This is a genomic window from Paenibacillus sp. JT22N15, from assembly GCF_059383755.1.
Genome location: NZ_JBXENV010000012.1, coordinates 1 through 230,686 on the forward strand (window position 1 = coordinate 1; position 230,686 = coordinate 230,686).

General features: G+C 50.1%; 186 protein-coding genes and 1 other annotated feature (1 of these 187 cut by a window edge). Of the genes, 49 read left to right on the plus strand and 137 right to left on the minus strand.

Annotated elements, in window-relative coordinates:
• The first annotated feature begins 761 nt into the window (after positions 1 to 761).
• From AC50X8_RS22590 to AC50X8_RS22600, 3 genes are read left to right on the plus strand one after another with little or no spacing between them, the layout of a single operon-like run.
• Positions 762 to 1,439, plus strand: coding sequence for a GntR family transcriptional regulator (locus AC50X8_RS22590; protein WP_494881620.1), 678 nt, complete (start codon positions 762 to 764; stop codon positions 1,437 to 1,439).
• A gap of 18 nt (positions 1,440 to 1,457) precedes the next feature.
• A complete protein-coding gene (gene uxuA, locus AC50X8_RS22595) occupies positions 1,458 to 2,543 on the plus strand; it encodes a mannonate dehydratase (protein ID WP_056037284.1) in 1,086 nt (361 codons plus the stop codon).
• A complete protein-coding gene (locus AC50X8_RS22600; protein ID WP_081418884.1) occupies positions 2,492 to 3,403 on the plus strand; it encodes an SDR family oxidoreductase in 912 nt (303 codons plus the stop codon). Before uxuA ends, AC50X8_RS22600 begins: the two co-directional genes overlap by 52 nt.
• 479 nt (positions 3,404 to 3,882) lie before the next feature.
• Here AC50X8_RS22600 and AC50X8_RS22605 read toward each other — a convergent pair whose 3' ends face one another.
• From AC50X8_RS22605 to AC50X8_RS22650, 10 genes are all read right to left on the minus strand, one after another.
• Positions 3,883 to 4,776 carry a dihydrodipicolinate synthase family protein gene (locus AC50X8_RS22605; protein WP_494881622.1) on the minus strand — a complete coding sequence of 298 codons (894 nt, stop codon included), beginning with the start codon at positions 4,774 to 4,776 and terminating at the stop codon, positions 3,883 to 3,885.
• A 45-nt stretch (positions 4,777 to 4,821) separates the two neighbouring features.
• Positions 4,822 to 5,784, minus strand: a complete 963-nt coding sequence (locus AC50X8_RS22610; RefSeq protein WP_494881624.1) for a phosphoglycerate dehydrogenase — start codon at positions 5,782 to 5,784, stop codon at positions 4,822 to 4,824.
• A complete protein-coding gene (locus AC50X8_RS22615; RefSeq protein WP_494881626.1) occupies positions 5,784 to 6,614 on the minus strand; it encodes a carbohydrate ABC transporter permease in 831 nt (276 codons plus the stop codon). The genes AC50X8_RS22610 and AC50X8_RS22615 overlap by 1 nt, the downstream gene beginning before the upstream one ends.
• Positions 6,615 to 6,624: 10 nt before the next feature.
• Positions 6,625 to 7,497 carry a carbohydrate ABC transporter permease gene (locus AC50X8_RS22620; RefSeq protein WP_494881628.1) on the minus strand — a complete coding sequence of 291 codons (873 nt, stop codon included), beginning with the start codon at positions 7,495 to 7,497 and terminating at the stop codon, positions 6,625 to 6,627.
• A gap of 88 nt (positions 7,498 to 7,585) precedes the next feature.
• Positions 7,586 to 8,920 (minus strand): ABC transporter substrate-binding protein, encoded by a 1,335-nt coding sequence (locus tag AC50X8_RS22625; RefSeq protein ID WP_494862354.1) that lies wholly within the window; start codon positions 8,918 to 8,920, stop codon positions 7,586 to 7,588.
• Positions 8,921 to 9,156: 236 nt separating this feature from the next.
• The gene (locus AC50X8_RS22630; protein ID WP_494881630.1) at positions 9,157 to 10,875 is read right to left on the minus strand and encodes a response regulator; all 1,719 of its coding nucleotides are present in this window, start codon (positions 10,873 to 10,875) and stop codon (positions 9,157 to 9,159) included.
• Positions 10,875 to 12,581 (minus strand): sensor histidine kinase, encoded by a 1,707-nt coding sequence (locus AC50X8_RS22635; RefSeq protein ID WP_494881632.1) that lies wholly within the window; start codon positions 12,579 to 12,581, stop codon positions 10,875 to 10,877. The genes AC50X8_RS22630 and AC50X8_RS22635 overlap by 1 nt, the downstream gene beginning before the upstream one ends.
• A 233-nt stretch (positions 12,582 to 12,814) precedes the next feature.
• Positions 12,815 to 14,791: an ABC transporter substrate-binding protein gene (locus tag AC50X8_RS22640; RefSeq protein ID WP_494881634.1), complete on the minus strand. Its 1,977-nt coding sequence runs from the start codon at positions 14,789 to 14,791 to the stop codon at positions 12,815 to 12,817.
• 363 nt (positions 14,792 to 15,154) lie between these two features.
• Positions 15,155 to 16,753: an acyl CoA:acetate/3-ketoacid CoA transferase gene (locus AC50X8_RS22645; RefSeq protein WP_494881636.1), complete on the minus strand. Its 1,599-nt coding sequence runs from the start codon at positions 16,751 to 16,753 to the stop codon at positions 15,155 to 15,157.
• A gap of 74 nt (positions 16,754 to 16,827) precedes the next feature.
• Positions 16,828 to 17,628, minus strand: a complete 801-nt coding sequence (locus tag AC50X8_RS22650; RefSeq protein WP_056037315.1) for an enoyl-CoA hydratase/isomerase family protein — start codon at positions 17,626 to 17,628, stop codon at positions 16,828 to 16,830.
• 207 nt (positions 17,629 to 17,835) lie between these two features.
• On the opposite strand from AC50X8_RS22650, the gene AC50X8_RS22655 reads away from it, so the two are divergent.
• The 5 genes from AC50X8_RS22655 (at position 17,836) to AC50X8_RS22675 (ending at position 22,514) form a co-directional block, all read left to right on the plus strand.
• Entirely contained in the window at positions 17,836 to 18,879 is a 1,044-nt protein-coding gene (locus AC50X8_RS22655) for a LacI family DNA-binding transcriptional regulator (protein WP_056037317.1), read from the plus strand.
• A 208-nt stretch (positions 18,880 to 19,087) separates the two neighbouring features.
• Positions 19,088 to 19,903, plus strand: coding sequence for a transporter substrate-binding domain-containing protein (locus AC50X8_RS22660; protein ID WP_099518622.1), 816 nt, complete (start codon positions 19,088 to 19,090; stop codon positions 19,901 to 19,903).
• A gap of 3 nt (positions 19,904 to 19,906) precedes the next feature.
• On the plus strand, positions 19,907 to 20,575 hold the full coding sequence (locus tag AC50X8_RS22665; RefSeq protein ID WP_056037323.1) for an amino acid ABC transporter permease: 669 nt from the start codon (positions 19,907 to 19,909) through the stop codon (positions 20,573 to 20,575).
• A 10-nt stretch (positions 20,576 to 20,585) separates the two neighbouring features.
• The gene (locus AC50X8_RS22670; RefSeq protein WP_056037326.1) at positions 20,586 to 21,326 is read left to right on the plus strand and encodes an amino acid ABC transporter ATP-binding protein; all 741 of its coding nucleotides are present in this window, start codon (positions 20,586 to 20,588) and stop codon (positions 21,324 to 21,326) included.
• A 21-nt stretch (positions 21,327 to 21,347) separates the two neighbouring features.
• Positions 21,348 to 22,514, plus strand: coding sequence for a MalY/PatB family protein (locus tag AC50X8_RS22675; RefSeq protein WP_056037329.1), 1,167 nt, complete (start codon positions 21,348 to 21,350; stop codon positions 22,512 to 22,514).
• Between the two features lie 215 nt (positions 22,515 to 22,729).
• On the opposite strand, the gene AC50X8_RS22680 is transcribed toward AC50X8_RS22675, so the two are convergent.
• The 4 genes from AC50X8_RS22680 to AC50X8_RS22695 form a co-directional block, all read right to left on the minus strand.
• Positions 22,730 to 24,724 (minus strand): methyl-accepting chemotaxis protein, encoded by a 1,995-nt coding sequence (locus AC50X8_RS22680; protein WP_494881638.1) that lies wholly within the window; start codon positions 24,722 to 24,724, stop codon positions 22,730 to 22,732.
• A 346-nt stretch (positions 24,725 to 25,070) separates the two neighbouring features.
• Entirely contained in the window at positions 25,071 to 27,635 is a 2,565-nt protein-coding gene (locus tag AC50X8_RS22685) for a copper resistance CopC/CopD family protein (protein WP_494881640.1), read from the minus strand.
• A 148-nt stretch (positions 27,636 to 27,783) separates the two neighbouring features.
• Positions 27,784 to 28,848 carry a DUF4198 domain-containing protein gene (locus tag AC50X8_RS22690; protein ID WP_056037337.1) on the minus strand — a complete coding sequence of 355 codons (1,065 nt, stop codon included), beginning with the start codon at positions 28,846 to 28,848 and terminating at the stop codon, positions 27,784 to 27,786.
• A gap of 198 nt (positions 28,849 to 29,046) precedes the next feature.
• On the minus strand, positions 29,047 to 29,700 hold the full coding sequence (locus AC50X8_RS22695) for a response regulator (protein ID WP_494862369.1): 654 nt from the start codon (positions 29,698 to 29,700) through the stop codon (positions 29,047 to 29,049).
• A gap of 267 nt (positions 29,701 to 29,967) precedes the next feature.
• Here AC50X8_RS22695 and AC50X8_RS22700 point away from each other — a divergent pair, with 267 nt between their 5' ends.
• Positions 29,968 to 31,398: an FAD-dependent oxidoreductase gene (locus AC50X8_RS22700; protein ID WP_494881649.1), complete on the plus strand. Its 1,431-nt coding sequence runs from the start codon at positions 29,968 to 29,970 to the stop codon at positions 31,396 to 31,398.
• A gap of 134 nt (positions 31,399 to 31,532) precedes the next feature.
• On the opposite strand, the gene AC50X8_RS22705 is transcribed toward AC50X8_RS22700, so the two are convergent.
• The 5 genes from AC50X8_RS22705 to AC50X8_RS22725 form a co-directional block, all read right to left on the minus strand.
• Positions 31,533 to 31,850, minus strand: a complete 318-nt coding sequence (locus AC50X8_RS22705) for a hypothetical protein (protein WP_056037344.1) — start codon at positions 31,848 to 31,850, stop codon at positions 31,533 to 31,535.
• Between the two features lie 55 nt (positions 31,851 to 31,905).
• Entirely contained in the window at positions 31,906 to 32,226 is a 321-nt protein-coding gene (locus AC50X8_RS22710) for a hypothetical protein (RefSeq protein ID WP_056037347.1), read from the minus strand.
• Positions 32,227 to 32,573: 347 nt separating this feature from the next.
• Positions 32,574 to 33,653, minus strand: coding sequence for a permease prefix domain 1-containing protein (locus AC50X8_RS22715; protein ID WP_494881651.1), 1,080 nt, complete (start codon positions 33,651 to 33,653; stop codon positions 32,574 to 32,576).
• Positions 33,653 to 33,982, minus strand: a complete 330-nt coding sequence (locus tag AC50X8_RS22720; protein WP_056037353.1) for a PadR family transcriptional regulator — start codon at positions 33,980 to 33,982, stop codon at positions 33,653 to 33,655. The genes AC50X8_RS22715 and AC50X8_RS22720 overlap by 1 nt, the downstream gene beginning before the upstream one ends.
• 151 nt (positions 33,983 to 34,133) lie before the next feature.
• Positions 34,134 to 35,609 carry an S-layer homology domain-containing protein gene (locus tag AC50X8_RS22725; RefSeq protein ID WP_494881653.1) on the minus strand — a complete coding sequence of 492 codons (1,476 nt, stop codon included), beginning with the start codon at positions 35,607 to 35,609 and terminating at the stop codon, positions 34,134 to 34,136.
• A 486-nt stretch (positions 35,610 to 36,095) separates the two neighbouring features.
• Between AC50X8_RS22725 and AC50X8_RS22730 the strand changes: the two genes are divergently transcribed.
• The 5 genes from AC50X8_RS22730 to AC50X8_RS22750 all read left to right on the plus strand — a co-directional run bounded on the left by AC50X8_RS22730 (position 36,096) and on the right by AC50X8_RS22750 (position 41,255).
• Positions 36,096 to 36,791 carry a GntR family transcriptional regulator gene (locus AC50X8_RS22730; RefSeq protein ID WP_235533195.1) on the plus strand — a complete coding sequence of 232 codons (696 nt, stop codon included), beginning with the start codon at positions 36,096 to 36,098 and terminating at the stop codon, positions 36,789 to 36,791.
• Positions 36,792 to 36,914: 123 nt separating this feature from the next.
• Positions 36,915 to 37,661, plus strand: a complete 747-nt coding sequence (locus AC50X8_RS22735; RefSeq protein WP_494862382.1) for an ABC transporter ATP-binding protein — start codon at positions 36,915 to 36,917, stop codon at positions 37,659 to 37,661.
• Positions 37,658 to 38,539, plus strand: a complete 882-nt coding sequence (locus AC50X8_RS22740) for an ABC transporter permease (protein WP_494881656.1) — start codon at positions 37,658 to 37,660, stop codon at positions 38,537 to 38,539. The genes AC50X8_RS22735 and AC50X8_RS22740 overlap by 4 nt, the downstream gene beginning before the upstream one ends.
• A gap of 106 nt (positions 38,540 to 38,645) precedes the next feature.
• Positions 38,646 to 39,755: an ABC transporter substrate-binding protein gene (locus AC50X8_RS22745; RefSeq protein WP_494881658.1), complete on the plus strand. Its 1,110-nt coding sequence runs from the start codon at positions 38,646 to 38,648 to the stop codon at positions 39,753 to 39,755.
• A 108-nt stretch (positions 39,756 to 39,863) separates the two neighbouring features.
• Positions 39,864 to 41,255 carry an allantoinase gene (locus AC50X8_RS22750; RefSeq protein ID WP_494881662.1) on the plus strand — a complete coding sequence of 464 codons (1,392 nt, stop codon included), beginning with the start codon at positions 39,864 to 39,866 and terminating at the stop codon, positions 41,253 to 41,255.
• A 148-nt stretch (positions 41,256 to 41,403) separates the two neighbouring features.
• Here AC50X8_RS22750 and AC50X8_RS22755 read toward each other — a convergent pair whose 3' ends face one another.
• From AC50X8_RS22755 to AC50X8_RS22775, 5 genes are all read right to left on the minus strand, one after another.
• On the minus strand, positions 41,404 to 42,396 hold the full coding sequence (locus AC50X8_RS22755) for an AraC family transcriptional regulator (protein WP_056037373.1): 993 nt from the start codon (positions 42,394 to 42,396) through the stop codon (positions 41,404 to 41,406).
• A gap of 29 nt (positions 42,397 to 42,425) precedes the next feature.
• Positions 42,426 to 43,373, minus strand: coding sequence for a DUF8832 domain-containing protein (locus AC50X8_RS22760; protein WP_494881667.1), 948 nt, complete (start codon positions 43,371 to 43,373; stop codon positions 42,426 to 42,428).
• Between the two features lie 122 nt (positions 43,374 to 43,495).
• A complete protein-coding gene (locus tag AC50X8_RS22765) occupies positions 43,496 to 43,696 on the minus strand; it encodes a copper ion binding protein (RefSeq protein WP_056037375.1) in 201 nt (66 codons plus the stop codon).
• 28 nt (positions 43,697 to 43,724) lie between these two features.
• Positions 43,725 to 44,039 carry a metal-sensitive transcriptional regulator gene (locus tag AC50X8_RS22770; protein WP_056037437.1) on the minus strand — a complete coding sequence of 105 codons (315 nt, stop codon included), beginning with the start codon at positions 44,037 to 44,039 and terminating at the stop codon, positions 43,725 to 43,727.
• A 224-nt stretch (positions 44,040 to 44,263) separates the two neighbouring features.
• Positions 44,264 to 45,130, minus strand: a complete 867-nt coding sequence (locus AC50X8_RS22775; RefSeq protein ID WP_056037378.1) for a YitT family protein — start codon at positions 45,128 to 45,130, stop codon at positions 44,264 to 44,266.
• A 137-nt stretch (positions 45,131 to 45,267) separates the two neighbouring features.
• Here AC50X8_RS22775 and AC50X8_RS22780 point away from each other — a divergent pair, with 137 nt between their 5' ends.
• Together AC50X8_RS22780 and AC50X8_RS22785 are read left to right on the plus strand one after the other, a co-directional pair.
• Positions 45,268 to 45,873, plus strand: a complete 606-nt coding sequence (locus tag AC50X8_RS22780) for a TetR/AcrR family transcriptional regulator (protein ID WP_494881672.1) — start codon at positions 45,268 to 45,270, stop codon at positions 45,871 to 45,873.
• Positions 45,874 to 45,947: 74 nt separating this feature from the next.
• Positions 45,948 to 47,153, plus strand: a complete 1,206-nt coding sequence (locus AC50X8_RS22785) for an MFS transporter (RefSeq protein WP_056037386.1) — start codon at positions 45,948 to 45,950, stop codon at positions 47,151 to 47,153.
• Between the two features lie 147 nt (positions 47,154 to 47,300).
• On the opposite strand, the gene AC50X8_RS22790 is transcribed toward AC50X8_RS22785, so the two are convergent.
• Positions 47,301 to 47,867, minus strand: coding sequence for a PadR family transcriptional regulator (locus AC50X8_RS22790; protein ID WP_494881674.1), 567 nt, complete (start codon positions 47,865 to 47,867; stop codon positions 47,301 to 47,303).
• Between the two features lie 119 nt (positions 47,868 to 47,986).
• Between AC50X8_RS22790 and AC50X8_RS22795 the strand changes: the two genes are divergently transcribed.
• Complete coding sequence (locus AC50X8_RS22795; protein WP_494881677.1) at positions 47,987 to 49,435, plus strand: DHA2 family efflux MFS transporter permease subunit; 1,449 nt, start codon at positions 47,987 to 47,989, stop codon at positions 49,433 to 49,435.
• Between the two features lie 146 nt (positions 49,436 to 49,581).
• On the opposite strand, the gene AC50X8_RS22800 is transcribed toward AC50X8_RS22795, so the two are convergent.
• Both AC50X8_RS22800 and AC50X8_RS22805 read right to left on the minus strand, forming a co-directional pair.
• Positions 49,582 to 51,060: a carboxylesterase/lipase family protein gene (locus AC50X8_RS22800; protein ID WP_494881679.1), complete on the minus strand. Its 1,479-nt coding sequence runs from the start codon at positions 51,058 to 51,060 to the stop codon at positions 49,582 to 49,584.
• A 337-nt stretch (positions 51,061 to 51,397) separates the two neighbouring features.
• Positions 51,398 to 52,600 (minus strand): MFS transporter, encoded by a 1,203-nt coding sequence (locus AC50X8_RS22805; protein ID WP_494881681.1) that lies wholly within the window; start codon positions 52,598 to 52,600, stop codon positions 51,398 to 51,400.
• Between the two features lie 177 nt (positions 52,601 to 52,777).
• On the opposite strand from AC50X8_RS22805, the gene AC50X8_RS22810 reads away from it, so the two are divergent.
• Positions 52,778 to 53,140: a winged helix-turn-helix transcriptional regulator gene (locus AC50X8_RS22810; protein ID WP_056037398.1), complete on the plus strand. Its 363-nt coding sequence runs from the start codon at positions 52,778 to 52,780 to the stop codon at positions 53,138 to 53,140.
• Between the two features lie 142 nt (positions 53,141 to 53,282).
• Here the strand turns inward: AC50X8_RS22810 and AC50X8_RS22815 are convergent, their stop codons facing one another.
• The 27 genes from AC50X8_RS22815 to AC50X8_RS22945 form a co-directional block, all read right to left on the minus strand.
• Positions 53,283 to 53,963 carry an endonuclease V gene (locus tag AC50X8_RS22815; protein ID WP_494881683.1) on the minus strand — a complete coding sequence of 227 codons (681 nt, stop codon included), beginning with the start codon at positions 53,961 to 53,963 and terminating at the stop codon, positions 53,283 to 53,285.
• 109 nt (positions 53,964 to 54,072) lie between these two features.
• The gene (locus AC50X8_RS22820; RefSeq protein ID WP_494881685.1) at positions 54,073 to 54,786 is read right to left on the minus strand and encodes a pentapeptide repeat-containing protein; all 714 of its coding nucleotides are present in this window, start codon (positions 54,784 to 54,786) and stop codon (positions 54,073 to 54,075) included.
• A gap of 163 nt (positions 54,787 to 54,949) precedes the next feature.
• Positions 54,950 to 55,468 (minus strand): hypothetical protein, encoded by a 519-nt coding sequence (locus AC50X8_RS22825; RefSeq protein ID WP_494862418.1) that lies wholly within the window; start codon positions 55,466 to 55,468, stop codon positions 54,950 to 54,952.
• Position 55,469: 1 nt separating this feature from the next.
• Positions 55,470 to 58,766, minus strand: a complete 3,297-nt coding sequence (locus tag AC50X8_RS22830) for a CdiA C-terminal domain-containing protein (protein WP_494881687.1) — start codon at positions 58,764 to 58,766, stop codon at positions 55,470 to 55,472.
• 22 nt (positions 58,767 to 58,788) lie between these two features.
• Entirely contained in the window at positions 58,789 to 59,472 is a 684-nt protein-coding gene (locus AC50X8_RS22835) for a DUF4280 domain-containing protein (RefSeq protein ID WP_494862428.1), read from the minus strand.
• Between the two features lies 1 nt (position 59,473).
• Positions 59,474 to 60,052: a hypothetical protein gene (locus AC50X8_RS22840; protein ID WP_494862430.1), complete on the minus strand. Its 579-nt coding sequence runs from the start codon at positions 60,050 to 60,052 to the stop codon at positions 59,474 to 59,476.
• Positions 60,039 to 60,725: a pentapeptide repeat-containing protein gene (locus tag AC50X8_RS22845; protein ID WP_494881689.1), complete on the minus strand. Its 687-nt coding sequence runs from the start codon at positions 60,723 to 60,725 to the stop codon at positions 60,039 to 60,041. The genes AC50X8_RS22840 and AC50X8_RS22845 overlap by 14 nt, the downstream gene beginning before the upstream one ends.
• The gene (locus tag AC50X8_RS22850) at positions 60,656 to 61,099 is read right to left on the minus strand and encodes a hypothetical protein (RefSeq protein ID WP_494881691.1); all 444 of its coding nucleotides are present in this window, start codon (positions 61,097 to 61,099) and stop codon (positions 60,656 to 60,658) included. Before AC50X8_RS22850 ends, AC50X8_RS22845 begins: the two co-directional genes overlap by 70 nt.
• Positions 61,100 to 61,453: 354 nt before the next feature.
• Positions 61,454 to 61,783, minus strand: coding sequence for a hypothetical protein (locus AC50X8_RS22855; RefSeq protein ID WP_494881693.1), 330 nt, complete (start codon positions 61,781 to 61,783; stop codon positions 61,454 to 61,456).
• A complete protein-coding gene (locus tag AC50X8_RS22860; RefSeq protein ID WP_494881695.1) occupies positions 61,783 to 62,259 on the minus strand; it encodes a hypothetical protein in 477 nt (158 codons plus the stop codon). The genes AC50X8_RS22855 and AC50X8_RS22860 overlap by 1 nt, the downstream gene beginning before the upstream one ends.
• Positions 62,231 to 62,914: a hypothetical protein gene (locus tag AC50X8_RS22865; protein WP_494881697.1), complete on the minus strand. Its 684-nt coding sequence runs from the start codon at positions 62,912 to 62,914 to the stop codon at positions 62,231 to 62,233. Before AC50X8_RS22865 ends, AC50X8_RS22860 begins: the two co-directional genes overlap by 29 nt.
• Positions 62,871 to 63,338 (minus strand): helix-turn-helix domain-containing protein, encoded by a 468-nt coding sequence (locus AC50X8_RS22870; protein WP_494881699.1) that lies wholly within the window; start codon positions 63,336 to 63,338, stop codon positions 62,871 to 62,873. Before AC50X8_RS22870 ends, AC50X8_RS22865 begins: the two co-directional genes overlap by 44 nt.
• A gap of 517 nt (positions 63,339 to 63,855) precedes the next feature.
• A complete protein-coding gene (locus AC50X8_RS22875; RefSeq protein ID WP_494881701.1) occupies positions 63,856 to 64,347 on the minus strand; it encodes a hypothetical protein in 492 nt (163 codons plus the stop codon).
• 15 nt (positions 64,348 to 64,362) lie between these two features.
• The gene (locus AC50X8_RS22880) at positions 64,363 to 65,340 is read right to left on the minus strand and encodes a hypothetical protein (protein ID WP_494881703.1); all 978 of its coding nucleotides are present in this window, start codon (positions 65,338 to 65,340) and stop codon (positions 64,363 to 64,365) included.
• Between the two features lie 84 nt (positions 65,341 to 65,424).
• Entirely contained in the window at positions 65,425 to 67,569 is a 2,145-nt protein-coding gene (locus AC50X8_RS22885) for a hypothetical protein (RefSeq protein ID WP_494881705.1), read from the minus strand.
• Positions 67,570 to 67,589: 20 nt separating this feature from the next.
• Positions 67,590 to 68,282 (minus strand): DUF4280 domain-containing protein, encoded by a 693-nt coding sequence (locus AC50X8_RS22890; RefSeq protein ID WP_056039147.1) that lies wholly within the window; start codon positions 68,280 to 68,282, stop codon positions 67,590 to 67,592.
• A complete protein-coding gene (locus AC50X8_RS22895; protein WP_494881707.1) occupies positions 68,272 to 68,862 on the minus strand; it encodes a hypothetical protein in 591 nt (196 codons plus the stop codon). The genes AC50X8_RS22890 and AC50X8_RS22895 overlap by 11 nt, the downstream gene beginning before the upstream one ends.
• The gene (locus AC50X8_RS22900; RefSeq protein WP_494862432.1) at positions 68,849 to 70,006 is read right to left on the minus strand and encodes a pentapeptide repeat-containing protein; all 1,158 of its coding nucleotides are present in this window, start codon (positions 70,004 to 70,006) and stop codon (positions 68,849 to 68,851) included. The genes AC50X8_RS22895 and AC50X8_RS22900 overlap by 14 nt, the downstream gene beginning before the upstream one ends.
• A gap of 224 nt (positions 70,007 to 70,230) precedes the next feature.
• Entirely contained in the window at positions 70,231 to 70,431 is a 201-nt protein-coding gene (locus tag AC50X8_RS22905) for a hypothetical protein (RefSeq protein ID WP_056037809.1), read from the minus strand.
• 18 nt (positions 70,432 to 70,449) lie between these two features.
• The gene (locus AC50X8_RS22910; RefSeq protein ID WP_056037812.1) at positions 70,450 to 70,956 is read right to left on the minus strand and encodes a hypothetical protein; all 507 of its coding nucleotides are present in this window, start codon (positions 70,954 to 70,956) and stop codon (positions 70,450 to 70,452) included.
• A gap of 37 nt (positions 70,957 to 70,993) precedes the next feature.
• Positions 70,994 to 73,900: a hypothetical protein gene (locus AC50X8_RS22915; protein ID WP_494881710.1), complete on the minus strand. Its 2,907-nt coding sequence runs from the start codon at positions 73,898 to 73,900 to the stop codon at positions 70,994 to 70,996.
• Positions 73,900 to 74,517 (minus strand): DUF4280 domain-containing protein, encoded by a 618-nt coding sequence (locus AC50X8_RS22920; protein WP_494881712.1) that lies wholly within the window; start codon positions 74,515 to 74,517, stop codon positions 73,900 to 73,902. The genes AC50X8_RS22915 and AC50X8_RS22920 overlap by 1 nt, the downstream gene beginning before the upstream one ends.
• Positions 74,518 to 75,033, minus strand: coding sequence for a hypothetical protein (locus tag AC50X8_RS22925; protein ID WP_494881714.1), 516 nt, complete (start codon positions 75,031 to 75,033; stop codon positions 74,518 to 74,520).
• Positions 75,034 to 75,088: 55 nt separating this feature from the next.
• Positions 75,089 to 76,222, minus strand: a complete 1,134-nt coding sequence (locus AC50X8_RS22930; RefSeq protein WP_494881716.1) for a pentapeptide repeat-containing protein — start codon at positions 76,220 to 76,222, stop codon at positions 75,089 to 75,091.
• Positions 76,223 to 76,248: 26 nt separating this feature from the next.
• Positions 76,249 to 77,775, minus strand: coding sequence for a contractile injection system protein, VgrG/Pvc8 family (locus tag AC50X8_RS22935; RefSeq protein WP_494881718.1), 1,527 nt, complete (start codon positions 77,773 to 77,775; stop codon positions 76,249 to 76,251).
• Between the two features lie 432 nt (positions 77,776 to 78,207).
• Positions 78,208 to 79,905 (minus strand): glycerol-3-phosphate dehydrogenase/oxidase, encoded by a 1,698-nt coding sequence (locus tag AC50X8_RS22940; RefSeq protein WP_494881720.1) that lies wholly within the window; start codon positions 79,903 to 79,905, stop codon positions 78,208 to 78,210.
• Positions 79,906 to 80,163: 258 nt separating this feature from the next.
• A complete protein-coding gene (locus AC50X8_RS22945) occupies positions 80,164 to 81,171 on the minus strand; it encodes a LacI family DNA-binding transcriptional regulator (RefSeq protein ID WP_494881722.1) in 1,008 nt (335 codons plus the stop codon).
• A gap of 369 nt (positions 81,172 to 81,540) precedes the next feature.
• On the opposite strand from AC50X8_RS22945, the gene AC50X8_RS22950 reads away from it, so the two are divergent.
• Together AC50X8_RS22950 and AC50X8_RS22955 are read left to right on the plus strand one after the other, a co-directional pair.
• Positions 81,541 to 81,951, plus strand: a complete 411-nt coding sequence (locus tag AC50X8_RS22950) for a VOC family protein (protein WP_494881724.1) — start codon at positions 81,541 to 81,543, stop codon at positions 81,949 to 81,951.
• A 464-nt stretch (positions 81,952 to 82,415) separates the two neighbouring features.
• A complete protein-coding gene (locus AC50X8_RS22955) occupies positions 82,416 to 84,002 on the plus strand; it encodes a fibronectin type III domain-containing protein (protein ID WP_494881726.1) in 1,587 nt (528 codons plus the stop codon).
• 148 nt (positions 84,003 to 84,150) lie between these two features.
• Here AC50X8_RS22955 and AC50X8_RS22960 read toward each other — a convergent pair whose 3' ends face one another.
• From AC50X8_RS22960 to AC50X8_RS22985, 6 genes are all read right to left on the minus strand, one after another.
• Positions 84,151 to 84,717: a beta-class carbonic anhydrase gene (locus tag AC50X8_RS22960; RefSeq protein ID WP_056033885.1), complete on the minus strand. Its 567-nt coding sequence runs from the start codon at positions 84,715 to 84,717 to the stop codon at positions 84,151 to 84,153.
• 210 nt (positions 84,718 to 84,927) lie between these two features.
• The gene (locus AC50X8_RS22965) at positions 84,928 to 85,974 is read right to left on the minus strand and encodes a zinc-binding alcohol dehydrogenase family protein (protein ID WP_494881728.1); all 1,047 of its coding nucleotides are present in this window, start codon (positions 85,972 to 85,974) and stop codon (positions 84,928 to 84,930) included.
• Positions 85,971 to 86,936: an aldo/keto reductase gene (locus AC50X8_RS22970; protein ID WP_494881730.1), complete on the minus strand. Its 966-nt coding sequence runs from the start codon at positions 86,934 to 86,936 to the stop codon at positions 85,971 to 85,973. Before AC50X8_RS22970 ends, AC50X8_RS22965 begins: the two co-directional genes overlap by 4 nt.
• Positions 86,937 to 86,950: 14 nt before the next feature.
• Positions 86,951 to 88,465 (minus strand): UxaA family hydrolase, encoded by a 1,515-nt coding sequence (locus AC50X8_RS22975; RefSeq protein WP_056033878.1) that lies wholly within the window; start codon positions 88,463 to 88,465, stop codon positions 86,951 to 86,953.
• The gene (locus AC50X8_RS22980) at positions 88,458 to 89,972 is read right to left on the minus strand and encodes a tagaturonate reductase (RefSeq protein ID WP_494862441.1); all 1,515 of its coding nucleotides are present in this window, start codon (positions 89,970 to 89,972) and stop codon (positions 88,458 to 88,460) included. Before AC50X8_RS22980 ends, AC50X8_RS22975 begins: the two co-directional genes overlap by 8 nt.
• Positions 89,969 to 90,799 carry an amidohydrolase family protein gene (locus AC50X8_RS22985; protein WP_056033872.1) on the minus strand — a complete coding sequence of 277 codons (831 nt, stop codon included), beginning with the start codon at positions 90,797 to 90,799 and terminating at the stop codon, positions 89,969 to 89,971. Before AC50X8_RS22985 ends, AC50X8_RS22980 begins: the two co-directional genes overlap by 4 nt.
• A 355-nt stretch (positions 90,800 to 91,154) precedes the next feature.
• On the opposite strand from AC50X8_RS22985, the gene AC50X8_RS22990 reads away from it, so the two are divergent.
• Together AC50X8_RS22990 and AC50X8_RS22995 are read left to right on the plus strand one after the other, a co-directional pair.
• Positions 91,155 to 92,036 (plus strand): helix-turn-helix domain-containing protein, encoded by an 882-nt coding sequence (locus AC50X8_RS22990; protein ID WP_494862443.1) that lies wholly within the window; start codon positions 91,155 to 91,157, stop codon positions 92,034 to 92,036.
• A 521-nt stretch (positions 92,037 to 92,557) separates the two neighbouring features.
• On the plus strand, positions 92,558 to 93,913 hold the full coding sequence (locus AC50X8_RS22995) for a dicarboxylate/amino acid:cation symporter (protein ID WP_494862445.1): 1,356 nt from the start codon (positions 92,558 to 92,560) through the stop codon (positions 93,911 to 93,913).
• Between the two features lie 111 nt (positions 93,914 to 94,024).
• On the opposite strand, the gene AC50X8_RS23000 is transcribed toward AC50X8_RS22995, so the two are convergent.
• From AC50X8_RS23000 to AC50X8_RS23010, 3 genes are all read right to left on the minus strand, one after another.
• On the minus strand, positions 94,025 to 94,474 hold the full coding sequence (locus tag AC50X8_RS23000) for a MarR family winged helix-turn-helix transcriptional regulator (RefSeq protein ID WP_056033864.1): 450 nt from the start codon (positions 94,472 to 94,474) through the stop codon (positions 94,025 to 94,027).
• A gap of 37 nt (positions 94,475 to 94,511) precedes the next feature.
• A complete protein-coding gene (locus tag AC50X8_RS23005; protein WP_494862448.1) occupies positions 94,512 to 95,282 on the minus strand; it encodes a pirin family protein in 771 nt (256 codons plus the stop codon).
• 71 nt (positions 95,283 to 95,353) lie between these two features.
• On the minus strand, positions 95,354 to 95,710 hold the full coding sequence (locus AC50X8_RS23010) for a DoxX family protein (RefSeq protein ID WP_081418748.1): 357 nt from the start codon (positions 95,708 to 95,710) through the stop codon (positions 95,354 to 95,356).
• Positions 95,711 to 96,784: 1,074 nt separating this feature from the next.
• Between AC50X8_RS23010 and AC50X8_RS23015 the strand changes: the two genes are divergently transcribed.
• Positions 96,785 to 97,336: a hypothetical protein gene (locus tag AC50X8_RS23015; protein WP_327204913.1), complete on the plus strand. Its 552-nt coding sequence runs from the start codon at positions 96,785 to 96,787 to the stop codon at positions 97,334 to 97,336.
• A 123-nt stretch (positions 97,337 to 97,459) separates the two neighbouring features.
• On the opposite strand, the gene AC50X8_RS23020 is transcribed toward AC50X8_RS23015, so the two are convergent.
• The gene (locus tag AC50X8_RS23020) at positions 97,460 to 99,070 is read right to left on the minus strand and encodes an SMI1/KNR4 family protein (RefSeq protein WP_056033856.1); all 1,611 of its coding nucleotides are present in this window, start codon (positions 99,068 to 99,070) and stop codon (positions 97,460 to 97,462) included.
• A gap of 71 nt (positions 99,071 to 99,141) precedes the next feature.
• The gene (locus AC50X8_RS23025) at positions 99,142 to 100,257 is read right to left on the minus strand and encodes a hypothetical protein (RefSeq protein WP_494881733.1); all 1,116 of its coding nucleotides are present in this window, start codon (positions 100,255 to 100,257) and stop codon (positions 99,142 to 99,144) included.
• A gap of 194 nt (positions 100,258 to 100,451) precedes the next feature.
• Between AC50X8_RS23025 and AC50X8_RS23030 the strand changes: the two genes are divergently transcribed.
• Positions 100,452 to 101,351 carry a DUF1963 domain-containing protein gene (locus AC50X8_RS23030; RefSeq protein WP_494881735.1) on the plus strand — a complete coding sequence of 300 codons (900 nt, stop codon included), beginning with the start codon at positions 100,452 to 100,454 and terminating at the stop codon, positions 101,349 to 101,351.
• 164 nt (positions 101,352 to 101,515) lie between these two features.
• Here the strand turns inward: AC50X8_RS23030 and AC50X8_RS23035 are convergent, their stop codons facing one another.
• The 3 genes from AC50X8_RS23035 to AC50X8_RS23045 all read right to left on the minus strand — a co-directional run bounded on the left by AC50X8_RS23035 (position 101,516) and on the right by AC50X8_RS23045 (position 105,335).
• On the minus strand, positions 101,516 to 102,745 hold the full coding sequence (locus tag AC50X8_RS23035) for an aminotransferase-like domain-containing protein (RefSeq protein WP_494881737.1): 1,230 nt from the start codon (positions 102,743 to 102,745) through the stop codon (positions 101,516 to 101,518).
• 233 nt (positions 102,746 to 102,978) lie between these two features.
• Positions 102,979 to 104,142, minus strand: coding sequence for an iron-containing alcohol dehydrogenase (locus tag AC50X8_RS23040; RefSeq protein ID WP_494862459.1), 1,164 nt, complete (start codon positions 104,140 to 104,142; stop codon positions 102,979 to 102,981).
• A gap of 125 nt (positions 104,143 to 104,267) precedes the next feature.
• Positions 104,268 to 105,335, minus strand: coding sequence for an EamA family transporter (locus tag AC50X8_RS23045; RefSeq protein ID WP_494881739.1), 1,068 nt, complete (start codon positions 105,333 to 105,335; stop codon positions 104,268 to 104,270).
• A 400-nt stretch (positions 105,336 to 105,735) separates the two neighbouring features.
• On the opposite strand from AC50X8_RS23045, the gene AC50X8_RS23050 reads away from it, so the two are divergent.
• Positions 105,736 to 106,701, plus strand: a complete 966-nt coding sequence (locus tag AC50X8_RS23050) for an L-lactate dehydrogenase (protein WP_056033838.1) — start codon at positions 105,736 to 105,738, stop codon at positions 106,699 to 106,701.
• A gap of 65 nt (positions 106,702 to 106,766) precedes the next feature.
• Positions 106,767 to 107,004 (plus strand) — a binding site (T-box leader).
• A gap of 70 nt (positions 107,005 to 107,074) precedes the next feature.
• Positions 107,075 to 108,772: an arginine--tRNA ligase gene (gene argS, locus AC50X8_RS23055; RefSeq protein ID WP_494881741.1), complete on the plus strand. Its 1,698-nt coding sequence runs from the start codon at positions 107,075 to 107,077 to the stop codon at positions 108,770 to 108,772.
• 76 nt (positions 108,773 to 108,848) lie between these two features.
• Here argS and AC50X8_RS23060 read toward each other — a convergent pair whose 3' ends face one another.
• The 5 genes from AC50X8_RS23060 to AC50X8_RS23080 form a co-directional block, all read right to left on the minus strand.
• Positions 108,849 to 109,127 carry a hypothetical protein gene (locus AC50X8_RS23060; protein WP_046233598.1) on the minus strand — a complete coding sequence of 93 codons (279 nt, stop codon included), beginning with the start codon at positions 109,125 to 109,127 and terminating at the stop codon, positions 108,849 to 108,851.
• A gap of 176 nt (positions 109,128 to 109,303) precedes the next feature.
• Positions 109,304 to 109,639: a hypothetical protein gene (locus AC50X8_RS23065; protein WP_494881743.1), complete on the minus strand. Its 336-nt coding sequence runs from the start codon at positions 109,637 to 109,639 to the stop codon at positions 109,304 to 109,306.
• A gap of 651 nt (positions 109,640 to 110,290) precedes the next feature.
• Entirely contained in the window at positions 110,291 to 111,385 is a 1,095-nt protein-coding gene (locus AC50X8_RS23070) for a hypothetical protein (protein ID WP_494881745.1), read from the minus strand.
• 100 nt (positions 111,386 to 111,485) lie between these two features.
• Positions 111,486 to 112,955, minus strand: coding sequence for a sensor histidine kinase (locus AC50X8_RS23075; RefSeq protein WP_494862463.1), 1,470 nt, complete (start codon positions 112,953 to 112,955; stop codon positions 111,486 to 111,488).
• Positions 112,952 to 113,761: a response regulator transcription factor gene (locus AC50X8_RS23080; protein WP_494862891.1), complete on the minus strand. Its 810-nt coding sequence runs from the start codon at positions 113,759 to 113,761 to the stop codon at positions 112,952 to 112,954. The genes AC50X8_RS23075 and AC50X8_RS23080 overlap by 4 nt, the downstream gene beginning before the upstream one ends.
• Positions 113,762 to 114,073: 312 nt before the next feature.
• Between AC50X8_RS23080 and AC50X8_RS23085 the strand changes: the two genes are divergently transcribed.
• Both AC50X8_RS23085 and AC50X8_RS23090 read left to right on the plus strand, forming a co-directional pair.
• Positions 114,074 to 114,886, plus strand: coding sequence for an SDR family oxidoreductase (locus AC50X8_RS23085; RefSeq protein ID WP_056033826.1), 813 nt, complete (start codon positions 114,074 to 114,076; stop codon positions 114,884 to 114,886).
• 40 nt (positions 114,887 to 114,926) lie between these two features.
• Positions 114,927 to 116,672, plus strand: coding sequence for an alpha-glycosidase (locus AC50X8_RS23090; protein ID WP_056033823.1), 1,746 nt, complete (start codon positions 114,927 to 114,929; stop codon positions 116,670 to 116,672).
• A 100-nt stretch (positions 116,673 to 116,772) separates the two neighbouring features.
• Here the strand turns inward: AC50X8_RS23090 and AC50X8_RS23095 are convergent, their stop codons facing one another.
• From AC50X8_RS23095 to glgB, 3 genes are read right to left on the minus strand one after another with little or no spacing between them, the layout of a single operon-like run.
• Positions 116,773 to 117,699 carry a hypothetical protein gene (locus tag AC50X8_RS23095; protein WP_494881747.1) on the minus strand — a complete coding sequence of 309 codons (927 nt, stop codon included), beginning with the start codon at positions 117,697 to 117,699 and terminating at the stop codon, positions 116,773 to 116,775.
• Positions 117,699 to 119,129, minus strand: a complete 1,431-nt coding sequence (gene glgA, locus AC50X8_RS23100; protein WP_494881749.1) for a glycogen synthase GlgA — start codon at positions 119,127 to 119,129, stop codon at positions 117,699 to 117,701. Before glgA ends, AC50X8_RS23095 begins: the two co-directional genes overlap by 1 nt.
• A gap of 53 nt (positions 119,130 to 119,182) precedes the next feature.
• On the minus strand, positions 119,183 to 121,099 hold the full coding sequence (glgB, locus tag AC50X8_RS23105; protein WP_494881751.1) for a 1,4-alpha-glucan branching protein GlgB: 1,917 nt from the start codon (positions 121,097 to 121,099) through the stop codon (positions 119,183 to 119,185).
• 163 nt (positions 121,100 to 121,262) lie between these two features.
• On the opposite strand from glgB, the gene AC50X8_RS23110 reads away from it, so the two are divergent.
• Positions 121,263 to 122,525, plus strand: coding sequence for a glucose-1-phosphate adenylyltransferase (locus AC50X8_RS23110; RefSeq protein WP_056033812.1), 1,263 nt, complete (start codon positions 121,263 to 121,265; stop codon positions 122,523 to 122,525).
• A 231-nt stretch (positions 122,526 to 122,756) separates the two neighbouring features.
• On the opposite strand, the gene AC50X8_RS23115 is transcribed toward AC50X8_RS23110, so the two are convergent.
• From AC50X8_RS23115 to AC50X8_RS23150, 8 genes are all read right to left on the minus strand, one after another.
• Positions 122,757 to 124,286 (minus strand): stalk domain-containing protein, encoded by a 1,530-nt coding sequence (locus AC50X8_RS23115; protein WP_494881753.1) that lies wholly within the window; start codon positions 124,284 to 124,286, stop codon positions 122,757 to 122,759.
• A 136-nt stretch (positions 124,287 to 124,422) separates the two neighbouring features.
• Positions 124,423 to 125,166 (minus strand): UMP kinase, encoded by a 744-nt coding sequence (gene pyrH, locus AC50X8_RS23120; RefSeq protein WP_056033930.1) that lies wholly within the window; start codon positions 125,164 to 125,166, stop codon positions 124,423 to 124,425.
• Positions 125,167 to 125,584: 418 nt separating this feature from the next.
• Entirely contained in the window at positions 125,585 to 126,331 is a 747-nt protein-coding gene (locus AC50X8_RS23125; RefSeq protein ID WP_056033808.1) for an SDR family NAD(P)-dependent oxidoreductase, read from the minus strand.
• An 88-nt stretch (positions 126,332 to 126,419) separates the two neighbouring features.
• Positions 126,420 to 127,814 carry a threonine synthase gene (gene thrC / locus AC50X8_RS23130; protein WP_494881755.1) on the minus strand — a complete coding sequence of 465 codons (1,395 nt, stop codon included), beginning with the start codon at positions 127,812 to 127,814 and terminating at the stop codon, positions 126,420 to 126,422.
• Positions 127,815 to 127,941: 127 nt separating this feature from the next.
• On the minus strand, positions 127,942 to 129,255 hold the full coding sequence (locus AC50X8_RS23135; protein WP_494881757.1) for a glycosyltransferase: 1,314 nt from the start codon (positions 129,253 to 129,255) through the stop codon (positions 127,942 to 127,944).
• Between the two features lie 234 nt (positions 129,256 to 129,489).
• Positions 129,490 to 129,897 carry an ArsR/SmtB family transcription factor gene (locus tag AC50X8_RS23140; protein ID WP_494862477.1) on the minus strand — a complete coding sequence of 136 codons (408 nt, stop codon included), beginning with the start codon at positions 129,895 to 129,897 and terminating at the stop codon, positions 129,490 to 129,492.
• On the minus strand, positions 129,881 to 130,309 hold the full coding sequence (locus tag AC50X8_RS23145; protein ID WP_056033799.1) for an SRPBCC family protein: 429 nt from the start codon (positions 130,307 to 130,309) through the stop codon (positions 129,881 to 129,883). The genes AC50X8_RS23140 and AC50X8_RS23145 overlap by 17 nt, the downstream gene beginning before the upstream one ends.
• A 409-nt stretch (positions 130,310 to 130,718) precedes the next feature.
• Positions 130,719 to 131,102, minus strand: coding sequence for a hypothetical protein (locus AC50X8_RS23150; RefSeq protein WP_056033796.1), 384 nt, complete (start codon positions 131,100 to 131,102; stop codon positions 130,719 to 130,721).
• Between the two features lie 216 nt (positions 131,103 to 131,318).
• Between AC50X8_RS23150 and AC50X8_RS23155 the strand changes: the two genes are divergently transcribed.
• On the plus strand, positions 131,319 to 131,573 hold the full coding sequence (locus tag AC50X8_RS23155; protein WP_056033793.1) for a GlsB/YeaQ/YmgE family stress response membrane protein: 255 nt from the start codon (positions 131,319 to 131,321) through the stop codon (positions 131,571 to 131,573).
• Positions 131,574 to 131,979: 406 nt separating this feature from the next.
• Positions 131,980 to 132,348 (plus strand): helix-turn-helix domain-containing protein, encoded by a 369-nt coding sequence (locus AC50X8_RS23160; RefSeq protein WP_056033790.1) that lies wholly within the window; start codon positions 131,980 to 131,982, stop codon positions 132,346 to 132,348.
• Positions 132,349 to 132,358: 10 nt separating this feature from the next.
• Here AC50X8_RS23160 and AC50X8_RS23165 read toward each other — a convergent pair whose 3' ends face one another.
• The 15 genes from AC50X8_RS23165 to galU form a co-directional block, all read right to left on the minus strand.
• Positions 132,359 to 133,441, minus strand: a complete 1,083-nt coding sequence (locus AC50X8_RS23165; RefSeq protein ID WP_494862481.1) for a hypothetical protein — start codon at positions 133,439 to 133,441, stop codon at positions 132,359 to 132,361.
• Positions 133,442 to 133,549: 108 nt separating this feature from the next.
• Positions 133,550 to 135,679: an S-layer homology domain-containing protein gene (locus AC50X8_RS23170; RefSeq protein WP_494881759.1), complete on the minus strand. Its 2,130-nt coding sequence runs from the start codon at positions 135,677 to 135,679 to the stop codon at positions 133,550 to 133,552.
• Positions 135,680 to 136,042: 363 nt separating this feature from the next.
• Positions 136,043 to 137,374: a UDP-glucose dehydrogenase family protein gene (locus AC50X8_RS23175; RefSeq protein ID WP_473759163.1), complete on the minus strand. Its 1,332-nt coding sequence runs from the start codon at positions 137,372 to 137,374 to the stop codon at positions 136,043 to 136,045.
• Positions 137,375 to 137,412: 38 nt separating this feature from the next.
• Positions 137,413 to 139,167, minus strand: coding sequence for a phospho-sugar mutase (locus AC50X8_RS23180; RefSeq protein ID WP_056033778.1), 1,755 nt, complete (start codon positions 139,165 to 139,167; stop codon positions 137,413 to 137,415).
• A gap of 13 nt (positions 139,168 to 139,180) precedes the next feature.
• On the minus strand, positions 139,181 to 140,614 hold the full coding sequence (locus tag AC50X8_RS23185; RefSeq protein ID WP_056033776.1) for a sugar phosphate nucleotidyltransferase: 1,434 nt from the start codon (positions 140,612 to 140,614) through the stop codon (positions 139,181 to 139,183).
• Positions 140,615 to 140,939: 325 nt separating this feature from the next.
• Positions 140,940 to 141,929, minus strand: a complete 990-nt coding sequence (locus AC50X8_RS23190; protein WP_056033773.1) for a glycosyltransferase — start codon at positions 141,927 to 141,929, stop codon at positions 140,940 to 140,942.
• 27 nt (positions 141,930 to 141,956) lie between these two features.
• On the minus strand, positions 141,957 to 143,264 hold the full coding sequence (locus AC50X8_RS23195) for an oligosaccharide flippase family protein (RefSeq protein WP_494862485.1): 1,308 nt from the start codon (positions 143,262 to 143,264) through the stop codon (positions 141,957 to 141,959).
• A 1-nt stretch (position 143,265) separates the two neighbouring features.
• Positions 143,266 to 144,603, minus strand: coding sequence for a UDP-N-acetylglucosamine 1-carboxyvinyltransferase (locus AC50X8_RS23200; protein ID WP_056033766.1), 1,338 nt, complete (start codon positions 144,601 to 144,603; stop codon positions 143,266 to 143,268).
• Between the two features lie 200 nt (positions 144,604 to 144,803).
• A complete protein-coding gene (gene murB, locus AC50X8_RS23205) occupies positions 144,804 to 145,679 on the minus strand; it encodes a UDP-N-acetylmuramate dehydrogenase (RefSeq protein WP_494881761.1) in 876 nt (291 codons plus the stop codon).
• A gap of 35 nt (positions 145,680 to 145,714) precedes the next feature.
• Positions 145,715 to 147,016, minus strand: coding sequence for a glycosyltransferase (locus AC50X8_RS23210; protein ID WP_494881763.1), 1,302 nt, complete (start codon positions 147,014 to 147,016; stop codon positions 145,715 to 145,717).
• Complete coding sequence (locus AC50X8_RS23215; protein ID WP_056033758.1) at positions 147,009 to 148,166, minus strand: glycosyltransferase; 1,158 nt, start codon at positions 148,164 to 148,166, stop codon at positions 147,009 to 147,011. Before AC50X8_RS23215 ends, AC50X8_RS23210 begins: the two co-directional genes overlap by 8 nt.
• Positions 148,166 to 149,665: an O-antigen ligase family protein gene (locus AC50X8_RS23220; RefSeq protein ID WP_056033755.1), complete on the minus strand. Its 1,500-nt coding sequence runs from the start codon at positions 149,663 to 149,665 to the stop codon at positions 148,166 to 148,168. Before AC50X8_RS23220 ends, AC50X8_RS23215 begins: the two co-directional genes overlap by 1 nt.
• A gap of 4 nt (positions 149,666 to 149,669) precedes the next feature.
• A complete protein-coding gene (locus AC50X8_RS23225; RefSeq protein ID WP_046233572.1) occupies positions 149,670 to 150,809 on the minus strand; it encodes a glycosyltransferase family 4 protein in 1,140 nt (379 codons plus the stop codon).
• A 199-nt stretch (positions 150,810 to 151,008) separates the two neighbouring features.
• Positions 151,009 to 151,674, minus strand: a complete 666-nt coding sequence (locus AC50X8_RS23230) for a sugar transferase (protein ID WP_081418743.1) — start codon at positions 151,672 to 151,674, stop codon at positions 151,009 to 151,011.
• Positions 151,671 to 152,588, minus strand: coding sequence for a UTP--glucose-1-phosphate uridylyltransferase GalU (gene galU, locus AC50X8_RS23235; protein ID WP_056033922.1), 918 nt, complete (start codon positions 152,586 to 152,588; stop codon positions 151,671 to 151,673). Before galU ends, AC50X8_RS23230 begins: the two co-directional genes overlap by 4 nt.
• A 378-nt stretch (positions 152,589 to 152,966) precedes the next feature.
• Here galU and AC50X8_RS23240 point away from each other — a divergent pair, with 378 nt between their 5' ends.
• Positions 152,967 to 153,203: a hypothetical protein gene (locus AC50X8_RS23240; protein ID WP_056033751.1), complete on the plus strand. Its 237-nt coding sequence runs from the start codon at positions 152,967 to 152,969 to the stop codon at positions 153,201 to 153,203.
• 34 nt (positions 153,204 to 153,237) lie between these two features.
• Here AC50X8_RS23240 and AC50X8_RS23245 read toward each other — a convergent pair whose 3' ends face one another.
• The 3 genes from AC50X8_RS23245 to AC50X8_RS23255 all read right to left on the minus strand — a co-directional run bounded on the left by AC50X8_RS23245 (position 153,238) and on the right by AC50X8_RS23255 (position 155,359).
• On the minus strand, positions 153,238 to 153,915 hold the full coding sequence (locus tag AC50X8_RS23245) for a CpsD/CapB family tyrosine-protein kinase (RefSeq protein WP_056033748.1): 678 nt from the start codon (positions 153,913 to 153,915) through the stop codon (positions 153,238 to 153,240).
• Entirely contained in the window at positions 153,896 to 154,663 is a 768-nt protein-coding gene (locus AC50X8_RS23250; protein ID WP_494881766.1) for a YveK family protein, read from the minus strand. Before AC50X8_RS23250 ends, AC50X8_RS23245 begins: the two co-directional genes overlap by 20 nt.
• A gap of 255 nt (positions 154,664 to 154,918) precedes the next feature.
• A complete protein-coding gene (locus AC50X8_RS23255; RefSeq protein ID WP_494881771.1) occupies positions 154,919 to 155,359 on the minus strand; it encodes a hypothetical protein in 441 nt (146 codons plus the stop codon).
• Between the two features lie 1,054 nt (positions 155,360 to 156,413).
• Between AC50X8_RS23255 and AC50X8_RS23260 the strand changes: the two genes are divergently transcribed.
• The 3 genes from AC50X8_RS23260 to AC50X8_RS23270 all read left to right on the plus strand — a co-directional run bounded on the left by AC50X8_RS23260 (position 156,414) and on the right by AC50X8_RS23270 (position 160,436).
• Positions 156,414 to 158,228 (plus strand): HSP90 family protein, encoded by a 1,815-nt coding sequence (locus AC50X8_RS23260; RefSeq protein ID WP_494862499.1) that lies wholly within the window; start codon positions 156,414 to 156,416, stop codon positions 158,226 to 158,228.
• Between the two features lie 27 nt (positions 158,229 to 158,255).
• Positions 158,256 to 159,311, plus strand: a complete 1,056-nt coding sequence (locus AC50X8_RS23265; RefSeq protein ID WP_494881775.1) for a hypothetical protein — start codon at positions 158,256 to 158,258, stop codon at positions 159,309 to 159,311.
• A gap of 72 nt (positions 159,312 to 159,383) precedes the next feature.
• Positions 159,384 to 160,436 (plus strand): hypothetical protein, encoded by a 1,053-nt coding sequence (locus AC50X8_RS23270; RefSeq protein ID WP_494881777.1) that lies wholly within the window; start codon positions 159,384 to 159,386, stop codon positions 160,434 to 160,436.
• A 132-nt stretch (positions 160,437 to 160,568) separates the two neighbouring features.
• Here AC50X8_RS23270 and AC50X8_RS23275 read toward each other — a convergent pair whose 3' ends face one another.
• On the minus strand, positions 160,569 to 161,033 hold the full coding sequence (locus AC50X8_RS23275; RefSeq protein ID WP_494881779.1) for a stalk domain-containing protein: 465 nt from the start codon (positions 161,031 to 161,033) through the stop codon (positions 160,569 to 160,571).
• Between the two features lie 507 nt (positions 161,034 to 161,540).
• On the opposite strand from AC50X8_RS23275, the gene AC50X8_RS23280 reads away from it, so the two are divergent.
• Positions 161,541 to 163,271 carry a methyl-accepting chemotaxis protein gene (locus AC50X8_RS23280; RefSeq protein WP_494881781.1) on the plus strand — a complete coding sequence of 577 codons (1,731 nt, stop codon included), beginning with the start codon at positions 161,541 to 161,543 and terminating at the stop codon, positions 163,269 to 163,271.
• An 89-nt stretch (positions 163,272 to 163,360) separates the two neighbouring features.
• Here the strand turns inward: AC50X8_RS23280 and AC50X8_RS23285 are convergent, their stop codons facing one another.
• From AC50X8_RS23285 to AC50X8_RS23385, 21 genes are all read right to left on the minus strand, one after another.
• Complete coding sequence (locus AC50X8_RS23285) at positions 163,361 to 167,107, minus strand: S-layer homology domain-containing protein (protein ID WP_494881783.1); 3,747 nt, start codon at positions 167,105 to 167,107, stop codon at positions 163,361 to 163,363.
• Between the two features lie 266 nt (positions 167,108 to 167,373).
• On the minus strand, positions 167,374 to 169,350 hold the full coding sequence (locus tag AC50X8_RS23290; protein ID WP_494881785.1) for an AraC family transcriptional regulator: 1,977 nt from the start codon (positions 169,348 to 169,350) through the stop codon (positions 167,374 to 167,376).
• 177 nt (positions 169,351 to 169,527) lie between these two features.
• Positions 169,528 to 170,619: a Gfo/Idh/MocA family protein gene (locus tag AC50X8_RS23295; protein WP_494862512.1), complete on the minus strand. Its 1,092-nt coding sequence runs from the start codon at positions 170,617 to 170,619 to the stop codon at positions 169,528 to 169,530.
• A 113-nt stretch (positions 170,620 to 170,732) separates the two neighbouring features.
• The gene (locus AC50X8_RS23300; RefSeq protein WP_494881787.1) at positions 170,733 to 171,602 is read right to left on the minus strand and encodes a sugar phosphate isomerase/epimerase family protein; all 870 of its coding nucleotides are present in this window, start codon (positions 171,600 to 171,602) and stop codon (positions 170,733 to 170,735) included.
• Between the two features lie 24 nt (positions 171,603 to 171,626).
• Positions 171,627 to 173,162 (minus strand): ABC transporter substrate-binding protein, encoded by a 1,536-nt coding sequence (locus AC50X8_RS23305; RefSeq protein WP_494881789.1) that lies wholly within the window; start codon positions 173,160 to 173,162, stop codon positions 171,627 to 171,629.
• Positions 173,163 to 173,238: 76 nt separating this feature from the next.
• Complete coding sequence (locus tag AC50X8_RS23310; RefSeq protein WP_056033703.1) at positions 173,239 to 174,132, minus strand: carbohydrate ABC transporter permease; 894 nt, start codon at positions 174,130 to 174,132, stop codon at positions 173,239 to 173,241.
• A gap of 12 nt (positions 174,133 to 174,144) precedes the next feature.
• A complete protein-coding gene (locus tag AC50X8_RS23315; protein ID WP_056033917.1) occupies positions 174,145 to 175,014 on the minus strand; it encodes an ABC transporter permease in 870 nt (289 codons plus the stop codon).
• A 707-nt stretch (positions 175,015 to 175,721) separates the two neighbouring features.
• Positions 175,722 to 176,249 carry a hypothetical protein gene (locus tag AC50X8_RS23320; RefSeq protein WP_056033700.1) on the minus strand — a complete coding sequence of 176 codons (528 nt, stop codon included), beginning with the start codon at positions 176,247 to 176,249 and terminating at the stop codon, positions 175,722 to 175,724.
• Between the two features lie 143 nt (positions 176,250 to 176,392).
• Entirely contained in the window at positions 176,393 to 176,911 is a 519-nt protein-coding gene (locus AC50X8_RS23325; protein WP_494881791.1) for a hypothetical protein, read from the minus strand.
• A gap of 49 nt (positions 176,912 to 176,960) precedes the next feature.
• Positions 176,961 to 179,111, minus strand: coding sequence for an ABC transporter transmembrane domain-containing protein (locus tag AC50X8_RS23330; RefSeq protein WP_494862522.1), 2,151 nt, complete (start codon positions 179,109 to 179,111; stop codon positions 176,961 to 176,963).
• A gap of 207 nt (positions 179,112 to 179,318) precedes the next feature.
• Complete coding sequence (locus tag AC50X8_RS23335; RefSeq protein ID WP_056033692.1) at positions 179,319 to 180,947, minus strand: response regulator transcription factor; 1,629 nt, start codon at positions 180,945 to 180,947, stop codon at positions 179,319 to 179,321.
• The gene (locus tag AC50X8_RS23340) at positions 180,944 to 182,689 is read right to left on the minus strand and encodes a sensor histidine kinase (RefSeq protein ID WP_056033689.1); all 1,746 of its coding nucleotides are present in this window, start codon (positions 182,687 to 182,689) and stop codon (positions 180,944 to 180,946) included. Before AC50X8_RS23340 ends, AC50X8_RS23335 begins: the two co-directional genes overlap by 4 nt.
• Positions 182,690 to 182,873: 184 nt before the next feature.
• Positions 182,874 to 184,091: an acyl-CoA dehydrogenase family protein gene (locus AC50X8_RS23345; protein ID WP_494881797.1), complete on the minus strand. Its 1,218-nt coding sequence runs from the start codon at positions 184,089 to 184,091 to the stop codon at positions 182,874 to 182,876.
• Positions 184,092 to 184,114: 23 nt separating this feature from the next.
• Positions 184,115 to 185,485 (minus strand): LLM class flavin-dependent oxidoreductase, encoded by a 1,371-nt coding sequence (locus AC50X8_RS23350; protein WP_494881801.1) that lies wholly within the window; start codon positions 185,483 to 185,485, stop codon positions 184,115 to 184,117.
• Between the two features lie 49 nt (positions 185,486 to 185,534).
• On the minus strand, positions 185,535 to 186,524 hold the full coding sequence (locus AC50X8_RS23355) for an ABC transporter ATP-binding protein (protein ID WP_056033682.1): 990 nt from the start codon (positions 186,522 to 186,524) through the stop codon (positions 185,535 to 185,537).
• On the minus strand, positions 186,508 to 187,611 hold the full coding sequence (locus tag AC50X8_RS23360) for an ABC transporter ATP-binding protein (protein ID WP_494862530.1): 1,104 nt from the start codon (positions 187,609 to 187,611) through the stop codon (positions 186,508 to 186,510). Before AC50X8_RS23360 ends, AC50X8_RS23355 begins: the two co-directional genes overlap by 17 nt.
• A 47-nt stretch (positions 187,612 to 187,658) precedes the next feature.
• On the minus strand, positions 187,659 to 188,561 hold the full coding sequence (locus AC50X8_RS23365; protein WP_056033679.1) for an ABC transporter permease: 903 nt from the start codon (positions 188,559 to 188,561) through the stop codon (positions 187,659 to 187,661).
• A gap of 21 nt (positions 188,562 to 188,582) precedes the next feature.
• On the minus strand, positions 188,583 to 189,530 hold the full coding sequence (locus AC50X8_RS23370; RefSeq protein WP_494881805.1) for an ABC transporter permease: 948 nt from the start codon (positions 189,528 to 189,530) through the stop codon (positions 188,583 to 188,585).
• A gap of 99 nt (positions 189,531 to 189,629) precedes the next feature.
• Positions 189,630 to 191,237: an ABC transporter substrate-binding protein gene (locus tag AC50X8_RS23375; RefSeq protein WP_494881809.1), complete on the minus strand. Its 1,608-nt coding sequence runs from the start codon at positions 191,235 to 191,237 to the stop codon at positions 189,630 to 189,632.
• 28 nt (positions 191,238 to 191,265) lie between these two features.
• Entirely contained in the window at positions 191,266 to 192,459 is a 1,194-nt protein-coding gene (locus tag AC50X8_RS23380) for an amidohydrolase (protein WP_494881811.1), read from the minus strand.
• A 69-nt stretch (positions 192,460 to 192,528) separates the two neighbouring features.
• Positions 192,529 to 193,188: a carboxymuconolactone decarboxylase family protein gene (locus tag AC50X8_RS23385; protein ID WP_056033667.1), complete on the minus strand. Its 660-nt coding sequence runs from the start codon at positions 193,186 to 193,188 to the stop codon at positions 192,529 to 192,531.
• 154 nt (positions 193,189 to 193,342) lie between these two features.
• Here AC50X8_RS23385 and AC50X8_RS23390 point away from each other — a divergent pair, with 154 nt between their 5' ends.
• Both AC50X8_RS23390 and AC50X8_RS23395 read left to right on the plus strand, forming a co-directional pair.
• Entirely contained in the window at positions 193,343 to 194,239 is an 897-nt protein-coding gene (locus AC50X8_RS23390; protein ID WP_056033665.1) for a LysR family transcriptional regulator, read from the plus strand.
• Between the two features lie 143 nt (positions 194,240 to 194,382).
• Positions 194,383 to 195,744 carry an LLM class flavin-dependent oxidoreductase gene (locus AC50X8_RS23395; protein WP_494881813.1) on the plus strand — a complete coding sequence of 454 codons (1,362 nt, stop codon included), beginning with the start codon at positions 194,383 to 194,385 and terminating at the stop codon, positions 195,742 to 195,744.
• Positions 195,745 to 195,824: 80 nt separating this feature from the next.
• Here AC50X8_RS23395 and AC50X8_RS23400 read toward each other — a convergent pair whose 3' ends face one another.
• Positions 195,825 to 196,094 (minus strand): hypothetical protein, encoded by a 270-nt coding sequence (locus tag AC50X8_RS23400; RefSeq protein ID WP_494881815.1) that lies wholly within the window; start codon positions 196,092 to 196,094, stop codon positions 195,825 to 195,827.
• A 283-nt stretch (positions 196,095 to 196,377) separates the two neighbouring features.
• Between AC50X8_RS23400 and AC50X8_RS23405 the strand changes: the two genes are divergently transcribed.
• The 3 genes from AC50X8_RS23405 to AC50X8_RS23415 all read left to right on the plus strand — a co-directional run bounded on the left by AC50X8_RS23405 (position 196,378) and on the right by AC50X8_RS23415 (position 200,643).
• Positions 196,378 to 197,262, plus strand: coding sequence for a YihY/virulence factor BrkB family protein (locus AC50X8_RS23405; protein ID WP_494881817.1), 885 nt, complete (start codon positions 196,378 to 196,380; stop codon positions 197,260 to 197,262).
• Between the two features lie 111 nt (positions 197,263 to 197,373).
• Complete coding sequence (locus AC50X8_RS23410; RefSeq protein ID WP_056033648.1) at positions 197,374 to 197,610, plus strand: hypothetical protein; 237 nt, start codon at positions 197,374 to 197,376, stop codon at positions 197,608 to 197,610.
• A 129-nt stretch (positions 197,611 to 197,739) separates the two neighbouring features.
• On the plus strand, positions 197,740 to 200,643 hold the full coding sequence (locus AC50X8_RS23415; protein WP_494881819.1) for an S-layer homology domain-containing protein: 2,904 nt from the start codon (positions 197,740 to 197,742) through the stop codon (positions 200,641 to 200,643).
• A 131-nt stretch (positions 200,644 to 200,774) separates the two neighbouring features.
• Here AC50X8_RS23415 and AC50X8_RS23420 read toward each other — a convergent pair whose 3' ends face one another.
• A complete protein-coding gene (locus AC50X8_RS23420) occupies positions 200,775 to 201,416 on the minus strand; it encodes an NAD(P)-dependent oxidoreductase (RefSeq protein WP_494881821.1) in 642 nt (213 codons plus the stop codon).
• 226 nt (positions 201,417 to 201,642) lie between these two features.
• Between AC50X8_RS23420 and AC50X8_RS23425 the strand changes: the two genes are divergently transcribed.
• A complete protein-coding gene (locus tag AC50X8_RS23425; protein WP_056033639.1) occupies positions 201,643 to 202,056 on the plus strand; it encodes a chemotaxis protein CheW in 414 nt (137 codons plus the stop codon).
• Positions 202,057 to 202,129: 73 nt separating this feature from the next.
• Here the strand turns inward: AC50X8_RS23425 and AC50X8_RS23430 are convergent, their stop codons facing one another.
• From AC50X8_RS23430 to AC50X8_RS23450, 5 genes are all read right to left on the minus strand, one after another.
• Positions 202,130 to 203,215 carry an ABC transporter substrate-binding protein gene (locus AC50X8_RS23430; protein ID WP_494862551.1) on the minus strand — a complete coding sequence of 362 codons (1,086 nt, stop codon included), beginning with the start codon at positions 203,213 to 203,215 and terminating at the stop codon, positions 202,130 to 202,132.
• A 157-nt stretch (positions 203,216 to 203,372) separates the two neighbouring features.
• The gene (gene yjfF, locus AC50X8_RS23435) at positions 203,373 to 204,338 is read right to left on the minus strand and encodes a galactofuranose ABC transporter, permease protein YjfF (protein ID WP_056033636.1); all 966 of its coding nucleotides are present in this window, start codon (positions 204,336 to 204,338) and stop codon (positions 203,373 to 203,375) included.
• On the minus strand, positions 204,331 to 205,359 hold the full coding sequence (locus AC50X8_RS23440) for an ABC transporter permease (protein WP_494881823.1): 1,029 nt from the start codon (positions 205,357 to 205,359) through the stop codon (positions 204,331 to 204,333). The genes yjfF and AC50X8_RS23440 overlap by 8 nt, the downstream gene beginning before the upstream one ends.
• 6 nt (positions 205,360 to 205,365) lie before the next feature.
• Positions 205,366 to 206,886: a sugar ABC transporter ATP-binding protein gene (locus AC50X8_RS23445; protein WP_056033630.1), complete on the minus strand. Its 1,521-nt coding sequence runs from the start codon at positions 206,884 to 206,886 to the stop codon at positions 205,366 to 205,368.
• Between the two features lie 126 nt (positions 206,887 to 207,012).
• Positions 207,013 to 208,062 (minus strand): ABC transporter substrate-binding protein, encoded by a 1,050-nt coding sequence (locus AC50X8_RS23450; RefSeq protein ID WP_056033628.1) that lies wholly within the window; start codon positions 208,060 to 208,062, stop codon positions 207,013 to 207,015.
• Between the two features lie 222 nt (positions 208,063 to 208,284).
• Here AC50X8_RS23450 and AC50X8_RS23455 point away from each other — a divergent pair, with 222 nt between their 5' ends.
• From AC50X8_RS23455 to AC50X8_RS23470, 4 genes are all read left to right on the plus strand, one after another.
• Positions 208,285 to 210,168 (plus strand): cache domain-containing sensor histidine kinase, encoded by a 1,884-nt coding sequence (locus AC50X8_RS23455; RefSeq protein WP_494881825.1) that lies wholly within the window; start codon positions 208,285 to 208,287, stop codon positions 210,166 to 210,168.
• Positions 210,146 to 211,804 carry a response regulator transcription factor gene (locus AC50X8_RS23460; RefSeq protein ID WP_494881827.1) on the plus strand — a complete coding sequence of 553 codons (1,659 nt, stop codon included), beginning with the start codon at positions 210,146 to 210,148 and terminating at the stop codon, positions 211,802 to 211,804. Before AC50X8_RS23455 ends, AC50X8_RS23460 begins: the two co-directional genes overlap by 23 nt.
• The gene (locus AC50X8_RS23465) at positions 211,773 to 212,888 is read left to right on the plus strand and encodes a sugar ABC transporter substrate-binding protein (protein ID WP_494881829.1); all 1,116 of its coding nucleotides are present in this window, start codon (positions 211,773 to 211,775) and stop codon (positions 212,886 to 212,888) included. Before AC50X8_RS23460 ends, AC50X8_RS23465 begins: the two co-directional genes overlap by 32 nt.
• A gap of 286 nt (positions 212,889 to 213,174) precedes the next feature.
• Positions 213,175 to 216,192 (plus strand): hybrid sensor histidine kinase/response regulator, encoded by a 3,018-nt coding sequence (locus tag AC50X8_RS23470; protein ID WP_494881831.1) that lies wholly within the window; start codon positions 213,175 to 213,177, stop codon positions 216,190 to 216,192.
• 9 nt (positions 216,193 to 216,201) lie between these two features.
• Here AC50X8_RS23470 and AC50X8_RS23475 read toward each other — a convergent pair whose 3' ends face one another.
• Positions 216,202 to 217,071 carry an alpha/beta fold hydrolase gene (locus tag AC50X8_RS23475; protein ID WP_494881833.1) on the minus strand — a complete coding sequence of 290 codons (870 nt, stop codon included), beginning with the start codon at positions 217,069 to 217,071 and terminating at the stop codon, positions 216,202 to 216,204.
• 150 nt (positions 217,072 to 217,221) lie between these two features.
• Here AC50X8_RS23475 and AC50X8_RS23480 point away from each other — a divergent pair, with 150 nt between their 5' ends.
• Positions 217,222 to 217,944: a MerR family DNA-binding transcriptional regulator gene (locus AC50X8_RS23480; RefSeq protein WP_494881835.1), complete on the plus strand. Its 723-nt coding sequence runs from the start codon at positions 217,222 to 217,224 to the stop codon at positions 217,942 to 217,944.
• The gene (gene ybaK, locus AC50X8_RS23485; protein ID WP_494862573.1) at positions 217,935 to 218,408 is read left to right on the plus strand and encodes a Cys-tRNA(Pro) deacylase; all 474 of its coding nucleotides are present in this window, start codon (positions 217,935 to 217,937) and stop codon (positions 218,406 to 218,408) included. The genes AC50X8_RS23480 and ybaK overlap by 10 nt, the downstream gene beginning before the upstream one ends.
• Positions 218,409 to 218,482: 74 nt before the next feature.
• Here ybaK and AC50X8_RS23490 read toward each other — a convergent pair whose 3' ends face one another.
• Entirely contained in the window at positions 218,483 to 218,980 is a 498-nt protein-coding gene (locus AC50X8_RS23490) for a DinB family protein (protein ID WP_494881837.1), read from the minus strand.
• Between the two features lie 252 nt (positions 218,981 to 219,232).
• Positions 219,233 to 225,703: an immunoglobulin-like domain-containing protein gene (locus AC50X8_RS23495; protein ID WP_494881839.1), complete on the minus strand. Its 6,471-nt coding sequence runs from the start codon at positions 225,701 to 225,703 to the stop codon at positions 219,233 to 219,235.
• Between the two features lie 340 nt (positions 225,704 to 226,043).
• Between AC50X8_RS23495 and AC50X8_RS23500 the strand changes: the two genes are divergently transcribed.
• Positions 226,044 to 228,437 carry a transglutaminase domain-containing protein gene (locus AC50X8_RS23500; RefSeq protein WP_494881841.1) on the plus strand — a complete coding sequence of 798 codons (2,394 nt, stop codon included), beginning with the start codon at positions 226,044 to 226,046 and terminating at the stop codon, positions 228,435 to 228,437.
• Positions 228,438 to 228,560: 123 nt separating this feature from the next.
• Here the strand turns inward: AC50X8_RS23500 and AC50X8_RS23505 are convergent, their stop codons facing one another.
• The 3 genes from AC50X8_RS23505 to AC50X8_RS23515 all read right to left on the minus strand — a co-directional run.
• Positions 228,561 to 229,397, minus strand: coding sequence for a GNAT family N-acetyltransferase (locus tag AC50X8_RS23505; RefSeq protein ID WP_494862581.1), 837 nt, complete (start codon positions 229,395 to 229,397; stop codon positions 228,561 to 228,563).
• A 58-nt stretch (positions 229,398 to 229,455) separates the two neighbouring features.
• Positions 229,456 to 230,199, minus strand: a complete 744-nt coding sequence (locus AC50X8_RS23510) for an SDR family oxidoreductase (protein ID WP_494862582.1) — start codon at positions 230,197 to 230,199, stop codon at positions 229,456 to 229,458.
• A 240-nt stretch (positions 230,200 to 230,439) separates the two neighbouring features.
• Positions 230,440 to 230,686: the final stretch of a TetR/AcrR family transcriptional regulator gene (locus AC50X8_RS23515; protein WP_494862584.1), read on the minus strand. 341 nt of this gene lie beyond the right edge of the window; the window shows 247 of its 588 coding nt (coding positions 342-588); the start codon falls outside the window, past its right edge — the gene reads right to left on this strand; it ends in the stop codon at positions 230,440 to 230,442.

Below are 230,686 nucleotides of genomic sequence, written 5' to 3' on the forward strand. Positions count from 1 at the left end.
AAGAGCATTTGGTTTGACTTGCTCATTACTTTTTTGTATCGCTTTACATTAACTAAGTTAATGTGGCAGTTTCACTCGTTGTTCAGTTTTCAAAGAACAATTTCTCTTGCTTGCGTTTCGTTCGTGTCTGCCGTATGTCTCAGCGGCGACTCATATAATATATCACGGGTGCCTAGAAGATTGCAAGTGTTTTTTCAAAAAAATATTCCCTTTTTCATTTTTATTTAAAAATAACATTCAAACTACCGTTCACAATACCTCACTATAATGAAGTAATTATTTTAAACCCCTTATAATTTACTGATTCCATGGATTAAAAACTTTCGTGAAAGGGACTGCTGCCATCTTTCTTTCCTATAAGACATCCCTTTTCTGAATATTGCAGTCTATGGCTTTATTGATTCCAATGCGGACAAAATCGTTTCTTAATTGTCAGTTAAAGGCTCATAAGCAAACACTATAGCATAGAAACAAGCCTCGTTCAGCGTTCAACTGCTGGGACAAGGCTTGTTTTGCGTTAGGCAGGCGGATGATGGGGATGCCCGAAGGGAATCTTTTTCACCAAAAATGTTTCCGCTTCCAAACTACCATACAAGTATGGTAGTATAGCAAGGTGAAACGGCTGTCGCCGTCCTTTGGCGGGGCAGTGCGTTTCATTCCGAGAAATATAGAGAAAGGATGGCATAATTATATACTTTCCTATATTTTGAAAACATAAATTTCAACCTAAAAAAAGAGCTTGCCTACTGAGGAGGTGAACGATGGATTTTACGATAAAGCCCACTGCCGTATCGACGCGGGATGCGATTTATTTGACGCTGAAGGAGCAGATTTTGAGCTTGGAGCTGCCGCCCGGTACGAGCATTTCGGAGAAGGAAATTTCCGTAAAGCTTGGCGTCAGCCGCACCCCCGTTCGGGAAAGCTTTGTTCGGCTGGCGCAGGAAGGGCTGCTCGAAATTTTTCCGCAGCGCGGTACCGATGTTTCGCTCATTGATTTGGAGCTGGTCGAGGAAGCCCGCTTTATGCGCGAGCAGCTGGAGACTGCGGTTATCCGCCTCGCCTGCATCAGCTTCCCTGCGCAGCGGCTGACGGCGATGCGTCACAATCTCGCCTTGCAACGGGCTTGCGTAGAAAGCCAAGACTACAAAACGATGTTTGAGCTGGATGAAGCTTTTCACCGCACGCTGTTTGAGGGCTGCCGCAAGAGCAACACTTGGGCCGTCATCCAGCAAATCAACGTCCATCTCAACCGCAGCCGCATGCTGCGTCTCGCTGCCGATCACCATTGGGAGCATTTGTACGAGCAGCATCTGCAAATGGCGCAGGCGATTGAAAGCAGCGATATCCAGCTTGCCGAACGGCTGATGAAGGAGCATTTGAACCTGACGATTGCCGATCAGGCGCTATTGAAAGAGAAGTTCCCTACCTACTTCAAATAATCGGAGGCGAAAGGCACTATGAAAATGGTATTTCGTTGGTTTGGCGAAGGCAATGACACCGTCAGCCTTGACCAAATCAGACAAATTCCCGGCACGGAAGGCATCGTCTGGGCGCTGCATGACGTTCCTGCTGGCGATGAATGGCCGATGGACAAAATTATGAAGATCAAAGAAGCAGCGGACAAAGCCGGCCTGCACATCAAGGTCGTGGAAAGCGTCAATGTTCATGAGGACATTAAGCTCGGCCTGCCAAGCCGTGATTTGTACATCGACAACTACAAGAAGACGATTGCCAAGCTTGCGCAGGTCGGCGTCAAAGTCATTTGCTACAACTTCATGCCAATTTTCGATTGGCTGCGTACCGATCTTCATAAGGAGATGGAGGACGGCTCGACGGCGCTTTTTTATGAAAAAGCGATGATTGATAATGTTGATCCCTTCGATCTCGTTAAGCGCATCAACGAAAATTCGAAGCTGACGATGCCGGGCTGGGAGCCGGAGCGGCTGCAATATTTGACCCAGCTGTTTGAGGCCTATCAAGGGGTTACTCAAGAGCATCTATGGGCAAACGCGAAATATTTCCTCGACGAAATTATTCCGTTTGCTGCTGAGCATGACATTAGAATGGCCATTCACCCGGATGATCCGCCTTGGCCGATTTTTGGCCTGCCGCGCATTATTACAGGGCAAGATAATATTCGCCGTTACCTTCAGCTGCACGACAGCCCTTATAATGGTCTCACTTTATGCAGCGGCTCGCTGGGCGCCAACCCGGAAAATGATATCGTGTCGATGATTCATGAGTTTGCCGATCGTATTCCGTTCACGCATATTCGCAATGTGCGTGTCTACGAGAATGGCGATTTCATTGAATCGTCGCACCGCACACAAGATGGCACGGTCGATATCGCCGGTGTTGTTAAGGCCTACCATGAGGAACAATACGAAGGCTACTGCCGACCGGATCACGGCCGCCACATTTGGGGCGAGGAGTGCCGTCCGGGCTACGGCTTGTATGACCGCGCACTCGGCATTATGTACCTTTGGGGCCTATGGGATGCGTATCAGAAAGCGGCTGCTGCGGAAGGAGCTGCTGCAAAGTGACTGAAACGGTAAATTTACCGAAGCATACCTCCATCGAGGGCAAAGTCGTCGTCATTACAGGCGGCGCAGGCGTATTATGCCGTGCAATGGCGCTGGAGCTTGGACGGCAAGGAGCGAAAATCGCCGTGCTTAACCGCACACTAGAGAAAGGCGAGCAGGTTGCATCGGACATTAATGCGGCGGGCGGCCAAGCAATTGCTGTCGCCTGCGATGTCACCAATCAACAAAGCGTTGCTGCCGCTGCCGAAACAGTGCTTGCCCAGCTTGGTCCTTGCGACCTGCTTATCAATGGTGCGGGAGGCAACCATCCGAGCGCCAATACGACGAATGAGACGTTCCAGCCGGAGGATTTGGACAATCCTGACGTCACCTCGTTCTTCGACTTGAATGTGGACGGCTTCCGTAATGTGCTGGATTTGAACTTCGTCGGCAGCCTTATTCCGACGCAGGCTTTTTCCAAGCACATGCTCGGCAGGGCTGGTGCAGCCGTCATTAATATTTCGTCGATGAGCGCACCGTCGCCAATGACGAAGGTTCCGGCTTACAGTGCAGCCAAAGCGGCGATTAACAATTTCACGCAGTGGCTTGCTGTCCATTTGGCTGATGCCGGCATTCGCGTAAATGCAATTGCTCCGGGCTTCTTCCTGACCCAGCAAAACGAACGGCTGCTGCTGAATGAAGACGGCTCCCATACGGCGCGAGCAGGCAAAATCATCTCCCACACGCCAATGCGCCGCTTCGGCTCGCCGCAGGATTTGCTCGGCACGCTGCTCTGGCTGGCGGATGAGCAAATGTCCGGCTTCGTCACCGGCATTGTCGTGCCGGTCGATGGCGGCTTTATGGCCTATTCCGGCGTCTAGCTTATTTCTTGGAGTCTGCGTACCGAGAGTCAACTTCGTGTATGGGCTTTTGGCGGACTCGGCAGCCGCTATTTCAGCCGAATCATGGGTTATGGCAGAGGAACCGGACTCAGGAGACGCTAATGTGCTTTCCAACGTTATTTTGATGGGAAAATCAAGGCAATAACGGATCTCCTGTCCGCGTACGACCTCAAATCAATTCAAAAGCCAAAATAGCGGAACCTCAGTCCTTCAGAAAAAGAGACAGCGTTTCCCAGGCTGTATGGTCCCTGCCCTGCAGCACTCGCACGCTGAGATTCCTTAAGCTTTTGCCTTGAGCCGTTAGATGAGATCGGCTTCGGATAAGCACTACGTACGTACGTATGTATGAGTATACGGATTCTGGTTTGCATACACACCCTAACAAGCAGCGCCCCTCCTAAATGAAGAAGGGGCGCTGCTTGTTATTAATAGGCTTTCAAAAAATAACTATGACATCACTAGATCACCTGCGGCAGCGCAGCCAGCTGCTCTTTAAGCTCAGCCACATCGCCAGCGCTAAGATCAAGCTGCGGCGCTCGCATAAAGCCGGCATCTATGCCGCGAAGCTTGAGCGCCTCCTTGAAAAAGGACATATTCGCGCCGCTTCTCAGCACCTCGCAATATTGAATCGCGATGCGCTGCCATTCGCGGGCCTTATCCAAATCTTTCGCCTGGTAGGCGTTGTATACCGCCACAAACGGCTCCGGATATACGCACGACACCCCGGAAATCACACCGTCACAGCCCATAGCGAGCGCCGGAAGGAACAAACGGTCAGCTCCCTGCATTACGGAGAAATCGCCGCCTTTTATGGACAGGTATTCATTCGTGCGCAGAAAATCCGGATAGCTGTATTTAACGCCGACTACGTTGCCGCAGCGCTCTGCTACTCTCTGCGCAACATCCGTTTTGAGATCATTGGCTGCGCATTGCGGGATATTGTACAAATAGACGGGGAAATCAGCGGGCAGACTGGACGCTACCGTCACATAATATTGCTCCAGCTCCGCGTCGTTCGCGCCAAGGAAAAACGGCGTGACTACACCAACACCGTCAGCCCCAATTTGATGGGCATGCTGCGCCAGCAAAATCGTATCATTCTGCGTTGCCGCACCTGCATGAATAAATACGGTAACTCTTCCAGCCGCTGTTTTCACGACCGTCTCCGCAACCGCTTGGCGCTCGTCAACCGACAGCCGCACCATCTCTCCTGTCGTCCCCAGCGGGAACAGGCAGTGTATGCCTTTGGAAATCAAAAATTCGGTCAGCGCTTCTACCTTCGCCAAATCAACCTGTCCTTCTTTAGTGAAAGGCGTCACCATCGCTGTCGTTACACCGTACAAACGTTTCATCGTGCCAATCCCTCTTTCTATTTATGGTTTAGTTAAGGCTGTAAGTTAACGAAGCAAATGAACAGGGTCCTTGCCTGCAAAAATATCCAGCAGCGCCTGCGCCGTGTCTAGGCCAACCCGGTAATACGTCTCTGTCGTTTCCGCTGCGGTATGGGGCGTTGCAATCAGCTTGTCCAGCTCAAAAAGCACATTGTCCGCCGCTACCGGCTCCTGCTCGTACACATCGATTGCCGCTCCGGCGATGCTGCCCTTTTTCAAAGCGCTGTACAATGCCCGCTCATCGACGAGCGCGCCCCGAGCCGTATTGACGAAATAGGCTGCTGGCTTCATCCGGCCAAATTGCCCATCGCTCATCATATGATACGTTTCCTTCAGACTGGGCAGATGCATGCTGACGACGTCGCTCTGGGCGAGCACTTCATCGGAGGAGACAAGCTTGACCCCGAGCGCCTTCGCCTTCTCTTCATTCGGATATTTATCGTAAGCGATAATCGCTACATCAAAGCCCTGCAGCTTCTTCGCTACCATCTGGGCAATGTTGCCGAAGCCCAGCAGCCCGACTGTGCGATCCGCCAGCTCCATGCCGACGGTACGGTCCCAATAGCCGCGTCTTGCCGAACGCTCAAGCGTCGGGATGTTGCGCAGCATCGACAAAATCAGGCCAATCGTCAGCTCCGCTACTGCATTGGCGTTGCCGCCCGGCACATTCGCCACCTTGACGCCGTATTCCTTCGCCTTCGCCAGATCAATATTGTCGACGCCAACACCGAAGCGGGCAATGCCCTTCAGCTTTGGCGCCAGCTTGAAAATCGCCTCATCCCATGTATCTACGCCGGCCACGACCCCGTCTATATCCGCGACAAGCGGAGCAAGCTCTTCAAACGTATGGGGACGGCCAAGCTGGTTCTCGATAATTTCGCAGCCTGCCTCCTCCAGCATTCGCTTCGCATCGGCGCATAGCAGCGAATAGTTCGTCGCCGTCACTAGAACTTTATGCTTTGAGTTCATTATTTGACTCCTCCAACGGTCATCCCGCTAACCATATATTTTGATGTAAACAAATACATAATAATGACTGGAATAGAAGCGATAATCGAGCCGCCCATCAGCGGCCCCCAAGCGAATACGTCGCCAACGATCATATCCGACAGGCCCAGCGTAATCGTCTTGTCGCTCGTTTTCGTCACGATGACGAGAGCATATAAATATTCGCTCCAGCACAGCGTGAAGGCAAAGATGAAGGTTGCAGCAAGCCCAGGAGCAGCGAGGGGAAAAATAACGCTCCACATCGTGCGCGCCCGGCTGCAGCCGTCGATCATTGCCGCTTCCTCAATCTCTCCCGGAATCGATTTAAAATAGGAGACGAGCATCCAAGTCGCATATGGAATCGTAATGGTCGGGTATATAAGCATGAGACCATACACCGAATTGCTAAGGCCAATCGCATTCACCAGCATATAAAGCGGAATGAACAGCACCGCGCGCGGCATCAAGTAGGCGTACAAGATTCCTCTGGATATAAAGCCGCGGCCCTTGAACTGCAACTTGGAAATCGCATAGGCAGCCAGCATGCTGAACAAAATCGACAGAAAAGAAACGATCAGCGATACGTAAAGGCTATTTTTAATATTTGATAAAAAGCCCTTCTCCGTCAGCAGCTTCTCATAAGCAGACCAGCTGAAAACTTGCGGCCAAAAGGACGGCGTCATATTGTAGATTTCCCCCTGCGACTTGAAGGACGTGTTCAGCATCCAATACAGCGGGAACAAAGCAAAGATCAATAAAAAGGCTAAAGCTCCATAGACGAGAACCTGTTTGCCGACTGATTTATTTTCCATCGTTTATCACCTAATCTCTGGATGAAAGCGAGCGCTTCGTCACGTAGTTGATCAGCAGAATCAACGGCGGCATCGTCATAATGGCGATGGCGATCGCTTTTCCAAGGCTCATATTCAAAAATCCGATCGTATAGCTCAGCGTTGACAGCACCTGTGTCGCATTGGCAGGCCCTCCGCGCGTCAGCAGCCAAATAATTTCGAAATCGTTCAAGGTCCAAATCGTAGTCATCACTGCAGCGAGTACCGTAACTTCCTTCACGGAAGGCAGCGTCATATGCCAGAAACGCTTGACCGCACCGGCCCCGTCCAGCATAGCCGCTTCATACATTTCCTTCGACACGGTCTGAAGGCCAGCAAGAATGGCAATGCCCATGAAGGGGATGCCCCGCCATACGTTAACCAGAATGACCGAGAACATCGCAAGGTCCGGCCTTGCCAGCCAGCCAAGCGGTTGATCGATCAGATGGACTTTCAATAGCAGAAAGTTCAGCACTCCGCCAACATCGGAGTAAATCCACTGCCAGGTAAACACCGATACGATAGTCGGGATCGTCCAAGGTAAAAATAAGAGGACACGGAACGTATTGCGGAATATGATCTTTTCATTAAGCACAAGCGCCATAATCATGCCAAATACCGTTTTGAACAACACGGCTACGCCGGTAAAAACAACAGTATTCCACGTCGCTTTCCAGAATGCCGAATCCTGCAGCAGCTCTAAATAATTGCCGAGCCCGATAAAAACCGCATCCGCTCCTACGACTTTATTCGTAAAGCTTAGATAAAGCGCCCAGCCAAATGGCAGCACCATAACCGCAAGCAGATAAATCAATACCGGGCTCATGAGGAAATAAGCCAGTTTATTGTTTTGGTTTGTATTCAAGCCTCATCCCGCCTTACTTAAAGGCATTGGAGGGCCAGACGCTCTGGCCATCCTTCGCCGAATTAATAACAGCTTACTTTACAAAAGCTTATTTGCTGTAAACCTCTTGAATTTTAGCCTGCATATCTGTGATTGCCGCTTCCGGCGTGTAGCTCGTTTCAAGCAGCAGCTTCTGGAACGTATCGTTGAGAATGCGAAGATTGAACACTTCCCCCGCCTTCGCATTGTACTCGCCAGGATAGCCGAGGAAATTAAAGCCAGCAACGGATTCAACAAATGCTTTGTTTTTCTCGTCTTGCCACACCGCTTCCTTCGCCAGCTCGTCATATACGGGAGCCGTCAGTGGAGCACCCTTCTCAATCCATGACTTATACCAGTCTTTATCCAGCATGTAGGAGATGAATTTTTTAGCCAAATCCTTGTTTTTCGAATCTTTGAAAATGCCGAGATTGTTGCTGATGCCTGGAATAAAGGTGCCTTTAGGACCGGCCGGGTAAGGCGCTATGCCTGTTTTTTCATATAAGTCCGGGTTGTCCTTCTTAATCGTCGCGAGCACGCTGCCCGTGTTAAAAATCATCGCCGCTTGTCCGCTCAAGTAAGCTTTATTGTTGCCTGCGTCATCCCAGCCGATTGCGCTTGGCGGCGTGCTTTTATCCGTTAAGAAAATATCGCGGATAAACGAAGCGGCCTGTACCGTTTCCGGCGAATCCGCAATGACCGTTTTGCCGTCCTGCGTATCGACAGAACCGCCATAGGACCAAATAATGCCGCGAGTCAGAAACTCGGCGTCGGAGTTGCCTTTGCCATAGCCCATGCCGATTCCATACAGGCCTTTGCTCGTGTCTGTCAGCTTTTTGCCCATTTCCCTAAGCTCGTCCCATGTTTTCGGAGGCTCTGTATAGCCTGCATTGGCAAGCAAATCCTTGCGATAGTAGAGCACCTGCGTCTCGGTCCAGAAGGGCACACCGTATTGCTTGCCGTTGAACGTAATCGCTTTTTTCGTATTTTCATTAATGGCGCTTTTGCCTTGCAGGCTGGCCACCACATCGCTTACATCCTCCAAAACGTCTTTTCCGTAAAATTGCCCAATTTCCTGATAACCGAAAAAGGATACATCCGGTACCGATTTGGATTCAATCGCCGCCGTCCACTTCGGATAAAAATCCTCGTAGGCAATCAGCTCCACATTTACATTCACATTGTTTTCTTCTCCAAATTGCTTCGCACGCTCTGTAATTAACGTGTTTTGATCATCAAACAGCTGCTTCTTCATCCAAAAGGTAAGCGTTGGCTTCTCGCCGCTGCCCGCCTGCGCGTTCGCCCCGCCATTGTTCGCCGTTCCCTCATTGCCTGCATTCCCGCAGCCTGCCACGACAACTGTCAACAAAGAAACTGCTACTGCTTTTTTCACTCCGTTTTTCATAGAAATGCTGACCTCCCGTTTCGCTTTTTTTCACGTACAGCATCATCTGAGTTGAAGCGCTTTCATGCTTCTGTCCCTATCTTAATTCGAATAGTTAAAAGATAATATGACAACAATTTAATCGAATGATACAAAATTAACACAATTCCACTACCGCCTTTTTCCGGTGAAAAATAGTACAAAAAAACAGCACCGCTCCATCGCTCGGATTGCGGCGCCGCTGTTATGGCCCTTCTCTATTTCAGTTCCTTGCCGCCCTCCAGCTTTTGCCGGTACTCCTGGGGGGTCAGGGAATAATATTTTTTGAACACCTTATTGAAATAATTCGGGTTCTGATAGCCTAGCTGGAGCGCGACTTCATAGCTTTTCAGGGCTGGATTGGCCAGCATGGATGCCGCCAGCTCCATCTTGAGCCGCAGCACATAGTCACTCACATTTTCGCCCGTCGCCAGCTTAAAAATCCGCGACACATGAACCGGATGCATAAACAGATAATCGGCGATCGCTTGCAGCGTCACATCGGTGACGAGATTTTTCTCAATGTAGCTGCGGATTTTGCCTACCGTTATTTCACGGTCATTTCTCGTATCGTTCTCCATGCTTTGCCGCAGCAGCCGGAATGCTTCGTCTAGCCAGCTTTTCAACGCCGTAATGGAGCGGCATGGCAGCAGCCCGCTCATATCCGATAAGCCGGGGCCGATCATCTCCGCCAATTCACGCCCGTTTTTGTGCGCGAAGGAGCTGAAAGAGGCATAGATGGAAAAAAACACTTCCATCAGATGCTCCGGCGAATCCGGCCAGCCTTGATTCAGCTCGCTCCAGATGCCGCCAAGCTTCTGCTCGGCCACTTCCCAGCTGCCCGATTCCATCAAATGAATGAGCATCGGCGGCTCGTACAGCCGCTGAAGCGAATGAACCGGCAGCTGGCGGGCGATATCGCTGGCGACATGGATAAACAGCCCGCTTTGGCTGCCAATCTGCCGTCGCAGCGCCAGCAAAACATCCTCATACCGCTGCCTGACATCATGCGGGAACAACCCCCACTGGCTGACGAGCACGGATACCTCTCCACTCAAATAATGATTAACGCTGAGCTGAAGCTGCGAGGCTTTGAGCTGGAGCTCCTCATCCAGAGCTTTGCCCTCCTCTGATGAACCGTACGGCGGCTCTTCACCCTCCCCTTGCTTTTCCGCCATAGGCGGTCCGCCAGCGCTTTCTGGCATTTCCGTAACAATGCCCACCAAGTAGCCGTGAATGGTTTTACATGTCCAGAGACGAAAACGCTCCTCAAACAGCTCCTCCGCCATATTGCTCACGGCATATTCCATCAGGGACAGGCTGTAGAAATCCATCTCCGACAGCTTGCCCTCCAGCCGTACGAGCATCAGTGCGAAGCGTTGCCTTATGGCAACCGGAATTTTGAGCGATTCCAGCTTTTCGGGCAGCCGCTCCGCCGAATATTTGCGTCCCTCCAGCAATTCATTCAAGAGCTCGCCCTGAAGCTTCGGCAAATTCTCTTGAAAGGCTCTTGCAACGCGCTGATGGAAGCTCTTCTCGTCCAGCTCCTTCTTTAAAGCCTGAACCGCCCCGCTCACCTTTTCTAAAATGTGGTCGTCACTAATCGGCTTTAATAAATAGTCATACGTTTCATGGGCAATAGCCTGCTGCGCATAAGCAAACTCGGCATGCCCAGATAATAAAATGCATTTAATCCGCTTCCAGCTCCTGCGCACCTGCTGGAGCAGCTCCAATCCGCTGATGCCCGGCATCCGAATATCCGTAATCAAAATATCGATCGTATTCGTATTTAAAATTTCCAGCGCCTCTATGCCGGAATAAGCTTTGAACACAGCGCCGATCCCGATTTGCTCCCATGGAAGCGTATCGGCAAGGCTGTCCACCACGCTCGCCTCATCGTCCACAAGCAGTAGTCTAAATGCCAGCTGCTCCTCCATCACGCTTCCTCCTTGTCCTCCCAAATGATTTCCGTACGAAAGCCGTCCAACGGTGAAGGCGAAGCGGAAAACTGCAAGCCCGAATGCCCGCCATATAGCTGTGTTAGCCGTTGATGCGTATTCCATAGGCCGCACCCGGTGTGCTCATCCAACGGGACAGCGAGCGACATTCGCAGCTTGACCATCTCCTCCTTCGTCATGCCGCTGCCATTATCATCGACGATGAGCCGGTTCAAGCCGTTCTGGCGCAGCCCTTTAATATGGACAATGCCAAATTGCAGCTGGCTTTCAATTCCGTGGACGACTGAATTTTCCACAATAGGCTGAATGAGCAGCCGTGGAATGGGCAAATCCATCATCTCCTCAGGAATATCTATTTCATAGTGCAGACGCTGGATACGAAGCTGCTGAATAATCAAATAGTTTTCCACCAGCTTAAGCTCCTCGCGCACCGTCGTCATGCTGTTTTCCATCCGCGTCGTGTAGCGATAGTATTCGCCTAAATTCAGCGACATCGCCACGACTGCCTCCTTATCGCCGAGATTCGCCATATTTTTAATATAAAATAGACAGTTGTATAAAAAATGCGGATTGATCTGCGATTGGAGCTGCTTCAGCGTCGCTTCCTTGGAGCGCAGCGTCTCCATGTACACCTTGTCGATCAGCTCCTGAATCTGCTCCGCCATCTCATTAAAGCTGCTGAACAGAAACTCAAACTCATTGTTAGGACGCTGCTTCAGGCGGGTGGAAAACTGCCCGTCCTTGATGCGCTGCACTCCCCGCACCAGCAGCACAATCGGGCGCTGGACATTGCGGTACAGCAGCAGGGTAGACAGAACGCCGAGCGCCATTAGCAGTGCTATCGAGATATAAAACAGATTGCGGCTCGTATTAATCGGTGCGAATACGCTAGCAAGCGGCACAACATCGACCAAATACCAGCCGAGGCTTGATGATTGGATATAATTTACAATATATTGTTGGCGGTTAATTTCTAGATTGAGACTGCCGCTGCCCGCGAGCTGCAAGCTTTCCAGCTGCTCCATCGCCTGCGTAACGAGCCGGTAGTTGCCGTTAAAGCCCATGATCGGCGCTTCGCCGGGATGATAAAGAAAAGGCTCGCGCGCCTCATCCTGCTGGAGCGAATTGAGCATATTTTTTAAATTGGCATCGGTGAACCGTACCTCCACATACAAATTCGGCATGTCCGACTGCTGCATGCGGCTGAACAGCATTTCCTTAATGCCGAACGTTGTCGCATATTCATGAACCCATTTGCCCATGTCTCTGGCTTCAAGCTTCTGCTCGTCATAATGGGCGGAATAATCCGTCGAAATCAGCTCCTTGGTGTCGCGCAAATATAAAATAATTTGGTTCGTCCAAGCACTCGTCGTCGTTTGCATATTCAGCATATCCACAAGTCGCAAGTGGCGCTGGAGCTGGACAAGCTCATCATTTTTTCCCCGGCCCTCCACATACTCCCGTATGCTGTAGTCGCGGCTTGCCGAGGTGGAATGCTTAACTAGCTGATCTACCATCATGTCGAGCTGGCTCATAAAAAAACCGAGACGGTTAAGATTCTGCTCCTTGATCGTCGTCTGCACCACATCTACGCTCACTTGGTTCGAATAGCCGTAAAGCAAAATAATCGGGATAAGCAGCGCAATAATTAAAGCTATCATTTTCCGAAATGTCGTCATCTTCATCGCTTTTCCTCCGCCTTACGTTATAAGTTCAGTCTCCTTGGCTGCTGCGGGTCACGGGAATCAACGCCATTCTACCATCATTTTCGGGCAAAAGAAAACGCTTACCTAATCTTGCATAAGCAGAAAGGAAGGTTCACTAGAAGAAAAACGCAAATGAAACAGGCATCTTCCGCACAAGCCGCTTGTGCAAAAAATGCCCGTTTTCCTTATTCATAATAAATGATTGCTGCTTATTATTTTAGCGCCGCTTGAATTTGGTCGAGCACCAAATTAATCGCTACCGGGCCATAATAGGCAATCCACAAATTCGTATCCTCTTTGTAAACATGGCCGTTTTGGACGGCTTTCAGGTTTTTCCAAATAGCCGAGCTTTCGAATTCCTTCGTCAGCTCCAAATTGCTGCTGTCTTCCATCAGAAAGAGATGGTCGGCCTCCAGCTCAGGAAGCTTCTCGAGCGACAGCGACGCGCTGCTGTTCTCTGCATCTACAGCCATTGCTGGCGGAGTCAGTCCCAGCTGATCGTACAAAAGCGCGGCTGTACGGTGGGCCGTTGTATGCAGCCTGACAATATTGTCACGCGGTCTTAGCACCGCGAACGTCTGTCCTTTGTATTTTTCAGACAGCTCGGCTTTCAGTCCGGAAATTTTGCTATTGTATTGATCCAGCACCTGCTGCGCTTCCTGCTCCTTGTCCATAATAAGGCCAAACGTTTTCAGCGTCGTCTGCCAATCCTCATTGCGTTCAAAAATAAGCGTCGGCGCGATTTTGATCAATTGGTCGTAAATTTTATCCTGAAACTCCGTACCAATAATAATGTCCGGTTCAAGAGCGATAATCGCTTCCACATTAGGCTCATCCTTCGTGCCAAGCGTAACGACATCTACCAGCTTGCCCGCCATGTACTCCGGGATTTGCAATTTTTCCGATTCCGTCACTACACTGCCGGAGGGCTGCTCCCCAATGGCAATGAGCTGATCCATGAACTGGGTGTCAAGCACGGCAATACGCTGCGGCGTTTGTTCCAGCTTCAGCTCGCCCTTCATATGCGTAATTGTACGCGGCGCGCTTTCCTTCGAGCCCGTGTCCGTTACGTTCGGCGACGCGGTTATGCTATTTGATGGAGCTGCTGCTCCGCCCCCTGCGCTTGTGTTCGTGCCCGCCGTGCCTGAGCATGCGGCTAACAGCAAAGTCAGACTTAACAGCAGGCTAACCGTCCAGCCCGCTTTAATGCTTCTGTTTGTGTACATCGTTACAGCACCCCTAAATTGGTATTGATAATGATTTTCACCACTACCTTTACCACTATACGGACGCCGCCTTCTTGCAGCAATTGCATATCGCGACAACCCGGATGGATTATGACGACTGCCTTCCACTTGCTCTCTAGCCCTTTTAAAGCTGCTCGGGGAGGAGCCTACATGCTTTTTAAAAATGCGGCTGAAATAGTAGCTGTCCGGATAACCAACTGCAGCTGCGATATCCTTCAATGAAGCATCTGTACCTAAAAGCAGCTCACGCGCTTTCTGCATCCTCACTTGAATCAAATAATCGATGGGCCCCGCCTGATAGCGGACTTTGAAAAGGCGCTGCAGCTGCCTTGGGCTGCAATGGAGCAGCTCGGACAACAGCGCAAGCGTTACCGCCTCGCCATAATGCTCATCCAAATAACGGCTGGCCTGCGCCGCGATATCCGGTACTGCCGTTGCAATCTCTTGATGATGCAGCTGCCCTAGCAGCTCGCAAATAAGCTGGTAAAATAGCGATTTCGTCCGCAGCTTCTCCAAAGCGCCTGCCTGCTTCCATTCCTGCTCCATCCGGACGATTTTCAAATACATTGCGGCATGATGCAGCGGTGCAAAGCCATACTGCATGTGGAACGGCTTGCTGCGCTCCAGCAGCTGCACGAGCTCCTGACGCGCTGGCGGCGACAATGACGCTTTATAAAAAATAAAATAATATTCAAGTGGACCAGAAGCTGGCTCCATATCAAGAAACGCCCCTTTGCCTGCATGGCAAAGATAACAGGACTCGGCGCGATGCTCCACTCCATCGAGCATGATCCGCCCCTGCCCCCGCGCGGTAAAAAGAAAAGCGCTCGCAGGCAGCTGATACGAGCGCAGCTCCTCACCTAGCTCCAGCACCGCATGCCGGATATCAAGCACCTTGAGGGAGGCTTGGTTCCACAATTGAATATGTTCATTCAAATTCATCGCTCTTGTTCAACTCCTAAGGATCTACTGGGTCAGACCTTAATGCTCCTCTCCCTATTATAGTGATAACAATTCTCAGTGTCGATTGGAAGATGTGAGGAATACAGCACAAAAAGCCGTCGAATCAATGATTGATTTGACGGCTAATATGGATTCAACTGTTTTTAATAGTTAAAGAACAGCCTTATAAACTGTTATAGCTGTTCTGTTCTCTTGTCTTTTCTTTTCTTTTCTTTAACTGTAAGCGGAAGTATGTTTGAGTTGATTGGACTTTTGGTAGTTCAGACGAATGTGACTCAGCCTATGGCTGGATTACATTCGTAGAACGGACAACGGCCAGGCAACCAATCATACTGTAGCGAATCATACTGTAGCAGCATTCCACTCTTGCTTGAGACCCATAGGCTCCTCTTGGAACAGCCTTGCATCCATCAGCTTGAGCTCCGGTGAAATGAGCGGCTCAAACGCCAGCAGATCAAGAATATCCCGCTGCAAATCGATTCCCGGGGCAATTTCGCAAAGCATCAGACCGCGTGCCGTAAGCTGGAACACCGCCCGCTCCGTAATAAAAATAACTTCCTTGCCGTTTTGCGCCGCCTCGACGCCATTGAAGGAAATGTCCGCGAGCGCGGGCACGATTTTGCGGAAGCGTCCTTCTTTTGCAATGTCGACCTTGCCGTCATTTACTTGAACAGAGAGGCCGCCAGCGGTAAAGGTGCCGCTGAACACGACTTTTTTGGAGTTTTGGGCAATATCGATAAAGCCGCCCACGCCCATAATTTTCCCATTGAACTTATGAACGTTCACGTTGCCCGCTTGGTCCATTTCAGCAAAGCTCAGGAAGCTGACATCCAGACCACCGCCATCATAAAAATCGAACTGGTATGGCTGGTCAAGCACCGCCCTAGGGCTGATCGTCGCGCCAAAAATAATACCCTTCGCTGGCGTGCCGCCAATCGGACCCAGCTCCACCGTAAACGTCAGCGCTTCGCCAACGCCCTCCTCGGCTGCCACATAGCCAACACCATCGGAAATGCCGACACCCAGATTGGCTACGGCTCCAGGGAATGCCTCCATGAGCGCCCGCCTTGCGATAATTTTGCGTTCGGTTAGCTGCAATGGCTCAATGCCGCCCTGCACGGCAATCAAATCGCCGCTCATATAGCGGTTGCTTTCCGTCTGGTACGTCTGCATTTGCTCTGGAACGACAACGACGGCGTCGACTAGGAAGCCGGGAATTTTAATCGTTTTCGGATGCTGCGAACGAGCTTGAACCATTCGCTGCACTTGTACGATGACGATGCCCCCGCTATTTTTCGTAGCTTGTGCAATGCTCAGCACATCCAGAAAAGTCGGTTCATCCTCCATCGTAATATAACCGTCTGTATCAGCAGTCGTACCACGAATAATCGCGACATCCGGCTTAATGGACGGATAGAACAGCCATTCCTTGCCGTCGATTTCCATCAGGCGAACAAGCTCCTTCGTCGTACGCTCATTCAGCTTTCCGCCTTGCTGGCGCGGATCGACAAAGGAGCCAAGCCCTACATGGCTCAAAATACCAGGATGCCCCGCTGCCGTGGAGCGGAACAGCTGCGTAATGACACCTTGCGGGAAGCAATATGCTTCAATTTGGTTCGTCTCGGCAAGCTCCGACATCCGCGGCGACTGCCCCCAATGCCCGCCAATCGCTTTGGCGCACAGGCCGGCAATGGCGATCGGGCTCATCCCTCTATCTGCCCGGTCACCGAGACCGGTTGTGTGAAGATAAGTCAGCCCGCTTGGCTGCTGCTCTTTATGATAGCGGTCTGCGAGCGCTTCAATAACAGCGGTTGCCTCGACAATTCCGCCGCCGGCGCCGCTAAAGGCGACCGTGGCTCCGTCAGGAATGAGGCGCACCGCCTCTTCAGCGGTTAAAACGGGAACCGGGCCGGTTCTTTTTTTCAAAGTTGCATTAGACATGATGGATAATTCTCCTTCTTCGGCTGCTTTCGTCTGTGCTGCTGGATAAGTCGAGCAAATCAGCGGTTAGAGTATTACACTTTCTGAACGGCGTCGCCTGCGAAAACAGGAGGACGCTTCTCGAAGAAGGCTTGCATGCCTTCCTTGAAATCTTCGCTTTCCGCAACCTTTTGCGAAATATCGAGCTGCGTCAAATCAAGCCATGACTGCTCCGGCATATAAATGCGGGTAAGCGCCTCCTTTACAGCGCGGACGGCCGAGCCGGATTTTGCGGCAATTTCCTCTGCCCAGCGGTAGGCCAGCTCATAGGCGGTTCCTTCGCTTGCAATCTCGTTGACTACGCCCAAGCTAAGCGCTTCCTGCGCACTCATTGGCTTGGCGAACAGCATAAACTGCATCGCTCTTCCTGCTCCGATGAGACGGGTGATCCGATAGGCGCTGCCGCTTCCTGGGAATGAGCCAATGTTTACCTCCGGCAAGGACAGCACAACATGAGGTGCAGCTACCCGCATATCACAGCTAAGCGCCCAGTCGAAACCTCCGCCATAGGCAGAGCCGTCCAGCGCGGCAATCGTCGGAATCGAAAGGACGGATAGGCGGGTGCGCAGCCGGATCTCGCTTTCCATTTTGTCGCTGACATACGTATCTTTGTCCAAATGCTGCTGTATTTCATTCATGTCTGAGCCCGCCGAGAAAACTTTGCCATTATGGGTAAGCACAACCACGCGCAGCTCCCCATCCGACTCAATATCGGCTAAAATCTTCTCAAGCCGTGCAAGCCCGTTATTCGTCCCCAAGTTCAGCGGGGGATTGTTGAAGCGGATAATTCCGATACGGCCTTCCTTGTGAAATTCAATTCCCGGATTTGCTGACATGACAAAAACCACCTTAATATGAGATTATAAAATATATTTTGCTGTCCTATTGAATAGCTGCCGTTCGTTATTAGATCGATCTAATCTTTCCATTGATTATAAAAAACGGCATCCCCCCTGTCAACAGCTGGATGGGGAATCTATAGTCATTCCATAAGCTGCGATTATGTACTATAATTTTCACTAATGAAAGAGGTGTGACTGATTGTGGGCGATAAAAAAGAAAAACGCGTAACGCTTCAGGATGTCGCGAAGGATGCAGGCGTATCACGCGCCACGGCATCGCTCGTCGTCAGAGGCAGTACGTCCATTACTGAGCAGACGAAACAGAAGGTTCTTGCATCGATGAATAAGCTCGGTTATGTCTATGATCGCGTCGCAGCAAGCTTTCGCTCCAGACGCTCTTCTACTGTGGGCATCATTATTACGGATATCGGCAATCCCTTCTTCTCTGAGCTGCTCACCAATTTGCAGGATCGACTCGATGAACTCGGCTATACAACGCTGCTTGGCATGACTTTTGAATCGGAAAGCAAGCAGGAGCGAATACTGGAAACGATGCTGGAGCATCATGTTTGCGGCATTATTATGGCTCCCGTTGCGGGTACAAACCCTGCTGTATTTGCCCGACTGAAGCAATTAAACGTCCCCTGTGTCCTTATCGGCCGTGAAATTTCCGGAGCACGCGTTGATTATATCGGCACTGACTTCCAATGGGGCACGAAGATGGCTGTCCGGCATTTGGCTGACCAAGGGCATAAGCATATTGCTTTGCTTGGCGGTACGCCTCATACCTCTGCTTATAATGAGCGGCTCGCTGGCTACCTGGAAGGACTTGAGGAATCACGCATCCCCACCGATCAGCGTCATATTATTCCTGGCCCGCCTACGCGCGAGAGTGGCGCTATCATTATTAACCAGCTGATCCGGCAGGACAAGCTGCCTACAGCGGCGCTGTGCCATAACGATATCGTCGCGCTTGGCGTCATCGTCGGCCTTAGGGAAAATCGGCTTGTTGCTGGCAAAGATATGGCTCTCGTAGGTTTTGATGATATTAAAGAAGCCGCTACTGCAAATCCCGGCCTGACTACCGTTGCCGTTGGCTCCGGCCAGTGGGGAATCGAGGCAGCGAACCTGCTGCACCAACGAATCAGCAGCGAGACGCAAGCACCGCAGGAGACGGCTAGAATTATTTTGCCGCCAAAGCTTGTTATCCGCGAATCCTCGACACATTTTATGGGCGTGCATTAATCGATGCACCCCCGTCATTTAGATGGCGAAATGGTCATTGACATTCAATTTTTAACTTGCTATAATTCCAACAAAACTAATAGGAAATAGACGTTACGCGTTTATTTACTAATAGAATCAAGCGCGAACGGTTTCGCTGGCTACAGCAGCACCCGGACACGTTTGGCTTATAATTAGATCGATCTACTAAGAGGAGGCTTTTGTCAACATGTTTGGAAAAAAAAGTGTGGTCTTATTAATGCTTGCCATGACGTTAGTACTGGGAGCATGCGGGTCGAAAACGACTAATGATTCTGAAAGCGCTAGCTCCGGCAACAAAGCAGAAAGCAAAGAATTAAATCTGGCTACGTTCGGCGTCAGCATTGGGTTCTCCAAGAAAGACGGAGACAAGCTGGAAGGTTATGATATTGCCGTAGCAGAAGCTGTTGCCAAATATTTAGGCTACACGAAAGTAAACTGGACGACTGCTGATATGGCAGGCATGTTCGGCATGCTGGACGCTGGCAAAATCGACACGATCGCCAATCAAGTAGAAGCTAACGAAAAGCGTAAAGAAAAATATATCTTCTCCAACACTTATATTTATTCCGGAGCACAGCTAATCGTCCGTGCGGATGATGATTCCATCAAAACGCTGGCCGATTTGAAAGGCAAGAAGATCGGTGTTGACGTTGGTACAAGTAAAGAAGCTTACTTGCGCGCCAATGATCCTAACAATGAGCTGAACATTACAACCTATGAAGATCCAAGCGTCATTCTCAACGATGTTGCGCTGAAACGGATCGATGCTTATATTATGGACCGCGCCGGTGCACAGCTGCTGATCGACAACTCAGGCCTTGCTTTGAAAAAAGCGGGAGACCCCGTTTACACTTACGAGGAAGCATTCCCGTTCCCTAACACCGAAGAAGGCAAGAAGCTGCGTGATTCCTTCAACGAAGCGCTTGAGGCTCTTGCAAAAGACGGCACACTGACGAAGCTGTCCAATGAACATTTGAAACAAGACATCAGCAAGGCTAGCTAATCGATGAATTTCGATACAGCGTTTATATTCGAAGCGATACCCAAGCTGCTGAAGTATTTGCCGATGACGCTGATGCTGGCGGTCGGCTCGATGCTTCTCGCTTGTCTTATGGGTATTGTGCTGGCGCTCATCATTAACAATAAAATTTTTATTTTGTCACCGGTGGCGAAGGTTTACATTTCCTTCTTCCGCTCGGTGCCTACATTGGTTACGCTGTTTATCTTTTATGTGGGAATCCCGCAAATTTTTCCGGAATTTACCTTTATTGATGCGATTACCGCAACGATCATTGCCCTCAGCTTTAAAAATGCCGCCTATTTGGCGGAAGAATTCCGTGGGGCGCTGAATGCGGTCGACAGCGGGCAAATGGAAGCCTGCCTGTCTGTCGGGATGACCAAATGGCAAGGCTTCCGCCGAGTCATTTTGCCGCAAGCGATGCGGGTTGCCGTTCCGAGTCTAGGCAACTATTTGATTATGCTGGTCAAGGAGTCCTCGCTCGCCTTTACAGTTGGTGTGACCGACATTTTTGCGCAAACGAAAATTTTGGCCAGCAACTCCTTCCGTTTTTTGGAGAGCTATATCGCCGTTGCCCTCATTTATTGGGCCGTAACGATTGTGCTGACCATGCTGCAGGGAAAATTGGAAAAGGCAATGAGCAAGCCTTATCGATAGGAGTTCTGTTATGCTAAAAGTGAGCGGGTTAAGCAAGCATTTCGGCGATAACGAGGTGCTGAAGCAAATCAATCTGGAAGTGAAGCGCCGCGAGGTTGTTGCAATTATTGGACCATCTGGTTCGGGCAAGTCCACGCTGCTTCGCTGCCTCAACCTGCTGGAAACGCCGGATGCCGGCCATATTGAAATCGATGGCTTTGAGGTCGATGCGAGAAGGCTGAAGAAATCGGATGCCTACGCCTTGAGACAAAAATCAGCGATGGTTTTCCAGCATTATAATTTATTCAAAAATAAAACGGCGCTGCAAAACGTCATTGAAGCGCTCATTGTCACCAAAAAGATGAACAAGCCCGATGCCGAAGCACTCGGCCACAAGCTGCTGGATCAAGTAGGGCTGGCAAGCAAGGCGAACAGCTATCCTGCCATGTTGTCCGGCGGACAGCAGCAGCGCGTAGCGATTGCTCGTGCACTGGCCGTTAATCCTGCGGTGATTTTACTCGATGAGCCGACCTCGGCGCTTGACCCTGAGCTTGTAGGGGAAGTGCTGCAGGTCATCCGCTCGATCGTTGATACGGACACAACGATGCTGATTGTGACCCATGAAATGTCCTTCGCCCGAGAAATTGCTGACCGCGTCATCTTTATGGCGGATGGCTCAATTATCGAGGAAGGCGATCCGCAAAGCCTGTTTGGACAACCACAGCAGGAACGGACGAAGAAATTTTTAGGAACGGTCTTTTCCAAAAACTGACGACAGGGGAAGAGGCAAACGATGACTCGCACACATAATTTTAGCGTACAGCTCGATCGACGTCATACCGATTCACAAATGCATACCCTATTTCCAGAAGATGTACTGCCTATGCACCTGGCCGAAACAGATTTCACCACGGCACAGCCCATTATTGATGCGCTCGCTGCACGGGTAGACCATGGCATGTTTGGCTACGTGGCCGAAAGCGAAGGACTGGCGCTTGCTGTCCAGCATTGGATGGCAAGCCGCTTTCAATTTCCTATAGAGCCAGCATGGGTCGAGTATTCCCCATCTGTTGGTTCTTCCCTCGTATTTGCCGTCCAAGCTTTCACACAGCCTGGCGACCGGGTGTTGATTCAGACGCCTGTCTATCATGCTTTCCACAGCTTGATCGATAATAGCGGACGCATTAAGGCGGAAAATCCGCTCAAGCTGCACAATGGACGCTACGAGATCGACTTTGAGGATTTGGAGCGCCAGCTAAGCAACCCGCGTACGAAGCTGATGCTGCTTTGCAATCCGCATAATCCGGTCGGGCGCTGTTGGACCAAGCTTGAGCTGACCAGAATCGCCGAGCTTTGCCTGCGCTACCATGTATTCGTTATCGCAGACGAGGTACATGCTGATCTGGCTTACGAGGCGTTTACCCACATTCCGCTGCCAGCCATTTCGGAAGAAATCGCTCAGCAATGCATGGTCACCGTCAATCCGAGTAAAACGTTCAACCTCGCAGGCATGCGCGCATCTGCCGCTATCATTCCTAATGACCGCTGGCGTGAAGCTTTCCGCATTGCCCTTATCAACAACAAAGCGATTGACCGTCCCGTGTTCGGCATAGTGGCATTGGAGGCTGCCTATTGGCATGGCGGCTACTATGTAGATCAGCTCGTTGCGTACCTGGAGGAGAATGTACGGTTTGTAGGGGACTATTTGCGTGAGCACATTCCGCAAATCAAGCTCATTCAGCCGGAAGCCACCTATTTATTATGGCTTGATGCTCGTGAGCTGGGCCTTCCTCCGGAGCAGCTTGCCCCTTATTTTATGCGGGAGGCAAAAATTGCGTTCAGGGATGGCTCCTCCTGCGGCAATGGAGAAGGCTTTCTTCGCATGAGCGTCGGCTTCCCGAAAGCGGTGCTGGAACGAGCGCTTAACCAAATGAAGCAAGCCGTTTCCAAGCTCGGGTAACCTCCCGCTTAAGCGTTAATAGGCTGTTCTGTTCGCGAAGCTACAGCTGCGATGTTTGGCTTTGACAATAGCAGACAGCCGCGCAACATAAGCAAAAAGCCGTCCTGCATGGCAGCCACTAGGCTATGCAGGACGGCTTTTTTTATATTTAATTCCGTCTTTATATCTTTTCTACGCTAATCAGGCGTGCTATCGTGCTATCGTGCGGCCGCAGCTTACAACTTAAAGCTGCCTACTTTGTTTTGCAGCTCGGAAGCAATTTCAGATAAGCCGACTGCCGATGAAGAAATGCCCTCCATCGCATCAAGCTGCTGATTGCCAGCTTGCGTCACTTGGCGGAATGATTGTGACGACTCGTTTGCAATGCCCGAAACCTCATGAATCGACGCCGCTACTTCCTCGGCACTTGCCGACATTTCCTCCGTCACCGCCGATACATCATGAATTTGCTGGACTATCAGCCTCGTGGATTGTTCAATGCTTGCCAGCGCCTGTCCCGCTTCCTCCGTTATGCGCAGTCCTCCCCGCATATCCTCGGAAACTTTATATTTCATCATATCGTAAGTAGCTGCAACCAGCTTCGTCATCTGGCCAATCGTCTCCAATATTTGATCGGCTGTCGTCTTCGTCTGGTCTGCCAGCTTCTGCACTTCCTGTGCAACGACGGCAAAGCCTTTGCCGTGATCGCCCGCCCGTGAGGCTTCAATGGCCGCATTAAGCGACAAAAGATTCGTCTGCTTGGCAATGCCTGCTATCGCTGTACTCATTTGCGTCACCTGTGCGCTAAGATCATGCAGCTGCTCAATCTGCTCGGAGGATTGGTCGATGGATTCGCCGATTTTTCTCATTTGAACCGTTACTTCCTGTACTTTATCGCTGCCTTCTGCGACATTCTGCTCGGTCTCTTTCGACGATTGCACAATTTCGGACGATGCTTCTGCAATTCTTGTAATGCCAATCGCCATTTCCTCCATCGTTCTGCGCGTTTCGTCCGTCATACGCGCTTGATTGTCCGCACCTTGTGCTGCTCCGCCAATGAGTTCCGATACAAGCTCCACCGTCTTCGTATTTTCCGTTGTGCTTGCGCTAAGCTCCTGGCTGGCAGCGGCCAGCTGATTCGACGAATCTGCCACTTCCATTACAATACCGCGCAGCGAATCGACCATCGCGTTGAAATTTCCAGCTAGCTCCCCGATTTCATCCCGGCGCTTCGTCTCGACTTTTTCCTGCAAATAGCCTTCGCTTACCCGTCTAGCTGCACGGTTCAATTGCTCAATAGGCCTTGTAATTGCCCGGATAATAAAGAACAAAATGATGAATGCGGCAACCAGCGAAATGACCATGACGAGGAACGAATTAAGCAAAATAGGCAGTGCAGCCTCAGTAAACTCCTCAGTTGGCAGAGCGCCGACCAATTTTAATCCGGTATCCTTATTCGTGATGTAAAAAGCTTTGCGTTCCACATTGTTAATCGGATCGTTGTAAAAGAGCTCCCCGCTATCTTGCTCCAGAATAGTCTGGATACCTTCGTTACTAATCGGTGTTCCCACTTCAATCGTAGGATGTGCCAAAATAACGCCCTGCTGATCCATCAAATAAACAAAACCCTCTGAACCGATTTTAACATTTTGAATTAATTGCCCGATTGCTTCTACGCTCAAAGCAACCGTAACGCCGCCCTGACCATCGGCAAATGTTTGAGATACGGTAATCGTATACTTATTCGTCGTTGCTGATAGGCCCGGCGGGGAAACGATAGCCTCTCCCGGAGCCGCCATAATTGCCTTGTACCAAGAGCGCTCCCGCGGATCATAATCCTCCTGCCCCGGATTCGGCGATTTCATCCAGCTGCCGTTCGCATTGCCAAGCGTTACAATTTCCACCTCTGGATGGTTTGCCGTAAAATTGTCGATAAGCGCCTGAGTCGTCTCAGCCTTTTCATCTACGGCTGCCGATGAGAGCAAATAAGCTAGCTGCTTCACATTGGCTTTCTCAAGCCCAACGATTTGATCGATCGCCATATTGAGCGAGGATACGGTAGAAGCTGCTGTTTGTCCCATTTTATCTTGAAGCTGAATTTTAGCATTGGTATAAGAAAAGAATGTAGAAACGAGCAGTGAAAAGATCAGCATCAGGGAAATGTAGAGAAGAAGCCTTCCTCTGAGCCTCCTCATATAGAACTTTTGCTTCCATTGCAATTTTTTCTTCATCTCTCTCTTCTCCTTCATGATGTAATTTCCCCAGCTTGTATTTATTGTATATGTAATATAGTCGACAGACCTCATTTAGAAATTGATAGATTTTTCATCGCAAATGTAACAAATTTTCAACAAAAAAAATGAATGTTTCAGTCTTAATGCTACTTAACGATCTAACCGGATGCTAAATCATTCCATTCTAGAGGCGTTATTTCCTTTCTATTCCTTAACACGCAATAATAATAAAGAAAGAGGAGCAGTATTTGCCCCTCTAACCATTCCATATTCATCATTTATGTTTGGTTCGTTTGCCAAAATAGCAGTGCCACGCACTTGCTGTTATCGCTCATTCCGCACATTAAGGTATATGCTTCTCATAGCGATGCTTCTCGCCTGTTGGATCGGTAATGACAATCGTCATATCCCATATATCGCCGACCGCAGGCACCGGGGCCTTCGACAAATATGTATATTTGTCAAAGCCTTCATAGCCGTAAGGATCAGGCCCTCCCTTATTAAACGAAAAAGGAATGTCCTGCACCTCTCCCTGCCCACTATCACCTTTCGCCTGTACTTCTATTTGTGTTGGAGCGCCCATGCCAGTCGGCAGCCACACATCAAGCTGATAAGCCTGCTCTTCAGGCTTAATTCGCATGGACATATGGGCTTTATCGCCCATCACATGCCAGTAGACAGGTTCAGCGTAGACAGGCTGCTCTGGCGGCGCGGTGGAAGACAGCATGCCAGCCACGATAAAAGCGGCAAGCGCCAGCAGCGCTTCTATACGCACCGCCTGAACAAATGGATGAGCGGAGCTGTTGTCTGCTGCTCCTTTTCCCAACCCTGCTGCCAAACGCGGCATTAGGGCAAACCGGTGGTAAGCCCCAATGCCGATAACGGCAACCAGCAGCAGCGTTTTTAGCAGAACCAAGCGGCCGTAACTGCTGCTTGCAAGCTCCGTCCAAACGTTAAGCCGCTGCAAGGACAAGATGATGCCTGTAGCTGCCAGCAAAATAATAATCGGCAGCGCGGCCCGCGAAAATCGCTTGATCATCTCGTGCAGCGTCTGCTGCTGTTCCTCGACACTCGGAAAACTAGCCTTCAAGGTGGCGCTAATAATAGCCATCAGACCACCAAACCAAATCGCCGCCGTCCAAATATGCACAATATGCGACAATACCGCTGCCGAAAACAACGGGGAGGCATTGGCATGGCCCGTTAATGGGTAAAGCACCGTCAGCAGCAAGGCCATGAGCCATTTCAGCGGCGCTACCCAGCGTTCATCGCGCTGCGGCGCATAAGCCAGCAGCAGCATAAGCGCCGCCAATGCCGGCCGCAGCCATGCTGCACGTCCCACCATCGTCGCGGATAAAATCTTCTGGTACAACGTGCTGCCGCTGCCCATATCGAATGCGCTTAGCTGCTCCGCCAACAGCCATATGTGGACAAATCCTGTGGCGCCAAGCGCTATTGCCGCACCTATAAATAAGAGGCGCTCGCTTCGCTTGCTAAGCAGCTTTGGAATTGCTGAGCCATCAGCGCGTGACCAAAGCACATATCTGGCATATAAAAAAGCGACCATGCAAGCTGCTGCAATGACCTCAATTACTCGCAGCAGCGTGTAAATAACCGTCCGCCAATCGGTCTGATGCTCGGCATCATGGTTGCCCGAATGGCCGATCATATTGCCGTCCGCATCCATTTCCATGTCGGAATCGGCTCCATGAACGGCTGATCCATGTTCGCCAGACATGGAATGCCCATGCGATGCATCCGCTGCTTGCGCCGTCTCGCCAGAGGTTGAATCCCCTTCCGTCGCAGCAGGCGAATCGGTTGCAGTGATAGACGGATCAAGACCCGTTGCAGCTTGCTGCTTGCCGTTAGCCGATTCAACAGATTCTCCGCTTGCCGATTCCCCATCGCTATTATTAGAAGAGCCTGCTACCTCTTCACTTCCTGCGGATGCTTCGCCGCTCCCGTCTCCAGCCGGGCCGTTTTGTTCCCCCAGCCCCGTTGCCGAGCTATTGCCGCCAGTGCCTACTTGGCCAGAGACGGCTGAACCCTCAGCTGCTATAGCCCCTGAATTCGCTTTGCTTCCAATTGCTCCGCCGTCTCCTGCGCCAGCACTTGATGATGGACTCGTCGAACTGCTTCCGCCGCCATTCGTCTTGCCTCCTGACGCTCCGGTTCCGGCAGAAGAGCCTCCGCCTTTTACCGTTCCATCCGCGGCGTTGCTGCCCCCTGAGGAACTGCCGCTCCCCGCTGTTCCGCCAGACGCCGTGCCTCCCGCACTGCTGCCGTTAGCGGCACCGCCCCCCTGCGAGCTGCCGCCTTTACCTCCTGTGGCGCTATTGCCACTGCTGGAGCTTCCGCTGCCCGGCTGTCCAGCCGCTCCAGATGAAGCGTCGTTGCCCTTTCCAGAGCTCCCACTTCCGGCACCACTCGGCGAGGCTGATGCGCTTGGCTTCGCCGTGGCAGTTGGTGACGGCGAAGCATTGCTGGCGCCGCCGTCGAGCGAGATCGTATCGCTCGGCTTCGTCGAAGCGAGCGGCACGCCGACCGCAAAGCGGAAGGAACCGTCCGTGACATGTGTGTCCACGGACAGCACCTGCCATTTCACCTTATAAATACCGGGCGACAGCTTCGGAATCGTATACACGAGCCATCTATCCTTCTCCGCAGACAGCTTGCCTTTAATCGCATTGCCTGCCTCATCCTCCAGTACAATCCGGCTTAAATCCGGATCAAACTCTTCCGTATACTGGATGCGAATCGATGAAGGAGATTCGCTGAGCTCGGCATCCTGGAGCGGAGTCGAACGCTCCATATTCGCATGCGCGTCCGCAAGGGCCGGGCTGCAAAGCATAAACAGCAGCAGCGCCGCCAGCGCTAGCAGGTTTATTTTTAACTTATGAGGAATCATTCGCCTCTCCTTCCTTCTCATGCAAACAGAGCCGCCTAATGATGGCGACCCCGCTATGCGTGAGCAGTGCTGCGCGTTTCGGGCAGCTGCTTTCAATTGATGTTCCATGGCGGGCAAAACACTGGGGCTTGCTGCCGCTTAAAGCCTTCTATTTTTTCGTGTAAATTAGTACAGCTGCGCGAGTGTCGCCAACTGCTGGCAAAAACTCGACAACCGCTCCCGCTTTCTCTGCTGTTTGACGCAAGGAAGCGGGATTTTTGCTGCTATAGCTTGGATCAATATACTGTTTAAGGAAATCAGCGCTGGCGTTCGTTGAGCCTTTTACAACGGTCAGGCTGTCGCTGGATACGAGCTTGCCATCGACGTAGACATAAGGAATAGGGCTGACTTTACCTGCAGGCAGCTTAACGCCTGCATTTTGCACCGTGTAGGTCATCGTTGCCGTATAATTGACCTTCGTATATTCGCCCTCTTTGCTCTCATCCGTTGACGTCGAAGCACGCAGCAAATAATAGTCGGCTGCTCCCGTTTTATAAGTCACTATGCCATTCTCATCCGTTGTCAGCGTCTGCCCTTCGGAGTTGCTGCGGCGAATAAGCGACACTTCGGCATCCGCTACCGGCTTGCCCTTCAGCAGCATTTGCACCTTTACTTCCTGCCCTGGCAGGGCAGCTGCCGGATTAAACTGCGGAACGAATTCCGCACGGTCAAGGCTCACCGGATTTGCAAAACCTTTCAGCGCGCTGACCCGCGCAATAAGAGGAAGATCGCTGATCGCGACGAACGATTTCGCGCTGCGCATCGAGCGGCTGAGCGAGGTCGTGCTCACGCTGTCCGATTCGCCCGTCACGATATAAGCTCCGGGAGATGCCGCCGAGAAGGAAGCGATAAAACCATTGTTTACAGCTGGCTCCGTCTCTGTAGCTGCTTCACCTGTGTAAAAACGCGTAGACGTAATGTCCGTCTTCACGCCTGCCGGAGAAGTCACATAAACCTTTGAGCTGTCTACGCCCCATTGTCCGGTAATGCGATAGCTCTTGTGATCGTTCGAGTGGTTGCCGAAAAGCAAATCCACGTACGCAACCTCACCCTGCGCAATAATCGGCGCATTCGTCTGCGTCCAGCCGTCATGGGCGAACGCGGTCGCCGATACGCTGAACGTTAGTACTGCGGCAAGCGCTGCGGCTGCCAGTTTCTTTTTCCAAATGATCATTAAAATAGCCCCCTGAGCATCGATATTGGATAACTAAATCCTATTATATCGGCCTGCCCTCAGGGAAAGAATGACTACAAAGGGCTATTCTGCATCAGCTTTGCGACCAAGCTGTGAACCTTTGATGACGGATCGCTGGCACTGGTCAAGCATTAGCCCCTCATTAGAAGATTACAAGCGCGTCGCTTGCGCTGAGCTTTAGTCCCGCAAATACCCTTGCTCGAATGCATATTTCGCCAGCTGCACACGGTTGTCCAGATGGAGCTTCTGCAAAATGTTTTTCAGGTGGTTTTTCACGGTATGCTCCGAAATCATCAGCATGCCGGCAATGTCCCGATTGGCCGCCCCCTGCGCCACACAGCGCAAAATTTCCTGTTCACGCGCCGTGAGCGGACTTTCCTCGGCCTGCTGTCTGCCCGCACCTGCAAGGGCGAACTCCTGCAAAATCCGCTGCGCCAATTCCCGTGACAAAGGTGCTTCGTCCAGTGCAATGGCCTTCAAATATTCGCGCCAGGCGCCGGGATTTAAATTTTTGAGCAAATAGCCCTGCGCGCCCTTCTTAAGCGCCTCGAACAGATGCGTAATATCATCCGATACGGTTATAATCACGATTTTCACATAAGGGTAGCGGGCTTTAATTTCTTTCGTCGCTTCGAGCCCGTCCATCTCCTTCATATTAATATCCATCAATATCAAGTCCGGCATCAGCTGCTCGGTGAGCGCAAGCGCCTCAAGCCCGCTGCATCCCTCGCCGACGACCTCAAACAAAGGCTCCGCCTGCAAAATCGCCCGTATGCCCTCGCGCGCATGATGATGGTCATCCACAATCAATATTCGAACCGGCTGGGTCATGCCCTTCCCTCTTTTCTCATTCTATCTAGCTTTGCAACACTGCCGCACTTTTCTACTTATATATTGTACACCTTTATTGTCGCTGAAAATAACCCGCTTGAACATGGCTCGAACGGGCTATGCCATACCTTGTGAAAAAGTTCACAATTCCGACCTTGTTTTCAGGCATCGAATGTTTTATGATAATACCAACAACACATTGTGAATCATTTCACATTAGACATTATGGTTGTGAAAACATTCACATATACTCGAGGAGGCCCTACTATGAAGGTTACCGTTATTGGATGTACACATGCAGGAACTGCCGCAATTAATCAGATTATCAAGCTCCACCCTGAGGCGGAAATTACCGTTTTCGAGAAAAATGACAATATTTCCTTCCTGTCGTGCGGCATCGCCCTTCATGTCGGAGGCGTCGTCAAAGATCCGACCAAGCTCTTCTATGCTTCGCCTGAGCAGCTTGCCGTAATGGGCGTTCAAACGCATATGCAGCATGAGGTGCTGAACGTCGATACCGATGCAAAAACCGTCACCGTCCGCAATCTGCTGACGAATGAAACGTTTGAAAACAGCTTTGACAAGCTCGTCGTGACAACGGGCTCGTGGCCGATTATTCCAAAGCTCGAAGGCATGGAGCTTGAAAATATATTGTTATGCAAAAACTACAATCACGCCCAAACGATTATTGAAAAAGCGAAATATGCGGGCCGCATTGCCGTCATTGGTGCGGGCTATATCGGCATCGAGCTGGTGGAAGCATTCGAGCAGTTGGGTAAACAGGTGACGCTGATTGATAATATGGATCGCATTTTGTACAAATATTTGGATCAGGAATACACCGATGTGATCGAAACGGATCTCGTCGCCCATGGCATCGAGCTTGCGCTTGACCAGACCGTTACGGGCTTCAAGGGTACAAACGGAGCAGTGAAACAGATTTTGACGACCAAAGGCGAATACGAAGCCGATCTTGTCATTATGTGCATTGGCTTCCGTCCTAATACAGAGCTGCTGAAAGGCCAAGTCGATATGCTGCCGAATGGCGCCATTATCGTCGACGAATATATGCGCACCAGCAAGCCTGATGTGTTCGCAGCCGGAGACAGCTGTGCCGTTATGTACAACCCGACTGGCCAGCATGCGTACATTCCGCTCGCTACGAATGCGGTCCGGATGGGAACGCTTATCGGCAAAAACCTGCTGCAGCCGCGCGTGAAATATTTAGGCACGCAAGGAACGTCGGCCATTAAGCTTTTTGACTACAACATTGCATCGACGGGCTTGACTGAAACAGCTGCACTTGCTGCTGAAATGAATGTGAAAACTGTCACAATCGTTGAAAACTACCGTCCGGAATTTATGCCAACGTTTGAGGAGGTCACGCTAAAATTCGTTTATGAAGCGGACAGCGAGCGTGTCGTCGGCGCACAAATTTTATCGAAGGCCGATCTGACGCAAATGATGAATACGATGTCGGTATGCATCCAAAACCGCATGACGATTGATGAGGTTGGCTTCGTCGACTTCTTCTTCCAGCCGCATTACAACAAGCCGTGGAGCTTGCTTAACCAAGCAGCGCTTCAAGCAGCAGCGCTTGCCCCTGCTGAGCAGGTGGAGAAGCAAGCCCAGCCAGCACGTAAGGCTGACCCAGCCGCTGCGGAAGCACCGACGGCACCTGTCAGCCCAGTGAAATAACAATTCGTACCGATATCTCCACTCAATCTTCCATTTTCCTGTATGCTTTAGCAAGGGATGCCCCGAGCCTAACGGTCGGAGACATCCCTTTTCTCCTTCACAATTACGTTAATTGAACAAGCTGTACCTTGCTCCTAAACGGGAAAAAACTTAACCATAAAATTTTCACGTTGACTTGAAGGTACATCGCAAATATAAAAAGTATTTGAATCATAATAATCTATTCTAGAACCATTTTTGACGTCATTATATTTCGTAACATCGTTTCCATTATTAATATCAATAGCCATGCTGAATTTAATATCATTATTAATTTTACCATTTACGCTCACTTCAACCTCCATATATTTACATGAGCCAAACCATTTCGTCGAAAAATTACCGCTTGTGCGACTTCTTTCATCATTTAAAACTGTATTACTGGATACAACAACAGCGATTGGTCTGTTCATGATTCACACCCCTAAATTTAATGGACTATTTTCATAAAAATTCATTTTGAATTATTTAGTTGACATAAGGTTTAAATGTAATCATAAAATTCTTATTCGCTGGACATCTAACCTCACAAATGTATAACGAGTTACTTCCTATATATCCCACTTGATAGTTATTCTTCACATCACGAGCTCTAACAGGATCACTGCCACTTTTATCTTCGGCAATATTGAAAGTTATCGTATCATCAATTTGACCATCGACCGTTACTTCAACCAACATGACATGGGCACCTCCAAACCATTCCGTAGAGAAGTTTCCACTTGAACGACTACCTTGCCCTGCTAAAGCATGTGGTTCTGACACAATAATCCCAATAGGCCTTTCCATAAACGATCCCTCCTAGTTATAAGCTTCAACCATTTAATGAAATTAATGCCATAAATACCATATAGGTACCAATTGGCATATATACCCAGAGTATGCTATAGGTATCCAAAAATAGAACAGTAAGTCCTAGTTGGGACATCATTTCATCAAGAACTCCAGCGAACGGCTGCTCCTGATGCAGTAGAGACACAGGCTGCTCCGGCTGTCAAAACGATCTAACAACCTGAGATGCTTACGATTAAAATACAGCAAGGGCTATTCCTGGAACTAAACGTTCCGGGGATAGCCCTTGTTTTATGCTTTAAGCAGCATACGGATAACGGAAGGATAACGGTTGGTGATTGTTGTTATCCCTTTTTCCAAACCAGTTTATTATGAATCTTGAAGGGAATGAGAACTAGAAAAATACCCGCTAATACGAATGCAGCTCCATAAATAACAAGCGATTGTGTGTTTAATGGGACATCAATACCTAATTCATTAATAACCATATTTTCACTTCTTGTCTGCAAAAGCATCAATTTTATGCCACGATATCCAATATATAATCCGGCGAGACATGCAATCATTTTGATATAAAGCCAGGACCTTCGCAGTTGCGCTGATTTAATTTCATCGATGTACAGCCAATAACCAATTACATTGAATAAAGTAAAGATGACAAGCCATTTCCATTTCTTTTGAGTATGATTGACATACAAATTTGTAGTTGCCCAGACGATAAAGAGCAGCCAATATAAAATAAGCAGTCCACAACCTACTAAATAAAATTTATCTGAAAATTTCCATAGCATCACATCAACAGCAATATCTGCATGGCTATTCTTGCCTTGAGCCTGCAATGAATATTTATAGTTGTTCGTAAACCAAATGCCGTTCGGTGAAGAATTTGCAAATTCCCCATAAGAATCGATAGGTGTACTCGCCGGATAAATATATTCATAAGGATACTCTAGACTTGCTTTGCCAGCAGGAACCCGTTTAAACCCGATTGCCGAAATGCTCGCATTATTTGTCAAAATATCGGCTAGAAGCTCCTCCGACATTTCCTTATCACTATTAGCGAATATTTTTACCTCATCAAAAACCTGATTTACTTTATTTTGTGAAATATTGTCGTTCCACATGCTATATAGAAGTAAAATAGCGGAGCCTAAAACACCAAGTATAACAATGAGCGCTAAAAATCTACTTGCTCTCGTTTGGCGAATCACATCATTTTCGGTTAATTCCTTCTTTAGTTTATCTACATCGCCGAATTTTTCAAAGGCCGTTCGAATACTCTCTTCCAAAGAAAGACCCTGACTTTGCAATTCACCTATGGACTCAAGTAAGTGGGCACGCATTTCTTCCTTAAGCTCTCTCACATGAGCGGTATCCCGTACATTTTGGTATAGCTCATCAATAAATACATCAACTTGCTTCATTATTCGACCCCTTCCAAAAAAGTGGAAAGCACTTGATTAATTTCAATCCACTCCTGTTTTTTCTGCCTCAATCGCTCTACGCCTTCAGAAAGAATTTTATAATACTTCCTTCTGCTTCCCCCCGACTCGCTGTCATTCCAATACGATTCAATAAGCCCGTTTTTCTCCATTCTTTTCAAAGACAAATACATCGTTCCTTCTTTTAATTCAAATTGTGATTTATGATGAGCCATTTTAGCCATCTCGTAACCGTACATATCTTTTTCAAACAGCAACGAAAGAATAATAATATCGATATACCCCTTCAAAATCTCTTTCTCAATTGGCAAAAGGTGTCACCTCCTAAACTGCATTATATATTTATATACATTGTTATGCAAGGTAGTTGCTCCGAATAGGCACACCTTCCGTTTATCCTATGAGCAGCAAGAGAAAAAGCACCCCTTCACTCTCATAGAGAGAGGACAAGGGGTGCTTCGATTAAGGTTGGTAATACGCTCTAAAGTAAGCGCCTGAGTCAGTCGTGAGGTGGACTGGATCACGGTATTTTTTTAGATAGGTACCAAAGGTCCAAAAGCGTCTGACGCTGTCTTTAGTAAAATAAGTGGAAGTAGCCATCGGAACGGTAGTCAGCCCGTTTTTGTCCATCGTTTCGGGAGCGAGACGGCTGAATTTAAAAAATCCGTTCCCATTCCCATTGCCAATGGCGTTGTAGAAGCCCATAAGATCCATTTTCTCCGCATGGGTCTGGATCGTCATTTCCGTGAAGGCCATGTAAACACTATTATCAAGCTTGCGCCAAGTTGCAATGGAATCGGCAAAATAGTTCGCATAAACACCCTTCGCTTCCCCTTTGCCCGTCACGGGAACATCGACGAAAATCATTCGGTGAAGCTTGGCCGTAGCGACCTTCTTGGCCTTGATAGGGCTGTCGACCACATCGGCAAAGGAGGTAAACGGCATTCTGCTCCCCTCAACCTTCAAAGTAGCATCCTCGTGTGACAATATCAAATTCAAATCCTTCTGGCTAAGCTTGCTCGGATCCTCTACCCCAAGATGCGGCATATATCCTGTGTCATATGCATCTGCTATCGCATCCTTCAGGCTCATCCCCAGCTCCTCCAGCCTAACGAACTTGTAGCGCTTGCTATAGCCATTTACAAAATGGTGATAATCCAATCCTATGCCCGGAATGCGCAGATAGGGCTCCAAGGTGCTGACATCAATGTGCTGCTCCAGGTCAATCCCCGCGCTTGCAACAGCTTCAGGCTTGTAGGTTCCGTCATTGTTAAAATAGGTTACTCTTTCGTATTTGAATTTCGTAATGCTACTCAGATTGCTGCCGGTTAGTCCCACTTCCCGCAGCTCATTTAAAGCCTGATAACCTTCCGCTTTGGTGCCCTCCACTCGCTTATAGCGGAGCAGACTGGCCGCCAGCTCAGCCTTCGAAACGGGATAAGCGGGCCGAAACGTGCCATCCTGCATCCCTGTAATAATGCCCGTTCCTCGAATAACGGCGATGTACGGAATTTGCTTGTCCGCAATGCCGCCTTTATAAGTCTCAGGAGTAGGCAGCAGCGTATTCACCGTATCCGCCAACGCTTGCTTGAAGCTTTCGTCGGACACCGCAAGTCCGCTAGCCATCCATTTCATGATTTCAAAGCGGGTCACCGCCTTGTCAGGCTGGAAGCCTTTGGGGTAGTCATTTTTCGCAATCATTCCAAGGGCAACGAGCTTGCGCACATCGCTGCGGCTGCTATGCTTGTCCAGATCAGGAAATACCGACGCTACATCCGCCATGTCAGGCTTTGGCAATTGGGTAACCCGGCTCAGCATGCTGGCCGCCTCAGCTCTTGTAAGGGCGTTATCCGTTTTAACGGATGAGCTTGCGGCGAACTCTTGAACAACCGCTCTCGCCGATACCACTTGCTCCCTAGGCAAATAAACCAATGACATAAGCAGAATAACCAACCCTGTTACACTGATACGATAATAAAATTTAATAATGATGATTCAATCCTCTCAACTTTATAATGTTATAAAAATAAATAAAAAGCATAACCCCAAAATGATTTTCGTCTAGTTCTTTATACCCTTCACATTCATTTCACTCATCCAATTCTACCACTATATAGGTGTTTTTTATAGTTTAAAAGTAGGACAACCTGCAAATTAAAAATCAGCTATCAATCTATTATTTGTGTTAGTTTATATTACTCAAATATGCCACAGACTAAAAGCGAGCTAGCGAAAAAGACAAGTATTTATACGCAAAAGTGCTAAAATCAGTTGGAATTCTGAAATAACTTTTATAAAACCGTCATTTCAGCCCATTCAAAAATAACTATTGACTTGTAAAGTGCTTTTAATTTACTATTCATGTTATAAAACATAACAAACACTTTCGTTTGACTGATCCGCCTTAGAAAGGAGATGTTCCCAGTGGGGGTAGCAAATGAACTTGATATTTATATAGCCATTAAAGATGCCATTATTCAGCAAAAGCTGCGCCCTAGCATGCAGCTCGTCGAGGAGGTTATTGCCGAATCGTTCGGAGTCAGCCGCACGCCAGTACGCAATGTACTCCGCAAGCTGGCAGGCGAGAAGCTTGTGACGGTGATTCCATACAAGGGAACATTCGTTGCATGCCCTACGGTCGATGAGGCCAAGGAAGTTTTCGAAATGCGCAGAGTCATTGAAGCTTCCAGCGTGAAAAAAGTAAGTGGAAAGCTGACCGCCGATCAGCTCGGACAGTTAAGCAGGCTGCTTGATGAAGAACATCAGGCCCATCACAACGGCGATCCTTTGCTCGCCCTGCGGCTCTCGGGCAACTTCCATCTCAAAATCGCCGAGTTCACAGGCAATAATTATTATTACCGCTATTTGGAGGAGCTTATATCGCTCACCTACGTGATCATCGCCCTATATGGCATGAGTAAGCATATGCATTGCAGCGATCATCGACGATTAGTGCTTTTAATCGAGCAAGGCGACGCGGAGCAGGCGGAACGTTTGATGATCGAGCATTTAAAGGAAATCGAAGATACGCTCCAGTTCGAAGAAAAGGGAACGGCTCCTCAGTCCTTAAGCGAGGTTTTCCGCTTGGCAAACGGTCATTACGCCAGCGCGAAAAGCTGAGACGGCAGGCCGATCATTTTTTTTGCACAGGATTGTATCCAATCTTGGATTTCATATTGGATGGGATACCTTCATAAATGGGATACAACAAGGGACATGTTTGGTAGAAAGCGAGGGATAGCGATGAAGTTGATGGTGCGAAATGCAGGAAAGCGTTTTGGTGAACGGACGATATTGAAAAATGTCGATTTGACGGTGGATGCTCACGAGTTCGTATGCATTCTTGGACATAGCGGCTGCGGCAAATCTACGCTGCTTAATATGATCGCCGGCTATTTGCTGCCTGATGAAGGGGAACTGCTCGTGGATGGCGAGCTAATTCGCGGCCCTTCCAAAGCTCGCGGAATGGTTTTTCAAGATCACGCTCTGTTCCCTTGGTACACGGTACTTGAAAATATAAGCTTTGGCCCGGAAGTCCAAGGAGCGGGAAAAGCAGAGGCTAAGGAAGTTGGCAGACAGTTTTTAGGTCTCGTTGGCTTGAAGAAATATGCGGATCAATACCCAGCCGAATTGTCAGGCGGGATGAAGCAGCGGGTAGGCATTGCCCGGGCGCTCGCAAGCTCCCCCGATATTTTGCTGATGGATGAGCCTTTCGGGGCTTTGGATATTTTGACCCGCGACATGATGCGCAGAGAGCTGCGCCGCATTTGCGAAAAGCTAAAGCCCACTACTTTGTTCGTGACACACAGCATAAGCGAAGCGATTTATTTGGCTGACCGTGTTGTCGTCATGAAAAACGGTGTCATTGCTGATGAATTTAAGGTCGACCTTCCGCATCCCCGCACCTTCGATATGCCCGGCTTCGGCGAGGCTATGCAGCGAATCGAGCACGTATTGATGGAGAATGAATTGGAGGAGGCCGTACAATGAGCGAGACATCAGGTTCTTTCACAGCCGAGGGGGCGCAAGCGGGCAAGCTTGGGGCACATCAGGCCGTACGCAGGTTGAAGACTAAGCCTAGCTCCAGCTTTATGCGAACATCGAATTTCGTTCCTTATCTGGCCTTTTTCATTCTATGGGAAGTTTTTTCTCAAATAAATATGAAAGCGGCCCTGTTCAATCCGCTTTTTCTCCCACCCCCTTCACTCGTTATTAGCGATGCTTGGGCTCTTGCGCAAACGGGCCTTCTCTTTGAGAGCTTGCTATCCAGCACTTTGCGTATTGCGGCTGGTTTTGTTATCGGCTGTGTGCTTGCCGTTTTTATCGGCGTATTAATGAGCAAGTTTCGTCAGGTGGAGCGCTGGATGTCTCCTCTGCTGAATTTAGTAGGTCCGATTCCGGCACTCGCCCTGCTCCCTCTGATCATTATCTGGTTTGGAATCGGAGAATTTCCGAAGGTTCTGCTCATTGCCTGGACGACGTTTCTTCCGGTATTAGTGTATACGGTAGACGGGTTCAAAACCGTCCCTTCTACCCTTATCCGTTCGGCGATGAGCCTTGGCGCTTCGGAACGGCAAATTTTCAGAAGAGTGCTGCTTCCCTCCGCCATTCCGAGTTTCATCGTAGGCGCCAGAGTCAGCCTTGGATTGTCCTTCTCCGCCCTGATCGTCTCCGAGATGATGGGTGCCAAATCGGGGCTCGGCTATATTATCGTAGACGCACGGAATTATTTTAAAATTTCCAATATGTTCGTTGCCATTATTTTTATTGGCTTGATTTATAGCATCTTCTCCGCCTTGCTGAAACTGTTGGAGAACAAGGTTCTTAGCTGGCGCAAAGGAGGGATGAGCGAAGCGTTTGAGAAGTAGCACGCACATCTAGGGGAGCTTGATCCGCTTTATGCGGCTGGCAGCATTGAGAAAGTAGAATTTAGAATTTAGAGACAAAAAACAATGGGTATAGGGAGAGATTACGATGGCTAATCAGAAAAAATGGGTTCAACAATTATTGGTCGTTTCCGCTCTGGCATTGGCGCTGACGGCATGCGGCGCGAAGGAAGAAGCTACGAGTGCAAGCGGAAACGCTAGCTCTGCCCCTACTGCCGCGGCTGCGGAAACAAGCTCGCCTGAGGCTGCTGCCGATGACACTCCCGAGACGACAACCGTTACACTCGTCGGCGTTCGCGACGCCCAAATTTCCTCCCAGCAAATTATTGCCGACAAGCTTGGCTACTTCAAGGAAGCAGGCCTCGATGTAACAAGCCAGCTCATCGAAAGCGGCCCGGATATTGCTCCTTTGGTTGCAGGGGGCAGCGCTCCTGTCAGCATTCAGACGAACTTTATGGATATTATTTTGAAATCCTCCAATATTCCCGTGAAAATTGTAGCGCCGCTAGCTCAAATTGCCGGAACACAGGCTGTCGTCGGCTCTAGCAAGCTTGAATTGAAAAGCGCTAAGGATCTGGAAGGCAAAACAATCGGCATTCCAAGCGGAGCAGATGTCAAGTTCGCCATCGATAATATGGGCAAGGAGCTTGGCGTTGACGTAAGCAAAATCAAATACGTCAACCTCGCGCCGAGTGACGCCGTTGTCGCTTTACAGAACGGGTCAATCGATGCAATGGCAGCGTGGGAGCCATTCATTACGAAGGCGATTCAAGGTGGCGGCAAGTTTCTATTCAGCGGCACAAAAAGCGAGCTTCCTGATAAAACGGGCGCTGTGAACTGGATGAGCGTGCATACGACGGTACAGGTTACCGACGATTATTTGAAGGAAAACCCGAATACGATTAAAGCGATGCTTGGCGCTCTAGAGAAAGCGACAGCTTACATTAATGACAATCGGGAAGAAGCAATTAAAATATTGGCGCCAGAGCTGCACTTAACCGAAGATGAGCTTAGAGAGATTATGAACCGCAACGTATACGCCATGGAAGTAAATGATACTTACATTAACGGGAGCAACGGCCAAGCCGTAGGCGAATATTTGAAAAGTGTAGGCAATATCAAAAGCATCCCTGAATTCGCTTCGTACCATGATCTGAGCTTGCTCAAAGCGCTTGATCCTGCGCTAGTAACCGAGTAAAAAAGTAACTGAGTAGGGATAAAAATAAGAGGAACATAACGGGAAGGCTGAGCCCTTGTGGTTCTGCCTTCTATGTTTATATCCTCCTAATCGGACAGAGGTGAGCTTATGAAGGAACCATTGGATTTAATCATCCGGGACGGCTCGGTTGTCCTAAGCCATGATGTTCGCCAAATGGATATTGGTATCCACAATGGGCGAATTGTACAGCTGGCTGAGCGATTGACAGCCCCTGCCAAGCAAACGGTTCAGGCAACCGGCATGATTGTGATGCCCGGCATGATCGACGCCCATGTCCATTTGAACGAGCCGGGACTTGGAGCTTGGGAAGGCTTTGCCAGCGGCTCCTCGGCTCTTGCAGCCGGCGGCTGCACTACTTTTATCGATATGCCGCTAAATGGCCTCCCTCCCACCGTTACTGTTGCCGCCTTGCAGCAAAAGCTTGCCGCTGCGCAAGGAAAATCCGTTGTGGATTATGCATTATGGGGCGGGCTTGTACCGGGGCATCTAGATGACTTGCGAGCGTTGGATGAGGCCGGAGTTATTGGCTTCAAGGCCTTTATGTCTTCCCCCGGCGATCCGTCCGAGGATGCCTTTCGCGAGGTGGATGATGCGACGCTACTGGCAGGGATGAAGATTATTGCGGAGCTTGGGCATGTGTTGGCGCTTCATGCGGAAAGCGAGCCCATCGTCTCTGCTTTGACGAAAGAAAAGCTGGCCAAGGGAGAAATAGGTGCGGCAGATTATACGGCATCGCGTCCAGTGCGCGCTGAGCTTGAGGCGGTTGAACGCGCGCTCCTGTTCGCGGAGCAGACGGGATGCGCTTTGCATTTTGTCCATATTAGCAGTGCCGATGCCGTCCAGACGATAGCCAATGCTAAGCAGCGCGGTATGGATGTGACCTTGGAAACGTGCCCTCATTATTTGGTGCTCACAGACCGTGATTTGGAGCTGATTGGTCCAGCAGCCAAATGCGCCCCTCCATTACGGAGCAAATTCGAGCAGGAAAAGCTGTGGGCGATGCTTGCTGCTGGACATATCGATATGATCGCCTCCGACCATTCCCCCTGCCCGAGCGAATTGAAGCAATCCAGCAATTATTTTACGGCGTGGGGAGGCATAGCGGGAGCGCAAAATTCGCTGGAGCTGATGATTGATGAAGGCTATACAAAGAGGGGGATTCCACTCCCGGCGCTGAGTCGGATGCTGTCGTCCGCACCCGCCACAAGGTTTGGCCTCAGCGATACGAAGGGCGAAATACGCCTCGGAGCAGATGCGGACCTAGTCATGGTTCAGCTCGATGCCCCATACACCCTTGAAGCCGAGCATCTCTATCATCGTCATAAGCATAATCCTTATATCGGCAGAACATTCGGCTGCCGTGTCATGGCTACTTGGAGCAGAGGGAATATGGTGTACGAGGTTAAAAGTGGTATAGCTCAGCCGTTTGCAGGGCAATGGAAGAGCGGTGCTCCTGCTTGTGCGAGGCAGCAGGTGTGAGCTCTTGCGTTTTCTCACTTTTATTAGCTGATAAAATGAAACAGCCCTTCGGTCATCCCACAAGATGATTGAAGGGCTGATTTCTGTTATAACGCTGTTCACTCTGAAATTCATGAGTTCATTCAACGTGCGAGCTATAATTCAATTCCTATCCTACACTCCTCAGCGATTGCCTAAATTCCTGAGGCGTCATGCCTTCATGCTGGCGGAACAAGCGGCTGAAATATTCAGCATCCTCGTAGCCGCACAAATAGCTGATTTCCTGAACGGTAAGCTCAGTATCCAGCAGCAGCTGCGAAGCTCGTCTCAGGCGGATTCTCGTGAAATAAGAATGCGGCGCCATGCCTAGCCGCTCTTCAAACTGCGTGCGAAAATGGCTTTCAGAGAAACAACTTTCCCGGTACAGCTCCTCAAATGCCGCTGCCGAAATCGGCAGCTCTTCGGCAAGCTGCTCCATCCGCTGCACGAACATGATTATATCGCTGTGCTCCTTCTGCACTGTCGCTTGTTCGTTTTCATAGGGCTGCAGCGTTTGGAGCGCCTGCGGGCCGTCCGTTAAATTTTCGACCAGTTGCACGATCAAGTTCAGCATTTCAGCATCGGTACGCAGCCGCTGGTAAGCACCGCCCTGCTCATAGGCGCGCACCGTCCAGCCTGCACAAGCAAATAGCTCGTCCGTTGCCGATTCAAGCACTATCACATGAGGAAGCCAAATGGAATATGGCGCTGATTTTGATGCTGGCTCCTCTGTTACTGGCGCTGGCACCAGCGCTGATGCTGCCAATTCCGACTCCGTTTCGGAAGCCTCATTAGCATCAATGTGATGCAATAGCTCCTCTTTCAGCTGTACCCGCGGCTCCCAGTCAAAATGAATCGCAATATGCAGCTCATCCTCCTGCCCCTGTTCCAGCCCCTGCATCAAGCTGTGGGCGACGCCCGGCGGAATCATAATGACCGAGCCTTCCTTATATGCGGCTTGCTTGCCTTCAGAAGAAACGATACCGCTCCCCTTTAGCACAAAAATAAACTTATGATCGTAAATCGTTCTCGGTGCTGCCGCTTTCGAGCCAACGCTCAGATGGGCGAAGCGGACCGACGGCCTAGCCGTTCGATGCTGCAGCAGCTGTATGAAAGGAAGCAACGCCTCTCCTCCTTGCTTCTAAGTTAGGTTTAAGCTTGAATGTTCACGACGAAGGGGACGATAAACGTCTTCCCGCCGCGCTGAAATTGTCCCCATATTTTATATACACCAGGCTCTGGAAACTCGGTGGCAAAAACAGCATCCGGGCCCTTTGCAGCCTCATCCAGCGGATGCACATGCAAATATTTTGCCAAATCGCCGCTAATAATGACGACATGGCCCACAGCTCCCAAATAAGGCTCTAAATCTGTAACCGGCTCACCCGTCGCTGCATCCTCAAAGGTGTACGTGAGCTTAGCTTCCTCGCCCGCTTTCGTCGTTGACAGCGCGAGCTTCACCTGCTGTCCTTCCACCGTCTTCACAAGCTCTTGGTCTGCCTTCAGCTCGACTTTAGCGGCAGCTTGCCCCGTAACTTCCACCTCTGTACTCATCGTCTGCTGCGCGGCACCTGTTGGTATAAAATCGGCAAACAGCTTGTATGTGCCAGCGGCCGGGAACGTTTCCTTCACTGTAAATTTGCCGCCACTTTCATAATTCGGGTGTATATGTGAAAAATAGTTCAAGTCGCTGCTTACGGCAATCAAATGCATAAGCTTCTCATGATTCAAATCAAACTTCTCGATTGGCGCACCCGCATCATCCGTGACATTAAGCTCAATGGCTTCTTCCGCTCCTGCTGCTGGCTGTCCACTCTGGAAGCTCCACAACACATCGGCATTTGCCTGTTCATGCTCCATACCGTCCATATCCCCATGGCCGCCATGACCGTTATTGCTCCCCGCTTTTTCATCACTGCCATGTCCATTGTGTGCGCCTGACTCCGCAGCTTCTGGTGCAGCTGCCGGGCTGGACTGCTCATGCCCTTCATGACCGCTTGCGCTTGTGCCGCTAGTGTTTGCGCTATTCGAACCGCATCCTGCCAGCATGCCCGCAAGCGCGATCATCGTCATATAGAGCGCCGCTTTACTTTTTGCCATTTTCCTTTTCCCAACTCCTTTTTTAAAAAACACAAAAAGCCGCTCCTTCTCCAAAGCCCAAACCATCTTGCTATGTTCGCTTCGGAAAAAGAGGGCTCTGCAAGCTTAGCTTATGCCCCGTGTTATACGACGTCGAAACCGGTGTTTTCAATCGCTTCTTTAATGGAAGCCAGTGATACTTTCTCTGCATCAAACTCCACCGCTACTTGTCCAGCTGCTAAATCGACTTTACCGCTTGCTCCCGCTTCATTTACAGCTTTCTCCACCGTGCTCACGCAATGTCCACAGGACATGCCTTCTACTTTAAGTATTACATTTTCCATCTTTATAGCCTCCTTGAGTAATGTTTTATTATTTCATTAATTTCTTAACGGTAATCAACAGCTCGTCAATAACTTCATGCTCGCCTGCCTGAATGCGATCGACAATACAGCTTTTCATATGCCCTTCCAGCAGCAGCTTGCCTACCCCGTTTAATGCCGATTGCGCAGCTGCTATCTGAGTGAGCACATCATCGCAATACGTATCCTTCTCAATCATCGCCTTCACGCCGCGGATTTGACCCTCCACCTTGTTCAAACGCCTGATCAAATTCGCTTTCATATCATCGGAATGGTGGCTCAGACGCTCCTTGGACTGGTCATCGCCTGCACCACCTGAATCCATATGCTGATGCAAACAAGCCGATTTCGTTTCTTTGTCCATAATAATACCTCCAGGGGGTATAGCATAAGCTTATTTTTATATTAACATACCCCCATAGGGTATGTAAAGCCATATAAAAGGCTATATGCATAGAATCAAAAACAGCAGCTCCAGACCATAAATGCGTGTCCTGAACTGCTGCTTTTGGGAAAAATAAGATCATATAGGGTCGGGCATGAGTTCGTTTAGTGAATTTCTTTCTTGCTAAAGTTGCCGCCGCTCACATCAGATACATGCTCAATGGCAACGAATGCGCGGGGATCAATGTCATGGACGATTGATTTAAGCTTCGCCACTTCCAGACGGTTGACTACGCAGTAGATCATTTGTGTTTCTTCTCTGGAGTAGCCGCCCCTTGCCTGGATATACGTTGTGCTTCTGCCCAAACGGCTCATAACAGCTTCAGAAATTTCCTCGTATTCGGCAGATATAATGGTAACCGATTTGGATTCGTCGAGACCCTCCACCACAATATCCATCACTTTCGTCGCGATATAATACGTGAACATCGAATACATGGCGGAATCCCATTTGAAGACGAAGCCCGCCAAAATAAAGATGAACACGTTGACGATCATAATAAATTGTCCAACCGGCATGGAAAACTTCTTCGAGGCTAAAATCGCCAAAATTTCCGTGCCATCCAGCGATCCGCCGAAACGGATAACGAGACCGATACCACCGCCAAGAATAATACCGCCGAACAATACAGCAAGCAGCTTATCCTCTGTAAAAGCGTCCACGTGATGCAGCATTTGCGTCGTTACGGACATGACCACGATACCGTATAGAGTAGATATCGCAAACGTTTTACCAATTTGCTTGAAGCCGATGAACAGGAATGGCAGGTTCAAGAGGAAAATAAAAATACCCAGAGGCTTGTCAGTCAGGTGAGAGATCATAATCGAAATACCGGTAATTCCTCCGTCGATGACGCTATTTGGGACGAGGAACAATTCCAGTGCGACGCCCATGAGGACGGCTCCGATTGTAATAAACAGCGTTCTTTTCAAAATTTCAAGCTTTGAAAGTTTCTTATGCGCTTTTGCCATGCTTTGCCTCCGACTATTTTCTTTTAAGACTAGCATAGAAATGGATATTTTTCAAAACAACGGCTGGAAATATTGCAAGATTGTCGTCACTCGCATATAATTAGACCGATCAGTCGGTCTAGTAGGAGGGACAGCAAATGGTCAAGGGACGTTCAGATGGTGAAGAAACCAAACGCCGCATCGCCTCCACGGCAAAGCAGCTGTTTGTCCAGAAAGGCTATGGCGCCGTTTCCATGAACGAGGTATGCGAGAGCAGCAAGGTCAGCAAGGGCAGCCTCTATCATCATTTTCCGAGCAAGGAGCAGCTTTTCCTTGCGGTGGCCGAGGAAGATAGTGAGCAATGGCGTTTGGCATGGGATCGTAAACGTGAGAAGCTGACTACTGTTGAGGAGCAGCTTTATGCACTTGCAGAGCATTACGCCCATGACTTTCAAAATCCGCTTATGAAAGCCATGGAGGAATTTTCGCGCAGCCAGGCGTTCACACAGGAGGAAATCTTCAATCGCCTTCTCCAGATCATGAATAACGCATCGCAAGCCTGCCGCGAACTTATTCGCGAGGGGCAAGCCAGCGGCCTATTTGTTGCTAGTGATGAGGAAGAGCTTGTTTTGATTGTCAGCAGCATGATGGAGGGCCTTGGAAAAGTGTATTATACGATTGACCGGGAGCAGGAACCGGATCGGGTCTCTAAGCTGTTTCATCTGGCAGCCAAGCTGCTGTTGAATGGTATACGCGCTAAGTGAAGGATAGCTGGCGCTTTTTTTTTAGCTAATAATTAGACCGGTTGGTCGGTCTACAAACGAAGGGAATGGATACCATGTTATATCAGAACCGTACTTTTCGCATTATTCTTTTTTCTGATGTTATGCAGCAGCTAGCGATTTGGATTCGCAATATGGCACTCCTCTTTTTTGTCATGGAGCAGACGAATGGCAATAAGGTAGCCGTATCCCTGCTGTCCATTTTGGAATATGCGCCGATTCTTATCTTTTCCATCGTTGGCGGCGTGCTTGCCGACCGCTGGAATCCGAAGCGCACGATGATTGCCAGCGACCTGCTCAGCGCCGCATCGATTGGCGTCATTATGCTTATGCTGGCGAATGATTGGTGGGAAGCGCTGTATGTATCCGTATTCGTATCCGCCATCGTCAGCCAATTTTCACAACCTTCATCAGCGAAGGTGTTCAAACGCCATATTCCTGAGGATCAGGTTCCCGCCGCAGTTGGCCTTTCGCAAAGTCTATCGTCATTGTTTCTTATTCTCGGTCCGATTGTTGGAACGGCGATTTATCAGTGGGCAGGAATCACTACATCGCTGCTTGTGCTGCCTGTGTTATTTCTATTGTCAGCCACCGCGCTTACACTGCTGCCTAAGGAAAACAAGTCACAGGAACGTTCAAACGTTTCCCTTAAAAATGATTTAACCTCCGGCTACCGCTTCGTTATGGCTGAGAAAAGCTTACTCCGGTTATTTCTAACCTTCGCCTTCATCGGGCTGGCAGCCGGACTCGTTCAGCCGCTTGAAATATTTATAGTGACTGAAAGGCTTGGCCTTAGCAAGGAAAATGTGCAGTGGTTTGCCACCGCCGACGGCATAGGCCTGCTGCTGGGCTCGCTGCTTGCAGCACTGTTGCCCAAGCTGCTTCAAGCTAAATTTTTGCTGCCGCTTGCACTCGCCTTTCTTGGCATTACCTTTATAGTGGAAGGGTCCTCTATCTGGCCGCTGGTGACTGGAGCATTCCGCTTCGCCAATGGCATGCTGCTCGCCGTTCTTAATACGGCAGTTGCCAGCTTTGTCATTGCGAAAATTCCCGACGGAATGGTCGGCAAGGTCAATGGTCTGATGACCCCCTTGTTCATAGGGGCGACCCTGCTTGGCACAGTTGTATCCGGACTGCTCGCGACTTCAATCGGCTTGGTTCCCGTTTACCTCATAGCGGCAGCCGTATGTTTGATATCTGTTCTTCCCTCGCTCAAGGTGCATTTTCAGAGAAGTGACGCAGCCGCCTCTCGAGAAGCATAAAAGCTGGTACGAAGCAAAGCCCAATCCACTCTACATAGAGGATTGGGCTTTGCTTCAGAGTTAATTACATCATTTTCCTTTTGTAATATAATCTCGACCAGAAAAACACGGCGCTTCCTCCGAGCATAATCGTGAACTCCCAGCCCGTCAGCCTTCCAGCCATTCGCTGGCTTCAAGCTCCTTCATTGCCCATTCGCAAAAAGCTAACGAAGTCCGCGTATCCATCATTCGTTTGCTAATCAGCAAATAACGCCCGAGCAGCCGCGCGTTCTGCTTGCGCGCATCCTTCCCGCTTACGCGCTTCTCCTCCAGAGTACGCATCAGTCCATCGTAACGCTCCAGCTCGCTCCGGCAAAAAGCTTCGCGAGTAACGAGCAACGCCTTTGCCTTTTCCGGCTCTGACAGCCACAAGCCATACAGCTTAAAATGCAGCTCGTCCCGCAGCACAGGATTTTCCGCTGGCAGCTCCACCCATCTTCCCAGCTCCGTTAGCCCTTTATCGGTAATGGAATATTCCTTCTTGTCCGGCTTATCCTGCTGCTCAATCCGCTCAAAAGCGATATAGCCGTTTTGCTCCAGCGCAGCAAGCAGCGGGTAAATTTGACTGTGGCCCGCCTGCCACAGCGGCTTTATTTTTTGCGCCAAATCATAGCCTGTTAGTGGACTAGCGCTTAGCAAAGCAAGCAACCCGTAGGATAAAGTGTTTAATCGCATCGTCTAACGGCCTCCCAATATGTCATTATTGACATATAAAATGCATAAGTGTAACATAGATAACACAGAATATTATATGTAAAAGTAGACATATAAGCAATGACAGGAGGACATTTGTTTTGGAGGAGCAGACAACTACGATACGATTTTGGCCGATTATGATTGCGATTTTCTTCGGAACGTTCCTTTCTGTGCTCAGCACAACGACGATTAATATTGCGCTTCCACTGCTAATGGATCATTTCCATTCGGAGCTTTCAACAATGCAGTGGATGGTGACGGGCTTTATGCTGGCAACCGGAGTCATTTCACCACTCGTCGGGTATTTGGGAGGACGATTCAGTTATAAACGATTATATTTATACGCGCTGGTCGGCTTTACGCTGTTTTCGTTTTTGTGCGCAACCGCATGGGATACGACGTCGCTGATCGTATTTCGAATGCTGCAAGGGGCATGCAGCGGGCTTATTATGTCCTGTACGATGACGATAATATTTCAGGTTGTGCCGAAGGAGCGCCGGGCATTTGCGGTTAGCCTATGGTCGCTGTCGGCGATGGTCGCGCCTGCGATTGGACCGACTTTCAGCGGCTGGCTGCTGCAGCAGGCAAGCTGGCATTGGTTGTTTTTGTTCAATGTGCCGATCGGGCTGATTGCGATTATTTTGACCCAAAAGCTGATTCCTTATTATCGGATGAACATCCCGAAATCGCTCGATATACCGGGCATCATGACCGTTATTCTCGGCAGTCTGGCGCTGCTCGTAGCTTTCAGTGAGGGCAACAGCTGGGGCTGGAGCTCATGGAAAACGCTGCTGCTTATGGCTGCAGGCGTCGCTTTGCTAGGCCTCTTTATTTGGCGGGAGCTGACGGCCAAGGAGCCGCTGCTGAATTTGCGGGTTTTCCGCATTCGCCGCTTTACCGTCATGCTGAGCATTTATGGCATGGTGACGGTGGCGCTGTACACGGGAACGTATTTGACTCCGCTGTTTTTGCAGCAGGTGCAGCTTGAAAGTCCGCTTGCAACAGGGCTGATTTTGCTGCCCTCCTCCGTCATATTGGCGCTTCTAAGCCCAATAGCCGGAAAGCTGTACCCGAAGCTTGGAGCGGTGAAAATGATCAGCATCGGCATCGTATTTATTTTCGCAGGGCTGTTTATGCTGAGCTGGCTGCATATGGATACGGCGTACAGCTTCATACTATGGGGAATGATCATTCGCAATATTGGGCTTGGCTTTGCTTCCGTTCCGAGCAGTACCGCCTCCATGGAAGAAATTCCGCCTGAGTGGTCCGGTCATGCCGCTTCCATCAGCAACTGGATTCGCAATGTGCTCAGTTCCTTCGCTATTGCAGTGTTTACGGGACTCATTTCCAGCCGTTCCGCCATCCATAGCAGCGAGCTCATCCAGTCTGGCGCTACCGATACGAATACGATCCGCTTGATGTCGTTCACAATGAGCATTAATGATGTGTTTGTGGTCGGTGCCATTACAGTGCTGGCCGGCTTCCCTCTCTTGCTGCTGCTTAAACAGCGGAAAGGGCGGGCGGCGGTTTTGCAGCCAAGCAGGTAATGGATGATGGATTGATGGGATTATGAACACCAAAGCACCAAACACCATTACAACAAAGCCACACTACAACAAAGCACCAATGAAATAGGCAATTGCGCCTGCTTCATTGGTGCTTTTCGATTTGAAGCTTATTTTATTCTGATGCTTTACAGCTCCAGCAGCTCGCGCTTTTGGGCTTCAGGGTCAGCAATCACTTGAATGCTATGGTTGAAAATGAGCGTCGAACGCTCCGGCTTGCTGTATGCAGGCCAAGTGACATTTTCAACATTAGGCGCACCCTGTTTGGCGAAAGCAAGCCACGCATCCTGCATGCGCCAAGCTAACTGCCTCATGGACTCATCGGGTGTAACGCCCATGCTCTGCATTTGCTCCAGCGTATTGAACACAAAGAAGATTTCAATGGCGTGAATCGCTTTATTCAGCAGCGGATGCTCTGGCAGCACCCAGTCAAAACGATACATCCATACAGGCGCATGCTCGCTTTGTGCGGTGGCGAACTGCAGGGACGAACGCCAGAAAAAGGCTTCGGTCATCATTTGCGCTTGTCCGTCTGACGTTTGCGGATAAGCAGCCGCGGCTGCGGCGGCGTTTTTGATATCCGGCGCCATAAAAGCCAACGCTTTGGACATATCAAGATTATCATCAAAAGGCATATCGGGCCGGATGAAAAAATGCCCCTCATTCAAATTCGTCCCGATTAGCAGAGGAATGTCTTCCGCTGCCCCTTCCTGAATGGCCTCCAGCGGCGTCTGTGGAAGCGTCGCTACGTCGGGCACCGGTTGAAACAGCAGCGCAAACCGGTCTCCCGCCTGCTCCTTCAGCTTTTCTCCTGCTGCAAAAATTTGCTCCGCCGGCACGCTCCTTAGCTTATCCAGCTCAGATGGGCTAATGCCGAGAACTTGAAGCAGTCCTGCCCGGATGGCATCCGCTTGCTGAGGCGCAATGGACTGCGACGCTCCGCTTTGCATAATGGCACGGCTGTACAAGCCTTTCGCCTTCGGCATGGCCAGCAGCGCTGCAATGCTCATACTGCCTGCGGATTCGCCAAAAATTGTGACGGCAGCGGGATCGCCGCCGAACGCCGCGATATTATTTTTCACCCATTCCAGTGCTGCTATTTGATCTAGAAGTCCTGCATTCGATACGAAGGAGCCGCCAAGCGGCGCGAGATGCAGAAACCCGAACGGTCCTAGCCGATAATTTATCGTCACGACGATCACATTTCCTCGCTTCACCAGCTCTGATCCATCATAGAGAGGCAAGCTTCCTGCTCCAGTCAAGAAAGAGCCGCCATGAATCCATACCATAACTGGAAGCGGCGCGGCTGCATTTTCAGTAACGGCTGCTTCCGGTGCCCATACATTCAAATAAAGGCAATCTTCAGATTCGAGGAACGCACCTGCGGCAAACTCCGCTGACGTCCCATTATGTCTCGGCTGTATATTTTCAGGGCCAAAATGGAAAGCTTCTCTGACGCCTTCCCACTGCTCAGGCGGAACAGGCGCTGCAAATCGCAGCTCATCTACTGGCGGCTTGGCGTAGGGAATTCCCTTCCAAACGGAAACTCCGTTTAACTGCTGCCCTTTAACCGTGCCATCCTTCGTGTTTACCTCGATCGTTGACATGCTTCACTCTCCCTCATTGCCCATAATGAAACGCAAAAAATGTTGAAAACAAACGAAATGACCGATTTGTTCTTTCGGTCAGTCCCTTATTATTTATGATAGCAAATGGGCGTCCGCTTATCAATTTTATGCCTTTTTCACTTCTAACTTCCCGATCCTAAGGGGCTTCTAATTCCATCCATAATCCATTTAATGATGAGCTGTTTTTGCTAAAGGAAATATACTTGGATGGAGACGAATAAGGATTTATTTTAAAAAATGCAAAAAGCCGCCCCCGCCATTTTACTGACGGATGGACAGCCCTGTTATTATTGCAGATTGTATACTCCCGCTAAAATCACGCCGCTTTCTGACTTCCCTTCTGGTCCTTGCGTTCCAGCGCCATGCTCCACCCACTCAGCAGCACCGCTCCCAGCACCATCAACGCGCCGATCCAGGTCGTATGAATAAGCCCGATGGAAGCAGCAATAATGCCGCCAAGATAAGCGCCGATAGCAATCCCTGCATTAAAGGCAGCAATATTAATCGCCGAGGCCACATCAACTGCACGCGGCACGAACCGTTCGGCCAGCATCACAACGTACACCTGCAAACCCGGCACGTTCATAAAATGCAGCAGTCCCATCGCAATAATCGTCACTAGACCGATAATTTTGAAAGGCGCCGTAAATGTCAGGATAACGAGCACAACGGCCTGCACCATAAACATATAAAACAAAGCAACAATCGGGTTGCGGTTGGCAAGCTTTCCGCCAATCATATTACCGAGCGCAATCGCAATACCGTATACGAGCAAAATAACCGTGACCGTTCCCGATTTAAATCCGGTTATTTGCTGCAATAGCGGGGATAAATAAGTGAATACGACAAATGTGCCACCGTAGCCCAAGGCGGTGATGGCGAACAGCAGCAATAGCCGGCCATTTTTGACCAGTTGCAATTGATCTTTAAAGGAAGAACGAGCCCCTTTGCGCAAATCGCTTGGAATGAGCAGCATATTCGCGATAAATGCAAAAACGCCGACAATTACAATAGCGACAAAAGCCGTTCGCCAGCCCCACAGCTGGCCGATAAATGTACCGAGCGGCACACCGGTTACCGTCGCAACGGTCAATCCGCTGAACATAATTGAAATCGCGCTGGCACGGCGGTTCGCCGGAACAAGGTCTGCCGCAATCGTCGAGCCAATCGACATAAATAGGCCATGCGAAAAAGCCGATACGATGCGGGCAATCAGCAGCACCTCAATGCTCGACGACGCGGCCGCTAAGCTGTTGCCGATAATGAAGATGAGCATAATCCACATGAGCAGCGTTTTACGCGACAAGCTGGACGTTAGGGATGTAAGGATGGGAGCCCCAATCGTTACACCCAGTGCATAAAGCGAAACGGTCAGCCCCGCTGTCGGCAGCGATACCTGCAAGTCCTCTGAAATCAGCGGCAGCAGCCCGACGCTTATAAATTCCGTGGTACCAATGGCAAATGCGCTAACGGCGAGAGCCAGCAGTGCCAATGTGCTTCTTTTTTGATTAATAGTCATGCTATATTGCCTCCTATTCTGTCGTGTATCTATTGGGTACGGTTCACTTCGCGAGTAGCCGCAATGGATCGATAAATGCTATGATAGGTTATATCTATCCAAATGAATAGTACGTACTTTTCAGTACTGTAGGCACTAAAAAGTACCTATAAATACCGATCAGCAAGGAGGAGCAGCATGACGAAGAAGAAATACAATATTTCCGTAGAAGCGACGCTTGAGGTTATCGGAGGGAAATGGAAATGCGTCATTCTGTGCCATCTCACCCACGGCAAGAAGCGGACTAGCGAGCTGAAGCGGCTCATGCCAGGCATTACGCAAAAAATGCTCACTCAGCAGCTCCGCGAGCTGGAGGACGATGGAATCGTGAACCGGATTACGTATAATCAGGTGCCTCCTAAGGTCGAATACGAGCTGACCGAATACGGACTCAGCCTCGACAGCATTTTGAGCGCCCTCTGCAATTGGGGTGAAGAGCATATTATCCGAATTTATGGCGATAAGTATTCGATGCTGGAGGAAAGTGTTTTGAATAAATAAGCACAGTCTGCTGCTTATTAGCGCGACGATGTAGTTGTAGAGATAGTATTGGAGTTTAAGTGTCACGGGGCTTTTCTAAAGCTATTCTAAAAAAAGGCTTATTCCTCCTTGAAGTCCAAGTGGAACGAGCCTTTTCCATATGCTATCTAAAATGCTCTCTCCTTTTTTTAGTTTCTAAATCGGCTAGTCTTACGGGTATAGGCAGTCTGCTTTCTTTATTAATTAACGCTAGCGTGATGGCGGTCGCGGTATCTATATCAATCCAATTGCCGCATGAAATAAAAATAGGCTTCACATCTTTATGCGTTCTTAGCGCTCGTCCATATACGATGTTGTTTATTACAATATTGGTGAACGCCCCTGCTTCATTCGCCGGCATATCAAAATCAACCGAATCGATTTTCAAATAAGTTTTCGCCATACCTATCGTCGGTTTATTCAGATGGAAGGACGCATGTGTGGCGATTCCCATATTTCTAGGGTGCAAATATCCATTGCCATCAAACATAATCATATCCGGATCACTAGTTAGCAGCTTAAACGTATCGATAATTAAAGGCAATTCTCTGAAAGATAAATAGCCCGGTATATAAGGCACCTTAATTTCAGCTTTTAAAGACTGTATCTCCACAACCTCTTTCGTCAGAAAATCTACGACACATATGCAGCATACTGCAATTGTCTTCTCAGCTTCCTCCCAGTACGCTAAATCCACTCCGGCAATGAGCTTAATGTCTTCTATTTTAAAATGATTTTCCAGCTTAATTTGTTGAACCAAATTATGTTGAATGGCATCATAGCTTGCCGTTATTTTATTTTCCATTTTGTTCGGACCTTTCGTTATATGTATTCATTCCTAAAACTACGAATTTATCAGGGGATACAGCCTGAGGTGGCATCATCGCCAGTAGTCCGCAGCATGATCATACCTTTTATAGCTGTTTTAAAATTTGTTCTCTAGCACCTTTATCGAACTTAGCTCCTTCTATGTTAGCCCCTTTCCATATTACATCGTTAAGTTTAGCATTTGTAAAGTCAGCTGCTTGAAAATGACCATTCCATAGTGTAGCTCCAGTTAAATCAGCTCCTGAGAAATTCGCATTCCTAGCTTGTACTTCGGACAAATTAGCCTTAATGAAATCAGATCCTTCAAAGTTTCCATCTATGAGAATAGCACCAACAAAGACGGCTTCATCAAAATAGGCCTCGATTGCAATAATTCCCGTTAGATTCGCCTGGCGAAATGTAGCTTCATTGAAAGTTGTTCCAGATAAATGGCCATGGTAAAAATCCACCTCGTCAAAACAAGTCTCTATACACGTACTTATTTTTATGTGCGCATACTTCATCTGAGCTTTACGCAGGTTCGCCTCGCTTAATACACAATCAGCGATATCGGCTTCCTCCAAATTACAGCTTTCCAGATTAGCCTTGTCAAATTCACAATCACGCAAAGAGACACTTAATAGCTCAGAGCCTCGCAGGTTCGTACCATGAGCCATAATTCGATCTGCCCTTAGCTCTGATAAGTCTGAAAAAGAGAGGTCCAGCCCGCCTATCTCTAAGTAATCCAGTATACCTTCTTCTAATCGAACTCTATTAATCTTCTCCATAACTTTTGCTAAATCATTCGACTGCTCTCCCATTTCAACACCTGCCTTCTTAAAATTAGCTTTTTAAATACTGTTGCTATAGATACTCCGTACAATTTTGACTTTCACAGAAAAAAGAACAGCTTGCAGCCTGTGCTGCAAAACTGTTTTTCTCCCACTCATTTTTGGCTTCAGCAAATAAAGAGTGGCTGCTTTTTTACTCTCTATCTTTAAAAAAATCCTCTTCTAGATAGGGGTAGTTCAGTAGTTCTAAATCTTCCTTAGCCAAATAACTCGTTTGATATTCATCTAAATGGGTATTGATCAGTAAACTCCCTTTAACCCTTTTTATTAATGGATAGGAGGTATCATCTTCAACAAGCATATCCTTATCGTTCAACTGCAGTATTTTCCCAATAACTTCAAGCATCTTTAACCACCCAATATCAAAAGTACGCGATATAAATTGAATACTAATAGGAACATTTGTATCCACTCCATGATCTTCGAGATTCATCTCTCGAAAGCGTTTAATATAGTCTTCTTCTTCATCTAAATCTATACTTAGTGAAAAATAAGTGCAACCAATACTCACTTGCTGAGCACCAGATCGATCCCTTACTTCCACTTCATAATTAATTAATTCTACAAAAAACACTTCGTATATCATATCGTAAAGTATCTTTCGCAAGGCTTCTCTAGGCAAATCAGAACCAATAGATACCCTAAAATCCATATTAATCAAACCTCCAATACCCTCTTGTTACTTGACGACCTTCAATGATTAATAGTTCGTCTAGATGTTTTAAATCCTTGTGTGTCTGACTTATTAAATAATCAATAAGTTCTCGCCTCTTTTCAACAGGATAATCATTTAAATTTAATACGATTCTTCTAGCTTGTTTTGTAGTTTTACTTCTGAGTGTAGTAAGAATATTCTGTAAACTAGTACCTTTATCTGGAGCATAACAATCAAATACTTGTCCTTCAATTATAAAGTCTGGACTTTTAGAGGGATCAATGCCATAGCCATTTCCATCAAATGCATTTCCATTGGGGACTTCGTCAAGCATTGTTGTACGATATCCTTGTTCTGCAAGAACATCAGCAGCTTCATTTTGTCTTTTTAATCCTCGAGCATCTTTACCTGTATCTTTAGCATAATTTCCTTCTGGTTTGCCACCCTTAGGTAATGAAGGCTTTGTAATTATAGCATTTGGTCTAATTTTAGGTGTATAAGGAATATGTTTTTCACCATATAGTTTGTATTCTGAACTCGTTTTCCAGTCCACATTTTTATCACCATATTTTGAACGGAAATACTCATCCCACTCTGGTCCTGTTCTAGGTATCTTTGAAGAATTACCTGTCCCCCCTACTTCCCCACCCGTTGCATTCGGAGGCTCTGATCTACCCTTACCTGCCCCTTGATAAATCGTCGCATCGTCAAACTCATCAATCGGCTTATTTACACCAGGGCCGCCTTTTGTAGACTCTTTCGTTGTTGTCTTCGTTTTCGGCGGCTCAGGCGCTTCCTTCGGTTTAGGTTTGACATTTTCCAGCTTGAACTTCGTCCAAGTATCATCCAATGCCGATATATTCCGTCCATTCGCCAGCTTATTCGCTGCGGCGTACAAGCCATGCTTCAGCAAAATACCCAAATTCACAACGGTCAGTGCAATACCTAGCTTGTCCAGCATGGACTGGTCGATGCCCAATATGGAAGGGTTTGTGCTATCATCACCATTCTTCAGATCAATCAACTTCTCTGCGTTGACCCAAATCATGGCTGCGCCTAATGCAACATCAGCTGCTGCTAAAAGATACAACGATCCTCCGCCTGTCGGGATCGCTGCAATAATCGCTATAACCCCAAAAATGATATTAAATTCTGCTATCAGCATTTGCGGACCTAAGATTAATTCCTCATACGTATATCGAGATAAGTATACCGTTTTTGCTGTCTGCTTGCTCAGATAATCCGGCTTTTGCGGGATCAAATTTTCCAACGCCCAAGCATCTGCCATTGGGGCAACTAACTCCATAAAATGCTGGAAACCCGGCGCATTTAGCGTCTGACTTATCGCGCTCGACAGACCGCTTTCCTGTGACTCACTAGACGAAAGCACCGGCTGCGCAGGCAGCATCGCCTGAATTTCCACCAATGACTTCCCTTCCGCTTGACCACGCTTGCTGATCGCCGCTACCTCTTGATTCCAGTTATGCACCGCCGTTCGATCCCGATCCTGCTGATCATAAACCTGCTGTCTACGCGAAAGCTCCGCCTCTTTATCTTTGCTTGGTTCACTCGATTTTGGACCATACCTCTTCTGATAAACCTCTTGCTGCTTTTCCGTCGATTGAGTCTTGATCCAGTCCTTCGCTTTAGCACCTAAGTTCGGATCATTTTTCATTTGCTCCTTGGTTGCAGGATGAACCTTCTGGTACAAATATTCCTCCGATATCGGAGCCCCGTTATACTTCTGCTTTTCTTGCTCCATTTTCGCAGCGAGCTGCTCGGACAACTGTTCATCCAGATACATCTGCTCAATCTCTTCATCCGTCAGCAGTTCGGTGAACGGTACCTCCACCTTCTGAAAATCCAGCTTGCCGCTCTTGATGCCGACCCGGTTATCGCTGATCAGCACATAATGGTCCGCATTCGTTTGCAAAGCAACCTGACTCGTCGCCCGCATCCGAATCGACTCGAGGATTCCCTTATTGCTCCCGCTGCCCAGCTCCACCTTATTGCCCGCGACCAGCAGCACATCTTCACTGGCGTTCACCGTGATGTTTCCGCCATCCAAATGCAGACTGACCGTTCCTTTTTCAAAAAGAACCCCATCGTCACCCAGCTGCATCTTGGCCGCTCCCGGCGATTCAAACACCTTCGTCGTCGGCTTCTGGAACACCGTCCGGCTTTTCATCTCCTCGCTGCCGCCTCGCACCGAGTTGATCGCCATCGCTTTCTTTTCCACACCGTTGGGAAAATAGACCTTTATCCGCGCTCCCTCATCGGGCAGCACGTAAAACATATTGTTGCCTTCCCCTGAATACGGGAACCACCAGTTTCCTTGCTCATCATGTGCGTTATCGATGTCCAGATGCACCTTGACCATATTGTTCGCCCGCTTCACGACGCGACCTTCCAAGGATACACCCTGAATCCCTTCATTTTGCCGGGATTTTCGTCTCAGCGTCTGGCGCCGGACCAGCACATATTCATAGGTCAGCAGCCCCGAGGCATAGCTGATGACCGACTCCGCTACGACCCACATTTGCTTTTTGAATACGACATCGTCCCCAACCTGGCAAAATTGCTCGCTGGTTATCCGGTAGCTGACGAAGTCTGCTTCGTGAATAAGATCCGCATCACTGCCTTCCGCATGGGCTTTCAGCTCTTCATAGGCGGCCCGATTCTTCAGAACCGTATAGCGCTTCGCCTTCAGCTCCTTCCCCCAAGATAGGTCCGGTACGCCGAAATACACGCGCGGGGTATCCATCACCACATCCGGCAAAATGACCGTACCCACCCGAGACGCCAACCGCTTCAAAAACTGCCAATCCGTCTCCTCGAACTGGACCATCAAGGAGCCAAGAGTCGCTTGATCGCTCGTCGCCATATTTTGCGCATCTCCGCGGGGATAGTTCTTGACCAATTGCAGAATCGCGTCCGTATACGTCAAATGCTTATTCTGATATGACCGATTTTTCGGCTCCAAATCCATCGCATACGTGCGCGACAGCGCCTCAACCTTCACATGCGGAATGCCATCCTCCATTTCAATATCTACATGCGTAATGCCCCCGGCAAACCAGCTTTCCGCCTTGGGCTCAGCGGGTCTCCGCATGAATAGGCTGTCCTCGAAGCTGCTTCTGCCTATACAGGCTTCAGCTTCCTCTTCCGTCATTTCCGCTGTAAAGGTACATTTCGCATGTGCATTGAACTTCCGCTCGATGCGAAAGCTGCGCACGGCCTTAAGCTTATAAGGCCATACCAGCTGGTAGCCGTCTCCTTCATAGTTCACTTCCATGCTGTCACCTCCCTTCTTCTCCTTATCTCACGGAAAACTCCGGAGGTGCCGGATCCATCCCATTGGTCAGCAAACGAATTTGTCCTCCATACTGGCAAAACAAACAAGATTTGCTCGTTAACGCAGCTGCCCCTTGAATCGATACACTTGGGCTGCCGTTTGTCCATTGCGGCCCTTTCAGCTTCTCCAGCATCGCACTAAGCGATGGCAATCCGCTTGGCAGCCCCATCGGCGGCGCAGATTTAAATGGTGCTCCCGATGGAGCCGGAGCTTCCATCAGCTTGGGCGCACAGGGGTAAACAGGCAGGTTAAAAGTAGGCTCCTCTGGATCTGTATCAATGATATATGAGGGATCCGAAGGTATGCCCGCACCTGCTGATTCCGCCAGCTTCATTGGATGTTGATCACTTCTGCAAAAGCCAAAGGAATAAAAATTCCCATCAATTTCTTGCCCCATACGATCAAAGGGGATTCCCTCAATGGTATTGGGCGTTGACAGGGACACTTTGCAATCCTCCACAGTCAGCATCGGGCTGCCGTTAATATAAATGCCATTCGGCTCCGGCTTATTCAGCACCTCCTCGTGCGAACCGTAGGAGCAATGCATATACGCCCCTGCCGTCACATACGTATCCTCGCTTCGCCATGGAGACTCCAGCAAGCCCTTAAGTGTCGCTTTTTTCAAGATGGTTTTCCTATGATCCATTTCAACCGATTCCCCCTACCAACTCAATTCGTCTCACACTCAGCCCGTACAAGCTTTTCCGCAGCAGCCCCTCCGCTATATCTACACGCACCACCAGCACACGGCTGCGGTAGTACGGAATCTGGAAAATCGCAGCATCTTGCAGCGCCCATGGATCTACCCACATTTTGCTCACTCGCCCGTTTTCCGTCACGGTCCGCTCTGGCGCTAAGCAAGGCACCTCCTGCACATCCATCCAGTCATAAAAAAACTGTCCCTGCTGCTCCAAATCCATGACGATGACGCTCTTATAGCCCATATTCGGAACCATTCGGCTGACGACCGCCCGCAGCTCAGCGCCTACGAGCAGCAGCGGATTTTCAATCATACAACCGGGATTTAGCCGGCTTCCCTTCTTGACGTACACCATCTCCTGCTGCTCCGCATAGCGGTAGCCTCTCAGCATCCGCTCGGGAAAAGCGAGGTTCGCCCCATTCGCCGGCAGGCGCCGATCATGCTCCAGCACGAAATATTCCATCGTGCGCTCCAGCTCATGCGAATGCCATTCCCCTTCTCCTGCCCACTCTCTACGCATGCTCATGCACCGGCTCCTTTACCCAGTAAATCATCTGCCGCTGCTCTTCCGTCAGCTCTACCCGCAGCGCATCCCGCTCCAGCATCCGGCTGCCCGTTAAATCTGCTCCAGTGAAATCCACCTCGAGCAGCTCGGCTCCCGTAAAATCTGCCGCGATTTTCGCACCCCGAAAACTCGCATACGTCAGATCTGCCCCTTGGAACTGCACGCCGTTCATCCCGAACACCAGACCATGTGCTTCTGCCACATAGTCCCGATTGCCGAGGACGCCATCGAACCGCGCATAGGTCAGGTCGCAATGGCGAAAATCGGCATCATATAAGAGGCAATCTTGAAAATCCGCCTGATCGCACACACACCGCTCGAATCTTGTGCCCAGCATCCGGCTGTTCGCAAGCGTGCTGCCCGTCAGCGTCACCTCTTCAAATCTCGTATAATTCACATCGATTCCTTCGTACTCCCCACGCATGAGGTTCACGCCAGCGATATGCTCATAGATATAGTCCTGATCTAGCTTGTTTTCCAGCCAGCCCTTGCACGTAATCGACGTCCGCTGCCGCTCCTTCACGCAATAGACCGACTCGCTGATCTCTTGATCCCGGTATTCGCCTACTCGCACCTCAAACGAATCATCCTTCTTGATCTCCTGAAAAGAAGCCAGCTCCCGAATCGCATCCATCGCATACCGCGCCGCATGCACCATATATACATGTCCTCTGCGAAGCCATAAATCCACCCCGCCTCATAGCGAAAAGAAGTCAGCCCCACCTTGCCATCCGTCTCCCTGTCGCTCGCTTCGAGCATATAGACCGGATGCCCTTCGCTCAGACTTGTCCGCAGCAAGGAGATGTGGATATAGGCGCATTTCTGCAAAAGCCCTTCCTGCTGACGAGCCAGCACCGCTTGGCAAAATCGGTCAAACAGCGCGGTGAACTCTGCCGCGATCAACGCTTTATTTTTCACATAATCATGATGCAACGCCCGAATTTGCGCATTGCGCTGCGGGATAACATCCTCTTCTAAAAAATGCTGCCACACTTCCATATCGTGCATCGCTTGTTCTCCTATCTATGGTGTTCATTGCCTACTGATTCATCAGCACTTCAATCCCTTTAATGACGACCTGGCCTTATCTCATATATAAAATCAATAAAAACAATTAGTAATTGATACGAATAAGCATACGCAAAAAAAGCTTACCCCACCTTTTTAAGTGGAATAAGCTCCTTGTTATATTGCAATATAATTTTTCAATAAACTTTTTGTGAGACCCTTACTATTCCTTTATGATGTTATTAATGCCTTGTATCAAGGCACCATCAAGGTTGTAACTGTTTTACCAATTACCACCTTCTTATTACCCTACTCAAATATTTTGTTAAAAGACTGACTTAAAATTTTAGAATCTTAAAATATATATAAAATGGTTTCATCATTAATAAAAGCATTAGGTATAACTTTTAGCAAATTTTCAATTCTTCCCTTCATATATTCCAAGTCATTTTCAAGTAGATTTTGTATCGCCCAATCCCTTAATAATTCAAGTTCTACTAGCACATCATTTAACTGAGATTTATTAAATTCGGCCCCATCTTGTATAAACTTTATACCCAATTCATTTATAGCCTTCTCCCAGTATTTATCATAAAAATTTTGATTCGAAATGTTCTCACTCAAAGTAAGCTCTGAATCACGATCATTTATATCACCATTATATCTATATAAACCAATTGACATTACTTTTCACCTCCATATATTGCCGAAAAATTATATTCCGGAAATTTAATTTTTAGATTATTTAATTCATGTTGAACAGCAGACCTTAGTTTCGGAGTGTCTGCATCAATTCTAAATACAAAGTTTCTAATACTAACTATTTCTTCAACTGATGGAATATCCTGAGGAATGGCACTTGACAATTTGATTTCTGGCTGTTGCAAAGAATTAATTCTGTTTGAACCTTTTTTAAATATTTGTTTAAACGCCCATTGTTCCTCTGTTTGTGGGACATCAGGATTATCCATGTCCAATTTTTTTGCTGATTTATCTTCGTAAATTATCTTGTTTACTAAATCAATTTCATCAAGTTCACTATTTATTTTTCCATGAATATTGATTTCTTTATAAGAGTTCCCAGTCCCCTCAACTTTTCCGCCTGTTGCATGCGGAGGCTCTGGTCTACTCCTACCCACCCTGATAAATAGCTGTATCATCAAACTCATCAATCGGTTGATTGACACCGGGGCCGCCTTTATTAGGCTCCTTATTTATAGGCTTTGTTTTCGATTTTGGCGGTGTTTTCGGCTTTGACTTATACACGTCCCACGCTTCGTCCAGCGCCGCTATATTTCGGCCGTTCGCCAGTTTATTCGCAGCCCCATACATGCCATACTTAAGCAGTATACCTAAGTTTACGATAGCCAAGGCAATACCCAGCTTATCTAACAATGACTGGTCTATGCCCAGCAAGGACGGGTTCGTGTTGGCATTCCCGTTCTGTAAATCAATAAGTTTCTCTACATTGATCCATATCATCGTCGCGCTTAAGGCCACATCAGCTGCCAATAATACATACAACGATCCACCCGCTGTTGGAATCGCAGCTATGATCGCTACCACTCCGAATAGCACATTGAGCTGCGCTATCTTTCGTTCCGGTTCGATCACCAGCTCCTGAAACGTAAATCGAGATAAGTATACCGTTTTTTCCGTATGCTTGCTCAAATAATCCGGCTTTTGCGGAATGACATTTTCCAGGTGCCAGGCTTCTGCCATCGGAGCCATTTGCTCTAGGACATGCTGGACAACCGGCGCATTCATCACCTTATTCATCGCCCCGGATAAGCCGCTTTCCTGATTCGTGGACACAGACCTGCTTCCTCACACTTCCAATGAACTCATGTGTCTTCTCTGACACAAGCAAATACGGATGAACGTGAAAATAGTTCGGCAGATAGTAGGTGTTGTTCTTGCTCTGACTGACCAGAATGAGCTTTTTCTCTGCCAGTCTTTCGATATGACGCTCTACAGACTTGGAACTGCATCCAAGATTTCGAGCAATCATTTCAATAGTGGGGTAGCACTGGCTCTGGTCGCTCATGTACGCGACAATATCGACGAGAATCAGCTTTTCGTATGGGCTTAAGCCGTAACACCGATGGATTTTATGCGGCAGGATGGTAAATCCCTTGTGATGTCCTGTAAAGTTGCTCTCCTTGGCAACTTCGTCTATGTATGCATTAGCGGCTTTATTATTCTTAACGAACCCGAAGTCGTTGTACTTCGTTTTCATCTGCAATCCCATCCTTCTTGTGCTATTATGCCGCCACTGGGCGGCTATGGAGTAGGGAAGGCGGCTAGCCTGACACGTATCCTTACCTGTTTATGTCAACTGGTCGTCACCAGATTGTTCTTGCACTGTAGTCATCGCGGCGAGTTGCCAGAATGTTGCGGACAATTTACAGATTAGTCCTGACAATATTAATGGTCGGGCTAACTACTCCAAAAGATGCTTTGCCTTTTCATCCTTTCTATCGGGGCGGCGTATTCTACAGTTGCGTAACATTTTGAAAATCCTTGAGAAAGCGAAGATAACAAAAAACAGGTCAATCATGGTAGTATCTGACCATAATCGACCTGCTTCGTGTATCGTAATAGCTTTATTTAGGTTACAGAATTAATGCATTTGATATGCGTACAAACGAAATGGAGAAATCTTTATTCGGGTATTACATAGGTTATATGTGTTATTGGTTGAATGATCGGTTCATTCGGCACTGGAAGGGGCTTTTAGCACAGTAGCCGCCACTTCACAAAGTTAATTGATCATTTGTGTCGTGTGGTTCGGCATCAACAAAATTATCAAACCAGTTGTTGAACGGATAATAGCCTTCATTCTTGATTTCTAGCCCAATATTATTCATGAAAAAATCGCCTCCACATTCTAATAAATTTATTAAAGGCTCATACACACTTAGATATTGACTCGCTTCAGGACACTTTTCTGCATATCTCGCTAACTGTAAATACCATTCTACTATATTTTTTATACTCTGATTATTTTCAAAAACCATTAGTATATCCGTATGGTAGTAAGTAGAAATATCTATATCCCCCTCAATATCTCCCAAGAAACGAGGTATATTAGAAAAAGCCGGTGATTTTGGTTTTAGTTTTTTTTCTTTGTAAAACTGAGCCAATCTTCTCAAATACTCATAACCAAAGTAACTTTTCTCGGTTAATTCACCAATTTTTTCCCAATTTATGTTTCTTGTTACGAGAATAGCTGCTTCTAGACTCATTTCTTTCACCTCAATTTAATAGTTACCACTATCATCATCTGAATATTTCTTCCAATCTTTATAAGAATCATATTCTGGGAAACTTCGTGGATTAGGATCTGTTGAGTTTGCCTTATCATGTGCATTTTTTTCAGGATCTTTATTGAAGGTTGTACCATTCCAAGTGGATCTATCCATTAACGGCATTCCATTATCAATTAATTCTTTTTCCTTCAATTCATGATTCGCGAGTTGTTTAAACCATTCTTTTTCTTTAGCCGTAAGTTCTCTTTTTTGAGCTAATTGCCACGCATATGCAACATCTTGATCAGCTTTAAAGTATAGTTCTTTATATGGAGCACCATCTATTGATAGCTGATGTGTATCAAGGAATAAATGTTTCTTCATATCACTTATTTGTTGCTCTGATAAACCAGTATTCTTTGCTACTAACGATACGTCCTCTAACCCAATCTTTCTAATCTCAATATATTTCCTCTCCAAAAAGGCATCAAACCCATCTCTAGGAGGTATAATATATGGTCTCATTTCCGCAGGGTCGGTTAAATACTTACCTTTTCCCGTCCCCTCAACTTTCCCACCTGTTGCATGTGGAGGCTCTGGTCTACTCTTACCCGCACCCTGATAAATCGCCGCATCATCAAACTCATCAATCGGTCGATTGACACCGGGACCGCCTTTACTCGCCTCTTTATTTATAGGCTTTGTTTTCGATTTTGGCGGTTTTCCCGGCTTAGACTTATACACGTCCCAAGCTTCGTCCAGCGCCGCTATATTCCGGCCGTTTGCCAGTTTATTCGCCGACCCGTACAAACCATGCTTCAGCAGTATACCCAAGTTTACTATAGCCAAGGCAATACCCAGCTTATCTAACAACGACTGGTCTATGCCCAGCAAGGACGGGTTCGTGTTGGCATTCCCATTCTGTAAATCAATCCATTTCTCTGCGTTGATCCATATCATCGTGGCGCCTAAAGCCACATCAGCTGCCACTAAAACATATAGCGATCCACCCGCTGTCGGGATCGCAGCTATGATCGCTACCACCCCGAATAGCACGTTGAGTTGCGCAATCTTTCATTCCGGTTCTATCACTAGCTCCTGAAACGTAAATCGAGATAAGTATACCGTTTTTTCCGTATGCTTGCTCATATAATTTGGCTTTTGTGGAATGACATTTTCCAGGTGCCAGGCTTCTGCCATCGGAGCCATTTGCTCTAGGAAATGCTGGACACCCGGCGCATTCAACACCTTATTCATCACCCCGGACAAGCCGCTTTCCTGCTGCCCACTGGATGAAAGCACAGGGAGCGCAGGCAGCATCGATTGGATTTCCGTCTGTGACTTGCCTTCCCGATCCCCTTGCTCCATAATCGCTTTTGCCTTCTGATTCCATTCATAAACCGCTGTTCGGTTCCGATCCTCTTGTTCATAGCTCTTCTGTTGCTTCGCCCATTCCGCTTGCTTCTCTTCCTTGCTCTTATCCTCCGGCTCAGTCGCAGACGGCCCATATCTTTTCTGATACGCCTTTTTCTGATCCTCTACTGTTTTTTCTCGAAACCAATTCCTCGCCTTTTCGCTTAGATTCGGGTCATTTTTCATATTTGATTTTACATCGGGGTGGATATTTTGGTAATAGATTTCTTTGGAAATCGGCGCACCTTCCTCTTTCGCTTGCGCTTTCTGGATCTCCACTTCCATTTGTTCAGGAACTTGCTCATCCATATACAGCTGCTCCAGCTCTTCATCCGTCAGCAGCTCGGTGAACGGTACCTCCACCTTCTGAAAATCCAGCTTGCTACTCTTGATGCCGACCCGGTTATCGCTGATCAGCACATACTGATCCATTTTCGTTTGCAAAGCAACCTGACTCGTCGCTCGCATCCGAATCGATTCGAGGATCCCTCTCTCACTCCCGCTGCCCAGCTCCACCTTATTGCCCGCGACCAGCAGCACATCTTCACTGGCGTTCACCGTGATGTTTCCGCCATCCAAATGCAGACTGACCGTTCCTTTTTCAAAAAGAACCCCATCGTCACCCAGCTGCATCTTGGCCGCTCCCGGCGATTCAAACACCTTCGTCGTCGGCTTCTGGAACACCGTCCGGCTTTTCATCTCCTCGCTGCCGCCTCGCACCGAGTTGATCGCCATCGCTTTCTTTTCCACACCGTTGGGAAAATAGACCTTTATCCGCGCTCCCTCATCGGGCAGCACGTAAAACATATTGTTGCCTTCCCCTGAATACGGGAACCACCAGTTTCCTTGCTCATCATGTGCGTTATCGATGTCCAGATGCACCTTGACCATATTGTTCGCCCGCTTCACGACGCGCCCTTCCAAGGATACACCCTGAATCCCTTCATTTTGCCGGGATTTCCGTCTCAGCGTCTGGCGCCGGACCAGCACATATTCATAGGTCAGCAGCCCCGAGGCATAGCTGATGACCGACTCGGCCACGACCCACATTTGCTTCTTGAATACGACATCGTCCCCAACCTGGCAAAATTGCTCGCTGGTTATCCGGTAGCTGACGAAGTCTGCTTCGTGAATAAGATCCGCATCACTGCCTTCCGCATGGGCTTTCAGCTCTTCATAGGCGGCGCGGTTTTTCAAGACCGTATAGCGCTTCGCCTTCAGCTCCTTCCCCCAAGACAGGTCCGGTACGCCAAAATACACGCGCGGGGTATCCATCACCACATCCGGCAAAATGACCGTACCCACCCGAGACGCCAACCGCTTCAAAAACTGCCAATCCGTTTCCTCGAACTGGACCATCAAGGAGCCGATCGTCGCTTGATCGCTCGTCGCCATATTTTGTGCATCCCCGCGGGGATAGTTCTTGACCAGTTGCAGAATCGCATCCGTGTAGGTCAAATGCTTATTTTGATAGGAACGATTTTTCGGCTCCAAATCCATTGCATACGTGCGCGACAGCGCCTCGACCTTGACGTGGGGAATGCCGTCCTCCATTTCAATATCTACATGCGTAATGCCCCCAGCAAACCAGCTTTCCGCCTTAGGCTCAGTGGGCTTGCGCATGATTAGGCTGTCCTCGAAGCTGCTTCTGCCTATACAGGCCTCGGCTTCCGCTTCCGTCATTTCCGCTGTAAAGGTACATTTCGCATGCGCATTGAACTTCCGCTCGATGCGAAAGCTGCGCACGGCCTTTAGCTTATAGGGCCACTGTAACTGATAGCCATCTCCTTCGAACCCTACCTCCACGCTTTCACCTCTCCTCTCCATTATCTCTGGGAAAATTCAGGAGGTACGGGGTCCATTCCATTGGTCAGCAAGCGAATCTCTCCTCCATACTTGCAAGACAAACACGATTTGCTGGTCAGCGCAGCTACCCCTTGAATCGATACATTGGGACTGCCATTCGTCCATTGCACTTGTGGCACCTTCAAGTTCTCCAGCATCTCAAGCAGCGATGGCACGCTGTTAGACGAACCCGTTTTCGGCTTAAATGGTGCCCCCGCAGGTGCGGATGCTGAAACCGTCGGCAGCAGTTGGGGCGCACAAGGATACACATAACGATTAAAGGTAGGTTCTTGTTCGTCCGGGTCATAAATGAATTTATGATAGCCGGGTTGCAGAGAATTCCCTTCCTCCGCTTCTTTCATAGGATGATGCTCACTTCGGCAATAGCCAAAAGAATAGAAGTTACCATTCAAATCCTCTGCCATGAGATAAGCAGGCTTCCCCTTAATCACGCCCGGCACGGATGTAGATGCCACACAATCCTCCACAGTCAGCATCGGACTTCCATTAATGTATACACCATTAGGATCTTGCTTGCTTAGCACCTCCTCATGCGTACCCTTGGAACAATACATGTAAGCTCCCGCCGTCACATACGTATCCTCGCTTCTCCATGGAGATTCAAGCAGCGCCTTAAGCGTAGCCTTCTTCAAAACGGTTGACCTAGCTTCCATTCGTCGCCATTCCCCCTACCAACTCAATTCGTCTCACACTCAGCCCATACAAGCTTTTCCGCAGCAGCCCCTCCGCTATATCTACACGCACCACCAGCACACGGCTGCGGTAGTATGGAATCTGGAAAATCGCAGCATCTTGCAGCGCCCTTTGATCGACCCACATTTTGCTCACTCGCCCGTTTTCCGTCACGGTCCGTTCTGGCGCTAAGCAAGGCACCTCCTGCACATCCATCCAGTCATAAAAAAACTGTCCCTGCTGCTCCAAATCCATGACGATGACGCTCTTATAGCCAATATTCGGAACCATTCGGCTGACGACCGCCCGCAGCTCAGCGCCTACGAGCAGCAGCGGATTTTCAATCATACAACCGGGATTTAGCCGGCTTCCCTTCTTGACGTACACCATCTCCTGCTGCTCCGCATAGCGGTAGCCTCTCAGCATGCGCTCGGGAAAAGCGAGGTTCGCCCCATTCGCCGGCAGGCGCCGATCATGCTCCAGCACGAAATATTCCATCGTGCGCTCCAGCTCATGCGAATGCCATTCCCCTTCTCCTGCCCACTCTCTACGCATGCTCATGCACCGGCTCCTTTACCCAGTAAATCATCTGCCGCTGCTCTTCCGTCAGCTCTACCCGCAGCGCATCCCGCTCCAGCATGCGGCTGCCTGTTAAATCTGCGCCGGTGAAATCCACCTCGAGCAGCTCGGCTCCCGTAAAGTCTGCCGCGATTTTCGCACCCCGAAAACTCGCATACGTCAGGTCTGCCCCTTGGAACTGCACGCCGTTCATCCCGAACACCAGACCATGCTCTTCTGCCACATAGTCCCGATTGCCGAGGACGCCATCGAACCGCGCATAGGTCAGGTCGCAATGGCGAAAATCGGCATCATATAAGAGGCAATCTTGAAAATCCGCCTGATCGCACACACACCGCTCGAATCTTGTGCCCAGCATCCGGCTGTTCGCAAGCGTGCTGCCCGTCAGCGTCACCTCTTCAAATCTCGTATAATTCACATCGATTCCTTCGTACTCCCCACGCATGAGGTTCACGCCAGCGATATGCTCATAGATATAGTCCTGATCCAGCTTGTTTTCCAGCCAGCCCTTGCACGTAATCGACGTCCGCTGCCGCTCCTTCACGCAATAGACCGACTCGCTGATCTCTTGATCCCGGTATTCGCCTACTCGCACCTCAAACGAATCATCCTTCTTGATCTCCTGAAAAGAAGCCAGCTCCCGAATCGCATCCATCGCATACCGCGCCGCATGCACCATATATACATGAAACGGATACAGCTGCTCCTTCATCCAAACCTCAAACGAATGGCGCTCAATCCGGTTCATATACCGTTTGCGCCGCTCCTCGCAGCCTTGATCCCAAGCCTCTGCGAAGCCATAAATCCACCCCGCCTCATAGCGAAAAGGAGTCAGCCCCACCTTGCCATCCGTCTCCCTGTCGCTCGCTTCCAGCATATAGACGGGATGCCCTTCGTTCAGGCTTGTCCGCAGCAAGGAGATGTGGATATAGGCACATTTCTGCAAAAGCCCTTCCTGCTGCCGAGCCAGCACCGCTTGGCAAAATCGGTCAAACAGCGCGGTGAATTCTGCCGCGATCAACGCTTTATTTTTCACATAATAATGATGCAACGCCCGAATTTGCGCATTGCGCTGCGGGATAACATCCTCTTCTAAAAAATGCTGCCACACTTCCATATCGTGCATCGCTTGTTCTCCTATCTATGGTGTTCATTCCCTACTGATTCATCAGCACTTCAATCCCTTTAATGACGACCTGGCCTTATCTCATATATAAAATCAAGAAAAACAATTAGTAATTGATACGAATAAGCATACGCAAAAAAAAGCTTACCCCACCTTTTTAAGTGGAATAAGCTCCTTGTTATATTGCAATATCTTTTTTCAATAAAATTTTTGTGAGATGCTTATTATTCCTTTATGATTTTATTAATGCCTTGTATCAAGGCATCACGTAATATTTCAGAATAATCATTATAACCTTTCTCCGCTTTGATTTTATCAAACACCTTTTTCAAGGTACCATCAATAAAAATAGTTAAGCCATCAACCTCTACTTCACTACCTTCTCTCTTGAATTTTTCATTTAGTATTGTTAACTTATCACTCATTTTTTTAGCCTCCATTAATCATTCATTTTCTTTTTGATAAATAATACTAATTAGATCTACGCCTTCATCCAGCCAATATTTCTCTGAATCAGGTATATAATCGTCAAAATCTTTGTACTCACCAATCCAGTTATCAGGTGCATACCTTTCAAATGGAAACATCTCTGGAAAACTAGAAAGTAACATTTTCTTGTCAACATCAATAAATAAAGATGGATTTAAAGATAGGATCGTATCATCATATTTCTCTTCTTTTATGATTTTTTTCAATTCCAATGAGCTAGTCTTATACTTACTTAAATTTTCTAAATATATATCTATAGTATCCTCATTCACATTTTTAATGAAGAATCGAGATTCTAAAAGATGTTCCATATCATATTCATATCCATTACTCAAAAATTCTTGTTGTCTTTTAATTAAATCCATTATCCAAAAACTCTTATCTGTTACATACCAAGAAAAATCATTCTTATTATTAATTCCAACAATAATATTAGCAGCATACTCCGGCATACACTCCATATTTACTCTCCTTTTCAGTTCAATTCAAATTTATTACTCAATTTATTATTTTTCCATTTGTTGCATATTCCTCAATCCACTCTATCCAAGGAGCAGGCAACTCATAACTTGTTCCCGGAGTCGAAGGATCCACAATCTTTGGTGCTGTACCACCTTGATTTTTTGGATTTATTTTATAATCGTCTTGTTTAACTAAATTTTCTTGAATAAAATCATCTAACCATTTAGGAACATCAAATTCTATTATCTCCCCACCTGGTCTCTTATTATCTCTATAATAAATTGCATGTTCTGAATCATAAGCACTGACATTTAAATCCTTATCTTTCTTAGGGATCGAGATGCTACCATCTTCATTTACGATAATTCTGGTTTGGCTAGTTTTACTTCCACTTCCACCACCCTGAACTCTATAATACTTCACTGTATCAACTTGTTCAATTGAAGCTTCCATAACTTTCAATTCATCTACCAAATCATTCAGTGCCACTATGTTTCGAGAATTAGCCACCTTATCTGAAAGCTTATATATCCCATGCTTCAACAGCCCTGCTAATCCTACAAATGCAAAGACAAGTCCAAATGCATCCACCGTTTCCTGATCCATTCCCAAGAACATCGGATTCGTATCTGCATTTCCTGCCTGCAAGTCATGCAGCTTCTCTATACTTATGACGATGCCTGCTACACCTAATACGCCTTCAGCTATGGCGAATAAGTACAGTGAGGCTCCTCCGGTAAAGACAGCGCCTACCACTGCCACGACGCCTAACGCAAGGTTTAACTCTGCTAATAATGTTTGCGGTACAATAACCAACTGTTGGAACGTGTATCGGGATAAAAATAAAGGTTCCTGTCTTGTTTTCGTTAGGTAATCGGGTTTTTCTCCCTTCCACACAGGTGCTGCCAAATTATTCAGAGACAGTCCAAAATCTTGTAAAAACTTCTCGCGTTGCTCAAAAACATTTGGCGAGCCTTGTTGAAACCCATTCTTTTTAAATATATCTCTTTGTGATATAGAAGGCTCCTTAGCTGGGAGAAACGGCCCTTTGCTTCTTCTATACTGTTCATTCATTGCTGCGTCATATCGCGCGTAGGCTTCATTACTTTGTTTTAATTCATATGCCTTTTGTTCTTTGCTCTTAGTTTGCGTATTTCCTGCAATAGGATTATGTTTCGTTTGATAGTTGCTCTTTAATTGATCCTGGTCTTTCTCCATCGCCGTTCTTATCGTATTCTTGGCTTGTGGATCATTCGCTAATCGTGCCGCTATATTATTTCTTATACTTGTCTTTTCATTCATAGACAATGGCGGAGCCTTGCTCTTATACATACTCCATGCCTGATAATCGTCATACGTAATTTCGTTGTTTTCCAACTTATGAAAATAAGCCTGTTGCAGCTCTCCCTCCATCTGACCGTCAATATACATTTCTTTTAACTCTTCATCCGTCAATAAGTCAATAAAGTCCATTTCGACTTTCTGGAAATCGATTTTACTACTGGTTATACCTACACGATCCTTACTTATCAGCATATACTGATCAGTTTTAGTCTGGAGGATGATGGCCTCATCCGCTGTCATCTTAATGGACTCAACAAAGGCTTGTTCACTACCCATCTCTATATTATTGGACGCCACCAATAAAATATCTTCTGTAGCGCTTAGCGATATATTTTGGTCATCCATGTGAATGCTAACAGTGCCTTTCTCGAATAATACCCCATCATCCCCCAACTGCATCTTCGCTGCTCCAGGCATATCAAATACTTTAGTTGTAGGCTTTTGGAATACGGTTCGACTCTTCATCTCCTCGCTTCCGCCACGAACCGAGTTGATTGCCATCGCCTTCTTCTCTACACCGCTTGGAAAATAGACCTTGATCCTCGCTCCTTCATCGGGCAGCACGTGAAACATATTGTTTCCTTCCCCCGAATAAGGGAACCACCAATTTCCTTCATTATCATGTTCATTGTCAATGTCCAAGTGTACCTTGACCATGTTATTCGCCCGCTTCACGACTCTGCCTTCCAATGAAACACCTTGTATCCCCTCATTTATTCGGGATTTACGACGCAACGCTTGTCGTTTTACAAGCCTATATTCATATTGCAGCAGCCCAGATTCATAACTTATAACGGACTCTGATACGACCCACATCTGGTTTTTGAATCGTACATCGTCACCTACCTGACAAAATTGCTCCGTTATGACCTTGTAGCTAACAAAATCAGCTTCATAAATATTATCGGCTTCACTTTCTTCTGCATTTGCCTTTATTGCTAAATACGTATCACGATCCTTCGTAACGGAATAACGGCTTGATTTAATTTCAGCACCCCAAGATAGGTCAGGAACTCCGAAATAAACGCGAGCTGCATCCATTACTACATCGGGCAAAATCACCGTTCCTAAACGTGAGGCAAGACGCTTCATGAATTGCCAGTCCGTCTCCTCAAATTGTATCATCAACTCACCAATTGTGGCTTTATCGCTTGTAGCAACGTTTTGACTATCCCCTTTAGGGTAACCTTTTACTAATTGTTCAATAGCCTTGGAATAAGTAAGATGCTTATTTTGATAGGACCGATTTTTAGGCTCCATATCCATTGCATACGTACGTGAGATTGCCTCTACCTCCACAAAAGGTATGCCATCTTCCATACGAATGTCAATGTTTGTGATTCCACCTGCGAACCAGCTTTCAGGTTTAGGTTCTCCTGGCTTGCGAATCATAATGCTGTCCTCAAAGCTCCCTCTCCTCATACAAGTTTCAGCATGATCTTCTGTCATCACAGCTGTAAAAAGGAACTTAGCATGCTCATTAAACTTTCGCACAATACGAAAGCTGCGAACTGCCTTTAGTGCATAGGGCCACTTCAGTTGAAATCCATCACCTTCATGCCATGTTTCCATGCCATCACCTTTTCCTTTTATATCCATTATCTTTCAGAAAACAGAGGCGGTGCAGGGTCCATTCCGTTCGTCAAAAACTGAATTTTTCCTCCCCATGTGCAGTTTAAGCAAGACTTGCTCGTTAATGCCGGGACACCTTGAACCGTTACATTTGAACTCCCATTCTGCCATTCCGTCGCCCCTTGAAAAATTCCACCCGGTGTAACAATCGAGTTCGGCATCAGTTTAGGAACACAAGGATATATATATTGATTATTGGTTATTTTATCGGGATCTGGGTCAACAATATAAATGGAATTAACAGCACCTTTTTTTTCCGCAATTTTCAGTGGATGAATGAGGCTTCGACAGTAGCCGAAGGAGTAAAAATTACCATCCACCTTTTTCCCGGGCTCATCATAAGGAACACCTCCGTATGTACCCGGCGTCGATGTAGATACCACACAGTCTTGTATCGTCATCATAGGATTTTCGTTAATAAAGACTCCGTTGGAGTTTATTTGGTTTAACATTTCTTCATGTGTCCCCATCGTACAATACATATAAGCCCCCGCAGCCACATATGTGTCCTCACTTCTCCAAGGAGATTCCACCAAGGAGTCAATGGTCGATTGTTTCAACATAGTTGCTCGAATCTTGTCCATTTAGCCTTCACCTTCCTCTAGCAAAATTCTTCTTACACGCAAACCTAACAAACTTTTTCGAAGAAGGCCTTCCGCTACATCCAGACGCACCACTAGTAAGACACTTTTGTAATAAGGGATTTGAAAAACTCGAAGCCCTCTAATCCTTCTTTTGTCTACTACTAGTGACTCTATAAGTCCGTCCTTAACAACCGTGTGCATAGGCGAAAGACAAGGAACCTCCTTGAAATCCATAATGGAATAATAAATTCGACCATTGTGCTCAAGATCCATGACAACTACATTTTTGCAAGCAATCTCAGGCTCAAATTGACTAATAATGTTTCGAATCTCATTTGAAACAAGCAAAATGGGCTGTTCAATCACACTTCCATATGTCATTTTTCGCCCAGGCTTTAGATAAACGATTTCTTGCTCTTTCACATAGTCAAAGCCTCGAAGCATATGATCTGGGAAGGAAATCACTCCTCCACTGGGAGGAAGCCGACGGTCATGCTCCAAAATGAAATATTCCAAATCTCCACCATCCTTAGAGAAACAATTACTCTGCATTTTTTAGAGCGTGTTATATTTACACCCAGCTAATACTTGCATGCTGTTCATCACTCAAAAAAAGCTTAGAGGCATCCTCACGCAAAATTAGACTGCCAGTTAGCTCTGCACCTGTAAAATCGACCCCTTCGAGATGTGCGTGTGTGAAATCCCCTGCAATCTTTGCATATCTGAAACTTGCATTTGTCAAATTTGCTTGTTGAAATTGGACACCATGAATACCGAAAACCATACTATGCTTTTCCATCATGGCATCACGATTAGCCAGAACACCATCGAGTCTAGCATTCTCAAGATTACATCCACGGAAATCCGTATCATAAAGGATACTTCCACGAAAATTCACTTGATTGCATTCACATTGCTCGAATCGACTACCTAACATCATGCTGTTTGGAAGTTGGCTCCCCGTCAGCGTTACCTTTTCAAAACGAGCGTAATTCAAGTCAATACCCTCGTAATTACCGTGGGAAAGATCGACCTGAGCGATATGTTCATAAATATATTCCTGCTCTAAGCGATTTTCTAGCCACCCTTTACAGGTAACCGATGATTTTATACGTTCATTTTGACGAAAAATGGATTCACTTACATTTTTGTCTCTATATTCACCAACTCGTATGTCAAAAATGGCATCCTTGTTTATATCTTGAAAGGACGCTAGATTCCTTATGGTATCCATTGCATATCGGGCTGCATGAACCATGTAGACATGAAATGGAGAAATTTGTTCCTGTTTCCATGCTTCAAATGCCGGTCTTTTAATTTGGTCCATATACACCCTGCGCCTATCCTCACATACCTGGTCCCAATCGTTTAAGTAGCTAAAAATCCAGCCAGCGTCAAAACGAAACGGCGTAATCCCAAATTCTCCATCTGATTCTGTGTCACTCGCTTCCAGCATATAGACAGGTTTTCCTTCATTCAGACTTGTCCGTAATAGAGAAATATGAATGTAAGCACACTTTTTCAAAGAACCTTGCTCTTGTAGTCGTTTGATTCCTTGGCAAAATTGATCAAATAGATACACAAATTGTTCCGTAATATGATCTTTATGCCTGCAATAATAATCATGCAGCGCTTGAACATATACATTTCGACGTGGAATGACATCCTTTTCGATAAAATGTTCCCATACTTTTATACTGTTCACTCCAATTTCACCCCACTATCTCAACGTTATTTTTGCATAAGAATTTCAACGCCTTTAATGACAACTTGACCTTGGTCCATCGTCATTCCTCCATTTCCATCTTTCGTAGACATTTCAATCTGATTACCCATCAGCATAATAGTTTGTCCAACCATCTCTATCTGCTTGCTAGCTTGCAGCATAATTTTATTTTCACAGTTCAAAATGATCGTGCCTGCGCTTGTCAGCGTAATCGTGGCACCTCCGGTCGCGCCCGTGATGGTGATTTTATCTTCCTCGAACGTGATCTTTTGCCCTGTTGGCGTCAGCAAAAACTTCGTATTCGGATTCGCCATCAAATCGTCCTTCAAATCCTTATCGTAATTAATGACCGGCTGCAGCTGCTCCTGCTGTACGACCGTCGTCGTTACATTTTGGCTTTTCCCGCCTGTTGATCCAGCCGATCCGGACGCCCCGCCACTTCCTGACCCAGACGAAACCGCCGCACTCATCGCTTCCTCCGGCACCTTCTTCCGCACCGAGCTAAGCGCAATCCCTTCGGCCTCCTTCGCATTCGGAAAATAAATCCGCACGCTGTCGCCTTTCTCCGGCATGCAGTACCAGCCCGTCTGGTCGTCCGATGCATACATGGTGGAATAAGGGAATGGGCTGGCAATGGCAAGGCTCCAGTTCTGATCGTAATCAAGCTGCACCTTCACCTCGTCGCGCACAACCTCCATCACTTTCCCCGAAATCGACGCGCCAATCAGCTTGGCATTATGCCGCTTGCGGCGATAAGCCGCGCTCTTCAAGCAAAGCGTATACCGATGGCTGAGCAGCCCCTGCTGCATTTCCGTCCGCACCTCAAATACATGAAGCTTATGCCCTTTGAACGTCACTTTATCGCCCAGCTCAAGCACCCGATTGTTCAGCACGATTTCGTAGCAAATATAGTCCTGCTCGCTAAGGCCGGACTTTTCCATTGACGCTTCTTGTTTATAAGCAACCAAGTCCTTGTACATCCGGTAGTGCGTCGCCTCTATCTTGCCAGCGTCCCGATTGTCTGGAATGCCTATATACACGCGGATGCAATCCTCGGTCGTAACTGGAACAAGCACCGAATGATAGCGGGAAGCGAGACGCTTCAAAAACTGCCAGTCGGTTTCCTGATATTGCAGCGTATAGGCACCGAGCTTTTTATTTTCATCGAACGTATTGAATGTTTGTCCTTTGGGATAATAGCTGCTGATTTGCTGCATGAGATCAGGGAGGAGCATCGCTTGATTTTGAAAGGAGCGGGTTTGCGGCTTGAGATCCATCGCATGTGTATGCGACACGGCTTCCGCCTCCAGCCAATAAACGTGGTTTTCTACGCGAACGTGGAGCTTCATGATCATGCCATGAAACAGCCGATGCTGCTTCCCGCTTTTTTCGGTATAAAGAAGCTCGATAGGGGTTTGATCATCCGCCATTCGAACATAATAATCTTCCTTTTCCTCCGGAATGATGCCCGTAAACGTCAATTTGGCGTGATCATGAACTTTCTTGACGAGCAGCACATGATGCAATCTCATGTCAAAAGGAAGTATTCGCAATTCTTCATAGCTAACGGAAAATAAGGCCATTATGTCATCTCCTTCAATCTGCCTAAGCTCCAGCTGTACCATAAAGTTATAGTACAGGGAATAATGTTACAGTCTAAATGATATATAACAGGACTAATTTACATACTTATACTATAATAATAAAATATATATCGACTTTTTAAGTTCGTTTATTAATAGAACAACCTTAATTTCAATAAAAAGGCATCAAAAAATAAGCTCCCTTCATACACGAATGGTGTATAAAGGAAGCTTATTTAGTAGGCGGCAGCGGCTTGTGCATACATACTGGCTGTTGTCCGTTTTGCCGCTATATTACCGCTATATTGCTGTTATTGTGAAGTTCATTCACTTCAATTTTGCTACTACTACAGCTACTGCTACTGCTACTTCTGATAGTTCCTATTCTTGCTTCACTGGCGTCACTGCATAATGCAGCTCCTGCTCCAGCTCGGCAGCATAAGCTGCGCTCGTCTCTTCCGACCAGCCGAACAGCGCGGCCATCTCGGCATGCACCGCTTCCTTCCACTGCAGAACGCGAGCGCGGTCAAACAGCAGATTGCCAGTACGGCGAATCCAGAAATCCGCCGGCTTCGTCGTCAGCTCATATTCCAGAGCGTACATCAGCTCAATGCGCAGGCTGAGCGGAAGCCCTTGGCCGCTAGCTGTTGCCTGGTCCTTGTATTGCGGGATAAGGCCAATGACCCGGTCCACATTGGTGCCAAAATGGCGGGCAAGCCGCTCAGCCTCTGCACGAGACAGCCCCGCACGAACGCCCTCCTCCGTTTTCTTGGTAACGAAGGCTGGGAAATGGGAGGAGCCGCCGAATTCGCCGCCCGACAAGGGCAGATTTTTCGTGCCGCTTGGGCGAATGCCGCTGCGGCCTTCCGCTGTGAGCTGCGTGCTTACCGTGTTCACGACGCTTTCCGCCATTTTGCGATAGCCCGTCAGCTTGCCGCCTGCAATCGAGATCAGTCCAGACCCTGCGACGAATACCTCATCCTTACGCGAAATTTCCGAAGGGTCTTTGCCTTCTTGGTGAATGAGCGGACGGAGGCCAGCCCAGCTCGATTCCACGTCGGAGGCTTTCAGCTTGATCGAAGGGAACATGAAATTCGCCGCCTGCAAAATATAGTCCAGATCCTGCTTCGTCATGCGCGGATGCGCCTTATCTGCCTTATAGTTCGTATCGGTCGTGCCGATATACGTTTTGCCGTCACGCGGAATCGCGAACACCATACGTCCGTCTGGCGTATCGAAATACACCGCTTGGTGCAGCGGGAAGCGCGATTGGTCAAATACCAAATGCACGCCTTTAGTCAAATGAACCGTTTTGCCCTGCTTCGAGCCATCCTGCTCACGCAGCGTATCGACCCATGGGCCTGTCGCATTGACAACCTTAACGGCACGCACCTTGCTCTCGGCTCCAGACAGCAGATCGCGCACATTAGCGCCAACAACTCTGCCATCCCCATAAATGAACGATTCCACCTTCACATAAGGGATCGCCAGAGCGCCCATATCTACAGCCTTCTTCATCACTTCAATCGTCAGACGCGCATCATCGGTGCGGTATTCCACATAATAGCCGCCGCCCTTCATGCCTTCGCGCTTCAGCAGCGGCTCTCTGCTCATCGTCTCGTCTACGCTGAACATTTTCCGGCGCTCGCCGCGTTTAACGCCAGCCAGAAAATCATACACGCGCAGGCCGAGCGAGGTCGAGAATTTGCCGAAGGTGCCGCCTGTGTAAAAAGGCAGCAGCATCCACTCGGGCGTCGTCACATGCGGCCCGTTCTCATATACAATCGCACGCTCTTTGCCAACTTCCGCTACAACGCCGATTTCCAGCTGCTTCAAATAACGCAGACCGCCGTGAACAAGCTTCGTCGAACGGCTCGATGTCCCCGCCGCAAAATCCTGCATATCTACAAGCGCTGTCTTGATACCGCGCGTCTGGGCATCAAGCGCAATGCCTGCTCCCGTAATGCCGCCGCCGATAACGAGCAAATCGAAGGTTTCCTCGCCTAGACTGCGATAAAGCTGTTCCCTATTTAATGCGCTAAAAGCACCTTGTTTTGCCGATCCTGTCTGTTTGCTCATCGTCTATTCCACCTTTTCAGCTAGTCCTTATGCAATATCCTGAAAAAAAAAAGAAAACGAAAAAACCGCAAACACCTTAAGCTGCGCAATATCTAGCGCAATGCAAAAGGTTTCTGCGGTGTCTCCGTTTCTCCGACCGAATATTAACTTATGCCCACATTATATCATAACGGGGCCTGCTCGTAAACAGGCTGAAGAGGGGTAACCGCAAGGGAAGCCAAACCATTTATGCAGCGATGAGCCTTTTTCACCCTGTTATTATACGTCCGAGCAGCTGCTCCTAATCGTCAAAGCCGTCGGAATCACGACCTTTTTCGGAATTGATCGCTTCGTGGTCAAGCGTTCCGCGAGCAGCTCCACCGCTGTCTCGCCCATATATTCCATATGCACCTTGACCGTCGTCAGCGGCGGCTGGACAAATTCCGAGATCGGAATATCATTGAAGCCCACGAGCGACACCGCGCCCGGCACCTCAATTCCCGCCTCATGCAGGGCACGCAAAGCGCCAACGGCCATGGAATCATTTTCGATAAAAAAGGCTGACGGCAGCTCCCCGCTCTCAATCGCGCGGGACATCTGCACATAACCATCCTCGGCAAACAAATTTTCACCGGTGAAAATAAATTGGGGATGAAAAATATCTTTGTTTTTCAAATAGTCCCGCAGCGTCACTTCGCGTTCATCGCGTACCCGCTTATTATTAACGATATTATGCCCGCCAATGTATCCGATTCGCTGATGGCCCAAATGGACAAGATAATCCAGCAACTCGGTCACCGATTTGCGCAAATCAATAATGACCGAGTCAAAGCGCTGATCATCCGGCGAAGAGTCAACGAATACGATTTTGTCCATAGAAGCTGGGAACATGTCGAGATCTTCCTTCTCAAAACGTCCAATCGCAATCATGCCGTCCAATTCGCCGACCCATTCGCTATAATATGAGCGCTCCTGCCGGAACAGCTTGACGACTTCCATTTGGCGCTGAAAGCATTCCCGCTCCACGCCGAGCCGCACCGCCATATAATAAGGATCAAGCATCTCTTCCTGATCGGAATACCAGTTCACGATGCCGATTCGTGTCATTTCTTTCGCTGCTGTGCCATTGCGCTCGCGCAGCGTTTTATAATTCAGCTCCTGCGCAATTTCAAAAATCCGCTTGCGCGTATCGTCTCCAACCGACAGCGAAGGGTCATAATTCAACACCCGCGATACCGTTGCGATTGAGACGCTCGCCAGCTGCGCAATATCTTTAATTGTTGCCACTTCATCATACCCTTTCCTGCCCCAAGATCCAGTGAATGTACATCCGCTGCACCATCAGGCTTTACCGCCACCTAACTAACAGGGATTTATTACAATACTAGCATATGGACACAGGTCATGTCCGCGAAAAAACTTGATTTGCACCATCTGCTCCTCGGGCCAATCCTCAGTAAATTAGTCTGCCCCGACCAACCTAATAAGCTCCTCCTTACGGAAATTCAGCTCAGGCGGCTTATTCCTTGACGGAGCTTCCGAGTTCCTTGAATGAAATATTCTCATAACAATCAAAAATAAAGATATTTCCGAAAAATAGGCTTTACTAAATAAGGTACAAGTCTATACATTTCATAATGGGAAGGAAGCTGAACAATGGCGAAGCTCACTGCTTATTTTTTCTCTGAGGATGCTAAGGCACAGGCTGATTTTTATATTCAGGCGCTTGGAGGGGAAATCATCTCCATTATGAAATTCGGGGATTTGCCGAATACGCAAGAGGATGCAAAGGATAGAATCCTTCATCTTGAGATGAAGGCCGCTGGTGTTCATTTCATGTTATGCGATGCTGTGTACCAGAAGCTGACCCATGGAAGTGCCATTAATCTAAGCTTGGAATTCGAAGGCGAAGCGGAAGCTCATGAGGCTTTCAGTAAGCTGTCAGAGGGCGGAACGGTGAAAAAAGAGCTGAGTCCGGAATTTTGGGGTTCGCTGTTCGGACAGCTGGAAGACAAATTCGGCATTCCGTGGATGATTACGACGGCTGCGAAGACGAACTCAATTTAGATTTATTACCGTGAATCTTCAACTCTTCACAAAAACCCACTCACTAATCGAAAAGTAAGAGGCTACCGGATGGTGAAGCCCCTTACTTTTTTCATTTCGGCCCTCTATACAATCAAAAATATTGAGCAATTTTTACAAACTAAAAATATTAAAAAACGTTGATATACTTATTTGTCAATCAAATGAACTAAAGGCTCAATTAACTCAAATTCATGATTTTAATAATAATTAAAAAATATGGAATTAAACAAAAACAAATTTAAAATTTTCATTATAAATTCAACATTTTTTATTAATTTAAAAATCCATTTTATAATTATTTAAAATTAAAATATACCATTATTAAAATTTAATTCAATTATAAAGATTAAAAGTTTGTATTTAATAAAAATTACACCATATGTTTAGACGAGAATGCCTATTGACTATATAATGTTCACATTACATATAGAGGAGCGATTACTTTGAAAAAGTATTTTTCTGCATTGGCCTTGGTGCTAATGCTATGTCTTACAGTTCCATTTTCTGCAGCTTCAGTTTTTGCAGCTTCAGTTGGCTCAAGTTTAACAATTCCAGAGGACGGCTGGCAGAGGTATGATGATAACAATTCAGCATTAACCTATTCAGCTTCATGGAAAAAAGAAACAAATGCCAATCACTATGGGGGAACTCTAGCTTATGGTACCACAATCGCACAAAGCGTAAGTTTCAAATTTGTTGGCACGCAACTAAGGGTCATCAGTGCTTATAATCCAAATCACTCCAAAGAAATAGCAATAACTATAGATGGAAATACTGAATTTTTTTCGCAATATGCCTCAACCACAATCTATCAAACCCTACAATATGAGAAATTAGGATTGACACAGGGTCTACACTCAGTAGAAATACATTCAACTAAAACACTAGGATTAAGGCTAGACGCTTTAGATATCGATAGTATTGGTTATATGGTCGCTCCTAATTTAGCTGCTCCTTCGAATCTGACAGCTACTGTTGATGATGCTAATGTAAATTTGGACTGGACAACTGTAGATAATGCTTCCGGTTACAATGTGAAACGCGCTTTAACTGCTGGCGGCAATTACACCACTATCGCTTCCAATGTGTCTGGCAATTCTTATACCGATAACACAACTACCAGCGGCAATACTTACTATTACGTCATCACTGCTGTTAACTCTACAAATGGAGAAAGTTCACCTTCCAACGAAGCTTCCGTTACTTTGGAAGAAGTGATTCCTGAGCCTACTACTCCAGATTCCCCTTCCAACTTGGTGGGTACTGTTGACGAAACGAATGTAGACTTACATTGGACTGCCGTGAACGATGCGACTAGTTACATTGTGAAACGGGCCACAATTGCTGGCGGCGCATACACCACTATTGCTTCCAATGTGTCTGGTAATTCTTTCACTGATACAACGACTACTGTCGGACATACTTACTATTATGTTGTCATTGCGGTTAACGCAAATGGCGAAAGCTTACCTTCCAACGAAGCTTCCGTTACTTTGGAAGAAGTGATTTCTGAGCCTCCTACCGCTCCTCTAAACCTATCAGGAGTATCAGGAGATGCTCAGAACACTTTAACATGGACTGCAAGTAGCAATGCAACATCCTATAATGTGAAGCGTTCCACATCTTCAAATGGACCATTTATCAATATCGACACCGTAAATAGTACTTCCTATTCAGATTTAAATGTTACTAATGGGACAACCTATTACTACGTTGTTACTGCTGTAAATGAATCTGGTGAGAGCAACCCATCTAACAAAATCTCTTTAACACCAAAACAAGTCGTTAGCAGCAACAGAGCAATACTAAACATAACCCTTGATACAGGACTTGTGAAAGAATATGATCTTTCAATGACTGAAGTTAATAATTTTATTGCTTGGTATGAAGCAAAATCAAATGGCACTGGCCCAGCATCTTTTATAATTGATAAAGGATCAAACAACAAAGGCCCCTTTAATAGCCGCAAAGATTATATAATCTTTAATAAAATTTTAACCTTTGAAGTTAATGAATATACTGCTGATTAATATTAGAAAAGCTTTTTTGAATATATCTTCTTAAAAACAACAAAAGAAAAGCCCGATATATAAACGGGCTTTTCTTTTGTTTAATTATATTTAAATAATTTAACTCCATAATTAAATTCATAAATTTTTACTTTGTACTTATTAAGCGCTATTCCTTCTTATATCCTTCATCCACCAGATCAAGGCGTCCTGTCTCCGGATCAATAACGAAGCCGTGCACAGGAATATGCGCAGGCATCAGCGGATGGTTGCGAATAATGCCGATGCTGTCCATGACGCCTTCCTCTACCTTATCGAACCCCTTCAAGAAACGGTCCATCTTAATGCCGGAGCTCTCCAGCGTCTCGATAACGACTTCGGAAATGCCGTTTTCCTTGAATTTATTGACCATGCCCTGCGTATCCAAATTGTTCATGCCACAGCCGTGATGCCCAATAACGAGCACTTCTTCTACGCCCAGTTCATAGACAGCGACCAAAATACTGCGCATCGCACTGCCGAACGGCTGCGTCAAAATCGCGCCGGCGTTTTTAATGATTTTGGCGTCGCCATTGCGCAAATTCAGCGCCTGCGGCAGCAGCTCAACAAGACGAGTATCCATACACGTCAAAATCGCCAGCTTCTTCGCTGGAAACTTGTCGGTCAGAAACTGTTCATAACGTTTTTCCTCAACAAATTTCTCATTATATGACAATAAATCATTTACAATACTCATCCTTCATTTCCCCCTCTGCTATTGCCAGACAACCCTTTATCCCATAGATAAAAGCCTGTCTCTATATAAAAAAAGAAGAGCCGCAGCTCTCCCTTCATTATCATTCCTGCACAGCCGATGCCATCTACGTAAGCTTAGCTCACACAGGATCAGAAAAGCTAAACTTACTTTAGCATAAGTCGTACATGATGAGCAATAGCAACAATCAGGTTATAGTTCGACTACCGCTTTAATGACCTTCGACTCCGGCTTCAGCCACTCGTCGAATACATCAAGCATGCCTTCAAAGGACGAACGATGCGTAATTAATCGGTCTACGTTAACGCTGCCGCTGGATACCGCTTTAATGACGATATCGAAATCCTCACGCGTTGCATTGCGGCTTCCCATCAGCGTCAGCTCGCGTTTGTGAAACTCGGGATCATGAAAGGCAATATCCGCCTTCACGAGTCCAACATAGACCAGCTTGCCGCCATGCGCTGTCAGGCCGAAGGCATCCGTCATCGAACGGGCATTGCCCGTTGCGTCAAATACGACGGTTGGAAATTCTCCCGCTGTCAGCTTAGCGATCCGCTCTTTCGGCTGCTGCAAGGCATGAACCGTTTCATCAACACCAGCCCAATCCTTGCAAAAAGCAAGCCGCTTCTCATTAATATCCATCGCAATAACACGCGCTCCCCAGTGCTTGGCAAACGCCATGACGCCAAGCCCGATCGGCCCTGCTCCGATGACGAGCACGGTCTCGCCCGCTTCCAGCTCCGCACGGCGTACAGCATGGGCGCCGATGCTAAGCGGCTCCAGCATCGCCGTCGCGTCCAGCGTCAAGCCATCCGTCTTAATCAGATGGGTAGCGGGAACCGCAATAAGCTCGCGCATGCCGCCATCCCTATGAACGCCCAGCACCTGCATGGCGGTGCAGCAATTTGTTTTGCCGCGTCTGCATGCGATGCAAGTACCGCAGTGCATATATGGAATGACACTGACTTGATCGCCTGGCACAAGCCCGGCTACATTTTCGCCAACCTCTTCTACAATAGCCGCCAGCTCATGTCCGAGAACTCGAGGGTATTGAAAGAAAGGCTGATTGCCTTTGTAGGCATGCATATCTGTCCCGCAAATGCCGATGCGGCGAATGCGAATAATAGCATCCTCCGGGCCAGCTGCGAATGGACCTTCACCGCTGCCGCCGCCAAAAGCAGGCTGCTCCTGCTCCGTCAGCTTGAGGCTGTCTGGCTGCTCGCATACAATGGCTTTCATGATGTCGTGCTCCTTTGCCCGCCGATGCCGATTTTCTCATTATATTCCGGCAAGCCGCTGAGCCAGCTTTCATTGGCAACGGGCGCCAGCAATTCAAGCACTTCCTTAAGCAGCCGCTCGTCCATAGGCTCCTCTATCCATGCCGCGTTGCGGCGGATATTTTCTGGATTCGCTGTACTGACCAGCGTCGTCGGAATTTGCTCATTCGCTACTGCAAACTGCATCGCCAGCTTCGCAATATCGATTCCTTGTGCTGCACAATGCTCGGCAGCACGCAGACAGGCGGCCTTCAGCTCGGCGCTCGCTGGATGCCAATCAGGCGTGCCTCTCGTGCCAAGCAAACCCATCGACAACGGTGACGCGCTGACCAAGCCGACATTGTGCTGCTCAATGAGCGGCAGCAGGCCGAGCAGCGACGTATCATTTAATGAATAATGGCAATAGGATAAAATGACATCGACTTCCGTATGCGGCAGCCATTTCTCGAATAGCTGCAGCGGCAAGCCGGAAATGCCATAATGGCGGATTTTACCCTGCTCCTTAAGCTTTTGCAGCGCTGGAATGCCCTGTGCCGCATGCTCAGGCGAAACGAACTCAATATCGTGAAGGAACATAAAATCAACGTAATCCGTATTGAGCCGCTGCAAGCTTTCTTCAAGAGAGCTAATAATCCGGCTTTCGGAAAAATCGAAGCTGTCCACGCCGTATCGGCCTGCTTTAGTTGAGAGCAGAAACTTGTCTCGGGGCAGCTCCTTAATCGCCTTGCCGAGCACCGTCTCCGCCTTCGTCAGTCCGTAATACGGCGAAACGTCGATATAGTTGATGCCCGCATCCAAAGCGCTGTGAACGGTACGAATCGCTTCTTCCTCATTCGTCTCCCGGAATACTGAACCGAGGGAAGATGCGCCGAAGCTGAGTACTGATACATCCAGTCCGGTTTTGCCTAATTTGCGATATTTCATCGTTTTCCCTCCGATTACAAAATAACGCCGTCTTTGAAAATCGCAATTTCCTTAAAGCCGTTGCGTTCATTATTTGTCTTCGCTTCGCCTGAAGCGAGCGCCAGCAGCTGATCCCACAGCTCATCGGTCAGCTCATTCATCGTCTTGCCTTCGAGCAGCTGTCCTGCGTTGAAATCGATCCAGTTCTTTTTGCGTCCCGCCAGCTCACTGTTCGTCGCGATCTTCACTGTCGGAACCGGGCCGCCAAACGGCGTTCCCCGACCTGTCGTAAACAGCACGATATGCGCGCCGCCCGCAGACAAAGCCGTTACCGATACGAGGTCATTGCCCGGCGCTTCAAGCAAATTCAAGCCTGTATGCGAAATCCGCTCTCCGTAAGGCACAACGTCCTTGACCAGCGCGTGACCGCCCTTTTGCGTACAGCCAAGCGACTTCTCCTCCAGCGTACTGATGCCGCCAGCCTTGTTGCCCGGCGAAGGGTTTTCATAAATTTCCTGATCATGACGGATAAAATATTGCTTAAAGTCGTTAATCAAATGCACGATTTTCCCAAAAACCTGCTCATTGTCTGCGCGATTCATCAATATCGTTTCCGCACCGAACATTTCCGGCACCTCGGTCAAAATCGCTGTGCCGCCCGCCTCAATTAGGCGATCCGAAACTGTTCCGACAAGCGGATTGGCGGTAATGCCGGACAAGCCGTCCGAGCCGCCGCATTTAAGTCCCAGCTTGAGCTTCGCAACCGGTACCGGCTCCCGCTTGAAGCGTTCTGCGAATTCGACGAGAGCGTCGATTTCCTCAAGCGCAGCCTCCAGCTCGTCTTCAACCTCCTGCGACTTAATAAACTTGACGCGCTCCGGATTGTAGTCGCCAATCGCCTGCTTAAACAGGTCGATCTGGTTATTTTCACAGCCGAGTCCCATAACGAGCACGCCTGCCGCATTCGGATGATTCACAAGCGAAGCAAGCAGCTTCTGTGTATGCTGTAGATCATCGCCAAGCTGCGAGCAGCCAAACGGATGGGCAAAATGATAAACGCCATCGACGCGGCCCGCATACATCGCATCAGCGCGCCGCGCTACGATTTCACAGGTTTTGTTAATACAGCCGACCGTATTAATAATCCAAATCTCATTGCGAATGCCGACCTCACCGCCATCCCGCACATAGCCTTTAAACGTCTGGTTCGCACGATTCGCCGAGCTCGCAGCTGGCGCTGCCGATTCCTCGCGGCCCTTTGCCGGATCATACGAATATTCCAAAAATCCTTTCAGCCCTGTTCCAATGTTATGCGTATGCACCCAGCTGCCTGCTGAAATATCCGACTTGGCGATGCCGATGGAATAGCCAAACTTGAGTACATGCGCGTCCTGTGGAATTGGAGTAGAGGCGATTTTATGCCCTTTCGGCACGTCTTCGAGCAGTTCCAGCTCCCTGCCATTTTCAAGTGTCAGCTTATCCCCTTGGGAAAGCGGCGTAAGCGCAATAATGACCTGATCCTTCTCATTAAGCCGAACCCAGTTATTCATGTGCACCACGCTCCAGTTCCTCTAATTGTGAAGCTACCGCTTCCACCAAGCCTGGCACTGCCTGCAAGTCGCGTCCCCATAGCTCGCTTAGCGCCAGCAGCCGCTCTGCTTGCGCTTGTGCCGAGCCCGCCGCTGCTGCTGAGCCTTGACCAGCGTCTTCCAAAGCCCACGCCGCTGCGAGCGCCGCTAATGCTCCGGCATCGTCGCGTACCGTGTAGACGGTGCCGAGCAAATCCGTACCTGTATATGAGCCTGCTCCATCGCTCTCTACTTTATAGTAGCGCAGCAATCCGGCAAAAGCGCGCACCAGCCGTACAGGCACTGGCTGGCCGCGATCTGCATAATCCAGCAGCGATGGCAGCAGCCTGACCTTGAACTTGCTGATGCTGTTCATTGCAATATCGGCGAGCCGGTGGCGAATGAACGGATTGAGAAACCGCTCATACACCGCAGCTGCATAATCTTTAAGCTCGCCCTCGGGCAGCGGCAGCGCAGGAATGATCTCTTGTTCGACTGCATCACGAACGTAGGGGCCAAACTCCACATGCTCCATCACCTCGCGCACCTGCTCCAGCCCATGGACGAGCGCAAGCGGCGTCATCAGCGTGTGGGCGCCATTCAGTATCCGCACCTTCCGCAGCTGAAACGGCTTCAAATCCTCTACAAAATGCACGTTCAGCCCTGCCCGGCGCAGCGGCAGCTGCTCATCCAGCTCCGGCTCCGCTTCAATCGCCCAAAAATGGTACGGCTCCGCTGTCGTCAGCATCGGGTCCTCATAGCCCCATTCTGCAAACCATTGCTGAGCCTGCTGCTCATCAGGGTAGCCCGTCACGATCCGGTCTACAAGCGAGTTCAAGAAGCGATTGTCCTGCTCCACCCATTCCTTGAACGCCTGCGGAAAGCCCCAATCCTCGCTATAGCGCAGGACGCAAGCTTTCAGCTCGTCGCCATTGCGTTCCAGCAGCTCGCAAGGCAGGCAGATCAAGCCGCTGCCCGCAGCGCCTTCGAATGCGAGAAAACGGCGATACAGCAAATAAGCAAGCTTGCCCGGGTAAGACTGAATCGGCTGGCCTTCCTGCAGCGGCTCCGGCCTGTAGGCAAGTCCAGCTTCTGTCGTGTTGGAAACGACGAAACGCAAATCCTTGCTTTCCGCAAGCTGCACCAGCGCTTCCCACTCCGAATACGGATCAAATGCTTTCGCAAATACGGTGACGACTTCCTTGCGCTCAACAGCCGCGCCATTTTCCAATCCGCGAATGACCAGCGTATAAAGGCCATCCTGCTTGGCCAAAGCGTCAATTTTCGGCTTGCCGCCTGGACGCGGCTGCGTCACTGCGACTCCACCGCCGAACAGCCCCTGCTTATGGCATTCCTGCAGCATCCAATCGGCAAAGCCGCGCAAAAAGTTGCCTTCGCCGATTTGCAGCACCGTTATTTTCCCTGCTTGAACCGCCTCGTACCGTTCGCGGTCTTCCTGTCCCAGAAGCGTCTTATTTAACTGGCTCATAGTTTATAAAACTCCTTTGCATTTAGTCCGAACAGCTTGCTTCGCTCCGCATCTCCCCAAGAGGCTGGCAGCGCCTGCTCCAGCACATCCACAACTTCATCATAGCCCGCCGCCAGCAGGCACACCGGCCAATCACTGCCGAACATGACCCGGTCCGGGCCAAAAACCTCCAGCACATGGCGAATATACGCGATAAAATGCTCCGGCCGCCAGCTGTCGTGGCTTGCCTCTGTGACCATTCCTGACAGCTTGCAATACAGCTTTGGATAACGCGCCAGCTCTGTAAGCTGGCTGCGCCAAGGATCAAGCTCGCCCGCCGCAATACGCGGCTTCGCCAAATGATCGATAACACCGCGCAAATTCGGCACCTGCTTCATAAGCTGAACGAGCGAATCAAGCTGATGCGAGGTGAGGAGCAGGTCAATAGGCGTATCCCGCTGCTCATACTCCTTCAGCGCCTCAACGAACGTCTGCTGCAAAATCACACCCGCATCCTGCAGCTCTTGAATCATCACGCGGAACCCCACGAACCGCTGATGACGTTCAAATTGTTCGAAATGGCTTAGATGCTCGGGATCGAACAGGTCGAGATAACCGACAACTCCCGCAATCGACTCCGTGCGATCGCTCAGCGCGAGTAAATAATCGGTCTCAGCCAGCGTTGGAGCGGCTTGCACTGCGATCGTATGGCTAATGCCATGCCGATTCAGGCTTGCCTGCAAATGCTCAGGTCCAAAATCGCGGTAAAGCACGGGTACCTCTGGTGTAATCCAGCCGTAATCGCCCCGCTCAATTGCCCAATAATGCTGATGCGCATCAATCCTCATCGTTGCTGCCCCCTATAAAACGATATTTTCACACAAGGTGAAACGGCTTTCGCCGTCCTTTGGCGGCGCAGCGCATTTCAGTCCGAGAAATATAGAGAAAGGATAGCAAAATCATATACTTTCCTATATTTTAAAATGAACATAAAATTGTTAACGTTTTCATAGCAGCAGCTGCTCTAAATCAGAAACCTGCGCCCGCTGCTATCTATCCCTTTGATCTCATTATAAATGCCAATAATGATATTAAAAATAACGTATTCCTGCATATTTGTACTGTATTTTGATTTTTGCTATGCTGGACTATAGAAACATTGCGCGCTTAGCCCATGCTGGCGCAAGGAGGAGTCGTTCGCTTATGAAGCCGTTTCGCAAGCCGTTCGAGGTTGGCAGCTCATTTCCTTTCGATTTCGTCTACCGTGACCGCAAGCATTGGCAGACGGAGCTGCCCGATCATCTGCATGACTGGTATGAGCTTGTCTATATTTATGAGGGCAAAGGCACTTTTTTTATTGACCAAACCTTTTACGATATGAAGCCTGGCGATTTATTCATTATTCCGGGCAATACGATACATCGCTCGTTTCCCGACAAGGAGGAGCCGGTGACGTCGACGGCGATTTTTTTCAGCACCTTATTCGTCCAGACGGCGTCGTTCGGAGATACCTTCTCGTATTTGCGCTGCTTCGACCATGCCAAAAAGCATAAACGCTACAAATTTGAGCCGACAACGCAGGAGCAGCTTAAGCTGGTGCAGCTCATTGATGAGCTTGAGCTGGAGCAGCGCGAGCAGCAGCCCGGCTATCGGCAGGCGATATTGCTGCAGCTGGAGCATATTTTGCTGCTGATGAACCGCCGGATTATTGCGAGCAGCCGCGAATATGCCAAGGCGGATGGCCCGCTGATTGGTCCGTTGTGGATGCGGAACATTCTCCACTATATTGATGAGCATCCCGATGTCCCGCTCGGCTTGTCCGTATTGGCGCAAATGGCGGCGGTCACGCCAGCCCATTTTTCCCGCGTATTTAAGCAGCTCACCGGAATGAATGTCACCGACTATGTGACGGCGAAGCGCATTATTCGCGCCAAGGAGCTGCTGCTGGCAAGCGACGAGAACATTCGGCTCATTGCCGACGCCTGCGGCTTCGAGAGCCTGCCCCATTTTCACCGCATGTTCAAAAAAGTAACCGGACAAACGCCTGCGGCCTATAAAAAAGCAACGCCAGCAGACCAAGCGTAAACGGCTTTGCCGTCCTCTGGCGGCAAAGCTTCCGTTTCGCGTAGAAATATAGAGATAGGATGGAAAAATCATATCCTTTCCTATATTTCAAGCGTAAACGGCAGTCGCCTCCTCTGGCGGCAAAGCTTCCGTTTCGCGTAGAAATATAGAGATAGGATGGAAAAATCATATCCTTTCCTATATTTCAAGCGTAAACGGCAGTCGCCTCCTCTGGCGGCAAAGCTTCCGTTTCGCGTAGAAATATAGAGATAGGATGGAAAAATCATATCCTTTCCTATATTTCAAGCGTAAACGGCGATCGCCATCCTCTGGCGGCAAAGCTTCCGTTTCGCGTAGAAATCTAAGCATAATAAGAATTTGATGAGGGGAGCCGCAAGTAAGCGGTTTCCCTCTTTTTTGCCAAATTTATAATTGACAGAAGCGAAAGACGAGTGCTATATTACATTTCGTACTATAATACTAAGTAAACAGGTAGGAATTATATAACATTCTTACTCGTCATAGCTGAAAGGATGTTGAAGATGGAAAACAATTTAGTAGCCGCTTTTCAGAACAACTGGATATCGCTGCTCGTATCGGCAGTCATTCTCGCCGCGCTTTATTATCTCGCGAAGAAACGCGTAGGCTTCGGCACGAGGGTGCTGCTGGCACTTGGCCTTGGACTTGTCGCCGGCATTATTTTCAATAAATTCGAGCTGCAATTTGAAGGGGTTGGCACAATCGGCTCCATCTATATCAGCTTAATTCGCATGATCGTTATTCCGCTCGTCTTCGTGCTCGTCGTAAACAGCATTATTTCCATCACCAATATCGCTTTCCTGAAAAAGATCGGCATCAAGACCGTGTCTTGGTTTCTCGCCACCACAGGCGTTGCCGCTATTATCGGCCTGCTCGTTGCCGTAGCGCTGAACCCGGCAGGCACTTTTGAAGCGACTTCGCCGGAAGGCTTTGAGGCTAGGGAGGTGCCGAGCTTCTTCCAGGTTATTTTGGACCAGGTGCCTTCCAATCCGATTAATGAAGCGGCAACCGGCAAGGTGCTTCCGGTGCTGATCTTCGCCATCTTCATCGCCATTGCCATCGTCAAGGTTGGCGCGAAGAAGCCCGATGCCGTCCAGCCTGTCAAAGCGCTGTTCGCCTCGCTCACCGAGGTGCTGCATCAGGTCGTCAAATTCGTGCTTCGCTTCACGCCATACGGCGTTTATGCGCTAATTGCCGTGATGGCCGCCAAATATGGCCTTGAAACCTTAAAACCGCTCGGCATGCTTATTATCGTCACCTACATTGCCCTCATTTTGCATTTCGTGCTCGTATTTGGTGGACTCATCTCCTTCGTTGCCAAGCTGAATCCGCTGCGGTTTTTCAAGAAGGCGTATCCGACCATTGCAGTCGCGTTTACGACACGCAGCAGCTACGCAACTTTGCCAATCAATTTGGAGGTCATTACGAAGCGCCTCGGCGTATCGCCTAAAGTTGCCAGCTTCGTCGCTCCGCTTGGCGCCACGATGAATTTCAACGGCTGCGGCGGCGTATGGCCTGCCGTAGTTGCCGTATTCGTATCGCATATTTACAGCATTCCGCTCGGCGTTACCGAGTATATTCTGATCGTGCTCGTCAGCGTCATTTCGTCGATCGGTGTTGCTGGCGTTCCGGGCCCTGCCTCCATCTCGACAACTGTCGTGCTCACTGCCGTTGGCCTGCCGCTGGAAGGACTGGCACTTGTCGTCGCTGTCGAATCGCTTATTGATATGGGCCGCACAGCTGTCAATGCAACGGGAACGACGGTCACTTCCGTGCTCGTCGCTCAAGCCGAAGGCGAGCTGGATCGCGATGTGTTTAACAGCAACGATAATGATGAGCTTGAACTAAGCCCCGCTTAATATGCCTATGAAAAATAGCCCCGCTAGATCACGAAGCTTGCCTTCATGATTTAGCGGGGCTATTGGCCTTTTTCGGTACTAGACGGAATTAGCTCTGCCGTTATACAAGCATCAGCTTAGCTGTTCTGCGCCAAGCCCGATTTTTTTGAGCAGCTGGATCAGCAGCTCTTTCTCCGAGTCATCAATGAATGACATGCTGCGTGAAATCATTTCCGCATGCTTAGGAAAAATTTCATTAAACAGCTGCGTGCCCGATTCGGTAAGCGCGGCATTGGAAGCTCTGCGATCGGTCGGGCTAGGATGCCGCTTGACGTATCCTTTTTTCTCCAGCTTGTCTACGACATAAGTAATGCTTCCGGTTGGAATGGAGAAGGTTTCGCCAATTTTCGTAATTGGCTGTGGCCCCTTGCTGTATAATAGCTCAAGAATAATGAATTGCTCCGGCTCAATGCCGTGGCTTGCGATGTCTTTTTTGACATTTCCGAATACGGCCATAGAAGCTTTGCTCCATACACGAAAAAGCCGCAAGTCCAGCCCGGTGCGCTCATCTGCTTGATACATCTATACCCAACCTCCTTTCCCGTCTAAAATAAACCCGTTACCACGGTTTGTTGTACAGCGGGTAATCTACCTCTTCCGGAACGTCAATGATGCTGAAACGCAGCCGTTCCTGTCCTGGATTGCTTATGCGTATTTCTCCGCCATCCTCTGACTGTACCACTATAAAATCTTTATTTGCAAATGAAATCTCCTGCTCGCTTGCAATCGTGCCTCCGCCTCTGATGACCAATACGCCCGCAATGCGGCTGCGTCCTAACAAATAGCTGTACGTATGCTGCGCCCCGGCTTCCAATTCTACATCGACCATAGCTGCATCGGCTACGAGCTTAATGGGCGATTGCCCGCCCAAAATCGTTTTCACCGACACTCCATTCTCGGAGGTTCGCGGAAATTGCTCATGCGTATATTTATTATATATCGGCTCCCGTTTCACCGCCTTGCTTAAATGCGGCTCCAGCCAAATTTGGAACAGCTCTGCCGGGCCGTCCGAGCCTTCTGCATGCCACATCCCGGAGCCAGTCTGCATCACTTGAACGCCGCCTTCGCCCACGTCACTGTGCGTACCGAGAGAATCCCGATGGGAGCTCTTGCCTCCCAGCACATAGGTTAAAATTTCAAAGCCCTTATGCGGATGCTCGCCAATTTGGCCTGCTTCCTCGATATGTCCCCATGCCCAATAAAACAAAGGGCCGAGCCGGTTGAAAATAGAGCCTTCGCCAGAAAAGCCGATTGGCTTCTGCTCTTTTATTTTGCCCCCGTCAAATTCGCCTATGCCCTGCTCATCTGGACTTACAATCCGTATTTTCATTTGAATGCATCTCCTTTGATTGAGGATGAAAATATTATAGCTTTAACGAATCGGTTACGTTCGTTGCCTTATTAGCCCGCCAATGCGCTCCAGTTGAGCAGCAATACGATCAGGCCAAGCACCAGCAATACGAGCGGCATGCCCATTTTCGACCCAGGGTCTTTAACTTTAAGGTGAGTAGCAATGGCACCCGCCATAATAACTACGATAAGCAAGCTGCCCCAAGCAGCCAGACCGCTGTACCAAATACCCGCCACAACAAGAGCCGCCGCCGCAATTTCAGCCACGCCTGTGAACAGCCGAACGCCGGAAGGCAAGCCGTAACGCTTGAACTCATCGACCATTTGCTTCGAGCCCAGCTTCATAAAACCAAACATAAGAAAACCCAGACCCAACAAAACTTGAATCACAATAGATACAATACTCATTTTAATTCCCCCACTAGTCGTTTTTTTATTCTTAAATTATTTAATCTAATATTAGAATATAATTACTCTAACATTAGAGTAATTGACTGTCAAGAGACTTTTAGAAAGAGAATTGGTATTGCATATTAGGGCTTGTATGCAAACTTAAACAAGCAAGAGCCGATTCAGAGCGGATTTTGCTCGAAGCCAGCGTCAAACGTATTCCCGCTACTACTGCGAATGATATCCATCATGAATGTGAACATACGTACGAAGGTCAGCCTCATGCTCCTCGGTTCAGCGGTTTGCTCCCTGCATAAAAAAGACTTGGTGGACGCAGCAGCGCCTATAGCGCCTATTTCAACTGAATCACAGATTATGGCATAGGCGGCGGACTCAGGGGCCACCATTTCAACAAATTCACAGATTATGGCATATGTCGCGGACTCAGAAGCCGCTATTTTAACAGAGACACGGATTCAGGCATAGGTTGCGGACTCAGGAGACGCTAATGCGCTGCAAATAGCTATTTTGACAGGATAATGAGAGCAATAACGGATCTCCTGTCCGCGTACGGTCTGAAATCAGATTAAAAGCCAAAATAGCGGAAACTCAGTCCGCCAAAAGAAGGAGGGAACGTTCCAGACTGCGACGTCTCGGCAACAGCGCTCCCAGTAACAATGGACTTAGTAACACTGGTCTTAGTAATACGGTCTTAGTAACAGTGGGCTCAGTAATAGCGGGCTCAGTAACAACGGGCTCAGTAACAGTGATCTCAGTAATAGCGGGCTCAGTAACAACGGGCTCAGTAACAACGGTCTCAGTGACAGTGATCTCAGTAATAGCGGGTTCAGTAACAACGATCTCAGTAACAGAAGGCTCTGCGACCATGGTCTCTGCAACAATCGAATGCGGCGGTTCCCCAACCTTGAATCAGTCAGACGAGATTTGCCTTGAATACACGCTAGACAAAGAGCAACAAGAGCAGCTGACCAACTTCTTTTTTTTTGCATTTCCTTGAACGATTTCCTTCCATAAATTTGATATATTAATGCTAAAGCCAGCTAATTAAATTAGAAATAGGCGAGGTGAAGCATGATGACGATGAAAATGAAGCTGTATCATTATTACGATGAATCTACAGGCCCATTTCGCAATCTATCCGCTCTAGAACCGCAGGAGGCCGAAAAGGTTCTTCAACAAATTCGATCTCAGAAAAGAGGATTTGCAAGTAGCCGCTCCACGGATTATCTAGACATTCGGCGTATGCTTGAAGAGAGGGCAAGAGATTTATTCATTGTTAAGGGAGGCAAGCCTTTGCAAAAATATCCTCACTATATGACTCTTGGAGAGTGCCCTTGGCTGCTGGATTGGTATCCACAAGGCAAAGCTATCCCATTTTCCATATATGACTTTGAACCTGACATTCTTAGCTTTACTTATGGCGATTTATTTCCTGCAATGCGATACAACGACGGGAAGCCCTATCGCGGTCAAGTGTATACGATCAGTGAGATTGCCGATATTATAACAAGCTACGGTCTGCCCCAAGCGTGGAATGCCCATGGAGACAAAGGCCCGGAAAGATATATAGAAGTGCAAGTATGGGATGATACCTTAATCAAGCCGTTTTATCCCCAGAATTAAACAGCGGCTGCCGCCAAAAATCTCACCTGGCTGCAACCGCGTTCTATGATTACATTATGCTTAAGTCCACTATCTCCATTATCCTTGTCCGCGGTAGGGCAGCTTTGTGCCCGTTGTGGTACTCTATGCCCTATTATATGCCAGCCAAATTTCCTCTTCTTCGTCCGTCATGCTGCCGATCATTTTGCTCATATCTACCTTTTGCGCAAAAAGATCCTTCAGCACATTAAATTGTGCAAAGCTGCCAGCGAATTGCTGCAGCGAGGCCGATTTCGCCACCGCTTCCAATTGGCCAAGCTGCTCGCAGCCGTTCAACTCAAGTTCCTTCAAGCTGCTACACTCGGCTACAGCCGACATATCTGCAACCGATGTATGCTCCAGCTGCAAGCTTTCCAGCTTGGAAAGCGCGGCTGCGAATGTGAGATCATCAAGCTCCAGCTGCTTCAGCTCTAGCGACTTCAGCTTTTTCAGCTTGCTGAGCAGACCGATTTGCTGCTTGGCCGCTTCATCCGCGAAGCCTTGTATCGAAAGCTCCTGCAGCTGCTCCAATTCACAGATCGCGCGCAGTTGCTCCCCGTTGATGTTTGAGACGGCGAGACGGCGCAAGCTTTTGGACTGGGCAAGGGGTGAAAAATCGACAATCGGCACATTTTCAGCCGCCAGCTTTTTAAGCTTTGGCAGCTTAGCCAGTGGGGCAATATCCACAACACCAGTTCCCGTCAAATACAGCTCCTGCAAATAAGCAAGCTCCGACAGCGCGCTCACATCCATAATCGGATTGCCGCCAATGTACAGCACCTTAAGCTGCGTACAGCCGCTGAGCGGTGCAGCATCGCTAATTTCATTGGCGCTTAGCACCAGCTCCCGCACTTCACTGCAATAAGCGAAGGGTTCCGCGTCAGTCAGCCCCTCCTTAATAAAATAAAGCTGCTTCGCCTTCAAAAAAGCAGCGACCGAGCCGGACTTTTCCCTAATGCGCGCCAGCCAGTCGGCACTAAGCGATTGCTCCAGCTGCTCTGCCAAATTGGCTCCCACTGCTCTAACCTCTTCAAGTCCACCATGGCCAGCTTCTAGAGCTGAACGCCCTAGTGGCAGCGGCAAAGCACGCACGGCGTCATGGAAATGTCCATCCCCTTCCCGACCATAGTTCCAGAATACCCACTCCTCATCCCGATTGATGCTGAACTGCCCTTCCTTGACCGTATCGCGAACAAATTTCAGCAGCTCGCCGAGCGTTAAAGCAATGACATATTTCGTCTCCTCATCCCGGCCAAAATTAATGATCTGGCCCGTTACGCCGCTCGGCGCAGGCGCCATATCTACACCGAGATGATTGCCTCCGCCATCCTCGCTGATCGGCAGCCAGCCGCGATTTATGTATCGTTCCTCTATCCAGCCAAGGGGAACGGAATAATGGCCGCTTTCCTCGCCAAAGTCCGCCTCCAAATCCGCCCACACCTGCCACTCTGACGCAAGCTCCTCCAAGGACAGAAACCTTAGCCCCATGAACAGGCCCGGCCCCTCACTCTGCTCGCCGTTATGCAGCAAATACAAGCTCCGCAGGTCGTCCGGAAAAGAAAGGCCCAGTTGCGACTCCACTTGGGCAATTTCCGCTTCCGTTGCAGGCCCGTTCAACGATGCCGCCAGTTCCGGCAGCTCCTCCTTGAGCAGCTCCTTGATTTCCTCCATATATGTGATGATGCTCATCGCTTCTCCATCCTTCCGCTTGTCCATTTCAGCGATCTACTACTGTGCTTCTTGCCCTTTCCCTTCCCACTCACTTGCCCTCTCCCTTGCCCCAGCTCCTACAGCTCCAATTGCGCGATAAACAATTGCTGGGCTTTGGCAGCACCATTCATCATCGGATAAATAATGACCCGGTATGCCTGATCGCTGACGCGGCAAATATCGTTTAATACGAGCGATTCGCTGGCTGGAATAGGCAGCAGCTCGCCTGTCAGCTGATTCGTGTAGCCGCGTTCTCCGCTATGTGTAAAAATCGCGCGCAGCTCCGTATTTTGCACAATTGCCCATCCATTACCCTCTTCAAAAGTAAAGCGGATGATATCCGTCCCGTCCGCAAGGCGCACAGGCTCCCAGACGCTGTAAAACGGGCTTGGCAGCTCATGCAGTGCATGCGTCTCCCGCCGCCCGTCCGGCGCAACAACACCGAGATTCAGAGCATTTCCGAGCGTGAAAATAACCCGCATATCCCGTTCGCTTCCGAGCTCCAGCACCTCAAGCAAATCCGCATCGAACCCGCTCAAGCGGCGTTCTTCCATAACGTTACCTTGGCTGTCTAGCGGACGGTGCAGCAGTTCTTCCTCCTGATGAAGAACAGCAAGCAGATGAAGCCTGCCCTCCGGATCAAGGGAGATTTTATTGTTTTTGGGCATCGGCAGCTTGATAACCTTGCTTGACTGGATGCGGCCATCCGCAAATTCCAGCCGCAGCAGGCGGTCCGGCTTTTTATCGCTGAACCAATCCTCATCGTGGAACCAGGCTGATTTCTCTGCCGAAGCGGCATATTTCCCTGGAAAAGGACGGCTCCCTTTAGGAGCGGCATGGTCGCTGCGTCCGTACAGCGGCAGCGCTATATCAAGCTCCTTGCCATGTGAAGTGCCAAGCGATACCCAAACCGCGCCATCCGGGCTATGGAACAGCTCAGGCAAAACGCCCTCCTGCTCATGCTGCGTATCAATAAGACTGCCGCTCTCATCCAGATGGATATAGACGACATCGTAAAGACCGCTTTGATTGTCATGATAGGCATAAGCCGCAATCACTGTACCGCCCCTCGGAGCAGCAATGGCTCCTTTTGGAGAGATGCCGCCCGGATGATTCAATAGGGTCACTTGACCAATCGTATCCGTTAACGTCTCGACATTCCAAGCTTTACTCCAGCTTTTCAATTCTTCCATCTGTCTATCAGCCCCTTATTTCTATCGTACTTTGATTTAGGTAGAACATCACATAGGGAAATATACCCTTTTATCGGCAAACTCTATCTTTCTCGCCAGTCCAATGTGGTAAGCTTTCCTCGCAGCGGGGTAATGGTTCAATACGACTTGGTTTATGACGACTAACCTAATTCCAGAATGGAGTGTTCATGCTTATGTCCAATCACCTTAACGAACAGCTGTCACAAGCGTTGGAACAATTGCTGAATGAGCATCAACTATCTCCCGCTGCCGAAAAATTGCTTCCGCATGCCCGCAGCACAGTGAAGCTGTCTGCACTAGAGCCTGATTTATATGAAAAGGTCGGCAACTCGCGCGTCGGCGGCTATCCAGACCTTCCGCAAGCGATGAAATGGCCGACGGAATCGTCTGGCAAGCTGATGACGCCGCTCGCCCAGCTGAATATGGCAGATATAGCGCCTGCATGCAGACAGGGCTGGCTGCCTGAAGCTGGCATGCTGTATTTCTTTATCGGCATGGACGAAGGGGCTGCGAACGTCGAGCATCGCATTATTTTTGTCGAATACCCGCAGCAGCTTGCTCTACGCCATCCCGAGACGGCAACGATTCTTGAGGATATTTATGAAACGTCGTTTCATCCTTACAAAGCCGCAGCCTTTTCAGCGGTCGAGCTGCCGAACATGCCTTATGTGGATTATGAGGTCATTGATTTTGAGGAGGGCTCGACCGACCGCTATTTTGAGCTTGCCGCCGAGATGCAGGGGGATCGCAAAACCAATTGGGGAACGATGTTCGGCTATCCGGCCGGGCAGCATCACGATGCTGAGGAGGAAGCGGCACTGTTCATTTTGGCGGATAAGACGACCGAAAATGACAGCGAGAAGGCGATGAAGCATTTGATGGACAGGCTCCGTGGAAGCCGGGAGCGGGCCGAAGCGGAAATCGCGGATATGATTATGCTGCTGGAAATAGACAGCAACGAACTAGTCGGCTACCAGTGGCAGAATGCTGGCGTCATTCATTTCTTCATTCGAAAAGAGGACCTGCTGGCTCGCAATTTCAGCCGCACCTACTGCTCGCTGTATTCCAGCTAACCTTCACATCAATAGGAGTACATGGAATATTTAAAAAGCGCGAAGCTTCGCCTCGCAGATTTCCTGCTGACGGCGAGGCTTCGCGCTTTATGTCGGGAATCGAACAAGGTGGATCTCAAGAGGATACGGATCGCCAGTTAAGCCCCGGCCAGTTAAGCTCGGATCTAGGCTTGCAGCTCGGGAACAGCTTGCTGCGCCGCTGGGCCTTGCAATGCTTCATAATAAGCCTCTGCCAAAGCCTTAATGCCGCGTTCGATCTGCTCCGTGTTGCAGAAGCTAAAGCACAGCCGCAAATGGCGTGAGCCCTGCCCATCCGCGAAAAAAGCATTGCCCGCTACAAAGCTGACGCCCTTCGCAAGCGCTGCTGGCGCAAACTGCCGCACATCCACCTGCTCGTCAAACGTCACCCAGACGAAAAATCCGCCATCCGGCGCCTGCACCGAAATATGCTTCGCAAACTCCCTCCTGAGCGCTTGAATCATCGTATCGCGCTGCGCTCTATAGCGCTCGGTAAGTTTTGCTACCTGCTCATTAAATCCATAATGCTGCAGCAATTCGCCAACGACCTCTTGGGTAAAAGGATTAAGCTGGCTTCCCAGCGACAGCGTCGCCATATGCGTAATGACCTCCGGTGCGGCAATTGCCCAGCCGAGGCGCAGTCCAGGGCCCAACGTCTTCGAAAATGTGCTGACATAGATGACCTGCTCCGGCGCAAACGAATAGATCGCAGGAAGCGTCTTCCCGCTAATGTTCAGCTCGGCATAAGCATCATCCTCCAAAACGAGGAAATTGTAGGCCACCGCCAGCTCCGCAATTTTCCGCCTGCGCTCCAGCGACAGGCTCACACCCGTCGGATTATGATAGTTCGGCATGCAGTACAGCAGCTTCGGTATCGGCTCATTGCTTGCAGCTGCCTGCTTCAAGGCTGCTTCCAGCAGCTCGACCTGAAGACCCTCCTCATCGACGGGGATCGACTTGATGACGGCACCCGCTGCGCGGAACGCCTGCAAGCCATTAAAGAAGGTCGGCCCTTCTACCCAAGCCTCATCCCCCGGGTTTAGCAAAATTCGCGCGGTCAGGTCAATGCCTTGAATGGCGCCAAAGGTCGGAATAAAATTTTCCGCCCCAGCATGAATGCCGAACTTGCGGGAACGTGCCAGCACCCAATCCCTGACGCGGGCTGGCCCCTTCGCTCCCGAATAATGGAGCGCATCCGCCCGGTCCCATTTAAGAGCTTCCGCCGCTGCTGCATGCAGCTCCTCAACCGGCAGCAAGTCCGTTGCCGGAAAGCCGTAGGACAAATGAACATGCTGCGGGTCTGTCACCTTCGTTCCGCCAATGGATCGTGCGGGCAAGTTGCGGGCAAAACGATACGCTGCTGCTTGATCTCCCATCTGAAAAAGCCTCCTCTAATATCCGATTATTCCGATTATTTTATATGAATTTAACTTATCACTCCATATATGCAGCGGTCAACGGCACGGATAATAGAGATTTTCTATTCCATCATTGAAATTTCAAGGATTGGAGATGATATAGACCCATTGCTGGCCAGAAAAAAAAGCACTCAGGCGTGCTGCTTGCGCAGCAGTACCTGAATGCTTTATAAAAGCTTTGACTTCCTGGCTTACAGGCTCGCCGTCAAGATGCTCTTGACCGCTTCCTTGTCCAAGCTCTTGAAGGAGCCGATTGGGCCGAATACAGTCGCTTCCGCCGCCATCCGGTCAATGTTCTCGCCACCAATGCCCAGCTCGCCAAGTGTTGCAGGCTCGCCAATGCGCGTAAAGTAGGCGCGTGTCGCTTCAATACCCGCAAGCGCCACTTCCTCATCGGATTTGCCGCTCGGATCGATGTTCCATACCCGTACCGCATATTGCACGAAGCGGTCAATACGCTCTTGATACACATGCTTCATCCAGTTCGGGAAGATGATCGCAAGTCCTGCGCCATGTGCGATATCATAAATCGCACTTACCTCATGCTCGATGCCATGCGACGCCCAGTCCGTCACGACGCCAATCGGCAGCGTGCCGTTGAGCGCAAAGGTGCCGGCAAGCAGCAAATTCGCTCTGGCGTCATAGTCGGAGCCGTTTTCGATTGCTTTTTCACCATTTTCAATGACCGTTTGCAAAATGGATTCTGCAAAGCGCTCCTGCAGCGGCGTATTGGTCGTCAGGGAGAAATATTGCTCGAACACATGCGACATAATGTCGACAATGCCGTTCGCCGTCTGATCCTTCGGCACGGAATATGTCAGCTTCGGATCAAGAATCGAAAATTTCGGATAAACAAGCTTGCTGCCGAGACCGCGTTTTTGCTGCGTTTCCCAGTTGGAAATAACCGCATTGCCGTTCATTTCCGAGCCGGTAGCGGCAAGCGTCAGCACGGTGCCGATAGGCAATGCCTCTTGGATGACTGCTTTGCGGATCGTGAAATCCCACACATCGCCATCATAGAGCGCCCCAGCTGCAATCGCCTTGGAAGCATCCAGCACGCTACCGCCGCCAACGGCGAGCACGAACTCGATTTTTTCGCTGCGGCAAATGTCGATCCCTTTATTAATTGTCGTTAGACGCGGATTCGGCTCCACGCCAGACAGTTCATGAACGGTTGCGCCAATGCTATTTAATTGGGAAATCACTTCGTCATAAAGCCCCGAACGCTTGATGCTTCCGCCGCCGTATACGAGCAGAACTTTCGTTCCGTATGGCTTGACCAGCTCTCCAAGCTGCTGTACCTTCCCTGCTCCGAATATGAGCTTGGTTGGGTTGTACAATTCAAAATCTTTCATAGTAAGTGAAACCTCCCGTTAAGTAAAATAAGTGAACGGTTGTATTATAACACTTTCACTGAGTTTTCTAAAGTTATAGACGTTTCGTACTTAACTCGCCTGTATTCAGCGCAGGCCGCTTCACATTAGGAGCCATACAAACGCAAGAGCAGGATGCCTGCGAACGCGGTCGAAATCCCGATCGTCTCCAGTTTGGAGAACCGCTCCTTCACAACGAACCGCGTATAAAGCAGCACGATTAGCACATTAAGCGCCGTTACGGCCGACACCAGCCCCGCCTTCCCTACATCAAAGGCCGTCACAATAAACATCATGCCCACTGCATTGGTAATGCCGACTGCCATCCCGACGGAAAACGTGCGGCGGAAGCTCCAGCTGCGTTTGTCTGCTGTGCCTGCTCGGTTGGCTGCCTGAGCTGCCACGCTCACGATTGGCTGAGTGCTTGGACTCGCAGTCCCGTTTCTTGCGCCACTCGTGATACCAGCATTAACCGCACTAACCGTATTAAGAGCATTGAGAGTATTCACAGCGTTAAGAGTAGTTGCTGCGGCACCTGCCGCTATCTCCTGCGCTGCTTGGCCTGCTGCCGCAGCAGCAGCACGTACGGAGCGCAGGTCGCGCAGCCACCAAAGCCCAAAGCAGATCGAGCCGCTGCTGAACATGCAGACAAGCGTCGGAAACAACGGCGCATCCATCATCGTCGACCATTTTCCCGACAAATCGTTTCCGGCAAACAGCAGCATCGCCAGCAGCCCCCATTGCGCTCCTTGCAAATTGCCACGGGTAATATCATTGGAATAACGCACCAGCAATATACCCGCAATAATGATAATAAAGGAGCTGAGCTGCGCCATATTGAGCGTCTCGCCCCATACCGCGAAGGCGACAACGACGACAATTGCCGAAGGAAGCGCGGTCAAAATCGCAACAATAGAGGCTTTGCCCACGGCAAAGCCCTTGAACATGCTCGCATTTGCGCCGAAAGAGAGCAGTCCCATCTGCACGCCAATAAGCGATGAAACGGTGAAAGATGTTCCAGTCGCCAGCGTACAAACAAGTGTAATCAGCGCCCCTGAGAAAAATACACCACACAACAGCGCATTGCGATTAAGCGCCTGCTGGCTCGTCCAATGATACAAAATCCCCCGCAGCCCAAAGCTCGTCGCCGCCAGCAAGGATAATACAAGCCACATGAATTCCATTCCTCCATCTGTGTCTGCCCACATATACTTTCCCTATCATGACAGCTGAAAGTTAGATTGTAAATGTACGAAAATAAGCGGTTTATCTATATTCAACCTTAGGACTTCTGACCTGTACAGTGTGGACAATCCTCCCTGTTCACTTGTGGATAAGTATTGGAGGTGGCGGAAAATACTCCATTTGAACTCTGTTGATAATGTGCATAACTCTGTGGATATGTTGAAAAGCAAAGCTCTATCCGCCATAGGATGGCAGGTCAAAATGTGCATATTTTCACGCTTTTGCTTCCATGTGACATAGACAAACATGGATTGAACATAGCCGTCACATCATGGGCTGGATGCCGCATATAATAGCGTAACGAGGTTACGGTGGAGGAGATGCAAACGGATGGCAAACAAAGCGCGCAAGGTCGCTATTGTAGGAGTCGGTCAGGTCGGTTCAAGCTGCGCGTATGCCTTAATTAACCAGTCGATTTGCGATGAGCTGCTGCTCATTGACCGCACGTTCGACCGGGCCTATGCACAGGCGCTCGATTTGTCGCACAGCATGGACTTTGTCCATGGCCGCACAAAGGTTGCTGCTGGAACGCTGGAGCAGTGCGGGGATGTGGACGTTATCCTTCTCTGCGCTGGGGCGTATCCCGTCGGCAGCGATGATCGGCTTGATGTGCTGCATACGGTGCGCGAGATTTATGAAACGATGATTCCGCGCATTATGAACAGCGGATTCAGCGGAATTTTTGTAGCGGCCGCCAATCCTGTGGATATTGTGACGTATGTCGTGTGGGAGCTGTCCGGCATGCCGCGTTGCCAAGTGATTGGCACCGGAACGTCCATCGACTCCTCGCGGCTCAAGACGCTGCTCTGCGAGCATTTTCCAGTGGATGCCCGCAGCGTGCAGGGCTATGTGCTTGGGGAGCATGGCGAGTCGCAGTTTCCCGCCTGGTCGCATGTGACGGTTGGCGGCAAGCCGCTGCTGCATATTTTGGCCCAGCATCCCGAGCGCTTCGGGCATGTGAAGCTCGGAGCGCTCGCGGAGCAGACCCGCAATGCCGGCTGGGAAATCTATACGCGCAAAGGCTCGACCAGCTTTGGCATCGGCAATGCGCTGGCGCATATTACCCGCTCTATTCTAAACGATGAGCATCGCATTATTGCCGTGTCTGCGATATTAAACGGCGAATATGGCCAGCAGCAAGTATGCGCTGGCGTCCCCGCGATCATCGCCCGCTGCGGGGTTAAGGAAATCGTCGAGCTCAAGCTGACTACGCGGGAGCAGCGGCTGATGGAGCGCTCATGCTCGATTATACGCCAGGCGATTGAGAGCCTGTGCCTCGTAACCGAGAAAGAATAGCTGCAAGCTTGGCCGACTAAAAACGGATTGATTTTTCTGATCGTATCCGATATGATAGCTGTTAATTAACATCAAGGAACGGGAGAGTAACCTACATGGGTGCCATTTCAAGCGAGCCGGGACAGTGGAAGCCGGCAATGGACGATTAGGTGAAGCGCACCCGGGAGATGGCGGCCTGAAACGAGCAATCATGCTAGGGACGTCCGGTTCAGCACCGTTACAACGGCGAGATGCCCCTCTTTGTTTCTGTGCGGAGGCGGCAACAAGAGTGGTACCGCGGGGATAACAGGCCTCGTCTCTTATTTTTAGAGACGGGGCCTTTTTGGCGTGCTGCTCTACTCTGGCCGGAACATTTATTTTAGAGAGGAAGATGATGATGCTGTTAATGGACAAAATCGCGCTGGCATTGGCCAAAGCCCTCGCTCTGCCCGAAGCGGATATTCGGCCCTTGCTGGAATACCCGCCTGATGAGGAGCTTGGCGATGTCGCCTTCCCCTGCTTCACGATAGCTCGCACGATGAAACAAAGCCCCGTTAACATTGCTGCTTTGCTTGAGCCCCTGCTGGCAGATGCGAGCTGGAGCGTTCGGGCTGCCGGCCCCTATTTGAATTTCAAATGGAATCGGGAACTGGCAGCCGCGCAGCTTATTGCAGATTGGCAGAACGGAACCCTCATGCATGCAGCTATAGGGAATGGAGAGCGTGTCATAATCGACATGTCTTCGCCCAATATTGCGAAGCCGTTCGGCATTGGGCATTTGCGCTCGACGATGATCGGCAATGCGCTGTACCATATTTTGCGCAAGGTTGGCTATGAGTCGGTCAGCGTCAATCACTTGGGCGATTGGGGCACGCAGTTCGGCAAGATGATTACCGCCTATCTAAAATGGGGCGACGAGCAGCAGCTTGCAGCCGATCCCATTAAGGGCTATTTGGAGCTGTATGTGCGTTTCCACGAGGAAGCAGAGCAGCACCCCGAGCTGGAGGATGAGGCGCGCAGCTGGTTCGCCAAGCTGGAAGCTGGCGATGCTGAAGCGATTCGCTGCTGGAGCCAGTATATTGCCGACAGCCTGAAGGAGTTCAATAAGCTGTATGCCCGGCTCGGCGTCAGCTTTGACCATTTTCTTGGCGAAAGCTTCTATAACGATAAAATGGACGCCGTCGTCCAGCAGCTTCAGGAGCAGCAGCTGCTGGAGGAAAGTGAAGGCGCACAGGTCGTCCGGCTGGATGAGCATGAGCTGCCGCCTTGCCTCATTCGCAAATCCGATGGCACATCCATCTATGCGACACGTGATTTGGCGACTGCCATTTATCGCCATGAAGAGATGAAGGGCAGCGAGCTGCTGTATGTTGTCGGCTCGGAACAATCGCTGCATTTCCGCCAGCTGTTTCTCGTGCTTGAGAAAATGGGCTTTGCGTGGGCAGCCGCCTGCAAGCATATCCCGTTCGGGCTTATGAAGCTGGACGGGCAAAAAATGTCCACCCGCCGCGGCAAGGTCGTTTTTCTAGAAGAAGTGCTGGATGAAGCGGTACAGCGGGCTTTGCAAAAAATAGAGGAAAAGAATCCAGCGCTTGCAGGCAAGGCCGAGGTAGCCGAAGCGGTTGGCATTGGCGCCGTCGTGTTCGGTGATCTCAAAAATACGAGAATGCTCGCGGTCGATTTTGTGCTGGAGGATGTACTGAATTTTGAAGGGGAGACGGGCCCGTACGTGCAATATGCTTACGCCAGAACACAGCGGATATTGGCAAAAGCGGCCGGCAGCGACGTCGCAGCAGCACCTCAGCCTGCAGATTATGAGTATGTGACGGGCGATTATGCTTGGCTGCTAATGAAGATGCTTTTGCGCTACACAGCAGCCCTTGGAGACGCCGCCAAACGGCATGAGCCATCGATTCTCGCCAGATATTTGATTCAGCTCGCCCAGGCGTTCAATCGTTTTTATCATCATGACAAGGTGCTCGCTGGGGACGCTGGGGAGCGGATCGTTAAGCTTAAGCTGGTGCAGGTGGCTGCCGATGTGCTTAAGGAAGGCTTAGAGCTGCTCGGCTTGAAGACGCCGAAGGAAATTTAGACGCAAAGCGCAAAAAACAGGCATCCACCAGCCAGAGGCGGGGATGCCTGTTTTTGTAAGCTTGTTCAAACAAGTATTAGCTATTCGTCGGTTCCGGAATAAGATCCTTCTCGATGATCTGCTGATTGAAATGAGCAATGTTCTTCTCAAAGCAATTACAGTAGTAGTCTTTCCGGCACAATGGACACGGCACGTTCAGCATACGCGTAACGCCTGTTAATCTCCATACTGGCTTCTGGCTGTAGAACAAACGCGCCTTAGAACCTTCACTAAGTGTCATGATGAACTGATATAACCCTGAGGCAAGATCTTTGTCGGCTAAAATAACGTTCTTAATCTGCAGTTTCGAATTCAAGATTTTCACCCTTACTGTTCGTATTCAAGATTGTGTAATAATACCCTTTATAGCGCCTTAAGTCAATATTTCCGCCATTAGGTCCATCGTTTTGCTTTGAAAATCTTCATACGAAAGTAAGGAATTCCCGCTTCGGTGAATCCATTTTTATAACGAGGCATGCATGATTTATGCTCTTACACTTTTTTTCTCAAAGCAAAGATGAATATCAGATAGGCTATGATGAGAGCAAGATTGAACAGCGGAAGGATCGTTTTCCAAAGCTCATTCGGAGCCATTGCAAACATTAGCATTCCACCTATAAATAACAAATAGATGTTTTGCACTCTTCTTTGAGGCTCCCATCCTGCTCTTATGATACTAACAATGACCCATAATGTAATCAGCAAATAAGCGATTAGAGCAATTAAATTAAGCATGACCCTACCACCTCGTTCAGGGTTACAATAACGACGAACGTTTAATCGCTCGATTGCATGGATAAGCATAGATTCATCATTGCCTGAATTCATTTAAACACTTGTCTGCCAAATTCAATATTTACGCCAGCGACTAAATTTTATCATACAGAATTTTTATTATGGTTAAAAAAAGCAAAATTTAAAGTTGAAAGTGCTATAATAGCGTTTCATAACGAACCTGCTAGGCACATATGTAAACCAGATCGGGACTGAGGACTGAGATTCCGCTATTCTGACTTTTGAGCCGAGTTCAGGACGTAAGCGGACAGGAGAGCCGTTATCACTCCCATTATCCTAATAAAATGGCCATTTACAGCGCATTAGCGGCTCCTGAGTCCGCAGCCTGTGCCATAACCCGTGATCCTGTTAAAATAGCTGCTGCTGTGTCCGCCAAGTTTATCGGAAATACGTGTGACGCTAATTTTGATCTAATTCTGGCTCATTTTCGTTCATATAAAGGCACTAAAATAACTTCATATTAAGCTGGAGGTTTTTTCATGAAGTTTATAACAAAATCTTTAATAGATGTAAGTATACAGGAGACTAGACCAGCGCTAGTTCATTCTAAGCTTCCTTGTTTTTTGCAAAGCCTGTGAATTAAAGTAATTTAAATTAACCATAAAGAGGATGTCCTTAAGTAGCTGAGTAGCTGCTAGCTATTACGGACATCCTTATTTTTTCATAAATATAATGATGCAGCTTTTATTTCAATGTAATCACAAACGTAATAAAATCGTTCTGCTCCTGGGAATAAGTTGCGGCGACGATTTTTTTGCCAGAAGGGCTCCAGCCGAGATCATCGGATAAATATTGGACATCCAGCTTGATCGGCACTGTATCGCCACTAATGGCATCCGCTACAAATACGCCGTTGTCGCCGTCCGTTCCTTCCGATGTCAGGCTGTAGGCCAGCTTCTTGCCATCCGGCGACCAGCTTGTGCCAAATACTTGCGTCGCGCTGCCCAGCTCAATCGGCTCATTGCCCTTGGCATCCGTAATCATCAGCGTACGTGTCGTATTCGATGTCCGCTTCACCAAAGCGAGCTGCTTGCGCTCTGGCGAGGGAATCACCCAGACGACGTCCGTCGCCAGCTTCTCTGCCTGCTTGCTGCCATAGGGAAGAAAATACAGCACTTCATTCACCACATAATAAATGCCGCCCTCGCCAGGCACTGCCGTAAATATCCGATGATCGCTGCTCAAAATCGTCTCCAATGTGCCATCAACGCTCGCCTTGATTACTTTTTCCTCGACCGTCAAAAACAGCACATGCGTATCGTCCATCCACATGCCTGTCGTCGTATCGATCACATCGCTGCCCAGCTCGACCGACTCTCGCGTTTCTAAATTCATCATGTAGCCGTGGGCACTTTCTTCATTGTTCAGCTTATAAAATAAATATTTCCCATCCGGAGACGGCTTGGCAAATCCCTGATGCGCAGGCTGCTCATGCAAGGCCTTCTCCTGCTTCGTTGCCAGATCGTGCACATACAAATTGTTGGGAAACATCATTTCCCCTTCCACCGCTATTTTCTGCTCATTTTCATTGCGCTTGACGATGACCAGCTGCTCCTCGGTTATAAAGCTAATCCCCCGCGTTCTGTCTATTTGCGTTATTTGGCTAACAGCAACCTTCGTATCGGTCGATTGGCCCGGCTCTACGACGGTAATTGTTTTATCCGGCTTTTGAATTGTTTCGCGTGCAGGTGCCGTTCCGTCTGCGCAGCCCGCAAGCAGCAAAGCCACACAACAGGCAGCTGCGCCTGTATTTATCCATTTAAAATGGGTTTGTTTCATCTCGCATTTCCCCTCTCCCTTATTGCTATGCGCTTATTGTAATCCGCGGATGTTTCCGCCTCATCTCCAGCTTGTTTCGAACCTGTAAACCTTTACACCTTTAACCGCTATATAGCGGAAAATAGACCTTGAACGTCGTTCCATCCTCGCCCGACCTTACCAGTACAAGCTCACCCTTTTGCGCCTCGGCAAGCTGCTTAACGAGCGACAGGCCAAGTCCCGTTCCTCCCGATATGCGGGAGCGGTCGCGGTTGACCGTATAGAAAGGCTCAAAAATTTTGTCATGCGCTTCCGCTGGAATGCCAATACCCGTATCCCGCACGACAACATTGACCCGAGCTCCGTCCACATGCAGCGCAACCTCAATACGTCCGCCAGGACGATTATATTTAATGGCATTATCAATTAAGTTGATGAATATTTGCATCAGGCTCTCCCGATCGGCCCAGATGACAGCAGGCTCCAGCTGCGTTTGCAGCAACAAATCAAATTTTGCCGCCTTGCCCTGCATGCGCGTGCACAAATCGAGCAGCAGCTCATCCAGCTGCAGCACCTCGGCCTGCTGCTCGAACGCATACTTTTCCAGCGCCGCCAAATGCAGCACCTTCTCGACCATATCGTACAGCCGCCCGGACTCTTTGCCCATGCTTTGAATCGCCTCATCAATGAGCTTCGGATCATCGCGGTACATATCCAGCAAATCTACATACGCCCGAATCGACGTGAGCGGCGTCTTGAACTCATGGCTAATGTTGCCGATGAACTGCTTCTGTTGCTGCTCCAATTGCTGCAGCTTGAGGATGGCGAGCGTAAGCTTGCGCTGCTCCTCCTTCATTTCCTCAATATGCCGTTCAATGGCGCTGCTCATGAAAAAAATATCCTGGCTTAAGTCGCCCAGCTCATCGCGCCTGCGTACGGGATTTTGCTGCAAATACCGCCCTTCTCGAATGTTGCCCGCTGCGCTTCTCAGCCGGGAAATGACCGCGGCCAGCCTATAAAAATACGCATAGCCCATGGCGGCCCCTGCCACCACGGCAATAATGCCCGCCGTTTGAAACAGCTCGCGGATGGTCTGGGCGAACAGATGGTCATTTTTCAACGAGTAATGGAAGCTGACTACGCCAAGCAATCCATCCTCGCCCTGCAAAGGAGCAAAATAAATCAGGGAATCCCCCGCTGTCTGATAGGCGATTTTGCCAACCAGGGCATATTGCAGCGTGTCGGACAAATTTGTTCCTTTCTCTCCGCCAACGGGAATGGAGCTGCCGGCTTCTTTGCCCTGCGTGTCATACAGCGTCGTCTGCATGCCGCTGATCATTGAAATGTAGAGCGCCAGCCGCTGCCCTCTCAACGGCATGAAGGCATCAAGGGCAAGCGGCGGTTCGCTAGTAGCGAAGCTTTGCCGAACGTATTGTGCCGCTACCTCGCTTTGCTTGGCCAGCAGCTTCTCTGTTCGTTCCTGCTGATCGCGCTTGATCCCGCTCAGCACCATCATGCTCAGTACGCTAACGGTAAGCGCCAGCAGCACGATCAGCACAATGCTCATCCGCAGCTTTAAGCTGATTCTCATGACGGCTCACCGGATTGCCCCGGCTCATTCGCTTTTATCGATGACGAGACTGACTCCGCCGAAGTGTCCTGCGTATTCCCAGATCCAGCGCTTATCTTTGATGCCCCAGCTGTTGACGCTCCTGCCTTTGAAGCTTTGTAGCCGATGCCGTATACGGTCTGGAGCAGCGTCTGGCTCGAATCGCCCAGCTTTTTGCGCAGCCGCTGAATATGAATGTCTACCGTGCGCGTTCCGCCCGCGTATTCCATATCCCAGACCAAATCAAGCAGCTCCTCCCGGGTATAAACCCGCTCGGGATGCGACAGCAGCAGCGCTGCCAGATCAAATTCCTTTGGCGTCAGCTCAATAGCAGCACCGCCAGCCGTAATGAGCCGCTGCTGCAGGTTCAGGCGAATGCTGCCAAGCTCATACACATCCGGCTCCTCCTCGCGCCCCGCCAGCTTCTGGGTGCGCCGCATCAGCGCCTTCGCTCTGGCAACAAGCTCGCGCAAATCAAATGGCTTCGTCATATAATCGTCGGCGCCCAGCTCAAGCCCCAGCACCTTGTCGACGATGTCATTTTTGACCGTGAGCAAAATAATGCCGACGCCATGGAGATTCTCCAGCTTCCGGCACACTTCATAGCCGTTCATGCGCGGCATCATTACGTCTAAAATAATGACATGCGGCTGGAAGACGGCTACCTTCTCCAACGCCTCTTCCCCATCGCCAGCGGTCTCGACCAAATAGCCCTCGCGTCTGAATGCATAGGCAACGGCGCTGACGATACTCGCTTCATCATCTACGACCAATATTTTTTTATCTATCATCTGACCTGTCATCCTTCACCGCTCCCACCTGTGCCTATCTAACCCAGATTACCCATTAGATCGCAGCATAATGCAATTTTGCATCGCCAATATATCGAACTTGTTTCCAACTTGTAAACATGTATGAACAAAGAATGGATAGGTGCGCTGTGGTCGCCGATTGTCCAGCAGAAGCCGCAAAATAAAAATTGAAATAGTTGGGAACACCCGATTGGTTTAGGGTAAGAGAAATTAGATCATCTTAACAGAATACGCATTTGCAGGACATGTTCCCTAAACATCATTATACATTGCAGGAGGTTTTCGACGATGGCGAATGAACAAACGAGGACAGGCAACGGCAGACTGGCGGGCAAAGCTGCTCTAATAACGGGAGCCGGCTCTGGCATCGGCCGCGCAGCGGCACTGCTGTTCGCCAAGGAAGGCGCTAATCTGGCACTGCTCGATGTGAATGAGGACGGGCTGGCCAAGGTCAAGCAGGAGGCCGAAGCTTTCGGCGTCACTTGCGCAACAGCCGTGACCGATATTTCAAGCGAGGAAGCGATCGAAGCGGCGTATAAATTGGCGTTAGACAAGCTGGGCCAGCTTGACATCGTCTATGCCAATGCCGGCATTAACGGCTCCATGGCGCCCATTGAGCTGATGAAGCTGGAGGATTGGAGCAAGACGATCAACATTAACCTGAACGGCACGTTTCTGACCGTGAAGCATGCCATTCCAGCGCTTAAGGAAAAGGGCGGCAGCATTTTGATTACGAGCTCCATTAACGGCAACCGCGTCTTCTCGAATATCGGGTTCAGCGCATACAGCAGCACAAAGGCGGCGCAGGTCGCTTTCACTCAGATGGCGGCGCTGGAGCTGGCGAATTACCGCATTCGCGTCAATGCCATCTGCCCTGGCTCCATTAAGACGAATATTGATAAAAGCACGAAACGCTCGCCTTATTTGGAGGAGGTGCAAATTCCGGTCAACTTTCCGGAAGGCGACCAGCCGCTGGAGAAGGGGCCCGGCTCCCCTGAGCAAGTCGCCCAGCTTGCGCTGTTCCTCGGCTCGGATGATTCATATCACATTACGGGCACAACGGTATACATTGACGGAGCGGAATCCTTGCTTCACGGCTAGCTAAACCAACTGCAGGGCAGGAGAGGAGAAACAACTATTTATGCTAAGAGAAGCCATTCACCACACCCCAAGCCACAAATGGGCCTACGCCTATGATTTGAGCACCTATCACATCCGGCTGCGCACGAAAAAAAATGATGTGGAGGATGTCGTCATGGTCGCCGGAGACAAATACGACTGGAATGGCAACCTCCAAGAGATTGTAATGGAAAAAATAGCGTCCGATCAGCTGTTTGATTACTGGGAGGGCGTTATCATCCCGAAATACAAACGCTTCTCCTATGGCTTCCGTCTGCATGCCGGCACAGAGACGATGTGGAAGATCGAGACCGGATTTTATGCGCAGCAGCCGACGCCTCCAGGCGGCTATTTCGAGGTGCCCTACATTCATGAGGTCGACTTGTTCGATGCGCCAGATTGGGCGAAAAACGCGGTTTTTTATCAAATCATGGTAGACCGCTTCAATAACGGTGACAAGGAAAACGACCATGATTACGTAAGGCCTTGGGGAGAAACGCCCGATATTCATTCGCACTTTGGCGGCGACTTGCAGGGGATTTTAGATAAGCTGGAATACATTAGCGATTTGGGCGTAAATGCGATTTATTTGACACCGCTGTTCACTTCGCCCTCCAATCATAAATACGATACGGTAGATTATCATACGATTGATCCGCAGTTCGGCGATCTTGAGCTGCTCAAGAAGCTGGTCGATGAGTGCCACAAGCGCGGCATTCGCGTCGTGCTGGATGCGGTGTTCAACCATGTGAGCGAGCAATTCCCCCATTTTCAGGATGTGCTGAAAAATGGAGAAAAGTCCAAATACAAAGACTGGTTTCATTTGAACCACTTTCCGGTCGCTGTACAAGATGGCAAAGCAAACTATGATACGTTCGGCTTTTATGGCAACATGCCCAAGCTCAACACCGCCAATCCTGAAGTGAAAAAATATTTGCTCGACGTCGCCGTCCATTGGATTCGTGAAACGGATATTGACGGCTGGCGGCTCGATGTCGCCGACGAAATCGACCATCATTTCTGGCGGGAATTCCGCGGCGCTGTCAAGGCTGTGAAGCATGAGACCTACATTATCGGCGAGGTGTGGGGGGACGCGCTGCGCTGGCTGCAGGGCGACCAGTTCGATTCGTCGATGAACTATCCCTTTACGAACAGCGTGCTTGATTTTTTCGCAAACAACGGCAGGCATGCATCGGATTTTGCCGAAGAGGTGAACCGCCTGCTCGTGCGTTATCCGCAGCAGACGAACGAGGCGCTGCTTAACCTGCTATCGAGCCATGACATCCCGCGCTCCTTGACCAGAATGGGCGGCGATAAACGGCGGGCCAAGCTGGCAGCGGTGTTTATGATGACGTCGATGGGCGTTCCTTGCGTCTTCTACGGCGATGAGGTTGGTTTGCAAGGCGGCGGCGACCCCGATTGCCGCAAATGCATGGAATGGGACGAGGCGAAGCAGGATCGGGATTTGCATGATTTTTATCGCATCATCATTTCGCTCCGCAAAAAGCATGAGGCGCTGCGCTGCGGCCGCTTCCGCTTCCTGCAAGCGAGCAGCGAGAAAGGCACCTTCGTCTATGAGCGGATGAACAATAAGCAGCATTTCACCATTTGGATGAACAATACAGAGGAAAATGTATTCCTCGCCCACCCGATGCTGGCTGGCGGCTGGCGTGATGCGCTTACCGAGGAAGAAGTGGCAACGTTCGAGGAGCAGCTTCGCATTGAGCTGGAACCGATGGGTTACCGGATTTTGTACCGGAACATTTAAAGTTAAAGCAGCTTGAATAGAACTTGCATAGGACTTGAACAGGCAGCAGAAAAGGGACAGGGATCGGTTTTGTCGATGGCCTGTCCCTTCTTTGTACTGCTTAATCGGATAAATGCGAAGCATAGCGCCCTCCGCGCCCCTCAATGAACAGAAATTGCACCTTGGGCTGGAGCTTGCCAAGGGCGATTACCTCATCTAATGTCAGCGTAGAATGGCGCAGCTTGAAATGAAAATGCGGCTGGCAGTTAAAACGCTCAGAGGCGAACAATGCTTCATAGCTTGTATAAGGAATCGCATCCTCCGGCACGTCATCAATCGTTTCAATCCGCTCAGAAAAGTCCAGCTGCTGTAAATCGTTATAATAGGGACATTCAGCGAGACGGGCAATAAAAGATTCCTCTGTAAAACCTACCTGCAGCCTCAGCACACGGAGCGGATGGCCTTCCATTTCGAAAAAAGCTTCATCCGGCACTGTAGGCGTCTGGAAGGTGAGAACAGCTGGCATTTTGGCAAGCAGCTTCGTCACCATGCCATGCTCCTCTTCATAATCGCACCCGATGAAGCGGACGTTATGATCGCCTGAATCTGTGAGCTGTACGAGGAAGGAACGCAGTGCCGAAAACTCCGCCTCCGAATGCACGATGCGCGAGAAATTCCATTCATTCAGACCGTTCGCGCCTTCATCAGGCCCCGTGAAGGTTAGCGATGCAAGATGGGGAGCCACCTCAGGCAAACAAATAAATTCCAAGAACTTTACAAAAGGATAGTTCGTCTCGTAGTCGAAATCATCTGCGGCAATCGAAGGATCTTCATCATAGCCAACACCGTAAAACATCAGCTCGTACTGGTCGCCAACCTGGGCAAAGCTGACTTTAGCATCATTGCCGGGTGACCAAATAGCGTGCTCCGGGCCATAGCTTTGCTTAATATCCATTTGATAGTGGTAAATACGCTGCTGCAGCTCCAATAAGCGCTCAATCATCACCGGTCGCACTCCTTTTTCAAGACCAATTTCATTCTCAATCATTATAGAGTCAGCTCCGTATAAAGCGCTATGTAACGCTCCGCAGATGCTCCCCAGCTGTAATCTCCAGCAAAGGCGGCGGCGGTGAGCTTGCCCCGATGCGACTCATTCCACCATATATGAATGGCATAGCGAATCGTATTCAGCATTTCTTGGCTATTGTAATTGGTGAAGGAGAAGCCGTTGCCTTCTCCCGTCCACTCGTTGTAGCTTTGAACGGTGTCCTTCAGCCCGCCTACTTCTCGCACGATAGGCAAGCTGCCATACCGCAGCGCCAGAAGCTGGCTGATGCCGCACGGCTCGAATAGCGACGGCATGAGGAACATATCGGAGGCAGCATAAATACGGCGGGCTACGCCATCATCAAAGCCGATCCACGATACCATTTTGTCCGGATAACGATGCTGGGCTGCACGGAATGCATGCTCCATCTCGGGCTCACCCGTACCGAGCAGCACAAGCTGGATATTTTCCGTTTGCAGCAGCTCGTCCAGAACTTCCAGCACGAGGGGCAGCCCTTTTTGATCCACTAGCCTGCCGACCATTCCGATTAGGGGAATGGCATCGTTGACCGGCAGTCCAAGCTCCTGCTGGAGTGCGGCTTTATTTTGCTTTTTCACGTTGAGGCTGTCCTTGTATGGGAATGGAATGAACGGATCGGTCTCCGGATTGTAGCTGCGGGCGTCGATGCCGTTGACAATGCCGAGAAGCCGGTCGCCTTTGGCGCGCAGCGTGCCGTCCATGCCATACCCGTATTCAGCAGTTCGGATTTCGTTGGCATAGGTCGGACTGACGGTCGTCACCCGGTCTGCAAGCTGAATGCCCGCCTTCATAAAGCTCACCGAACCATGATATTCAACTCCATCCGGGGTGAACATCTCATTTTGCAATCCCAGCCAATCGCCCAGCGTATGATGCGGATAATTGCCTTGATATTGCAAATTATGAATGGTAAACACCGTCTTCACGCGGGAATATTCCGGGCGATGCCAATAATGATGCTTGAGCAGGGCGGGAATCATGCCCGTATGCCAATCATGGCAATGCAGCACATCGGGGATAAAGCCCATTACCGGCAGCGCATCAAGCACAGCCCGGCAGAAAAACGCATAACGCTCGCCGTCATCCCCGTAGCCATAAGCCGAGCCGCGACGGAAATAATGCTCATTGTCGATAAAATAATAGACGACTCCGTCATGTTCCAGCTCCTTGATGCCGCAATATACTTGCCGCCAGCCTACCGATACATAAATGAAGCCAAGCTCCTTCATCTGCGCTCGATATACGTCCTTCACCGAAGCGTAAAGCGGCATAATAACGCGCACATTGGCGCCCTTCTCATTCAATGCTTCCGGCAGTGAGCCTGCTACATCAGCAAGGCCGCCCGTCTTCATAAATGGCACGCATTCTGCTGCCGCAAACAATACGTTCATGCATTTCATCCCCTGCTCTTTGGTTTCATAATGCTGCAATGACGATTTAACGCTTAACGGGAACGCTGAACCTTTACTCGCCGCAAAATAAGGATAGATAACGGCGGCAGCGGCAGCTCTACGCTGTTTTTCTTATCATGCCAGCTGATGCGCTGCGATGCAATGGCGCCACCTTCCCGCAGCAGCTCCGCTTGAAAACCCGATCCGCCATAAGCGGGCTCATCGCTGTTCAGCACGATTTCATAATCGCCTGCGCTTGGTACGCCAATGCGGTAAACCGGATGCGCGTAATCCGTAAAATTGCACAGCATAATGAGCGCTTCCCCCTTCGGGCTGGCTAATCTGCGATATGAGAGGACGCTTTGCAAATCATCCTCGTGCTCTATCCATTCAAAGCCCCTGTAATCATGGTCGAGCTTCCACAGCGTTTTCTCCTGGGCATACAGCTGATTCAGCCTGCGGGTATAAGCCTGCATCCGCCAATGCGGCTCATAATCCAGCAGCAGCCAGTCCAGCTCCGCGTCGTCCTTCCACTCGATGAACTGGGCAAATTCGCCGCCCATGAACAGCAGCTTTTTGCCTGGATGGGTCATCATATAGCCGTAGAACAGCCGCAGTCCGGCAAATTTCTGCTCATAGCTTCCGGGCATTTTGTTCAGCAGCGATTTTTTCCCATGCACGACCTCATCATGGGAAAGCGGCAGCGCATGATTGTCCTGCCAGGCATACCAGATCGGGAAGGTCAGCAGATTATGTTTGGTTTTACGGTTAAAAAAATGCTCCTTGGCATAGCTGAGCGTGTCATTCATCCAGCCCATATTCCACTTATAATTAAAGCCAAGCCCGCCTTCGTCGACCGCTTTCGTAACGCCGGGATAAGCATGCGACTCCTCGGCCATCATAAGGGCATGCGGGTAATATTGAAAAACCGTCTTATTCAGCTGGCGCAAAAAAGCGATGCCTTCCAGATGCTCCTTGCCGCCGAATTCATTCGGACGCCACTGGCCTGGTTTTTTATCAAAATCATGATACAAAATGCTGGTGACCGCATCAACGCGCAAGCCATCAATATGAAACAGATCGAACCAAAACAAGGCATTCGAAATTAAGAAATTGCGAACCTCCGGCTTTCCGTAATCGAAGGCGAGTGTTCCCCAGCCAGGCTTCTCGGCAATGAGCGGGTCGTCATTTTCAAACAGAGCCGAGCCGTCAAAGCGGCGCAAGCCATGCGCATCCTTGGCAAAATGCCCCGGCACCCAGTCTAGAATGACACCGATACCGTTTTGATGACAGCGATCCACCAGCTCCATTAATTGCTGCGGTTCACCGTAGCGGGAAGTTGCGGCATAATAGCCTGTCGGCTGATAGCCCCATGATTTATCGTACGGATGCTCGGTCAGCGGCAGCAGCTCCAGATGGGTATACCCCATATCCGCTACATACGCGACCAATTGATCAGCCAGCTCGCTGTAGGAAAGCAGAGTATCATCCTTATGCCTGCGCCAGCTGCCAAGATGCACCTCGTAAATGTTCATCGGACGGGCGTACGGCGCTTTTTTTCCGCGCATCCACGCCTCATCCTGCCACGAATAACCGTCCAGCGACCAGACGCGCGATGCGGTTTGCGGCCTTACTTCGGCATAAACGGCATAAGGATCAGCTTTGAGCAGCCTCTCACCATTTTGGGCTATGATTTCATATTTATACAAAGCGCCTTTCGGCATATTCGGGAAGAAGCCTGTCCATATGCCGGACTTGTTAAGCCGGGTTAGCGGCTCATTGCCGCCATGCCACCCGTTAAAATCCGTCGCCAGACGAACCTCTCGTGCCTCCGGCGCCCAAACGTTAAAGCGAGTGCCTTCGATTCCATGCTCAGTTGATTGGTGAGCGCCCATTTTTCGATAGCTATGCGCCCATGTTCCTTCATGAAACAGAAATATTTCCTCTTCGGACAATGTGGAGATTTCCATCCATTTCACCCGCTTTATGTTCGCAATGAACGTATAGTAAAGCACACGAAAGCTAATATTAACCTTAAAAATTGATTTTGACTCAACCGTTTCAAGCGCCCTTCAGTCGTTTAAAAATACCTTACAACAACCCGTCACGGACGGCCTGGAGGGAAAAAGCCTTATGCCTAATAATACCGATTGCATCGCTATGCTGCTAGCTGGAGGACAAGGAAGTCGTTTAGCCCCATTTACAGGCCAAATGGCCAAGCCCGTCGTATCTTTCGGCGATCGCTTCCGCATGATTGATTTTCCATTAAGCAATTGTATTAACTCGGGCATCCGCACCATCGGCGTGCTTACCCAATATTGCTCCGACTCGGTTCACGACCACATTACCGATGGAGAAGCTTGGCTTCGCTCAGCAACGACGAAGCATTCTGGCGAAATTACGATGCTGCCTGCTTCTCGGGTATCAAGCTCAGGCTGCTACACGGGAACGGCTGATGCCCTTCTTCGCAATATTGCTTATGTGGACGAGCATCATCCCGAGCATGTGCTTGTTTTGTCAGGCGACCACATTTACCAGATGGATTATCGCCCGATGCTGGAATTTCACAAGGCTAACAAGGCGATGGCAACAATTGCCGTCAAACAGGTGCCATGGCGTGAAGCCCATCGCTTCGGCATCATGCATACGGACGAGCAGTCCCGCATCATGAAGTTTGAGGAGAAGCCGGCGAACCCGGAAAGCAACTTGGCTTCTATGGGCATTTATTTGTTCCGCTGGCAAGATTTAAGACGTTTCCTGCTGGAGGACGCCGCTAACCCTCATTCAAGCCATGACTTTGGCAAAGACATTATTCCCGCCATTTTGGCTGCCGAGGAAAACTTGAACGCTTATCCATACGAGGGCTACTGGCGTGATGTCGGCACTGTGGAAAGCCTGTGGGAAGCGCATATGGAGCTGCTTGACGGCGAGATGAGCCTATCTACAGAAACTTGGCCTCTGCGATCCAAAGAGGTTCAGCAGGTGCGCAAGCCCTATGTCAGCCCGCAAGCCGTGCTGAGCAACAGCATTGCTCATCCAGGCTGCACAATCGAAGGCCGGATTTCACGCTCGGTGCTCGGTGCAGGAGTCAGCATTGGAAAAGGCAGCGGCATCGCCGAAAGCATCATTATGCCCGGTGCAAAAATTGGGCGCAATGTTATTATTCATAGAGCCATCATTGGCGAAAACGCCGTTATTCATGACGGTGCAATCATCGGGGAGAGAAATCACGGAGACATAGCCGTCGTCGCCCCCGGCGAAGCAATTGTGGCTCATTTTATGAATGGCAGCAGCAAATTGAAGGCGCTTGAACAATTAGAGCAGTTTGAGAAATCAGCGACAGAGCTTGTTGGTACAGGAGAAGAGCGATTCAGCAATAGCGTCTTGCACTATTAAAGTGATGTGTCATAAGTGGATGTCTTGGTATCCCATTACTTTCGACAGGACGCTCGCTTTACCCTGCTTGCCGAATCAGCAAATTATATAGCGGGTTATGCAAGGTGAAACGGCTGTCACCGTCCTCTGGCGGCGCAGCGCGTTTCATTCCGAGAAATTCAAAAAATACCCCTCGGTCCACGAAGCAATGTGGGCCGAGGGGTTTTTGAGGTTGTTAGAAGCTTTGTTCCATTATTCGTCAGACTGATCCGATATCGTCAACTGGCTAAGCTTCTCGTTCCATTGAACCGATAGGCCAAACCCCTGCTCAAGCAGCTGATAAGGAACGGCCGTCGCACCGGAATAAACAATCGGCGCCTCTGGCAGCTTAAACGTCGTATTGTCTGCTTTCGCCTGGGTATCCCCTATACGGAAGGTTACTGAGCGTTCCTTGTATTTAAGCGTATAAATTCTGAAGCCTTCTTTATTAAGAACGGAGCTCAACGTCATGCCTAATTCTTTAGCTACGTCTTTTATCGGCACATATACCGTCTCGCCTTGCGGCAGGGCAGGGTATATGCTGCTTAGCCATTGCCCATTTATAAACGTATCAACAGCCGGCCTTGCTTGCATGGGCGTATAAACCATGCCATCGCTGCGTTCGGATGGTCCGCCCGCTTCATAAAACTTGTTATGGCCCCAGCCCCATGCTTTGCCATCCTCATCAATGGCAACGCCGTGGTCTTCCCCCGCTGCGATATGCTTGATCCGGGTGAGCCCTCGCACTTTGCCCTGCTTGCCAGTAGCGGTATATCCATATGCAAAAACCTCGCCATCGGTCGTCAGCATAAGCAGGCTGCCCGCACTTCCGCTTATCTCCTTCAGCGTCAGTATCGGATACAGCGCTTGTTTTTTGCCTTTTTCAGCAATGCTCCACGCTTTTCCTTTCGTATCTAATGCCATTAGACCGCCGCTATACGCGACGATGGAGGTTATGCCGGACAAGCTGGATATTTTAGCCGGAGCTGTAGGCTTAATCGTCTCCGCGCCATCGCGGGGCGTCGCCACAGGCTGCCAGCTCCATACCGTTCCATCCTTCTTCACGGCGTAAGCCTTAGGGTAACCGTATGCTACCTGCACGACTTGATTTAAGCCCTTCACGGCAGCTGGCTTGCCAAAGCTGAGCTTTCCGGTGTCGTCTTGCTGCTTCGTCCATGTTGAGACCGTGCCATTATTTAATAAAGCTATATCATAGCCGTAGCCGCCTGCCACCTTCGCTACGCCAGCAGCGCCTGCCACCTGCCGAAGCCCATTCGCATTTTTCCCGCTGCTGCCATTATGGCCCCAGGTCCAGACCGTTCCGTCTGCCTTTACCGCCATATAGTTCTGATCGCTCTTATTGATATGAATATAGACAATATCGGAAAGTCCGGAATAACGTACAGGAGCTACTGTATTGCGAAAGCCTTGATTTCCCTCCAGCCCAAGCTCTCCCCACAAATTGCGTCCCCAAGCCCAGACCGTGCCGTCGCTGCGCAGCGCAATCGTATAGTTATGGGCGGCTTCTATTTGCGTGAAGCTTTTGGGGACGGCTTGGGCGGCCTCAGCAGCTTGCTCCTGCCCTTGCTCTTGCAACAGGCTTGCTGCTTGCTCTCCGCTGGCAATCGCCGCACTTTGCGGGCCACCCGTCCATACAAGCGCTGCTAGGAGCGTAAACGCCAGCAAGCTGCGCCAAGCCTTCCCGCTCTTATTAGATTTCCTTGTCGTCGTTATGTTGAACATCTTCATCACTACCCCCAATGACCATTTACAAGCTGTCTATATGGACGGCATTCCCAATTGGAAGGTTGCAGCTTGATGGCTATTTGGCTATTTAGACATTCATTCCTTGGGGATGAAGATGAGGGCGATGAAAAGCTCAGGCGTCCATCTCCAGCACAGAGCTGTTGCTGATCAGCGTTCCGACATGGCTGCCATGGCAAATCGCCTTCATCGAGCCCGGCTGGTCGAAATTAAACACATGAATCGGCAGGTTATAGTCCCGTGCCAAAATAAACGCCGACTGGTCCATCACCTTAAGCTGCTGGTCCAGCACATCATTATAGTGCAGCGATTTGAATTTCCGCGCGCCCTTGTGCAGCTTGGGATCGGCGTCAAGCACGCCGTCTACGCCCTGCTTCGCGACCAGCAGAGCATCGCAGCCCACCTCAATGGCCCGCTGCACCGATGGGTAATCCGTCGTCACATACGGCTGTCCGTTGCCGCCTGCAAAAATGACGATATACCCCTTCTCCAAATGATGCACCGCCCGCAAACGGATGTAAGGCTCGGCAACGCTGCTGACAGGCAGCGCCGTCATGACGCGCACTTCCTTCTTCGTTCTGGCCTTCAGCACGCCTCTGAGCATAAGGCTGTTAATCACGGTCGCAAGCGTACCTATATTGTCCGCCTCTGCCCGTTCAATGCCCCAGCTTTCGCCCATATTGCCGCGAAAAATATTGCCGCCGCCAATAACGAGCGACACCTCAACGCCCATTTTTACAACGGACAGCACTTCTCTTGCGATATGCTCCAGCTTTTCGGGTTCAAAGCCAAACTCGCTTCCACCCGCAACCGCTCCGCCGCTCAGCTTAATCAGCACTCTTTTATACTTGTTATTCATCATCAATCATGCACCTCCAGTTAAATTAACGTTCGCAAGAAGCAGAACATTGGGGACTGAACCATTTAAATAGCGACTCAAGCAAAAATGACTTCGTCGTCCTTCCGGGACGTGCGAAGAGCTTTGTCGGAGAATTCTAAGCGGATATAAGGATGAAACTTATAAAGTCTTATATTTTGAAAAAAAGGCATAAAAAAAACACCAAAGCATGATATGCCTTGGTGCTTCAAAGGAATGGAAATAGAAACGCGCTTCGGGCTGGACAGGCAAAACCGGCTGTTCCATTGCCTTGGCTTTCGCTCCATATTCCCATCTCCTTCCTTTATTCCTTCTTGATTTTGTCTTATTCTACGCCAGCGCTAGGCAAGTTGCAATAGTAGCTTAGGCTTAGGGCTTGCGATGCGGATACGAAATGACGCTACTCCTCGTAAATCATTTTGCGCGTCATGCCGCCGTCGACGACGAGATTAATGCCATTAACGAAATCATTGCCCGGATCGGTCAAATAAAAGCAGGCTTTGGCGATATCATCCGGCTTGCCGACTCGCATGGATGGATGCTGGCTGTGATCCTCCGGCCGCAGTGCTTCATAATCGCCGGTTTCGATCCAGCCGGGGCTGATGGCATTGACGCGAATGCGATCCGGGCCAAAAGAAAGAGCCAGCGCATGCGTCAGTGCAACGATGCCGCCCTTGGAAGCCGCATACGCCTCCGTATTGGGCTCAGACATTAAGGCGCGGGTCGAGGCCATATTGACGATGGCTCCGCCTCCGTTGCCGCGCATCAGCTTTGCCGCTTCCCTTGCGCATAAAAAAGTGCCGCGCAAATTCGTATGGAGCAGCGCATCCCATTCTTCAACCGCAAGGTCGTAAGGCGACTTCCACACCGCATAACCCGCGTTGTTAATCAGCACATCTATGCCGCCGTAGGTCTCGCTGATAAAAGCGAACATCGCTTCGATTTCCGCTGGCTGAGCCAAATCGATTGTATAAGCAGCAGCTTTGCCGCCCTCTCCTCGCATGTGGTCGGCTGCGGCCTCAGCGCCCTCGCTGTCCCTGTCTGCCGCAATGACAAGAGCTCCTTGCCTCGCATAGCTTGTCGCAACAACCAAGCCGATGCCGCGCGCGGCGCCGGTTACCAGCACTATTTTTCCACTATAGTCCATTGATCAGCTGCCTCCTCGTTTCCCTTCCTATGCACAAACAGCCGATCAGATAGGCTCTGACCGGCTGCTCAAGCTTTTTATGCGCGACTTAAGCGTTATAAAATTTCAACAGCTCGCTGACGATCGCTTCTTGAGTTCCTTCTACGCGAGTCTGACGCTGCGTTTTCTCAAACAAGGACGAAATTTGCTCAGGGAATGCCTGCTCAATGCCGCAAAGGCGAATCGCCTCGTCGAACTTGGCCGGATGCGCAGTAGCCAGCGAAATCGTTACATCGCCGCTTTCAGCACATTGATCGGCTGCCGCCACGCCGCAAGCGGAGTGAGGGTCAAGCAAATAATCAGTTTCCGCGTTGTATTTGCTGATCGTATCAAGACATTCCTGTCCGCCAACGCCATGAGCGCCGAATTCAGCTTGCACCCGCTGCAAATCGTCTCCAGAAATAACGAGCTTGCCTTCCTTGCGGAACTGGTTCATCAGCTCTGTAATCAGCTGAGAATTTTCACCCAGCACATAATACAAATAACGCTCGAAGTTGCTTGCCACCTGAATGTCCATCGAAGGGCTGTACGTGCTGCGGAAATCTCCCGGCATATACACGCCTTCCTTGATGAAACGCTCCAAAATGTTGTTTTCGTTCGTTGCCAAAATCAGCTTGTTCACCGGAAGGCCCATGCGCTTCGCAAGGTATCCTGCAAAAATATCGCCAAAGTTGCCAGTCGGCACGCTGAAATTGACTTCCTTCACATCCTGCTGCTTCGCAACCTGGAAGTAAGCATAGAAATAATAAACCGTCTGCGCCAAAATGCGCACAAAGTTAATGGAGTTAATCGCACACAGATGGTTCGCAGACTTAAACTCCAAATCAGCGAACAAATCCTTGATAATGCGCTGGCAGTCGTCAAAATTGCCATCGACCGACAAGTTCAAGACGTTGTCGTCCGGCACCGTCGTCATTTGCAGTTCCTGCACCTTGCTGACTTTGCCATGGGGATGCAAAATGCAAATTTTAATGCCGTCTTTGCCGCGAACGCCTTGAATCGCCGATGCGCCCGTATCGCCGGAGGTCGCGCCAAGAATATGGATCGTCTTGTTCTGCTTGCGGGATACATACGTATATAATTCGCCCATAAATTGCAGCGCAATGTCCTTAAATGCAAAGGTTGGGCCGTGGAACAGCTCCAGCAAATACAGGTTGTCCTTCAAGCGGCGAACAGGCGTTACGCCTGAGTCGCGGAATGTTCCATAGCTGGCATCCACCATCGCCCGCAAATCTTCCGCTGGAATTTCATCATTCGTGAAATAGCCGAAAATTTCCAGCACCAGCTCCTGATAAGACAGGTTCTGCCACGCTTTCAGTTTCTCAGCTGAAAAAACAGGAATTTCACTCGGAACGAGCAAGCCTCCGTCATCTGCAAGTCCCATTAGAAAAGCGTCGATAAATCCGATTTTGCCAACATTTCCTCTTGTGCTAATATACTCCACCGGGTAATCCCTCCGACATTCTTTTGTAACATCATATCATCGTTTCCGGTTAAAATCGAATGGATTATTGAAATATGGCCTGTATTTCATCGCCGAAATGCCCGCGCCGCGCTGCGAGGTTTGCCTGTTATTTCCGCGCGGACGATACAATCAGCTCATACAGCTGCGACAAGGTGTCGCGGCGCTCCTCCTGCTCCATCCGCTTAATGAATGCGGCGCGGTTCTGGTAGACATCCTCAATCGCCGCCAGCAGCGTATCCGGCGCTACCTTCTCCTCATGGAGCACCTCGCAAAAGCCAGAAGACTTGAACGAATCTGCATTGAGCAGCTGATCGCCTCGGCTCTGTGCCTTCGTAAGCGGAATGAGCAGCATTGGCTTGCGCAAATGCAAAAACTCAAATATAGCGTTAGAACCCGCGCGCGAAAGCACAATATCGCTCATCGCCAGCACATCGGGAAGCTGCTCATTAATGTATTCGAACTGCTTGTAATCCGCCGTCTCAAGGACAGGCTCAACCTGTCCTTTGCCGCATAAATGCACGATGCTGAATTTGCGGGTCAGTTCGCTAAGCGCGCTGCGCACCGCCTTATTAATCGCCCGCGACCCAAGGCTGCCGCCCATAATGAGCAGGACGGGCTTCGCTCCTCCTGTTTCTGCCCGCGATGCCCCCTTTTCGTCTACTATTGCTGACGCTGCTGATACTTTCGCTGTTTCCGCGGCAGACTCTTCGGCTCTCACGCTTTTTCCCGAAATGTTCACCACCAGCTTGGCAGGGTTAGCCGAATGGGCGGCGCTTTCCTTTGACGCCTGCCCTTGCGGCGTCTTGCTTAGCGTCTGTGAGCTGCCTGCTGCTCCCGAGGCTGCTGCATCAGCTGCTTCGGATGCAGGCAGCAGACCGCAATAGGCTCTGCCTCGCGAGGCAACCCCTCGCCCCAGCTCATCGCGGATGACTGCGCCAACATAATGCGCCTTGCCTGACGGCAAATGCTGCGCCGTCTCGGGAAAGGTCGTACACACGCCCGTCGAGAAAGGGATTGCAATGCGATTCGCCAGTCCCGGGGTCAGATCCGATTCATGAATAAGCACCGGCACCCGATTGAGCCACGCGCCCAGCACAACCGGAACGGAAACGAAGCCGCCCTTGGAAAAAATCACGTTTGGCTTCTCCCGCTGAATGAGCCGATAAGCTTGAAAAACCCCTTTAACAACCTTGAAGGGGTCCTTCACATTTTGCCAGTCCAAATAGCGCCGAAGCTTGCCTGTCGCTATACCATGATATGTAAGCTGCTCTAGTGGAGCAGTAAGTTGCTTCTCAATGCCATTTTCCGACCCAATATAATGGATCTGCCAACCGGCTTCCGCGAAACGGGGAATCAGCGCCAAGTTAACGGTCACATGGCCTGCCGTCCCTCCGCCTGTAAACATAATTTTCCTGCCCATTATCCATAACCTCCGGTTCCTTGCTGCCCATTCTCTTCCTTGCTCTTTATATGTATGACGAAAAATCAGGAAATTGTCAACTCATCTATCGTATACACATATGCCCAGAAACCATAAGACGGAAGCTTCGGGCTATCGGAGCAAGCAAAAGAAGGTTCTGTCACACTTGGCTAGACTGGATCCGTTGAAGCCGGATCCAGCAGCCAGGGCAGCCAGACGAGCGGAACTGTTGCTTCAATCCCGCTTCGCAGCTGGCGCTTTCACAACTGCTGGAGCCGGAAAAGCATCCGCTCCCTCCCTCTGGCCATCTTCCTCTACGTAACGCTTAAGCGCACCTAGCTTATTTTCCCAATAACGCTCGTAGAAGGCGATCCATCGCTTTAGCTGCTGCAAAGGCTCCGTATCTAGCCGGTAGCGGGTTTCCCGGCCAACCTTGCGCTCTTTGACCAATCCTGCCTCAGCCAAAATTCGCAAATGCTTCGATACCGCAGTCCGGCTCATCTCATAATGGCTGCTGATGACCGTGACTGGCATCTCCTCATCGACAAGCAGCCGAAGCAGGCTGCGGCGCGTCGGATCGGCAATCGCTTGGAACACCTCAGCCTTCGGCTCCGACGCCTCGCTGCTATTGTGCCTCGACATACGAAGCCAGCCTTTGCTGAATGCCAGTCCAGCCCTTGTCCATATTGCCGCGCACGATTTCATGCGGCTGACCGAACTCCGTCACCGTATCCGCATTCCAGCCGCTATGAATAAGCGTAAATTCCGTGTCTGCTCCTACAGCCTTTAACTCGAAGGAGAGCGTCCAGTCCTTGCCCCATTTGAAGGAGAGGCGATTCGGCGGATCGATGACCGTCACCTTGCAGGGAGACTTTCCGAACGCGCCAGCTTCCAGCTGAAACTCATAACCTTCCTCCGGCTGAAAATCATTGGGCATAAACCATGCGGCGATGCCCTCTGACGTCGCTACCGCCTTCCACACTTTGTCTATCGGCGCCTTAAGCACCAGCGTCTGCCGGATATCCGGCAGCGTATTTGCCGCTTCGCTGCTCATTGTCAATCGTCTCCTCTTCTAATCGCTTTATTCTCTAAGTTCTTGCGGACACCAGATCCGTTATATACGCAAAATCATTGCATTTCCCTATTCTGTCGGACACCAGCGCGCTTATTTGTGCTTTTAAGCCTCATTTTATGGCTCTGTCGGGCAAATAACGGCTCTCCTGTCCGCCGCCTAAAATAAGTTCACTTTCTATAACAAATAGCGGATTCTGTGTCCGTGAGGACGGACCGGCATTTGATTGCCGTTTTTCTTTCATTAGCGGCCTCATGTATGCCGCCAGTTACGCAGCTAGTTATGCCCTCAGTTATTGTGCTAGTTACTCCGTCAGTTATGCAATTCGTTTTGCAGCTAGTTACACCGTCAGTTATGGTGCTAGTTACGCCGCCAGTTATGCCGTCAGCAGTTATTTCTTCTTTACTTTGTCCGTATGGCGAAATCGCAGCGCTGACCACACCTCGTCCACAGCGGCATTGCTCACAGGTCTATACGGTGTAAGCTCCATGACTAGCGCCGCCAAGCTGTCGCGGTTAATATCTGCCCCAGCCTTCGCGCTTTGCTTAGGATACGTGATCCAGAACACCGCGTCTTCTTCAAGCTGCGGCAATACGATCGGCAGCTGTTCCCTCACCTGCGCTGCATGATGAACAAAAAGCTGGGCGAAGCCATATGGGCCTGCACCACTCGTATCTTCAGCGATCCCAGGCGCATAGCCCTCCGGGGCATTCCATACCTTCGCAGCCTGTCCCTCTTTATAACGCAGCTTTTTCAGCAGTCCTTCATCCGCCATCCCGCTTCCTCCTTCAAGTCATGCCTGCACATGCGAAACCTTTTGGTTTCATGTCAATAGACTAGGCACTGATTAGAGTAACCAAAACCTTCCTGTATGATTTGTGATTAGCGACGCGTAATTATGGTTACATAGATAACATGAGACACTACAACAGCTGACACAAGCTACACATTGGTGAACAGCAAAAACACAAAGAGAAAGGCAGTGATCAATATGGGTTTTTTATGGACGTTAATTATAGGAGGCATTATCGGTTGGCTCGCAGGAATGATCGTTGGGCGTGATGTTCCCGGAGGCATCATTGGAAATATTATTGCAGGTTTTATCGGCGCATGGCTCGGAGGCTTAATCTTCGGCGAGCTTGGTCCGGTCATCGGCGGCTTCTATTTCATTCCAGCGTTAATTGGCGCAGTCGTATTGGTGTTCATTCTTAGCCTGATCTTGGCTGGACGAAGAAGACGAGCATAATTTTTTTCACCAATATTTTTTGAATAAATAAATGTAGAATAACTAAACAACCTGACGCCAGAAGGCATAATGTCAGGTTGTTTGGTTTTTCAGGCTATTTTTTTCGCAAGCATTAAACGACCATTAGCGACAAAAAGCCATGTCGAAAATCGAATATCGTGTCATAATTTGTAATAATATATACTTTATTTTTCACTATGCTCAAAAAATATATTTATTCAAGAAATTGTTCAAATTACAAGACTTGTGTTGCTGCTCTGAGGTTGTTAATCTAGACATAGGCCTAAATGATCAGCCGTTGAAAAATCTAGCATTTTACGCCTTTCGGCCGTGCTGGCATCGGTTGTAATTGGTTTTTAATATCTGTAAAATGTTTGTAGTTACCGAAGGTTAATAGGAGGTCCTCATGTTTGCTAAACGCCTTAAACAACTCAGAAAAAAAAGAAAGTACTCCATGCAGCAACTAGCGGATACCGTAGGCGTGGCTAAGAGTACCTATGCAGGCTATGAATCCGGCTATCGGCAGCCTACTTTGGAGACCATTCAAAGCATTGCGAAGAAATTGAATACGACATCCGATTATTTGCTAGGATTAACGGACTATCCTGATCAACAGGAACCGAGCAACAACGCCAAGGAGTTTTTCAATCATGAGCAGCTTCATTGGGACGGCGTTCCGCTGGAGCAGGAGGATTTAGAGCTTGTCCGGATGCTGCTTGAACGCGTTGTGCGCGACCGCACTTCATCCGGCGACCCTTCACAAAATCCTTCCTAGTCGGTGACCCTTATCCGCTTGCTTGAACAGCGTTCAGTTTGTTGATGGCGCTGCTGCGAATTTCCGCTTTAATGGATTGATATTCCTGCGTCCACGTTGATTTTTTAGCAAAGGCTATACCAGCTTCCTTATATTCTGTTTCAGCCTTGTTAATTAATGCTTGGTATTGTTTATCGCAAGAAGCCTCTGCAGCAGCAATTTTCCCCAGCAGCTCCCCTTGCAACGCCTTTTCATCCAGTTCCGAGCTTTTGTTTATTGCCGCAACAACCTGTGTCATTAGCTGATTGGCATTGCTGACGCATTTTCCTTTTAATGCCGAAAGCTGTGACTCATATTTGCTGTTGAGAGATTTGGTCTTGCTTTGAGTATCCTTCGTCTGGCTTGCTGTCTTGTTGTCCGTAGCCGTACTTGCTTTCCCGCCTGACGGCTTGCCTGGCTCATCCGTTATTGCAGTTCCGTCCGTCTTGCCAGCCGAGCTTGCCTGGGAGGAAGCCGTCTCTTGACCGTTCGCCTCCGCAGCTTGCTTGCCCTCTTCTTCCTCCTTGGCCTGCTTCGCTTTTTCCAAAATCGCCTTGCGCTTCGCATCATCCTTCTCGCCAACCGCTTCTATCGGATAGTTCGTGTCCACGATCGCCAAATATTTACCATATTGCTTCGTAATGGAACGCAGGGCGTCAATTTCCTCCGTCGTCAGCTTAGCCAGCAGCAAATCGCGTATGGCCTGCTTTTCCTCCGTCGTCAGCTCCTCATCCGATTGCCCCAGCAAAATATACATTTCGCGGAATGAAAGCCCGGAGTTCAGCAAAATAGCAGCAACGTCCAGCGCGTCATCGGATTTGATAGTCTTGCCTGCGATTTGCTCCGCTTTGCCAACCGCACTATCGAGTGAGGACGGCAGCTCCGCCTGATTGGCCGCCCCGCCAGAGGCTGGTGCCGTGCCATCCTGCTCAGCCACTAAAGCGGCACGCCGCTGCTGGATATCCTCCAAGCTGATCGAGCTGATTTTCCAATAGAAGAAACCGACCGTACCGATAAGCAGAACAGCGATCGTTGCAGCGGTTATTAAAATCGTCTTCCAAATGCGTTTTTTCATCCTGTATCCATCCTTTCTTACGCGAAAAGAGCCGGACAAAGGTGTTATCACCTTTATCCGGCATTTGGGCCATTATGCTGCAGGTTAAAACTTGGGCTATAGCTTGAGCTATAGATTAATCAAACGATACAGCATGACCGCTGCTTCGGCGCGTGTCGTATTGGCATTGACCGGAAAGCTGCCCTGCTCCAGTGGAAGCAGGCTGTTCGCTGCCGCGAAGGCAACGCCCGCCTTCAACGATGGATGCAGGTTGTCCGCATCTTTCATATCGGCAAGTGCGGCTTTTACGTCGGATGGCACTTCTAATCCCTTCGACAGCTTCGCCGCCCTTGCAATCATCGTTGCCATTTCAGCATGCGTAATGGTTGCCTCCGGCTCGAAGCGATTGCCGCTTCGGCCTTGTACAAGGCCGTTCTTCACAGCTGCGCTCACATATGGCGCATACCATTGGCTGGCAGGCACGTCTTTGAACGTGCTGTCTGACGATGCATTTTTCAAATCCAGCGACCGAATGAGCATTTTGGCAAACTCCGCCCGCGTCACCATTTTGTTTGGATCAAAATGCAAATCCTCCACACCGTCAATAATGCCTTTGGCTGCTATCGCTTCAATTTCCTTGCCTGCCCATGCATATACGCTGTCCAGATCTTGAAAGGATGAGGGGGCAGGATTTACGATTGCGGCCGCTTGATCTACCGGATAAACAATCGAAACCTCCGTTTCAAGCGTATCCTCCAGCACCGCTTCTGTTACAGCATCTGTCGCAGCCTCGGCAACTGCCTGACCGACGTCCGGATTTACAAGACTGGGCGTTTCAGCAGGCAAAATCTCCTCCTGGGCTCCCGCTGTCAATGTCGAGCCGCTCAAATATTCGCTAAAATTGAAATAAGGCATATTCACAATATACTGGTCAATGCTGCTGCCCGTTCCCAGCTTGGCGAAGCTTTCGCCGAGCACCTTCCATACCGCTTCGCGCCGAGTCAAATAGTTTTGCATCGCTTCAACCGGCGGCTTGAAAATGATATAGCCCTTATCGACCGTCACATACGGTGTAACGTCGAATGTATTTTCCTGCTTCCAGGTCGTCTGCAGCAGTTCTACCGCCTGGCCTAGCAGCACTTGCTTCTGCTCGGACGACGACTGCGACCACTGCGAAATGATCGTATTCATTTCCTTGTGGTATTCGGCTAGAAGGTCGTCCTCTGGTACTTCAGGCTCCTCCTTGCCGAGCGTCACTTCCTTCTCGAAAAGCACTTTGCCGAGCAGGCTTGCCCGCAGCGTCGCTTTCGCCGAAACGACCGAGCCCGGTATCGTTACTACGCCCGACTGCGCAACTTTTACATCTTTGCTGCCTGACGTTTTGGACCAGACCAGCAATTCTTTGGGAACCTCACGACCAAAAATCGAAAGCTTGTACGTATGCTTGCGGCCCTCATGGTCGATGTCCACCGTCTCCTTCGCACCCGATCGCATATAAGCAATCATCATGGAGCGGATGGCTGGAACCTCCTTCTTAAGCTGGTTGCGGAAATTGGTGACGGTATCTACCATGTCTTTTTTCGTAATGTCCAGCTTGGCTAATACAGCACTCACTTTGTAGGTCGAGGTATCGGAAAGAACCGTTTCCAGCGCATCGCCAAGCAGCTTCGTCTGCTCACTTTCGCTCGCCATTAGAAGCAGCAGCTCGGTATTGCTTTTCTCCGAAACTAGCGACGTCGTTTTTTGCTCCAGCGCATTCATAAACTGCATGGCGTCATCCACTGTGAGATGATTTTGCCTCGCAAGTGCTGCTACTGCCTGCAAAGCGCCGCTATAGGCCGGGTTTTTGCGAATCGCCTCTAAATTATCAAAAGAAGGATCATATTGCAGGCTTCCCGCCGCTACCATAAAGTCGAAAAGCGGCTGCTGAACAGAAGGGTCTATTTTGCCAGCCAGCTTATTCCATATTGGAGCAATCAATTGGCCATTGGCTTCAAAGCTGAGCGTTGCAATTTCGTCCCGCAGGTCTCTGACCTCCTGTACGTCAGCCGGATCGCCCATTTGCAAATATTGATGCAGCTCCAGCAGGCGTTTAACAAACTCACTGCTGTAAAAGGATTCAGCTGCACCCGCATGCGCCGTCTGAACAATGCCGAGCTTCTCCAGCAAGCCCCGCTCGCTGAGCGGCAATCCGGACAGCGCCGTACCCGCAACAGCTGCCGCCAGGGCAGCGGAGACGATTTTTTTCGTAAACCTCATTACGTCCTCACCTCTTCTTTCGAAAATGGAAAATCGATGTAGAAGGCTGTTGAAAAGGAACTGCACTGCGTGGAAGGCTTGGTTTCCGATCGTTATTGCCCCCTGATTTCCTTGAATTAATCCGCTTAAGCGGTCAAAATCATGGGGCAAATACGAACGCTCCCGCTTCTCCAACTCAAACCTCCCACTCCGCTTGCCTTTTCAAAAATCCTTCTAGCATTTTTTTCTTAGACATTAGGAAAAGCAGCGGTGAATACTGCGTATCACCTATTCGAAACCGTTCAAACCCGTTTAAAAACGTTTAAAACCGTTTAAATCTGTTGAGTTCGCTTGTTTTTCATCAAGCAAATTCAACTAATCTGCCTAAATCAATTCATGGATCGCAATGTCTTCGATGTTCATCATAGGTCTGCCCACCGGATAGTAGGCGAATAACGTGCCTTCCAGTTGCTCTTTGCTGATCGCATTGCGGCCGTCAATGAGAATGGGGCTCGCCATGACGCGCTCCACTTCCTTGAGATCAAGCTTCGTGTAGTCCTCCCACTCCGTGAGCAGGCAGACAGCGTCGCATTGCTTCGCCGCATCAAGCGCGGAATCGCACCATTCAATAGAAGGGTGATTCAGCAGGGAACGGAAATTTTCGACCGCAATGGGGTCCGTTACGCGTGGAATTGCGCCAAGCGCAAGCAGCGATTCAATAATTTCAATCGCAGGCGCTTCTCTTACATCATCGGTTTCCGGCTTAAACGCAAGGCCCCAAATCGCAATGCGTCTGCCATGCATGCTGCCTAGCGCCCGCTTGAGCTTGTCGATGACGCCGTAGCGCTGATGCTGATTGACCTCTACGACCGACTTGAGCAGCTTGAAGTCGTATTCCACATTGCCGGCAATTTGAATTAATGCCTTCGTATCTTTCGGAAAGCAGGAGCCGCCATAGCCAATGCCAGCGCGCAGGAAGGAGGAACCTATCCGGCGGTCGAGCCCCATGCCGTGGGCAACCTCGGTCACATCCGCGCCTACTTTTTCGCAAATGTTGGCAATTTCATTGATGAACGATATTTTCGTAGCTAGAAACGCATTGGAAGCGTATTTGATCATCTCGGCGCTGCGGATATCCGTCATAATCAGCTGGTCGGTAAACGGCTTGTGCAGGCTTGTCAGTACCTCTGCTGCACGCGTGCTCTCCGAGCCGATAACGATGCGGTCTGGATTTAAAGTATCCTTGACTGCCGAGCCTTCGCGCAGAAACTCAGGAACGGAGGCGATATCGAACGGGTAATCGCTGATCGCTGCCACAATGCCGCGAACGCGTTCGTTCGTGCCGACCGGCACTGTGCTTTTCACAACAACAACCTTATAGCCGTTAAGCGCATAGCCGATTTCACGTGCTACCAGCTCGACAAATCGCATATCCGCTTCGCCATTCGGCAGCGGCGGCGTGCCTACCGCAATAATGACAACATCCGCCAGAGCCATCGCTTCGGTCAAATCATCGGTGAAGGAGAGGCGTCCTGCCGCCGTATTGCTATCGGCCAGCTCTTTGAGCCCTGGCTCATAAATGGGAATTTCACCGCTGCGCAGGCGCTCAATTTTGCTTACATCCTTATCGACACAGATGACATGATTGCCTTTCTCCGCATAACATACGCCCGATACCAATCCTACATATCCCGTTCCTATCACTGTTACGTTCATCAAGCTCCAGCTCCTATCATTTATTTTGAAATTTTCTATTATAAAATGGTCTCCACATCGTAGAGCAGCGCCGTACGAATTGCTGCCAGCCTGCGCCTGCAGCGCACCTCGCTCCAATCCTTCGCTCCGTAGTAAAGCCGCAGCGACGTGCCTGCCCCGGTAGGCTGAAGCGCGCACCAAGCTCCATCCTCGAAAACATATTTGATCACATTCGCCCCCAGCTCCTGATTCGCAGCTTCCTTGCTGAAGCCGAGCGCTCGCACGCCGTGCTCCTCGGAATCGTAAATGCTGCGAATCCGCAGCGAGGAAAGCTTCTCCGGCACTTCGCCCCGCAGCTTGCGCATCACATTGCGCAGCCGCTGCGAGCCTTCAAGGCCGGGAAAGGACAGGCTGACCTGATCCTCCAAATAAAAGCCATATGCCTCATAAAGCTTGTGCAGCTGATCCCATAGTGTCAGGCCGCGGCTTTTATAAAAAGCCGCCATCTCTGTTGTGAGCAGCAGCGTCTGCATGGCATCCTTATCTCTGACGAACGCCTGCGGCAAGCAGCCGCCCGTCTCATCAAAGGCGAAAAAATATTTTCTCGCCCCAAGCTGCTCCTCCTCCGCTATGCGAGCGGCAATATGGCGGAAGCCCGGCGGCGTCTCTACGATGTGAAGACCGTAGCGTCTTGCTATCGCTGTGCTAAGCTCCGTCGTCAGCAGTGACTTGTAGAAGGCTGCCGGGTAAACCGGCTCATTGGCACGCTTCTGCGCGCAAAGATATTCAAGCAGCAAGCTGCCTAGCTGGTTCGCGGACAGCAAGCGGAACTCCCTGCTTTTGTCCCGAGCCATTGCACCCAGCTGCTGCGATTCGGGATCGGTCGCCATAATCAGATCCGTCTGCTTCCGCTCGGCGAGCAGCAGCGCCCGCCCGTAAGAATTGGAATTGTTAGGGTCTGGTTCATCAATGGTCGGAAAAAGCGGGTCTGGCTGGGACTGCTCCGGCACGCTTTCCACATCGCGATAGCCCATTTGCTTCAGCAGCTCCAGCAGCGTCTGCCCTCCGCTGCCATGCAGCGGCGTATATATAACGCGCAGCCGCGAGCGCCCAGCTCGAAAGGCTGTCGGGCGAACGATAATGTCCGCTAGCTTGCTGTGGTAAGCCTTGTCCACCTCTGTACCGACAAGTACAAGCAGCCTTTGCCGCACCGCCTCCTCCGCATCCATCAGCGGAATGGCAACCTCCTCCTCAATGCCCTCCATGCGCCTTGCTACGAGTTGATTGTATTCCGGCGCCATGACAGCGCCATCTGAGCTGAACAGCTTGACGCCGTTGTAATCATAAGGATAATGGCCGGCTGTAATCATCAGCCCGGCTGCCGCTTGCAGAAAACGGACAGCGAAGGAGAGCTCCGGCGTAGGCCGGGCCTGCTCGAAAAGATAAACCTTCACGCGGTTTTTGGCCAGCACGAGCGCTGCCTGTTCCGCGAACACCCGCGATAAAATTCGGCTGTCAAAAGCAATCGCAACACCGCGCTGCTTCGCCTCCTCGCCGCCGCTGCGAATTTCCCCAGCAAGCGCCAGCGCGATGCGGCGCACCGTGTAGATGTTCATCCGGTTCGTTCCTGCGCCTACCTTCTCCCGCACGCCTTCCGGCCCAAGGTGAAGATGCTTGTAGAAGCGGTCGGTCAAATCGCCTGCTCCAAGCTCTCCGAGCTCTTTTCGAAGGTAAAAGGGCAGTTCTGCTTCCCTCCAGCGCTCGTATCTCCGATCAATCGCATAATCCAGCTGCTCTGCAATAGCATTCCTCATCCTGTTAGCTCCTTCAAATCATGCAATATTGCATAATGTCATTCCAATCCGCTTCCAGCCTGACGCTCTCCTCTTCTACAAGCTGCGTTCCTCTCATAACCTCGATCATTTCCATCGGTGTAAGGGCAAGCAGGCAGTGTCTGCTGCCTAGAGGGATGTTAATAATGTCGCCAGCCTTTACGGTCCGCAGCTGGTCATCGAGCATCATTTCGCCTTCACCGGACAAAATCGTCCACACCTCGCAGCGATTGTTATGATAGTGATAGCTGAAGTTTTTCCCTCTATCGAGGCAGACGCGCTTCGTCATGACCTCGCTGCCGTCCGGATATTTCAAATAATCAAGCACGATGTAGTAGCCCCATCTGCGTTCCTCGTACATCGGGCGCTTATCGCTATTTTTCAGCACTTCTTTAATGCGCGGGCTGGACGCTTTGTCGGAAACGAGAATGCCGTCGGGGCTAGCAGCGACGATAGCATTTTTGATGCCCAGAATCGTAATCGGAATACCCAGCTCGTTAATGACATGCGTATCCGTTGCAAGCTCTGTCGTAATATGCTCGCCAAGCTCCGACGTTCCCATTTCTTCTGTCAGCGTGTTCCAGGTGCCAAGGTCTTTCCAGCAGCCGTCAAAAGGAAGCACAGCAACCTGCTTGGCCCGCTCAACGACCTCGTAATCGAAGCTTGTTTTCACCAGCGTGCTGTATTGATTGACGAGCTCGTCGTATTGAATTGGAATCCGCTTCTCGATGAGCAGATTAATCAAATAGCCGAGCTTGAAGGCGAACACGCCACAGTTCCAAAGCGCTCCGCGCTGCATTAGCTCGGATGCCGCATCCTCGCGCGGCTTTTCAGTGAAGTGCCGAACAAGCCTGTACGAGCGGGCATTGCCTGTTTCTGCGTCATTCACTTCCGCTTCCGTGACGTCGCCTGCCGCATTAATAATCAGCTTAGGCTCGTCAGTCTCCGGCACGATGTAGCCGTATTTTTCCGATGGGAAGGTCGGTTTGACGCCCATCAGCGCCATATCGCAGCCAGAATCGCGAATGACCTGCTCAAGCTCGCTTATTTTATGGAAGAAGGCATCCTCCACATAGGGGTCAACCGGGAGAATCGTCACGACCTCATCCAGGCTGACTCCGGCAACGGAGTACAAATAAACCGCCGATAAAGCGATAGCCGGGAACGTATCCCGCCGCTCTGGTTCAATAATGAGCGGCACCGACAAGCCGGCATGCACCCGAATCATTTCCTCCTGCGCCTTGCCTGCGGCGATATAGGATGAGCTTTGCAGGCCCGTCTCGCCCAGCTGGCGCCATACCCGCTCGACCATCGATTCCTTTAGCCCGCCGGGCCCATCCAAAATACGCAAAAATTGCTTCGACCTTGCATCATTAGATAGCGGCCACAGCCGTTTACCTGAACCGCCGGATAAAAGAATCAGCTTCATTGGTTTTGCTCCTCCTTTTGCAATTGAAACTGTGGTGAAAGAAAAGCTGCGCTGCACAAGCGTAAACGACTTTGCCGTCCTCTGGCGGTAATGCTAACGTTTCGCGGTGAAATATAAGCCAAGTATAAAGAGAATACTTATACTTTCTTATATTTTGAAAAGCTTGGCTTCCGATCGCCATTACCCTTGAATTTCTTTGAATCGCCTATATAGGCGGAAATTCAAGGGTAAAAGCGAGCGCTGTCGCTTCTCCAGTCCAAGCTTTTCATTCCGCTCCGCTTTTTCACCACGCTTCTAAAACCTCAAGAATATAGCGGCACTTGCTTTACGCCGCTTTCTCTACCTTTTTCTTCACCTGACGCAGCAACAGCAGCATCGACAGCATCGCTTTTTTGCCGCCCTCGAAACGGGTCAGCACAGCTAGCAGCCCCGATAGCACGCTGCCTCTTGCCGTCCAATTTTGTTCGAGGCTGAGCTGCACGAGCCGCTTCGCTTTATCCATGTCCCGCTCATTCACAATGGCGGAAACGCCGAGATTAAACAGCTTGAGCGCCAGGCGCTTCGATCTTTTCAGAAAAAATAGGGCGTGCACGCCGTAGCGGTCAATCAGGTCGCGCCCTTCGCGAATACGAAGCTCGGCGCACTGTCTGCCCAGTTCAGCAAGATATTGCTGCACCATCATTTTTTCAACGGAGCCGCTTACGCCGTCAGGCAATGTGTATCTGCGATACAGCAGCTTCTCGACAAGCGCAAACTCCGTGACGAGCCCCATCCGCAGCCATAAATCGTAATCCTGCGTGAACTTGAACAGCTCGCGGTAGCCGCCCGCCTGCTCGTAAGCATCGCGGCGGAACATAACCTCGCCGTGGGTGTAGAAGTTATTTTGCAGCAGCTGATCGATGCCCTTAATGCCCTGCTTGTACTTGTTATAGATCGTCGTTGTATTCGTCACCTTGTTGACGTTCTCGACGATACAGCCTACGACGCCGACATCTGGCCTGCTTTGAAGCACCTTTACCTGCTCCTCAATACGCTGCGGGAACGAAATATCGCCGGAGCCGTGAATGGCTACAACCTCTCCCCTGCTCTGCTTCACCGCTTCAATGACCGAACGGGTGAAGCCGCGATTGCTGTGGCTGATCAGCCGAATGCGCGGATCTTGAAAAGCTTCCAGCGCCTGCAGCGTGCCGTCCGTCGAACCGTCATCGACCAAAATTATTTCCGTATTCGCATACGTTTGGTCAAGCAGGCTTTGAATCGACTCCTTCACTTGATTGACCCGGTTGTAATACACCGTGATGATCGATACCAGCATGTCCTCACCTCCGTTATTTCGGGCCCTTTAGCGGCTTCGCAGCTTCATGAAACGAAGGCCGATCGAGCCGATTTTACTTTTGATTTGCGCCCAGTCCTCTTTGTTCAAAATTAAAAGCCTGGACAAGCTAATGGATTCACGCCGTGCGTAAAAAATAATAAAAGCAACGCCCGCATACATGTAGCTAATGCTGGACGAAATCGATGCCCCTACCGCGCCGTATTTGGGAACGAGAATGAAATTGAGCACGACATTCATAATGAGCGCAATAACCGATACCCGCAGCGAGAACAGCGGCGCGCCTCTGCCCGACAGGTCGGAATGGATCAGCTTGAACAGCACCATCGCGATGATGCCCGGCAGCAAGTAGCGGATAACCTGTCCCGATTCGGCAAAATCTGCTCCATATAGCAGACGAATAAATAGCGGCGACATGAACCAGAAGAAGACGCCGAATACGAGAAGCACAGGCATAATGACGCGTATCAGCTTCGCTGTCCGTTCGACCGCCGCCTGACTGCTGCTTGAGCTTGCGCTGCGTGAAAATAAAATGAGCCCAATGGCAGCTGGCAGCTGCCAGATCAGCTCGGCGAGATTCGTGCCAACCGAATAGATGCCGACCTCGATGACATTCGTGAACCGCTCCAAAATAATGACGTCCACCCGGTAATTAAGCTGAATAATGAACAGCGCAAGCGCAAAGGAAAAGCCCTGCCGCATCATCTGCTGCGGAATGGGGTGAATATATTTGAACTTGAATTTCACTTCGCCAAGCAGCAGTTTCATAGAGTAGCCTAGCGTGAACGCCGCCATCAGCAGCTGTGTCAGCGCCGCTCCGAGAACGCCCATGCCAAGCGCCCAGACGAGAATAAGCAAAATGATGAAATTAAGTGCCGTCTTAATAATTTCCACCTTATTAATGCTGCCAATATTGCCTTTGCCCTGCATAATGCCGCGTAAATATTGAATCGCTAGATTGACGGGCACGGTCAGTGTACAAATGACAAGCAGCTCCCAGCTGTACTCTCCTCCATACTGGAGCAGCAAAATGCCCATCACGACAGCCACGCTGAGGGAGGATGAGATTAACCACATGAATAATAAGGTCGATACAATATCGTTATAGTTAAATAATTTTTTACCGATGAGATAAGCAGCCGCCTGCCGGATGCCAAGATCGGCGATCGTCACAACGAGCGTAGGGATGACGAGTATGGCCGTTATCATCCCCTTGCCTTCAGGACCCAGCAGTCTGGCTGTCAGTACCGAAACGATAAAAGCTCCGAATAATACAAGCAGCCGGGTGCCGATCGTTGTTAAAATCTGAAACAGCATGCTAGTGGTTCACCTTCATGATCTGCGCGCCCAGCGCTGTGAAAATTTCAGTGAAGTTGCCGTAGCCCCGCTCCAGCTGGTACAAATTCGTAATCCGGCTTGTCCCAACAGCCGCCAGCGCAGCAACCGCAACCGCCGCTCCGCCGCGAATATCGGTGGCAACCAGATCGGTGCCATACAGCTCATCTACGCCATGAATGACAGCTGTCTGTCCCGCTGCCCCATTGACGCAAAGGAAGCCGCCATCCTTCACCTCGATGTTTGCGCCCAGCTTGTTCAGCTCGTAGCAGTAGGAGAAGCGTCCGTCGAGAATCGTCTCCTTCAGCTCGCTCGTTCCACTTGCATTCATCATCAATACGGTATGCAGCGGTTGAATATCGGTATGGAAGCCCGGATAAGCAGCCGTCGTGACGTTCACCGCTTCCAGTGGACGATTCCATTCCACATAAATGCCATTGTCGATTTCTTCTATTTTCAGGCCCGCCTGCCGCCATACGGCTACTTCGGACTCCAGAATGCGGGTCGTTGCATTGCGAATCGTTGCCGAGCCTTTCGTCGCACCGACCGCTGAAATAATCGTCGAGGCGATAATGCGGTCGCTCATTACCGTAAAGTCTGCACGGTGAAGACGCGCTACGCCTGTAATTTGCAGGCTGTTCGAAGACAGCCATTCAATATTTGCCCCCATATCGTTCAGCAGCTTGATGACGTCCAGCACCTCAGGATTGCGGGCCGCGTTATGCAGCTCAACAACCGCATTCGAACGAACGGAAGCGAATAGAACGTTCAGCGTGCCGCCAAAGGTTGGATACGGGAACGTAATGACCGTCCGCTCCTTCGGCTGGCTTTCGCGCAAGTGAAGCCCGAGCTCGCTCTCCTCCATCGCAAAGCCAAGCTCCTGCAGCGCGCTTACGTGCATGTCATGCTTGCGGCTGCCAATGTTGCAGCCGCCCGGCAGCGGCAGGAATAGCGAGCTGCGCCAGTGCGCTGCCGCTCCAAGCAGCAGCAGGGAGTGGCGGATTTTGCCCGCCAGCTCCGCATTCAGCGTGCCGCCCATCCACGCGCTGCCCTTGCAGTGAAGCTCGTCGCCTTTAATCTCGACGTTTGCGCCGGAGTCGTTCAACAGCTTGATGAGCTTCGCTACGTCATTCAGCTCAAGCGGCACATTATGCAGCACGACCTCCTCATCGGAGAGGCAGGCAGCCACAATAGCGGGCAGCGCCGAGTTTTTGGCACCGGGAAGCGACACTTCACCTGAAAGGGGATAACCTCCCTCAATTAATAAATAAGGCTCCGAAATCCTTTTTGTGCCGAGCACTCTTGAATGAGCTTGTACCATATGCTTTCTCTCCCTTTTTAAAGGGGGCAGAAACAGGAACATCGCTGCGCGAAAAGGCTAGTTTCCGACCGCTGTTGCAACTTCATTTATTGGATCAACCGCTCTAGCGGTATAAATCATGCTGCAAAAATCGGACGTTCCACTTCTCCAACCAGCCTTTTCACTCCGCTCGCCTTTTTCCTCACCCTTTTGTTTTTTATTTATACGAACAGCACTTCTGGCTCCATAAGGATGCCGAGTTGCTTGGCTACTGTCGTTTGCATCAGCTCAATGAGCCGCTTTACGTCGCTGGCTGTGGCACTGCCTTGATTAATGATCCAGTTCGCGTGCACCGTACTAATCTGTGCGCCGCCAATAACAAAGCCCTTCAGTCCGACCTCTTCGATCAGTCTGCCGGGATGCGGGCCTTCGGGAGGGCTTTTGAAGGTGCTGCCCACTGTTTTGACATTGATGGGGAACTTGCCCTTGCGGATGTCCGCCGCCCGCTTCGTCGCTTCCATCACCTGCGCGGGATCGCTTGCCGCTTCAGCCCGGAAACGCGCGCTCACAATAATGTGGCGCCGATCCAGAAACCAGCTCCGGCGGAAGGAAAACTGCAGCTCCTCGGCGCTGCTCGTAATCACCTCGCCCGTGTCGCTGACATGCGTGACGCTGCTGACGACATCGCCGATTTCCTTGCCGATGCAGCCAGCATTCATAACGAGCCCCCCGCCTACGCTGCCGGGAATGCCTGCCATAAAATCGAATCCGGCGATGCCTTCATTCGCCATGGAATACGCCAGCCTTGGCAGCGCTACGCCCGCTTCCGCATACAGCTCGCCGCCTTGAAGGCCATATTCCTTCATGCCTTTGCCGACATGCATGACGACACCGTCAAAGCCCTCGTCACCCACAAGCACATTCGAGCCATTGCCGATAATGAGCAGCTTCCAGCCGAAACGCTCGCAAATCGCCGTTACAAAACGAATGTCCTCCACGCTTTTCGGAATGACGTAATAACGGCAAGGGCCGCCCACGCTCATCGTCGTAATGCGGCTTAGCGGAACATTAGCTTCGTGCACAATATGTTCGAACAAGCTCCTCCACTCCTCTATCTTCGTCTTTATCGATACTAAGCTTTGCTGCCCACGCTTCGAGCGGCTTTACTAGTTTTGCTGCTTCTTGGTGAAACGGCTGCGTCCAGCGCCGCTTCTCCTGGCAAGTTCGCTGCCCGCAGCGCCTCAGGTGCGCCTGCGCCTTTGATATGCGCATCCACGACGGCGAGCATCGTATCAATACGCGACTCCCAGTCATGCTTTTTCGCTTCGGCAACACGATCCAGGATTAACTGCTCGTAATTGTCTAGCAGCCCCTCATTCAACGCCAGCCCCAGCTGTTTGTCGAAGGCATCCGCATCTGCGGCAACATAGCAGTAGGAATAGTAATCCCTGACCGCTGGCAGCGGCGTCATGACAACCGGCTTGCCTGCTGATAAATATTCAAAAAATTTCATCGGAAACATATTCGTCGTGTATTCGTTAATGACGTTAGGCAGCAGGCAGGCATCGAAGCCTTTCAAATAACCCGGCAGCTCGCTATACGGCTTCGGCCCGATCAAATGAATGTTCGGCGTCTGGCCAAGCCGATCTGCATCGGTCCATGGGTCGCCCTCTCCCACCTGTCCAATGAACACAAAATGCACATGAGGGTTGCGGGACGCGACCGTTTCGATTAATGCCAAATCCAGCTTGTAGCCGCTTATAGCACCAATGAAGCCGACCTTGGGACCCTTCATCCGCAAAAGCTCCGCAGGAATGGCCGTGTCTGGCGACAACGCCTTGTTAAAATGATTGAATTCCGCTACATTCGGGCTGTAATAAGTGCTTTCGTTGATCGCCTTGCGCGTCTCATACAGATTGGGTGCCGTAGCAAAAACAACATCGACATCCTCCACCAGTCGCGCTTCCTGCTCCTTAATAATTTGCTCGGGCATGCCGGGCTGCGCGGAAATTTCGTCTACGCAGTGGTAAACCGACAGCTGCTCGCTCATATTCAGCAGCGGCTGCGTCAGCGGATTGTATGTCCACAGCACGTAATCCTCCATCCCAAGCTTCCGGGCGAAATGCTTCACATACTGCCGGACAATAAAAAAGTTCAGCTTCCGAACGAAGCTGAACCGCTGATAAGGGATGACGACTGGCGACCATACCCATAGATTTGTTTTTTTGTGCTGCAGCCCGCTAAAAAATTGACTGAGCCGCTTTATAATGCGCTTAATATCCTTGCCATTGCTTGACGGCTTGCGAAGGCCAAGCGAATTCAGATACAGCACCTGATGTCCGCGGCCCGCGAGCCTGTCGGCAATATGCTGCTTATTCGTCCAGAAGGGGTTATCCCAATCGGCGGTTGACACAATAATAAATGGCTTAGACATGCTGCTTCTCTCCAATATATTGTTTATAGAGCTGCTCCAGCTTCTCCGTCTGCAAGCGCAGATCGAACTGCTGCTCAACAAAGGCGCGGCCATTTTGTCCAATGGCTGCGCGCAGCGGCTGGCTGGTTACGAGCATATCGAGCTTTTCTTCCAGTTGGGCGGCGCTGCGCTCCTCTACCAAATAGCCGGTTTTGCCATTTTGCACTGCGTCCTTAATGCCGCCGCTGCTGGTGGCAACAACGGGAAGTCCCGTTCCGGAAGCTTCCAAAATGACCATGCCGAGCCCTTCCTGATCGCCATCCTTCGCTGTTACGCTTGGCAAGCAGAAAATATCCGAATCGCTGAGCCGCTTCAGCACCTCATGGTGGGGAATGCTGCCGAGGAACGTAATTCGCCCGCTCCCGGCTCCCGATGCAGCAAGCTCAGTCAGTGCCTGCCTCAGCGGCCCGTCTCCGGCAATGACGAGGCGCACATGCTCGCGCCGGGCTGCCAATCGGTGGAACGCTTCAATTAAATAAGCGATGCCCTTCTTCTCGGTCAGCCGGCCAACGGTCATAATCGTAATCGTGTCACGATCCGGTGCTTCCCGATAAAAAACTTTAGCCAAATCGATGCCGATATAATGGATTTTGATTTTTTGCTCAGGTACGCCATGCGCCATCAGCTTCTGCTTAATATGGTTTGAAACGGCAAGGAACAACGTTGTGTCCCGTACAAGCCGCTTAAACTTCATATAGTAGACGAGCCAGGAAAGCGGCCCAGGCATCAGCTTCGGCAGCCGTGTAATATCGTACCCGTGAAACGTAGCGAACAGCGGAATGCCGCGCTCCTTGCAGACGGGAACCGCATAGACCGCATCTACCCCGAAGTGGGCATGCACAAGCTCAATCTCGCGCTGCTCAACGATTCGGTTAATATGGCGCGTGGAGGTAACGGTCAGCGTGTAAAGCAGCTTCGTCAGCTTCTTCTGAAGCGATGATCCTGCCGCGCCAACAATGGTGTTGATGCTCCATTGATTAGGGAATTTATCGCGATTCGCGACCTCCCGGGTAATGACCTCCACCTGCACATTCCGATATTGATTCAACTGCTCATAAATAAACGTTTCCGATGCAGGCAAAAAGGTATTTCTCAGTACGCCAATCCTCATCATTTTCCTCCAACTTCTGCCGTCTGCGGCATCAAAGCCCGCTCCTGAATCACTTGCCCATCGCCGCTGCCCGCCAGATTTTCGCTCTGGCTTCTGCTATCGTTGCTGCTTCGCTCTTCCTCGCTATCCTCGCGCTGCTCGTACAAGATAAGCCCCGCAAGAAAGAAGAACACAGAAGCAACCCGCAGATCATGCAGGAAAAAGTTATCAAACATTCCTTGCACGATAACGAATAACGCTGCTCCTATTACACAGCTATCGAGTGCCGAGCCTGTACGATAATAAAGGCAAATGCCGCGCCATAAAATGCCAAACAGCAGCAAAATGAGGGCAATCAGTCCAAACAGGCCGCTCCACGTCCACATAATGACAAACAAGTTATGCGGCGGATACTTGCTGCTAAAGCCGACCGTCGCTGCGTAAAATGGAAAAATCCGCTCCCAGCCGCCATAGCCAAGGCCCAGCAGCGGATGCTCGGCAAAGTTTTGGAAGGTGAACTTCCAAATATAAGCCCGGGGATCGCCTTCGATCGCATCGGCATTCAGCCTGCTCGTCAAATTCGTAATAATATCGCCCGTCACGACAAAAGGAATGATCGCTGCCGGTATGACGATCAGCAGCGACAGCTTGAACAGCTTTTGCACGCGGAACCGGATGCACACATAAGCCAGCACCACAATGCCAAGCGCGAGAACGCCAGCGCGTGATTGCGTCGCCAGCATAGCGCCTAAATAAATGAAGCAGATGCCGAGCTGCAGCAGGCCGCCCTTGCGAAGCAGCAGCGACAGTGCAATACAAAGCATCATCCCGAAAAAAACCGAAGCCACATTCGTATTAACGAACAACGTTCCCGCCTTAAAGGGGTCCAAAATGTTAGCTTTAATATCTACATTAATTAACGCCGCCAGCGTATTCGGCTCGATCAGGAAGCTCGCGATTTTCGACCTTAAAAATTGCAGCTCCTGATCAGGAACAATAATAAAATAAATGTTCAGCAGGCCAATCGGCAAATACACATGCTGGATGCCGCGAAGCGTCTGTTCAACGGAAAGCCCGCGAGCCCGGTAATAGTAGCCCGCCAGCAAAGCGAGCAAACCTATGATGGAATAAGCAATCAGCTTAAAGCCGAGCACCCGGTCCGGGGCATAAATAATGCCCACCGCCATCGCGATAAGCAAGGCAACATAATAACGAACAAGCCGCTGTGTGCGAAAATAATGCATCAGCTTTCCTTGCGAAGCCGAGCGCAGCAAAAGTATAACGAGCACGAGGCTCGACAGCGTCACCGAAACCGCAAGCGGCAAATACAACTGGTAGGCCAGCAGCGCAGGAATGACGACATAATAAATGGCGTCTTTCCTAATCGCGACATAAGCGAGCGCTCCAGCAGCAACGAACAGCAGCACGTAAACATGCTGTACGGAAGCGAGGCATATAACGCCCAGAGACAGCAGCATCGCGGCATAAAGCGCCAGCTTGTTCGGCAAACGGGCAAGCATCGAGCTAGGCCTGCACTTTCATCGGGTTAAACCGTTCATTGAAGCTACCGCTGACGATGCTGGAAATGTGGTACAGAAACGCCTCCACCGAAAACTGCTGTGCATTTTGGCGGCAGTTCGCATCCGTCATCATCCAGGACAGCAGCTCAAACTGCCGTACCGCATCAATGACCGATTCCGCATCCTGCTTCTCAAAGAACAAACCGGTTGGATTGTTCTCGCCCAGCCCTTTGACGATATCCTGGGCACCACCCTTGCCGTAAGCAATAACCGGCGTTCCCGCTGCCTGAGCCTCCACCATGCTAATGCCGAAGTCCTCTTCACCTGCGAAAATAAAAGCTTTAGCCTGCTGCATATGCTTAAGCAGCACGGCATTCGGCTGGTAGCCGAGCAGCTTGACGTTCGGCGTTGCCAGCTGCTTCAGCGTCTTCATCTCCGGGCCGTCGCCGATGACGATCAGCTCCTTGTCCGGCATTTTGGCAAAAGCCTCGACAACGAGATCAATCCGCTTATACGGCACAAGCCGCGAGGCAGTAAAATAATACTCTTTCCGATCCTGATTGGAGTGATTGCCGAACGCCTTCACTTCAACCGGCGGATACACTACCTGTGCCTGGCGGCGATAAATTTTGTGAATGCGCCGGGCGATGTAGGACGAGTTCGCAAGAAACACATCTACGCCGTTCGCTGTCCGCACATCCCACATGCGAATTTGGTGCAGCAGCAGCTTGGATACGAGCTGCTTCAGCTTGCCCAGCTCGCTTAAATATTGATGCTGCAAATCCCAGGCATAACGGATCGGCGTATGCACATAGGAAATATGAATTTGATCAGGGCCCGTAATAATGCCTTTCGCGACCGCATGCGAGCTGGATATGATGACATCATAGCCGGATAAGTCAAACTGCTCGACCGCCAGCGGCATAAAAGGAAGATACGTTTTGTACATTTTTTTCGCAAAAGGCAGCTGCTGAATAAAAGTTGTAATCGGCTTTTTTCCCTTCAGCATATGGCGGTCCTTTTCTTCCAGAAAATCAATTACACAGAACAGGTCCGCGTCAGGGTAAATATTCAGCAGTTGTTCTACTACCTTCTCTGAACCTGCATAGGTTACCAGCCATTCATGAACGATAGCCACTCTCATAGGGCAACTCCTTCTTCGTGCGTAGTGTCTTATGGCATATAGGGGAAAGCTGCGTGAAAAGGTTGGTCTCCGGCCGCTGTTGCAGCTTCATTTTTTGAATAAACCGCCTTTGCGGTAAAATGAAGCTGCAAAAATCGGACGCTACCGCTCCTCCAACCAACCTTTTCACTCCGCTAATCCTTTTTGCCATTTTTTGATTTCAATAAGCGCCTTTGCGCAGCAGCACGATAATGACCGTGCGATACAATATTTTCAGATCCAGCCATACGGACTGGTTGTAGACGTAGAACAGCTCAAGATCGACGCGCTCAGGATACCCGACGTCGCTGCGGCCGCTTACTTGCCAATAGCCGGTTACTCCCGGCTTGACCGATAGGAAGGGGACCGCCTTCTCTCCATATTCCTTCAGCTCGTCACGCACGATTGGGCGCGGTCCCACCAGGCTCATCTCGCCTTTCAGCACATTGATGAGCTGGGGGAGCTCGTCCAGGCTCGTTTTGCGCAGGAAGCTGCCGATTTTCGTGACGCGCGGGTCTTCGGATGGATCAAGCTTGTAGCTGTTGTCGATATATTTTTTGTACAATACCGGGTCGGCGCGCAGCCGCTGCTCGGCATCATGCAGCATAGAGCGAAACTTGATGATGCTGAACGTATTGCCCTTATGTCCAATCCGCTTCTGCTTGAAAAAAACCGTGCCCTTCGGATCGCTGATCTTAATCAGCAAAGCGACTAGCATGAACACCGGAAGCAGAAAAATAATGCCCGCGAGCGAGCATAAGACATCAATGATCCGCTTCGCTGCGGCTTGCAGCGAGAGAGTCAGCGTGCGGGCTTCCGATTTGTATTGTGGCCGATTTACACTCATACGCTATCCCTCCTCAGTGCTTTGAGCTGGCTAGCCTGCTGCTGCTCAACAATTTCCTCAAGTGCCGTCATGAGCGGAAGCTTAAGCTCCTTATTGCGCAGGGCGAAATCAATCGTCGTTAAAATAAAGCCAAGCTTTTCTCCGACATCGTAACGTTTGCCTTCAAAATCATAAGCAAAAACGCCTTCGCTTTCATTCAGCTTTTGAATCGCATCGGTTAATTGAATCTCATCGCCTGCGCCCTTCTCCTGCAGCTCCAGAAAATCAAAAATTTCCGGCGTCAGCACGTAACGGCCCATAATCGCCAAATTGGACGGGGCATGTCCCGGCTTCGGCTTCTCGACGAAACGGTTAACCTGTACGAGCCGGCTGCCTTCTACATCCATCCCTACCGGATCCACAATGCCGTAACGCTGCGTCTGATCGACGGATACGGTCTGAACGCCGATGACCGATTTGCCCGTCGCATCATATTGTTCAATAAGCTGCCTTGTGCAAGGCACCTCGGATTCGACGATGTCATCGCCGAGCAAAACCGCGAATGGCTCATTGCCGATAAATTTACGGGCGCACCATACAGCATGTCCCAGCCCTTTTGCTTCTTTTTGACGAATATAATGGATTGTTACATTGGAGGAACGCTGCACGGCTTGCAGCAGCTCCAGCTTGCCTTTCTCAATCAACGTGTGCTCCAGCTCAAATGCGATATCAAAATGGTCCTCAATAGCTCGCTTCCCTTTACCTGTTACGATAATAATGTCTTCGATACCGGATGCGATGGCTTCCTCGACGATGTATTGAATCGTCGGCTTGTCGACAATCGGCAGCATCTCCTTCGGCATTGCTTTTGTTGCAGGCAAGAAGCGCGTTCCAAGTCCAGCTGCAGGAATAATTGCTTTTGTCACTTTTTTCATCATCCATCACCCTATCCTTCTTCGTTTTTTTTCTTTAATTGGAAGCAGTTCATGGGAGTTAAAAGTTCCAGCTATACTCTCGTGTGCCTTGCTCCTCTCCTATACATGATCGTATAGCTCGAACTTCTAAATGCTTTCACTCCTTTTCGCCCGTTTTTCTGCACGTAATTTGGGAGAGGAGCTCGGTGAAAGGGGATCGGCGCTGCGCTTGCCCCTTTCACCTAAACTCCTCACTAAATTAAAGGGCATCTAACCCCTCCTCACCCCACACCACCGACGCTCTACGTCTAAGGCCGTTCGCGGCCCACAGCATGATCGAGTGCCTCCAGTGATATAGGTGCAGGAGACATTACCTTTAAAAACGTTAATTCTCTTTACTTGTGGTTTAAAAAAATGGTGATGAAAATGGCGAAGCGGAATGAAAGGCTTGAGCTGGAGAAGCGTAGCGTTCGCTTAAAGCTTTCCGTAGGAAAGCAGCATCGTAAGCATATGCTTTTACCCTTGCGTTCCCCCCTATTAGGGGCTATTTCGAGGAATGCAAGGGTAATGGCGATCGGAAGCCAAGCCTTTCATGCAGTGGAGCTTTTTTCATTCACGCTTTTAATCATCCGATAAAGAGATTACAACTACTCAAAATGAAACCTCACACTCATTGGTAGTAATATAAATACCCTTCCGAGCTGCTCCGCTTGATTTTATTGAGCACTACCCCTAAAATCCTCGCTTTCACATGCTCCAAGCTCGCCTTCGCTTTGATGGCGACCTCCTTCTTGACTGTGCCGGAATCGATGACGAGGACGACGCCGTCGGACTTGGATGCTACGATTTGCGCATCCGTCACGACCATGATCGGCGGGGTATCGACAATGATAATGTCGTAATGCTCCTTCATTTTTTCCAGCAGCTGGTCCATTCGCTTGGATGCCAGCATCTCTGACGGGTTCGGCGGAACTGGTCCTGCCGGTAAAATGCTGAGCCCGCTCACCGAGGTGGCTTGAATCGCGGTCTCCCATTCCTTCTGATTGCTCAGCACCGAGGTTAGGCCAATTTGATTGGATACCCGGAACAGCTGATGCTGCGTCGGCTTGCGCATATCGGCGTCAATCAACAGCACCCTCTTGTTCGACTGCGCATAAGTGACAGCAATGTTGGCCGAGGTTGTGCTTTTGCCTTCATTCATCTTCGTGGAGGTGACCATCAGAGTACGAATTTCTTCCTCCAAATTGGAGAAATCAATATTCGTTCTAAGGATGCGGTAAGCCTCCGATATCGGCGACTTCGGGTTCGTTTCCGTAATGAGCGGCCAATTAGGTTTCGTACGTGACATTATTTTTCCCCCTCATCGGTCGGTCTATGGAATTGTCCTTGTGCTTGCCTAGATCAACCTCGCGAATTTTCGGAATGAGCGACAGCGTCGGCAAGCCAAGCACCGCCTGAATGTCCTCCTCCGTCTTAATCGTATCGTCGAGATAATCGAGCAGCAGCGCGAATCCAATGCCTACCAGCATAGAGAGTGCAATCGCAATCGCAATATTCATCGTCGGCTTAGGCGACACAGGAGGCGGTGTGAGCGTATGATCGGCTTCGTACAAAATCGACACATTATCAACCTGCATCAAGCTCGGCAGCTCCTGCATGAACACCTCCGATACCGCATTCGCAATGTTCGCGGCCCGGCTGTAAGAGGAATCCTTTGCAGTGACGGACATCACCTGCGTGTCGTTGACTGAGGTTACGCTAATCCGTTCAATCAGCTCGCCTGTCGTAAGGCCAAGCTCAGGATACTTCTGGGCAACCTTGCCCATCACTCTCGGCGTTCTTATAATTTCCTTGTACGTCTTCACCAGTTGAATGTTGGAGTTGATCGTGCTTAGATCCAGCTTGGCGATAATATCGTTTTGACTGCCTGTCTGATTAACGATCAGCTTGGTCGACGCCTCATATTCCGGCTGTTGAAAATAATAAGAATAGATGCCTGTGGCGATCCCTGCCATGCAGACGAGCGCTGTTATCAACCAGATTCTTTTCTTCACAACGTGCCAATATTGTTTTAATTCCAATGCGTATACCTCCATAAAAAATTATTCAAAACGCGACCTATTGGGTAAAAAAAAGAGGTACCTACCATTTTCGCCGCCCAGCTGCCCGGCCCTTTTAAGCAACTTTCAGCATCGGGCAGGCAGCTATTTTACACCTTTCTCTATGATTCGACAGTTTTATCCTTTTGCGAAAATACTCAATATGAGCTTTTTCGACTTGATTATATTCATAAAGAATAACTTTTTCAAGGTGTTTTGAAAATTAGTTTTCTGAATTTTCAAAACATTCATTTACATAGAGGCCCTTTTCGAGAGTCTGTTCTCCGACAAAAACTGTTGGAACGAACCACCCTCAAGGACATGATCCATCATATCTTCAAACGTGCCATTAATTCCTTTTTTACGCAGCAGCAGCGTCAGCAACTCGGCTAAATCAATACGAGGCCTTGCCTCGGAAGGCACATAACGCTGCTCTTCATAATCGAATACCATTTCCTGCTTCATTGGATATTGCGCCATAAGCAGCCATTCCGTCAGGCTTCTTCCTGCGGTTCTCCCTGGTTCGGGCGCAAACATTGGATCGTCAGCAAGCTTTTTGAAAAAGGCCTTCGCTTTCAGAGAGCGCTGCTTCTGCTGCACAAGCTCGTGGAGATCATCAGCGATTTGATCGGGCTGCTCTCCCACAACGCCGTAATCATTCACCCGTCTGAGTGATTGTTGATTCGTTACCATCCTAATCCCTCCACACTTTTTTTTGAAAATATAAGCAGGCAACCTATCCAATGCGCTCTTTTTAGTATGTCGTATATTATGCGTATTGAATAAGTATAAAAGAAGAAAACCGAAAAGAGTGTCAGTTTGTGTCGAATTAAATAAATTGATCATTTAGCCCATTAACTACCCCACGCGTCCTATATCCAAATTCAGTAAATTGTTGAGGTATTGTATAACCGTGCTTTATTGTCTACAAAAGGCCACTTTCAGCATAGGTACAGCGGTTAAGCTGCATCAGGCAAAATGAGAACTTTATTGCGCTTTTTAGACGCAACAAACAGACGTTGATTCGCTAACGGCAGGCGGAGCGGCATGTCAGTTTATTTTATAGGCGCCATGCGGCATGACGGCGTTTTGGCCTTCGCTTTATTTTCAGAAAAATGAACAAAAAAACGCTTGCGCTCTGAACGAATGTTCTAAGCTTTGCAAGCGTTCTAATGTTTCAATACTCTATCCCGAATTGTCTGATTCAATAGCCGCATAAGGCTAGTTAATTAGCTTTAATATTAACCAAATTAAGAGGATCCAGAAGGGCAGCGCGAGAAGAATACCGTTTAATATGCCGACTTTTAGGCTTCCTTTGCGAAAGAACATTGTATGCCGCCTCCTTCTATTATACTGTATAGTTTTATTATACCCCATTCCTTTCCTCCTATACCGATCCAATCAGCATGCGTGACTATTTGGAAACTTTAGGTAGTCATTAAGGGGATAGGCGTATGGGCCTCTTGACTCATTATGCTAAAACGGCGCTTTTTTGTCATCCTATCAGGGAGGAGACGCACCGAAAACTTTGTTCCCTATTTTACAAAAAAATAAAGCTTCCTTCTCGCTTCTTCTATTCTAGTGTCCACCTCTGCGACTATAGCTGTTTGAAAGATAGGAATTTAGGGTATAAGCTTATGGGCCAAACGGCTCATTATGCTATAAATATTGGAATTGCATGTATGGAAAATAGTAGAATAGTTAGGACGATAAAAACTAAAATCCTTCTATAATAAAGGAGAATCCGATGAGCAACGAACAAGAGTATCGCTTTCAAGTTAATTTAAGCGGAATGATTAATATACTTTCCAACCATTTATATAGCAGCCCTAATGTTTATTTGCGCGAGCTTCTGCAAAATGCGACGGATGCTATTACAGCACGAGGACAGCTTGAGCCTGGTTTTACCGGAAATGTGACGGTAGAAATTTCAGGCAGCGGCAGTGGAGCGACGATGACGGTTGAAGACAACGGCGTAGGGCTGACCGAGGAGGATATTCATCAGTTTCTAGCGATGATCGGACATTCCTCCAAGGTTGGTCAAGATTTTATTGCAAAAGAAACCTCGTTTATCGGCCGCTTCGGCATCGGTCTGCTGTCCTGCTTTATGGTCAGCGACGAAATTGTCGTTCTTACCCAATCGGTGAAGGGCGGGCCATCCATGGAATGGCGCGGCAAGCCGGACGGAACGTATACGATCCGCCAGCTGAGCACCCAGCTGGCACCGGGAACGAAAATTTATTTGCGCTGCAAGCCAGATAGCGAGCCTTATTACGAGCCGCAAATGGTTGAGGATTTACTATTCTATTATGGCGCTCTGCTGCCCTATCCGGTTAGGCTGCATGCAAATGGAGACGCGAAGACGATTAACGAGTCGCGGCCTGACTGGATTTTGCAGCCGGAGCTGGCGCGCGGCCGTCGCCGCGAGGTGCTTGCCTTCGGTGAAAAGCTGCTGGGCGAGCCGCTGCAGGATTTCATCCCGCTCCAAACAGCGAATGGCCGTACGGGCGGAATCGCCTTTATTTTGCCGCATAGTGTGAATCTGAATGCCCGCCGTTCCCATAAAGTATATCTGAAGCAAATGCTCGTCTCCGATAAAGCCGAAAATATTTTGCCGGAATGGGCGTTTTTCGTCAAATGCCTCATCTGGACAGATGAGCTTCAGCCGACGGCATCACGCGAGCATTTCTATGAGGATGAACGGCTGGAATCGGTGCGCGAGGAGCTTGGACAATCGATCCGCAATGAGCTTATGCGCATAGGCGAATATGAGCCTGACCGCTTGCAGCGCATCATTCAGCTGCATGCTTTGTCGATGAAGGCACTCGCTGCGCAGGATGAGGATTTCCTGCAAACCATTTACCGCTGGATTACATTTGAAAGCACCTACGGAGAACGAACATTTGGCGAGCTGATGGCCGATAATAAAAAAATATTTTACACGTTATCTGTTGATGAATACCGTCAAATTACCCATGTGGCCGCAGCACAATCGATGCTCGTCCTCAATGGCGGCTATATTTATAACCATGAATTGCTTGAGCGCTTGTCGATCCTTCTTCCTGAGCTGGATATGGAAAGGCTGCTGCCGGAAGATGTATCGCTGTCCTTCGAGGACTTAACGAATGAGGAGCGCAATCAATTTTACGAGCGAATTCGCCTTGCAGATGGGGCATTGCAGCGCTTCCGCTGTCAAATTCAGCTCAAACGTTTTGCTCCAGCAGAGCTTCCTGCCCTTTATACGCTGTCGAAGGAATCATCGTCGCTGCGCTCCTTGGAGAAAGCGAAGGAAAACAGCTCGGACCTGCTCGCTTCCGTACTCGGCAACCTTGGCGCGAGCTTTACGGAATCGGCGTATTCGACGCTTTATTTTAACTTAAACAATCCGCTCGTCCAGAAAATTTTCACCAGTGCCGACAACCAAATGTTCACAACCGCTGCCCAAATGCTGTATACGAATGCTTTGCTGATGGGTCATTATCCGATGACGCGCCAGGAGCTTGGTGTACTGGGCCAAGGCATGGTTAAATTTATCGACTGGGGACTATCGTCGAACGCTTAAATGCTAGATGCAGAAGGAGGAACATGAATGGAACTCGATTTTGAAGATTTAATGGATCAGGCCTACGATCTGCCCCCTGGCGCAGCTAAGCTTGAGGTGCTGGAGGCTGCCGTGAGAATCGCAGATGCAGAGGGCGATATCGATAACGCCTTTGAGGCGAGAGGCGAAATTGTGGAGACGGCTATTTTTCACGGTTACCCGCTCAAAGCGATTATCGCTTTCTCTTGGCAGCTGGGACAATCTGACCATCAACCCGATCATTACGATAGCAGCGATTTAATGTGGTCCTACAAATGGATCGTCGGCAACATTTCGAATTTCCCGGAAATCCCGATGCCGCAAATTCAGGAGCTGCTGGAGGATTTGGGCAAACGCTATAAGGAGCATGGCTACAGCCGCCGCACTTATTTGTATTACCGCTCTCGCCTTGCCTTAAGCCATGGAAAGCTGAATGAAGCCAAGGATTTTCTCGAGCAGATGGTGAAGGTCGATCGGGACTATATGACTGACTGTATCGCCTGCGAGCAAAATCATATCGTGGAGCTTTACGCGCAATTGGGCGAAGATGAACAAGCTTTAAAGGCGGCAGAGCCGATTTTATCCGGCAAAATGAAATGCGCTGAGGTTCCTCATATTACACTGCCGCACCTGCTTTCGCCTTTGCTGCGTCAAGGCTCGCCAGAAGAAGCCCAAAAGCTTCATACGAAAGGCTATCGACTGGTCAAAGGCAAGCGCGATCTGCTCGCTAGCGTCGCACAGCATATTCATTATTTGACGGATGTGAATCCGGCGAAGGCGGTAGAGGCCGTCGAGCTGCATTTGGCATTTATCCTTGACCATGAGAATCCTTATGAGGTCATGCGATTTAATCTATTCACAGCACGGCTGCTGAAGAAGCTAATTAGCGAGGAAGCTGAAGTAAAGCTGCGTCTGCCAGCCTCCTTCCTCGCTGTGAATGAAGATACAAGTCTGCCCGCGCTTGCTGCGCACTTTGAAGCACTCGCGCTATCGGCAGCAAAACGTTTTGATGCTCGCAATGGCAATGATTATTATAGTAATAATGCCGCGAGCTTGCTCGTTTAACTCGCCTGATGAGGCCTCTTGGCGCTTCTATTGCCATGTATTTAACAAATAAACAGAGGAGCATCTATGGAAATGGATTTTGAGGATTTAATGAACCAGGCGTATGACCTCCCTCCCGGCGCTGCCCAGCTCGAGGTGCTGGAGGCTGCCGTTCGGCTCGCAGATGCCGAGGGTGATATCGAAAATGGTTTTTATGCGCGCCACCAAATCGTGAAAACTGCTGGATTTCATGGCTTCCCGCTGAAGGCGATTATCGCCTTCTCCTGGCAGCTAGGCCAATATGATCAAAACCCTGAGGAATATGATGGCAGAAGCTTGTTATGGCGATATAAATGGATCATCGGCACCATTTCGAATTTCCCAGAAATTCCAATGTCGCAAATTCAGGAGCTGCTGGAGGATTTGGGCAAGCGTTATAAGGAGCATGGCTACAGCAATCGCACTTATTTATATTTCCGTTCCCGGCTCGCCCTTGACCATGGCAAGCTTGATGAAGCCAAAGATTATCTCCAGCAATTTATGAAAGCATTTCGGGACCATATGAGCGATTGCATCGCCTGTGAGCAGCATTATATTGTCATGCTATATTCAAGACTGGGCGAGGATGAGCAAGCATTAAAGGCAGCGGAGCCGATTTTATCAGGGAACATGAAATGTGCTGAGGTACCTCATATTACGCTGCCGGAGCTGCTCCTGCCTATGCAGCGCCTAAACCTCCATGAGGAAGCGAAAAAAGCGCATACGAAAGGCTATCGCCTCGTCAAAGGCAAACGTGATCTGCTGGAAAGCGTCGCCCAGCATATTGAATATTTGACGGTAACCAAGCCAGCTAAAGCGATTGAGGCTGTAGAGCTGCATTTGGCTTTCGCACTTGATCATGAGAACCCTTATGAAGTGATGCTGTTTAATCTATGTACGGCACGCCTGCTGAAGAAGCTTGTTCAAGAAGGATCGAATGTGATGCTTCGGCTTCCCTCCTCCTTTCTTGCGGCGCATGAAGATACCAGCCTTCCGGCGCTCGCCGCTCATTTTGAAAACCTCGCCACTGCGGCGGCACAACGTTATGATGCTCGCAATGGCAATGATTTTTATAGTAAAAAGGTAGCCGATAAGCTGCTCTTATAAGGTGTCTGGCGAAGCTGCCTAGTGCACAATAAGTGTGAAACTTATAATGCTTATATTTCAAAAAAATCCCCGCAAGCGGACACTTTTTCAAGTGATCGGCTTGCGGGGATTTGTATTTGTGGACGGTTTGTCTTACATTGCTTTGGTCAACGTAATGGAATGATCGGCTTTGCCCCAATGTACGTTCCAGCCAAGCAGTTCCGTAATGAAGCGAAGCGGCACGACCGTCCTGTTGTCGGAGTTGACAAAAACTTTAGCGCCTACGGATTTTTTCATGCCGTTTACTTCCATGAAGTCTTTGTTCATCCAAAATTTCAGTGTGTCGCTGCCTGCTTTGATCGTAACCAGCTGCGCTTTTTTATCCCATTTCACGTCAGCCCCAATGCCTTCGCTCAGGTAGCGAAGCGGAATATAAGTCATGCCGCTCCAGATGAATGGCTCTGTATACACCGGCTGAGTATTCGTCCAAGACGATCCATTCGTTGTGAAGTAAGCCTTCCCTTCTTCATTTGCTGATTTAATAATGGCGCCATAATCTCCTACGGCTATATAAACATTGTTTCCGTAAGCAGCGTCTTTGATTGCGCCTGCGGGCAAATCCTCCCAGCTCTTCGTTGTAAATGTATCCGGCGCAGGAGCTGCATAAATGGAGGGGGACTAACTTGAAGCATGATGAGTAAAGCGAGCATAAAAATTCCTATTCGTTGCCATATCTATGCAGGCCATGCATCCCGCCGGATTCACACTCCTCTATGCTTCATTTATACTCTCTCTGATGACGCCACCCAGCAGCTTCTAAGCTATAAAGGAGTCAGGAAATTTCTAGCTGCAATTAAATTCGACAAATTACAACATATTACTCCAATAAATAGACGGATTACGACCTAAATTTTTATCGAAATGTGTCGAATCTTCAATCGGCCGTAAACCGCGTCCAGCAAGGCTTCATTCAAGAAAACAGCCTATCATTTTCCCCACCTCTTTTTCCCTAAGGCTTCGATACAATTATTTTTAAAACGCTCTATAAAATCGTTATGGAAAACGTGATTTTCACCGATATATAAAACATATTAGGTTAACTTTTAGAAAAGAGGGCGGGATTCTATGTTAAAACTATCTTTACGCTGGCGGCTTGCTCTGCTTGCTGCAATTCCGCTTATTGCGTATGTGCTGTCGAGCTTGTATTACCTGAACGGGCAGCAGCAAATTGTGCGTACGATGACAGAGGAGATTTATGACACATCCAATCAGGTCAATTCACTGATTTTGAACGCAGACCGTGACATGTATCAAGCTTTTCAAGCGTATTTAAAAGTGGAGTCTGGTACGTTGAACGCGGCTGAAACGGAGGAAGCCCGCAAAGAGTTGTCCGAGAATATCGCGCAGGTATCCGAACGTGTTGGAAAAGCAAACGTTATTATTGAAGCGCAATCTTTGCAAAAATTGGCATATGGTGAGTCTGGCCGCACGATTGAGGATATTTTGGGCCAGTTTCAGCCGAAATTTGAATTATGGTCCTCTGCTGCCGTACAGGCTGCTGCCGGGGACCAGCACCAGTTCCGCAATGCCGAAATTGACGACGCTTTTAAATCCAGCCGCTCCGGTATTGACGAGATTGGAGAAAGCTTAGACAAGCATTCGGAGCTGACAATAGCGGCCATCAGCAAGCAAGTAGAGCAAAATCAGCTTGTAGCTTTCATAGCAACTACTTTAGTTACGCTTCTTTTAGTCATCGTTGTTATCATCACCGTCCGTCAAATTATGCGGACAGTCCGCATCATCGTCGCAAAATCTAATCAAGTGGCAGCGGGAGATTTGACCGTGCAGCGGGATAAAAATCCTGGAACCGATGAGCTTGGCCGCATATCAGCCGCCGTCGATCATATGATTGACACGATGCGCAAGCTCATTAGCGGCATTTCGGAGTCCGCGATCGAGGTAAGCGCTGCCTCCTCCCAGCTGACAGCCGCATCCCAGGAATCGACTGAGGCGGCAGAGCATACCGCGATTCGGATTCAGGAGGTTGCTCAAAGCTCGATGGTTCAAGCAAGAACGGCGCAGGAGACGTCCCGTGCGATTGAAGAGATGGCGGTGGGCATTCAGCGGATTGCCGAAAATACAACTTCCATTGCGATGCATTCCTCTGGAACGTCGGAACAAACCGAGCAAAGCCAGCAGGCATTGAATATGCTCGTTAACCAGATGGAGGACATTCGCGCCGTCATAACAAAGCTGTCCGAAAGCATTCATTCCCTTGAGCATCGCTCGCAGCAAATCGGCAAAATCGCTCAAAATATTACCGCATTCGCCGGTCAAACGAATATTTTATCACTGAACGCCTCCATTGAGGCTGCACGTGCAGGCGATCAAGGCAAAGGGTTTGCCGTTGTGGCAGAGGAAATCCGCAAGCTGGCAGCGGCCTCGCTGGAATCAGCGGAAGGCATCAATACGCTCGTAGCTGGCACGCGCAGTGAAATTGCCAGTGCATCGAGCTATATGGCGACAACCGTTCAAGAGGTCGAAAATGGCGGCGGACAGCTGAACGTTGTGCGGGAGCGGCTTGATGCCATCTCGATCGCGATTGAGCAAATTGCGAATCAGCTCCATGATAATTCGGCTATTGCTGAGCAATTATCTGCAGGCTCCCAGCAAATTAGCGCTTCGACAGAATCAGCTGCGGCAGGCGCTGCCTCCAATTTGGAGAAAACCGATGACGTGGCGGCCGCAACAGAGGAGCAGCTTGCACAGATGGAGCATATCGCATCATCGGCCCAAGCGCTGAATCGCATTGTCGGCGATCTAGAGGCGGCAATTTCCAGCTTTAAAGTGAACTAACGAAGGCTGCGTTTAACAGAATCGTTGAAAAATAAAGCAAAAAGAGCAAGGCTCCCCAACAATCACGGGAACCTTGCTCTTTTCTTTTTCTATTGCTCTTGCAAAAGCTTGGCAATAATTGTAGCTATTTCAGCCCGATTGATCGATTGCTCCGGTTTGATGGAACCATCTTTATAACCGCTGATCAGCCCATGCTCTGAAAGCGCTTGAACCGCTTCCGCTGCCCAAGCTGAAACGCTGTCGCTATCCTTGAAGCTGCCCTCGCCGCTAGCCGTGCCAGCAGCAAGCTGCCCCTTAATCGCACGATACAAAATGACAAAAGCTTCCTCGCGGGTAATTTCCTGATTTGGCTTAAAGCTGCCATCAGCAAATCCGCTCACAATTCCTTCATTGACCAAAGCATTTACCGAACCTGCATACCAAGCTCCTTCTGACACATCGTTAAACTTCGATGAGCCCGCAGCCGCATCCAGCTTCAATAAGCGGAAAATAATCGTCATAAACTCTGCACGATTCATCTTTCTATCCGGCTGGAATGTACCATCTGGATAACCTTTCATAAGGCCTTGGGCCGTCAGCTTGCCAATTGCCGCTCCTGCCCAGTGATTGCTGACATCCGGGAATGACGGCGGATTCGTACCTGTTCCTGGATTTGTTCCCGGATCCGTTCCTGTGCCCGGCGTAGTGCCTGGATTCGTCCCATTGCCTGAGCCGCTTCCTGAGCCTGAGCCTGGATTACTGCCAGACCCCGAGCCTGGATTCGTTCCCGGATTCGTACCCGGATCCGTCCCAGGGTTCGTTCCCGGATCCGTTCCGCCGCCGCTGCTTGCTTTGGCAGGCACGATAACGGAACGTACGATGACAGCGCTCGTCTGATCCGACAGCCGCGTCACTTCCAGCTCCAATTGAACCGTTGTCGCTTGCTCTGGCGGCGTAATCGTACCATCGGTACCAATTACCGCACTGTCGGAGGATTTGATTGCCACTGTGAAGCCTTCTGGGGCTTCCGGCAGCGTCAACTGTACCGCTCCTTGCGCTGGTGCCGCTATTTCGCCCAGACGGTTTGCCGCCTGCACTGCTGTCTGCTCCTTAGCAACAATCATAATCCAGCTAATTTGCGGATCAGGAGCGCCGCTGACCGCCCGACGAATCGTCAGCGCCAGCTTGCCGTCAGACACATTCACATCTTCGTAGCCAAGTACATCTCGCGAAGCGCTGAATGTATAGCTGTTCGTTTTAATTTCATCATTAATAATGATTTGAGCTTTGCGAGTGCCAGGATTATATTGCGACCATGGATCATACAAACCGACATAAACATCGTATTCGCCATTCGCAATATCAAAACGGTACGGCAAATCATCGCCTGTTCCAGACTTTAAATAACGCAGCGAAGCGAACAAATCGCCACTAGCCGTACCAGAGGTTAATGTATTGTTACCAACATAACCCCAATTCCGGCCATTATCCGGGTCATATTGCTGATCGATCGCTTCTTTATTAATAAGCGTATCTTCCATGTAGGAAATCATGTCGTTATAATCGGCTGTCGCCGCGCCTCCGGCATGAACGAAATAAGCGCTGCGATCTGGCACCACATAAATTTGCTGTTCAATCGTTTTGGTGCTCGCCCCGCTAAGCGTACCCTTCAGCGTCACGATGCCCGGCTTGGCGAATAGCTCCGGCGTTGCATTCCAAGCAATTGCAGCCGTCGTTTGCGAACCGCCAGACACTGTAATTTGCACCGTATCGGGCAGTACAGGCACTTTGCCAATCGAGGTTTGTGTAGGCAATGGCGTATCAATCGTAATACGTCCCATTGCACTCAGCTCATCCAGCGTCCATTCATCGCGCCAGCGCAGCGCGATTTCGTCATTTTGGCCAAATTCGATCGGCAGCCAAATGTAACGCGAATTTTTCAGGTCATTTTTGTCCCAGCGATCACCCATATAGAGGAACTTGCCCGCTGCTGGATCAATCGGAAGGACATGCGTGCTTTGCGAGCCAAACGTTGTAGAGCTGCCCGGCGCTACATCGCGCATAGGCTTCCATTCGCCGAAAATATCATCGGCAACGGTGTATTTGCCAAGGTTTGGATCCCAACCGGTTGCGCCGGACGTAATCATATAATATTTGCCTTGATATTTGAACAAGGCAGGCGCCTCGCGCTGTCCTCCCGGAAATACCCGGACGTAATCGACACCATATTCGGCTTTGTATACGGTATCGCGCTCGACATTGCCGTCTTTATGCCAACCGACAATATCGGTGTACTCTTCATTGAGCTTGGAGATGTACATCGTCATATTTTCCTCGCTGGAATACACGAGGTAAGCTGTGCCATCATCATCTTTGAACAGCGTCATGTCCCGCGCCATTCCCGGCTGATTAGGCTGCCCATTGTAGGTGGCATCCGCAGGAGCACGGTCCATCCGGTGGCTTTCGCCATAGACGAATGGTCCTGTTGGCGAATCGCTCAAAGCATACCCTGCTTCCGCCTTCGCATAGTTGGCTGTCGACGTTTCAGACGGGCCATCCGTATGCATCCACATCACGTATTTCCCGGTTGCATCATTGTAAATGACCTTTGGACGCTCGATAATGCGATTCGTCCCAATATCATTGAAAATGCTGGCTTGATCGGTTCTCCCTGCATAAAGCTGGGAAATAAGCGGATCATTCGTAAAATCATCCATCGACTCAATCGCAGTCAACGCCAGACCATGATCCTCCCAATTGTATAAATCGGTTGAGGAGTATACCCGAACGCCGCGTGCCGGCAAATAGCCATTGGTTTTATCCTCGCCATACCAATAATATTTTTGCGTATGCTCATCATAGATGATGCCGCCGCCATGCGCTTGAATAAGCGCACCGCTCGTATCATTCCATACCGCGCCCGGCTTAAACGATGTATTCGGCACATCCAGCGATATCTGGGCAAGCGCCGCATTCAATGAAGCGATAGCCGAGCGAATCTGCTCCTGCACCGCCGGGTCCTGCATGTCTGTCCCATTCGCAGATAGTGCATCAAACACATCCGAAGCAGCAGCGATTGCATCATTCAGCACCTGTACGCTATAGCGTGTGTATTTCACATCCACCGCCTCGCTTTTTGCCTCATCCAGCTTATCTCCCAGATCGGACAATGGGATCGTGACATTCAGACGGACAATAATATAGCTAAGCATTGGATCATTATAATTGCTTAATGCTGCAGTAGCCGGACCTTGAACGCGAACCTGCATTTCATTGCCCGTTAGGCTTACATTTCGATAAGTAACCTCCTTCACTGCGTCATACTCGCCAATGCTGTATTCACCAGAGAGATTTGTTCCGTTCACAACCATATTGACGCTGCGGCCGCTCCACGGATTTTTGTATCCAAACGTAATATCATAGCGGTCTTCCGGCAGCTCGAATTTGTATTCGATCGCCTTATCCCTTACTTGCGTGCCATTATAATAACGCAGCGTCCCCAGTTTCGTAGAAGCATCGCCTGTTCTTGCAGCTGTTGTAGTCGTCACTAACCCCCATTTTTTACCAGTTACAGCATCCACTCCATATACCTGCTCGGTTACGGAGGAATACAGCCCAAACTTATCGGTGCCTTCTACTGTAGATGGCGTTGTGTCCCCTGCATTCACAAAATAAAGAATATAGTCGTTATCCTTCAATTGCTGCTCAGTAAAATCATCACGTACCGCTGCGCTCACACTAGCCGAATTGTCCCCATTTTGCAGCTCATCTGCCGCATAGGCAGGAACAGCAGACATGAGCATGGACAGCACCAATAAACAGGAGCATGCGGCCGAAAGCCATTTTCGCTTGTTCAATACGATGAATCCCCTCTCTGTATATAGATCACCCCAAGCATGTATGCGTTTACACAAAAAGTGCTGGAGCGTCACAATGGATTGTAACCAACCATTCGCAATCCTTCAATTGAACAATTCGGAGCAAGCTGAACCACTGCTGTTCCCGCAATTTGTTCACCCAAGTTTCATTTGTTCACACTGCGCTATTCGCGCATGTGAACGGGCATTCACTCATCAAAAAGCCAGCTGTTGTAGAACAGCTGGCTAGCTTTAATATAAAGTTGCTATGCCTTCGGCGCACCCTCGAGCAGCTTCTCCACGATAAAATCAAGCTGCTTGTCCAGCGAATAAATATCGCTGTAATACGCAAGCCCAAATTCTATTTCAACCAAACGGCCTTCTTTTACTGCCGGGATGCTGTTCCAGATCGAGTTGTCGGATAAATCATCCATACCCATCCAAGAGGAGCGGAAAATATAATCGCCCATATATTCCGGCAGCACCTCCAGCGATACATTTTCGCCATCGCCAACTGTTGCGACATCGATTTTATCCTGAATAACTTTCGGAGCTTTCATTCCCAGGTACTCATAAATAATTTGCGAGCCGCGGCCGTACTGCTTGCTGGCGATAACCGACATTTCCTTCTTGCCGCCTTCAATAATGGAAACCGTTTTGTCATAAACGCCTGCTGCTTTCAGCTTCTCCTTGCTCTCTTCTACTTTCTTATTGAAGTTTTCCATCAGCGTATTTACTTCCTGCTCCTTGCCGAACACCTTGCCCAGCATTTTCATTCGCTCATCCGTAGTCATTTTGTCAAACGGAATGTACACCGTCGGAGCAATATCATGCAGCTTGTTATACGTATCCTCAGAAGGAGCAATAATCAAGTCTGGATCAAGCGCCAGCACTGCCTCCTGATTCGGCTCAAACCATTGGCCAAGCGTTTCAATACCCGCAAGCTCCTGCTCGAATGCCGCTCCCTCGTACACATCGGAAATACCGACCGGCTTTACACCCATTGCCACCACATCGCCCAGCATATAAAGCGCGACGACGCGCTTCGGCTCGGCAGGTACTTCCACATCGCCTTTCTCCGTGCTGACGATGCGTGTTGCTGCTTCCGCAGGCGACGCTTGGCCGCCGTCATTTTGCGCGAGTGGCGCTGATTCCGTCGCATTGCTTGGCGAAGCAGAAGCTGCGCTGTTCGCGCTCGTATTCGCAGTGCCTGATGAGCAGGCACCTAGCAATAGCGTTAACGTAAGCAACAAGCTAATAGCAAGACCCGATGTTGTATTTCTTTTCATTCGTACAGACCCTCCACGTTTATATTGATAATGATTATCATAATTACCAATATAACGCCGCACCTTGCCCATTCCAATGGATTTTTCAGATATGATGAATGGACGATCTTCTGAAAGCCGCTTGTTGCGTTCCCGCTCCTGAAAACGAACGGGCGATAAGCCGGTATGTTTTTTGAAAATTCGGCTGAAATAATACACATCCGCGTAACCAACCTCAAGCGCAATTTCATTCAGTGCCGCATCCGTTCCAATGAGCAGCTCTGCCGCACGCTTCACCCGGATTTGAATCAAATAATGGATCGGGCTTGCTCCCGTATGCTCTTTAAAGCGCATCGATAGATGCCGGGAGCTGTAATTCAGCTTTTCACCCAGCGACTCCAGCGTAATGGCCTCCTGAAAATGATCCTCTATATAGCGTATGGCCTGCGTAACGAGGTCCGGCTTGCTTACTTTAATGCCCTGCGTCTTCATTTGCCGGAGCAGCTCATGGATAAATTGATAAAATAGCCCCTTGATCTGGATGCGATCCAGATCATCCGCTTGCTGCCACGCTTTCCGAATCAAATCCAGCGGGCGAAGCAAGGGCAGCGGCTCCTGCGGCTGAAAACCATATTGCAGCGCAAATGGCTGATGCCGTTCCATTAGCCGCGCCAGCTCTTTATTGCCCGGCAATGCATACACCGCACGGTATAAAAGCAAATAATATTCAAACTCTTCCTCCGCCCACACATCCAGCCGCATGCCCTTGCCGCCATGCAGAATATGAAACCGCTGAGCCTCATGCTCGTCGCCGTCCAGCTTCAAATGCCCAGCACCGCGCACACTGTAAATGAAGCCGCTTGACGGCAGCAAATAATCCTCCAACAGCTCCCCTGGCTGCATGACGACATGGCGAATATCCCATATTTTTATAGCCGTCTGGTTCCATAATTTTATATGTTCGTCCAGCTTCAATTCCCCAACCTCCCCACTTCCTGCCTTAAAAGAACCGCTCGATCAATCCCTTAGTCCCTTTATTATAATTGATAAACCTTCTCATTTACAATGAAAATAACTATAAGCTTCATTAATATGCAAAAAAGCCCGCAGCTTCGGCTAGGCCGATATCGCTGCGGGCTTCTTTGCATGCTTTTACAAATAAATCTCTTTGCCTGTCGCTGCCGATTCGTAGATCGCTTCCAAAATTTGCGTCACCACGAAAGCCTGCTCCGGCTTCACAAGCGGCTCCCTATCATGGATAACCGCCTCCAGCCACTGCCGAGCTTCCTTCGTTCCCGGATCATTCGAGCCGGGGCCGAAATACGCAATGCCGGGACCTGCAGCCGCCTTCGTTTCCATCAGCTTGCCGAACTGGACGTTGTTGAAGATCAGCTCTCCAGCGTAATCCGCGCCTTGCTTCATCTCTGCACCGCCGTTCGTGCCGTAGAGCGATGCCTTCGCTTCCTTCACATCCGTCGTATTCAAAGCCCAGGAGCTTTCAAGGAAAATCGTTGCGCCATTTTCCATCTTAATGAGGCCAAAGGCGGAATCTTCTACCTCCAGTTCCTCTGGCTTCCACGGACCGAACATATTGCCCTCCGGCTTATCCCGCAGCTTGTAGAACACCGAGCCGCTGACGGATTTCGGCTTGTAATTGTCCATAAACCATAACGCCAAATCAAGCGCATGCGTCCCAATATCGATCAGGCAGCCGCCACCTTGCTGCTCCTTGTCGGCAAATACGCCCCATGTCGGGAGCGCCCGCCTGCGGATCGCATGGGCTTTCGCCATATACACTTCACCGAGCGCGCCTTCCCGGCAAGCTTGATGCAGCGTCTGGGAATCGTCATTCCAACGGTTTTGATAGCCAATCGTCAGCTTTTTGCCTGTCCGCTCTGCCGCATCCAGCATTTTACGCGCTTCTGCCGAGTTAATCGCCATCGGCTTCTCGCACATCACATGCTTGCCCGCCTCCAGCGCATCTACTGTAATAAATGAATGCTGCAAATTTGGCGTCAGCACATGGATGATATCAATAGAGCTATCTTCGAGCATCTGTTTATAGTCGGTATACGTTTTGGCATCCTCTGTGCCGAACTGCTGTGCCGCTTTCTCTGCCTGCTCCGGGATAATATCACAGAATGCAACCATATCAACCAAATCGCTATTGTTTTTCAGTGACGGCATATGCTTCTGAAAGGCGATGCCTCCACAGCCTATAATACCTGCTTTCAATTTCCCCATCGTTTGCAGCCTCCTAAGGTGAAACGGCTGTCGCCGTCCTTTGGCGGCAAAGCAACCGTTTCGCGATGAAATATAAGCATAGTTATAAAAGTGAGCATATAAATTCTTATATTTTAAATGAATGTGCGCAAATACTCCAGATCGTTGCGGACGCTGGCAAGCTTATCCGCTGATTTACCTTCATTTTCAACCAATGCGTATTTCACATGGCCAAGCTCCTTGATCCTCCCATACACATGGGCAAAATCGAAAGCACCTGTACCGAGATCGACAAAGTCCGAAGGCACGATATATTTGCGGTAAACATCCATAAGCCCAAGCCCTTCGTCGCCGTTCGCTTGAATCGATTCGAATAAATTAAGCGGGCCGGACAGCTGCTTGCTGAAATCCTTCTGATGAATCATATCGCAGCGGTCGCCGACTCGCTCCATTACTGCAATGGGGTCAACCCCGGCCCGCATCACCCACACGAGATCAAGCTCGAATTTTAAATGCAACGGATCGGTATGTGCGGTGAGGATATCAAACAGCGTCGTATCGCCATCCGCCTTAAATTCATGGGCGTGATTATGGAGGTAAAGCTGGAAGCCGCGCTGTGCAAGCTTGCCGCCAAGCTGCTCCAGCTGCTCGGCGAGACGCAGCGTGCTGTCACGGTCGTCCATCCATACGGATGGCAGCACCAGCGACGTACAGCCAAGCTGTTCGTAATAATCCATCAGCTCATCCCAACGATGGGCGAGCAGCTCCTCGCCAGGCATCGGCCCCTCATGGGCTGCGATGGCCTTTAGGCCGGAGGCCGCCAGCTCGGCGGCAACCTCCTTGGCCGGGAATTCATCGCTGAACCGCGACATTTTCACCATATTGAAGCCTAGCATTTCCAGATGGGTATAGCCTGCTTCCGCAAGCTTGCGCAAAGTGCCGTAATAATCTTGAGCAAGCTGCTCATGGACGGAATAAATGTTAATGCCTGCTTGAATGCTCATGCCAGACCTTCACTCCTTCGAATATTATTTATTGGCTGCCGCCCACTCATCCAGCTGCTTTTGTTTTTCGGCAACGATTTTATCCATGCCTGCAGATTTCAGCTTCGCAATGTACTCCGGCAAATATTTGTCCGGGTCAAGCGTACCATTTTCCAAACCAATCTTGAATTGCTCCTTCACGTTCTGAACAGCCGCCACTTCTGTTTTGACAGGGTCTGCTGTAAAGCTGAAGCCAAGCGCTTTCGATTTAACCGCCGATTTATTGAACTCATCAAGCTTCGTCCACAGATCTGCGCTGTCCCCTTCCCAAATATGGGAAAGCAGCTGATTGCCCCACATCCAGCCATGCGTCGGGTTGTAAGTCGAGCTGGAGGAATCTACGCCTGCCGGGAAGCCGATAATATTGCCATCTTTCACTTCATAATGCTTGCCTTTAATGCCGTAATCGATCAGGTTCACGAGGTCAGCGTCCGAGTAAAGCAGGTTCAGGAACATCATCGCGCGCTCAGGGTCCTCGGAGTTTCTTGCAATGCCGAACATAATGTTAGCGATCGAGGAAGTCGTCGAAATCGCTGGAGAAATGCGTGCTGCAACGAGCGGTGTACCTGTAAGCAGCGACTCCTTGCTCTCATAGCCAGGCTTCATATGCGCCATGAAAGCAAACGCCTTGTTAGCCTTGATCAACTGCTCGGAAGTCGTTTGATTCGTCGAAATATCTTTAGGAATAAAGCCCGCGTTGTACCAATCTCTTGCTTTTTTCACCAAGCTCGCATATTCAGGCGTTTCATACCAGTTTACGACTTTCAGCTCGCCATCAAAGCCGACCAGTACACCATTCTCGTCGCCAAGCGGGTCGATGACGCTGCCCACCATGGATTGGATAACCGAGAAGCTTGGGCCTTCTGGCAATACAGCTGCCATGCCCGGCTCATTGTCTTTAATCGTTTGGTAAACAGCCGTCAAATCATCCATCGTCTTAATCGCATTAACATCGATTTTGTATTTGTCTACGATGTCTTGGCGCATAACGAGGCCATAATCTGCTGCCCAGTCGCGCACACTTGGAATAGCGTAAATTTTTCCATTCGAGGAGCCGGCTTTAATGACATCTCCGCCAACAACCTTTTGAATATCTTGTCCGTATTTTGCCAGGAGGTCATCCATCTCTACGAGCTGGCCTTTAGCAGCCTGTGTGCCAAAGTTAAGTCCTGTGCCCGTTACGAGAATATCCAGCGGCTCATTGCCCGCAAGCATCAGGTTCATCTGCTGCTGCCATGCCCCGATATCAATAGGAAGGAATTTAACGGTTGCATTGATTTTGGCTTGGGTAATTTTATTGACCTCGGCTTGAACCTCAGCCAAATCCTTCGTATTGCCGATGCTTAAGAAAGCCACCGTCATTTCATAAGGCTTGAGTTCAGACGCTCCGCCTGTTTCTCCACCTGCAGCATTCGTTGCTCCGGCATTCGATGTTGAACTGCCGCTGTTGCCGCCACATGCTGCAAGCACCAGCATAACCGTCAGCAGCATCGCCACTATTCCATTTGTCCGTTTTCTCATCTCTGCAACCTCCCTGTTTGTTCAAGCTTGTATGCTAACCGGCTGAAAGCCGTGAGTAGCCAGACGTTTAACATCATCAACCTTTAACGGCACCAATAACAAGCCCTTTGACGAAATATTTTTGGAAAAAAGGGTATGCGCACAGCAGCGGCACTACGCCGATAACCGCCATGGCCATCCTTACCGTTTCCAGCGGAATTTGCGCACTCGCTACTTCCCCCGCATTCAACGTTGAGGCATTGTTCTGAATAAACTGGGCGTTGAGCAAAATCCGGTTCAGCAGGTTTTGCAAACTGAACAGCTTGCTGTCGGTAATATAAATGAGCCCGTTAAACCAGTCATTCCAATAGCCAATCGTCTGCATAAGGCCAATCGTTGCGAGGATCGGCAGCGACAGCGGCAAAATCATCTTGAAGAAAATTTTGAATTCTCCAGCGCCGTCAATAGAAGCGGATTCAATAATCGCATGCGGGATCGAATTTTGGAAAAACGTCCGCATAATGAGGACGAAGAAACCATTCGTCAGCAAGCCTGGAATAATTAGCGCCAGCAGAGAGTTTTTCATATCGAATACTTGCGTGTAAATCAGATAAGTCGGTACGAGTCCGCCATTGAACAGCATCGTGAAAAAGACGTAAAAGGCGAGCTGCTTTTTCATTGGCATATCGCTGCGCGACATCGGGTAGGACAACAGCGCGGATATCGACAGCCCGATGAACGTTCCAATTAACGTGACGAAGATCGTAATGCCGTATGAACGCGTAATATTTTCAGCATCATTCCATAAAAACTTGTAAGCATCCAGACTCCACTCGCTAGGGAATAAGGAATAACCATCTTTGACAATGGAAGCTTCGCTCGTAAAGGAAGTTGTCAGCAGCAGCACGAATGGCATAAGACACATGAGCACTACAGCGATAAAGAAAATATGAATCGCGACTTGAAATATTTTTTCCTTCGTATTTACCATGGCCCTAACCTCCTAGAACAGCGCATTGTCGCGGTTTCGTTTACTTACAATATAGTTGGACAGCAGCACGAGCACGAAGCCAACAACGGATTGGTACAAGCCTGCAGCTGAGGACATCCCGATATCGCCAAGATTAATGAGCGCGCGGTACACATACGTATCAACAACGTTCGTTGTGGAAAGCAGCTCGCCGGTATTGAGCGGTACTTGATAGAATAAACCAAAATCCGAGTAGAAAATACGTCCAATTTGCAGCAGCGTCATGATCGTAATAACAGGTGCTATAAGCGGAATCGTAATTTGCGTAATTTGGCGCCATTTGCCTGCTCCATCGATGGTAGCGGCTTCATAATATTCCGGATCAATGCCGATGATCGCTGCAAGATAGATGATGCAGAGGTAGCCGACATTTTTCCAAACGTTAACGATGACTAGAATGACCGGCCAATATTTAGGCTCGCTATACCATGAGATAGGATCAATTCCGAAGAGCGGAAGAATCTGTTTATTTATGAATCCGGTTTCACCACTCAGCATGGCGAGTACCAAATAACCGACAATAACCATTGAGATCAAATAAGGAATGAGCACGATACTTTGATAAAAACGGGCGGCCACTTTTTTCTTCACTTCATTAAGCAAGATGGCAATGCCCACCGCTATAATCAGGTTTAGTATGATAAAAGATATGTTGTAGAGCAGCGTATTGCGGGTAATAATCCAAGCATCTTCGGTTTTGAACAAGTATTCAAAGTTTTTAAGGCCGATCCAATCGCTGGCCAAAATGCCTTTGGCAAAGTTGACATCCTTGAAAGCAATGATGAGCCCCAGCATCGGCAAGTAGTTGTTAATGAACAAATAGATGACTCCGGGAATAATCATAATGAATAATGGTGCGTAACGTTTCAGCCTTTTCAATACGGGATTTTGTGCCCGTCTTACTTCCGTCTGCTGCTCCGCTGGTTTTGCTGTCGCTGTGCTTGCAGTCGTCGCCATCGCGGTTCCCCCTTCACTTCTTCTACCTCTATCTTAGTTTTTCGCGGGCAAGCACACTACGACTAAACCGACTTCTTCGTTGTCATCTTCCGACATCTTGATAGAGCGGAACAAGGTGAAACGGCTGTCGCTGTCCTTTGGCGGCGCGGCGCGTTTCAGTCCGAGAAATATAGAGAAGGGATCGAAAAAACATATCCTTTCCTATATTTGAACAAAGGCATCTGCTTTTAATAAATAGCTAAAAAGCCTGCCCTATACGATTGCGCGTACAGAGCAGGCTTCTTCTAGGCCTCTATATGGTTCTATAATTTCTAGCTATCGCAAGCTTCTCTGGCCAAAAAAGGATGAGCAGCCTTATGCTTGTGCTCTCAAGGCTTCATTTGCTTGAACGATTTTGCCAAAACCGCTGCCTTTCTTGATATCTTTCTTACCAAATCCAATTGGTGGGATCATGTGCTCGCCTCCGTTCATGATTCATTTCACTATCACTTGTAGGGAGCGCCTCTGTGAGCGCTAAATAATCAAAAGCTTGCTGCATGATAGATTAGCTGTTTGGGAAAGTAATACATACGGATAACCTTCATTATCAAAGGTTAGGGGCGAGTCCTAGCAGCTCGTTTCTGAACGTAGCCTTCGAGCTCGCTAAAGGGGATTTTGTAAAGCATAAGATGATTTACGGGTGACTTCGATGCGCCTTGCAGCGCTGTAAATTTGGACAGCAGCCTGTCAAGCTGGCGATCATCCGCCCTCACCCAAAACTGTACCTGTTGGACGCCAGGGCTCGATTCCTTCATTAATTCAATGAGCGCATTCAAGCCGTGCGCAAACAGCCTGGTGCCACGATATTCCTTGCGGATAAAAGCAATCTCGATCTGGCAAATATGCTGATCCTCATAATCATGCTCGCCCGTCCCGCAGACGAAGCCCGCAGCGCCGGCAATCTCGTAAGGCTCCTCCCTAAAAAGCAGCAGGCCTTTGCCCAAAATGAGCGGTCCTCCCATAAAGCTCAGCTTCATCGGGAAGGAATAAGGCAGATTCAGTTCAGCATGATGCTGAATCAGAAACGCAGCGTACGCCTCTTCATCCATTTCAAGCGCACAGGGACGAAATATAAACGACATTAGTTCGCTTGGGCTCTCAATGCTTCATTAGCCTTAACAATCTTGCCGAAACCGCTGCCTTTTTTAATGTCTTTGTTGCCAAATCCAATTGGTGGAATCATTTGTCCGCCTCCATTCCTAGATAATTTTTCCTACAAAAACGATTATACTGGATTGGTTTTTCTTAGCATAGTACCAATTTTTCTAATTTCACCGCTAAAAACCGTTTCTTCTCCAAGCGCTCCCTCGCGCTTATACTTCTCTTCTACAAACTTCGCATACATCCGGCAAAGACGTCTATTTTCAGACAAGGCTGCAAGACTCAGCTCCCGAACCTCCGGATGGTTTTCCAGCACTGTATGGACCAGAAAATGAAGCCCTTCTGCAAACAAGCGCGTTCCCCGATGCTTTTGCTCAACAATGACCATATCCACAAAAACAACTTCCTTATTCTGAAAATCCTGCTCCGGCGTCCCATAATAAAAACCGGAAATGCTATTTACCTGGTGCAGCTCATCCAATCCTACAATGATCTGCCCCTCCGTCAAATAAGCGTACAGCAGCGACAACGTGTCCATTGTCGTATAAGCGGGATGCAAATCCCGCCTGTGCTTCAACAGAAACAAGCTGGCCTTTGCATAATCCTCATCATTTTCACACCGTTTAAAATACGCCATTTCCACCTAAAATCCCCCTCTCTTCACCTGAAAATGTTCCTGCTCTGCCGCTGCGCTACATTCTTTGCTGAAGCGTTTGCTCCAGCATATGCAGCAGCTGCGGATGCTCCTTCGTCAGCCGATGGAACGCTTCGCGGCGCATCGACAGCAGGACGCCGGAACCGGCTGCCTTTACCGTGGCGGTGCGCGGAATGTTCCGCAGCAGGGCAATTTCTCCGAAATGGTCGCCGTCCTGCAATACAGCTACCTTCTTGTCCTCTTGACCCTCAAACGCCTTCCATATTTCAAAAATGCCGCGAACGATAATATAAAACTTATCGCCCTCCTCGCCTTCCCGTACAACCGCTTCGCCTTCCCTGCACGTTTCGGAGGTGAATAATTCAGCTGCGCCTTCCAGCAGCTCGGGAGCCATTCCGGCAAAAAACGGCAGCTTCGCAAGCCGTTCTCCTCTCACCGAGGCATATCGTCCATCTCCCGATACATGGAAGCCGTGCTGCTTCTCCCATAGGCTGCTGTAAAGCCCTTGCTCCCTAAGCAGCTGCTGATGGGAACCGCTCTCTGCCACTTGACCGCCCTGAAATACATAAATTTGATCCGCATTTACGACAGAGGAGAGGCGATGGGTAACTGCTACGATCGTGCGAGTACCCTTTAATTGTTCAATAAGGTGGTTAATGTCCGCCTCAGCTGCCGGGTCCAGCGCCGATGTTACTTCATCAAGCAGCAGCAGCTGCGGCCTGCGAAGCAGAGCGCGTGCAATGGCAATGCGCTGCCGCTCCCCGCCTGATAAGGAGCCGCCTTCATGGCGAATCCAGGTGTCGTAGCCATCCGGCCAGCCTGCTATGGTATCGTGGATGCCCGCCTGCTTTGCAGCTGCAATCATGTCCGCTTCCGCGATATCGTCGCCAAGCAGCAGGTTTTCCCTCACCGTCATATGGAACAAAAACGTGTCCTGCGAAACAAGCGCAGCACGCTGTCTAAGCGAGGCTTCGCTAATGTCCTGAAGGGGAACATCTTGGATAAATATATTTCCCTGCTGGGGATCATAAAAGCGGGAGAGCAGCTGGAGCGCTGTGCTTTTGCCCGATCCGCTGGGGCCAACGAAAGCAACATAGCTGCCAGCTTCGATCTGGAGGCTGACGTCTTTCAGCTGCGGAATGCCCGCGTTGTAGCCAAAGGTGACCTGCTCCATGCGCAGGGACAAGCTCGTATCCGGCAGTAATGCAGGATGCTCAGCTGCTGGCAAATCTGGCTTGCAGGCCATCATTTCATCGATGCGCTGGAAGCTGATGTTTGATTCGATTAATTGGGGAAGGAGAAAGGCCAAATTCGAGCCCGACTGCCCCACGCTCATAAACAAGGTGAAGAAGGCGATAAAACCGCCAACAGTCATCGCATCATGAAAAATTAAATAACCGCCGAAGCCCATCATAATTCCGTTGAGCAGCAGCAAAGCCGTTAAAGGCAGCCGTTCCATTAAAGAATTGCTCATATGAAGATTCATGCCTGTCTTAAACAAAGCCGTAATTTTGTTGTCGCCCCTTATGCGAAACCGGTTTTGCTGATGCAGGCCCCGAATCGTTTTGTGCCCCTTGGCCATCTCATCGATCATATTGGAGAAGCGCTCCTGCGCCTCCTTGTACTCCCGATTCGCCCGCTCCGAGCGCTTCTGCACAAGCTGCGGCAGCACAAACATGAGAACCGAGCCCGCGAGCATGGCAAGCGTCAGCCTCCATTCCAGCGTAAACAGCATCATGAGCCCCAGCGCTACAGCAAGCAATTCTTTGAGCAGCATCGGGCTGGAGCCGCGAATCACCCGTTCAATGGAGCCCATATCAGCCGAGAAGCGGGTCACCAAATCACCAACCCGATAACGCTCGTAGAAGGGCAAGGACTGGAGCTGGATATGAGCAAACAGCTCTGTTCGCAGCTTGCGAACGACCTCTCCAGCCAGCCTGCCTAATGAATAGTCCGACACTGCACCGGCAATGACATTCAAGATGCCCCCGCCGAGCAGAATAAGCAAAATGATAATAAACGCCTGTAAGTTTCGCGGTGTAAAAGCTTCATCCACCAAATATTTCAAGCTAAGCGGCGAAGCCACTGTATAGGCTACTTCTATTAATAGTGTGAATAAGAATACGCTGCTCAGCAGCTTGTATTCGGCAAATCGGCGCATTATTTTGATCATTGCTTGCAAATCCACCAGCACCTCCGCCCTAAGTCTGATCTATTTATAGTTGAATACTGGAAAAAAAGCAATACTAATTCGCGCTCGCCCGGATGCTTTTTGGTAAACGCACAAAACCCTCCATTCCACAGCGGATGGACGATGGCTTACTGCTTGCCAGGCGCCTCGCTACCCGTGGAACTGAAGGGTTATTTTAGATTCGTAAGAGGAGAAGGGGAAAATTCAGCTTCCCTTGGCCTGCCCACTTTGCTGGAGCTTGCGATATTCCTGCGGCCCGACCGAGGTCGCTTTTTTGAACATTTTCGAAAAATGCGAATAGTTGCCGTAGCCCAGCTCATAGGCAATGCTTGTTATCGCCAGCTCCGTCTTCGCCAGCATTTGCTTGGCGAGCGCTACCCGCTCCTGCAGCAAATATTCGGAAATCGTCAGCCCTGTATCCTTCTTGAACAGGCGGGCCAAATAATCCGGATGTAGGCATACATGGCTGGCAATATCCTCACGCGATAGATCATCGCTCATATGCTTGGCGATGTAATGCTTGACCTTGTCGACGACGGTCTGCGTCTCGTCTACGCTATTCAGATTGCCGCTGACCTCATGGATAAGCACAGCTACCCACTCCGACAAATCAGTAATAGACCGGGTTACGGCATCTACCCGCTTCATCAATACCATCGCGGAAAATACCTGATGCGCCCGCAGTCCCTTGGCATGCAGCACCTGATGCACCATTTGCAGAAAATCCTCATAAAAGCTGCGCAGCCACCTGGCATCCGCCTGCCCCGACTGCTTAACGCCGTCCAAGTATTGAGCGATTTCCTCCAGCATTTCCTTCCCGCAGCCAAGCTTGAGCATTTCCGCCCAGCCGCTCATCACAGGAAGCGGGGCAACATCCGTACTGACGTCGCAATTGACGGGGCTAAGCCTTTCGTTCGTGCGCGTTACATTGCGCGACTCCATCTCAACAAGCTGCTCGTACATCTCGCATATTTCCTCTACTGGTACTGAGCTTCCCATATAGCAGCACAAGTCGCAGAAAAAATAACGATTGCACGCCTCGATATAGGAATCGATCTGCTCATGCAGCTGCTCGCCTTCCCCCTCCTGGCGAATAGGCAGCAGCGCGAGCAGCGCCCCGCTGCGCACCTGAACAATTCGCCCGAGTCCGGACCTCGCGAGTATCATTTCCTCAAAGGAATTGCGCAGCGCATATTCCATGATCTTCTCCTCGCGCAGCGTCAGCTCCTTGTGCCAGCGCTGGACGCTAATGAGCACCGGCTTATAGAGCGGCAGCTCCTCATAAGCAATGTTATGCTTCGCCAGCGCCTCTCGTATGCCGTCCTTCGTCGAAGGGATCGAGCGGCTCAGCAAATCCTGCCAGAAGCGCTCCATAAACATCGGCTGATAAGATTCCCATAGCCGGTAATAATGCTCGTACATGTCTGCAAATTGCAGCTTCTCGCGATCAAGATCGGCTTTCGCCAGCTTGTCCAGCGCGCGCTTGACCGTGCTGGCCAGCTCGGGGTAGCGGACGGGCTTGAGCATATAATCGCAGCTGCCTAGCTGAATTGCTTTTTGCGCATAGGAGAAATCAGCATGGCAAGTAAGAAACATAGCCTCTGTCTGCGGGTAATGGATTTTCACCCAATCGAGCAGCTCGAAGCCGTTGCCCTGCGGCATTTCAATATCGCAAATAAGCACATCGATTTTGCTGTCGCTCATAATTTCCTTAGCCGTTCGGATATTGTAAGCTTCATGCACAACCGATATGCCAAGCTCCTCCCATTCGACGCCTGCCTTAATGCCCCGCACCGCATGCCGCTCATCATCGACAATTAACAGCTGTCTCATCCTCGTCGTCCCCCTGTCTCTTCTGGTTGCATCGGCAGCCACAGCTCTACGATCGCCCCTTGACCTGAGCTGCCGCTTAGTGCCATGCGTGCTGCATCTTGATAAAGCAGTCCCAGCCGCTGCTTCACATTTTGAATGCCGATATGATCGCCTTCTTCATTGCTCAGCTCCATATCTCGCTGGAGAAGTGCCAGCACCTGCGGCGGGAAGCCTTCCCCCGTATCCTCGATGCGGACATAAAGCGTATCTTCATTGTGCGCTTTGGCAGTAACGGCAATGTGAACCTGCGTATCCGTATTTACCGCATGCTTAATTGTATTTTCCACAAACGATTGAATGACTAGCGGCGGGATAGGCACCCTGCCAAGACTGTCATCCGTATGGAAAGCGAAGGTCAAATCGCCCGGAAAGCGCATTTCCTGAATGCGTAAATAATTCATCGTATGGGCAAGCTCATCAGATAGAGACACGAACGACAGATTGCTGCGGAACATAAACCGGAAATATTGGACCAGGCAATGCGTCATTTCCTGAATAAGGTGATAATCCTTCACTTGGGCCAAATTATAAACAATGTTAAGCGAGTTAAGAAAAAAATGAGGATTGATTTGCAGCTGTAAATGCTTAAGCTGTGCTTTTTTGTTATTCAGCTGCTCCTCCAGCACATTAACCTTGAGCTCCTTAATTTGCGTAATCATGCGGTTGAACGATTCGTTCATCACCTCAAATTCAAATGTGGAGGACGGTTTCGTGATCCGCACATCGAGATTGCCGTCTTCGATGCGGCGCATCGCCATAATAATACGATTGACTGGAACAAGCACCAGCTTGCGCAGCAGCAGCAAAATAATCGGCAAAATGATAATGGCCCCAAAGGAGATGAGCGAGACGATGCTGCGCAGAAAGGGAAGCTTCTCCAGCACAACGCTGTCGGGAATGAGGGCGACCAGCCCAAAGCGGCCTCGTGAGGAGCGCTCGCCGACTGCGATAAATTGGTCATCGCTTCCCGTAAGCTGATAGCCTTCGTTCCCGCTGCCGCTAGGTTCAATCGAGATGCCGCCATCCAGCGGCGTATCAATAATGGGCTTCATACGGTCATCCGTCAGAAAGGCCCGGCCCTTTTCACCCAAATCAATTAAATGCAGCGGCACCATTAGCTGATCTACATTGCCCATCGCGCCTATATAAATGTCGCCGTATTGAATGACATAAGCTAAATAATCACCGTCCGCCATATGCTGGACGAACCAGTCCTTCTGCAGCGGCTTCTTGGCAAGCTTGATCATTTCTACAATGTTCTGCTCCATCACGGTTCCGGTGGCATAATCCGGCGCAACGCCAAACACGCTCATCAAATCATCATTCTCCGGCGAATAAATGAAGAACATATCCATCGACTTATAATTGGGCAATTCATTCCTCAATTGGTTTCTCAGCTGGATTTTCTCGAACGCATAGCCGTCGGGATTTTGCTCGCGCGGCTGCTCCAGTACGAGCAGGCCAGTCTCCATCGCCGCTATATTAAACAAATATTTCTCCACATCCTCCAAATTGCGGTCAATTTGGCCCATATAGAGGCTGATCAGATTTTTATTGGACTGGGCGACCTGATTCCGTACGACATTAATCGCATACAGATTGTTGTAGATCATGAAGGATACAATCGGAATGACAAGCAGCAGGAAACCGAACAAGAGCTTAAAGCGGAGCGTGCGATAAAAAAACGGATGTCTGATTTTCATGCTTTACCCCTCTCTCTTCTGCCGCTTGATCAAAGTATAGTATTTTTTGCAAGCGTTTTCAATAATATCATTATTCCTGCTTGCTCCTTCGAGCCTAGCTAAGCACAAATAAGGAAGTCTTCCAAATGGGATATTTGGAGTGCTTCCTTGTTTGTGCTTGTTCGTGCTTGATTGTATTTCTAAGCTATAGTCCCAGCTCATGCTTGCCCGCCGCCTCGCGCTGCTTGTCTACCGGGTCATGCAGCGTGAGCGTTCTGGCGTTGCGGTAATAGCGGTCGAAATTGCAGCTTCTCGTCGCTGAGCGGGCACCCATAATTTGAAAAATCGCATTCGTTACGTCGAGCGCGGTGTCGGTCGCGATGATTTTGGCATGGGACGCCGCTGCTTGAACAGCCCTGTGCAGTTCCGGCTCTCCTTGCCGTTCATTGACTGCTTGCAGCAGACGTGCGCCGCGAACTACCAGCTGCTGCGCGGAGGAGAGCTTGGCCGCCATTTCGCCTACCCGGAGCTGCGCAATCGGGTCCTCAGCCGCCGTCTTGGCCTCTGACCAAGGCCTTGCTTTCTCCTTCAAATAGTCAACAGCCTCCCGAAAAGCGCCAATCGCAATCCCGACATATTGGGCCGCAAAATGAATATGAAACTGTGCTGCAAAAAAAGGTACATGGGCGGCATAAGCGCCTGGCCCTCCCATTACATGCGCTTCTGGAATAAAAGCGTCCTCCGCAATGACGGTGCCGCTTCCGGTGCCGCGCTGCCCGATGCCGTCCCAATCATCATGGATCGTAATGCCCGCTCCATTAAGCTCCGCTATAGGCATCATATACCGTTCATCCTGATTGCCCGGCGCATCCTCGGACACCGAGCGCCAGAACGCCCATTTTGCGCCGGGCGAGCCGGTTGCAAAAATCTTTTTTCCATTCAGCCGGTAGCCGCCCTCTACTTTACGAAGCGTATTAGCCAGTACGAAACGATTCGCCCCTGCCTCGCTCCCAAAACTCCCGAATAGGTGGCCGCGCTGGACTTCCTCGAAAAAAAATCGCTGCTGCCCCGCATCCCCCATCGCATGAACCAGCTGTACCCCCGTATTGTGCAAGGCAAATACTTGCGAGGTGGACGAGCACCAGGAAGCCAGCTCCATCAGCGCCAATACGAGCAGCACAGCATCTCCCTTGTAGCCAGCGCCGAAGCCGCCGAACGCTTCAGGAACAGACAGATTTTGCAAGCCTTCGCTCTTAAGCGCAGCGAGCGAGGAATAAGGATACGCGCCTTCGTTATCCACCTGCTTGGCGGCGGGCCCAATGCTTTGCTTGCCTATTCGGCGAAGCTGGGCGAGAAGCTCCGCTTGGCGCTGCGTGTATTCGGTCTGCTCCACAAGCTGGAGGAGCAACTCGTCGTTAAACATCATCGTCTCCTACTTTCCTTCGATTAGACAAGGGCGGTCGGCGTGCGGAACGAAGCGCCTGGATGATGCTCCGGCAGTCGTGCCTCTCCTTTGCCGAAAAGCCGCTCGCGGAGCGTGCCTGCTTCGTAATCGGTTTTGAACAGCCCGCGTTTTTGCAGCTCCGGGATGACCAGGTCGACAAAATCGACATAAGAGCCTGGCAGCACATACGGCTCCAGATTAAAGCCGTCCACGTCCGTTTCCTCCGTCCAGCGTTCGATTTGATCGGCAACGTCTTCTGGCGTACCGACAACGGTCAGTCCGCGAAAGCCCTTTTGCACAAAATCGTCCATGACCTCCTGCACCGTCTTCTTCGTCTTGCTGTGCTTCGTAAAACGGTCGGTATGCGTTTGGCCCATTTCGGTATGAATATTTTCAAAATAGGCGTTCGGGTCAAGCTGCGTCAGGTCGATTCCCGTCACACCAGCGTAGCTGGATAACGTCGCTTCTGCGCTCTGATGCTGCATATACTCGTCGAATTTGCGCTGCGCCTCCTCGCGCGTCTTTGCCACTACAACCGACAGCCCGGTGAACACTTTCACCGCTGCCGGATCGCGTCCATATTCTGCGGCCCGCCTGCGAATATCAGCGATCTGGTCCCGAAGCACCTCCGTCGTCGGCGCCTTGAGGAAGATGCCCTCCGCGTGCCTCGCGGCGAAAGCGCGTCCCCTTCCGGAGCTGCCCGCCTGAAAAATAACCGGCGTCCGCTGCGGGGAAGGCGTCGAAGCATGGTACCCCTCCGACTTGAAATATTTCCCTTCATGCTTCACCTTATGAACCTTCTGCGGATCAGCAAATACCCGCTTCTCGCGATCAACGAGCAGCGCATCATCCTGCCAGCTGCCCTCCCAATACTTATAGCTGACATCCATATATTCATCAGCCATATCATAACGCTCATCATGCGGCAGAAACTCGCTTCGGCCGAACAAATCGGCGGCCGATTTGCTGCTCGTCGTCACGACGTTCCAGCCGATTCGTCCCTTCGTAATATGATCCAGCGTTGAAAATCTGCGCGCATTCGCATAAGGAGCCTCATACGTCGTCGAGGTCGTCATCGTAAAAGCGAGGTGCTCGGTCGCCTGCGCAAGCGCTGGAATGAGCAGCATCGGGTCATTGCCTACTGCACCCGATGCCTCGCGGAACGCAAGCTCGGTCCTCTCCTTCGGATAGCCGTAGCTGTCAGCGAAAAACATAAAATCAAATTTGCCCCGCTCCAAAGTCCGGGCGATGTCGATCCAATAATCAATGCTGTTATAATGAATGCGATTTTGCTCGGGATGCGTCCAGATGCCTTGGGTCAAATGATTGACGGCATTCACCTCAAATACGCCCAAATGAATTTTTTTCTTCATCGTCTACTCTCTCCTATCCCTCAATAGCTTAGCTTGTGTGCAAGTGGCCTTACGCAAGATGGCACGCTGCAAAATGGCCCGGCGCAACCTCCCGTTTGAGCGGCACCTGCTTCCGGCAGGTCTCAACCGCATACGGGCAGCGCGGATGAAAAGCACAGCCGCTGACCGTCTCCAGCGGAGATGGAATGTCGCCCTGCAAAATCATCCGCTCCTTCTTTATTGCAGGGTCGGGAATCGGCACAGCGGACAGCAGCACCTGCGTGTAAGGATGCAGCGGCTGGGCGAACAGGTCGTCCGTTCTGGCCTCCTCGACCATTTTGCCTAAATACATGACGCCAATGCGATCAGATATATGGCGGATGACGCCAATATCGTGGGCGATAAATAAATACGTCAGCTTTAATTCCCGCTGCAGCTTGCGCATCAGGTTAATGATTTGCGATTGAATGATGACGTCCAGCGCCGAAACGGGCTCATCGCAGATGACGAGCCGCGGCTCAAGAATAAGAGCCCGGGCGAGTCCAATCCGCTGGCGCTGGCCGCCGGACAGCTCATGCGGCAGCCGGTCATAATGCTCCTCCTGCAAGCCCACCGTCTCCAGCATCCGCAGCGCAAGCTCCGTTCGTTCCTGCGGGCTGCCTATTCCGTGAATGATGAGCGGCTCTTCCAGCGTTCTGCCGATGGTCTTGCGGGGATTCAGCGAGGAATACGGGTCCTGAAAAACCATCTGGAGCTGCCGGCGGCTGGCCCGAAGCTGGCGGCTCGGCATGCGGTTTAAATCCTCGCCCTGGTACAGCGCTTCTCCGGCAGTAGGCTCAACGAGACGCAGCAGCGCCTTGCCGAGCGTGCTTTTGCCGCAGCCCGATTCCCCGACCAGCCCGTAGGTTTCTCCTTCATAAATGTGAAAGGAAACATCATCAACGGCTTTAACGAGACTTTTGCGAAAGGATGCCGGACGCTTCGTACTATAATGCTTGGATAAGCCTTTCACTTCCAGCAGCGGCATGGGCCCGCCTTCCTGTTCATGGATAGATGGCATGCTGCACGCCTCCTTTCGCTTCGACTCTTTCGGATGCTTCGGCTGACTCAGCTGTTTCAGCTGCTACGACTGCTCTAGCTGCTTCAGTTGCTTCGAACGCTTCAGCCAAAGTACCGGCATGCCAGCAGCGCACCATCGTTCCACTGGCAGCATCGCGCGTTAATTCCGGCACATGCTTGCGGCACTGGTCGTCTGCATAGGCGCAGCGCGGCGCAAAGCGGCAGCCCGTCGGTACATTCGATAGCGAAGGCACACTGCCTTCAATCACTTGCAAATCCTGCGTTCTGTCTCCATCCATTCGCGGTATGGCCCCCATCAGACCAATCGTATACGGATGCAGCGGACGGGCGAATAAGGTGGCGACATCAGCCATTTCAACGACCTGCCCCAAATACATGACAACGACGCGCTGGCATGTTTCCGCGACGACACCCAGATCATGGGTGATGAGCAGAACACTCATTGCCAGCTTGCGATTCAGCTCTGTTATCAGCTCCATAATTTGCGCTTGAATCGTCACATCCAGCGCTGTCGTCGGCTCGTCGGCAATAAGCAGCTGCGGCTCGCAGGCCAGTGCAATCGCAATCATGACGCGCTGGCGCATGCCTCCAGAAAGCTGGTGGGGATACTCCCACACCCGCTGCTCCGGCGAAGGAATGCCCGTCAGCTTTAGCAGCTCGATCGCTTTGCGAACCGCCTCCTTGCGTCTGATTTTCTGATGCAGCACTATAGCCTCGATAATTTGCTCGCCAATGGTGTATACCGGATTGAGCGAGCTAAGCGGGTCTTGGAAGATCATCGCAATTTCATTGCCCCGAATTTCCCGCATTTGCCGCTGCTTCAGCTCAAGCAGATTGCTGCCTGCAAATCGGATTTCCCCTTCATAGCTCACGTCATGCTTCTCATCGAGCAGCCGCAGCACGGACTGGGCAGTGACGCTTTTGCCGCATCCGGATTCTCCGACAACGCCGACGATTTCCCCACGCCTAACATCAAAGGAAACGCCATCGACTGCGGCCAGCTTCCCGCGTGCTGTATGAAAATAAGTTCGTAAAGCTTTAACCTCAAGTAAAAGCTCCTCCGGCATTTCTTCCACCCTCCTTAGTCGGACTCCAACCCGCCGGCTGCGATGCCCTATTTTTTCCCTTTACCCTGTCTAACATGAGGATCGAGCAAGTCCCTGATTCCATCCCCAAACAAATTCATCGCCAGTACCGAAATAATGAGCGCAAAGCCGGGAAACAGCGTCATCCACCAGGAGTTGTATATATACATTTTTCCATCGGCCAGCAAATTGCCGAGACTTGCCATCGGAGCCGGAATGCCTGCCCCCAGAAAGCTAAGTGCAGCTTCCACAATAATCGCCTCGGCAAAAATAAAGGAGCTCTGCACAATAAGCGGCGAAATCGTGCTGGGCATAATATGCTGCCACAAAATCCTCGTCTGTGACGCGCCCAAGGCGTGCATCGCTTCCACATAGGTTTGCTCCTTCGCGACGAGCGCGGCTGAACGGACGATTCGGGCTACCGAAGGAATGAACACGATAATCAGGCAAATAATCAGATTGGAAACGCTTGGCCCGAGCGCGGCCATAATAGCAATCGCCAGCAGTATCGCCGGAAAAGCAAACAAAGCATCCATCGTCCTCATCAGCAATTGATCCAGCCACTTGTACATGCTCGCATACAAACCGATAACAAGCCCTAGAACGGCGACCGACAAAGCGACGGCAAAGCCAACCTGCGCTGATATTTGCGTGCCATGCATCACTCTGCTGAAAATGTCCCGGCCCAAATTATCCGTGCCAAACCAGTGCTGCGCGCCCGGCGGCGACAAGCGATTAACGATATCGACGTCGAGCGGGCCGTAAACGGATATCCATGGCGCAAAAAAAGAAATGAAGGCGACCACTATCATCAGCACGCTGCCCGCCGACGCTGTTTTGCTTGCCAGCAGCCTCTTGAGCAGTCCGCGCCTTCGATTGCCTATCGTGCGCTTGCGCTTTGCCAGATGCAGCGAGGGCTGTGTTTTTTCCATCCGCGCCCAGCCTCCTTTCTGTTATTTATTCAACCGAATCCGGGGATCGACGACCGCATAAAGCAGGTCAACGACCAAATTCACTAGCACATAGGTGAACGCGATGAACAGCACCAAGCCTTGAATGACGGTATAGTCCCGGCGCGATACCGAATGGACTAGAAGCTGTCCCAGTCCCGGAATGTTAAAAATGCTCTCTACGACCGCCGCGCCAGCGAGCAGCGTACCGAACGTTCCGCCAATGACCGTCAAAATGGGAATGAGCGCATTGCGCAAAATATGCTTGTATACGATGCTCCGCTCACGCAGCCCCTTCGAGCGCGCCGTCTTCACATACCCTTGGTTCATCACCTCCAGAAAGGAGGAGCGAACGATTCTGGCAATAACCGACGACATGACGACGCCGACTGAAATGCCGGGCAAAATTAAAAATTTCAAGAAATCCCAAAGCCCGTCACTGATCGGCGCATAGCCGGATACCGGCAGCCATTTCAGCTGCACGGCGAACAGAAGCACCAGAAACATGCTGAGCAGGAAGCCAGGAATCGTTATGCCGAGCAGCGTATAGGTGGTCAATGCTTTATCCGCCCAGCCCCCGCGATTGACTGCCGCCCATATGCCGAAGGGCAGTGCGATGGTTATCGCAATCAGCTCGGCAAGCAGCGCGAGCGACAGGGTAGGCTGAAGATGCTCGCCTATGACGGCAGACACCGATTTTTTCAAAAAATAAGAATCGCCTAAATCCCCGCGCAGCGCTGAACCCATCCACTGGCCATATTGCATGATAAGCGGCTGATCAAGCCCCATATTGGCACGCAGCTGCTGAATCGTCGCTTCGTCTGCTCCATCACCCAGCATGACGCGCGCGGGATCACCCGGAATGAGGTAAATGATCAGAAAGACAATAACCGACATGATGAAAAGAATAGGGATCAACGATAGCACTCGTTTTACAATAAAAGCGGTCAAACCGTTTACCTCCCTCCAAAGTGAAATTCCGCACGGCGTACAGTTGCTGTATGCCTGCTTTAGGCCCGCTCCAATGCTGTATAGTGCTGTGCAATGCTATTATTCAACCAGCTTCGTATTTGCCAAATTCGGAATGTTGCTGAGGTACGTCAAGCCGACGAGATTTTTGCGAACCGCATTGTAGTTGTAAATATCGCCGATTTTAATCGCCGCCAAATACTCCCACTCATAGGCTTGCAGCGCATCATTCGCCGCTTTTATCGCATCGTCGCTAATAGCCGAGGTAGAAGCTTCAAGCAGCTCCGCAAGCTTGGCATCATCAGCAAAGCCATAGGTCGGGTTCAAATAAAGCAGCTGTGAAGGCGTTGAAGGCACGAGGAATGGACCGACATAAATATCCCAGCCATTCGGGTCAGCCCGCTTCGTCAGCATCGTGGCGTAATCGGAAATGTCGATTTTCGTCTTGATGCCGATTTGCTCCAGCTGTGCCTGCACCATCAACGTTGCATTATAGAAGGTGCCTGTATCCTTGGTCGTCAGAAGGGTAACTTCCTCGCCATTGTAGCCCGCTTCCTGGAGAAGCTGCTTCGCCTTGTCCGGATTTTTCTGGTTATAGGCTTCGCTGCCTGCCTCGCTGTACCATTTCGCATTTTCCTTGTACATGTAGCTCGGATTCAAGCGGTACAGCTCCGGTGTGGAGACGATGCCAAGCAAAACCTGGTCAACATCGAGCACCGATGCGACAGCCTGGCGGTATTTCAGCTGCGAGAACAGCGGACCTTTTTTATTGAAAACCAAATTGAAATCAGTGGACAGGTTTTTGATGATTTCCACGTCAGGGTCATTTTCAACCTGCGGCAAATTATCCAGACTGACATCGACATTGTTAAAGTCCTTCGCGAGGAAAGAGGAGAAACGCGTCGCATTATCCGTAGCCAAAGTGAAATACAAATCGTTCACGAGCGCTTCCTTCTTGCCGGAAAAACCGTCAGCTGGCGCATCGACAGGCTGGTAATCCGCAAATTTTTGCAGATGCACGTATTGGTCGGTTTTGTACTCCACAAACTTGAACGGCCCGGTTCCAATATACTCGGTTACGCCATCCGGACCAGCCGCATCCACGACCTCCTTCGGCATTATCGCTGCAAAATTAAGCACATGGCTAAGCTGCGCCAATGTATCATTTCTCGGCACGTCCGAGCTGAGCACGACCGTATAGTCATCCTTCACCTCAAACTCGCGATCGGAAAAAGAGCTTTTCGCGCGCGGCGCCGTATTTTTCCAGCGATTGAGCGAGGCTGCTACATCCTCTGCCTTCATCTCCTTGCCGTTGTGAAACTTGACGCCTTTACGAAGGCGGAAGGTGTACACTTTCCCATCTTCACTCAGCTCATAAGACTCGGCGAGCATTGGAACAGGCTCATACTTGGCATTAAAGGCGAATAGTCCCTCGTAAATATTGACCGCTATCGTGGAATTGCTTCCGCCAAGCGACAGATGCGGATCAAGCGTCGGAATCGTTTGCGCAAGCGGATATTTCAGTTCGGTTGCCAGCTTCTCGCCTCCCGATGTGCCAGCTGCTGCTGACTCGGCTGGCGAAGCCGCTCCATTCGAGCTTGCAGGTGCAGAGCTGTTGCTGGAGCAGCCGAAAACGATGAGCAATGCGCCGAGCAATCCGATTATTCCTAACTTTTGATATTGCTTCATAAATAAAGTGCCTCCCTGTTATTGTGCATTATGACTGCCAATCCACTAGCTTTTCTGCTGCTTTTACGAATAAGGCCACTCCGTTTGCCAACGCATCCTCATCAATTGCAAATCGTGGATGGTGATGCGGATAAACGATGCCTTTCTCGACGTTGCCCGCGCCTATATTAATGAATGTGCCAGGCACCTTGCGCTGGTAGGCGGAGAAGTCTTCGCCGCCCATGCCCGGCGGGTTGTGAACGACACGCTCCTTGCCGACGACTTCAATCGCCGCCTCCTCCACGATTCGGGTCAATGCTTCGTCATTAACCACGGGATCATAGCCGTACACATACTGGAACTCGAATTGCGCATTATGTGCCGAAACAATACCTGCGACAATGCGCTGCAGCTGCTCCTCCGCCTGCTTGCGCACCTGCTCGCTGAAGCTCCGCACCGTTCCTTTCAGGGTTACCTTATCAGGTATGACATTATGGGAGGCTCCCGCCGTGAATTGGGTCACAGAGACGACCAGCCGTTCCAACGGATCGGTATAACGCGCCACAATATGCTGAATATTCGTCACGATCTGGGCGCCAATCGCAATCGTATCGACCGAGCGATGAGGGAAGCCGGCATGGCCGCCAACCCCATTAACGGTAATGGTGAAATTATCCGGCGATGCCGACATCTGACCATATACGACGCCAATTTGTCCGACGGGCAATTGGGCGGCCAGATGCTCGCCAACGATCCAATCCACGCCGTCCAGTACGCCAGCTTCGACCAGCTCGCGCGCTCCCCCCGGAGGAAGCTCCTCTGCATGCTGAAAAATAAACCGGATTTCGCCATGCAGCCGCTCCTTCTGCTCTACAAGCAGACGCGCTGTCGCGAGCAGCACAGCGGTATGTCCATCATGCCCGCAGGCATGCATGACGCCCGGATTTTGCGAAACATAATCAACCGTGTTTTCTTCCGCTATCGGCAGGGCATCCATATCCGCCCGCAGCGCCAGCGTTTTGCCCGGATAAGCACCGACAAGCCTCGCCAGCACACTCGTCTTCGTTGGGCGGCTGATGATCAGCCCGCCAAAGCTGCGCAGCGTATCTTCCACAAACTGCGCCGTCTCCGTCTCCTCAAAGGACAGCTCCGGATGCTGATGCAAATGCCTTCGCCATGCGACAACCTGCTCATGAACCCACTCGGGGAGCTGTCCGCTCCAGCCTTTATTTTCATCTGACATGCTTGCTTCCCCCTTCTTCCTCTTCTTCTTCATTCGATTATCAGGCTATTAATGGCTAGAAATCGGCTGCTACTCCCGCTCGTAGGCTTGAAGGGCATTCACCCGGTGTGCCATCGCAGAGCCTGCCTTCAACACCGTTGCCACAACAATCGTCTCAGCCAGCTCCTCCAGTGTTGCTCCCGCTTCCTTCGCCTGCCTTGTAAAAATCTCAATGCTGTAAGCACTTCCCGTCACATGGGCCGAGCCTACTGCGATGAGCAGCTTTTCCTTCGCTTCGATATGCTGCGGCTTAAGCGACTTATGCAAATATTCGAAGAAAGCATTGTACAGCCCCTCATTTACGTCCTCCAGCTGCTCGACCAGCTCGATATTGCTTCTGCTGTACAAATCCGTTTCTTTGCTGTCGTTGAACGCATTAAGCGCATTGACCGACTGATAGAAGGCGGAATGAGCATTGACCGCAGCACCGACAGCCGCCGCTTCGAACAATTCCTCGAACGATGCGTTTAGCGCCTTCGCTTTGCCGACATGGGCTTCAATACAATAAGGGCAGCCTGTAACATGGGCAACGGCAACGGCTATAAACTCTTTAACTTTCACTGAAATTACGCCATCAGCAAGTGCTTCCTTGTTAAATTCGCCGAACGCCTTAAAGGCATCAGGGGCATAGCTGAATATTTTGGATGAGAAGCTAGGGGCGTGTCTGGTGTACAAGCTTTCGTTCGACATTAGGGTAAAACCTCCATTTTCCATTTTAAATATGTGTAATCCACTTGATTTAATCGGGTTTATATCTGTTATAATAGGGCATAAAGCTGAACGTGTATAATTGAAAGATTTAAATAGCCAATTTAGTATTTTTTAAGCATAGGGGTGAAATCGCATGGAAATTCGGTTAATTAAAACGTTCCAGACCATTGTTAAGCTCGGTAATTTCCAGCGTGCTGCCGAGGCACTGCAATATTCGCAGCCTACCATTACGATACAAATCAAGAAGCTGGAAGAGGAGCTCGGCATGAAGCTGTTCGAGCGGGGCAAAACGATAACGCTCACCAGCGCCGGACGGCTGTTCCATGAACGGGCCGATATGCTGCTGCGGGAATACGACGAGCTGAACAGCTCCTTAACGGATTTCATTCAAGGGGACGCTGGCGTTGTGCGGGTAGGCGCTTCGGAGCCTTCCGCCAGCAGTCGCCTGCCTGGCATTCTGTCCGCGTATACGCAAAAAAAGCCGAAGGTGCAAATTAAAGTCAAGGTCGGCACGACCAAAGAGCTGATGCAGATGGTCATCGACGATGAAATTGATCTGGCGCTTTGCAATCAGCCTGAACCGCATATCGAGCTTGAATTTCACCGTTTAATGAAGGAACAATTTTCATTGCTGCTCCCTGCTGGGCATCCCTTTGCTGAACGCGCGGAAATACGGATGAAGGATTTGCGGAATGAAAAGTTTCTGTTCACGCCGGGAACCTGCTCGTTTCGGATTCGCATCGAGGAAATGATTACGAAAAAAATCGGCAAGCTGCGGCATAACAGCATTGAGGTCGCCAGCATCTCCGCGCTCAAATATTATGTACAGGCTCAGCTTGGCATTGCCCTGTCGCCCATCGTCGCCATTTCACCGCCGCTGCCGGGGACAATCATTAAGCAGGTTATTGATATGGCCGAGGGGCCTGAGCTCGGCATCCTCATTAAGCGGAACAGCACGACGCTGAGCCAAATTAATAAAGAGCTGATTGCCGATATTAAGCAGGCGCTCACTCCTGATCCAGATTGGTAGCGAGTCGATGCTTTAGGTTTATTAAAGCGGCGCTTTAGCATTTTCAATTGTACAAACGATGCCCCTTCCGCTATGCTCACTTATAACTATTATTCCGAGTGAATAACTTGATATTTAAATAGTGGAACGGAGCGCTGCTTGCGATGAAAAAAATCCATTTAGGCATTTTCGATATTCATACCCCTAATCAAATGACCCAGGGCTTATGGACCCATCCCGCCAATCAATCTACACGCTACAAGGAGCTGGCTTTCTGGATTGAGCTGGCGCAGGTGCTGGAGCGCGGCAAATTCGATTTTATGTTTTTTGCCGATTCCTATGGCTACCCCCACCATAAGCGCGAGCTTTCGTATCGCGAAGCTGTGTACACACCCTCCAACGATCCGATGCTGGTCATTTCTGCACTCGCTGCCAGCACGAAGCATCTCGCATTCGTCACGACGGCCTCGCCTGTGTATGAGCTGCCATTTCCCAACGCCCGCCGCTTCTCGACGCTTGACCATTTGACAAGCGGCCGCATTGGCTGGAATGTCGTGGCTACAGGCGGCATCAGCGGCGCGGAAAGCTTTGGCCGCAGCGGCATATTGCCGCATGATGAACGCTATGAGCAGGCTGAGGAATTTATGGAAGCCAGCTATAAGCTGCTGGAGGGCAGCTGGGAGGATGACGCTGTCATCGCCGATCGCGAGCGCCGCATTTACGCTGATGCGGACAAGGTTCATGTCATTGAGCACAGCGGCAAATATTATAAAATGAAGGCCTCCCATGCCAGTGAGCCTTCTATTCAACGGACGCCCGTCCTGTTTCAGGCGGGCAGCTCGGATCGTGGGCGAGATTTTGCCGCCAAGCATGCCGAGGGTGTTTTTCTGAAAGCCCCGACTGTAGAAGCGCTGAGGGCTCAGGTGCAGGATATTCGCAAGCGGGCTGTCGCTTATGGCAGAGGAGCCGGGGAAATTAAAATTTTCACGGGACTGTCGGCTGTGGTTGGCCGTACGCGCGAGGAAGCTGAGGGCAAGCTTGCCGAATATAAAGCCCATCGCAGCCGGGAGGCGGCTTTGCTCACCTATGAGAATGCGACGGGCATTGATTTGTCCGCGCTCGCTCCCGATGCGCCATTCGAACAGATAAAAACCGAGCAAGGACGCACGCATACCGAGCGCTATACGAAGCATAGCGGCAAAGTTCAGAGCGTCCGAGAAGTGAGCGATAATTTTGCCGAGAAGGAATTTCGCGGTATTGTAATAGCCGGAACAGCTGAGGAAATTGCCGACCAAATGCAATATTGGGTAGAGGAAACCGGTATTGACGGCTTTAATTTGGAGCGTTATGTGCTTCCCGGGACGCATATCGACTTTGTCGATCTCGTTGTGCCAGAGCTTCAGCGGCGCGGCATGTTCAGACAACAATACGAGGAGGATACGCTTCGGGAGCGCCTGTTCGGCAAAGGAAATACACGCCTGCCGGATACTCATGCGGGCGCAGCCTACCGTTTTCCCAATAGCTGAGCCGCAACCAATAGAAGGGGTTATCGTTAAGTCGCCTTATTCAAGCGCGGCTTAACGATAACCCCTTTGTGCGTCAGTATTCAATGCCCCATCTGATGCACTTCATCGGCGTTATAAGACAACAAGCCGAATACGATCAGCAGCGTTGTGAAAATCACGATACAGGCGCCGATTCGCCGCAGCGTTTTTTGACGCTCGCTCATATGCTCGCCCTGCCCATGACGTTTTTTAGTAGAAGCAATAAACAATAGGCCCACTCCTAGCAGCAGCGCTATGACGACGCTTGCTTGCAAATATACGTCCATACGATCACTTCCTGTCCGCCCATTTATTCTATAGACGATGATCATTTGGAAAAAGTTGTACCTGCTGCGCGATTAATTGTACGAATTATCTTGCTCCAGCTCCTCTCTCTTCTCTCCATCAATTCATTTCCTTGACACCCACTTCCTTACTAATCCAGTTTGTCTACTAGTTTTTGGAATAGCATACGTCCTATTTCGCTTGAGCTGCCTCCTGTGCGGGTAAGTATAAGCAACAGCATAAACGACAGGCAATGTCGGGGCTTAACCAGCCTGCATGACCATATATGAATAACTTAAAAAAATAGATCATAAACGGAGGTAGCTGCTTATGGCACCTAAATCAAAAACGATGCGATTTTTCCTCGATATGTATGTCCGTTTCCGCGATGATGATGTGCCGGGGGTAGCGGCGCAGCTGACTTTTTATTTGATTTTGGCCTTCTTCCCTTTTCTGCTGTTTGTCGTCAGCCTGCTCGGCTTCGTTCAGTTATCTGGGAACAGCCTCGTGGCCGAGCTTATTCGCCTGCTTCCTGCCGAGACGGGCGAGGCAATCAGCAAGGTGCTTGAAGAAATTACGCAGGGCAGCAATGGGACGCTGCTGTCGGTCGGAATGCTGGCGACGATCTGGTCGGCATCCAATGGCATGAATGCCATTATTAAAGGCCTGAATACAGCCTATGAGGAGCAGGAAAGCCGCCCCTTCTGGAAAATACGCGGCATTGCACTGATCGCCACGCTCGTGCTTGGCCTTGTCATTACGCTCGTCATGCTTATGCTCGTATTTGGCCAGACGATCAGCAGCTATTTGTTCAACCTGCTTCATGTGCCAAGTGAAAGCGAGTGGGTATGGAATTTGGTGAAATATGCGATTCCGCTCGCCGCTATGCTTATCGTATTTACGATGCTGTATTGGATTGCTCCTAACCGCAGGCTGACCATCAATGAAGTGCTGCCCGGCGTGCTGTTTACGACAATTGGCTGGGTTGCAGCCTCGATGCTGTTCCAGTTCTACATTAATAATTTCGGCAACTATTCCAAAACGTACGGCAGCATAGGCGGCATTATTATTTTGCTGGTCTGGTTATTCATTACGTCGCATATCATTATATTAGGCGGGGAAATGAATGCGTGCCTGGCTCGTTCACGCCCAGCTAAGCCCAGTCTGCAAGAGCGCCCGCCGCAAAACCGGACAGGCTCCTTTTTCGTCAAATAAAGGAGAGGGCTAGCTGATATCTGAAATCAATATCACTTAATGCCTGTTTCATATCTGTTTACTAGGGTAAATACAAAGTAATTCGATACACATTTCGAGGAGGAATATAGGATGGACTATATAATAAACAAACGCTTTGACGGGGAGCATATTTGCTTCGATGGAAACCACTACATTGGCTGCACGTTCAACAACTGCACCATTACAATATCGTCCCTGCATTTCAACTATGACCGCTGCACCTTCAAGGGCTCCAGCTTCAAGCTTAGCCCGCGCGTATTTCACCTGCAAAACGTTTATTCGCTGCTTCCTTCGTCCATGAACGGCAAAAACGTACAGCTTGCCTAAAATAGATGTTGTTTTTCGCTAAATCCCCCTATAGGGGGATTTTTTTTGCTGCTAAAATAAGTAAAATATAGATAGTAGAATATAGATTACAGCCTTTCCAATCAGGGAAACGAATAGGAGGATTATCGGATGCTTAGCAAAATACAGCACCAAATCTTGGTATGTCTCGCCGCTCTGCTGCTGACATCAGGCTTCTGGCCAGCAGCCACGTCAACAGCGGCATCAGGAGCCGCGGCAACCGCTCTCGGCCCCGCTATCGAGATGGCGGCTTACGAGCTGCCAAGCGACGTGAGCCTGAACTACACGCTTTTTGCAGGCGGTGCTTCGGACGGCCAAGCCATATGGATGGCCCCGCAAGAAACGGATAAGGTAGTCAAGCTGGATCCTGTAACGGGAGCCATGACCAGCAATAACAATTGGCCAGCAGGCTTCACGAAGGGGTACGGGGCATTCAGCGACATCGTATTTGACGGGCAATCGCTATGGATGATCCCGGCATTAGCTGACCGGATTATTAAACTTGACCCGGCAAGCGGGGTCATGACCGGCTACAACAGCTGGCCAGCCGGCTTTAACAACACTTCTCCCCGATTCAGTGGAGGCATTTTTGACGGGCAATATATTTGGCTCGTTCCTTCCAGTGCCAATGCCCTGATTCGCCTCGATCCGGCAACTGGCAGCATGGCCAGCTATAATGATTGGCCTAGCGGCTTTACGCTGCCGAATTATGCTTTTACCGACGGTATTTTTGACGGGCAAAATTTGTGGCTCGTTCCTAATACGGCGAGCAGTGTCATCAAGGTCGATACAGCTACGGGAGATATGACCGCCTACGACAACTGGCCTAGCGGCTTCGCGAAAGGGTTTTATGCATTCAACGGAGGCATATTTGACGGACGCAGCATGTGGATGATACCCTATAACGCAAATCAGGTCGTGAAGCTGGATACGAGCACTGGCGAAATGACCGGTTATGACGATTGGCCGGCTGGCTTCAATAAATCCGGAAGCCTATTGGGCAAAAGCACCTTTGACGGGCGATATATTTGGGTAAAGGCTAGCTCCTTCAGCCCATTATTCAGAATTGACACAACGACTGGCGAAATGGAGAGCTTCTCGAATTGGCCAGCAGGCGTTAATGCCAATCCCATGTATTCCGCCATGTTTGACGGCCTCAACGTTTGGCTTATTCCTACGGCTTCCACTCAAGTCATTCGGGTGTCCAGTGTGCCTGTTATGCAGCCTGCTATAGCCGGAGATATGCAGGCTGATTTGGCCTGGGAGCCGGTAAACGGTGCAATCGGTTATAAAATTTATCAGAGCCAGACGCTGGGGAGCAGCGGAGCCGAGGTCGCTACTGTCGGCAGCTCCGTCTATTCCCGAACAGTAACCGGATTGACCAACGGCATGACCTATTATTATTCAGTTAAAGCCGCTTTTGCCGGACGGGACAGCTCCGCGTCCAATGAAGTGAGCGCTGTTCCACTGTCCACCGACGCGAACCTTAGCCATCTTGCGTTGTCAGACGGCTCTCTTAATCCATTGTTTGAAGAGAGTACGACGGTTTATACAGCAGCTGTAGGCAGCAATGTGAGCGAGATTACGGTTACGCCAGAGGTATCGACCAGCGCAGCAACGGTCACGATTAACGGTGCGGCTGCCGCCAGCGGCTCGCCTTTCGGCCCGCTGCCCTTGACTGATGGCAATAATATTATTGAAGTAAAAGTGACTGCGCAAATTGGAACAACGAAGACGTACACTGTAACTGTGACCAGAGCAGCGGCCACGCCAAGTCCAACGGCTAGCCCTACTCCAACTGCTAGTCCCACTCCAACAGTTACTCCTGCGCCCACCCCTTCACCGATAAGCGGAGGCGGCAGCAGCGGGGGCACGTCCTCACCTGCTGCCGTGGCAGGCATCAACCTGAACGGTACTCTCGTTCCAGCGAGCACCATCGACACGACGAAGCCGATTGCTGTGCTGGAGGCTTCGCCGTATACTGGCAGCAGCGCCGTCTATGCCAGCATTCCGGCAAGCGTGCTTGCAGACTTCGCGAGCAAAAATGGAGCTTTTCTTCTTGAGATTAAGGCGCCATACGGCAGCTACCGCATCCCGGTTCAGCTTGCTTCGCTAATACCGGGACTGCAGGAGTTGCTTGCTGAAAGCAAGCTTGGCGCTAATGATATTAGCTTTAAACTTACTTTGACCGATAAATCCGGCGATCCTTCGCTGCGGGATGCACTTACGAGCGGCTTGCCTGACGGCAAGGTAATCGGAGCTCCCGTCCATGCACGCGTTGACATTGTCAATGCCGGGACTGGTGCGGTGCTGCGATCAGTGGACACATATAGCTCTGAAATGACCAAGCTTATTCCGCTATCAGCCGAACCGAAGGCGATACCGAAGTATTGGGGGGCCTTCCGCTTTGACGAAGCAACTAAGCAGCTCGCATTCGTTCCTGCCCGCAAGCTTAATATCGGCGGCGTCTGGTTCGCAGCGATCCGTTCTGCGGCGGACGGCACGTATGTCATTGCGGAGAATAAAGTCGTCTTCAGTGACATGTCTAAGCATTGGGGTGAACCGCTTGCCCGGCTGGCCGCAGCGAAGGGGCTGGTAAACGGCATCGGCGGCGGCAAGTTTGCTCCGGAGCGGACTGTAACGCGAGCGGAATTCGCAGCGATGCTGACTCGGGCGCTCGGCGCAAATGCGCTGCCGGCGTCCTATGCCGTGGACAGCCAGCCGCTTACACGCGAGCAAATGGCGGGCATGGTTGCGGCAGCTATTTCGAAAACTGAGGAGCTCCCTGCCGGCCATGCAGACGGCGGCGTTATCAATGTCAACGGCTACAAAGATATTGCCAGCGTGAAGCCGGCGTATTTGGAGGCGGTACGCAGCATTGCCGAGCTTGGCATTATGACAGGCACTGGCGGCAGCCGCTACGAGCCGCAGCGAGAAACCTCGCGTGCGCAAGCGGCGGCTGTGCTCATTCGCACGCTGATCGTGCTCGGCAAAATCGACGGACTCGAAGGCTAGCCGTGAAGCGTCAATCTGCTTTCGCAGCTGCTAGAGACATGCAAACAGCCCGAACGGATGCGTCCGTTCGGGCTGTTTTTTCTAGAGAAGCTATTACCTATTAAAATGTCGGAATGGTCTATTCCTTTTGCTTATTCCGCTTCCGATACGACTGCGAAACGCTCGTTCACATGGTTCGCTTGCTCCGCTTCATCCACAATGGCAATTGCATAGTCGGCGTAGCTGATGTAGCTGTCGCCTTTGGCGTTAAAGAAGAAGTTGTCTTTGCCTTTTGTGTAAGAGCCTGTGCGTTTGCCATCCGGGTTGAAAAAGGCTGCCGGGCTAACGAATGTCCATTTGATGCCAGTCGAGCTTTCCAGGTCATTCAAGTTGCTGCCTTGGTTAAAGGCTGTCGCATAATATTCTTTCGGGAAATGCTCTGTTTCGAACAAACGCGTTGTCTTCGCTTCATCCACGAACAGGCTGCCCGCACCGCCGACTACGATCAAGCGGGTTTCTGTTGCGCCTTTGAGTGCTTCAATCAGCACTTTGCCGAGCTCTACATGCTTTGTTTCCTCGCCTTGCGGTGCGCCGAATGCGTTGACGACGATGTCAAAAGCTTTCAAATCTGCTGCTGTCAGCTGGAACGCATCTTTCTCCAATACGGCTGCATCGGACTGTGCAAACTTCGATGCCGTTCTGACAATTGCCGTCACCTCATGTCCTCTTGCTGCCGCCTCTTGAATAATCAAGCTTCCTGCTTTGCCTGTTGCGCCAATAACTGCTATTTTCATTGTCTATTCCTCCTGAATATAAAATAAGGTGAGAAAGGATAGCGTTAGGATATCCTTTCCTATATTTCCGAAAAAGCGACTCGTTTCATGTAACTATTATAGTTACAGGTTGCCCGTAATGTCAAATCATTATTTTGAAAGCTATATGCAGCTTGTCGAACGATATAATATAATAGAGATAGGAATTGCTCGAAGCATACCAAACACGGCAAGGAGACTATCTCTAATGAGCGACTTTATTATTTTCAACGTGGCCAACAAATCTTTTGCTGTCCATTTTTCGGAAATTGATGAAATTCAAGCAGCCGTAGAAGGAACACCACTTCCTTTCGCCGAGCCGTGGCATGGTGGCGTGGCCAACATTCGTGGCGGCCTCTACACTATTATTAACTTGCGCAAAAAATTTAATCTGTTTGGACAGGCCCCAGACAGCTATCAAAAAATCATTTTGCTCAGGCAAGCCAAAGTAGCCCTGCTCGTCGATGATATCGAAAATACCGCTTCGATTGAAGAAGCCGACATTGAACCTGTGCCGGATTCTTCCGAGAAGGACATTTTCCACCAAGCTTTCAGGCTGGATAACCGGGTTATTCCGATTCTGCATGTAAAGCTGTTCCTCGCCTCTACCAAAACCATATAGGGAAAAGGGCACAAGGCAGTTTCCGCGCAGCTTTTACGCTGACGGGAACTGCCTTGTGCTGTATATGATAGATCTAATATTTCCGAAACGGGGTTTCCTTCTTCGCCATTTGCTCGGTATAGACGCTTTCCTGCGGCACGATTCGCTTCGGCAGCGTGCGCCCGGCAACGAGCTCCTGCACCGCCTGCATCATGTTCGGGCCAAGCAGCGGATTGCATTCAACGATGCAGTTAATTTTACCCTCCCCCAGCATCATGAACGCCCGCCGCGTCCCATCCACTGAAATAATGACAATATCGACGCCTGGCCGCAGTCCATATTCCTCAATCGCTTCTATTGCGCCAAGCGCCATATCATCGTTTTGGGCGAACAGCACGTCCATTTCACCGCCATATTGTTCAAGAAGCGTGCCCATCGCTTCCTTGCCCCGTTCAAAAGTAAAATCAGCATCGACGCTGGCCATAATTTTATAGCCCGGCTGCTTCAGCACAATATCCCGAAAGCCCTGTCCGCGCTGAATCGAGGGGGATGAGCCTTCCGTTCCCCGCAGCTCGACAATTTGAACCGTCTCGGCAGCATCCCGCATTTTATCGACCAAATATTTGCCCGCTTTGCGTCCTTCTTCATATAAATCCGCCCCAATATGCGTCACATAAAGCGAGGTATCGCCCACATCAACGGATCGGTCGGATATTATAAGCGGAATACCCGCCTGCTTCACCTCGGTTAAAATCTCATCCCAGCCCGAATGCACGACCGGAGCAATGGCAATGACATCGACCTTGCGCTTAATGAAGGAACGAATCGCTTCAAACTGCTTTTCCTGTGATTGCTCCGCATTTTCGAACAACAGCTCGATTCCGGCCTCTTTTGCCGCCTCTTTGACCGAATTGGTGTTGGCCATTCGCCATTCGCTCTCTGAACCAAGCTGGGAGAAACCCAGAACAATCGGCCTCACTGGCTGAATGAGCTCGATTCCCGTTGCTTCAGGCAGCGTGCCGCCTTCTGCTATCGCGCCCTCTCCTATACCTGTTCCAGACTGGAGCGAATGGCCTATCCCCGAGGATGAAGGAGCTGGGGCTGAAAGCTGGCAGCTGCTTAACAGCAATAAGAAAGCGATTGCATAAATCATTTTCACAAATACAGCTTGTCTTCGCATAAGGCTCCCTCCGGTTCAGCCAGTAAAAGCGTCCATGCCCTTCCAGCTTGCTGATCGTATTGTAATGGATACAGGGCGCTTTGTCATGGTCGTAACGACTCAGGGGGTGCCGCGAACAACGTCGAATCGTTGCGCTGCACCCTTGAACCGCGTTCTATTAAGCTTTTTGCATTTGCCGCCTTGCACTGAGCAGGCGCTGCAGGACGATGAACAGCAGCAGCAGCAGGCCGATGACGATTTTGGTCCACCACGAGCTGAGCGTGCCTTCAAAGCTGATAATCGTTTGGATAACTCCTTGAATCAATACGCCGAAAAAGGTGCCGAGGATGTAGCCGACGCCGCCAGTCAGCAGCGTGCCGCCAATGACGACCGCCGCGATGGCATCCAGCTCCAAGCCAACCGCATGCAGGCCGTAGCCCGACAGCATATAGAATGTAAAGACGACGCCCGCAAGCGCGGAGCAAAGTCCGCTAAAGGTGTACACGAGAATTTTCGTGCGGGCGACGGGCAGCCCCATTAACAGCGCGGACGATTCGCTGCCGCCAAGCGCATACGTATTGCGGCCGAAGCGGGTGTAATGCGCCAAATAAATTGCTGCGGCCACTACAACCAATGCGATAATGACGCTGATCGAGATGAAAAAGCCGCCCGGCAGCTTGATTTTCGTCTGCGCCATGCTCGTATAAAACGGATGGTCAATCGTAATCGTATTGATGCTAATGACGTAGCATAGTCCCCGCGCCAGAAACATGCCGGCGAGCGTGACGATGAATGGCTGGATTTTAAAATAATGGATGATGGCTCCCATCAGCCAGCCAAAGGCGGCGCCAAGCACGAGCACCAGCGGAATGACGACGGCGGGCGGCCAGCCCTGCTGCTGGACGAGGCTTGCCGAAATCATCGTCGTCAGCGCAATGACCGAGCCGACCGACAGGTCAATGCCGCCGGAAACGAGGACGAAGGTCATGCCGACCGCGACGATAAGCAGAAAGGCGTTGTCAATGAGCAGATTGAGCAGCACCTGGAGCGAGAAAAAGCCGGTGTAGCGGAACGAGCCAGCCGCAAACATGAAAGCGAGCAGCGCAGCCGTTACTACGATCGGGATATACTGCCGTTTAAGCATGGCGTTTAACCTCCCTCTCTGCCGGATAGCGGCGAGTTTTAAAGCGATGTACCAGCGTCTTGCGGAACGTCTCCGATTGAATGAGGCAGACGAGCAGCACGACAAACGCTTTGACCACAAGCGTAATTTCCGGCGGAACGCCGATCATGTAGATCGTCGTCGTCAGCGTCTGAATAATGAGTGCGCCGACGACCGTACCGAGCAAATAAAAGCGTCCGCCGCTGAGCGAGGTGCCCCCAATGACGACGGCAAGAATCGCGTCAAGCTCATACCACAGCCCGGCGTTGTTGCCGTCGGCGCTGGATACATTTGCGCTGAGCAGCAAACCGGCGATGCCGGCACATAAGCCGCAAAACATATAAACGGCGATCATGACAACTCGCGAGCGAATGCCGGCCAGGCGGCTCGCTTCGGGGTTGCAGCCGACGGACTCAATGAACAGGCCGAGGGCGGTTTTGCGCGTCAGCAGCGCTGCGATCAGCAGCACGGCGCCAGCGATAAAGATGGAGAAGGGCAGCGTGAGCAGCGAGCCTGCGCCGATGAATTTATAGGCGCTGCTCGATACGGTAATAATCTGCCCGCCCGTAATGAGCTGGGCGACGCCGCGCCCGGCGACCATTAGAATAAGCGTGGCAATAATCGGCTGAATGCCGAAGGCCGCCACAAGCATCCCGTTCCATAGGCCCAGCACAAGCGCCAGCACAAGAGCAATGCCGACTGCGCTGAGCACAAGGCCCAGCATGTTCTGATCCGTGCCCTTGCTGAGCGTCATGCACGCAATGGCGCCTGCAATGGCCACGATCGAGCCGACCGACAGGTCGATGCCCTTCGTGGCAATGACGAGCGTCATGCCGATAGCAACGAGAATAAGCGGCGCGCCAAAATTCAAAATATCAATCAAGCTGCCGTACAGCTTGCCAGCCCGCATCTGCACGGAGAAAAAATCCGGCTCATACAGCAAATTAAATAATAACAGCGCCCCCAGCATCACCAGCGGCCAAAATAAATGGTGCTTCACCATGCTTGCTCACTCCCCTGCCATCGCCTGCATAAGCTGCTGCTGGCTCATTTCATCTTCTTCTATTTCCTTGACTACGACATGGTCCCGCAGCACGGCGATCCGGTCGCTGACCCGCAGCACCTCCTCCAGCTCCGAGGAGACGAACAGCACCGACATGCCTTGGCCCGACAGCTTCAGCACAAGCTTCTGAATTTCCGCCTTTGCTCCGACGTCAATGCCGCGCGTCGGCTCATCAAGAATGAGCAGCTTCGGCTGCGTCAGCAGCCAGCGGCCAAGAATGACCTTCTGCTGGTTGCCGCCGCTAAGGTTTTTAATCAACTGCTCCGGGTTCGGCGGATTAATGTTGAGCGCCTTGATATATTCATCAGCCAGCTCATCCTGCCGCTTGCGGGGAATGGCGCGGAACCAGCCGCGCGTCGCCTGCAGGGCGAGAATCATATTTTCACGCACCGTCAGCTCGTCGATTATGCCTTCTGTTTTGCGGTTTTCCGGGCAAAAGGCAATTCCCTGGTCGATCGCCTCGCGCGGCGAAGCGATGCCCTCCTTCACTCCGTTCACCCGCAGCGCGCCCTCATCAGGCTTATCTGCGCCGAAGAACAGCCGTGCCAGCTCCGTCCTTCCCGAGCCAAGCAAGCCTGCAAGGCCAACGACCTCTCCCTTGCGAATATGGAGGTCGAACGGCTCAATTGCCCCTTTGCGGCCAAGCGCCTTCGCTTCAATAACCAATTGCTGCGAAGACTCGGCTGCCGCAGCCGCCTCTTTCTCACGCGGCAGCGCATCAAGCTGCTGCAGCTCCTTGCCGATCATTTTCGATACGAGCTCTATCCGGGGAAGCTCCTTCGCCAAATACTCCCCTACAAATTCTCCGCCCCGGAGAATGGTTATTCGATCGGACACCTCATATACCTGATCCAGAAAATGCGTGACGAACAAAATGGACAGCCCTTCCACCTTCAGCTTGTTCATGACCTCAAACAGCTGCTTCACCTCATTGCGGTCCAAACTCGACGTCGGCTCATCCAAGATGAGCACCTTCGCCGAAATATTCAGCGCCCGAGCAATCGCAACAAGCTGCTGAATGGCGACGGAATAAGCCGATAACGGCAGCTTTACATCCAAGCGAATTTGCAAGCGTTCGAGCAGCAGCTTCTCGGCTGCCGCATTCATTTCTTTCCATAAAATACGGCCAAAACGGCGCGGCTCGCGGCCGATAAAAATATTTTCAGCAACCGTCAAATTCGGACATAAATTTACTTCCTGATAAACCGTACTAATACCGGCCGTTTGCGCCGCTTGAGGACTATCAATAGCCATACGCTGATGCGCAAGCTCCACCGTGCCGTGATCAATGGAATACACGCCAGTCAGCACCTTAATCAAGGTTGACTTGCCCGCCCCATTTTCGCCCATCAGCGCATGGATCTCGCCGGGAAAGAGGCGAAAGCTCACGCCGGATAAAGCCTTTACGCCTGGAAAGCCTTTATGGATATTGCTCATTTGCAGGATAGGTTCGCGTTCCCGCTCCATCTTCTTCTCCCCTTTGGTTTGGAATTTCGCCTGTGCGATGAACGATAAAAGATGAAAAAGGAAGCCGTCCGCCTGGTACGTGGACCAGCCTTGTTCGGCTTCCTTCGCTGGCTTTAAGCTCTGCTTCTAGTATTTCCGGTCAGGCAGCGCGGCCTTCGCCTGCTCCGAAGTAAAGACGCCTTCCTCCGTCACGATACGCTTCTCAATCGTTTTGCCATCCAGTACATCCTGTACCGCCTGCATCAATTGCGGCCCGAGCAGCGGATTGCATTCGACGATAAAGTTGATTTTGCCTTCGCTTGCCGCAACAAAGCCGTCTTTAACGCCATCGACTGAAATGATGACAATGTCCTCGCCCGGCTTGAGGCCTGCTGCTTCAATCGCTTGAATCGCGCCTAGCGCCATGTCGTCATTATGAGCATACAGAACGTCGATTTTCTTATTCGCTTTTAAGAAGGATTGCATAACCTCATTGCCTTTCGCACGGGTGAAATCGCCCGTTTGGGAAGCGATAACCTTCAGGTTGGCATGGTCTTTAATGATTTCCTCAAAGCCTGTTTTGCGATCAATCGCTGGCGCCGAGCCGGTTGTGCCCTGAAGCTCGACAATGTTAATTTCGTCAGTCGAATCCTTATATTTATCTACTAGCCATTGTCCAGCGCGGCGGCCCTCTTCCACGAAGTCGGAGCCAATAAACGTCTCGTACAGCGATGTATCCGACGAATCAACGGCGCGGTCTGTCAATATGACCGGAATGCCCGCATCCTTCGCTTCCTTCAATACCGTATCCCAGCCGGATTCCACAACCGGGGAAAACGCGATCACGTCCACCTTTTGCTGAATGTAGGAGCGGATCGCTTTAATTTGATTTTCTTGTTTTTGCTGGGCATCGGAAAACTTCAAGTCATAGCCGACCGCTGCCGCCGATTCCTTAATCGAATTCGTATTCGCTGTACGCCAGCCGCTTTCTGCACCAACCTGTGCGAAGCCGAGCGTCACTTTTTTATCCGCCGGCGCTGCCGCTGGCTCACTGCTCGCCGCTGCCGGAGCACTCGTCCCACCGGTATTGCCAGCTCCTGCCGTATTCGTTCCTCCATTGCCGCTTCCACAAGCGGATGTGACGAGCAGCATCGTCGCCATCAACAGCGACATGCCTAGTTTTCCTGCTTTTTTCATCTTTGTATTACCTCCCCTGTCATTCACCAACTTTGGCGTGCCCTCATTATAGAACGCTTTCAAAAGACCGGGATACGGAATCCGATAGCCGTTCGATTTGATTTTTTGGGTAATTTTCCAGCAACGGCGGCAAATGGTTTGATTTTTTGTGCGAAAGGTGGAAATTTCGTCGATCCTTCATCTGTGCGTAGCGAGGTTTGGGGCAATTTGGTATAGTGAAGGTTGGATAGATTTGAAATCGCATACATTTCCAATTTGAAAGGTTCCTATAAACCTATGAAGCTGATGCGCTGGATTTTCTCAAGCCTTCGGGCCAAGCTGCTGCTGATGTTCATTATTTTGACCTCCGTCCCGCTGATTGCCGTTGGCCTCATTTCCTATCAAAAATCGTACAATGCGGTATCCGATCACAGCAAAGCAGCGACCATGCTCGTCGTGGGCCAGCTTGGCAATGACATTGATGCGCTGCTTGAGGATACGGGAAGGCTGCTGGAGCTGGAAAACAACCCGCAGGTGCTGCATTATTTATTTTCGCAAACGGATACGTATGAGGATGCCAAAGCCATTATTCAAACGATGAATTTGTACCGGGAAACGTATAAATACGAAAGCGTGCTCAACATTACGGTCGTCAACCTGTATGGACGGGGCTTAAGCGAGCGTAAAGGCGTGTTCCAACTGGACAGGAATCCGCTGCGCAATCCGCATTTTCAATATTTGCTGAACCATCCGGATGAGGTATTGAACATTCCCCCGCCGGACGCCTCACCGCTGGACCGTCTCGATGGCTTTCATTATTCGCAGCATAACGTCATCTCCATCATGGCAACGGTCAAGCAGCAAATTACCCATGAGGTGATCGGGTTTATCATCATAGATTTGGATGATTCCATCATCGAGCGTTACTGTGAAAATATTACGCTTGGCGAAAGCGGCTACGTCTATGTCCTTGATCAGGCGGGAAATCCCATCTTCCTCCCCTCGGCCATGACGAGTTTGGCGAAGGTACAGCCGCCAGCCGACCTAAGCGCGCAGCTCGCTCTGCAGCAAAACAGCTTTGTGGATTATAGCATCGGCAGGCCGAAGTTCGTCGCCTTCACAACCTCGTCCACAACGGGCTGGAAAATCGTCGGCTCCGTGCCGCTGCAGGAAATTGTTGCCGAGGCGAATGAAATTCGCCAGCTGATCATTATCAGCGTGCTGCTCAGCATCGTGTTTGCGATTACGCTGCATTATTTCATTACAGCCCGCCTGACGCGGCCGATTCAGCTGCTGAAGAGCAAGATGCGGCTGGCAGCAGGCGGCTTTCTTGAGGTCAAGGTACAGCCGAGCGGCCATGACGAAATTGCCGATTTGGGCAACAGCTTCAACATAATGCTGGAGAAAATCAAGCAGCTGCTCAAGCAAAGCATTGAGGAGCAGGAGCATTTGCAGAAGGCAGAGCTGCGGACGCTGCAAGCGCAAATTAATCCGCATTTTCTCTATAATACGCTCGATTCCATCGTCTGGATGGCGGAAGCCGGGCGCAGCGCGCAGGTTATCCAGCTCGTACAGGCGCTGTCGCGCTTTTTCCGCATTAGCCTCAATCGGGGGCGGGACTGGATTGCCCTGAGGGATGAGCTGGAGCATGTGCAAAGCTATTTGATCATCCAGCAGATGCGCTATCGCGACATTTTGGAATATGAGCTGGATGTGCCGGAGGAGCTGAAGGACTTGCCGATTTTGAAAATGACGCTCCAGCCCATCGTTGAAAATGCCTTGTATCACGGCATTAAAAATAAACGCGGTAAAGGTTTAATCCGCATACATGCTTATGCCAGCCAAGATTCGGACTTGTATTTGATGATTGAGGACAATGGCATCGGCATGAAGCCGGAGCGCCTTGCCGAGCTGCGCGAGGCGCTGCGCATGCAGCATATTCCCGAGGAGACAGGCTCGGAGGTATCCGGCGGCTTCGGCCTGCATAACGTCCAGCAGCGGCTGCGCCTCTATTACGGGGAAGCCTATACCGTTATCGTAGAAAGCGAAGACCAGCTCGGAACCAAGGTTACGATCCGCATTCCAATGGAGAGGATGAAGCCGAATGAAAAAGGTTATGCTCGTTGACGACGAAATTCTTGTCAGGGAAAGCATTCGGGACTGTATCAATTGGGAGCAAGAAGGCTTTATGTTTTGCGGGGACGCCTCTGATGGCGAGCTGGCGCTGCCGCTCATTGAGCAGCGCCAGCCGGATATCCTCATTACCGATATCAAGATGCCGTTTATGGATGGCTTGGAGCTGAGCGCCATCGTCCGCGAGCGGATGCCGGACATCAAAATCATTATTCTCAGCGGGCATGACGAATTTGAATATGCAAGAGCCGCTCTCCGCGTCGGCGTAGAGGAATATTGCCTCAAGCCGGTCAGCGCTGCCGATATCGTGCGGACGCTGCATGACGTCAGCCGCAGCATTGACCGCGAGCGTTATGAGCGCGAGCTGCTGGAGAAGAAGCAGCTCGCCCAAGGCGGTAGCGCAGAACAGATGCGGCATAAGCTGCTCAGCGATTTATGCAGCGGCTTTATTACAACGGCCGAAGCGATCCATCAGGCCGGCTCGCTTTCGATTGGACTGACGGCCAGCTATTACGCAGCCGCCATCTCGGACATTCGCTGCCCGGAAGGCTCCGTCAGCGTTCATATGGCGACCCAGCAGCAGACGGAGCTGCTGCTGCACGAAGCGGTCAGCTCCCTTCTGCCGGGCACGCTGTCCTATAAGCGCAGCCAGACGGAGACGATCTGGCTGCTCAAGAGCGATTCGCTGCCGCAGCTGCAAGAGGTGCTGGCGCGGTTCGCCTCCAGCTGGAAGGAGCAGGCGGAGCGCAGTGCCAGCTGCACGATAGCCGTCGGCATCGGCAGCATTCAGGATCGCCTGCAAGGTATCCATTCCTCCTATCTGGAGGCGGAGGATGACAAGCATTGGCGCAGGCTCTCCGGGCAAAACCGCAAAGCGCTGCGCGATGCCGCCTCCGGCTTATCCGAGCAATCGGTGGTCGCCCAGCGCCAGCGCTTCATCGACTTCCTCAAGCTTGGCACGCCCGCCAAGACGGAGTCTTTCATTGCCAGCTTTGCAGCTGGGCTTCAGCAGCTTGACTGGCGCGGCGCTTTTTACGGCTATTATTTGCTCAATGACTTGACGATTGAAGCAGTTCATATCGCCAAATCCATTCAGCGGAATCCGGATATGCCGAAGGAGCAGCTGGATAAGCTGCAGCGGGCCATGAGCGAGGTACGCAGCCAAGAGGATGCCTGCTGTTATCTCCAAACGCTGCTGGCACAGTTCTGGCAATGGCGTGCTGGAGCCGCGGATAAATACGCCGAAATGCTGAGCCAGGTGAAGGACTACATTTTGAAGTATTATGGCGATGATCATTTGTCGCTGAATGATGCGGCGGAGCATGTGCGCGTCAGCCCCAGCCATCTTAGCAAAGTGTTCAGCCAAGAGACGGGGCAAACCTTTATTGAATTTCTAACCCACACGCGCATCCGCAAAGCGATGGAGCTGCTGCAGGCGTCGAATGCAAAGTCGTATGAAATCGCCCATCAGGTCGGCTATAATGATGCCCATTATTTTTCCAATTTGTTCAAGCGGGTAACCGGCATGACGACAACGCAGTTTCGCAAGCAGCAAGAACAGGATGGCAGCGCGCAAGCGGCAGGAGGGGTGCATCACCATGCGAGCTCAGACATCATTGTTTTCCCATAGGCTGGCGGCTTTGCGGCAAAGGCCCCTGCTCGCTATTTTGCTTGCAGCCCTGCTCGTGCTCACCTTGCTACTGACAGGCTGTACAAATCATGAGGCAGCTGGCACTGCCGCTGGCAACTCTAGCAGCAGCGATGGTCGTAAAGAGACGGCGGAAGATGCCCGCATCGTCTCATCCGGCAGCCAGGATGGCGGCTCTCCCTCACCCTCCCCTTTTGCTTCAAGTGCTTCAACAGCAGCACCCGACATCGCTACCTTTGGCATTATATATCCGATGGCGCATCCGTATTATGAGACGGTGACGGAATCCGCCAAATCAGCAGCAGCTCTGCACGGCGTCAAGCTCATAGTGAAGGCGCCGGATGAAGCGAATCTGGAGCAGCAAATCCGAATGATGGAGACGATGATCGCGTCGCAGGTTGACGGCATAGCGCTTGATCCAATTGATGAGGAAGCGCTCGTTCCCGTCATTAACAAAGCCGTACAGGCGGGCATTACGGTCATTTGCTTTGAATCCGATTCACCCAGCAGCAAGCGCGCTGCCTTCATTGGAACGGATCATGCTGCTGCGGGTGCCCAAATGGGGCATATGCTGTCCGAGCTGCTGGGCGGGCGGGGAATGGTTATTGTCGAGAACGGAATGGCGCGGATGAAAAGCTTAAGCGAGCGCCTCGAAGGCATGCTGACCTATATTAATGAGCAGACCGACATTCAAGTGCTCGATGTGTTGTATAACGAAGGCAACGAAACCCGCGCGCTGGCGCAGCTGGAAAAAATGATCGATGACCATCCGCATTTTGACGCGCTCGTATCGATGGATGCCCTCTCCGGCTCCGCCTCGGTGCTCGTCTGGAAAGCGCAAGGTCTAAACCGCTATTCCCTAACGTTCGGCATGATGCCGGAAATTCAGGAAGCGATTCAGAATGGACAAATTACAGCGTCACTGTCGCAAAATGAGCAATTATGGGGTACACGCATTATCGAGCGGCTGCTGCAAGCATTCGCTGGCGAGACGCTACCTCTGTTCGATGACACAGGCACGCTGGAAATTACGCAGGAGGACATCTCCCTTTTAAACGCCCCTTAGCATAGCACTGGCAAACCTTCACAGGTCCCCAATGTTTATTCTAAGGGCTTTTTGCTAATCGTTACCTGCTCTCTTTAGCAGCCAAGCAAGAGAATGGCTAAATCCTATGCTATAATGTAAAGGATTAACAATAAAGAGCGGTCAAAAGAGGTTTTATTCATTTATGACAAAATTGATGAACGTCCTGCAGGCAAAACATATTACACGTTTTAAATATATAACGATCATGCTTTTAATTTTTGCTGCATTAGTCAGCATGAGATGGGCATGGTCTGTCCTCTTTCCCATGTCAGACCAGCAACCGCATGCCGTTGGCGGTGTACTTGACCTTCGCGGTATCGATTTAGAAAATTCCCCCGTGCTTAATTTGAATGGAGAATGGCAGTTTTATACTGAAAAATTTCTAACGGGCAGCGAGCTTTTGGAGACGGAATCCGATGCAAGCTACGTTGTCGTTCCAGGCGATTGGAGCAGCGCGTTGCCGCACCAATCTAGCAACTCGTACGGATATGGAACGTATCGTCTTCGCATTTTGATCGATCCGCTTCAGACTCCTGTTTCATTTTGGTTTAGAACCATTCAGGCGGCATCAGAAATTGAACTTAACGGAAAAGATAATGGGGGCATGGGCAAGCTTGCCGACTCTGCCTATGAATATACGCCGAAAAGCGCCTCTTTCACCTCTACTTATGGCATTGAAGGAGCGACAGAGATCGAATTGGTCATTCATGCGGCCAATTTCGACAGCCCTTATAAGGGCGGTATTGTAACGCCGATTCGCTTTGGCACTGCGGCCACTATTGATTTTGTACGCTGGTACTCGATTGGGTTTCAGATGCTCATTTTTCTTATTCTGCTGCTTCATTGCGTATATGCTTGCATTCTCTACCTATTCAGTCCGCAAGAGAAGAGATTGTTGATCGCAGCGCTGTTAACGTTATCCGTGGGCATTACAATTCTAATAGGCCACGACAATGTACTCTTATTGTGGCTGCCGATCAACTATACTTGGAGTTTCAAGATTAGAATGATTTCTCTGCTGTGGCAAAATGTGCTCCTGCTTCTGCTATTCAAAAGCTTCAACGCGACTCCTCTGCGGGAAAACTGGTTCCGAACGCACAATGCGGCCATTGTAGTTTTTACCGTCATTTTTCTGATTTCGCCAGTCTATATGGCTTATGGGCTTATTCATTACAATATATTGAATACGATAAATTTCATCTCATTCGCCTGGTTTATATACATAGTCGGAACGATGATTTTGCAAAAAAATAAAGATAATGACATCATTTTCTTGCTGTTGTCCGCAGCAGGCATCCTTTCCAACTTATTATGGAGTATTGCTGAGAATGCAAGAGATGTTACCACCGTCTACTATCCTATTGACATTATTTTTGCCATTATTGGTTTTTCGGCCTATTGGTTTAAAAAGTATTTTCGAAATGCGAGGGAAAACAGAGATTTGAACAAGCAGTTACAAAAAGCCGATAAAATTAAAGACCAGTTTTTAGCAAATACGTCTCATGAGCTCCGTACGCCGCTGCACGGTATTATGAATATCGCTTATAACGTTGTCACCAAAGAGAAGACCAGGCTTGCGAAAAGCAGTCTTGAGGATATGCAGCTCCTCATTACGATCAGCAGGCGAATGTCACAGCTGCTTGGCGATCTTCTCGATGTTGCCCGGCTTCAGGAACAACGCATCGTTTTGCAGCGGGAGCCCCTGAGCATTCAGGCTATTGCACCCGGTGTTATCGCGATGCTGCAATTCATGAAGGAGCACAAGCCAATCAACCTGCATATGGATATATCCGAATCGCTGCCCTTGGTTTTGGCCGATGAGAAAAGGCTCGTTCAAATTTTATATAACCTGCTGCATAATGCCCTCAAGTATACGGAGGAAGGAAGCATTACCGTCTCGGCCGAAATGAGAGACAAGCAAGCGATTATTCATATTTCCGATACGGGACTCGGTATAGATAAAGAAACGCAGGAGAAAATTTTTCTCCCTTATGAGCAAGGTTCTTTTGGAATAAGCGATGGGCAAGGCATTGGACTGGGCTTAAGCATTTGCAAGCAGCTTGTCGAGCTGCACGGCGGAGCATTGACGGTTCGCTCTGAATTGGGCAAAGGCTCTGTATTCAGCTTTAATCTGCCTTTGGCAGATGAGGCCAAGCTTCCGCTAGCAAAGTTCCCGAAAACTTCTGGACAAGTGCCAGAAATCATCGAGGAGACGCCCGCTGGCTTCCTACTCCCGCATCATTTCTCAGGGGAAATGGAGGCTGCCGCCACCCTTGCGCCGCTGCTTAAGGAAGAGTACGCCCATATTCTTGCCGTTGATGACGATCCGATCAATCTGAATGTCCTCACGAGCATTCTTTCGACCGAGCCGTACACCCTTACAACCGCCCGTTCCGGCCGGGAAGCGCTGCAATTGCTTGGGACACGGCAGTGGGATTTGCTTATCGCTGACGTCATGATGCCACAAATGTCCGGCTATGAATTAACGCAGAAAGTAAGAGAGCAGTTTTCCATGTCGGAGCTGCCCGTATTGCTTCTAACCGCACGCAGCCAGCAAGCCGACATTTACACCGGATTTTCAGCGGGAGCAAGCGACTACGTGACGAAGCCCGTAGATGCTCTGGAGTTAAAATATCGGATCAGAGCATTGATAGCGCTAAAGCTATCCATTAATGAGCGTCTGCGTATGGAGGCCGCCTATTTGCAGGCGCAAATCCAGCCCCACTTCCTATTCAACACCCTTAATTCGTTAATGGCGTTAAGTGATATTGATACGGAAAGCATGCGCAAGCTGGGTCAGGCCTTCTCGTCCTTTTTACGAATTAGCTTTGATTATCTGAATACAGGAGAGTTGGTAGAGCTGTCTCATGAGCTCGCGCTCGTTGAAGCCTATCTCTATATTGAAAAAACGCGGTTCGGGAATCGGTTGTCGATTGAATGGGAGGTGGAGCCGGGCATTAGCCTGCTGCTGCCCCCGCTCTCTATTCAGCCGCTGATCGAAAATGCCGTCAAGCACGGTCTCCTCAGCCGAAACGCAGGCGGTACGATTCAGCTTTCCATCACTCGCCGGGAGGGCTTCACCCTGATTGAAGTAAAAGATAATGGCAAGGGAATGGATCAGGAGAAGGTCGCTCAATTGCAAAATGCTGCTTTGAGTGAAAAAGCTGGAATTGGCATCCCTAATACGAATCGACGATTACAGCAGCTGTACGGCCAGGGCTTGTCGATTGTGAGCAGCGTTAATGAAGGAACAACCGTGTCGTTTGTTATTCCAGATCGGTAGATAGATCATTTACAAATGCTCCATCAACCAGGGTTTAATCAAGGGCAGAACAGCATTAGGCTGCATCGCTTGGGTATGGTCCATTCCTCCTCCTTCGAGGATAGCCACATCCCAGCCCCATTGTTCTAGCTGCTGTTTATTCTTTTGCAATATACCAATCATATCAACCGTTACACTGCCGAAGCTTTCGCCGTAAACAATCGTATCCTGTTCTCCAGCGAAGGCTAGTTTAGGAAAGTCCAAAGCTTTATGAATGGACGTATCATCAAAATCCATTAAATTTTGATACAAGGTGAAAAATTGTTGGGTTTGCTTTGGATCGAGAGTGATTTGGACATGATCCCAATCGATTTCATCAGGAGTCGTATTTTCTTCATATTTAGCAGCCTTAGAGCTGCTTGGATCTTTTAAAGCTTGCCCATGAGTCTTTTCCGTTACGATCATCATTTCTTTATAAGGCCCTTCGTATGGCGGGAATCCACCCATCATCAAGCTTTCCAATCTGGGAGTTCGAATTGCCAGTTGCAAGCCAGCTAATGCAAGCCATGAGTAGCCATAATAACTAAAGGTATCCACCTTCATTTCATCGGCTATGAGCAGAAAATCCTTTGTCATATGGTCAGGCGTGAGCTGATCCGGCTGAGGATTTTCAAAAAGATGGCCTTCATAATCAAAATATAAAACCTGAAACTGATCGGATAGTCCATCGATAAAATGCTCCCCCAGCTCGGGGTCTACCCCCCACCTTTTCAAGCTTTCAGCCTGCTGGCCATAAACCGATTTTTTGGCTATTGGCAGCATGATGACTTTACCGGTAGGGTTCCCGGTTAGACCCGCCTCCATTTTTGAACCGTCATTTAAAGTTACGATTTTTTTCATGATTACCACTCCTAATCCGCTTATATGAATACCATACAACATTCATGCAATATTCCGGTTTTTCATCATGAGACAGCGGCAGGATTTCGATGCAGGCATTTTTATGTTATCGTAGCACTTGAAGGTTTTACTTTAATGAGGAGCAGGCGCATGACAAATACATTTACCCCTGTACAAATTGCCAATGAGCTGAACATAAGTACGACTACTTTAAGAAGATATGAGGAGCAGGGCTTGCTCCCGGATGTACCGAGAACAATAGGCAACCATAGGTCTTATTTGCCCATCCATTTTCAAGCTTTTATAACGATTCGCTCGTTGCTGCAAGGCTATGATATACCAACCGTTTATGAGGTCATGCGAAAAATAAAAAACGGCGATCAGGTACAGGCGCTTTGGCTGGTGAACAACCAGTTGTACCTCAACCAAGTAGAAAAACAAAGAGTTGAAGAAATCCTTATGCTGATTAAAAATACTGATTTTAGCAAATATCGAAATGTTAAAATGACGAATGCAATGACGATTGGCAAAGTTGCCGAAATGGCTGGGGTGAACACCTCCGCAATAAGGCATTGGGAAAAAGAGGGATTGATCATTTCCGAAAGGGATAAAGAAAATGGCTATCGCATTTTCAACGTACCGGAATTAAGAAAAATTTTAGTCATTAGCAGCTTAAGAAAAACGATCTATTATATCGAAAATATGAAGGAGCTCTTAAAAGCCTTCGAGCTGCAAAGCTATTCAAAAATCGATCAGGCGTTTCACCTTGCCCTTCAAAACTTAAACGAAAAGCTGATCACACAATTTAAAGGAGCTGCCCAGCTTATGAAATACGTCGATTTCTACACAGAGGAGGACCACACATGCAAGTAACCAAAACGAATGCCATGCGAATGCTGGATGCCGACCATATTTCTTATGAGGTGCACACCTATGATAACGAGGATGGGAAAATCCACGGCAGTGCTGTAGCTGAGAAAATTGGAAAAGCGCCGGATTGCGTGTTCAAAACGCTGGTCACGCATAGCGGAAACAGCCTCTACATTTTTGTCATTCCGGTTGGGGCTGAGCTGGATATGAAGAAAGCGGCCAAAGCGGCCGGGGAGAAGAAGCTTGAAATGCTTCCAGTGAAGGATTTGCAAAAGTGGACGGGCTACATACGCGGCGGCTGTTCTCCAATTGGCATGAAAAAGCGGTATCCTACCTTTATCGACAGCAGCGCTGAGTTGCAGGAGACGATCGTCGTCAGCGCCGGGAAAGTTGGTCTGCAGCTGGAGCTTCCCCCTGAACAGCTCGCCGCTACTGTCGCTGCATTATTTACTGAGGTCATAAAATAAAGGGCTAGGGGCTGCTAATATTAATAGCGGTTGCCCCTATGCCCCTAAGCAACTGTAAAGGGTGTCTCTATCCGTTACGCCGGAAATCCGCCTCCTGGAGGAGGCCAAGCACCGTAAAAGCGGCGCAGCAGCACAATTTCGCCCAGATGGTACGAATTGTGGGACGCAATATTGCGCAGCAGCCCCGCCTTGGTCTCGCCGGGAAAATACAGAAGCGGCTCATCCAGCTGCGCGGTTTCGGCAATAGCTACCGCTTGGTCGACTCCAGCTAGAAAGGCCTGAATATCCGCCTGCCAGGACAGCTCGTCTTGCGGGGCAGTCTCTTCTGGCCAGCTTTCCATAACGTTTGCAGGAAGCTGCGGCTTCCGTCCTTCCAAATGCTCCAGCATGAAATGCTGCCAGTAATGCATATGTTTCAACAGCTGATAAATGCTGTAAGGCATAGCTTGATGAATACGTCCCGCCAACTCGGCATCCATGTCGGGCAAAGCACGGGCGATGCGAATATGACCGCGTTCCCCCACCAGCGATTTGACAAGGGCTTGTCCAAATAAATGATTTGAATTTGGCATGTGTCGTCATCCTCTCTTGTAGACCGTTATGCTGCAAGCATAAAGGATCTGTTTTAAATTGTACCTCTTTGTGAAAAGCGATGTCTAGCAGCGGAAGTTTCGCCTTAGTCGTAATATATTGAACTCTACAATCATGCGAGGAATTTTCAGCGATAGCACTTTTGAAAATAAAACGGCGGAGGCTCCCGGGCAAACATTCGGGAGCTTCCGCCGTATTTTTATTTCGCTGGTTTTTCACCTAGCATCCATTGCTCATTCTACGAATGCCGCCAAAATCGTCGCGACTTCCGCTCGAGTAATGCTGCCCTTCGGTTTGAGCGTGCCATCATCGTAGCCGCTCAGTACATTTGCTGCGGACAAAGCAGCTATCGCCTCCTTCGCCCAGTCTGAAATGGCTGCATCGTCAGTGAATAAAGGTTCATCGCTATCACCACTGAGCGCAAGCTTTTCCTTCACATTACGGTATACGAGCACAAAAGCTTCCTCCCGCGTAATGGAATCGTTAGGCCTGAATGTGCCTGCGGCATCGCCGCTAACGACTCCCGCTTCACGCAAGGCATGAACCGCTCCGCTGTACCACGCATCTGCCGGAACATCGCTGAAGTTTTTGCTAGCTCCTCCAACTGAATCCATGCCAAGCATGCGATAGATGACCGTCACAAATTCAGCGCGGCTCATCGCGGCATTCGGCTTGAAGCTGCCGTCCGGATAACCCTTCATCAGTCCTTTTTCCGTCAGCTTTGCAATCGAAGCGCTTGCCCAATGGTTCGCTGTATCGCTAAAAGCGCCAGACGGTGTTGGGCTAGGCTCCGTACTCGGTTTTGGACTCGGTGTCGTTGGCGTTGTACCCGGTGCCGTCGACGGAATCGATATGACCGGCGTCGGTGTTGGACCAGTCGTCGAGCCCGGTATGGTCGGTGTTGGACTTGGGCTCGGTATGGTCGGTGTCGGTTCTGCTGGTGTCGGGCTAGGTGTCGGTGTTGGCGTCGTTCCTGGCGTTGGCGTTGGTGTCGGCGTTGGCGTCGTTCCTCCACCGTTATCTTCACCTGCGCTTACCTTCACTTCCGATATGGCAATAAATCCGCCATCTACGGTTGCCACGCTAATATAGGCGGCACCTTTTCCAACCCCGCGCACATAACCTGCTGCATCCACCATTGCCACAGCCGGATTGCTGCTCGACCAGACGACAGACTTATTCGTCGCAGCCAGAGGCGCGACATTCGCTGACATTTGCGCTCCTTCCCCTGCTTTCAGTGCAAGTGCTGAAGGCGCAAGCTGCACACCGGTTACTTTCGTTCCAGACTCGGACTGCCCAGCCTTCGGTACGCTTACAAGCAGGCGGTCATATTCCGCTTGTGTCACTGGAATGACCGTGCCGTGGCGCGGCCGTGACGGGAGCTCATAATTCGCCGATATTTTCCACTCGCCCGAATCGAGATCCGTTGTCTCAAACGGCACATAACCTCTGCCGCCAAATTCATCAATGAACATATACCATTTTTCCTCGGTGTTGGACTTAAATACGGTCGGCCCTTCGCCTTGTGAAATTTGTCCGCGCCCGATGCCCTCCTTGATTACCTTAAAGCTGCTGTCAAAGACACTGCTGCCTGACTCCTGAAAAATAAACTTTCCATTCGGCGTCGCACTGTTATTGCTGCGCTCATCCTTCGTAAAACGATAAACTTTGCCATCATGTCCAATCATCGTCGTATCAATAATCGAGTAGCCATCGTTCATATACTCGACCGGCTCCGAGAACGTATAGAAGTCGCGTGTTTTCGCCACCATCATGCGCTGATGCGTACCTGTGCTGTGGCTTTCGTCGGCATACATTTTCGATGCCCAAAATACGGCATATTCACCGGTCTCCTCGTCATAGAACGCTTCTGGAGCCCAAGTATTCCCTGCCTCCGGCGGAGATACCTCTACCATCCGCTGGTTCGACCAATTTACAAGGTCCGTCGATTCCCATACCATAATCGAGCGGCTTCCGCTCGTCTGGGCGGCTCCCCAATCGCCATTGCCGTAAATTTTCAAATCGGTTGCGATCAGATAAAATTTGTCGCCCTCTGGGGAACGGATAATGAACGGATCTCGCAGACCCTTTTCACCCAAATTCGACGTAATCGCTGGTTGCTCGCCATTCAGTTCCTGCCAGTGCAAGGCATCATTACCTTTGCTCAGTGCAAAATAAATTTGCTCGCCGCTCGCCGAGCCTTCCCCCGTAAAATAGGTGAACGCATAGCCTTTATAGTCGGCTGGCGCAGGCAGCGGCTTCACCGTCGCTAGAAACGCTTTCGAAATCGAGGTTTCGCCATTCGAAATCATGGCAGTCAGCTTCACGGTTGCAGCCTGCTTGCCATGCGCGGGACGTGTAACCTCGCCTGTCGCCGTTATAACATTAGGCTGCTCGCTGGCCCAGGCAATGGCCGATCCATTTGCACCCTTCGCTTGCAGCGTCAAATGTCCGCGAACATCGGCCAAGTTATGGACGATTAGGCTTTGCGCATCCAGCAGCGCTTTCTCCATGAGGCTCGCATCCTTCTCCACGATGACCGTGAAGCTGCGAGTCACCGATTTGGCTCCATCTGTAATCGTAGCTGTCAGCGTGACGCTCTGGTTGCCTGCTTCGTTGGCAGGACGCGTGACAGCACCCGTATTCGATATGACGCTCGGCGTGCCAGACACCCAAGTAATCGTTGTGCCATGTCCACCGCTTGCCGGAAGCTTCAAATTCGTGCGAATGCTGTCCTTGCTCGCATTGCCGTTCAGAAAAGCGCTGTAATCCAAATGGTTCGCCGCATATTCCAGCGTGAGCCCGTCAAGTGCAGCGATCTTCGCCGCAGCCTCCCGCTGTAGAGTCCCAACCTCTGCCCCGCTCAAAGCGCCGTTGAACAGTTTAAAATCAGCGACCATGCCGCCGAAATAGGGATCGGACGTATAAAAGGATTTGCCGATATAGCCGCTGATGCCTCCAGCATTTTTAATCTGGGCCATCGTTTTGCCGCCCGTTGCGGTTGCTCCTACCATTACGCCGTCAATATAAAGCGTTAGCGTCTGCTCCTTTTCAGATAAAACCGCTGTTACCAGCTTCCACTGATTGGTCGTCAGACCAGCTGTGTGCTGCGCGGCTACCTCGTTGTTCCATGAATTTGTCGCAATGCCCGCCCGTGCATTCGCCGCCGATGTGTTATAGCGTGGTGTAAAATACATATATTTGGTGCTGTTCTGCCCTAATGCGAAAGCCCATTCGGCCCCAGCCTTGCCGCTCCAGTTCATCAGCATCGATACCGTCGTATCGGTCAGGCCATCGGTTACCCCTTTTGGCAGCTCAATATAGGAGCTGGTCGTGCCACCTGTGAAGCTGATAACGCCCATCTGCCCAGCATGTATCCGCTCTGCATTTTGCGAATTGACCCAAGTGCCATTAAAGCTTCCAGCCAAATCCTTCACCGTCGTGCCGTCGACTTGGCCCATATCATAATGGACGATCGCCTTCGGCATTTCCGGCTGCTCGCCGCCTCCCGGCGTTTCCGGCAAGTCCGCTGCAAGCGCAGCAATCTGCTCCTTCGTCAGCGCCCGATTGTAAATGCGGAAGTCGTCCAGCTTGCCGTCAAACAAGCCGTGGCTCGCATTTCGGGATTTGCCAATATCGTTTATCGAAGTTTGCAGCAGCATGCGTGGTTCTACGTTAAAGGTGCTGCTGCGCGACACTTCTTTCCCGTCCACATACATGACCGCCTCGAAGCCGTCGATGGATACGGCTACATGATGCCAAGCATTTGCCGCTGGCGTCGCAGCACGAAGCGCATATTTATAGCTCGCGCCAAGCAGCGTCGAATCGCTTCCGAATTTCTCCGTGAATGGCGTCACGATAGCAAATTCAAGGCCGCCAGTATCGCCTGTAGTGCTCAAATACATCGTATTGCGGTTAGCCGCTCTGCCCGTATCCGAAGCAAAGTCGAAAATCCGCTGGTTCAGCTTGTTCTGATCCGCCTTCACCCAAGTGGCGATCGTCGTCTTCTCCAAATTCAAATCGCGCACCAGATTGTCTGGCAGCTTTACATAGCCTGTTGCGCCGTCCAGCTCCACCGAGCTGCCGGAGCTGCCTATTTTATCCGACTCGTTAATGGAGGCTCCGCCAACGAGCGTCGCATTGTGCCCCTGCCCGGACATATCCTTCACTAGCGTGCCGGTTACGCTGCTGCTGTCGAACGTATAATGCACAACTGGATGCTCCTTTTCCGCTGGACCAGGCAAGCCGTATTTCGCTTGCAGCGCATCATATTCCGTCCGCGTTACCGGAATGACCGTGCCATGGCGCGGCCCTGGCGGAAGGGCATATTGATCAGCAGCGAGCAGATTATCCCTAAACTGCGCTCCGTCCTCCAGATTGGTTGATACACGTACATGATAAGGCCAAGAATCGAGGAACATATACCATTTGTCCTCCCGAATATCCTTGAATACGGTTGGCCCTTCATTGTTGCTGCCATGGCCGATGCGTCCCTGGCTGCCATTTTTCGTACCGGCAATCGCTGTAAACTGGTAGCCATTAGCCGCAATGCCGTCAACATCGTCAAAGACGTTAGCTGCCTTCTCATAAAACACTTTGTAGCCGATTTCCGATTTCGTAAAACGATACAGGTCGGTGCCCTCCTGAAGCATCGTCGTATCGATCGTCGGGAACGCTTCATCCATATATACCTTTGGCTCGGAAAACGTATAAAAATCCCGCGTCGTCGCGTAATACATAACGTTGTACTGCCCCGATGGTCGGCCGCTGGCGTATTTGCCATACGTATCGGCATCCTTCATGGAAGAAGCCCAGAATACGACGTATTGTCCGGTTTTCTCGTCATAGATTGCCTCAGGCGCCCACGTGTTGCCGCCGTTTTTCGGCGCGACCTCGACCATCCGCTGCTCGCTCCAGTTGACGAGATCGTCAGATTCCCAAATCATAATCGAATGGCTGCCCGTTATTTGCGCCTGGTCAAAATTTGTGCTTTCGCCCATGCGCAAATCCGTCGCCAGCAAATAAAACTTATCGCCCTCATGCGAGCGCATAATGAACGGGTCGCGCAGCCCCTTCTCGCCCAGCGTCGATTGAATAATTGACTGGCCGTTATTCAGCGCCCGCCATTTGAGCGGGTCTTCGGCTGTCGCAAAGGAAATTTCTTCTCCGCCCTCATACTCCCCGGTAAAATAAGCAAAGAAATAAGCGTCATAATCGAGGCTCGGCGGAGCCTGCTTCACGGTCAGCTGGAACAGCCGCTGTGTGCTTGCGCTGCCTTTTTTCACCGTGGCCTTGAGCGTAACGACGGCATCCTTATCTGCGGGACGCAGCACTCTGCCCAGCTGCGCCGCATCGCCTGCCGCCTGCGCTGAGCCTTTCACAACCGCCGGATCACTCGATTCCCACTCAATGCTGGAGCCGTTCCCTCCAAGCTGAGGCAGCGTCAAATGGCCCTTAACCTGATCTAGATTACGGACGATTAGCGCCGCCGCATCCGCCTCCGCGATAGCGCTTTCAGAAAATTCCTTCAATACTTTAAAGCTCAGTACCCGCTGCATGGAAAGCCCCTGATACGTCAGGCTCGCGGTTAGCTGCACCGACTTATCCGCTTCTGACGCCGCTGGACGCGTCACCTTTCCATCTGCGGCAATGACCGCCGCATCGCTGGAGCTCCATGCAATCGCTACGCCATTGCGGCCAGCTGCCGGCAGCGTCAAATTTTTCGTAACCGCATCAGCGCTCGAATCGCCTGAGGCAAGCATAGTCGCTGGAGCGAGTGCATCCGCTGCCGTTGTCAGCACAAGCTGCTTGAGGTCCGTGATTGTGCCGGAAGCCTGCGTATACAGATCAGCCGCCTGCTGATCGTTCAGCGCATAATTGTAGACGCGGAAGTCGCCTACCAAGCCGCGATAGAACGCATCGCCCGCGAAAATAGATTTGCCGATATAGCCGGAGTAGTTCGTCCCCGTATTAATAATATCGGCAAGCTTAATGCCCTTCGCCGAGCCGGAGGATGCCTTCACGCCGTCAATATACAGCGTTATCGTATCCGCTGCACCGGAAAAAACGACCGTCACCTGCTTCCAGGCTCCCGCTGCAAGTGTAGCAGCCCCTTTCCACAGCGCTTCATTGCGCCAGCCGCTTTTCGATATGCCGGCAGCCGCATAATTACCCGTGCTGCCATGACGCGGCGTAGCAAACAAATATTTGTTACCATTCTCGGGATCGCTTGTCGTGGCACCGAATCCGAATATCCAACGGTTCGTGCCGTCGTTCTCCCAGTTGACGAGCGAGGAAATCGTGACATCGGTTAAGCCGCTCAGCAGATCCTCGCCGCCTGCGCCTTTCGGTATTTCAATATAGCCGCTGTTCGCGGAAGCCGCGCCTCCGTTAAAGCCAGCAAAACCAGCAGTGCCATTCGCCACAAGCTGGCCATTCGATGGATTGCGGAAAATGCCGTCATATACGGCTGTTCCGCCAGCTACATTTTTCACAATGGTCTGCCCTGCATCGGTTGCCGTCGTCTTCATATCATAGTGTAAAATCAGGCCGGGCTGGTACACCGACTCCGCTGCCGACACCCCTTCATCCAAATAAGCAGGCTCCTCCTCCGTTGCCCAAACCGCTCGTGGCGCAAGCCCCGTCAGCGTGCTGAGCAGCATAGCTGCAACCAGCAGCACCGCTGCTATTTTTCTTCGCTTCATGTTCCCCCTCCTAAATGTATGCGTTTTCATTAGTTCGTAATAATTAAATAGCATAGCGCCCCGCTACACAATGGGATTATTTATGCCAGTCGTTTAATTTTTTGTTCAATTCCGGCCTCGCGATATCAAAAATAGAATAAGCAGGCTGAAAAGTACGTTTTTCACCTTTTCTCACGGCTAACACTGCGTATAGGGCCCATCAATATGCTGCGTTTGGCACAAATGGGATCAGCCCTTTTTGTCATGACTATGAAATGAATTGAATAATTTAATTTAACAAGGTAAAATTTTCATATTGCTAACTATACGATTTCATCACTTCCCGGAGGAGACCTGCGCAATGAAAAAAATGCTGCTCAGCCTGCTGCTCATGAGCCTGCTGCTGACGGGCTGCATGTCAGATGCGGCAAATGGCTTCAATTCCAGCATTAAGCTGCTTAAATATGCTTGGCAGACGCCGGAGAAGCTTTCCGTGCAGCAATTAAAGCAAAAATACGGCGAAACGAGCAATAAGCCGATTATGCCGCTCTACAATGTAGCCAAAGATATGAAATTCGATTTTCATTTTCAATCCGATTTGACGCAGCTCGATAATTTAAAGTGGGAAGAAACGATTACGGTTCATACAGACCGGCAGGCGCTGCCCTCCAGCCAAATGGCTTCATTCAACCGGGTCACCCCTGTGGAAGGCAGCAAAAGCATAATCACGGTCGAGCCGCTGGATTCAGGTGTGCTGCCGCTTCCTTCCGCTTCCTCCTCTGATCCATTAGGCTGGGGAAATGCGCCGATTTATTATCTCCGCATTGATTATGACATGGCTTCCACTACGCCCAAAAAGCTGGAGGAGCCGCTCATTATCCCATTCACGGTGGAGTCCAAGCTGCCCGTTCCGAATCTCACCTATGAAATAAGCGAGGATGGCAGGCTAAAGCTCTTATGGGATAAAATAACCGGGGTCAGCGAATACAAGGTGTACCAGACCTTCCCCAAAGCTCGGAAAACGGATGGAACGACAAGCGCTCCGGGCAAAAAATCCGCCTTTTATTTGGAGACCCCTGTCCTGATTGAGCGGGTCAAAGGAACGGAGCTCGAAGATTTTGGCGATACCACTTACGACCAATTAGAGCTGGATACGGGCGAGAGCTTTACACTCGCGCAAAATACCGGGGTACAGGGCAACTTTTATGTCACAGCCGTTTCCAACGGCAAGGAATCCAACTTCAGCGCCCCCGTCGTGACGGCCGATTTGTCAAGCCAGCTTCCGACGGAGGTTACCGACGAATATGAAGGAGAATTGTTCGGCAATACCTATGAATACGTAGATGATCTGCCATACAGCGTCGAGGTCAAGCATACGGATGGCTCTATCAGCTTTAAGGACATCGTGTATGAAACGGATGCGCTTGTCCTTGAGCCGTCCAGCCCCCTGCGCATTCCTTATTCCATTAAAGGTACAGCGCTGACAGGCGTCGTCTGGGTCGAAGACGTCACCCTTGAGGATATTGATTATGTAGCCTCCTGGTATGAGGACGAGGATGACGAAGCCGATAATACAGCTAATACCGGCTACGTCCAGCCGGAAAATACGACCTATTTTATACCGGATGCCAATGTGCCGACTATTATTACCCGCTACACCAAAGCGGCTTCGACTACCGACAACCTGATTGATCGGCAAATCGAAAATACGCGCCTCGTCGTCGCCAAGGGCGATAAAGCAAAGGTTCCAACCGACAAGCTGCTGGAGAAGCTAAATATTTCTGCCGACTCGGCGCTAGAGGAATATTTGGCCCGCAACTTGATGACCGGAGAGGAAGACATTTCGCTTATGTCCTTTCCCGAAGCGCAAAATACCGAGGTTCTCATTGACGTCGTCGAGAAGGTCATGTACCAAAACCCATATATTATCGGGCTTGCAAGCTACGGCTACGATTACCGCACACTTTCGCTTTATGTGTCCTACGAGAATCCGGTCAAGGAGATGCGCGCGAAGCAGCGGGAAATTATGCAGGAGGCCGAACGCATTATTGCAGCCACGATTACGCCAGATATGAACGACGAGGAAAAACGGCTGGCGATCTATGATTATTTGAACGATACGACGGTATACGATGATGATGCGCTGGATAATGCGTATAAATATGATTTTCGCAAGGTGGACCCGGAGTTTTATGATGCTTACAGCACCTACGGCATAATGGTCAATAAACTCGGCGTCTGTATGAGCTATGCCTACACCTACAAGCTGCTGAACGAGCTCGCTGGCGTGGAGACGATTGTCGTAACCGGCTATTTGGATGGCGTTCCCCATGCATGGAACAAGGTCAAAATTGGCGAAGAATGGCTGAACGTCGATCCGACCAACAATGCGACCAATTCAGATGTTCCTTATATGCTCTATAACGCGAGCGATGCGACCGCCATTAACGAGGAATATGTAGAGGATGTGTCTTATTGGCTGGACGATGAGCTCGACCAATATACCGGCGATAGCAATAAATACGACTACTATGTGAAAAATGGTCTCGAAATCACCTCCAATAAGCAATATCGCATGGAGCTGACGAAGCTCGTGCAAAGCGGGCAGGATCAAATTATTTTGCGCCTTTCCCCTGAGGTCGATTATTCGGAAATGCTGGATGACACTTGGGATATCGTATGGGAAGAGGTACCTGATCAATATGACGATGCTGAATTGTTCTATATGGGCAGCTACGTGCTGCTGGAATTATAAGATTTGACGAGGCACAAATACGGTAAGAGTAAGGATAGAAAAATTATATACTTTCCTATATTTGCAGCAAAGCCCGCCCTTCAGCTAGCGTTGAAGGGCGGGCTTTTGTTGATTCGCCTAAATTTACTGCGGTATCGCGGCGGGGCTTCGCATCGTATGATGCGTCAGCTTCATGAAGGGGTGGAGGCCTAGCGACTCGGCGAGCCCGATTGAGGCGGCATTCGTCTCCAGCACATGGTATCTAGGCCTCAGCCCTCTCTGCCTCAAATGCTCCAACGCGGCAGCTACAAGCTGCCTTGCCAAGCCTTGCCCACGCCAGCGCTCCCGGGTATGGACGCCTGCAATTTCCCAAATGTCTTTATAATTGCAAAAAATAAAGCAGCCGGCAGCAGCCTCGCCGTCCCGGTAAATCACGAAGGCATAGGCGCGTTCGGCAAAATAGCCTCGCAGCTCCTCCGGCGTATAGCCGTTGCTGCAAAGCAGCGGCAGCAGTTCCTCTGTCAGCGTCTCTTGCTTCACAACGTCTTCATTATTAATCGCCTTATGCTGCTTATGCTGCTGCACGTTGCTGCTGGTAAGCTCGTCTTGGCTCGTATAGGAAATATATGCTCTGGCCTGCTCCAACTCGTAGTATTGGGCAAGCTGTTCCCGATACTCATCCTTCTGGAGCTTGAATACGAGGCGGGCACCTGTGGGAACAGCTGTGAGCAGTTCGGGCAGCAGCGACTGCTCCGTATACGCGACAAAAGCGATATAGTCAGCTTCGGGATACGTTTGCTGATCATAAGGATACGCTTCGATTGGAAGCAGCAGGAGCAGCCCCCATCGCGATGGTTCAGAGCCCTCGATGAGCTTGCTGCTGATGGCCCCCTCATAAGCCTCGATCATTTTCAGCAGCGTAATGTTCGTAAGCGTGTCCTGTTCCAGAAGCGGCACTATTTGATTCAGATGCTGCATCATCTTCCTCTCCTTTTATACGAACCATAACATAGCTGCGAGAGGGCTTCAAACCATCCTTTTAAATAAATCCGCCATTCACGCGCAGCGTTTGCCCGGTTACCCACTGCGACTCCTTGCTTGCCAGAAACAGCACTACCTGTGAAATGTCCTCCGGCTCGCCCAGCCGTCCAAAGGAATTGGCATTGCTGATCGCCGTTATCTGCTCCTCCGTCTTCCCTGCCTTGAACAGCTCCGTGTTTACAGGTCCCGGTGCAATGGCATTGATCGTAATGCCTTTCGGACCAAGCTCCTTCGCAAGCTGGCGGGTAAACTGCTCCACCGCGCCTTTCGTTCCTGCGTAGGTGCTGTAAGCCTTGAACATATGGCCCGCCACTGACGTTGAAAAATTAATGATGCGCCCGTTTTCCTTCATATGCAGCGCTGCCTGCTGGATGGCAAAAAAGGTGCCTTTGACATTAATCTCAAATTGCTTGTCAAAATCCTCTTCCGTTATGCTTGCTAGCGGCTTGTTGATCATAATGCCTGCGTTGTTAACCAAAATGTCTATCTGACCATAGGCTTCCAATGTTTTGTGGAATAGCTCTTCGATCTCTGCTACCTTGCTGATATCCGCTCTAATTGCTGTTGCTTCCCCGCCATCGCGTTTAATTCCAGCGACTACCTCGTCCGCCTTTGCTGGGCTGCTTGCATAATTGACCACTACCTTGGCTCCATACTGTGCCAAATCCTCAGCGATTTTCTGCCCAATGCCTCTCGATGCGCCCGTAACTAATGCCACTTTGCCCGTTAAACTTTTCTCCATCTGTGGTCCCATCCTTTGTCGCGAGGTGCTGTGCCTCGTTGTTATTGAATAGAGTATATACTGGCATGTTACAACTGTCAAATAACAAATATTATTTTTTGTCATTTGTGTATTGACAATCTTTTAAAATCACCGTGAAATGATTTCACGTTTTCCTCTGTTTTTTCCCTATTGAACGCAAAAAAATACGCCTGTTAGAAACGGCTGCCGGAGTGCTCCGATCTGTTTCTAAAGGCATATTTATTGTAATCCCGCAAGCAGCAAGCTCCACACGGCATCAAAATCCTGATCGATTTCCTTGCTCGACCATTCGCGCACAAAAGCCGGATGATGAAATTTCGTCGTCGCCAGAAAAATAGCCCTTGCCGTCGCATGCGCATCACCCGGCTTAAACTCGCCGCTGTGCATGCCGCGTTCTACAATGATGGCAATCTGCTTGACCAAGTGATCGACATGCGCCGCAATTAAATCAACGGCTTCCAGCGTT

Bases quoted from the DNA above. Each gene is read 5' to 3' on its own strand.
- AC50X8_RS23165 (WP_494862481.1), bottom strand. From the start codon at position 133,441: ATGAAAAAACGCATTTGGAAGACGATTTTAATAACCGCTGCAACGATC.
- AC50X8_RS23155 (WP_056033793.1), top strand. From the start codon at position 131,319: ATGGGTTTTTTATGGACGTTAATTATAGGAGGCATTATCGGTTGGCTC.
- AC50X8_RS22805 (WP_494881681.1), bottom strand. From the start codon at position 52,600: ATGACTATTAATCAAAAAAGAAGCACATTGGCACTGCTGGCTCTCGCC.
- AC50X8_RS23190 (WP_056033773.1), bottom strand. From the start codon at position 141,929: ATGCTGGTATCGATCATCACGGTGTATTACAACCGGGTCAATCAAGTG.
- glgA (WP_494881749.1), bottom strand. From the start codon at position 119,129: ATGAACGTATTGTTTGCGGCAGCAGAATGCGTGCCATTTATGAAGACG.
- AC50X8_RS23220 (WP_056033755.1), bottom strand. From the start codon at position 149,665: ATGCTTGCCCGTTTGCCGAACAAGCTGGCGCTTTATGCCGCGATGCTG.
- AC50X8_RS23385 (WP_056033667.1), bottom strand. From the start codon at position 193,188: ATGTCGAACGAAAGCTTGTACACCAGACACGCCCCTAGCTTCTCATCC.
- AC50X8_RS22900 (WP_494862432.1), bottom strand. From the start codon at position 70,006: ATGCACGATATGGAAGTGTGGCAGCATTTTTTAGAAGAGGATGTTATC.
- pyrH (WP_056033930.1), bottom strand. From the start codon at position 125,166: ATGAATAACAAGTATAAAAGAGTGCTGATTAAGCTGAGCGGCGGAGCG.
- AC50X8_RS23490 (WP_494881837.1), bottom strand. From the start codon at position 218,980: ATGCCAAATTCAAATCATTTATTTGGACAAGCCCTTGTCAAATCGCTG.
- AC50X8_RS23420 (WP_494881821.1), bottom strand. From the start codon at position 201,416: ATGAAAATAGCAGTTATTGGCGCAACAGGCAAAGCAGGAAGCTTGATT.
- AC50X8_RS23225 (WP_046233572.1), bottom strand. From the start codon at position 150,809: ATGAGAGTGGCTATCGTTCATGAATGGCTGGTAACCTATGCAGGTTCA.
- AC50X8_RS22960 (WP_056033885.1), bottom strand. From the start codon at position 84,717: ATGAGTATTGTAAATGATTTATTGTCATATAATGAGAAATTTGTTGAG.
- AC50X8_RS22670 (WP_056037326.1), top strand. From the start codon at position 20,586: ATGCTAAAAGTGAGCGGGTTAAGCAAGCATTTCGGCGATAACGAGGTG.
- AC50X8_RS23030 (WP_494881735.1), top strand. From the start codon at position 100,452: ATGTCCAATCACCTTAACGAACAGCTGTCACAAGCGTTGGAACAATTG.
- AC50X8_RS22765 (WP_056037375.1), bottom strand. From the start codon at position 43,696: ATGGAAAATGTAATACTTAAAGTAGAAGGCATGTCCTGTGGACATTGC.
- AC50X8_RS22690 (WP_056037337.1), bottom strand. From the start codon at position 28,848: ATGATCATTTGGAAAAAGAAACTGGCAGCCGCAGCGCTTGCCGCAGTA.
- AC50X8_RS23180 (WP_056033778.1), bottom strand. From the start codon at position 139,167: ATGAGGAATGCTATTGCAGAGCAGCTGGATTATGCGATTGATCGGAGA.
- AC50X8_RS22710 (WP_056037347.1), bottom strand. From the start codon at position 32,226: ATGGAAAGGCCTATTGGGATTATTGTGTCAGAACCACATGCTTTAGCA.
- AC50X8_RS23085 (WP_056033826.1), top strand. From the start codon at position 114,074: ATGGCGAATGAACAAACGAGGACAGGCAACGGCAGACTGGCGGGCAAA.
- AC50X8_RS22840 (WP_494862430.1), bottom strand. From the start codon at position 60,052: ATGAGCATGCGTAGAGAGTGGGCAGGAGAAGGGGAATGGCATTCGCAT.
- AC50X8_RS22685 (WP_494881640.1), bottom strand. From the start codon at position 27,635: ATGATTCCTCATAAGTTAAAAATAAACCTGCTAGCGCTGGCGGCGCTG.
- AC50X8_RS23170 (WP_494881759.1), bottom strand. From the start codon at position 135,679: ATGAGGTTTACGAAAAAAATCGTCTCCGCTGCCCTGGCGGCAGCTGTT.
- AC50X8_RS22820 (WP_494881685.1), bottom strand. From the start codon at position 54,786: ATGGGAGAGCAGTCGAATGATTTAGCAAAAGTTATGGAGAAGATTAAT.
- AC50X8_RS23200 (WP_056033766.1), bottom strand. From the start codon at position 144,603: ATGGTACAAGCTCATTCAAGAGTGCTCGGCACAAAAAGGATTTCGGAG.
- AC50X8_RS22640 (WP_494881634.1), bottom strand. From the start codon at position 14,791: ATGAATTTGAATGAACATATTCAATTGTGGAACCAAGCCTCCCTCAAG.
- AC50X8_RS22810 (WP_056037398.1), top strand. From the start codon at position 52,778: ATGACGAAGAAGAAATACAATATTTCCGTAGAAGCGACGCTTGAGGTT.
- AC50X8_RS22775 (WP_056037378.1), bottom strand. From the start codon at position 45,130: ATGGCAAAAGCGCATAAGAAACTTTCAAAGCTTGAAATTTTGAAAAGA.
- AC50X8_RS22725 (WP_494881653.1), bottom strand. From the start codon at position 35,609: ATGTCATTGGTTTATTTGCCTAGGGAGCAAGTGGTATCGGCGAGAGCG.
- AC50X8_RS23245 (WP_056033748.1), bottom strand. From the start codon at position 153,915: ATGTCACGTACGAAACCTAATTGGCCGCTCATTACGGAAACGAACCCG.
- AC50X8_RS22825 (WP_494862418.1), bottom strand. From the start codon at position 55,468: ATGGATTTTAGGGTATCTATTGGTTCTGATTTGCCTAGAGAAGCCTTG.
- AC50X8_RS23510 (WP_494862582.1), bottom strand. From the start codon at position 230,199: ATGGAGAAAAGTTTAACGGGCAAAGTGGCATTAGTTACGGGCGCATCG.
- AC50X8_RS22735 (WP_494862382.1), top strand. From the start codon at position 36,915: ATGAAGTTGATGGTGCGAAATGCAGGAAAGCGTTTTGGTGAACGGACG.
- AC50X8_RS22660 (WP_099518622.1), top strand. From the start codon at position 19,088: ATGTTTGGAAAAAAAAGTGTGGTCTTATTAATGCTTGCCATGACGTTA.
- AC50X8_RS22990 (WP_494862443.1), top strand. From the start codon at position 91,155: ATGAAGCCGTTTCGCAAGCCGTTCGAGGTTGGCAGCTCATTTCCTTTC.
- AC50X8_RS23500 (WP_494881841.1), top strand. From the start codon at position 226,044: ATGAAAAAAATGCTGCTCAGCCTGCTGCTCATGAGCCTGCTGCTGACG.
- AC50X8_RS23210 (WP_494881763.1), bottom strand. From the start codon at position 147,016: ATGTCTAAGCCATTTATTATTGTGTCAACCGCCGATTGGGATAACCCC.
- AC50X8_RS22665 (WP_056037323.1), top strand. From the start codon at position 19,907: ATGAATTTCGATACAGCGTTTATATTCGAAGCGATACCCAAGCTGCTG.
- glgB (WP_494881751.1), bottom strand. From the start codon at position 121,099: ATGGAAATCTCCACATTGTCCGAAGAGGAAATATTTCTGTTTCATGAA.
- AC50X8_RS22975 (WP_056033878.1), bottom strand. From the start codon at position 88,465: ATGAATAACTGGGTTCGGCTTAATGAGAAGGATCAGGTCATTATTGCG.
- AC50X8_RS22905 (WP_056037809.1), bottom strand. From the start codon at position 70,431: ATGAGTGATAAGTTAACAATACTAAATGAAAAATTCAAGAGAGAAGGT.
- AC50X8_RS22715 (WP_494881651.1), bottom strand. From the start codon at position 33,653: ATGAAGCAAGTTGATGTATTTATTGATGAGCTATACCAAAATGTACGG.
- AC50X8_RS23345 (WP_494881797.1), bottom strand. From the start codon at position 184,091: ATGTTTAACGACGAGTTGCTCCTCCAGCTTGTGGAGCAGACCGAATAC.
- AC50X8_RS23505 (WP_494862581.1), bottom strand. From the start codon at position 229,397: ATGATGCAGCATCTGAATCAAATAGTGCCGCTTCTGGAACAGGACACG.
- AC50X8_RS22695 (WP_494862369.1), bottom strand. From the start codon at position 29,700: ATGACCCAGCCGGTTCGAATATTGATTGTGGATGACCATCATCATGCG.
- AC50X8_RS23315 (WP_056033917.1), bottom strand. From the start codon at position 175,014: ATGATTATTCCCGGAGTCATCTATTTGTTCATTAACAACTACTTGCCG.
- AC50X8_RS23140 (WP_494862477.1), bottom strand. From the start codon at position 129,897: ATGTCGAGGCACAATAGCAGCGAGGCGTCGGAGCCGAAGGCTGAGGTG.
- AC50X8_RS23255 (WP_494881771.1), bottom strand. From the start codon at position 155,359: ATGGTAACGAATCAACAATCACTCAGACGGGTGAATGATTACGGCGTT.
- AC50X8_RS22740 (WP_494881656.1), top strand. From the start codon at position 37,658: ATGAGCGAGACATCAGGTTCTTTCACAGCCGAGGGGGCGCAAGCGGGC.
- AC50X8_RS22760 (WP_494881667.1), bottom strand. From the start codon at position 43,373: ATGGCAAAAAGTAAAGCGGCGCTCTATATGACGATGATCGCGCTTGCG.
- AC50X8_RS22785 (WP_056037386.1), top strand. From the start codon at position 45,948: ATGTTATATCAGAACCGTACTTTTCGCATTATTCTTTTTTCTGATGTT.
- AC50X8_RS22935 (WP_494881718.1), bottom strand. From the start codon at position 77,775: ATGAGATTGCATCATGTGCTGCTCGTCAAGAAAGTTCATGATCACGCC.
- AC50X8_RS23295 (WP_494862512.1), bottom strand. From the start codon at position 170,619: ATGGGGAAATTGAAAGCAGGTATTATAGGCTGTGGAGGCATCGCCTTT.
- yjfF (WP_056033636.1), bottom strand. From the start codon at position 204,338: ATGCTTAAACGGCAGTATATCCCGATCGTAGTAACGGCTGCGCTGCTC.
- AC50X8_RS23405 (WP_494881817.1), top strand. From the start codon at position 196,378: ATGGCACCTAAATCAAAAACGATGCGATTTTTCCTCGATATGTATGTC.
- AC50X8_RS22915 (WP_494881710.1), bottom strand. From the start codon at position 73,900: ATGGATATAAAAGGAAAAGGTGATGGCATGGAAACATGGCATGAAGGT.
- AC50X8_RS22645 (WP_494881636.1), bottom strand. From the start codon at position 16,753: ATGTCTAATGCAACTTTGAAAAAAAGAACCGGCCCGGTTCCCGTTTTA.
- AC50X8_RS23440 (WP_494881823.1), bottom strand. From the start codon at position 205,359: ATGGTGAAGCACCATTTATTTTGGCCGCTGGTGATGCTGGGGGCGCTG.
- AC50X8_RS22625 (WP_494862354.1), bottom strand. From the start codon at position 8,920: ATGAAAAACGGAGTGAAAAAAGCAGTAGCAGTTTCTTTGTTGACAGTT.
- AC50X8_RS23125 (WP_056033808.1), bottom strand. From the start codon at position 126,331: ATGGACTATAGTGGAAAAATAGTGCTGGTAACCGGCGCCGCGCGCGGC.
- AC50X8_RS23095 (WP_494881747.1), bottom strand. From the start codon at position 117,699: ATGATTGAGAATGAAATTGGTCTTGAAAAAGGAGTGCGACCGGTGATG.
- AC50X8_RS22600 (WP_081418884.1), top strand. From the start codon at position 2,492: ATGGGATGCGTATCAGAAAGCGGCTGCTGCGGAAGGAGCTGCTGCAAA.
- AC50X8_RS23270 (WP_494881777.1), top strand. From the start codon at position 159,384: ATGGATTTTGAGGATTTAATGAACCAGGCGTATGACCTCCCTCCCGGC.
- AC50X8_RS22635 (WP_494881632.1), bottom strand. From the start codon at position 12,581: ATGAAGATGACGACATTTCGGAAAATGATAGCTTTAATTATTGCGCTG.
- AC50X8_RS23390 (WP_056033665.1), top strand. From the start codon at position 193,343: ATGGAAATTCGGTTAATTAAAACGTTCCAGACCATTGTTAAGCTCGGT.
- AC50X8_RS23495 (WP_494881839.1), bottom strand. From the start codon at position 225,703: ATGAAGCGAAGAAAAATAGCAGCGGTGCTGCTGGTTGCAGCTATGCTG.
- AC50X8_RS23320 (WP_056033700.1), bottom strand. From the start codon at position 176,249: ATGTCGTTTATATTTCGTCCCTGTGCGCTTGAAATGGATGAAGAGGCG.
- AC50X8_RS23375 (WP_494881809.1), bottom strand. From the start codon at position 191,237: ATGAAGCAATATCAAAAGTTAGGAATAATCGGATTGCTCGGCGCATTG.
- AC50X8_RS22850 (WP_494881691.1), bottom strand. From the start codon at position 61,099: ATGCACGATATGGAAGTGTGGCAGCATTTTTTAGAAGAGGATGTTATC.
- AC50X8_RS22995 (WP_494862445.1), top strand. From the start codon at position 92,558: ATGGAAAACAATTTAGTAGCCGCTTTTCAGAACAACTGGATATCGCTG.
- AC50X8_RS23415 (WP_494881819.1), top strand. From the start codon at position 197,740: ATGCTTAGCAAAATACAGCACCAAATCTTGGTATGTCTCGCCGCTCTG.
- AC50X8_RS23090 (WP_056033823.1), top strand. From the start codon at position 114,927: ATGCTAAGAGAAGCCATTCACCACACCCCAAGCCACAAATGGGCCTAC.
- AC50X8_RS23265 (WP_494881775.1), top strand. From the start codon at position 158,256: ATGGAACTCGATTTTGAAGATTTAATGGATCAGGCCTACGATCTGCCC.
- AC50X8_RS23075 (WP_494862463.1), bottom strand. From the start codon at position 112,955: ATGAGAATCAGCTTAAAGCTGCGGATGAGCATTGTGCTGATCGTGCTG.
- AC50X8_RS23470 (WP_494881831.1), top strand. From the start codon at position 213,175: ATGTCAGACCAGCAACCGCATGCCGTTGGCGGTGTACTTGACCTTCGC.
- AC50X8_RS22860 (WP_494881695.1), bottom strand. From the start codon at position 62,259: ATGATACAGCTATTTATCAGGGTGGGTAGGAGTAGACCAGAGCCTCCG.
- AC50X8_RS23410 (WP_056033648.1), top strand. From the start codon at position 197,374: ATGGACTATATAATAAACAAACGCTTTGACGGGGAGCATATTTGCTTC.
- AC50X8_RS23430 (WP_494862551.1), bottom strand. From the start codon at position 203,215: ATGCGAAGACAAGCTGTATTTGTGAAAATGATTTATGCAATCGCTTTC.
- AC50X8_RS22770 (WP_056037437.1), bottom strand. From the start codon at position 44,039: ATGGATTCAGGTGGTGCAGGCGATGACCAGTCCAAGGAGCGTCTGAGC.
- AC50X8_RS22700 (WP_494881649.1), top strand. From the start codon at position 29,968: ATGAAGGTTACCGTTATTGGATGTACACATGCAGGAACTGCCGCAATT.
- AC50X8_RS23065 (WP_494881743.1), bottom strand. From the start codon at position 109,639: ATGAATTCAGGCAATGATGAATCTATGCTTATCCATGCAATCGAGCGA.
- AC50X8_RS22780 (WP_494881672.1), top strand. From the start codon at position 45,268: ATGGTCAAGGGACGTTCAGATGGTGAAGAAACCAAACGCCGCATCGCC.
- AC50X8_RS23445 (WP_056033630.1), bottom strand. From the start codon at position 206,886: ATGGAGCGGGAACGCGAACCTATCCTGCAAATGAGCAATATCCATAAA.
- AC50X8_RS23250 (WP_494881766.1), bottom strand. From the start codon at position 154,663: ATGGAGGTATACGCATTGGAATTAAAACAATATTGGCACGTTGTGAAG.
- AC50X8_RS23000 (WP_056033864.1), bottom strand. From the start codon at position 94,474: ATGTATCAAGCAGATGAGCGCACCGGGCTGGACTTGCGGCTTTTTCGT.
- AC50X8_RS22920 (WP_494881712.1), bottom strand. From the start codon at position 74,517: ATGGACAAGATTCGAGCAACTATGTTGAAACAATCGACCATTGACTCC.
- AC50X8_RS23045 (WP_494881739.1), bottom strand. From the start codon at position 105,335: ATGTGGCTTGTATTATCCTTGCTGGCGGCGACGAGCTTTGGGCTGCGG.
- AC50X8_RS22800 (WP_494881679.1), bottom strand. From the start codon at position 51,060: ATGTCAACGATCGAGGTAAACACGAAGGATGGCACGGTTAAAGGGCAG.
- uxuA (WP_056037284.1), top strand. From the start codon at position 1,458: ATGAAAATGGTATTTCGTTGGTTTGGCGAAGGCAATGACACCGTCAGC.
- AC50X8_RS23215 (WP_056033758.1), bottom strand. From the start codon at position 148,166: ATGAGGATTGGCGTACTGAGAAATACCTTTTTGCCTGCATCGGAAACG.
- AC50X8_RS22650 (WP_056037315.1), bottom strand. From the start codon at position 17,628: ATGTCAGCAAATCCGGGAATTGAATTTCACAAGGAAGGCCGTATCGGA.
- AC50X8_RS23110 (WP_056033812.1), top strand. From the start codon at position 121,263: ATGCCTAATAATACCGATTGCATCGCTATGCTGCTAGCTGGAGGACAA.
- AC50X8_RS22790 (WP_494881674.1), bottom strand. From the start codon at position 47,867: ATGCGATTAAACACTTTATCCTACGGGTTGCTTGCTTTGCTAAGCGCT.
- AC50X8_RS23425 (WP_056033639.1), top strand. From the start codon at position 201,643: ATGAGCGACTTTATTATTTTCAACGTGGCCAACAAATCTTTTGCTGTC.
- AC50X8_RS22680 (WP_494881638.1), bottom strand. From the start codon at position 24,724: ATGAAGAAAAAATTGCAATGGAAGCAAAAGTTCTATATGAGGAGGCTC.
- AC50X8_RS23395 (WP_494881813.1), top strand. From the start codon at position 194,383: ATGAAAAAAATCCATTTAGGCATTTTCGATATTCATACCCCTAATCAA.
- AC50X8_RS23475 (WP_494881833.1), bottom strand. From the start codon at position 217,071: ATGAAAAAAATCGTAACTTTAAATGACGGTTCAAAAATGGAGGCGGGT.
- AC50X8_RS23185 (WP_056033776.1), bottom strand. From the start codon at position 140,614: ATGAAGCTGATTCTTTTATCCGGCGGTTCAGGTAAACGGCTGTGGCCG.
- AC50X8_RS22750 (WP_494881662.1), top strand. From the start codon at position 39,864: ATGAAGGAACCATTGGATTTAATCATCCGGGACGGCTCGGTTGTCCTA.
- AC50X8_RS23400 (WP_494881815.1), bottom strand. From the start codon at position 196,094: ATGATCATCGTCTATAGAATAAATGGGCGGACAGGAAGTGATCGTATG.
- AC50X8_RS23015 (WP_327204913.1), top strand. From the start codon at position 96,785: ATGATGACGATGAAAATGAAGCTGTATCATTATTACGATGAATCTACA.
- AC50X8_RS23340 (WP_056033689.1), bottom strand. From the start codon at position 182,689: ATGAAAATCAGACATCCGTTTTTTTATCGCACGCTCCGCTTTAAGCTC.
- AC50X8_RS23175 (WP_473759163.1), bottom strand. From the start codon at position 137,374: ATGAACGTAACAGTGATAGGAACGGGATATGTAGGATTGGTATCGGGC.
- AC50X8_RS23480 (WP_494881835.1), top strand. From the start codon at position 217,222: ATGACAAATACATTTACCCCTGTACAAATTGCCAATGAGCTGAACATA.
- AC50X8_RS23450 (WP_056033628.1), bottom strand. From the start codon at position 208,062: ATGAAAAAAGCAGGAAAACTAGGCATGTCGCTGTTGATGGCGACGATG.
- AC50X8_RS23150 (WP_056033796.1), bottom strand. From the start codon at position 131,102: ATGGCGGATGAAGGACTGCTGAAAAAGCTGCGTTATAAAGAGGGACAG.
- AC50X8_RS22980 (WP_494862441.1), bottom strand. From the start codon at position 89,972: ATGAGCCAGTTAAATAAGACGCTTCTGGGACAGGAAGACCGCGAACGG.
- AC50X8_RS23050 (WP_056033838.1), top strand. From the start codon at position 105,736: ATGGCAAACAAAGCGCGCAAGGTCGCTATTGTAGGAGTCGGTCAGGTC.
- ybaK (WP_494862573.1), top strand. From the start codon at position 217,935: ATGCAAGTAACCAAAACGAATGCCATGCGAATGCTGGATGCCGACCAT.
- AC50X8_RS22830 (WP_494881687.1), bottom strand. From the start codon at position 58,766: ATGGAAGTGAACTATGAAGGAGACGGCTACCAGCTGGTATGGCCTTAT.
- AC50X8_RS22605 (WP_494881622.1), bottom strand. From the start codon at position 4,776: ATGAAACGTTTGTACGGTGTAACGACAGCGATGGTGACGCCTTTCACT.
- AC50X8_RS23350 (WP_494881801.1), bottom strand. From the start codon at position 185,485: ATGAAGAAAAAAATTCATTTGGGCGTATTTGAGGTGAATGCCGTCAAT.
- AC50X8_RS22870 (WP_494881699.1), bottom strand. From the start codon at position 63,338: ATGAAAACGAAGTACAACGACTTCGGGTTCGTTAAGAATAATAAAGCC.
- AC50X8_RS23380 (WP_494881811.1), bottom strand. From the start codon at position 192,459: ATGTCAGATGAAAATAAAGGCTGGAGCGGACAGCTCCCCGAGTGGGTT.
- AC50X8_RS22950 (WP_494881724.1), top strand. From the start codon at position 81,541: ATGGCGAAGCTCACTGCTTATTTTTTCTCTGAGGATGCTAAGGCACAG.
- AC50X8_RS22940 (WP_494881720.1), bottom strand. From the start codon at position 79,905: ATGAGCAAACAGACAGGATCGGCAAAACAAGGTGCTTTTAGCGCATTA.
- AC50X8_RS23070 (WP_494881745.1), bottom strand. From the start codon at position 111,385: ATGAAACAAACCCATTTTAAATGGATAAATACAGGCGCAGCTGCCTGT.
- AC50X8_RS22815 (WP_494881683.1), bottom strand. From the start codon at position 53,963: ATGGAAAATAAAATAACGGCAAGCTATGATGCCATTCAACATAATTTG.
- AC50X8_RS22895 (WP_494881707.1), bottom strand. From the start codon at position 68,862: ATGAGCATGCGTAGAGAGTGGGCAGGAGAAGGGGAATGGCATTCGCAT.
- AC50X8_RS23115 (WP_494881753.1), bottom strand. From the start codon at position 124,286: ATGTTCAACATAACGACGACAAGGAAATCTAATAAGAGCGGGAAGGCT.
- AC50X8_RS23300 (WP_494881787.1), bottom strand. From the start codon at position 171,602: ATGAGCATTCAAGCAGGCATTAACATTTATTCCGTCCATGAGCAGCTT.
- AC50X8_RS23310 (WP_056033703.1), bottom strand. From the start codon at position 174,132: ATGGTAAATACGAAGGAAAAAATATTTCAAGTCGCGATTCATATTTTC.
- AC50X8_RS23025 (WP_494881733.1), bottom strand. From the start codon at position 100,257: ATGGAAGAATTGAAAAGCTGGAGTAAAGCTTGGAATGTCGAGACGTTA.
- AC50X8_RS23465 (WP_494881829.1), top strand. From the start codon at position 211,773: ATGCGAGCTCAGACATCATTGTTTTCCCATAGGCTGGCGGCTTTGCGG.
- AC50X8_RS23335 (WP_056033692.1), bottom strand. From the start codon at position 180,947: ATGAGACAGCTGTTAATTGTCGATGATGAGCGGCATGCGGTGCGGGGC.
- AC50X8_RS22745 (WP_494881658.1), top strand. From the start codon at position 38,646: ATGGCTAATCAGAAAAAATGGGTTCAACAATTATTGGTCGTTTCCGCT.
- AC50X8_RS23195 (WP_494862485.1), bottom strand. From the start codon at position 143,264: ATGCTGTTTCAGATTTTAACAACGATCGGCACCCGGCTGCTTGTATTA.
- AC50X8_RS22875 (WP_494881701.1), bottom strand. From the start codon at position 64,347: ATGAGTCTAGAAGCAGCTATTCTCGTAACAAGAAACATAAATTGGGAA.
- AC50X8_RS22855 (WP_494881693.1), bottom strand. From the start codon at position 61,783: ATGTCAATTGGTTTATATAGATATAATGGTGATATAAATGATCGTGAT.
- AC50X8_RS22835 (WP_494862428.1), bottom strand. From the start codon at position 59,472: ATGGATCATAGGAAAACCATCTTGAAAAAAGCGACACTTAAGGGCTTG.
- AC50X8_RS23305 (WP_494881789.1), bottom strand. From the start codon at position 173,162: ATGAGAAAACGGACAAATGGAATAGTGGCGATGCTGCTGACGGTTATG.
- AC50X8_RS22675 (WP_056037329.1), top strand. From the start codon at position 21,348: ATGACTCGCACACATAATTTTAGCGTACAGCTCGATCGACGTCATACC.
- AC50X8_RS23260 (WP_494862499.1), top strand. From the start codon at position 156,414: ATGAGCAACGAACAAGAGTATCGCTTTCAAGTTAATTTAAGCGGAATG.
- AC50X8_RS23280 (WP_494881781.1), top strand. From the start codon at position 161,541: ATGTTAAAACTATCTTTACGCTGGCGGCTTGCTCTGCTTGCTGCAATT.
- AC50X8_RS22910 (WP_056037812.1), bottom strand. From the start codon at position 70,956: ATGGAGTGTATGCCGGAGTATGCTGCTAATATTATTGTTGGAATTAAT.
- AC50X8_RS23355 (WP_056033682.1), bottom strand. From the start codon at position 186,524: ATGCCATCTATCCATGAACAGGAAGGCGGGCCCATGCCGCTGCTGGAA.
- AC50X8_RS22845 (WP_494881689.1), bottom strand. From the start codon at position 60,725: ATGGATGCGATTCGGGAGCTGGCTTCTTTTCAGGAGATCAAGAAGGAT.
- AC50X8_RS22970 (WP_494881730.1), bottom strand. From the start codon at position 86,936: ATGAAATATCGCAAATTAGGCAAAACCGGACTGGATGTATCAGTACTC.
- AC50X8_RS23365 (WP_056033679.1), bottom strand. From the start codon at position 188,561: ATGGAAAAAACACAGCCCTCGCTGCATCTGGCAAAGCGCAAGCGCACG.
- AC50X8_RS23010 (WP_081418748.1), bottom strand. From the start codon at position 95,710: ATGAGTATTGTATCTATTGTGATTCAAGTTTTGTTGGGTCTGGGTTTT.
- AC50X8_RS22705 (WP_056037344.1), bottom strand. From the start codon at position 31,850: ATGAACAGACCAATCGCTGTTGTTGTATCCAGTAATACAGTTTTAAAT.
- AC50X8_RS23020 (WP_056033856.1), bottom strand. From the start codon at position 99,070: ATGGACAAGCGGAAGGATGGAGAAGCGATGAGCATCATCACATATATG.
- AC50X8_RS23135 (WP_494881757.1), bottom strand. From the start codon at position 129,255: ATGGGCAGGAAAATTATGTTTACAGGCGGAGGGACGGCAGGCCATGTG.
- argS (WP_494881741.1), top strand. From the start codon at position 107,075: ATGATGCTGTTAATGGACAAAATCGCGCTGGCATTGGCCAAAGCCCTC.
- galU (WP_056033922.1), bottom strand. From the start codon at position 152,588: ATGAAAAAAGTGACAAAAGCAATTATTCCTGCAGCTGGACTTGGAACG.
- AC50X8_RS22985 (WP_056033872.1), bottom strand. From the start codon at position 90,799: ATGAGGATTGATGCGCATCAGCATTATTGGGCAATTGAGCGGGGCGAT.
- AC50X8_RS22615 (WP_494881626.1), bottom strand. From the start codon at position 6,614: ATGGAAAATAAATCAGTCGGCAAACAGGTTCTCGTCTATGGAGCTTTA.
- AC50X8_RS23040 (WP_494862459.1), bottom strand. From the start codon at position 104,142: ATGAAAGATTTTGAATTGTACAACCCAACCAAGCTCATATTCGGAGCA.
- AC50X8_RS22890 (WP_056039147.1), bottom strand. From the start codon at position 68,282: ATGGAAGCTAGGTCAACCGTTTTGAAGAAGGCTACGCTTAAGGCGCTG.
- AC50X8_RS23005 (WP_494862448.1), bottom strand. From the start codon at position 95,282: ATGAAAATACGGATTGTAAGTCCAGATGAGCAGGGCATAGGCGAATTT.
- AC50X8_RS23460 (WP_494881827.1), top strand. From the start codon at position 210,146: ATGAAAAAGGTTATGCTCGTTGACGACGAAATTCTTGTCAGGGAAAGC.
- AC50X8_RS23230 (WP_081418743.1), bottom strand. From the start codon at position 151,674: ATGAGTGTAAATCGGCCACAATACAAATCGGAAGCCCGCACGCTGACT.
- AC50X8_RS23160 (WP_056033790.1), top strand. From the start codon at position 131,980: ATGTTTGCTAAACGCCTTAAACAACTCAGAAAAAAAAGAAAGTACTCC.
- AC50X8_RS23360 (WP_494862530.1), bottom strand. From the start codon at position 187,611: ATGCCGGAGGAGCTTTTACTTGAGGTTAAAGCTTTACGAACTTATTTT.
- AC50X8_RS22590 (WP_494881620.1), top strand. From the start codon at position 762: ATGGATTTTACGATAAAGCCCACTGCCGTATCGACGCGGGATGCGATT.
- AC50X8_RS22630 (WP_494881630.1), bottom strand. From the start codon at position 10,875: ATGGAGGAGCAGCTGGCATTTAGACTACTGCTTGTGGACGATGAGGCG.
- AC50X8_RS22610 (WP_494881624.1), bottom strand. From the start codon at position 5,784: ATGAACTCAAAGCATAAAGTTCTAGTGACGGCGACGAACTATTCGCTG.
- AC50X8_RS23035 (WP_494881737.1), bottom strand. From the start codon at position 102,745: ATGGGAGATCAAGCAGCAGCGTATCGTTTTGCCCGCAACTTGCCCGCA.
- AC50X8_RS23145 (WP_056033799.1), bottom strand. From the start codon at position 130,309: ATGAGCAGCGAAGCGGCAAATACGCTGCCGGATATCCGGCAGACGCTG.
- AC50X8_RS22965 (WP_494881728.1), bottom strand. From the start codon at position 85,974: ATGAAAGCCATTGTATGCGAGCAGCCAGACAGCCTCAAGCTGACGGAG.